This is a genomic window from Sphingomonas sp. FG14 (assembly GCF_057809675.1).
Window position 1 is genome coordinate 1 of sequence record NZ_JBMDKK010000001.1, and the last position, 229,309, is coordinate 229,309.

Annotated in this window: 204 protein-coding genes, 5 tRNA genes, 1 pseudogene, 1 riboswitch and 1 other annotated feature (1 of these 212 cut by a window edge); of the genes and pseudogenes, 88 read left to right on the top strand and 122 right to left on the bottom strand. The window is 63.8% G+C overall.

The features are described from left to right. The 4 genes and pseudogenes from ACODTA_RS00005 to ACODTA_RS00020 all read right to left on the bottom strand — a co-directional run. Positions 1-436 (bottom strand): annotated as a pseudogene (locus ACODTA_RS00005) (transposase); the annotation flags it as partial. Further along, positions 39-155: a sequence feature (AL1L pseudoknot), on the bottom strand. (Overlaps the previous pseudogene by 117 nt.) A 95-nt stretch (positions 437-531) precedes the next feature. Continuing rightward, positions 532-1,068: a hypothetical protein gene (locus ACODTA_RS00010; protein ID WP_489063585.1), complete on the bottom strand. Its 537-nt coding sequence runs from the start codon at positions 1,066-1,068 to the stop codon at positions 532-534. Positions 1,069-1,156: 88 nt separating this feature from the next. Next, positions 1,157-1,417, bottom strand: a complete 261-nt coding sequence (locus ACODTA_RS00015) for a hypothetical protein (protein ID WP_489063587.1) — start codon at positions 1,415-1,417, stop codon at positions 1,157-1,159. Positions 1,418-1,464: 47 nt separating this feature from the next. Further along, the gene (locus ACODTA_RS00020; protein ID WP_489063588.1) at positions 1,465-4,800 is read right to left on the bottom strand and encodes a TM0106 family RecB-like putative nuclease; all 3,336 of its coding nucleotides are present in this window, start codon (positions 4,798-4,800) and stop codon (positions 1,465-1,467) included. A gap of 64 nt (positions 4,801-4,864) precedes the next feature. Between ACODTA_RS00020 and ACODTA_RS00025 the strand changes: the two genes are divergently transcribed. Continuing rightward, positions 4,865-5,857: a helix-turn-helix transcriptional regulator gene (locus ACODTA_RS00025; protein WP_489063590.1), complete on the top strand. Its 993-nt coding sequence runs from the start codon at positions 4,865-4,867 to the stop codon at positions 5,855-5,857. Positions 5,858-5,867: 10 nt separating this feature from the next. Here the strand turns inward: ACODTA_RS00025 and ACODTA_RS00030 are convergent, their stop codons facing one another. Then, positions 5,868-6,350, bottom strand: coding sequence for a hypothetical protein (locus ACODTA_RS00030; RefSeq protein ID WP_489063592.1), 483 nt, complete (start codon positions 6,348-6,350; stop codon positions 5,868-5,870). A 149-nt stretch (positions 6,351-6,499) separates the two neighbouring features. Between ACODTA_RS00030 and ACODTA_RS00035 the strand changes: the two genes are divergently transcribed. Both ACODTA_RS00035 and ACODTA_RS00040 read left to right on the top strand, forming a co-directional pair. Further along, positions 6,500-7,627: a metallophosphoesterase family protein gene (locus ACODTA_RS00035; protein ID WP_489063594.1), complete on the top strand. Its 1,128-nt coding sequence runs from the start codon at positions 6,500-6,502 to the stop codon at positions 7,625-7,627. Beyond that, entirely contained in the window at positions 7,624-10,251 is a 2,628-nt protein-coding gene (locus ACODTA_RS00040) for an AAA family ATPase (RefSeq protein ID WP_489063595.1), read from the top strand. The genes ACODTA_RS00035 and ACODTA_RS00040 overlap by 4 nt, the downstream gene beginning before the upstream one ends. 376 nt (positions 10,252-10,627) lie before the next feature. On the opposite strand, the gene ACODTA_RS00045 is transcribed toward ACODTA_RS00040, so the two are convergent. The 3 genes from ACODTA_RS00045 to moaA form a co-directional block, all read right to left on the bottom strand. Then, positions 10,628-10,702 (bottom strand) — tRNA-Asn (locus ACODTA_RS00045). A 144-nt stretch (positions 10,703-10,846) separates the two neighbouring features. Further along, positions 10,847-11,638 carry an NAD kinase gene (locus ACODTA_RS00050; protein ID WP_489063597.1) on the bottom strand — a complete coding sequence of 264 codons (792 nt, stop codon included), beginning with the start codon at positions 11,636-11,638 and terminating at the stop codon, positions 10,847-10,849. Continuing rightward, positions 11,635-12,648, bottom strand: coding sequence for a GTP 3',8-cyclase MoaA (moaA, locus tag ACODTA_RS00055; RefSeq protein ID WP_489063598.1), 1,014 nt, complete (start codon positions 12,646-12,648; stop codon positions 11,635-11,637). The genes ACODTA_RS00050 and moaA overlap by 4 nt, the downstream gene beginning before the upstream one ends. A gap of 108 nt (positions 12,649-12,756) precedes the next feature. Between moaA and ACODTA_RS00060 the strand changes: the two genes are divergently transcribed. Next, positions 12,757-14,799, top strand: a complete 2,043-nt coding sequence (locus tag ACODTA_RS00060) for a putative bifunctional diguanylate cyclase/phosphodiesterase (protein WP_489063600.1) — start codon at positions 12,757-12,759, stop codon at positions 14,797-14,799. Here ACODTA_RS00060 and ACODTA_RS00065 read toward each other — a convergent pair whose 3' ends face one another. From ACODTA_RS00065 to ACODTA_RS00075, 3 genes are read right to left on the bottom strand one after another with little or no spacing between them, the layout of a single operon-like run. Continuing rightward, on the bottom strand, positions 14,800-15,354 hold the full coding sequence (locus tag ACODTA_RS00065) for a GAF domain-containing protein (RefSeq protein WP_489063601.1): 555 nt from the start codon (positions 15,352-15,354) through the stop codon (positions 14,800-14,802). 60 nt (positions 15,355-15,414) lie between these two features. Next, a complete protein-coding gene (gene mfd / locus ACODTA_RS00070; RefSeq protein WP_489063602.1) occupies positions 15,415-18,888 on the bottom strand; it encodes a transcription-repair coupling factor in 3,474 nt (1,157 codons plus the stop codon). Positions 18,889-18,921: 33 nt separating this feature from the next. Continuing rightward, a complete protein-coding gene (locus ACODTA_RS00075) occupies positions 18,922-19,188 on the bottom strand; it encodes an FAD assembly factor SdhE (protein WP_489063604.1) in 267 nt (88 codons plus the stop codon). 88 nt (positions 19,189-19,276) lie between these two features. Between ACODTA_RS00075 and recG the strand changes: the two genes are divergently transcribed. Continuing rightward, positions 19,277-21,337: an ATP-dependent DNA helicase RecG gene (recG, locus tag ACODTA_RS00080; RefSeq protein ID WP_489063605.1), complete on the top strand. Its 2,061-nt coding sequence runs from the start codon at positions 19,277-19,279 to the stop codon at positions 21,335-21,337. Positions 21,338-21,347: 10 nt separating this feature from the next. On the opposite strand, the gene ACODTA_RS00085 is transcribed toward recG, so the two are convergent. Both ACODTA_RS00085 and tyrS read right to left on the bottom strand, forming a co-directional pair. After that, complete coding sequence (locus tag ACODTA_RS00085; RefSeq protein ID WP_489063607.1) at positions 21,348-21,701, bottom strand: hypothetical protein; 354 nt, start codon at positions 21,699-21,701, stop codon at positions 21,348-21,350. A gap of 101 nt (positions 21,702-21,802) precedes the next feature. After that, complete coding sequence (gene tyrS / locus ACODTA_RS00090) at positions 21,803-23,035, bottom strand: tyrosine--tRNA ligase (protein ID WP_489063609.1); 1,233 nt, start codon at positions 23,033-23,035, stop codon at positions 21,803-21,805. Positions 23,036-23,066: 31 nt separating this feature from the next. Between tyrS and ACODTA_RS00095 the strand changes: the two genes are divergently transcribed. Then, a complete protein-coding gene (locus ACODTA_RS00095; RefSeq protein WP_489063611.1) occupies positions 23,067-23,621 on the top strand; it encodes a DOMON-like domain-containing protein in 555 nt (184 codons plus the stop codon). 3 nt (positions 23,622-23,624) lie between these two features. Beyond that, positions 23,625-24,824, top strand: a complete 1,200-nt coding sequence (locus tag ACODTA_RS00100; RefSeq protein ID WP_489063613.1) for an exo-beta-N-acetylmuramidase NamZ family protein — start codon at positions 23,625-23,627, stop codon at positions 24,822-24,824. A gap of 55 nt (positions 24,825-24,879) precedes the next feature. Here the strand turns inward: ACODTA_RS00100 and ACODTA_RS00105 are convergent, their stop codons facing one another. Further along, the gene (locus ACODTA_RS00105; RefSeq protein ID WP_489063614.1) at positions 24,880-25,212 is read right to left on the bottom strand and encodes a hypothetical protein; all 333 of its coding nucleotides are present in this window, start codon (positions 25,210-25,212) and stop codon (positions 24,880-24,882) included. Positions 25,213-25,328: 116 nt separating this feature from the next. Next, positions 25,329-26,507, bottom strand: a complete 1,179-nt coding sequence (locus tag ACODTA_RS00110) for a vWA domain-containing protein (protein WP_489063616.1) — start codon at positions 26,505-26,507, stop codon at positions 25,329-25,331. Positions 26,508-26,617: 110 nt separating this feature from the next. On the opposite strand from ACODTA_RS00110, the gene ACODTA_RS00115 reads away from it, so the two are divergent. Beyond that, positions 26,618-28,030 carry a methyl-accepting chemotaxis protein gene (locus ACODTA_RS00115; protein WP_489063618.1) on the top strand — a complete coding sequence of 471 codons (1,413 nt, stop codon included), beginning with the start codon at positions 26,618-26,620 and terminating at the stop codon, positions 28,028-28,030. 21 nt (positions 28,031-28,051) lie between these two features. Here the strand turns inward: ACODTA_RS00115 and ACODTA_RS00120 are convergent, their stop codons facing one another. The 6 genes from ACODTA_RS00120 to ACODTA_RS00145 form a co-directional block, all read right to left on the bottom strand. Next, the gene (locus tag ACODTA_RS00120; protein WP_222987792.1) at positions 28,052-28,897 is read right to left on the bottom strand and encodes an AAA family ATPase; all 846 of its coding nucleotides are present in this window, start codon (positions 28,895-28,897) and stop codon (positions 28,052-28,054) included. A gap of 80 nt (positions 28,898-28,977) precedes the next feature. Next, positions 28,978-29,649, bottom strand: coding sequence for a DUF6975 family protein (locus ACODTA_RS00125; protein WP_489063621.1), 672 nt, complete (start codon positions 29,647-29,649; stop codon positions 28,978-28,980). 306 nt (positions 29,650-29,955) lie between these two features. Continuing rightward, a complete protein-coding gene (gene rpoD / locus ACODTA_RS00130) occupies positions 29,956-31,989 on the bottom strand; it encodes an RNA polymerase sigma factor RpoD (protein ID WP_489063622.1) in 2,034 nt (677 codons plus the stop codon). 18 nt (positions 31,990-32,007) lie between these two features. Further along, complete coding sequence (dnaG, locus tag ACODTA_RS00135; protein ID WP_489063624.1) at positions 32,008-33,879, bottom strand: DNA primase; 1,872 nt, start codon at positions 33,877-33,879, stop codon at positions 32,008-32,010. Further along, positions 33,880-34,269 carry an endonuclease domain-containing protein gene (locus tag ACODTA_RS00140; protein WP_489063626.1) on the bottom strand — a complete coding sequence of 130 codons (390 nt, stop codon included), beginning with the start codon at positions 34,267-34,269 and terminating at the stop codon, positions 33,880-33,882. It lies immediately after the preceding gene. A 49-nt stretch (positions 34,270-34,318) separates the two neighbouring features. Further along, on the bottom strand, positions 34,319-34,771 hold the full coding sequence (locus ACODTA_RS00145) for a GatB/YqeY domain-containing protein (protein WP_489063627.1): 453 nt from the start codon (positions 34,769-34,771) through the stop codon (positions 34,319-34,321). Positions 34,772-34,899: 128 nt separating this feature from the next. Here ACODTA_RS00145 and carA point away from each other — a divergent pair, with 128 nt between their 5' ends. The 5 genes from carA (at position 34,900) to ACODTA_RS00170 (ending at position 42,005) form a co-directional block, all read left to right on the top strand. Then, a complete protein-coding gene (carA, locus tag ACODTA_RS00150) occupies positions 34,900-36,063 on the top strand; it encodes a glutamine-hydrolyzing carbamoyl-phosphate synthase small subunit (protein ID WP_489063629.1) in 1,164 nt (387 codons plus the stop codon). Positions 36,064-36,112: 49 nt separating this feature from the next. Beyond that, positions 36,113-39,454: a carbamoyl-phosphate synthase large subunit gene (carB, locus tag ACODTA_RS00155; protein ID WP_489063630.1), complete on the top strand. Its 3,342-nt coding sequence runs from the start codon at positions 36,113-36,115 to the stop codon at positions 39,452-39,454. A gap of 78 nt (positions 39,455-39,532) precedes the next feature. After that, positions 39,533-40,009, top strand: a complete 477-nt coding sequence (gene greA, locus ACODTA_RS00160; RefSeq protein ID WP_489063632.1) for a transcription elongation factor GreA — start codon at positions 39,533-39,535, stop codon at positions 40,007-40,009. Positions 40,010-40,014: 5 nt separating this feature from the next. Next, on the top strand, positions 40,015-40,641 hold the full coding sequence (locus ACODTA_RS00165; RefSeq protein ID WP_489063634.1) for a rhomboid family intramembrane serine protease: 627 nt from the start codon (positions 40,015-40,017) through the stop codon (positions 40,639-40,641). A gap of 98 nt (positions 40,642-40,739) precedes the next feature. Next, positions 40,740-42,005 carry an MFS transporter gene (locus ACODTA_RS00170; RefSeq protein WP_489063636.1) on the top strand — a complete coding sequence of 422 codons (1,266 nt, stop codon included), beginning with the start codon at positions 40,740-40,742 and terminating at the stop codon, positions 42,003-42,005. On the opposite strand, the gene ACODTA_RS00175 is transcribed toward ACODTA_RS00170, so the two are convergent. From ACODTA_RS00175 to ACODTA_RS00195, 5 genes are all read right to left on the bottom strand, one after another. Further along, the gene (locus tag ACODTA_RS00175; RefSeq protein WP_222987802.1) at positions 41,996-42,226 is read right to left on the bottom strand and encodes a DUF4170 domain-containing protein; all 231 of its coding nucleotides are present in this window, start codon (positions 42,224-42,226) and stop codon (positions 41,996-41,998) included. The genes ACODTA_RS00170 and ACODTA_RS00175 overlap by 10 nt on opposite strands. A 211-nt stretch (positions 42,227-42,437) precedes the next feature. Next, positions 42,438-43,007 (bottom strand): hypothetical protein, encoded by a 570-nt coding sequence (locus tag ACODTA_RS00180; RefSeq protein WP_489063637.1) that lies wholly within the window; start codon positions 43,005-43,007, stop codon positions 42,438-42,440. 49 nt (positions 43,008-43,056) lie between these two features. Further along, entirely contained in the window at positions 43,057-43,365 is a 309-nt protein-coding gene (locus ACODTA_RS00185) for a DUF3618 domain-containing protein (RefSeq protein WP_489063638.1), read from the bottom strand. Then, on the bottom strand, positions 43,362-43,787 hold the full coding sequence (locus ACODTA_RS00190) for a phage holin family protein (RefSeq protein ID WP_489063640.1): 426 nt from the start codon (positions 43,785-43,787) through the stop codon (positions 43,362-43,364). The genes ACODTA_RS00185 and ACODTA_RS00190 overlap by 4 nt, the downstream gene beginning before the upstream one ends. Positions 43,788-43,800: 13 nt before the next feature. After that, positions 43,801-44,373 carry a hypothetical protein gene (locus ACODTA_RS00195; protein WP_489063641.1) on the bottom strand — a complete coding sequence of 191 codons (573 nt, stop codon included), beginning with the start codon at positions 44,371-44,373 and terminating at the stop codon, positions 43,801-43,803. A gap of 182 nt (positions 44,374-44,555) precedes the next feature. Here ACODTA_RS00195 and eno point away from each other — a divergent pair, with 182 nt between their 5' ends. The 4 genes from eno (at position 44,556) to ACODTA_RS00215 (ending at position 48,838) form a co-directional block, all read left to right on the top strand. Continuing rightward, positions 44,556-45,827: a phosphopyruvate hydratase gene (eno, locus tag ACODTA_RS00200; protein ID WP_489063643.1), complete on the top strand. Its 1,272-nt coding sequence runs from the start codon at positions 44,556-44,558 to the stop codon at positions 45,825-45,827. A gap of 105 nt (positions 45,828-45,932) precedes the next feature. After that, positions 45,933-46,244 carry an FtsB family cell division protein gene (locus ACODTA_RS00205; protein WP_489063644.1) on the top strand — a complete coding sequence of 104 codons (312 nt, stop codon included), beginning with the start codon at positions 45,933-45,935 and terminating at the stop codon, positions 46,242-46,244. 123 nt (positions 46,245-46,367) lie between these two features. Further along, positions 46,368-47,429 (top strand): pyruvate dehydrogenase (acetyl-transferring) E1 component subunit alpha, encoded by a 1,062-nt coding sequence (pdhA, locus tag ACODTA_RS00210; protein WP_489063645.1) that lies wholly within the window; start codon positions 46,368-46,370, stop codon positions 47,427-47,429. Further along, positions 47,429-48,838, top strand: coding sequence for a pyruvate dehydrogenase complex E1 component subunit beta (locus ACODTA_RS00215; protein WP_489063646.1), 1,410 nt, complete (start codon positions 47,429-47,431; stop codon positions 48,836-48,838). Before pdhA ends, ACODTA_RS00215 begins: the two co-directional genes overlap by 1 nt. Before the next feature lie 93 nt (positions 48,839-48,931). Here the strand turns inward: ACODTA_RS00215 and ACODTA_RS00220 are convergent, their stop codons facing one another. Genes ACODTA_RS00220 through ACODTA_RS00230 form a run of 3 tightly spaced genes read right to left on the bottom strand, consistent with a single transcriptional unit; the run spans position 48,932 to position 51,719 of the window. Further along, on the bottom strand, positions 48,932-49,591 hold the full coding sequence (locus tag ACODTA_RS00220; protein ID WP_489063648.1) for a pilus assembly protein: 660 nt from the start codon (positions 49,589-49,591) through the stop codon (positions 48,932-48,934). Then, the gene (locus ACODTA_RS00225; protein ID WP_489063650.1) at positions 49,588-50,178 is read right to left on the bottom strand and encodes a TadE/TadG family type IV pilus assembly protein; all 591 of its coding nucleotides are present in this window, start codon (positions 50,176-50,178) and stop codon (positions 49,588-49,590) included. The genes ACODTA_RS00220 and ACODTA_RS00225 overlap by 4 nt, the downstream gene beginning before the upstream one ends. Further along, positions 50,175-51,719, bottom strand: coding sequence for a TadE/TadG family type IV pilus assembly protein (locus tag ACODTA_RS00230; RefSeq protein WP_489063651.1), 1,545 nt, complete (start codon positions 51,717-51,719; stop codon positions 50,175-50,177). Before ACODTA_RS00230 ends, ACODTA_RS00225 begins: the two co-directional genes overlap by 4 nt. 102 nt (positions 51,720-51,821) lie before the next feature. Between ACODTA_RS00230 and ACODTA_RS00235 the strand changes: the two genes are divergently transcribed. Then, the gene (locus tag ACODTA_RS00235) at positions 51,822-52,484 is read left to right on the top strand and encodes a squalene/phytoene synthase family protein (RefSeq protein ID WP_489063652.1); all 663 of its coding nucleotides are present in this window, start codon (positions 51,822-51,824) and stop codon (positions 52,482-52,484) included. A gap of 61 nt (positions 52,485-52,545) precedes the next feature. Then, a complete protein-coding gene (locus tag ACODTA_RS00240; RefSeq protein ID WP_489063653.1) occupies positions 52,546-53,019 on the top strand; it encodes an EF-hand domain-containing protein in 474 nt (157 codons plus the stop codon). Here ACODTA_RS00240 and trmFO read toward each other — a convergent pair. Continuing rightward, on the bottom strand, positions 52,961-54,358 hold the full coding sequence (gene trmFO / locus ACODTA_RS00245) for a methylenetetrahydrofolate--tRNA-(uracil(54)-C(5))-methyltransferase (FADH(2)-oxidizing) TrmFO (protein ID WP_489063654.1): 1,398 nt from the start codon (positions 54,356-54,358) through the stop codon (positions 52,961-52,963). The two genes, ACODTA_RS00240 and trmFO, sit on opposite strands and share 59 nt — an antisense overlap. A gap of 47 nt (positions 54,359-54,405) precedes the next feature. Between trmFO and ACODTA_RS00250 the strand changes: the two genes are divergently transcribed. The 7 genes from ACODTA_RS00250 to catB all read left to right on the top strand — a co-directional run bounded on the left by ACODTA_RS00250 (position 54,406) and on the right by catB (position 60,609). Continuing rightward, complete coding sequence (locus ACODTA_RS00250; RefSeq protein WP_489063655.1) at positions 54,406-54,837, top strand: DUF488 domain-containing protein; 432 nt, start codon at positions 54,406-54,408, stop codon at positions 54,835-54,837. An 11-nt stretch (positions 54,838-54,848) separates the two neighbouring features. Continuing rightward, positions 54,849-55,238 (top strand): VOC family protein, encoded by a 390-nt coding sequence (locus ACODTA_RS00255; RefSeq protein WP_489063657.1) that lies wholly within the window; start codon positions 54,849-54,851, stop codon positions 55,236-55,238. A 5-nt stretch (positions 55,239-55,243) separates the two neighbouring features. Further along, a complete protein-coding gene (locus tag ACODTA_RS00260; RefSeq protein ID WP_489063659.1) occupies positions 55,244-55,885 on the top strand; it encodes a lysoplasmalogenase family protein in 642 nt (213 codons plus the stop codon). 156 nt (positions 55,886-56,041) lie between these two features. Continuing rightward, entirely contained in the window at positions 56,042-58,240 is a 2,199-nt protein-coding gene (locus ACODTA_RS00265) for a TonB-dependent hemoglobin/transferrin/lactoferrin family receptor (RefSeq protein WP_489063661.1), read from the top strand. Positions 58,241-58,271: 31 nt separating this feature from the next. Beyond that, the gene (locus ACODTA_RS00270) at positions 58,272-59,249 is read left to right on the top strand and encodes a DUF6607 family protein (protein WP_489063663.1); all 978 of its coding nucleotides are present in this window, start codon (positions 58,272-58,274) and stop codon (positions 59,247-59,249) included. A gap of 98 nt (positions 59,250-59,347) precedes the next feature. Further along, entirely contained in the window at positions 59,348-59,752 is a 405-nt protein-coding gene (locus tag ACODTA_RS00275; protein WP_489063665.1) for a hypothetical protein, read from the top strand. 224 nt (positions 59,753-59,976) lie between these two features. After that, positions 59,977-60,609: a type B chloramphenicol O-acetyltransferase gene (catB, locus tag ACODTA_RS00280; RefSeq protein WP_489063667.1), complete on the top strand. Its 633-nt coding sequence runs from the start codon at positions 59,977-59,979 to the stop codon at positions 60,607-60,609. A 252-nt stretch (positions 60,610-60,861) separates the two neighbouring features. Here catB and ACODTA_RS00285 read toward each other — a convergent pair whose 3' ends face one another. From ACODTA_RS00285 to yaaA, 4 genes are all read right to left on the bottom strand, one after another. Next, a complete protein-coding gene (locus ACODTA_RS00285) occupies positions 60,862-61,725 on the bottom strand; it encodes a cupin-like domain-containing protein (protein WP_489063669.1) in 864 nt (287 codons plus the stop codon). Next, on the bottom strand, positions 61,722-62,876 hold the full coding sequence (locus ACODTA_RS00290) for a GNAT family N-acetyltransferase (RefSeq protein ID WP_489063671.1): 1,155 nt from the start codon (positions 62,874-62,876) through the stop codon (positions 61,722-61,724). The genes ACODTA_RS00285 and ACODTA_RS00290 overlap by 4 nt, the downstream gene beginning before the upstream one ends. A gap of 126 nt (positions 62,877-63,002) precedes the next feature. Then, a complete protein-coding gene (gyrA, locus tag ACODTA_RS00295; protein ID WP_489063672.1) occupies positions 63,003-65,747 on the bottom strand; it encodes a DNA gyrase subunit A in 2,745 nt (914 codons plus the stop codon). Between the two features lie 117 nt (positions 65,748-65,864). Beyond that, positions 65,865-66,620, bottom strand: coding sequence for a peroxide stress protein YaaA (yaaA, locus tag ACODTA_RS00300; protein ID WP_489063674.1), 756 nt, complete (start codon positions 66,618-66,620; stop codon positions 65,865-65,867). A gap of 192 nt (positions 66,621-66,812) precedes the next feature. Between yaaA and ACODTA_RS00305 the strand changes: the two genes are divergently transcribed. Then, positions 66,813-68,054, top strand: a complete 1,242-nt coding sequence (locus ACODTA_RS00305; RefSeq protein ID WP_489063675.1) for a hypothetical protein — start codon at positions 66,813-66,815, stop codon at positions 68,052-68,054. An 89-nt stretch (positions 68,055-68,143) separates the two neighbouring features. Here the strand turns inward: ACODTA_RS00305 and ACODTA_RS00310 are convergent, their stop codons facing one another. Then, positions 68,144-68,629 carry an Lrp/AsnC family transcriptional regulator gene (locus ACODTA_RS00310; protein ID WP_489063676.1) on the bottom strand — a complete coding sequence of 162 codons (486 nt, stop codon included), beginning with the start codon at positions 68,627-68,629 and terminating at the stop codon, positions 68,144-68,146. A gap of 174 nt (positions 68,630-68,803) precedes the next feature. Here ACODTA_RS00310 and ACODTA_RS00315 point away from each other — a divergent pair, with 174 nt between their 5' ends. The 3 genes from ACODTA_RS00315 to ACODTA_RS00325 are packed head-to-tail and all read left to right on the top strand — an operon-like array spanning position 68,804 to position 72,122. Next, positions 68,804-70,468, top strand: a complete 1,665-nt coding sequence (locus ACODTA_RS00315; protein WP_489063678.1) for a sensor histidine kinase — start codon at positions 68,804-68,806, stop codon at positions 70,466-70,468. After that, positions 70,461-71,537, top strand: a complete 1,077-nt coding sequence (locus ACODTA_RS00320) for a polysaccharide deacetylase family protein (protein ID WP_489063679.1) — start codon at positions 70,461-70,463, stop codon at positions 71,535-71,537. The genes ACODTA_RS00315 and ACODTA_RS00320 overlap by 8 nt, the downstream gene beginning before the upstream one ends. 30 nt (positions 71,538-71,567) lie before the next feature. After that, positions 71,568-72,122, top strand: a complete 555-nt coding sequence (locus ACODTA_RS00325) for a pseudouridine synthase (RefSeq protein WP_489063680.1) — start codon at positions 71,568-71,570, stop codon at positions 72,120-72,122. Positions 72,123-72,128: 6 nt separating this feature from the next. On the opposite strand, the gene ACODTA_RS00330 is transcribed toward ACODTA_RS00325, so the two are convergent. Further along, positions 72,129-73,679, bottom strand: coding sequence for an amidase (locus tag ACODTA_RS00330; RefSeq protein WP_489063682.1), 1,551 nt, complete (start codon positions 73,677-73,679; stop codon positions 72,129-72,131). Between the two features lie 64 nt (positions 73,680-73,743). Beyond that, the gene (locus tag ACODTA_RS00335) at positions 73,744-74,325 is read right to left on the bottom strand and encodes an HD domain-containing protein (RefSeq protein WP_489063683.1); all 582 of its coding nucleotides are present in this window, start codon (positions 74,323-74,325) and stop codon (positions 73,744-73,746) included. Between the two features lie 106 nt (positions 74,326-74,431). Between ACODTA_RS00335 and ACODTA_RS00340 the strand changes: the two genes are divergently transcribed. The 4 genes from ACODTA_RS00340 (at position 74,432) to ACODTA_RS00355 (ending at position 80,149) form a co-directional block, all read left to right on the top strand. Continuing rightward, positions 74,432-74,959 carry an RNA polymerase sigma factor gene (locus ACODTA_RS00340; RefSeq protein WP_489063685.1) on the top strand — a complete coding sequence of 176 codons (528 nt, stop codon included), beginning with the start codon at positions 74,432-74,434 and terminating at the stop codon, positions 74,957-74,959. Then, on the top strand, positions 74,952-75,917 hold the full coding sequence (locus ACODTA_RS00345; protein ID WP_489063687.1) for a FecR family protein: 966 nt from the start codon (positions 74,952-74,954) through the stop codon (positions 75,915-75,917). The genes ACODTA_RS00340 and ACODTA_RS00345 overlap by 8 nt, the downstream gene beginning before the upstream one ends. Positions 75,918-76,062: 145 nt before the next feature. Further along, positions 76,063-79,227: a TonB-dependent receptor domain-containing protein gene (locus ACODTA_RS00350; protein ID WP_489063688.1), complete on the top strand. Its 3,165-nt coding sequence runs from the start codon at positions 76,063-76,065 to the stop codon at positions 79,225-79,227. A 70-nt stretch (positions 79,228-79,297) separates the two neighbouring features. Beyond that, positions 79,298-80,149, top strand: a complete 852-nt coding sequence (locus ACODTA_RS00355; protein ID WP_489063689.1) for a glycerophosphodiester phosphodiesterase family protein — start codon at positions 79,298-79,300, stop codon at positions 80,147-80,149. A gap of 77 nt (positions 80,150-80,226) precedes the next feature. Here ACODTA_RS00355 and ACODTA_RS00360 read toward each other — a convergent pair. The 4 genes from ACODTA_RS00360 to ACODTA_RS00375 form a co-directional block, all read right to left on the bottom strand. Next, positions 80,227-80,303, bottom strand: a tRNA-Pro gene (locus ACODTA_RS00360). Between the two features lie 28 nt (positions 80,304-80,331). Further along, a tRNA-Ile gene (locus tag ACODTA_RS00365) sits at positions 80,332-80,406 on the bottom strand. Positions 80,407-80,565: 159 nt separating this feature from the next. Next, positions 80,566-80,802 (bottom strand): hypothetical protein, encoded by a 237-nt coding sequence (locus ACODTA_RS00370; RefSeq protein WP_489063690.1) that lies wholly within the window; start codon positions 80,800-80,802, stop codon positions 80,566-80,568. Between the two features lie 100 nt (positions 80,803-80,902). After that, positions 80,903-82,273 carry a M20/M25/M40 family metallo-hydrolase gene (locus tag ACODTA_RS00375; protein ID WP_489063691.1) on the bottom strand — a complete coding sequence of 457 codons (1,371 nt, stop codon included), beginning with the start codon at positions 82,271-82,273 and terminating at the stop codon, positions 80,903-80,905. 125 nt (positions 82,274-82,398) lie between these two features. Between ACODTA_RS00375 and ettA the strand changes: the two genes are divergently transcribed. Both ettA and ACODTA_RS00385 read left to right on the top strand, forming a co-directional pair. Continuing rightward, positions 82,399-84,078: an energy-dependent translational throttle protein EttA gene (gene ettA, locus ACODTA_RS00380; protein WP_489063693.1), complete on the top strand. Its 1,680-nt coding sequence runs from the start codon at positions 82,399-82,401 to the stop codon at positions 84,076-84,078. Positions 84,079-84,113: 35 nt separating this feature from the next. Further along, positions 84,114-85,388 carry an O-antigen ligase family protein gene (locus tag ACODTA_RS00385; protein WP_489063695.1) on the top strand — a complete coding sequence of 425 codons (1,275 nt, stop codon included), beginning with the start codon at positions 84,114-84,116 and terminating at the stop codon, positions 85,386-85,388. Here the strand turns inward: ACODTA_RS00385 and ACODTA_RS00390 are convergent. From ACODTA_RS00390 to ACODTA_RS00400, 3 genes are read right to left on the bottom strand one after another with little or no spacing between them, the layout of a single operon-like run. Further along, on the bottom strand, positions 85,369-86,538 hold the full coding sequence (locus ACODTA_RS00390) for an ABC transporter permease (RefSeq protein WP_489063696.1): 1,170 nt from the start codon (positions 86,536-86,538) through the stop codon (positions 85,369-85,371). The genes ACODTA_RS00385 and ACODTA_RS00390 overlap by 20 nt on opposite strands. Next, positions 86,535-87,488, bottom strand: coding sequence for an ABC transporter ATP-binding protein (locus tag ACODTA_RS00395; protein WP_489063697.1), 954 nt, complete (start codon positions 87,486-87,488; stop codon positions 86,535-86,537). The genes ACODTA_RS00390 and ACODTA_RS00395 overlap by 4 nt, the downstream gene beginning before the upstream one ends. Next, on the bottom strand, positions 87,485-88,426 hold the full coding sequence (locus tag ACODTA_RS00400; RefSeq protein WP_489063698.1) for an HlyD family secretion protein: 942 nt from the start codon (positions 88,424-88,426) through the stop codon (positions 87,485-87,487). The genes ACODTA_RS00395 and ACODTA_RS00400 overlap by 4 nt, the downstream gene beginning before the upstream one ends. Before the next feature lie 96 nt (positions 88,427-88,522). Between ACODTA_RS00400 and ACODTA_RS00405 the strand changes: the two genes are divergently transcribed. Together ACODTA_RS00405 and ACODTA_RS00410 are read left to right on the top strand one after the other, a co-directional pair. After that, complete coding sequence (locus tag ACODTA_RS00405; protein ID WP_489063700.1) at positions 88,523-89,137, top strand: TetR/AcrR family transcriptional regulator; 615 nt, start codon at positions 88,523-88,525, stop codon at positions 89,135-89,137. 95 nt (positions 89,138-89,232) lie between these two features. After that, positions 89,233-91,050, top strand: a complete 1,818-nt coding sequence (locus ACODTA_RS00410) for a gamma-glutamyltransferase family protein (RefSeq protein ID WP_489063701.1) — start codon at positions 89,233-89,235, stop codon at positions 91,048-91,050. Here ACODTA_RS00410 and ACODTA_RS00415 read toward each other — a convergent pair. Continuing rightward, the gene (locus ACODTA_RS00415; RefSeq protein ID WP_489063703.1) at positions 91,044-92,693 is read right to left on the bottom strand and encodes an ArnT family glycosyltransferase; all 1,650 of its coding nucleotides are present in this window, start codon (positions 92,691-92,693) and stop codon (positions 91,044-91,046) included. The two genes, ACODTA_RS00410 and ACODTA_RS00415, sit on opposite strands and share 7 nt — an antisense overlap. 80 nt (positions 92,694-92,773) lie before the next feature. Here ACODTA_RS00415 and rfbF point away from each other — a divergent pair, with 80 nt between their 5' ends. Together rfbF and rfbG are read left to right on the top strand one after the other, a co-directional pair. Continuing rightward, complete coding sequence (gene rfbF / locus ACODTA_RS00420) at positions 92,774-93,547, top strand: glucose-1-phosphate cytidylyltransferase (RefSeq protein ID WP_489063704.1); 774 nt, start codon at positions 92,774-92,776, stop codon at positions 93,545-93,547. Next, entirely contained in the window at positions 93,532-94,635 is a 1,104-nt protein-coding gene (rfbG, locus tag ACODTA_RS00425) for a CDP-glucose 4,6-dehydratase (protein WP_489063706.1), read from the top strand. The genes rfbF and rfbG overlap by 16 nt, the downstream gene beginning before the upstream one ends. Here the strand turns inward: rfbG and ACODTA_RS00430 are convergent. From ACODTA_RS00430 to ACODTA_RS00475, 10 genes are read right to left on the bottom strand one after another with little or no spacing between them, the layout of a single operon-like run. Next, positions 94,587-95,549 (bottom strand): class I SAM-dependent methyltransferase, encoded by a 963-nt coding sequence (locus tag ACODTA_RS00430; RefSeq protein WP_489063707.1) that lies wholly within the window; start codon positions 95,547-95,549, stop codon positions 94,587-94,589. The two genes, rfbG and ACODTA_RS00430, sit on opposite strands and share 49 nt — an antisense overlap. Next, positions 95,546-95,980, bottom strand: a complete 435-nt coding sequence (locus tag ACODTA_RS00435) for a GtrA family protein (RefSeq protein WP_489063709.1) — start codon at positions 95,978-95,980, stop codon at positions 95,546-95,548. The genes ACODTA_RS00430 and ACODTA_RS00435 overlap by 4 nt, the downstream gene beginning before the upstream one ends. After that, positions 95,977-97,803, bottom strand: a complete 1,827-nt coding sequence (locus tag ACODTA_RS00440; RefSeq protein ID WP_489063710.1) for a thiamine pyrophosphate-binding protein — start codon at positions 97,801-97,803, stop codon at positions 95,977-95,979. Before ACODTA_RS00440 ends, ACODTA_RS00435 begins: the two co-directional genes overlap by 4 nt. After that, positions 97,800-98,822 (bottom strand): NAD-dependent epimerase/dehydratase family protein, encoded by a 1,023-nt coding sequence (locus ACODTA_RS00445; protein ID WP_489063711.1) that lies wholly within the window; start codon positions 98,820-98,822, stop codon positions 97,800-97,802. Before ACODTA_RS00445 ends, ACODTA_RS00440 begins: the two co-directional genes overlap by 4 nt. Further along, complete coding sequence (locus tag ACODTA_RS00450) at positions 98,819-100,129, bottom strand: hypothetical protein (RefSeq protein ID WP_489065372.1); 1,311 nt, start codon at positions 100,127-100,129, stop codon at positions 98,819-98,821. Before ACODTA_RS00450 ends, ACODTA_RS00445 begins: the two co-directional genes overlap by 4 nt. Positions 100,130-100,131: 2 nt before the next feature. After that, positions 100,132-101,142, bottom strand: a complete 1,011-nt coding sequence (locus ACODTA_RS00455) for a glycosyltransferase family 2 protein (protein ID WP_489063713.1) — start codon at positions 101,140-101,142, stop codon at positions 100,132-100,134. Beyond that, on the bottom strand, positions 101,139-102,272 hold the full coding sequence (locus ACODTA_RS00460; protein ID WP_489063714.1) for a capsule biosynthesis protein: 1,134 nt from the start codon (positions 102,270-102,272) through the stop codon (positions 101,139-101,141). The genes ACODTA_RS00455 and ACODTA_RS00460 overlap by 4 nt, the downstream gene beginning before the upstream one ends. Beyond that, positions 102,269-104,188: a polysaccharide biosynthesis/export family protein gene (locus ACODTA_RS00465; protein ID WP_489063715.1), complete on the bottom strand. Its 1,920-nt coding sequence runs from the start codon at positions 104,186-104,188 to the stop codon at positions 102,269-102,271. The genes ACODTA_RS00460 and ACODTA_RS00465 overlap by 4 nt, the downstream gene beginning before the upstream one ends. Beyond that, positions 104,185-105,036, bottom strand: coding sequence for an inositol monophosphatase family protein (locus ACODTA_RS00470; protein WP_489063717.1), 852 nt, complete (start codon positions 105,034-105,036; stop codon positions 104,185-104,187). The genes ACODTA_RS00465 and ACODTA_RS00470 overlap by 4 nt, the downstream gene beginning before the upstream one ends. A 53-nt stretch (positions 105,037-105,089) precedes the next feature. Continuing rightward, complete coding sequence (locus ACODTA_RS00475) at positions 105,090-105,896, bottom strand: aldolase/citrate lyase family protein (protein WP_489063719.1); 807 nt, start codon at positions 105,894-105,896, stop codon at positions 105,090-105,092. A 200-nt stretch (positions 105,897-106,096) separates the two neighbouring features. Between ACODTA_RS00475 and ACODTA_RS00480 the strand changes: the two genes are divergently transcribed. Further along, on the top strand, positions 106,097-106,828 hold the full coding sequence (locus ACODTA_RS00480; RefSeq protein WP_489063721.1) for a M23 family metallopeptidase: 732 nt from the start codon (positions 106,097-106,099) through the stop codon (positions 106,826-106,828). A gap of 139 nt (positions 106,829-106,967) precedes the next feature. Here the strand turns inward: ACODTA_RS00480 and ACODTA_RS00485 are convergent, their stop codons facing one another. Then, complete coding sequence (locus ACODTA_RS00485; protein ID WP_489063723.1) at positions 106,968-107,327, bottom strand: hypothetical protein; 360 nt, start codon at positions 107,325-107,327, stop codon at positions 106,968-106,970. A gap of 228 nt (positions 107,328-107,555) precedes the next feature. Between ACODTA_RS00485 and ACODTA_RS00490 the strand changes: the two genes are divergently transcribed. From ACODTA_RS00490 to ACODTA_RS00520, 7 genes are all read left to right on the top strand, one after another. Next, positions 107,556-108,266 carry an SDR family NAD(P)-dependent oxidoreductase gene (locus ACODTA_RS00490; RefSeq protein ID WP_489063725.1) on the top strand — a complete coding sequence of 237 codons (711 nt, stop codon included), beginning with the start codon at positions 107,556-107,558 and terminating at the stop codon, positions 108,264-108,266. 54 nt (positions 108,267-108,320) lie between these two features. Further along, on the top strand, positions 108,321-109,025 hold the full coding sequence (locus ACODTA_RS00495) for a TonB-dependent receptor (RefSeq protein ID WP_489063727.1): 705 nt from the start codon (positions 108,321-108,323) through the stop codon (positions 109,023-109,025). Positions 109,026-109,044: 19 nt separating this feature from the next. After that, complete coding sequence (locus ACODTA_RS00500) at positions 109,045-109,848, top strand: hypothetical protein (protein ID WP_489063728.1); 804 nt, start codon at positions 109,045-109,047, stop codon at positions 109,846-109,848. 175 nt (positions 109,849-110,023) lie between these two features. After that, the gene (locus ACODTA_RS00505; protein ID WP_489063730.1) at positions 110,024-110,290 is read left to right on the top strand and encodes a hypothetical protein; all 267 of its coding nucleotides are present in this window, start codon (positions 110,024-110,026) and stop codon (positions 110,288-110,290) included. A gap of 119 nt (positions 110,291-110,409) precedes the next feature. Then, entirely contained in the window at positions 110,410-111,075 is a 666-nt protein-coding gene (locus ACODTA_RS00510) for a hypothetical protein (RefSeq protein WP_489063732.1), read from the top strand. Positions 111,076-111,390: 315 nt separating this feature from the next. Next, positions 111,391-112,935: a DUF4139 domain-containing protein gene (locus ACODTA_RS00515; RefSeq protein WP_489063734.1), complete on the top strand. Its 1,545-nt coding sequence runs from the start codon at positions 111,391-111,393 to the stop codon at positions 112,933-112,935. A 4-nt stretch (positions 112,936-112,939) separates the two neighbouring features. After that, complete coding sequence (locus ACODTA_RS00520; protein WP_489063735.1) at positions 112,940-114,550, top strand: DUF4139 domain-containing protein; 1,611 nt, start codon at positions 112,940-112,942, stop codon at positions 114,548-114,550. A 97-nt stretch (positions 114,551-114,647) separates the two neighbouring features. On the opposite strand, the gene ACODTA_RS00525 is transcribed toward ACODTA_RS00520, so the two are convergent. From ACODTA_RS00525 to ACODTA_RS00555, 7 genes are all read right to left on the bottom strand, one after another. Next, on the bottom strand, positions 114,648-114,959 hold the full coding sequence (locus ACODTA_RS00525; RefSeq protein ID WP_489063736.1) for a hypothetical protein: 312 nt from the start codon (positions 114,957-114,959) through the stop codon (positions 114,648-114,650). A gap of 145 nt (positions 114,960-115,104) precedes the next feature. Then, entirely contained in the window at positions 115,105-115,425 is a 321-nt protein-coding gene (locus tag ACODTA_RS00530; RefSeq protein ID WP_489063737.1) for a hypothetical protein, read from the bottom strand. An 84-nt stretch (positions 115,426-115,509) separates the two neighbouring features. Beyond that, on the bottom strand, positions 115,510-115,992 hold the full coding sequence (locus ACODTA_RS00535) for a DUF1097 domain-containing protein (RefSeq protein ID WP_489063738.1): 483 nt from the start codon (positions 115,990-115,992) through the stop codon (positions 115,510-115,512). Positions 115,993-116,071: 79 nt separating this feature from the next. Then, positions 116,072-119,056 carry a TonB-dependent receptor domain-containing protein gene (locus tag ACODTA_RS00540; RefSeq protein ID WP_489063740.1) on the bottom strand — a complete coding sequence of 995 codons (2,985 nt, stop codon included), beginning with the start codon at positions 119,054-119,056 and terminating at the stop codon, positions 116,072-116,074. 226 nt (positions 119,057-119,282) lie between these two features. Continuing rightward, positions 119,283-120,515: a ThuA domain-containing protein gene (locus ACODTA_RS00545; protein ID WP_489063742.1), complete on the bottom strand. Its 1,233-nt coding sequence runs from the start codon at positions 120,513-120,515 to the stop codon at positions 119,283-119,285. Further along, positions 120,515-121,354, bottom strand: a complete 840-nt coding sequence (locus ACODTA_RS00550) for a phosphoenolpyruvate hydrolase family protein (protein WP_489063744.1) — start codon at positions 121,352-121,354, stop codon at positions 120,515-120,517. The genes ACODTA_RS00545 and ACODTA_RS00550 overlap by 1 nt, the downstream gene beginning before the upstream one ends. Positions 121,355-121,386: 32 nt before the next feature. Further along, entirely contained in the window at positions 121,387-122,607 is a 1,221-nt protein-coding gene (locus ACODTA_RS00555; protein ID WP_489063746.1) for a Tm-1-like ATP-binding domain-containing protein, read from the bottom strand. A gap of 206 nt (positions 122,608-122,813) precedes the next feature. Between ACODTA_RS00555 and ACODTA_RS00560 the strand changes: the two genes are divergently transcribed. The 3 genes from ACODTA_RS00560 (at position 122,814) to ACODTA_RS00570 (ending at position 127,532) form a co-directional block, all read left to right on the top strand. Further along, complete coding sequence (locus tag ACODTA_RS00560; RefSeq protein WP_489063748.1) at positions 122,814-124,604, top strand: phosphoenolpyruvate hydrolase family protein; 1,791 nt, start codon at positions 122,814-122,816, stop codon at positions 124,602-124,604. A gap of 179 nt (positions 124,605-124,783) precedes the next feature. After that, positions 124,784-126,610: a hypothetical protein gene (locus ACODTA_RS00565; protein WP_489063750.1), complete on the top strand. Its 1,827-nt coding sequence runs from the start codon at positions 124,784-124,786 to the stop codon at positions 126,608-126,610. A gap of 22 nt (positions 126,611-126,632) precedes the next feature. Further along, positions 126,633-127,532 carry a 3-keto-disaccharide hydrolase gene (locus ACODTA_RS00570; protein ID WP_489063752.1) on the top strand — a complete coding sequence of 300 codons (900 nt, stop codon included), beginning with the start codon at positions 126,633-126,635 and terminating at the stop codon, positions 127,530-127,532. Between the two features lie 180 nt (positions 127,533-127,712). Here ACODTA_RS00570 and ACODTA_RS00575 read toward each other — a convergent pair whose 3' ends face one another. The 4 genes from ACODTA_RS00575 to ACODTA_RS00590 form a co-directional block, all read right to left on the bottom strand. After that, a complete protein-coding gene (locus ACODTA_RS00575) occupies positions 127,713-128,618 on the bottom strand; it encodes a 3-keto-disaccharide hydrolase (protein ID WP_489063754.1) in 906 nt (301 codons plus the stop codon). A 94-nt stretch (positions 128,619-128,712) separates the two neighbouring features. Then, positions 128,713-129,600 (bottom strand): 3-keto-disaccharide hydrolase, encoded by an 888-nt coding sequence (locus tag ACODTA_RS00580; RefSeq protein WP_489063755.1) that lies wholly within the window; start codon positions 129,598-129,600, stop codon positions 128,713-128,715. 37 nt (positions 129,601-129,637) lie between these two features. Next, positions 129,638-130,447: a 3-keto-disaccharide hydrolase gene (locus ACODTA_RS00585; protein ID WP_489063756.1), complete on the bottom strand. Its 810-nt coding sequence runs from the start codon at positions 130,445-130,447 to the stop codon at positions 129,638-129,640. Next, a complete protein-coding gene (locus tag ACODTA_RS00590; RefSeq protein ID WP_489063757.1) occupies positions 130,444-132,246 on the bottom strand; it encodes an FHA domain-containing protein in 1,803 nt (600 codons plus the stop codon). Before ACODTA_RS00590 ends, ACODTA_RS00585 begins: the two co-directional genes overlap by 4 nt. A gap of 472 nt (positions 132,247-132,718) precedes the next feature. On the opposite strand from ACODTA_RS00590, the gene ACODTA_RS00595 reads away from it, so the two are divergent. The 4 genes from ACODTA_RS00595 to tgt all read left to right on the top strand — a co-directional run bounded on the left by ACODTA_RS00595 (position 132,719) and on the right by tgt (position 137,379). Continuing rightward, on the top strand, positions 132,719-133,567 hold the full coding sequence (locus ACODTA_RS00595) for a fumarylacetoacetate hydrolase family protein (RefSeq protein WP_489063758.1): 849 nt from the start codon (positions 132,719-132,721) through the stop codon (positions 133,565-133,567). A gap of 18 nt (positions 133,568-133,585) precedes the next feature. Next, on the top strand, positions 133,586-134,884 hold the full coding sequence (locus ACODTA_RS00600; RefSeq protein ID WP_489063760.1) for an MFS transporter: 1,299 nt from the start codon (positions 133,586-133,588) through the stop codon (positions 134,882-134,884). 33 nt (positions 134,885-134,917) lie between these two features. Further along, positions 134,918-136,042: a cupin domain-containing protein gene (locus ACODTA_RS00605; RefSeq protein WP_489063762.1), complete on the top strand. Its 1,125-nt coding sequence runs from the start codon at positions 134,918-134,920 to the stop codon at positions 136,040-136,042. A gap of 212 nt (positions 136,043-136,254) precedes the next feature. Beyond that, positions 136,255-137,379 carry a tRNA guanosine(34) transglycosylase Tgt gene (tgt, locus tag ACODTA_RS00610; protein WP_489063764.1) on the top strand — a complete coding sequence of 375 codons (1,125 nt, stop codon included), beginning with the start codon at positions 136,255-136,257 and terminating at the stop codon, positions 137,377-137,379. 52 nt (positions 137,380-137,431) lie between these two features. Here tgt and ACODTA_RS00615 read toward each other — a convergent pair whose 3' ends face one another. The 3 genes from ACODTA_RS00615 to ACODTA_RS00625 all read right to left on the bottom strand — a co-directional run bounded on the left by ACODTA_RS00615 (position 137,432) and on the right by ACODTA_RS00625 (position 139,850). Beyond that, positions 137,432-137,971: a GNAT family N-acetyltransferase gene (locus ACODTA_RS00615; RefSeq protein ID WP_489063765.1), complete on the bottom strand. Its 540-nt coding sequence runs from the start codon at positions 137,969-137,971 to the stop codon at positions 137,432-137,434. Positions 137,972-137,975: 4 nt separating this feature from the next. Next, a complete protein-coding gene (locus ACODTA_RS00620) occupies positions 137,976-139,328 on the bottom strand; it encodes a DEAD/DEAH box helicase (RefSeq protein ID WP_489063767.1) in 1,353 nt (450 codons plus the stop codon). A gap of 84 nt (positions 139,329-139,412) precedes the next feature. After that, positions 139,413-139,850 carry a hypothetical protein gene (locus ACODTA_RS00625; RefSeq protein WP_489063768.1) on the bottom strand — a complete coding sequence of 146 codons (438 nt, stop codon included), beginning with the start codon at positions 139,848-139,850 and terminating at the stop codon, positions 139,413-139,415. 85 nt (positions 139,851-139,935) lie between these two features. On the opposite strand from ACODTA_RS00625, the gene ACODTA_RS00630 reads away from it, so the two are divergent. The 3 genes from ACODTA_RS00630 to ACODTA_RS00640 all read left to right on the top strand — a co-directional run bounded on the left by ACODTA_RS00630 (position 139,936) and on the right by ACODTA_RS00640 (position 142,812). Beyond that, positions 139,936-141,396 (top strand): FAD-binding oxidoreductase, encoded by a 1,461-nt coding sequence (locus ACODTA_RS00630; RefSeq protein WP_489063770.1) that lies wholly within the window; start codon positions 139,936-139,938, stop codon positions 141,394-141,396. A 76-nt stretch (positions 141,397-141,472) separates the two neighbouring features. Then, positions 141,473-142,243, top strand: coding sequence for a SapC family protein (locus tag ACODTA_RS00635; protein ID WP_489063771.1), 771 nt, complete (start codon positions 141,473-141,475; stop codon positions 142,241-142,243). Between the two features lie 2 nt (positions 142,244-142,245). Continuing rightward, on the top strand, positions 142,246-142,812 hold the full coding sequence (locus tag ACODTA_RS00640; protein ID WP_489063773.1) for a cytochrome b: 567 nt from the start codon (positions 142,246-142,248) through the stop codon (positions 142,810-142,812). Between the two features lie 178 nt (positions 142,813-142,990). Here ACODTA_RS00640 and ACODTA_RS00645 read toward each other — a convergent pair whose 3' ends face one another. Continuing rightward, positions 142,991-143,851 (bottom strand): N-formylglutamate amidohydrolase, encoded by an 861-nt coding sequence (locus ACODTA_RS00645; protein ID WP_489063774.1) that lies wholly within the window; start codon positions 143,849-143,851, stop codon positions 142,991-142,993. A 134-nt stretch (positions 143,852-143,985) separates the two neighbouring features. Between ACODTA_RS00645 and cpdR the strand changes: the two genes are divergently transcribed. Both cpdR and ACODTA_RS00655 read left to right on the top strand, forming a co-directional pair. Beyond that, a complete protein-coding gene (gene cpdR / locus ACODTA_RS00650) occupies positions 143,986-144,363 on the top strand; it encodes a cell cycle two-component system response regulator CpdR (RefSeq protein ID WP_489063775.1) in 378 nt (125 codons plus the stop codon). 93 nt (positions 144,364-144,456) lie between these two features. Next, positions 144,457-144,531, top strand: a tRNA-Val gene (locus ACODTA_RS00655). A 25-nt stretch (positions 144,532-144,556) separates the two neighbouring features. On the opposite strand, the gene ACODTA_RS00660 is transcribed toward ACODTA_RS00655, so the two are convergent. The 13 genes from ACODTA_RS00660 to ACODTA_RS00720 form a co-directional block, all read right to left on the bottom strand. Continuing rightward, positions 144,557-144,676 carry a DUF2474 domain-containing protein gene (locus ACODTA_RS00660; protein WP_489063776.1) on the bottom strand — a complete coding sequence of 40 codons (120 nt, stop codon included), beginning with the start codon at positions 144,674-144,676 and terminating at the stop codon, positions 144,557-144,559. Next, positions 144,676-145,680, bottom strand: a complete 1,005-nt coding sequence (gene cydB / locus ACODTA_RS00665) for a cytochrome d ubiquinol oxidase subunit II (protein ID WP_489063778.1) — start codon at positions 145,678-145,680, stop codon at positions 144,676-144,678. Before cydB ends, ACODTA_RS00660 begins: the two co-directional genes overlap by 1 nt. Before the next feature lie 160 nt (positions 145,681-145,840). Next, entirely contained in the window at positions 145,841-147,241 is a 1,401-nt protein-coding gene (locus ACODTA_RS00670; protein WP_489063780.1) for a cytochrome ubiquinol oxidase subunit I, read from the bottom strand. Positions 147,242-147,404: 163 nt separating this feature from the next. Beyond that, the gene (locus ACODTA_RS00675) at positions 147,405-148,136 is read right to left on the bottom strand and encodes a 3'(2'),5'-bisphosphate nucleotidase CysQ (protein WP_489063782.1); all 732 of its coding nucleotides are present in this window, start codon (positions 148,134-148,136) and stop codon (positions 147,405-147,407) included. Between the two features lie 9 nt (positions 148,137-148,145). Then, on the bottom strand, positions 148,146-150,068 hold the full coding sequence (cysN, locus tag ACODTA_RS00680) for a sulfate adenylyltransferase subunit CysN (RefSeq protein WP_489063784.1): 1,923 nt from the start codon (positions 150,066-150,068) through the stop codon (positions 148,146-148,148). Next, positions 150,068-150,985, bottom strand: coding sequence for a sulfate adenylyltransferase subunit CysD (gene cysD, locus ACODTA_RS00685; RefSeq protein WP_489063786.1), 918 nt, complete (start codon positions 150,983-150,985; stop codon positions 150,068-150,070). The genes cysN and cysD overlap by 1 nt, the downstream gene beginning before the upstream one ends. A 141-nt stretch (positions 150,986-151,126) precedes the next feature. Next, the gene (gene hmgA, locus ACODTA_RS00690; protein WP_489063787.1) at positions 151,127-152,410 is read right to left on the bottom strand and encodes a homogentisate 1,2-dioxygenase; all 1,284 of its coding nucleotides are present in this window, start codon (positions 152,408-152,410) and stop codon (positions 151,127-151,129) included. A 102-nt stretch (positions 152,411-152,512) separates the two neighbouring features. Then, entirely contained in the window at positions 152,513-153,598 is a 1,086-nt protein-coding gene (gene hppD, locus ACODTA_RS00695; RefSeq protein WP_489063789.1) for a 4-hydroxyphenylpyruvate dioxygenase, read from the bottom strand. Between the two features lie 104 nt (positions 153,599-153,702). After that, complete coding sequence (locus ACODTA_RS00700) at positions 153,703-154,929, bottom strand: NAD(P)/FAD-dependent oxidoreductase (protein ID WP_489063791.1); 1,227 nt, start codon at positions 154,927-154,929, stop codon at positions 153,703-153,705. Between the two features lie 60 nt (positions 154,930-154,989). After that, positions 154,990-155,778, bottom strand: coding sequence for an ABC transporter ATP-binding protein (locus ACODTA_RS00705; protein ID WP_489063793.1), 789 nt, complete (start codon positions 155,776-155,778; stop codon positions 154,990-154,992). Next, the gene (locus ACODTA_RS00710; RefSeq protein WP_489063795.1) at positions 155,769-156,746 is read right to left on the bottom strand and encodes a FecCD family ABC transporter permease; all 978 of its coding nucleotides are present in this window, start codon (positions 156,744-156,746) and stop codon (positions 155,769-155,771) included. The genes ACODTA_RS00705 and ACODTA_RS00710 overlap by 10 nt, the downstream gene beginning before the upstream one ends. Before the next feature lie 166 nt (positions 156,747-156,912). Then, positions 156,913-157,743: an ABC transporter substrate-binding protein gene (locus tag ACODTA_RS00715; RefSeq protein WP_489063797.1), complete on the bottom strand. Its 831-nt coding sequence runs from the start codon at positions 157,741-157,743 to the stop codon at positions 156,913-156,915. 71 nt (positions 157,744-157,814) lie between these two features. Next, positions 157,815-159,716, bottom strand: a complete 1,902-nt coding sequence (locus tag ACODTA_RS00720) for a TonB-dependent receptor plug domain-containing protein (protein ID WP_489063799.1) — start codon at positions 159,714-159,716, stop codon at positions 157,815-157,817. A gap of 81 nt (positions 159,717-159,797) precedes the next feature. After that, a riboswitch (cobalamin riboswitch) is annotated at positions 159,798-159,996 on the bottom strand. Between the two features lie 179 nt (positions 159,997-160,175). Here ACODTA_RS00720 and ACODTA_RS00725 point away from each other — a divergent pair. From ACODTA_RS00725 to ACODTA_RS00745, 5 genes are all read left to right on the top strand, one after another. After that, positions 160,176-162,071, top strand: coding sequence for a polysaccharide biosynthesis protein (locus tag ACODTA_RS00725; protein WP_489063801.1), 1,896 nt, complete (start codon positions 160,176-160,178; stop codon positions 162,069-162,071). Positions 162,072-162,216: 145 nt separating this feature from the next. Further along, complete coding sequence (locus ACODTA_RS00730) at positions 162,217-163,596, top strand: O-antigen ligase family protein (protein WP_489063803.1); 1,380 nt, start codon at positions 162,217-162,219, stop codon at positions 163,594-163,596. A 40-nt stretch (positions 163,597-163,636) separates the two neighbouring features. Further along, positions 163,637-164,353 carry a polysaccharide biosynthesis/export family protein gene (locus tag ACODTA_RS00735; protein ID WP_489063805.1) on the top strand — a complete coding sequence of 239 codons (717 nt, stop codon included), beginning with the start codon at positions 163,637-163,639 and terminating at the stop codon, positions 164,351-164,353. Positions 164,354-164,392: 39 nt separating this feature from the next. After that, positions 164,393-166,615 (top strand): GumC family protein, encoded by a 2,223-nt coding sequence (locus ACODTA_RS00740; RefSeq protein WP_489063807.1) that lies wholly within the window; start codon positions 164,393-164,395, stop codon positions 166,613-166,615. After that, positions 166,612-167,829, top strand: coding sequence for a hypothetical protein (locus tag ACODTA_RS00745; RefSeq protein ID WP_489063809.1), 1,218 nt, complete (start codon positions 166,612-166,614; stop codon positions 167,827-167,829). Before ACODTA_RS00740 ends, ACODTA_RS00745 begins: the two co-directional genes overlap by 4 nt. A 17-nt stretch (positions 167,830-167,846) precedes the next feature. Here the strand turns inward: ACODTA_RS00745 and ACODTA_RS00750 are convergent, their stop codons facing one another. The 7 genes from ACODTA_RS00750 to ACODTA_RS00780 all read right to left on the bottom strand — a co-directional run bounded on the left by ACODTA_RS00750 (position 167,847) and on the right by ACODTA_RS00780 (position 176,043). Then, positions 167,847-168,941, bottom strand: a complete 1,095-nt coding sequence (locus ACODTA_RS00750; RefSeq protein ID WP_489063810.1) for a glycosyltransferase — start codon at positions 168,939-168,941, stop codon at positions 167,847-167,849. Further along, positions 168,938-170,068 (bottom strand): glycosyltransferase family 4 protein, encoded by a 1,131-nt coding sequence (locus tag ACODTA_RS00755; protein ID WP_489063812.1) that lies wholly within the window; start codon positions 170,066-170,068, stop codon positions 168,938-168,940. The genes ACODTA_RS00750 and ACODTA_RS00755 overlap by 4 nt, the downstream gene beginning before the upstream one ends. Further along, entirely contained in the window at positions 170,065-171,225 is a 1,161-nt protein-coding gene (locus ACODTA_RS00760) for a glycosyltransferase (protein WP_489063814.1), read from the bottom strand. The genes ACODTA_RS00755 and ACODTA_RS00760 overlap by 4 nt, the downstream gene beginning before the upstream one ends. Before the next feature lie 32 nt (positions 171,226-171,257). Then, positions 171,258-171,734: an acyltransferase gene (locus ACODTA_RS00765; RefSeq protein WP_489063816.1), complete on the bottom strand. Its 477-nt coding sequence runs from the start codon at positions 171,732-171,734 to the stop codon at positions 171,258-171,260. 16 nt (positions 171,735-171,750) lie between these two features. Next, complete coding sequence (locus tag ACODTA_RS00770) at positions 171,751-173,094, bottom strand: O-antigen polymerase (protein ID WP_489063817.1); 1,344 nt, start codon at positions 173,092-173,094, stop codon at positions 171,751-171,753. Between the two features lie 39 nt (positions 173,095-173,133). Next, positions 173,134-174,441 (bottom strand): flippase, encoded by a 1,308-nt coding sequence (locus tag ACODTA_RS00775; protein ID WP_489063819.1) that lies wholly within the window; start codon positions 174,439-174,441, stop codon positions 173,134-173,136. A gap of 312 nt (positions 174,442-174,753) precedes the next feature. Next, complete coding sequence (locus ACODTA_RS00780; RefSeq protein WP_489063821.1) at positions 174,754-176,043, bottom strand: hypothetical protein; 1,290 nt, start codon at positions 176,041-176,043, stop codon at positions 174,754-174,756. 89 nt (positions 176,044-176,132) lie between these two features. On the opposite strand from ACODTA_RS00780, the gene ACODTA_RS00785 reads away from it, so the two are divergent. Next, positions 176,133-176,879, top strand: coding sequence for a glycosyltransferase family 2 protein (locus ACODTA_RS00785; RefSeq protein ID WP_489063823.1), 747 nt, complete (start codon positions 176,133-176,135; stop codon positions 176,877-176,879). Continuing rightward, positions 176,876-177,814 (top strand): NAD-dependent epimerase/dehydratase family protein, encoded by a 939-nt coding sequence (locus ACODTA_RS00790; protein ID WP_489063824.1) that lies wholly within the window; start codon positions 176,876-176,878, stop codon positions 177,812-177,814. Before ACODTA_RS00785 ends, ACODTA_RS00790 begins: the two co-directional genes overlap by 4 nt. Here the strand turns inward: ACODTA_RS00790 and fcl are convergent. The 18 genes from fcl to ACODTA_RS00880 all read right to left on the bottom strand — a co-directional run bounded on the left by fcl (position 177,811) and on the right by ACODTA_RS00880 (position 194,619). Then, positions 177,811-178,743 carry a GDP-L-fucose synthase gene (gene fcl, locus ACODTA_RS00795; RefSeq protein ID WP_489063826.1) on the bottom strand — a complete coding sequence of 311 codons (933 nt, stop codon included), beginning with the start codon at positions 178,741-178,743 and terminating at the stop codon, positions 177,811-177,813. The genes ACODTA_RS00790 and fcl overlap by 4 nt on opposite strands. Continuing rightward, positions 178,743-179,813: a GDP-mannose 4,6-dehydratase gene (gene gmd / locus ACODTA_RS00800; RefSeq protein ID WP_489063828.1), complete on the bottom strand. Its 1,071-nt coding sequence runs from the start codon at positions 179,811-179,813 to the stop codon at positions 178,743-178,745. Before gmd ends, fcl begins: the two co-directional genes overlap by 1 nt. Positions 179,814-179,877: 64 nt before the next feature. Beyond that, positions 179,878-180,438 (bottom strand): sugar transferase, encoded by a 561-nt coding sequence (locus tag ACODTA_RS00805; protein ID WP_489063830.1) that lies wholly within the window; start codon positions 180,436-180,438, stop codon positions 179,878-179,880. Then, positions 180,435-181,511: a dTDP-glucose 4,6-dehydratase gene (gene rfbB / locus ACODTA_RS00810; RefSeq protein ID WP_489063832.1), complete on the bottom strand. Its 1,077-nt coding sequence runs from the start codon at positions 181,509-181,511 to the stop codon at positions 180,435-180,437. The genes ACODTA_RS00805 and rfbB overlap by 4 nt, the downstream gene beginning before the upstream one ends. After that, positions 181,504-182,370, bottom strand: a complete 867-nt coding sequence (gene rfbD, locus ACODTA_RS00815; RefSeq protein ID WP_489063834.1) for a dTDP-4-dehydrorhamnose reductase — start codon at positions 182,368-182,370, stop codon at positions 181,504-181,506. Before rfbD ends, rfbB begins: the two co-directional genes overlap by 8 nt. Next, the gene (rfbC, locus tag ACODTA_RS00820; protein WP_489063836.1) at positions 182,367-182,915 is read right to left on the bottom strand and encodes a dTDP-4-dehydrorhamnose 3,5-epimerase; all 549 of its coding nucleotides are present in this window, start codon (positions 182,913-182,915) and stop codon (positions 182,367-182,369) included. The genes rfbD and rfbC overlap by 4 nt, the downstream gene beginning before the upstream one ends. Beyond that, a complete protein-coding gene (gene rfbA / locus ACODTA_RS00825) occupies positions 182,912-183,793 on the bottom strand; it encodes a glucose-1-phosphate thymidylyltransferase RfbA (RefSeq protein WP_489063838.1) in 882 nt (293 codons plus the stop codon). The genes rfbC and rfbA overlap by 4 nt, the downstream gene beginning before the upstream one ends. A gap of 132 nt (positions 183,794-183,925) precedes the next feature. Continuing rightward, the gene (locus tag ACODTA_RS00830) at positions 183,926-185,581 is read right to left on the bottom strand and encodes an AMP-binding protein (RefSeq protein ID WP_489063840.1); all 1,656 of its coding nucleotides are present in this window, start codon (positions 185,579-185,581) and stop codon (positions 183,926-183,928) included. Next, a complete protein-coding gene (locus ACODTA_RS00835) occupies positions 185,578-187,173 on the bottom strand; it encodes an AMP-binding protein (RefSeq protein WP_489063842.1) in 1,596 nt (531 codons plus the stop codon). Before ACODTA_RS00835 ends, ACODTA_RS00830 begins: the two co-directional genes overlap by 4 nt. Next, complete coding sequence (locus ACODTA_RS00840; RefSeq protein WP_489063844.1) at positions 187,170-188,573, bottom strand: aldehyde dehydrogenase family protein; 1,404 nt, start codon at positions 188,571-188,573, stop codon at positions 187,170-187,172. The genes ACODTA_RS00835 and ACODTA_RS00840 overlap by 4 nt, the downstream gene beginning before the upstream one ends. A 45-nt stretch (positions 188,574-188,618) precedes the next feature. Then, positions 188,619-188,912, bottom strand: a complete 294-nt coding sequence (locus ACODTA_RS00845; protein WP_489063846.1) for a hypothetical protein — start codon at positions 188,910-188,912, stop codon at positions 188,619-188,621. Further along, a complete protein-coding gene (locus ACODTA_RS00850; protein ID WP_489063848.1) occupies positions 188,912-190,837 on the bottom strand; it encodes a TonB-dependent receptor in 1,926 nt (641 codons plus the stop codon). The genes ACODTA_RS00845 and ACODTA_RS00850 overlap by 1 nt, the downstream gene beginning before the upstream one ends. A gap of 15 nt (positions 190,838-190,852) precedes the next feature. After that, positions 190,853-191,311 (bottom strand): cytochrome C, encoded by a 459-nt coding sequence (locus tag ACODTA_RS00855; RefSeq protein ID WP_489063850.1) that lies wholly within the window; start codon positions 191,309-191,311, stop codon positions 190,853-190,855. Further along, positions 191,308-191,763 (bottom strand): c-type cytochrome, encoded by a 456-nt coding sequence (locus tag ACODTA_RS00860; RefSeq protein WP_489063852.1) that lies wholly within the window; start codon positions 191,761-191,763, stop codon positions 191,308-191,310. Before ACODTA_RS00860 ends, ACODTA_RS00855 begins: the two co-directional genes overlap by 4 nt. Beyond that, positions 191,760-192,314: a methylamine dehydrogenase light chain gene (locus ACODTA_RS00865; protein WP_489063854.1), complete on the bottom strand. Its 555-nt coding sequence runs from the start codon at positions 192,312-192,314 to the stop codon at positions 191,760-191,762. Before ACODTA_RS00865 ends, ACODTA_RS00860 begins: the two co-directional genes overlap by 4 nt. A 21-nt stretch (positions 192,315-192,335) precedes the next feature. Next, complete coding sequence (locus ACODTA_RS00870) at positions 192,336-192,926, bottom strand: redoxin family protein (protein WP_489063856.1); 591 nt, start codon at positions 192,924-192,926, stop codon at positions 192,336-192,338. Next, complete coding sequence (locus ACODTA_RS00875; RefSeq protein ID WP_489063858.1) at positions 192,923-193,444, bottom strand: MauE/DoxX family redox-associated membrane protein; 522 nt, start codon at positions 193,442-193,444, stop codon at positions 192,923-192,925. Before ACODTA_RS00875 ends, ACODTA_RS00870 begins: the two co-directional genes overlap by 4 nt. Beyond that, complete coding sequence (locus tag ACODTA_RS00880; protein ID WP_489063860.1) at positions 193,444-194,619, bottom strand: amine dehydrogenase large subunit; 1,176 nt, start codon at positions 194,617-194,619, stop codon at positions 193,444-193,446. Before ACODTA_RS00880 ends, ACODTA_RS00875 begins: the two co-directional genes overlap by 1 nt. Before the next feature lie 162 nt (positions 194,620-194,781). Between ACODTA_RS00880 and ACODTA_RS00885 the strand changes: the two genes are divergently transcribed. Continuing rightward, a complete protein-coding gene (locus ACODTA_RS00885; protein ID WP_489063862.1) occupies positions 194,782-195,456 on the top strand; it encodes a TetR/AcrR family transcriptional regulator in 675 nt (224 codons plus the stop codon). A gap of 32 nt (positions 195,457-195,488) precedes the next feature. Then, positions 195,489-196,265, top strand: a complete 777-nt coding sequence (locus ACODTA_RS00890; protein WP_489065373.1) for a WecB/TagA/CpsF family glycosyltransferase — start codon at positions 195,489-195,491, stop codon at positions 196,263-196,265. Positions 196,266-196,280: 15 nt separating this feature from the next. Here the strand turns inward: ACODTA_RS00890 and ACODTA_RS00895 are convergent, their stop codons facing one another. Beyond that, positions 196,281-196,496, bottom strand: a complete 216-nt coding sequence (locus ACODTA_RS00895; protein WP_489063863.1) for a DUF6356 family protein — start codon at positions 196,494-196,496, stop codon at positions 196,281-196,283. Positions 196,497-196,603: 107 nt separating this feature from the next. Here ACODTA_RS00895 and ACODTA_RS00900 point away from each other — a divergent pair, with 107 nt between their 5' ends. Next, positions 196,604-197,086, top strand: coding sequence for an Lrp/AsnC family transcriptional regulator (locus ACODTA_RS00900; RefSeq protein WP_489063865.1), 483 nt, complete (start codon positions 196,604-196,606; stop codon positions 197,084-197,086). 47 nt (positions 197,087-197,133) lie between these two features. Here ACODTA_RS00900 and ACODTA_RS00905 read toward each other — a convergent pair whose 3' ends face one another. Then, positions 197,134-199,923, bottom strand: coding sequence for a M16 family metallopeptidase (locus ACODTA_RS00905; protein ID WP_489063866.1), 2,790 nt, complete (start codon positions 199,921-199,923; stop codon positions 197,134-197,136). Positions 199,924-200,032: 109 nt separating this feature from the next. On the opposite strand from ACODTA_RS00905, the gene ACODTA_RS00910 reads away from it, so the two are divergent. Together ACODTA_RS00910 and ACODTA_RS00915 are read left to right on the top strand one after the other, a co-directional pair. Beyond that, positions 200,033-200,818 carry a histidine phosphatase family protein gene (locus ACODTA_RS00910; protein WP_489063868.1) on the top strand — a complete coding sequence of 262 codons (786 nt, stop codon included), beginning with the start codon at positions 200,033-200,035 and terminating at the stop codon, positions 200,816-200,818. 52 nt (positions 200,819-200,870) lie between these two features. After that, the gene (locus ACODTA_RS00915) at positions 200,871-201,515 is read left to right on the top strand and encodes an alanyl-tRNA editing protein (RefSeq protein ID WP_489063870.1); all 645 of its coding nucleotides are present in this window, start codon (positions 200,871-200,873) and stop codon (positions 201,513-201,515) included. A gap of 3 nt (positions 201,516-201,518) precedes the next feature. Here ACODTA_RS00915 and ACODTA_RS00920 read toward each other — a convergent pair whose 3' ends face one another. Beyond that, a complete protein-coding gene (locus ACODTA_RS00920; protein WP_489063871.1) occupies positions 201,519-202,112 on the bottom strand; it encodes a TetR/AcrR family transcriptional regulator in 594 nt (197 codons plus the stop codon). A gap of 2 nt (positions 202,113-202,114) precedes the next feature. Beyond that, positions 202,115-203,257 carry a sterol desaturase family protein gene (locus tag ACODTA_RS00925; RefSeq protein WP_489063872.1) on the bottom strand — a complete coding sequence of 381 codons (1,143 nt, stop codon included), beginning with the start codon at positions 203,255-203,257 and terminating at the stop codon, positions 202,115-202,117. Between the two features lie 130 nt (positions 203,258-203,387). Between ACODTA_RS00925 and ACODTA_RS00930 the strand changes: the two genes are divergently transcribed. From ACODTA_RS00930 to ACODTA_RS00995, 14 genes are all read left to right on the top strand, one after another. Continuing rightward, positions 203,388-206,801, top strand: a complete 3,414-nt coding sequence (locus tag ACODTA_RS00930; protein WP_489063873.1) for a DUF2339 domain-containing protein — start codon at positions 203,388-203,390, stop codon at positions 206,799-206,801. A gap of 53 nt (positions 206,802-206,854) precedes the next feature. Further along, a complete protein-coding gene (locus ACODTA_RS00935; protein WP_489063874.1) occupies positions 206,855-210,250 on the top strand; it encodes an acyl-[ACP]--phospholipid O-acyltransferase in 3,396 nt (1,131 codons plus the stop codon). A 185-nt stretch (positions 210,251-210,435) separates the two neighbouring features. Further along, positions 210,436-210,900 carry a helix-turn-helix domain-containing protein gene (locus tag ACODTA_RS00940; protein WP_489063875.1) on the top strand — a complete coding sequence of 155 codons (465 nt, stop codon included), beginning with the start codon at positions 210,436-210,438 and terminating at the stop codon, positions 210,898-210,900. Between the two features lie 55 nt (positions 210,901-210,955). Further along, complete coding sequence (locus tag ACODTA_RS00945) at positions 210,956-211,309, top strand: hypothetical protein (protein ID WP_489063876.1); 354 nt, start codon at positions 210,956-210,958, stop codon at positions 211,307-211,309. Positions 211,310-211,502: 193 nt separating this feature from the next. Further along, positions 211,503-211,928 carry a hypothetical protein gene (locus ACODTA_RS00950; protein WP_489063877.1) on the top strand — a complete coding sequence of 142 codons (426 nt, stop codon included), beginning with the start codon at positions 211,503-211,505 and terminating at the stop codon, positions 211,926-211,928. After that, a complete protein-coding gene (locus ACODTA_RS00955) occupies positions 211,841-212,317 on the top strand; it encodes a winged helix DNA-binding protein (RefSeq protein WP_489063878.1) in 477 nt (158 codons plus the stop codon). Before ACODTA_RS00950 ends, ACODTA_RS00955 begins: the two co-directional genes overlap by 88 nt. A gap of 28 nt (positions 212,318-212,345) precedes the next feature. Then, the gene (locus ACODTA_RS00960; protein WP_489063879.1) at positions 212,346-212,741 is read left to right on the top strand and encodes a hypothetical protein; all 396 of its coding nucleotides are present in this window, start codon (positions 212,346-212,348) and stop codon (positions 212,739-212,741) included. Positions 212,742-212,873: 132 nt separating this feature from the next. Continuing rightward, positions 212,874-214,016: an aminotransferase class V-fold PLP-dependent enzyme gene (locus tag ACODTA_RS00965; protein ID WP_489063880.1), complete on the top strand. Its 1,143-nt coding sequence runs from the start codon at positions 212,874-212,876 to the stop codon at positions 214,014-214,016. A 353-nt stretch (positions 214,017-214,369) separates the two neighbouring features. Next, positions 214,370-214,582 (top strand): hypothetical protein, encoded by a 213-nt coding sequence (locus tag ACODTA_RS00970; RefSeq protein ID WP_222987940.1) that lies wholly within the window; start codon positions 214,370-214,372, stop codon positions 214,580-214,582. A 110-nt stretch (positions 214,583-214,692) separates the two neighbouring features. Continuing rightward, on the top strand, positions 214,693-215,922 hold the full coding sequence (locus ACODTA_RS00975; protein WP_489063881.1) for a radical SAM protein: 1,230 nt from the start codon (positions 214,693-214,695) through the stop codon (positions 215,920-215,922). Further along, complete coding sequence (locus ACODTA_RS00980; protein ID WP_489063883.1) at positions 215,919-217,112, top strand: aKG-HExxH-type peptide beta-hydroxylase; 1,194 nt, start codon at positions 215,919-215,921, stop codon at positions 217,110-217,112. The genes ACODTA_RS00975 and ACODTA_RS00980 overlap by 4 nt, the downstream gene beginning before the upstream one ends. A 17-nt stretch (positions 217,113-217,129) precedes the next feature. Next, a complete protein-coding gene (locus tag ACODTA_RS00985; protein ID WP_489063884.1) occupies positions 217,130-219,025 on the top strand; it encodes a RiPP maturation radical SAM C-methyltransferase in 1,896 nt (631 codons plus the stop codon). Positions 219,026-219,029: 4 nt separating this feature from the next. Next, positions 219,030-219,989, top strand: coding sequence for an aKG-HExxH-type peptide beta-hydroxylase (locus ACODTA_RS00990; RefSeq protein ID WP_489063886.1), 960 nt, complete (start codon positions 219,030-219,032; stop codon positions 219,987-219,989). Continuing rightward, a complete protein-coding gene (locus ACODTA_RS00995) occupies positions 219,986-220,900 on the top strand; it encodes a 2OG-Fe(II) oxygenase (protein WP_489063888.1) in 915 nt (304 codons plus the stop codon). Before ACODTA_RS00990 ends, ACODTA_RS00995 begins: the two co-directional genes overlap by 4 nt. A gap of 105 nt (positions 220,901-221,005) precedes the next feature. On the opposite strand, the gene ACODTA_RS01000 is transcribed toward ACODTA_RS00995, so the two are convergent. From ACODTA_RS01000 to ACODTA_RS01020, 5 genes are all read right to left on the bottom strand, one after another. Continuing rightward, a tRNA-Lys gene (locus ACODTA_RS01000) sits at positions 221,006-221,081 on the bottom strand. A 24-nt stretch (positions 221,082-221,105) separates the two neighbouring features. Then, positions 221,106-221,594, bottom strand: coding sequence for a 2-amino-4-hydroxy-6-hydroxymethyldihydropteridine diphosphokinase (gene folK, locus ACODTA_RS01005; RefSeq protein ID WP_489063889.1), 489 nt, complete (start codon positions 221,592-221,594; stop codon positions 221,106-221,108). A gap of 29 nt (positions 221,595-221,623) precedes the next feature. After that, the gene (locus ACODTA_RS01010; protein ID WP_489063890.1) at positions 221,624-221,917 is read right to left on the bottom strand and encodes a putative quinol monooxygenase; all 294 of its coding nucleotides are present in this window, start codon (positions 221,915-221,917) and stop codon (positions 221,624-221,626) included. A gap of 12 nt (positions 221,918-221,929) precedes the next feature. Continuing rightward, on the bottom strand, positions 221,930-222,778 hold the full coding sequence (aguB, locus tag ACODTA_RS01015) for an N-carbamoylputrescine amidase (protein WP_489063891.1): 849 nt from the start codon (positions 222,776-222,778) through the stop codon (positions 221,930-221,932). Next, the gene (locus tag ACODTA_RS01020) at positions 222,775-223,755 is read right to left on the bottom strand and encodes an agmatine deiminase family protein (RefSeq protein WP_489063893.1); all 981 of its coding nucleotides are present in this window, start codon (positions 223,753-223,755) and stop codon (positions 222,775-222,777) included. Before ACODTA_RS01020 ends, aguB begins: the two co-directional genes overlap by 4 nt. A gap of 159 nt (positions 223,756-223,914) precedes the next feature. On the opposite strand from ACODTA_RS01020, the gene ACODTA_RS01025 reads away from it, so the two are divergent. Continuing rightward, on the top strand, positions 223,915-225,894 hold the full coding sequence (locus ACODTA_RS01025; RefSeq protein ID WP_489063894.1) for an alpha/beta hydrolase family protein: 1,980 nt from the start codon (positions 223,915-223,917) through the stop codon (positions 225,892-225,894). Positions 225,895-225,957: 63 nt separating this feature from the next. Here the strand turns inward: ACODTA_RS01025 and rpsD are convergent, their stop codons facing one another. Then, positions 225,958-226,572 carry a 30S ribosomal protein S4 gene (gene rpsD, locus ACODTA_RS01030; RefSeq protein WP_489063896.1) on the bottom strand — a complete coding sequence of 205 codons (615 nt, stop codon included), beginning with the start codon at positions 226,570-226,572 and terminating at the stop codon, positions 225,958-225,960. A 280-nt stretch (positions 226,573-226,852) separates the two neighbouring features. Here rpsD and ACODTA_RS01035 point away from each other — a divergent pair, with 280 nt between their 5' ends. Further along, positions 226,853-227,158, top strand: a complete 306-nt coding sequence (locus ACODTA_RS01035) for a chorismate mutase (RefSeq protein WP_489063898.1) — start codon at positions 226,853-226,855, stop codon at positions 227,156-227,158. On the opposite strand, the gene ACODTA_RS01040 is transcribed toward ACODTA_RS01035, so the two are convergent. From ACODTA_RS01040 to glyA, 3 genes are all read right to left on the bottom strand, one after another. Beyond that, positions 227,149-228,219 carry a TrmH family RNA methyltransferase gene (locus ACODTA_RS01040; protein ID WP_489063900.1) on the bottom strand — a complete coding sequence of 357 codons (1,071 nt, stop codon included), beginning with the start codon at positions 228,217-228,219 and terminating at the stop codon, positions 227,149-227,151. The genes ACODTA_RS01035 and ACODTA_RS01040 overlap by 10 nt on opposite strands. A gap of 85 nt (positions 228,220-228,304) precedes the next feature. Further along, positions 228,305-228,766, bottom strand: a complete 462-nt coding sequence (nrdR, locus tag ACODTA_RS01045) for a transcriptional regulator NrdR (protein ID WP_489063901.1) — start codon at positions 228,764-228,766, stop codon at positions 228,305-228,307. A 3-nt stretch (positions 228,767-228,769) separates the two neighbouring features. Then, on the bottom strand, positions 228,770-229,309 hold the end of the coding sequence (glyA, locus tag ACODTA_RS01050; RefSeq protein ID WP_489063902.1) for a serine hydroxymethyltransferase. 774 nt of this gene lie beyond the right edge of the window; the window shows 540 of its 1,314 coding nt (coding positions 775-1,314); its start codon lies off the right edge, out of view; its stop codon occupies positions 228,770-228,772.

Genomic DNA, 229,309 nt, shown 5'->3' on the forward strand with positions numbered 1-229,309 from the left:
GGATCGCGCCGCTGCGCCAGGTGCTCATGGTAGGTGGATGGGGCGATCGGCAGAACCCGGCAGATCGGCTCGACCCCATAGTCACCGCGATGCTCGTCGATAAACGCGATCATCGCTTGAACGGGCGGTCGAGCTCCGCCTGGGCAAAATATGCCGACGCCTTGCGCAGGATCTCGTTGGCCTGACGCAGCTCGCGGTTCTCGCGCTCCAGCGCCTTGAGCCTGTCAGCAACATCGGCGGGCACGCCGGCTCGCTTGCCGCTGTTCACCTCGGCCTTCTTCACCCACTCCAGCAGCGTGTGTCCCGAACAGCCGATCTTCTCGGAAATGGATGTAATCGCCGCCCAGCGGGACGGATGGTCGCCTTCGTGGTCCAGCACCATGCGGACCGCCCGCTCACGAACCTCAGGCGCAAACTTGTTCGTCGTCTTGCTCATCGTAGACCCTCACTCTCAGGAGTTAGGGCCTCCGACAATCCCGGGGCGGTTCAGAACGGGATCGCAAAGAGTGCGCCAGGGCTGAGCCTTTCGTCTCAGCGCTTGATGCGAAGGGTCACTCCTGAGTTCGGACCTGGAGGAAGTCCAAGGGCTGGCTCTACGCCTTGAGTCTGGCGCAGGTCCGCGAGGACGGTCGCGGGATCCACAAGCTGACCGAGCTTGGCTTGCGAGGTTGGCCGGGGGTCAGCAACCGCCTTCGCTCGGTAGACCTCGAGAACCGTGATGCCCTCTTCGAGCGCCCGTCTGCACAGACCCCTGCAGTAGTAACGGTTGAACTCGCCTTCTCCCATCGTCTCATGGGCGTTGTATGGAACCGCGGCAGACGTGTAGCCGCCCTTCGGCTTTCGGCGGTCATAGTGAGACTTCAGGCAACCATCTCGGCGTATCGCCGCTGCAAGACTGTCGTCGCTCCCGCTCGATGCGGCTTCGATAAGCAGTCGCGGCCATGAGTCACAGCCCTGCGGGTTCAGGTAGTTGCTTATGTAGATCGTGCCGTTCGCGATGTCGGACTCGATCTCCAGGCGCATCAAGCGACGCGTCGTGTCGTCCAGATCTTCGTATGCCAGACCCATCCTTCAGTCCCTCTCAGGTTCGAAATTGATCCACCTGATGACAAGCCATCTCGCGCCGAATGTGCCTCGGCACGTAGTATGGTTCGTATCAGGCAGCCAGTCGTTGATTCGTGTTGACCCGACCGACTGTGCTCGTCTCGAAGAATAGAACCTCGTTTTGCGAAAGGCGCAGGAGCTGTCGGGGCTGGACCTCGAAGCGCTCGCCGGCCCGAACCATCCAAAGCTGGCGATCGGCCGGTCGATTGGCCTTCGTAAGAAGCGATGCAGTGTCGATAACCTCGGCGTCGATCGCCAGCAGTTGCCCGTCAACATCGACGATGTGGCGCAGTTCCATATCCCAGTAGGCCATGAGCTTGTCTCCTTCGTCCGATAGAGACCTTTTTGCACGCGTGGGCGTCAGAAGCTGTCACCCCCATGTTCTCGCAACAGACAGAGCGCGTTGACGAGCATCATCTCCGGCACCGTCCTGCACGGCGTCTCCAGTAGAAGCGGGCTCGCGAACACGACAGCTGAGGCCTGAGCGCGGGAGACAGCCACGTTGATGCGGTTGAGCGAAAACAGGAAGGCAATGTCGCGAGGCAGCTCCTCACCGCTCGATGTCGTCATCGACACCAGGCAGATCGGCGCCTCCTGGCCCTGGAAGCGGTCGACCGTCCCCACGCGGATCGAGGCGGGAAGGGCGGCGCGCAGCGCATTCACCTGAGCGTTGTAGGGCGCGACAACGAGGATGTCCGCGTTGCCCACGATCCGCTCGGCACCTTCGCGCGACCGGTACGTCGAGCCGATCACCTTGGCGATCTGTGCCTGAATGGCGTCGACCTCCTCGGGGCTGACCTGCGATCGCCCCAGATGGGAGACTGCTCGCACCCCGGTACCCACCAAGGATGTGCCATCGACCGTCCGTAGATCCTGGTTGCCGGCCGCGTCGTCGGAGTGGAGGCGGTCCTCGTAGACGGCTGCCGAGATGTAGCTGCAGACGGAGGGGTGCATGCGTCGGCTGACCGGCATAAAAATGCCGCGATCGCCCGGAACAACCCGGTGCCCGTCGATCAGATATTCCAGGCACGACTCCCCGCTACGGCCGGGATGTGTGCCCTGCAGCGGCTGCGGGAGCTGCATCGGATCGCCGACCAGCACCAGGTTACGGGCGGCACGGGACATCGACAGGATGTTGGCGAGCGAGACCTGACCGGCCTCATCGACAAACAGGTAGTCGAACGCGGGTGCCTTGTAGCGAGCGAAGTGCCAGGCGGTCGCGCCCATTACGTGCGCACTCGCAACCTCAGGGGCATCGTTGTTGGTGACGAAGACTACCCCGGGATGAGCGTCCTCATCACCATCATCGGCCGCCTTCTGCACCACACGGCACGGAACTCCCTCAGCTGCCGCGCGGCTCGCGATCGCCTCCAGCAGGTTGCCGATCGCCTTGTGGCTGTTCGACGAGACGGCGACGCGCTTGCCCGATCGCACGAGGTCGACGATCGACAGGGCGCTGACATAGGTCTTACCTGTGCCGGGCGGTCCCTGGATCGCAAGCGTCGTCGCGTCCATGGCGGCGATCGCATCGCTTGTCTGAGACGGCAGGTCGCCTCCGGTATCAATGATGCCGTCTGGACGCGGACCGTCCCGGAACGAGGGGGCTTCCCTCGTCAAAAGTTGCTCGACGGCGCGAGCCTGACCCGTGTCACCGATGATCTCCTCGGTCACCGCTGCGACGGCAGCGCGGAGGGCGCCATTCGCGATCGGCTTGGCCGGGATCAGGTCGAGCCGGTCGGGTAGGGGGCCTTTGGCGGTCGAGCGCCGTAGCACCAGGGTGCCGGCCTCTGCGTCAATCTCCCGTAGTTCCACATCCTCCGGCATCGCCGACGGCTTCACGCACGGCTTCTTGCCCGCCCGCAGCTTGGTCTCCTGCGGCGGGAAGCGGTATGTCCGCTCGAAGGACTTGGCCGTCACCTTCACCGGGAGGCCGATGGCCTCCAGACCCTGGATGCACTCCAAGTCATCGACCAGTTCCTCGCTCTCCTGCGCAAGTCGATCGAAGATCGCCCACCACGCGGGCTTATCCTCGCGCTTGTGGAAGAAGTTCAGGTCCAGCAGGAGACCGGCGACCTCGTCGCCCAGCCGTGCGCGGACGGGCGTGAGGCGCTGCCGCAGCGCCTCCACCTCTGCGTCCTCGGCGTCTATGTTCGAGAGCGCACCGGCATCGGGCAGCTCGCCGAGCTGAGGCCACGGCATCCCGGCAGGCCGGACATCGCGCACAAGCCAGTCGCGGAGAAGCTGCGTCGAGATGCAGTCCGTCCGGTTGTAGTCGTGGATCTTGGTGAGAAGCTCGTCGTCACCGCTCTCGCGCCAGTTCTCGTAGAAGACGACGCTTGCGCCAGCGGTCGCCACGTCGGCGTCGCGCTTCTCCATGTAGAAGGCCTCGAGGTCCTTAATTGAATACCCTTTCTCCGACGCGATTAGCGCGCCGGACACGACTTTGAAGAGGTCGATGAAGCGCCGCTCGCGCTGCAGCTGATCCATCGCCGCCTCGCCGACGCGATGCTCGGCGGTAAGGCGGCGGAGCGCAGCGATCTCGTAGTTGGCGTAGTGGTAGATCCGTGCCCTGGGATGGCGGCGCAGATGATCGACGAAGAAATCGAGCAGCTCCGCCACCGCGCGACCTTCAGCCTCGCGGTCGTGCGCCCAGAAGGCGCGGAAGGTCCATTCGCCCGCCTCGCGGAACCAGACGCCATGAAGATACTCAAGGCCGCCCTCGTAATAGGGATCGCCCTCGATGTCGTAGAACAGGTCACCGTCGTCTGGCTCTGGCATGAGGCCGAAGCCCTTGCCCGGCTGGAAGTCGCGGAGTTCGAACCCGGGAGGGCCGCCGGCCCGGCGGGCCATCTGCAACCTGGCCTGCGTCTTCAGCCGCTCCTGCGTCTCGGGCGCGAGCTTCGGAATGTGCACTTCCACCTGCGCGAGTGCGGTCAGCGTCGCAACGCCGGCCGCCTCGATCTTGCCACGCTGGGACTTGCTGATGCCAGCCACCAGCGAGAGGCTGTCGGTCGCCTCCCACTCAGCACGGCAATGATCCTTCCATCGGCACAGGCTGCAACCCGAGACGGGGTCGGACTGGGTCTCCGGTCGCTCGCTCAGGAAGGTCTCGAAGACGGTGCGGGCATGGCGCGCATAGGACGCGACGTCGGCCAGGCGAACGGTGAAGCGGGAGCCATCTCCGAGCTGCAGGTGTGCGGCTTCGGGCCGCGCGCCCTGCACGTCAGCGATGAGGTCCGAGTAGAGCGAGAGCTGCAGGACGTGCTTGGGGTCCGGCTTGCGCTTCAGCTTCGTGTCGACGACCTCATAGGACCAGTCGCCTAGCGAGGAGGGCCGGTCGACACGTTCGAGGAAATCGGAGTATCCGCCCCAAGCCCCGCCGAGCAGGGCACCTTGGAAGATCACGTCCGGCCCCTTGCGCATGGCCTCAACCGTCAGCTCGACGGACCGTTCGAGCGGGATGCCGTCCTTTGGGATCTCGATCACCGAGCGCCCGGACGCGCGAAGCTGATCGAGAAACGCGAGCTCATGCGCGTCGCCCTGGCGCTGGAGCAGGAGCGCCTCGTCGTCGTCAGCAGCCGGCTCGATGTCACCGACCTCCATGAGGCGTAGGTCGAGCGTGGTTGCGTGTCGGCAGCCCTTGAACCGCATAAGGTCCGAGGCCGATAGCCGAAGCTGTCCATCGAGCACACGCATTGGTGATTCCCCTTCGCCCTAACATGTAGCATAAGTGGGTGACAGAATCTGTCGGGGAATTCATATGTCGTTGGCGAAGGCCCAAGAACTGCTGAAACTGGCAATGCTTGCGACAGGCCGGCGCGGGATCACTCTCGATGATATCATAGAAGAGTTCAAATGCTCCGAGCGCACAGCCCAGCGGTGGACGAACGCGCTGCAGGACACATTCAAGCAGACCGAACATTGGATCGGTGACGACCGTCGTGCGCGCTGGCGGATCCACGCACAGCACATAGCTCAACTGATCACACCGACTTCGGACGAGCTCGTAGCGCTAGGAGAGGCGATCTCCCAGCTCGAGCATGCCGGCATGAAGAAGGAGGTCGCACTCGCGCGCGGCCTCGAACGCAAGGTGAAGGCGCTCATTCCGCCTGAAAAGGGAACGCGGCTGGACGTCGATCGCGAAGCCGTCGCCGAGGCCCTGGGCCATGCCGCCCGCCCTGGCCCGCAGCCTGCCGCCGACGAGGAAGTCGTCGAAGCAATCTACGACGCTTTAAAAGGACCGTGCTTGTTGCGCATCCGATACCGGAAGCGCGATGAGGATGCGCCGAGCGAGCGTGTGGTGGCTCCGCATGGGCTGCTGCTAGGCGTCCGCCGATACCTCGTGGCGCGAGACACCGCCAAGGGCCCGAAGGCGAGACTGCAGCACTACCGGGTGGAGGAGATCTACCACGCGGAGATGCTCGACGAGATCTTTGAAATCGATCCCGGCTTCAATCTGAAGCGGCACGCCGAGAAAGGGTTCGCCTCATACGAGAGCGAGAAGGAGCATGGTGAGGTAGTTTGGCGGTTCAGACCGGACGCCGCAGCGCACGCCCGCCGCTACACCTTCCATCCCACCCAGACGACCGAGGAGGCACCCGACGGGTCGCTGATCGTCCGTTTCCACGCGTCCGGACATCTCGAGATGACTTGGCACCTCTACTCTTGGGGTGACGCAGTGGAGGTCGTGTCCCCGGTCGCACTTCGCGACATGGTCCACGACTTCCGCCGGACGTTCCCGGCACTACCCTGATCGAGGGATGCTAGCTGGCCCCGTCCAGGCTGCTGTCACGGTAGTTGAACAGGACATGCGGCTTGGCGGGATCGCCGATCTCGATGCGCCAGCGGCGGAAGCCGGCGAAGGCACTGTAATCAATGCCTCCGGTGAGCGTTCCATCGAGCAAGGCACCCACTTCCATGTGATCTGCGAGCGCGACGATTCCCATCCCGGCAGGGGAGAGGAACAGCGTTCCGAGGTCAGGTGAGCTGTCGAAGCCGTTGAGGGCACTTGCCGGATCGACCACGAAGCGCGGATTGATGACCCTGAGAAACGGACCATGTCCGCCATGGCCATTGATGATCCGGAACGCACGTTCGCCATCGCCAATCGTGAGCGCATTGCGCGGACCGCCACCGCCGATCATCAGCATTGCGGTCTGGTTCGGGGCCTTGGCGGCATGGATCAGCAGCGAGCCGGGCTGCGTGGTTGATGGCGAGGCGTATTCGAGTTCATTGATTTCAATCATCTATTTCCTTTCAGAACAGGCCGGATCGTGGGTGGCTCACCGTGAGCTAACCTAACGATCGCGGCTGGTTACAATTCTACAGGCTTGGAATGACAGAATCTGTCACCCTGGAATAGGATAGTGCAGGGGACCCAATGGGGGAGTGATTCGTGGCGACGATCAAGTTCATCCACACGGCAGATTGGCAGCTCGGCAAGCCGTTCCGGCGCTTCCCGCAGGAGGTTAGTGCGGCACTCGGCGAAGCTAGGCTGGACGTGATCGACCGCCTCGCCGAGGTCGCGGCCACCAATGGAGCCGCGCATGTCGTCGTGGCGGGCGACGTGTTCGACAACGTCGAGCCGGGTGATCGCGTCGTCAGCCAAGCGCTACTGCGCATGCAGCGCGCACCCGTGACCTGGTGGCTCATGCCCGGCAACCACGACCACGCCCGACCCGGCGGGCTGTGGGACCGAATCCGACGGCTCGAACCAACCGGCGTGCGTATCTTGGACACGCCGAATGCCGTCGAGATGGAAGAGGGGGCTTGGCTTCTGCCGGCGCCCCTGGAGCACCGCCGAACAGTTGCGGACCCGACCGCCGCCATGACCGACATGGAGACGCCCCCTGGCGCGCTGCGCATCGGCCTAGCGCACGGGTCGATCACCGAGTTCGGCGCCACCGGCGAGAGCACGAACCTGATTCCACCAGACCGCGCCCGGCTGTCCAACCTCGGCTATCTCGCGCTCGGTGACTGGCACGGTCACATGACGATCGGCGATCGTACTGCCTACAGTGGCACACCTGAGGTGGATCGCTTCGGGCGTGATACGCCGGGCTCATGCATCTGCGTCACGTTGCGTTCCGGCGACGCCCCTCAGATCGAACGTATCCAGACGGGGCGCTACCGGTGGCTGTCGCATCGATGGGACGTGTCGACGATCGAAGACCTAGATCGCGAGATGACGACACTGCGCGATCAGGGACGGCTGTCGGACGTGCTGCTGTCCTTGAAGCTGAGCGGTGTGGCCAGCCTATCCGATCGCGTCGCGATCATGTCGCAGCTCGAGGGGCGGCTCGCGCACGAACTCCGGCACCTCGACCTCGATCTCGATGGGCTCATAGCCAGGCCTACCCCCGAGGATATCGCCGAGATCGACATACAAGGGGCATTGGCGGGCGCGGCCTCGTCGCTTCAGGCTCGGGTCGATGCAGGCGGGGTGGATGTCCAGATCGCCCGCGCGGCGCTTGAGCGTCTCTACGTAGAGGCGATGCGGTTCAACACGGAGGACGCACGATGATCCTCGACTTCCTGGAAGTCTCCAACTTCCGCAAGTTCCGCGACCCGCTCCGGATCGAGGGGTTCACCAGCGGCCTGAACATCGTCGTCGAGCCGAACGAAACCGGCAAGTCGACGCTGCTGGAGGCCCTGCGGGCCGCTCTCTTCGTCCGCCATTCGGCCAACACCGAGCTAGTCCGGTCGTATGTCCCCATCGGCGATAGCGTCGCGCCCCGCGTGTCGGTCGGCTTCACGGCGAAGGGAACGAGCTGGACGCTGGAGAAGCAGTTCGTGCGGTCGCCCTTCGCAAAGCTGAGCGGAGCGGGCAGCCGTCGCGAAAGCGATGCGGCCGAGGAGGCCCTACAAGATCTCCTTGGATTCGAGCGCGGCAACAATCGCGGCAGCGATCCCGAAACGCGCGGCCCCCTTGGCCTTCTCTGGGTCGCGCAGGCCAGTGCACTGGGCGTAGAGAGTCCGAATCGGCTCGTGCGGGACACGGTGCGTGGTGTCCTCGAGGCGGAGGTCGGTGCGGTGACCGGGGGGCGGCGCTTCGACGCGATCCGCGCAAAGGTCGAGGCCGACTACGGCGCGCTGCGCACGTCGACCGGTCGTTCACGCGGCGCCCTGTCCGCCGCCGAGGCGCGGATCGTTGAGACGGCGGAGGCGCGACAGCAGGCAGAGGCTTCCTTCCGGGAGTATGAGCAGGCCCTCACGGACCTTGAAGCGTCGCGGGCTCGACTTCGGATCGTGCAGCGGGACATCGACGATCCGGCACAGGCCGAGCAGCGCCGCGGGCTCGAGGAAGACCTCAGGACCGCAGAGACCGCTGCGCTCCGTGTCACCGCCGCCGAGGCAGAGCACGGGCGCGTCGATGAGATCGCTAAGACCGCAGCGTCCCATATCGCGCAGCTCGACGCCGCTGAGCTCCGTGTCACTGAGGCGAGCGAAACGCTCATGGCTAAGACCAGCGCGAGGGAGACAGCCAAGGCGAAATTCGACGCTGCGGTCGAAGAAGAGAGGGTCCTCCGGACGAAACTCGACGCGACGAGGACCGAGCGTGAGCAGCATGAGAAGGCACTGACCGAGGCGCGGGGCCGTGCCCGCGACTTTGCGGCCGCGTCCAGTGCTCGCCGGGCCATCGACGCGCGCAACGCGCTAGCCAGCCTTGAGGAGCGAGAGCGGACGCTCGTAGGCGAGGCCGAGGATGCCATTGACGCCGGCCGTCTCGACCGGGTCCTTGGACTCGAGCGGGCCGAGATGCAGGCGCGAGCGCGGTTCGAGGCCGGCACGGTGAAGGTGGATTTCGAGCTCGCCGGGGGGGTTTCGCTTCGCATCGATGGTGAGGAGAGCGAGGCAACCAGCTTCGACCTCGTCGGCGTGACGCGTTTCGACATCGGCTCGGCCGGTGGGCTCTTGGTGCGGCCTCCGGAGGGTTCGGGTCGGTCGCTGGAGGCCGACCTTGCGGCAGCGAAGGACGAACTGGCGGCAGCCCTGCGCGAGCTCGGTCTCGCGTCGCATTCGGCTGGCGTCGCGCGAAACGAGCGGGCCGCAGCTGCGAGCCGTGAGTTGCAGGCGCTCCGCCTCCAGATCGCAGCCGCGTGCCCCGGGGATCCGACCATCGGCCTCGTTGCTGGGGCCGAGGCACTCCGCGCATTCGTCGCGCAGTTGGACGAGGACGTCGCCCCAGCGATTGCGCCCGGCGACGACATCGAGGCGCTCGAACGTGCCGTCAACGACGCACGTCTGGCCGAAGCCTCCGCTACCGGTAGCCACGAGGAGAGCCGCGGCGCACTGTCGCGCCTAGAGGCCCATCTTGCGACGGCCAATGCGGAGCTCGCATCCGCGACCCGAGAGATCGAGGGCGCGGGTAGCCAGCTGAATGAGGTCCTCACTCACGGCGATCGCGCCACGCTCGATGCCGCACTGGCCGAAGCTCAGCGCAACCGCGCGGGCAGGGCCGAGGAGCTCGAGAGCGCGAGGGCGAACGCGGGAGCGTTCAACATCGACACCATCCGGCGACGCATCTCCAATATCGATCGCGCTGCTAATCAGGCGGGCACTGAACGCCTGGATCTGACCGGGCGCGTCGCTGTCCTGGAAGCGACCGTTGCGCGCGCCGGTCCGACGGGTCCCGCCGGCAGGCTCAACGAAGCTCGCGAGGACGAGCAGTCGGCGATCGCCGCGTGCGACCGCCTCATGCAAGAAGCCGACACGCTCGCTGCCTTGAGGGCGGCGCTCACCGACGCGGCGAATGTGGCCTCGCGCACCTTCCTCGCCCCAGTCACACGGCGTGCCGCCACCTACATCCAGCAGCTCCTTCCTGGCTCCGAACTTACGTTCAATGACGAGCTTGGCCTCGCGTCGGTTACTCGCGCAGGGGTCGACGAGTCCTGCGGCGACCTCAGCCGCGGGACACAGGAGCAGCTCGCGATCCTCACTAGGTTGGCGTTCGCCGACCTTCTGCTAGAGGACGGCGCGCCGATATCGCTCATCCTCGACGACCCGCTCGTCTACTCCGACGACGTCCGGTTGGAGGTGATGACGAACATGCTGCTGGAAGCCTCGCGGCGAATGCAGGTCATCCTTCTGACCTGCAGGTCTCACGCCTTCCGACACGTCGAGGCAAATCGGATCGCGATCGCATGAGACTCCTCCTTTCGTGATATCGCTCCGGAATTTCGTCCGAGGTGATCGTCAGTGATCCCCCTTAAAAATTGGGATATGTTTCAGGGCTGGCGGCCACATTGGTGGGCAGAAATCAAAATGGCTGACGGTCCGCAGCTAAGATCGGAATAATTGCCATTGAGCGGCTGACATGGGTCGGGAAAGGCGGAAAGCCGCGTCCCCAAAGGCCCATCTGTGCATCGCAAAATTGTTCACATCTCACTCGGTCACGCCAGTTTGGATATGAACAAAAAATAATGCAAATTCAGTGGTTTGCGGGAAGCGGGATTTGGTCTCTTTGGCGCTTTCATACGCTAAAGCGTTGAAATTACGCGCAAAAAACCACTCTTAAAGAGTGTGGCTCCCCGGGCCTGATTCGAACAGGCGGCCGTCCGATTAACAGTCGGATGCTCTACCGCTGAGCTACCGGGGAACACTGATCGGAGGCGGGCCTATAGCAGCGAGATTCGCCGGTTGGCAAGCGCCGGATCGTGATATCTTCAAATAATAGCTAAATAACTGAATTTACTTGAATTTATGTGCAGATTTGTCGGTGGTCACGAATCGTGCCGAATCCTCAGATCGCGAACTGTTCCATCGCGATGCGATCGTCCAGCGCGTGTTCGGGGTCGAACATCAGGCTGAGCGTCGCGGAACGGTCGATCGCGACTTCCACTTTGGCGACGTCGCGAATCTCTCGCTGGTCGGCGACGGCGCTGACCGGGCGCTTGGCTGGGTTGAGGACCGTGAAACCGAAGCGCGACTTTTCCGGCAGGATGGCGCCGCGCCAGCGGCGCGGCCGAAACGGGCTGATCGGGGTGAGCGCGAGCAGTGTCGAACCCAGCGGCAGGATCGGGCCCTGCGCCGAATAATTATAGGCGGTGGAGCCGGCGGGCGTGGCGACGAGCACACCGTCGCACACGAGTTCTGGAATGACCGGCTTGCCGTTCACCGCGACTTCGATCTTTGCGGTCTGGCGGGTTTCGCGCAGCAGCGAGACTTCGTTGATCGCTGGCAGCGAAACGGTTTTCCCGTCGATCGTCGTGGCGTCCATGCGCAGCGGCGTCACGCTGAACATTTTCGTCCGCGCCAGCCGCATCTCCAGATGATCCGGCCGCCACTCGTTCATCAAAAAGCCAACGGTGCCCAGATTCATGCCGAAGACCGGCACGATCCGCCGCCGCTCCAGCATCTGGTGGAGAGTCTGGAGCATGAAGCCGTCGCCGCCCAGCACGACGAGCATGTCGGCGCGTTCCGGTTCCACCCACTGATAGATTTCGCGCAGCTCCTTCGCCGCCTTTTGCGCGGCCTCGGTGGGGGACACGATCAGGCCGCGCGTCTTTTCGGCCCAGGACTCGGGTTGGGTCATCCGCCGGTGACGCTCATATGACGTTCCACCGCGGGCGACTGACCGCGCGTGTCGATCCGGAAATCATGCCGTGCCGGTTTCAGCCGCAGCGCCGTATCGATCGCGGTGTCGAGCGCATCGATTCCGCCCTCGTTCAGTGCCTGCTTCAGATCGACGCGGTCGTCATGGCCCAGGCACATATAGAGCTTGCCGGAGGCTGTCAGGCGGACGCGGTTGCAGCCGTCGCAGAAATTGCGTGTCAGCGGAGAAATCAGCCCCAGGCGGACGCCCAGTTCCTCGACCAGACTATAGCGCGCGGGACCGCCGGTGCTGAAATCGACCGGTTTCAAGGTAAAGCGTTCCGCGAGCCTTGCCCGCACTTCGGTCAGCGGCAGGAAGCGGTCGGTGCGGTCCTCCTCGACCTGGCCCAGCGGCATGGTTTCGATCAGCGTCAGGCCGAATCCCTGATCTCCGCACCAGCGCAGCATCGGTTCAATCTCGTCCTCGTTGAGCCCCTTGAGCGCGACCATGTTGATCTTGATCGCGAGGCCCGCCGCCTTGGCGGCCGCGACGCCGCGAAGGACACGATCTATGTCGCCCCAGCGCGTGATGTGGCGGAAACGGTCGGGGTTCAGGCTGTCGATGCTGACATTGATTCGCCGAACGCCCGCATCGAACAGCGTTTCCGCCATTTCGTCGAGCCGGTTGCCGTTGGTCGTCAGCGTCAACTCGTCGAGCCCGGCGCCGATATGGCCGCCGATATGACGGGCGACGCGATCGAGACCGCGCCGTACCAATGGTTCGCCGCCCGTCAGCCGAATCTTGCGGATGCCCCGTGCAATGAAGCGATCGGCGATCGTCTCCATCTCCTCCAGGCTCAGGATCTTTACGCGCGGCATGAAGGTCATCGCTTCCGACATGCAATAGCGGCAGCGCATGTCGCAGCGATCGGTGACCGAGAGGCGCAAATAGGTGATCCGGCGGCCAAGGCCGTCGGTGAGCGAGTTCGGCGATGAACTGGCCGTCTGCATGTCCCACAACTAGGCGTTGCACCCCGTTCCGGCAAGACAAAGGCGATTGCGCTGGCCATGGGCCTTGCTAGGGTCCGCAACTAATCTTTTTGCGGCGAGGGGGGCCGCGTGACCATAGCCGTATCGGATCTGCCGCAGCCGTCTCAGCCCGCGCCCTTGTTCCTCCTGTCGTTCCGGCATCGCGATGCTCTGGCGACATCGGCGGAAAAGGCGGGGTGGCGGGCGATCGCGGCGCGTCGGCCGGAAGGGGCCGAGCGCCGTTTCATCGCAAGCGGCGCTGTGGTGGCGGTGGTGGACACGCGCGGTTCTCCTGCGGAGGGGCTGGCAGCGACACGCGCGCTTGCCGATCCCGTCGAAGCGAATGCCGGAGCGTTGCTCGTCATTGTCGGGCGCAACGATATCGGCGCGCTGGATGCGCTGTTCGCGGCAGGCGCGACCCATTATCTCGCCAGCCCGTTCGGTGAGGCCGAGTTCGCGCAGGCGCTGCGTTTTGCCGAACGGCACAGCGATCGCCTGTCCGGCGGCTGGCACGCCCGGAATCGGGCACTTGCCGAAGGCGATGGCGGGCTGGGCTGGCGGTATGCGCCAGGCGTTGGCGTAACGCTGGGGGAACCGTTGCGGGCGCGAATTGGTCTCGCGACATCCAGGGCGGACGGGCTCATGTCGCTCTATCATCTGCTCGATATGGAAGGGCGCGCAGCCGCGCGCACGGCGCTTGGCCGGCTAAGGCAGGCTGGAACCCGAACCACGGCGTTCGCGCATCGGCTGCCCTCGGGCGAGCATGTCGCGCATCACCTTCATATCGATCCGGGCGGCGGCGTCATCGGCAGTATCGAGCCGCTTGATGTGGCGGACGAGCCGGAAACACGGGGGCGGCGCGATGCGCTGACCGGGCTCCGCGACGGGATCGCCGCGCGGCGCTGGCTAGAAACGCGGTTGAAGGCAGGAACACCGGTGACGCTGATGCTGCTCTCGGTCAGCCGTTTCGACATGATCAACGCGGCGTTCGGGCGCGAAACCGGCGACGGGCTGATGCGGTCGGCGGCGCGGCAGATAGAGCGCTTCGCGATGGGGGCGGGGGGACGGACGGCGATGGTCGCGCGTGTCGCCGGCGCGGAATTCGCGATCGGTCTGGAGGAGGGGGAGCCGGCCGAGCGCGCGCGATTGCTCGCCGACGAGATCGCCCGCGCACTGACGCGTCCGTTCGTTTCCGGCGAACATATGGTGCCACTCGGATGTCGCATCGGCATGGCAACCTCGCAAGATTCGGGGGACGATGTGACCGGACTGATGCGCCGCGCGAGCGCCGCGCTCGCGGAGGCCAAGACGGGCGAAAGCGGCACGGTGCGCACCATCGGCGGTGCGGAGGCGGTGGCGGTCGCGCTCGGGAGCCGGCTGGAGGTCGATTTGCGGCGCGCACTCGACCAGCGCGAGATCGAGATCATGTTCCAGCCGCAGATTTCGGTCACGACGGGCCGGATCGACGGTGTCGAGGCGCTGGCGCGCTGGCGGCATCCGGAACTGGGCGAGCTCGGGGCGTCGACGCTGTTCGCTGCTGCTGAGCGATCGGACTATCTGCTGCCGCTTTCGGAGCATATCCAGCGCCGTGCCGTCGCGCTCGCCGCGGCTTGGCCCGAACGGCTTTCGACATTGCGCCTTTCAGTCAACGTCACCGCCGCCGACATCGCGGTCGCTGACTTTGCCGAGCGGTTCCTGGCGATGATCGACGAGAGCGGATTCCCGCGCGGGCGCCTGACCGTGGAGATCACCGAAAGCGGGCTGATCGAGGATCTGGGGCAGGCGGCGGCGCTGCTCGCGGCGCTGCGCGCCGGCGGCTGCCGTGTCGCGATCGACGATTTCGGCACCGGCTATTCCAGCCTCGCCTATTTGAAGGCCTTGCCGCTCGATTATCTGAAGATCGACAAGAAGCTTGCGGAAGATATCGAAGGGTCAAGCCGTGATCGCGTGGTGGTGCGTGGCGTGATCGAGATGGCGCGCTCGCTCGGTCTCAGCGTGGTGGCGGAGGGGGTGGAGACTGCCAGCCAGCTCGCGCTGCTCGCGCGTGAGGGCTGCAATTATTATCAGGGTTTCCTGTGTTCCGGCCCTGTCGACAGCGCGCGGCTGGCCGAGCTTGTCGATCAGTTCGGCTGATCAGCCCATGGCTGGCGACGCACCCCATGGCGTGCGCCGTCCTGCGCAGTAATTTGTCGCATGATCGATATTGTCGAGATTGTAGAGCACCGCTCCCATCGATCGTGCGAGCGATTCGAACAGCGCGACCGTCTCGTCGTCGATCCGGCCCGTGCGTTTCCAATAAAGGCCGATCGATGCGATCGGTTCGCCGATCCCAACTGGGAACATCGCCATGCTGCGCACGAAGGTCGGCAGATAGAGATGCTGGGGAACACGCAGATCGAGCGTGATATTGGAGATCAGGATCGTTTCGTGCGTCAGCATCGCCAGACCCGAAACGCATTGCTCGATCGGAAAATCCTGCCCGGTCCAGAGCGGGCTTACCGCATCCTCGGCGATATAATGGACCCGCGCGCCAATGCGGCGGACGATGGTGATGCCGTCGGCGGCCGCGATCGCACGCGCCGAAGCACGCACGAGGTCAACGACCTCCGCGATCGTATCCGCCTTTTTCAGCGCATCGATCGTCGCAAGCAATTTCGTCCAGCGTTCGGCTGAAACCGGTCCGTCCACTCTATTTCGCCCCCGCGAACATGCTGTCGGGAGAAGGTTAAAAAACCGTGCAAGCCCGAGTCAAGCAGCCGCTTTAGCCAAGCCCTTGGAAAGTTGGAGCGCGCCGTGGAGGCGAGCCTTGGGATCGTTCCATGCGCGCGTGATCACCAGCTTGTTGTCCGGCCGCAACTTCGCCGTGCCCTGCAGGCGCTCGACATAGGCGAGCAGGGCGGGGATGTTCGGGAAGCTGTCATTGTGGAAGGTCACGAGCGCGCCGCGCGGCCCGACATCGATCTTGGCGATGCAGGCGCGCTTGGCGTTCAGCTTGATTTCGATCACGCGCAGCAGATTCTCGGTCGCATCGGGCAATTTGCCGAAACGGTCGATCAGTTCGGCCGCGAAGGATTCGACGCCCTGGCTGTCGTCGAGTTCGTTGAGGCGGCGATACAGGCCCATGCGCAGATCGAGATCGGGAACATATTCCTCCGGGATCAGGATCGGCGCGTCGACATTGATCTGCGGCGAGAAGGCCTCGCGCGGCGCTTCCAGCCCGGCGCCGCCGGCCCTCGCCTCCAGGATCGCATCCTCCAGCATCGACTGGTAGAGTTCGAAGCCGACTTCCTTGATATGGCCCGACTGCTCGTCGCCCAGCAGGTTGCCGGCGCCGCGAATGTCGAGATCGTGGCTGGCGAGCTGGAATCCGGCGCCCAGGCTGTCGAGATCGGACAGCACCTTCAGCCGCTTCTCCGCGCTTTCGGTCATCAGCCGCTCGACGGTCGTCGTCATATAGGCATAGGCGCGAATCTTGGATCGGCCGACCCGGCCGCGCAATTGGTAGAGCTGCGCCAGCCCGAACCGGTCGGCCCGGTTGATGATCAGCGTGTTCGCGCTGGGAATGTCCAGCCCGCTTTCGACGATGGTGGTGGAAACGAGCACGTCGTAGCGCCGGTCGTAAAAGGCGGACATGCGCTCCTCGACCATGCCCGGCGCCATCTGGCCGTGCGCGACGATATAGCTGATCTCGGGCACTTCATCGCGCAGGAACGCCTCGATATCGGGCAGGTCTGCGATGCGCGGCGTGACGAAGAAGCTCTGCCCGCCGCGATAACGTTCGCGCAGCAGCGCTTCGCGCAGCACCACCGGGTCCCAGGGCATGACATAGGTGCGCACCGCCAGCCGGTCGACCGGCGGGGTCTGGATCACCGACAGCTCGCGCAGGCCCGACATCGCCATCTGCAAGGTGCGCGGGATCGGCGTCGCGGTCAGCGTCAGCACATGGACGTCGCTCTTGAGCGCTTTCAGCCGCTCCTTGTGCGTCACGCCGAAGCGCTGCTCCTCGTCGACGATCACCAGGCCAAGGCGCTTGAAGTCGATGCCCTTGGCGAGCAACGCATGGGTGCCGACGACGATATCGACGGTTCCGTCGGCCAGCCCCTCCTTGACCGCCTTCGCCTCGGCGGCCGGAACCAGTCGGGATAGCCGGCCCACTTTCAGCGGAAAGCCCTGGAAGCGTTCGGTGAAGTTCATCGCGTGCTGGCGCGCGAGCAACGTGGTGGGGCAGACGACCGCGACCTGCTGCCCCGCCATGGCGGCGACGAACGCGGCGCGCAGCGCGACCTCGGTCTTGCCGAAGCCGACATCGCCCACCACCAGCCGGTCCATCGGCGTGCCGGCGGCGAGATCGCCGAACACATCGCCGATCGCGCGGTCCTGATCGTCGGTCTCCTGATAGGGGAAGCGATCGACAAAGGCGGCGTAGCTGCCGGCATCCGCTTCGAACACGGGCGCGGGGCGCAGCGCGCGCTTGGCCGCGGTCGCCAGCAATTCGCCGGCGATCTCGCGGATGCGTTCCTTCATCCGCGCCTTGCGCCGCTGCCAGGCTTCGCCGCCCAGCCTGTCGAGCGTCGCATTCTCGCTGTCCGCGCCGTAGCGCGACAGCACGTCGATATTCTCGACCGGCACGTAGAGCTTGTCGCCGCCGGCATATTCGAGCGCGACGCAATCATGGGGGCTTTGGCCGACGGGGATCTGCGTCAGGCCCTCATAGCGGCCGATGCCGTGGTCGACATGGACGACAAGGTCGCCGGGGCTGAGCGTCGCCAGCTCATTGAGAAAGGCGTCCGCACTTTTGCGACGCTTCTGCCGGCGGACGAGCCGGTCGCCGAGCATGTCCTGCTCGGTGAGCACTGCGACGTCGGGCGCGGTGAAGCCATGGTCGAGCGGCAGCACGACCAGTGCGACACCCGAGGCGGCGGCGCCCAATGCCTCCTGCCAGTTCGCCGCCGGGATGGCGCCTTTCAGCCCATGATCGCCGAGCAGGCCGCCGAGACGCTCACGGGCGCCTTCCGAATAGCTGGCGAGCACCAGTTTGCGGCCGGCCTTGCGCAGCGTGGCGGCATGGGCCGCGACGGCTTCGTAGACATTGGCGTTCTGCGCGCGCTCGGGCGCGAAATCGCGCGGGCCATCGACGCCGAAGTCGATGACGGTCGCACTTTCGGGTTCGTGGAAAGGCGTGGCCAGGTGGATCGGCGCGCGCGCCAGATGCTCGCTCCATTCCGCCGCATCAAGATACAGCGCGGTCGGAGCGATCGGGCGATAGCTGCCCGGATCGCCCGACTGGGCGCGCTCTCGATTGGCGTGATAGTCTGCGATCGCCTCGAAGCGCTGTTCGGCGGCGGCCACCGTGCCGGCATCGCGGACGACGACGGCATCCTTGCCGATATGGTCGAACAGGCTGGCGAGCTTTTCCTCCAGCAGCGGCAGCCAGTGTTCCATGCCGGCCAGACGCCGCCCCTCCGACACCGCCTGATACAGCGGATCACCCGTCGCGGTGGCGCCGAAGATCTCGCGATAGCGGCTGCGGAAGCGCTTGACACTGTCGGGATCGAGCAGAGCCTCGGAGGCGGGCAGCAGGGTGAAGCCGTCGACGCGGCCGGTGGTGCGCTGGTCCGCGGGATCGAAGCGGCGGACGCTTTCGATCTCGTCACCGAAAAAGTCGAGGCGCAGCGCCTGTTCCTCGCCGGAAGGGAACAGATCGACGAGCCCGCCGCGCACCGCATATTCGCCGGCATCGGCGACGGTATCGGTGCGGACATAGCCATTGGCCTGAAGCAAGGTTGCCAGATCGTCGCGGTCGATGCGCTCGCCCGGCGCCAGCGTAGCGACGAGCTGGCGGATGCGGAACGGTGTCAGCGTGCGCTGGGTGACCGCATTGATGGTGGTGACCAGGATCTGCGGCCGCGTGAGGCCACGCTGGAGCGCGTGAAGCGTCGCCAGCCGTTCGGATGTCGCGCGTAGCGATGGCGAGGCGCGGTCATAGGGCAGGCAATCCCACGCGGGAAATCCGAGCGTCTCGAGTTCGGGTGCGAAATAGTTCGCTGCGTCGACGATCGCGCGCATCGCGACATCGTCGGATGCGACGAACACCAGCCGCCGGCTGCCCTGCGCGAACGCGGCGCGCGCCAGGTCCGCGACCATCCAGGGCAGGAATCCGGCGGGCGCGCCGGCCAGCGTGAGCGGGGAACGCGCCGAAAGGATGGTGTTGAAATCAGCCACGATGCGCGGTGTCCGTCTCCGTCTGCCCTGTCGTCATCGTGCGACCGGGATATAGGTCAGCGTCTGCATCTCCGCCATCATCGGGCCTTGATAGCGTTCCGGAACGGCCAGGGTTCCGATCGCCCAAGCCATGATCTCGACATCCTCTTCCTCGATCAGGATTTCGAACCAGGCGATCTGTTCGTCGCTCCAGCCGGCCGAATAGGTATCGAAAAAGCCGCCGATCAGCAGATCGGCTTCCTTGGTGCCGCGATGCCATGCGCGGAAGGAGAGGCGTTTCAGGCGGGTTTCGCGGTCCATGAGTGTTCCGAACTGGATGGGCAGACAGGAATTGGCCGGCGGGCGACTGGATACGCCTGCCGGCTGAGCTATAAGCGGGTCACTAACGATGCGACCCGATATTCTCAATCCGCTGTTCGCCGAAATCACGGCGCTGAAAGGTGTCGGGCCCCAGCTCGCCCGCCCGCTGGAACGGCTCGGCCTGGCGCGCGCGATCGATGTCGCCTTTCACCTGCCCAGCGGCTGGATCGATCGCCGGCCGATCGAAGCGCTGGAAGAGGGGCTGGAAGGGCAGATCGTCACGATCCTGCTCACTCCCACCGATTACCGCCAGGGCGGGCCGCGCGGGCCGTTTCGGGTGCAGGCGGTGGATCGGCACGGCGATGTGGTGAGCCTGGTCTATTTCGGCGGCAATCCGGGCTGGGCGAAGAAGCTGCTGCCGCTGGGCGAGCCGCGCATCGTGTCCGGCAAGCTTGAAAGCTATGGCCAGCAGCTCCAGATCGTGCATCCCGATCATGTGCTGCCGCCTGAAGAGGCCGGGGCGCTGCCCGAGCGTGAGCCGGTCTATCCGCTCTCCGAGGGCCTGACCGGCAAGCGGCTCGCGCAACTGGCCGAACAGGCGCTGGCGCGTGCGCCCGATCTTCCCGAATGGATCGAGCCCAGCGTGCTCGAAAAACGGGGGTGGCCGGGCTGGCGCGAGGCGCTGGTGCGCCTCCATGCTGATCCGTCGGACGCGATGGCGCGCGAACGTCTGGCCTATGACGAGATCTTCGCCAATCAGCTTGCCCTGATGCTGGTCCGCGCATCGGCGCGCCGGCGCCGGGGCAGGGCCTTGCGGGGTGATGGCCGGCTGCGCGCGATGCTGAATCTGCCTTACGCGCCGACCGGCGCACAGCAGCGGACGGTCGGCGAGATCGAGGGCGATATGGCGCAGGAGCGGCCAATGCTGCGGCTGCTGCAGGGAGATGTCGGTTCGGGCAAGACGCTGGTTGCGCTGATGGCGTTGCTGACGGCGGTCGAGGCAGGTGCCCAGGGCGCGCTGCTGGCGCCCACCGAAATTCTGGCGCGCCAGCATTATGAGACGATTTCGAAGGAATTGTCGGGCCTGCCGGTGACGGTGGCGGTGCTCACCGGCCGCGACAAAGGCCGCGCGCGCGAATCGACGCTGATGGGGTTGGCCGACGGATCGATCGACATATTGATCGGCACCCACGCGATCTTCCAGGATGCGGTGAACTATAAAGCGCTGGGCCTTGCGGTGATCGACGAGCAGCACCGGTTCGGCGTCGCGCAGCGGTTGCTGCTGGCGCAAAAGGCGGAACGGCCACCACATCTGCTCGTTATGACCGCGACGCCGATCCCGCGCACGCTGACGCTGACGCAATATGGCGAGATGGATATCAGCCGGCTTGACGAGATGCCGCCCGGGCGGCAGCCGATCGACACGCGCGTGATGTCAGACCAGCGTCTGCCCGAGATCGTCGACGGGGTGGCGCGGCACCTGTCGGGCGGCGGGCAGGCTTATTGGGTGTGTCCATTGGTCGAAGAAAGCGAGAATAGCGATCTCGCAGCCGCCGAAGCGCGTGCCGAGGCATTGCAGGCCCGGTTCGGTGATCGCGTCGGGCTGGTCCATGGCCGGATGAAGGGACCGGAAAAAGACGCGGTCATGGAGCGGTTCCAGCGCGCGGACGCCCAACTCCTTGTCGCGACCACGGTGATCGAAGTCGGCGTGAACGTGCCCAATGCCACGCTGATGATCGTCGAGGGGGCGGACCGGTTCGGGCTGGCGCAGCTTCACCAGCTTCGCGGCCGGGTGGGGCGGGGCACCGGCCATTCGGTGTGCCTGTTGCTGCGTGGAAACGGGCTCAGCGAGACGGCGCGCGCGCGGCTTGCGCTGATGCGGGAAACCAATGACGGTTTCCGCATTGCCGAAGAGGATCTGCGGCTGCGCGGCGCCGGCGAGATATTGGGGACCCGCCAGTCGGGCGAAGCGCGTTTCCGGCTTGCCACGCCCGAGCACATCCAGTCGCTGCTGCCGATGGCGACCGACGATGCGCGGCTGCTGGTCGATCGCGACGGCGGGCTGGAGGCTTCACGTGGGCAAGCGGCGCGGACGGCACTTTATCTGTTCGATCGCGACGCTGGGGTGGGATTGCTGCGATCTGGCTGATTGCTGAGGCCTAAGCCGCCCCGGCAAGCCGCTGTTCCGCCGCGATCGCTGCGAGCAGGTTGAAATAGACGGTGGGATCGAGCGCTTCCAGGAACTCGGCGCCGATATTCTGCTCCATCGACCAGATCTTGCGGCCGACGAGCTGGCCGAGTTCGGGCAGTTCGATCGAGATCAGGCTGCCGTCGATCAGCGAAAGCTCGGTGCGGGCCATGAAGCCGAAGCGCGAGACGTTGAGCAGATAGGCGGGGGCAGGATCGCCGAAGGGGGGCGAGCAGGGGCGGATTCGGGTTGCGATGAAGATTTCGTCGCGTTGCGCGCGCCGTTGATCAACCTGAAAAACATGCTGGGCCAGATGTGCGGCCACGATTCTGTCTCCCCCCGGATTAGTGCCGGATTGCACCCTCCGAGGCTGAGGACTGGTGTAGCTATCGGGTTAACGCAGCGCTTACCGTGATGGCTTGCAGCTTAAGAAACGCCCGTCAGAACGCCGTGCGCTTTCTTTCCGGCGGAGATCCGCACCGGTGAATCGCCGATCGAAACGATCATCGCTTCGTCGATCACCTTTTCGCCATCGACGCGCGCGCCGCCGCCCTTGATCAGCCGGCGCGCTTCGCCCTTGGAGGCGACCAGACCCAGGCCGACAAGCGCGTCGACGATGGCGATCCCGTCCTCCAGCACCGCGAGCGTCGGCAGGTCGGCCCCGGCTGATCCCTCGACGAAGGTGCGATGCGCGGTTTCCGCCGCCGCTTCCGCCGCCTCGCGGCCATGGAGCAAAGCGGTCGCCTCATCGGCCAGTCGTTTCTTGGCGTCGTTGATCGCGGCGCCTTCCGCCTTTTCGAGCATGGCGATCTCGTCGAGCGGCAGATCGGTGAACAGGCGCAGGAAACGGCCGACATCGCCGTCATGCGTGTTCCGCCAGAACTGCCAGTAATCATAGGGCGTAAGCTGGTCGGCATTGAGCCAGATCGCGCCCGAGACGGTCTTGCCCATCTTGCCGCCATCGGCGGTGGTGATCAGCGGCGTGGTCAGGCCGAACACTTCGACACCGTCCATCCGGCGCGTCAGATCGATGCCGTTGACGATATTGCCCCATTGGTCCGATCCGCCCATCTGCAGGCGGCAGCCCCGCTTCAGCGAGAGTTCGCGGAAATCATAACCCTGCAGGATCATGTAGTTGAATTCGAGGAAGCTCAGCGACTGTTCGCGATCGAGGCGCAGCTTGACGCTGTCGAAGCTGAGCATTCGGTTGACCGAGAAATGCTGGCCCACTTCGCGCAGGAAGGGGATGTACTCCAGCTTGTCCAGCCAATCGGCATTGTCGACCATGATCGCGTCGGTCGGGCCGTCGCCGAAGTGGAGGAAGCGTTCGAAGACGCGCTTGATGCCCGCGATATTGTGCGCGATCGCGTCCTCGCCGAGCAGGCGGCGCGCCTCGTCCTTGAAGCTGGGATCGCCGATCTTGCTGGTGCCGCCGCCCATCAGGACGATCGGCTTGTGCCCAGCCTGCTGAAGCCGGCGGAGCATCATGATCTGCACCAGGCTGCCGACATGGAGCGACGGCGCGGTCGCGTCGAAGCCTATATAGCCGGGCACGACCTCCTTGACGGCAAGCGCATCGAGCGCCGCCGCGTCGGTGATCTGGTGGATATAGCCGCGTTCCTGAAGTAGGCGGAGAAGGTCGGATTTATATTCGGTCATGACGTGGTGCGCCTAGCATGGAGAATCCCGGTTGAGTAGCGTGTTGGCGAAACGGGCTCTGGTCGCCCATCCGGACTTTCCCGAACCTTCCATAGCGATCGGCGCCAAGCTCACATCCGTTGGCATTGGTGTGCTCAAGATCGAATATGCGGTGACTGGAGCCGTTGCCGATATTCGTTTCCCTGCGGTGAGCGCTCCCGAGCGCCAGGACGGGCTCTGGAAAACCACATGCTTCGAGGCATTTGTGGGAATGGCTGACGGTCACTCGTACGTCGAATACAACTTCTCCCCGTCGCGTGGCTGGGCCAGCTACCGGTTCGATGACTATCGAAGCGGCATGGCCGAGGCGATCGACCTGTCTGCGCCGGATATCTACCTCGAGACTGACAATGGGGGCCGTTTCATGCTCACCGCCTGGGTGGATCTGACACCCCTGACCTCCAAAGGCGTCGAATCGCTCGGCATCAGCGCCGTCATCGAGGGGCATGATGGCCGCAAATCCTATTGGGCGCTCGCCCATCCGCCGGGGAAACCCGATTTCCATCATTCCGATTGCTTTGTCCTGAAACTCCCGGCAGCAGTCTGATCCATGAAATTCGGTATCGATCGCCTCCTTTCCGAACCTGAGCTGCGCAAGCCGCTCGAGGGCAAACGCGTCGCCCTGCTGGCTCATCCTGCCTCGGTGACGGCGGATCTCACCCATTCGCTCGACGCGCTTGTCGCCGCCGGGCTCAACGTCACCGCTGCTTTCGGCCCGCAGCACGGGCTGCGCGGCGACAAGCAGGACAATATGATGGAGTCTGCGGACTTCACCGATCCTGTCCATGGCGTGCCGGTGTTCAGTCTGTACGGCGAGGTCCGCCGCCCGACCGGACAGGCGATGGGCACGTTCGACGTGCTGCTGGTCGATCTCCAGGATCTCGGTTGCCGCATCTACACCTTCATCACGACCTTGCTCTACGTGATCGAGGCGTCGGCGGCGCACGGCAAGGAAATCTGGGTGCTCGACCGCCCCAACCCCGCTGGCCGGCCCGTCGAGGGGCTCACCTTGCGTCCGGGCTGGGAAAGCTTCGTGGGCGCTGGCCCGATGCCGATGCGCCACGGGCTGACGCTGGGCGAACTGGGCCTGTGGTTCATCGAGCACTTCAAGCTCGACGTCGATTACCGGGTGATCGAAATGGCGGGCTATGAGCCCGACGCGGCGCCCGGCCATGGCTGGCCGCTGAACGAGCGGATCTGGATCAATCCCAGCCCGAACGCGCCCAATTTGTGGATGGCGCGCGCCTATGCGGGCACCGTGATGCTCGAAGGGACGACGTTGTCGGAAGGGCGCGGCACGACTCGGCCGCTGGAGATCTTCGGCGCACCCGATATCGACGGGCGCGCGGTGATCGCGGAGATGCGGCGGCTGGCGCCCGAATGGCTGGGCGGATGCATCCTGCGCGACTGCACCTTCGAGCCGACCTTCCACAAGCATGTCCATCGCATGTGCAGCGGCGTGCATATCCATGCCGAGGCGCCGGGCTATAATCACCAGGCCTTCCAGCCCTGGCGGTTGCAGGCGCTCGCGTTCAAGGCGATCCGCCGGCTTCATCCCGATTATGATCTGTGGCGCGATTTTCCGTATGAATATGAATTCGGCAAGCTCGCCATCGACGTGATCAATGGTGGCCCGGCGCTGCGCGAATGGGTTGATGATGCCGGGGCGTTGCCCGGCGACCTCGAAGCCTTGACGATTCCCGATGAGCAGGCCTGGATCGAGGAACGGCGCGCTTCCCTGCTTTACTGAAGCGCAACCCCGACGCCCTTGTCAGGACGCCGGGGCCGGGGAGAGACTGGGACGATTAGCGCCGATGCTGGCGATCGTGCTTCTGGATCTTGATCCGGGCGCTCAGCGCGTCGAAGCGGCGATCGAGATCGGCGCGCTCGCGGGCGGTGAAGACGCCACCCGAACGGCGATATTGCTGCTCCAGCCGGTTGAGCGAGCGGAATTCGGTGCGCAGCCGCGTCGCTTCGTTCCGGGTCAACGCACCGCTGCGCACGCCCTGGTCGATGCGCCGGTCGAGCTGCTGCTGGCGCTGGTTGATATTCTGCCACGGCGCCGCGTTGGCGGCCATCGGCGTGGTGAAGGCGATCGCGGCGGCAAGGCTCGCGAGGATGAGGTTCTTACGCTGCATGTTACTGACTCCCGTCCCTTGATTGGAACGAGACCTGTCTAGGATTGGCTTGTCGCGGGACTGTGCCGATCACCGGCTTTTGTGTCGCAATGTGTCGCAGCCGATCGTGGCTCCACTCAGTGCTTGCGTGTCAGTTCCCGCATTGCATCGTCGAGCCCGTCCAGCGTCAGCGGATACATGCGATCGTTCATGAGTTCGCGGATCATCTTCACCGACTGCGAATAGCCCCAATGCGCCTCCGGCACAGGATTGAGCCAGACCGCGGCGGGATAGACATGCGCCATGCGGCTGAGCCACACCGCGCCGGATTCCTCGTTGAAATGCTCGACCGATCCGCCGGGATGGCTGATCTCGTACGGACTCATCGATGCGTCGCCGACAAAGACCAGCTTATAGTCGTGGCCGTATTTATGGAGCACGTCCCAGGTGGGCGTGCGCTCGGTGAAGCGGCGGCGATTGTCCTTCCACACGCCTTCATAGGGACAGTTGTGGAAATAGAAGAATTCAAGATTCTTGAATTCGCTGGTGGCGGCGGAGAAGAGTTCCTCGCACAGCTTGATATGCGGATCCATCGATCCGCCGACATCGAGGAACAGCAGCAGCTTCACGGCATTGTGCCGTTCCGGGCGCATATGGATGTCCAGCCAGCCCTGGCGCGCGGTGCCGTCGATCGTCGCGTCGATATCGAGTTCGTCGGCCGCGCCCTCGCGCGCGAAGCGGCGCAGGCGGCGCAGCGCCACCTTGATGTTGCGGGTGCCCAGTTCCTTGGTCGAATCCAGATTCTTGAATTCGCGCTTGTCCCACACCTTGACCGCCCGGCCATGCTTGCTTTCGCCGCCGATGCGGACGCCCTCGGGATTATAACCCGAATTGCCATAGGGGCTGGTGCCGCCGGTGCCGATCCACTTGTTGCCGCCCTGGTGACGGCCTTGCTGTTCCTCAAGCCGTTTCTTGAGCGTCTCCATGATCTCGTCCCAAGAGCCCAGCGACTTGATCTGCTCCATTTCCTCAGGCGTCAGGAATTTCTCGGCAACCGCCTTCAGCCAATCTTCCGGGATATCGGTGGCACCGGTCTCGAAGCTGCTCTCGATCCCCTTGAAGACTTTGGCGAACACCTGGTCGAACCGGTCGAGCAGTCCTTCGTCCTTTACGAAGGTCGCGCGCGACAGCCAGTAGAATTCCTCCGGGCGCCGCTCGATCACATCGCGCTTCAGCGCTTCGAGCAGTACGAGATGCTCCTTCATCGATGCGGGGATGCCGGCTGCGCGGAGCTCGTCGAGAAAGTTGAAGAACATGGCTTTCCTTACCGCTCCCGTATCGCCTGTCCAAGCGGGAAACACGGGTGGTTAAGGGGGCTTCAACCAATGGCGCCTAGGGTCCGCCATGCAATTCCTGAGAGGGCAGCATGACGGGTAATCTCGCGATCGCGACGGAAGGCGGGGCGGACGGTGGCGCGGTTGAGGCGGTGGCGCGCAATTGCGGCCGGGTGGCCGTGGGATGCAGCGACGCGGCCGGCTATGTCGCGGGGGTTTCCGAACGGATCGCGCGGCAGCTCGAGATGCTCTCGATGCTGGAGGACGTCACCGCCGCGCTGGAGGCCGATCAACGCCGGGTCGCCGACTCGACCGACGAGGCGCGGCTGTTGTCCGAACAGGCGCGTGAGAAGCTGGGCAAGGGCGCCGCGATGATCAGCGGATCGCGCGGCCAGTTCACTGAGCTCACCGATCTCGTCTCTCAACTTGGCGCGCGGATGACGAGCTTCGCCGCGGCGATGGAGCAGGTACGGCGCGTCAGCACGGTGATCGACACGATCGCGCGAAAGACCAACATGCTGGCGCTCAACGCGACGATCGAAGCTGAGCGCGCTGGCGATGCCGGGCGAACCTTCGCGGTGGTCGCGAGCGAGGTGAAAAAGCTGGCGCAGGAAACGCGCGGCGCTACCGAACAGATCTCGCGCACGCTCGCATCGCTCACCAGCGAGGCGGGCACGGTGATCTCCGAGATCAATGACGGCGTGATGAAGAGCGTGATGGCGCAGCACGGCTTCGCGACGATCGACGATACGGTGCGCGACGTCGCCGAGATCGTCGCCCAGGTCGATACCCAGACCGACGGTATCGCGCGATCGACGGGGATGATCCATGACAGCGTCGCGCGCGTGCGCGACGGCTTGTCGTTGTTCGCGGGTGACGCTCGCGCCAATGCGACGGCGCTTGGCGACACCAGCCTCAGGATGGGATCGATCGAACAGCTTTCCAATGCGATGTTCAACGATCTGATCCAGAGCGGTTTCGCGTCGGAGGATCGCCATTTTGTCGATCTCGCCATCACCGAGCGCGACAGGATGGCGGCGATCACGAGATCCGCGATCGAGTCCGGGCGGCTCGATCCAACTGTATTGTTTGATCGGGATTATGCGCCCGTCGCCGGCACTGATCCGCAGCAGTTCACGACCCGGCTCAACGGTTTCGCCGATCTGATCTGGCGGCCCGAACTCGACCGCATCGGCGCACTGGATCCGCGGATCGTCGCCGCCGCATGCACCGATATCAATGGTTATTTGCCGACTCACGCCACTGCGTTCAGCCGTGCGCCGACGGGCGATCCACAGCATGACATGGCCTATTGCCGCAACCGGCTGATCCTGCTCGACGAGATCGATCGCAAGGCCAAGGCTAGCGAGAAGCCGTTCCACATGGCGGTCTATCGGCGTGAAACCGAGGGGCAGGAATTCCACGTCGTCCGCAACGTCTATGTGCCGCTGATCTTCGACGGCCGGCGCTGGGGCGATTTTGAACTCGCCTATATCGTCGATTGAGCCAGCCGATCTTGAACGGCCCTAGCGCTGCTGACGTTTTGCCATGAATGCGAGCCGTTCAAACAACATCACATCCTGTTCGTTCTTGAGCAGCGCGCCGTGGAGTGGCGGGATCGCCTTGGTGGGATCGCGCGACTGAAGGATGTCGAGCGGCATGTCCTCGGCGAGCAGCAGTTTGAGCCAGTCGAGCAGTTCCGAGGTTGATGGCTTCTTCTTGAGGCCCGGTACTTCGCGGACGTCATAGAAGATGTCCATCGCCTTGCTGACCAGCAGCTTCTGAATACCCGGAAAATGGACGTCGACGATCGCCTGCATCGTCTCGCGATCGGGGAATTTGATATAGTGGAAGAAGCAGCGGCGCAGGAAAGCGTCGGGTAGCTCCTTCTCGTTGTTCGAGGTGATGACGACGATCGGGCGCTCGACCGCCTTCACCGTCTCGCGGGTCTCGTAGACATGGAATTCCATGCGATCGAGTTCCTGGAGCAGATCGTTCGGGAACTCGATATCGGCCTTGTCGATCTCGTCGATCAGCAGCACAGGCAGGGTGGGGGAGGTGAAGGCTTCCCACAATTTCCCGCGGCGAATGTAATTGCCGATGTCATGGACGCGCGGATCGCCGAGCTGGCCGTCGCGAAGGCGCGCGACCGCGTCATATTCGTAGAGGCCCTGCTGCGCCTTGGTGGTCGACTTGATGTTCCATTCGATCAGCGGCGCATTGGCGGCCTTGGCGATCTCCTGCGCGAGCACGGTCTTGCCGGTGCCGGGTTCGCCCTTCACCAGCAGCGGCCGGCGCAGCGTCACCGCCGCGTTCACCGCGACTTTCAGATCGTCGGTCGCGACATAATTCTCGGTTCCGCTGAATCGCATGCTAACCCTCGCCACTTCACGTTTACGTCAATGGCGTTAAGGCGCGATTCCCTGCGGCGCAAGGGCTGCGGAGAAGGCGATCAGGCGGAATCGCGGGCGTGCTGTCGCGACTCGAGCACGGTCCACAGGCCGCGATGCTGGGCCAGGATCTGCTGTGCGCCGAAGCCCAGCGCGCGCGCCACGCCGCTATTCGCGGATGCCGTAGCGGCAACCGATCGGGTCAGGCGCTCGTCGGGCAGCCGGGCGGGTTGCGGTTCCACGCCCAGTCGTTGCGCGGCGATATCCAGCACGTGGCGGATCGCTTTCCAGTCCATCACCAGCGCGATCGCCGCGCCCAGCGCGCAGCCGGTGCGTTCGGATTGGGCGAGCGTTTCCAAGGCATGGCGCTGGCCGATCGCCGCGGCCTCGCATTCGGCATGGCCCGGCGTGCTCGGCAGGGGGCCGGCGGCCACGCTGATCCGGGTCAGGAACAGTCGTTCGAGCGTGAATCCTTCGGCTGCTGTCGCCAGCCAGGTCCGTGCGCCGGGATCGGTTTCGCGCATGGCGGCGAAGTCGATCACGCCGGGATGGCGGCCATGAAGCATGCAGAGATAATAGGCCGCATCGGCCAGATTGCGTGTGGCATGGCGGCCGTAAAGCAGTTCGGCGGAGGAGGGGTAGGCGTGGCTGGCAGTTCCGTCGGTCGTCAGAAGCGTATCCAGCGTTTCCGCCATGTCGACGCCACGAAACGTCAGAGCTGCTTGAGTTGCCATGGTTTTTTCCCGCTCTCTCGCCGCCGGTACGCGGCGGGTTTTTCGAACCTGCGATGGTTCTAGGCCGGTCTCGTAAATAGGGAGTTTATCCCTCGTTAGAACTGTGTTCGGATTTCTCGTTTCGATCTCGTCATGATTCTGGTCGCGCCAAAGAAGCCCGCTTGAATCGAAGCCCGAATGATTCGCTTCATCCCTTTGTCGTCGTGTCCTTTTATTTCGGTGCTACCTCGCTTCTCCGCGTGATGCTCAAACGAATCCGCCCCCGAAAACGGGGGCGGAAGCATCGTCGAATTTTCGGTGAAGCGATTATTGATCGAGGAAGCTGCGCATCTTGCGCGAGCGCGACGGGTGCTTGAGCTTGCGCAGAGCCTTCGCCTCGATCTGGCGGATGCGCTCGCGCGTCACGCTGAACTGCTGGCCGACCTCTTCCAGCGTGTGATCGGTGTTCATGCCGATGCCGAAGCGCATGCGCAGCACGCGTTCCTCGCGCGGCGTGAGGCTGGCGAGGACGCGCGTGACGGTTTCCTTGAGGTTCGCCTGGATCGCGGCGTCCACCGGAATGACGGCATTCTTGTCCTCGATGAAATCGCCCAGGTGCGAATCCTCCTCGTCGCCGATCGGCGTTTCGAGGCTGATCGGTTCCTTGGCGATCTTCATCACCTTGCGAACCTTTTCGAGCGGCATCGACAGCCGTTCCGCCATTTCCTCGGGCGTGGGCTCGCGGCCCTGCTCGTGCAGGAACTGGCGGCTGGTCCGCACCAGCTTGTTGATCGTCTCGATCATATGGACCGGGATACGGATCGTGCGCGCCTGATCGGCGATCGACCGCGTGATCGCCTGCCGAATCCACCAGGTGGCGTAGGTCGAGAATTTATAGCCGCGGCGATATTCGAACTTATCCACCGCCTTCATCAGGCCGATATTGCCTTCCTGGATCAGGTCGAGGAACTGCAGGCCGCGATTGGTATATTTCTTGGCGATCGAGATTACGAGGCGGAGATTGGCCTCCACCATTTCCTTCTTCGCGATCCGTGCCTCGCGCTCGCCCTTCTGCACCATGTTGACGATGCGGCGGAATTCGGGAAGCGACATGCCTGTCGCCTGTGCGATCTCCGAAATCTCGGTGCGGATGCGATCGACCGCATTGGCTTCGTTCTCGACGAATGCGGCCCATTTCTTGTCGATCTTCGCGACGCGCTCCAGCAGGCCTTCGTCGAGTTCATGGTCGACATATTCCTCGAGGAACGACTTGCGCGGCACCTTGTGGCGCTCGGCCAGACGCAGCATCTGGCCGCCAAGCGCGGTCAGGCGGCGGTTGTAGCTGTAGAGCTGGTCGACGAGATATTCGATCTTCGCGCCGTGGAACTGCACGCTCTCGACCTCGGCGGTCAGGTCCTCGCGCAGCTTCTGGTACTTTTTTTCCTCGACGACGGGGAAATCGTTGCCGACTGCCAGCGACTCGATACGGGACGCCTGCAGCTTCGAGAATTTCTTGTAGAGCGACGTGATCGTCGCGAACTTTTCGAGCGCGGCGGGCTTCAGCGTCTCTTCCATCTGGGCGAGGCTGAGCGTGTTGTCTTCCTCTTCGTCGTCCGAGGGGCGCTTGGCGCGCCGTTCGGTCATCGAATCCTGATCGTCGTCGCCCGATGTTTCCTCCTCGACCTCTTCCTCCTCCTTGTAGGAGGGGCCGGCGGTCTTCTCGGAAATCTCGCCATCGCCTTCGGCGTCTTCGTCGGTCAGGCTTTCGGGCGCCGGATCCTTGGAGAGCATGGCGTCGAGATCGAGGATCTCGCGAAGCTGCATCGTGCCTTCGTTAAGCGCGTTCGACCAGTCGATGATCGCGTTGAAGGTGATCGGGCTTTCGCAAAGCCCCAGGATCATCGTGTCGCGGCCCGCCTCGATACGCTTCGCGATCGCGATCTCGCCCTCGCGGCTGAGCAGCTCGACCGCGCCCATCTCGCGCAGGTACATACGCACCGGATCGTCGGTGCGGTCGACGGTTTCCTTGCGCTTTTCGGCGACATTGCCCGAGGAGCCGTCCGCCGGATCGGCAGCGTCGTCGCTATCATCCTGATCGGGCTGGTCTTCGGCGTCCTCGCCGGCATCCTCGTTCTCGACGATGTTGACGCCCATCTCATTGAGCGCGGACATCACGTCTTCGAGCTGGTCCGAGGACATCTGGTCCTGTGGCAGCGCTTCGTTAAGCTGATCATAGGTGATGTAGCCGCGCTTCTTGGCGCGCGCGATCAGCTTCTTGAGCGAGGCTTCGTTGAGGTCGATCAGCGGCGCATCGCCGCTTTCCGTCGTCTCTCCCGAATCCGTACCGTTGGTCTTTGCCATGTAACCGCCTAGTCCCGTCTAACTGTCCGCACCATCGTCGCCGCTCGCGAAGCTGGCGATCCGTTCGTCCGCTTCTCGCCGAGCGGCCCGCAAACGCGCCTGTTCCTCAACCAGCGCTCCGTCCCATTCCAATTCGAGCCGCAACGTGACGGCTGCAAGTGCCGCATCGAGCTCTGGAACAGAAGCGAGTGCTTCAATCGCCATAATTATACTGCGGTGTGCTGACTCACGTTCCGCATTGCTGCGCATCGACGAAAAGGCAAGCCTCTTTGTCGAGAGGAGTTGTTTTGACAGCGTGTCGAGCCCAGCATCGGCCAATATGGGGGCCAGACTCGCGGGATCAAGCGCTTGGCGAGAAAAGGCCGCGTCGATCAATGCGGAGCGCAATCGTTCCAGATTCGGATCGGCCAGCGGAATCGCTGAAAGCGAATCGGCGCAATATTCGATCGCCGCGGGGTGGGCGAGCAGTCCGCCGAAGATGGCGCGGGCCAGATGGATGTTGATCCCTTCACCGCTGATCCGCCTGGCCGCGTCGGAAAGCGGGCGGGGCGGGGGCATCCATTTGCCGCCGCCACGGCTACCGCTACGAGGCGATTGCTGCTGGCGGGCGGGCCGGCTCCGTTCGTAGAGTTCGTCGAAGCGCGCCCGGAATTCCTGGCGATATTGCTCGCGGACGTCGCCGTCCTTTATGGTCTGCGCCTGATCGTTGAGCCTTTTTCGGAGACCGGCGCGTGCCTCGGGCGTGTCGAGTGGCAGGGCTGCCAGTTCGTGCGACCAGAGCCGGTCGACCAGCGACTCAGGTTTTTCGAGCAGTGATTCGACGGCGGCGCGCCCGCCCGCACGCACCAGATCGTCGGGATCCTGGCCTTGTGGCAGCGTGATGAAGCGCAAAGTACGGCCAGGTTCGAGATGTGGCAGGGCACGGCCAAGTGCGCGGATAGCGGCCTTCTGGCCGGCGTTGTCTCCATCGAAGCACAGGATCGGCGCATCGCTCATCCGCCAGAGCCGCTCGATCTGGTTCTCGGTCAGCGCGGTCCCCAGCGGCGCGACCGCTTCCTCGATCCCGGCCTGGGCGAGCGCGATCACATCCATATAGCCCTCGACCACGATCACGCGGCCCGATTTGCGGGCCGCGGCGCTTGCGCGGTCGAGATTGTAGAGCGTGCGCCCCTTGTCGAAGAGCGGCGTGTCCGGCGAATTGAGATATTTGGGCTCGCTCGCGCCCAATATGCGGCCGCCGAACGCGATCACGCGTCCACGCTGGTCGCGAATGGGGATCATCAGGCGCCCGCGAAACCGGTCATAGGGTTCCTTGCCGGGTTTCTCGTCGGCGGGTGGTTCGATCAGCAGCCCGGCATCGACCAGCATCGCCCGGTCGATATGCTTCAGTGCCGTTTTCAACTTGGTGCGCGAATCGGGCGCAAAGCCAAATCCAAACGCCTTGCGAGTCGCGTCCGAAATGCCGCGCTTGTGGAGATAGGCGCGCGCTTCCGCGCCATCGATCCCGTCGAGCTGCGCGACGAACCAGTCCTGCGCGGCCTGAGTCACGTCATGCAGGCCGGACGCGCGCTCGGCGCGCTCTTGCGCCTTGGGGTCGGGAGCGGGCACGTCGAGACCCGCCGCCTGCGCCAGTTCCTTCACCGCATCGATAAAGGGCAGGCCGCGCTGATCGGTCATCCAGCGGATCGCGTCGCCATGCGCGCCGCACCCAAAGCAGTGATAGAAGCCTTTTTCGTCGTTGATGGTGAAACTGGGCGTCTTTTCCTGGTGGAAGGGGCAACAGGCTTTCCATTCGCGCCCCGCGCGCTGGATCTTCACGGTCTTGCCGATCAGGCCCGACAGCAGGGTGCGCGCGCGCAACTCGTCGAGGAATTGCGGGGACAGGGTCATTCACTCCCCTCCCGTTTTATGGGAGGGGAAGGGGGTGGGCCTGTCGAGCAAAGCCCGCTCGATCTTCGCAATCACACCCTCGATCCTCTCGATCACGTCATTGTTCCAGAAGCGGATTACGCGATACCCTTGATTTTCGAGGAAACGCGTTTTCCGCTCGTCGGCTTCCGCCCGAACATCATGCTGGCCGCCATCTACTTCAATAATGAGCTTTGCACCCCGCGACACGAAATCGCAGATGAAGGGGCCGATCGGGAATTGGCAATTGAACCGCACGCCATTGACCTGACGCGAGTTCAATCGGTGCCACAAGGCGCGCTCGGCTGGCGTGGCATTGCTGCGAAGTTCGCGGGAGCGGGCGGTCTGACGCGTATAGCCCTTGTCCAACATGCCCTCCCCCGACCCCTCCCGCGCGCGGGAGGGGAGAGATCGACTCGCCTTATGCCAAAGCCGCCTTCACCGCCGCGCTCGCCTTGGTCATGTCGAGCTGACTACCGTGGCGTTCCTTGAGCAGCGCCATCACCTTGCCCATGTCCTTCACCGATGATGCGCCGATTTCCGCCTTGATCGCCTCGATCGCGGCGGCGGTCTGGGCCTGGTCGAGCTGCGTGGGCAGGAAGCGTTCGATCACGACCACTTCGGCGCGTTCGGCATCGGCCAGTTCCTGCCGGCCGCCCTTTTCGTACATCTCGATCGATTCGCGGCGCTGCTTCACCATTTTCTGGAGCACTTCGACCACCAGGGCATCGTCATCCGTCGGCGCCTTGCCAGTGCGTGCCTCGATGTCGCGGTTCTTGATCGCGGCCTGGATCAGGCGGGTGGTGGCGGTGGTTTCCTTGTCGCCCGCTTTCATGGCGGTAATCTGGGCGGCCTTAATGTCGTCGCGAATCATGGGTTTCTCGGCCTGTTTTGGGAAAGCTACCAGCATAGCCAACGCGTCTCGATTTTAATAGATTGACCCCGATGGGCGTGGCTCCTAGTGACCCCGCCGTTTAACCTGTTCCCCGGGAGTAGCTGCACATGGCTGATGCCAAACCGTCCACCGCGCCTGAAGGGGCGACGGGGGTATTGGTGCTGTCCGACGGGTCGGTATTGTGGGGCCGTGGCTTCGGTGCAGAGGGCGCGGCGGTGGGCGAGGTGTGCTTCAACACCGCGATGACCGGATATCAGGAGGTGATGACCGATCCCTCCTATGCCGGCCAGATCGTCGCCTTCACCTTTCCGCATATCGGCAATGTCGGCACCAATCACGACGATATCGAGGCGACCAACCCGCACGCGCTGGGCTGTGTCGTGCGCGAGGACGTCACCGCGCCGAGCAATTTTCGCAGCATCCAGCGATTCGATGAATGGCTGAAGGGCAATGGCCGTATCGGGCTGGCGGGCGTCGATACGCGCGCGTTGACCCGGCGCATCCGGATCGAGGGCGCACCCAATGCGGTGATCGCGCACAATGCGGCGGGTCGGTTCGATATCGATGCGTTGCTGGCGCAGGCGCGGGGCTGGCCCGGGCTGGAGGGCATGGACCTCGCCAAGGACGTGTCAACGCTGCAAAGCTATCAATGGCGCGACGGCCTGTGGTCGCTGGGCAGCGGCTATGCTGTCGATGAAGCGACCGACGATCGCCCGCATGTCGTGGCGATCGATTACGGCCTGAAGCGCAACATCCTTCGAAACTTGGTGGCGGCCGGCGCGCGCGTCACCGTGGTGCCCGCCACCGCGACCACGCTGGAGGTGATGGCGCACCGTCCCGACGGCGTGTTCCTCTCTAACGGCCCCGGCGATCCCGCGGCGACCGGCGGTTACGCGGTACCGGTGATCAGGGATCTGCTCGAACGTGACATGCCGATCTTCGGCATCTGCCTGGGTCATCAGCTGCTCGGCCTCGCGGTGGGCGCCAAGACCAGCAAGATGCATCAGGGTCATCGTGGCGCAAATCATCCGGTCAAGCGCATCGCTGATGGCGCGGTCGAGATCACGAGCATGAATCACGGCTTCGCGGTCGAGGCCAAGACACTGCCGAAAAATGCGAAAGCGACGCATGTCAGCCTGTTCGATGGTTCGAATGCCGGATTCGAACTGACTGACAAGAAAGCATTTTCGGTGCAGTATCACCCGGAAGCGAGCCCGGGTCCCCAGGACAGTCATTATCTGTTCGAAAAGTTCGTCGGAATGATCAAGTGATCGATCCGAACAGCATGATTGCCGATACATTCGAGACGAAGGCCGACTAATGCCCAAACGCACCGACATCTCCTCGATCCTCGTCATTGGCGCCGGCCCCATCGTGATCGGCCAGGCATGCGAGTTCGATTATTCCGGCACCCAGGCGATCAAGGCGCTGAAGGAAGAGGGATACCGGATCGTCCTGGTCAATTCGAACCCAGCGACGATCATGACCGATCCTGAACTGGCCGACGCGACCTATGTCGAGCCGATCACGCCCGAGATCGTCGCGAAGATCATCGAGAAGGAACGGCCCGACGCGGTTCTGCCAACGATGGGCGGCCAGACCGCGCTCAACACCGCGCTGGCGCTGTTCAACGACGGTACGCTGGAGAAATATGGCTGCATCATGATCGGCGCTGACGCGGCGGCGATCGACAAGGCCGAGGATCGGCTGAAGTTCAAGGATGCGATGAGCAAGATCGGGCTCGAATCGGCGCGCTCGGCGATCGCGCATTCGCTCGACGATGCGATGGCGGCGCTGGAGAAGGTGGGCCTGCCCGCGATCATCCGGCCGAGCTTCACACTGGGCGGCACCGGTGGCGGTGTCGCTTATAACAAGGACGAGTTCCGCCGGATCGTGGCGGGTGGACTCGAGGCCAGCCCGACCACCGAAGTGCTGATCGAGGAATCGCTGCTCGGCTGGAAGGAATATGAGATGGAGGTGGTCCGCGACCGCGCGGACAATTGCATCATCATCTGCTCGATCGAGAATGTCGATCCGATGGGCGTCCATACGGGCGATTCCATCACCGTCGCGCCGGCGCTGACGCTGACCGACAAGGAATATCAGATCATGCGCAACGCATCGATCGCCTGCCTCCGGGAAATCGGTGTGGAAACAGGTGGTTCGAACGTGCAGTTCGCGGTCAATCCGAAGGATGGCCGGCTGGTTGTGATCGAGATGAACCCGCGCGTCTCGCGCTCGTCCGCGCTTGCGTCCAAGGCCACCGGCTTCCCGATCGCGAAAGTCGCGGCCAAGCTGGCGGTGGGCTACACGCTCGACGAGATCATGAATGACATCACCGGTGCCACGCCGGCTTCGTTCGAACCGACGATCGATTATGTCGTCACCAAGATTCCGCGCTTCGCCTTCGAGAAGTTCAAGGGATCGGAGCCGTTGCTGTCGACCGCGATGAAGTCGGTGGGCGAGGTCATGGCGATCGGCCGCAACATCCATGAAAGCATCCAGAAGGCGCTTCGCGGCCTCGAAACCGGGTTGTCGGGCTTCAATTTCGTCGACAGCCTGGTCGGCGCGCCCAAGGACGACATCATCGCCGAACTGTCGCGCGCCACGCCTGATCGGCTGCTGGTGGCCGCGCAGGCGCTGCGCGAGGGGCTGAGCGTCGCCGAGGTCCATCAGGTCGCGAAATACGATCCCTGGTTCCTCGAACGGATCGCCGAGATCGTCGCCGCCGAGCGAGAAGTGCTCGACAATGGCCTGCCGCGCGACGCGCAGGCGATGCGCCGCCTGAAGGCAATGGGCTTTTCCGACAAGCGGCTCGCCTATCTGGCGCTGCAATCGGCCAACCTGCGCGGTGGAGCGAGCATGGAGCGCGCGGTCGCGCGCGGTTCGGGCCTGATCCGCGACGCCGTTGTCGCGATGACCGGCGGCGTGACCGAGGAAGAGGTGCGCAGCCTGCGCCACAAGCTCGGCGTGCGGCCCGTGTTCAAGCGGATCGATACCTGCGCCGCCGAGTTCGAGGCGAAAACGCCCTATATGTACTCGACCTATGAGGCGCCGGTCTTCGGCGAACCCGAATGCGAGAGCCAGCCGAGCGATCGTACGAAGGTCGTCATTCTCGGCGGCGGTCCGAACCGGATCGGCCAAGGGATCGAGTTCGACTATTGCTGCTGCCATGCCTGTTTCGCGCTCGAGGATGCCGGGTTCGAGACGATCATGATCAACTGCAATCCGGAAACGGTCTCGACTGACTACGACACGTCCGACCGGCTCTATTTCGAGCCGCTGACCGCCGAGGATGTGCTGGAAATCCTCCATGTCGAGCAATCGAACGGCACGCTAGCCGGCGTGATCGTCCAGTTCGGCGGCCAGACCCCGCTCAAGCTGGCCCAGGCGCTGGAGAAGGCGGGCATTCCGATCCTGGGCACCTCGCCCGACGCGATCGACCTGGCTGAGGATCGCGAACGGTTCGCGGCATTGGTGACCAAGCTGAAACTGCTTCAGCCCGCCAACGGCATCGCGCGCAGCCGGGAAGAGGCGGTCGCGGTGGCGGAACGGATCGGTTATCCGGTGCTGATGCGGCCCAGCTATGTGCTGGGTGGCCGCGCCATGGAGATCGTAGACGGTCTCGCGCAACTCGACGCCTATATCCAGACTGCGGTTCAGGTCTCGGGCGACTCGCCGGTGCTGATCGATCAGTATCTGCGCGACGCCATCGAGGTCGATGTCGACGCGATCTGTGACGGTGACGAGGTCGTCGTCGCCGGCGTGCTCCAGCATATCGAGGAAGCCGGCGTTCATTCGGGCGACAGCGCCTGCACGCTGCCGCCCTACAGCTTGCCCGACGCGATCATTGCGGAGATCGAGCGTCAGGCCGAACTGCTGGCGCATGCGCTGGAGGTCCGCGGCCTGATGAACATCCAGTTCGCGGTGAAGGACGGCAAGGTCTATCTGATCGAGGTCAATCCTCGTGCCAGCCGTACCGTGCCCTTCGTCGCCAAGGCGATCGGACAGCCCATCGCGAAGATCGCGTCGCGCGTGATGGCGGGCGAGAAGCTGGCGGCGCTGCCGCGGATCGACCGTCGCATCGATCATATCGCGGTCAAGGAAGCGGTCTTCCCCTTCGCGCGGTTCCCTGGCGTCGATCCCGTGCTCTCGCCTGAGATGAAGTCTACCGGCGAAGTGATGGGAATAGATAAGGATTTTGCGACGGCTTTCGCCAAGTCGCAATTGGGGGCAGGCGATGAACTGCCGCAATCGGGCACCGTGTTCGTCTCGGTCAAGGACAGCGACAAGCCGGTGATCCTGCCGGCGGTGAAGCTGCTGACCGAACTTGGCTTCAGCATGGTCGCGACGAGCGGAACCGCTGATTTCCTGGAAGCGGAAGGCATTGCCGTTGAACGAGTCAACAAGGTGGCGCAGGGCCGGCCCCATATCGTCGATCGCATCATCGACGGCGGCGTGGCGCTGATCTTCAACACCACCGAAGGTTGGCAGAGCCATAAGGACTCCGCTTCGATCCGTGCTTCTGGGCTTTCGAAGTCGGTTCCGTACTACACCACGGCTTCGGCGAGTGTCGCCGCGGCTGAGGCGATTGCTGCAATGCGCAATCAAAACCTTGAAGTACGGCCGCTCCAGTCATATTATTCGAGTTCGCACGCCTGATCCCGACAATATGACGCGCGACAGGTGGCCTCGTCAGGACGGGGCCGCTTGGGGAAGTTTTGACGAAGGACGAGAGTGATGGCGACGGTCGAGAAAATGCCGATGCTGCAGGAAGGCTTCGACAAGCTGACGGTCGATCTCCGTCGCTTGAAGGCCGAGCGCCCGGAGATCGTTGATGCGATCGAGGAAGCGCGCGCGCATGGCGATCTTTCCGAAAACGCGGAGTATCACGCCGCCAAGGAGCGTCAGGGCCAGATCGAGGCGTCGATCGCCGATATCGAGGACAAGCTCTCGCGCGCGCAGATCATCGATCCCAAGACCTTGTCTGGCGACAAGGTGATCTTCGGCGCGACCGTGACGCTGCTTGACGAGAACGACAAGCCGCTCAAATACCAGATCGTTGGCCAGACCGAGGCGGACGCAAATTCGGGGCGTATCTCCTACAACTCGCCGCTCGGTCGCGCGCTGATCGGGCGCAAGGTGGACGACGAGGTCGAGGTGACGGTGCCCGCTGGCGACCGTTATTACCTGGTCTCGAAGATCGAGTTCATCTGACCGGCATGAACCTGCCGGCGGGTCGCTACACCAATATCCTGGTCATCGTCACGGCAGTCATCTGGCTGGCGCTCAATCTTGCCGGGTGGCTGGGATGGGCGTCGGTCATGGCTGGTTTCATCCCTGCACGCGTGATGGGGCCGGCGCTTGACGGCGCGGTGCCGGTCATCCTGACGCCGCTCAGCGCCGTTTTCGTGCATGCCAATATGGCCCATATCGCCTTCAACATGGTGATGCTGTTCCTGTGCGGGCGTTATACCGAATATGCGCTCGGCTCCGGGGGCTTCGCATCGCTCTACATCATCGGCGCCTATGCTTCGGCTGCCGCCCACTATCTCGTCGATCCTACGTCGATCGTGCCGATGGTGGGCGCCAGCGGGGCGATCTCCGCAGTGGTGGGCGCATATGCGCTATTGTTCGGACAGAAGCGGGCAAGGGCGATCGGACCGGTGCCGGCGGCCGTGGTCAACATCCTTTGGCTTGCCGCTGCATGGATCGGCGTACAATTGCTCATCCAGGTCGCAACGGCGAGTTCCGGAATCTTGGTCGCTGTCGCGGCGCAGGTCGGCGGCTTCTTCGCTGGCATATTGCTGGCGCGGCCTTTGCTCCTGTGGCGGTATCGCAGCGCTTGAGAAACGTGCGTGCGACCAATGCAAGCGCTTTCAAATTTTATACTATGGTGCAATAATCTATTCGGGGTGCGGTACATGCTCCCGGATTGGAGAGGTGCATGGTGGCAGGCGCGCATCCCGGCACGCGTGAGGAATGGCGGGCGGGATGGACCGTGGTGCTTGCTGGCGCCGTCGGCATCGGCGTCACCTCGCTGCACTTCTACTCGCTAGGATTGTTCATCGATCCGCTTGCCAAGGCCTTCGGCTGGAGCCGTGCTTCGATCGCGTCGGGGCCGGCGATCGTCGCGGTCGTCAATCTGTTCATCGCCGCGCGCATCGGGCGTCTGGTCGATCGCGTTGGCGTGCGTCGCGTCGCGCTTCCCGGCTATGCCGCCTATTGCTCTGGCTTGGCGCTGCTGGGTCTGGCTGGGCCGTCGGTGTGGAGCTGGTATGCGCTGTGGGCGCTGCTGGGCGTCGGCTATAGTTTCGCTGGTGCCAGCCTTTGGTCGGTGGCTGTCGCGAGCCGTTTCGATCGCTCACGCGGGCTCGCGCTCGCGGTCGCCCTGTGCGGCACAGGCGTAGCCGGCGCGTCGACGCTTTTCCTCGGTGCGCGGGTGCTGGATCGTTTCGGCTGGCAGGCGACCTATGGCGCATTGGGTGGCACGATCTTCTTGCTCGGCATGCCTGTGCTCCTGGCTTTCCTCCGCAGCGCGCGCGATCTGCATTTGAATGGCGCTTCACCGGAGCAAGTTGCTTTGGCGCCGATGCCACCCGGCATGGATTTTCCCCGCGCGCTACGGCACCCGCACTTCTGGATGCTCTCCGCTTCCGCAATGCTGATCGGCGGCGGTGTCGCGGGGTTGATCGTCCATTTCGTGCCGATGGGAATCAGCCGTGGCATCGCCCCTGTGGATGCTGCGGCGATCGGCGGGCTGATCGGAATGTCGGCGATCGTCGGCCGGCTGATCACCGGATCGCTGATGGATCATTGTCCCGCGCGGCTGGTCGGCGGCTGCGTTTTCCTTTTGCCGGTCGCTGCCTGCATATTGCTCGCGCCGGGCGGCGGTGCTGCGCCGCTGATGATCTCTGCCGCCATTATCATCGGCCTCGCGACCGGGGCCGAGTTCGACGTGCTCGCGATACTCGTCAGCCGCTATCTCGGCATGCGCGCCTATGCCGCGATCTACGGGCAGATCGCGGCATTGTTCGGCATCGGCGTCGGGTTCGGCCCCACGATCGGTGGCGCCCTGTTCGATATGTTCGGAACCTATCAGCCGATGCTCTGGTTCCTGGCGATGCTGTTCGCGATCGCTGCCATCCTGCTATTCCTGCTGGGGCCGGCGCCGGACTGGTCAGATCGCCGGGTCCCGGCGGATCAGCCCTGAGCGGGCTTCAGCATATCGGGTTCGAGCAGGCGGTGGAGATGAACGACAACATAGCGCATCTCCGCGTCGTCGACGGTGCGTTGGGCCGCTGCGCGCCATGCGTCTTCGGCCGATTTGTAATCGGGAAACACGCCAACGATGTCGATCGTTGAAAGATCGGCGAAGTCCAGCGTCTGCGGGTCCTTGACCCGTCCGCCGAACACCAGATGCAATTTGCTCATCGAAAACCCTCTGCTTGAAGCGCGATGCCTGACGGCGAAGGCAAGCCATGCTTTCGCCGATGCCGCGAAACCCATGTTCCGCGCAGCCGATCGGGCTCCTGTCCTAAATCAGTCGCCATGGCGGCCTGGGGAGGCCCTGAGCCGTGCCGACGGAGATACAGGGCTCCCTAATGATTCAGGCCGGCGCGTCAATCGCCGGACGTCGCGTCCGTCAGGCTTTTGCCTTCGGCGCGGCGGGTTTCGCGCCGGCCTTGCTCGCGGCACGGGTGGGCTTCGGCGTCGGCTTGGCGACCGCCTTGGCAGCGGCGTTGCCGGCTTCGTTGGCTGCAGCCGAAACTGACTTGAGCAGGCTTTGCGCCTGCTGCTTGGCGGCTTCCTTGCTGATGCCAAGCGCGTCGAGTTTCTTCTTGCCGGCGGCTTTCGCTGCCTGCGCCGCATTGCCCGCAGCCTTGTTGATCCGCCGTCCGGTGGCGCCCAGCGTCTTGGTTTCCTGCTGGGTGCGCGGCAGCAGCGATCCGATCAGAGCGCCAAGCGCTATGCCGCCAACCAGAAAGGCGATCGGGTTGTCGTCGAGCTGCTGGCCGGCTTTCGCGCCAGCGCGCTTCACACCAGCCTGTGCGTTCGAATAGGCCTTGCCGGCGCGTTCGCGCGACGCCGAATAGGCGGTCTTGGCCTTCGCCTTGCCACTGGCGAGCGCGGTCTCGGCCGCGTCGCGCGCGGCTTCGATCTTTTCGTTCGCGAATTCGCTCGCCTTCTTGGCGCTGTCAGCGATCTTGGTCATGCGTCATCCTCCAAAGGGCGGCCATGCGGCCGATCGTTCAGTTCCGTGCCTACTCCGTGTCGCGGCGCGTCTTCATTCTTTCCACGACATCCCCGATCGCCGACAGGATCGGCGCCCGGAAGACCCATGCCAGCACGGCGACCACGAGAGCGGCCGCAGTGAATGGCCTTTTCTTCACCGTCTCGATCGCATCCGCCGCGATCTCATCGGCCTTTTCGCGCAGGTCCTCCAGTGCCTCCTCGATCAACGCCTTGGGCTTCAGGCGTTTCTGCACCTCGATCAGCGTGCCAGTCAGCCGTGCCCGCGCTTCGGCGGATTCACGGCGTGCCCGCGCCAGACGGATCTCGTCGCGGCTCATGCGTCTTGGTCCTGCTTGTCGCCCAGATCCTTACGGATTCTTGCCGTGACTGATCCGATCAGTAATCCGGCGAGCAGCATCGCCACCAGCGCGACCAGGAACGCTGCCCAGGCCGCGCCGATAAAAGGAGAGAGCGCGAAAACCAGCGCGATCAACATCAGCGTCACTGATCCAAAGGCCAGCAGTCCACCGATCGCGGCGATCACAAGGAGCGAGCGATAGATATTCACCTTGTGGATCGCCTCCACCCGGTAAAGCTTTATCTCCGCGCGAACGAAATCCTCGGCATCATCGACCAGCCGGCTCAGTAACTCGCCGATACTGCCCTCTTCATGCCGTTTCTCGTCGATCTCCGGCACGATGTCGGGATCGGCCGGCAACGGGGGCAGGTGCGGCGTGGTCATATCCGGCGCGTCGTTCACCCCCGTCTGTCCGTCAGGCCTTGCCGTCGCTGTCGGTGCCCGCCTTGATCAGGCGAGTCAGGACGAAACCGACGGCCACTGCCGCGCCGATCGCCACGGCCGGACTCTTCTTGACGAAGTCGGTCGCGTCACGAACCAGTTCGTCCACATCCTTGCCCTTCAGTGTTTCGGCGAAGCCCGAGACCGCGTCGGCGGCCTTGCGGGTATAGTCGCCATATTGCGTGCCGACCTTGTCATCGACGGTGCCAGCGGCATCGCCGATCATGCGGGCGACATTGTCGAGCGCCGATGCGGCGCGTGCCTTGCCCTCCGTCGCGGCGCCACGCGCGCGCGCTGTGGCCTGATCCTTGAGCGCCGCAGCTTCCTTGCGGACCGCCGAGGATGCTTCGTTCGCCGCAGTCTTGAGCTTGCTTTCCACCTTGGGGGCAGTCTTCGGCGCTGCGCGGGTCGCGGCTTTCTTCACGGGTGCCGCCCGTTTTGCGACAGGCTTCGCCACGGCTGGCTTGGCCGCCTTGGGTTTCGCGGCCGCAGGTTTGCGGGTAGCGGGCTTCTTCGGGGCGGAGCCGGTCGTGATCTCGTCAGCCATGGTGCTTTCCTTTCGAAACTCGATTCACAGCTACAACAATCTCGATCCTTCGCAAGTTCCGCAACTGGGGACTTTGCGGATATGAACTTGCTCGCGGTGCGCTTTCCCGTAATTGCGCTTCGGTGGCTTGGCGGATAGAGGCACGCCATCCCATTCCATCCCGCCAGCCGGAGCAGCAGCCCATGACCGCGATCATCGACGTCCACGCGCGCCAAATCATCGACAGCCGGGGCAACCCGACGATCGAGGTCGATGTCTCGCTGGAGGATGGCAGCTTCGGCCGTGCCGCGGTGCCGTCGGGTGCATCGACGGGGGCCCACGAAGCCGTTGAAAAGCGTGATGGCGACAAGACGCGCTGGATGGGCAAGGGCGTGACCGCCGCCGTCGAGGCGGTTAATGGCGAGATTGCCGAAGCCATTCTGGGTCTTGAGGCCGAGGACCAGGGCGAAGTCGACGCCGCCATGATCGATCTGGACGGCACGCCCAACAAGGGCCGCCTGGGCGCCAACGCGATCCTCGGCGTCAGCCTTGCGACTGCCAAGGCTGCGGCGGAATCGCGTGGCCTGCCGCTCTATCGCTATGTCGGCGGCGTTTCCGCCCACCTGCTGCCCGTGCCGATGATGAACATCATCAACGGCGGCGCGCATGCCGACAATCCGATCGATTTCCAGGAATTCATGATCATGCCGGTTGGCGCGGACAGCCTGGCCGAGGCCGTGCGCTGCGGCGCGGAGATCTTTCATACGTTGAAGAAGGGCTTGCACGACAAGGGGCTGGCGACCGCTGTGGGTGACGAGGGCGGTTTCGCGCCCAACCTCGCCAGCGCGCCCGATGCGCTCGATTTCATCATGCAGTCGATCGAAAAGGCTGGTTATACGCCGGGCGACGACGTCGTTCTCGCGCTGGACTGCGCCGCGACCGAGTTCTTCAAGGACGGCGCCTATCATCTGGACGGTGAGGGGCGGGTGCTCTCGCCGCTCGAAATGGCGGATTATCTCGCCGACCTGTGCGCGCGCTATCCGATCAAGTCGATCGAGGATGGCATGGGCGAGGATGATTTCGAGGGCTGGAAGGCGCTCACCGACAAGATCGGCAACAAGGTCCAGCTCGTTGGCGACGACCTGTTCGTGACCAATCCCAAGCGGCTCGCCCAGGGCATCCGCGACGGCCTTGCCAATTCGCTACTGGTGAAGGTCAATCAGATCGGCACGCTCACCGAGACGCTCGAAGCCGTCTCAATGGCGCAGCGTGCCGGCTACACCGCCGTGATGTCGCACCGTTCCGGCGAGACCGAGGATTCGACGATCGCTGATCTCGCGGTCGCCACCAATTGCGGTCAGATCAAGACGGGAAGCCTGGCGCGTTCGGACCGGCTGGCGAAGTACAACCAGCTGATCCGTATCGAGGAGCAGCTTGGCCCGGTCGCGCGCTATGCGGGCCGCATCTTCGGCTGATTCAGCTTTTCGGGTGTTGGGGGTGGCCTGACGTCCACCCCCTTTGAAAATTGTTGCGAGATTGTGCTTGACCCGCAGAATCGCGTGTGATTCAACGATTCTGCGATGTCCAAGGCAATTTCCTTCCTGTCCCTGCTCCGATCGGCGGCGCCGTCCGCGCTGATGTTCCTCGTGATCGCGATGTTCGCGGGATATGCGTTGATGGGATCGAATGGTGTGCTCGCCTGGGGTGACTATAAGCGTCAGCTTCAGGAACGGCGCGTCGTGCTCGCCAAGCTCGAAGCGGAGAAGGCGGTGCTTGCCAATCGCGTCGGCTTGCTGGACCCCCGCCGGGCTAATCCTGACATGGCAGATGAACTCATCCGCCGCGAGCTTGGCCTCGCTCATCCAGACGAGATCATCCTGCCTGTTAAATGATCGGCCAATTAATTTCGTCAAATGATGTTTAAACGCCGATAATCGCGCGCTGGCCGTTGCGGAATCCTCGAACGCGCGCCTATAGACCGGCTCACACCGTTCCTCCTTCCCCAGGGTGATGAGTTGGCAAGAACATCGACAGCGAAATCCGGCAAGGGCGCGACGAGCGCGCCGCCGCCGGCCAATCGGGAGCGTCCCGAAGAACCGGCGCGCTACGAGGCGAGCAAGGACGAATTGCTCGAATTTTATCGTGAGATGTTGTTGATCCGCCGCTTCGAGGAAAAGGCCGGCCAGCTTTACGGCCTTGGCCTCATCGGCGGCTTCTGCCACCTCTATATCGGCCAGGAAGCCGTAGCCGTCGGTCTCCAGTCCGCGCTCGAAGTGGGCAAGGACAGTGTGATCACCGGCTATCGCGATCACGGCCATATGCTCGCCTATGGCATCGATCCGAAGGTGATCATGGCTGAGTTGACGGGCCGCGAGGCCGGGATCAGTCGTGGCAAGGGCGGCTCGATGCACATGTTCTCGGTCGAGCATAAATTCTATGGCGGCCACGGCATCGTCGGCGCGCAGGTGTCGTTGGGCACCGGTCTTGCCTTCAAGCACAAATATGCCGGCGATGGAGGCGTGGCGATGGCCTATTTCGGCGATGGCGCCGCCAATCAGGGCCAGGTGTACGAAAGCTTCAACATGGCCGAACTGTGGAAGCTGCCGATCATCTTCGTGATCGAGAACAACCAGTATGCGATGGGCACCAGCGTCAATCGCTCTTCGGCCGAAGACCAACTCTATCGCCGGGGCGAAAGCTTCCGGATTCCCGGCATCCAGGTTGACGGCATGGATGTGCTCGCGGTGCGTGGCGCCGCTGAAACCGCCGTTAAATGGGTGCGCGAAGGCAAGGGGCCGGTGCTGCTGGAACTGAAGACCTATCGCTATCGCGGCCATTCCATGTCCGATCCCGCCAAATATCGCTCTCGCGAGGAAGTGCAGGCAGTGCGCGACAAGTCCGACCCGATCGAGCACGCCAAGAAGGAACTGGAGGCGCTCGGCGTTTCCGAGGATGCGCTGAAGGATATCGACAAGGAGATCCGCAAGATCGTGGCGGAGGCGGCTGACTTCGCCGAAACCTCGCCCGAGCCGGAAGCGGCGGAACTCTACACGGACGTGCTGGTGGATACTTACTGATGGCGATCGAACTCAAGATGCCCGCGCTTTCCCCGACGATGGAGGAGGGCACGCTTGCCAAATGGCTCGTCAAGGAAGGTGACGCCGTCAAATCGGGCGACATCCTGGCCGAGATCGAAACCGACAAGGCGACGATGGAATTCGAGGCGGTCGACGAAGGCACGATCGCGAAAATCCTGGTGCCCGAGGGCAGCGAGGGCGTGAAGGTCGGCACCGTGATCGCGATGATCGCGGGCGAGGGGGAAGATGCTTCGTCACCGGCCGCCAAGGCTGCGCCCGCCCCGGTCGCGTCGCCTGAACCGGCCGCCGAGGAGCCGGTTGGCAGCGAAGGTGAGGAAAAGCCCAAAAAGGCCGAATCCGGCACATCCAAGCTCGCGGGCGAGGTTCGTGCCAGCGTGTCGGATCCGGACATTCCGGCGGGCACCGAGATGGTCAAGACCACGGTGCGCGAAGCGCTGCGCGACGCGATGGCGGAAGAGATGCGCGCCGACGATCGCATCTTCGTGATGGGTGAGGAAGTCGCCGAATATCAGGGCGCCTACAAGGTCACCCAGGGGCTGCTGGAAGAATTCGGCGCACGGCGCGTCATCGATACGCCGATCACCGAATATGGCTTTGCCGGCGTCGGCACAGGCGCGGCGATGGCCGGCCTCAAGCCGATCGTCGAGTTCATGACCTTCAATTTCGCGATGCAGGCGATCGACCACATCATCAATTCGGCTGCCAAGACCAATTACATGTCGGGCGGGCAGATGCGGTGCCCGATCGTGTTTCGCGGCCCCAATGGCGCGGCTTCGCGCGTCGCCGCGCAGCACAGTCAGAATTATGGCCCCTGGTATGCGGCGATCCCCGGCCTGATCGTGATCGCGCCCTATGACGCGGCAGACGCCAAGGGACTGCTCAAGGCGGCGATCCGCTCGGAAGATCCCGTCGTCTTCCTTGAGAACGAACTGCTCTATGGCCGCAGCTTCGAGGTGCCGAAGCTCGACGATTATGTCCTGCCGATCGGCAAGGCGCGCATCGTGCGTGAGGGCAAGGATGTGACGCTGGTCAGCTATTCGATCGGCGTTGGCGTCGCGCTCGAAGCGGCGGAAACGCTGACGGGCGAGGGGATCGACGCGGAAGTGATCGATCTGCGCACGCTGCGTCCGCTCGACACCGCGACGGTGCTCGCGAGCCTCAAGAAGACCAACCGCATGGTGGTGGTCGAGGAAGGCTGGCCGGTCTGCTCGATCTCCAGCGAGATTATCGCGGTGGCGATGGAGCAGGGCTTCGACGATCTCGATGCGCCGGTGCTGCGCGTCACCAATGAGGACGTGCCGCTGCCTTACGCCGCCAATCTCGAAAAGCTGGCGCTGGTCGATGCAGGGCGCGTGGTGAAGGCAGCAAAGCAGGTCTGCTATCGCTGAGCCCCCGGGGGCTCTTGCTGGTGGCTCAAGAACCGGAATGATGTGATCTCGAGCCGCGTGACGGCTCGAGATCACGCTGTTTCCGGTCCGGCCTTAGGTCGCGCTGTAGGTGCCGCAGGTCGCCTTCTGGCCGCTCGACAGGTTCGATCCATTCTGCATGGATCCTTCGGGGCGGTCGCGTACGATATAGGCGGAGGTGTAGCTGATCGTCTGCACGCCGAAAAAGCCACGTCCGATCAGCGGTTGATAATCATATTGGATTTCCACGAAGACGACCGGCTCGCCGGGCTTCGCCTGGATGCGGCGGCCGTCCGAACCAATGGCCTGGGACAGGACCTGGCCTTCGGTTCCATAACTCGAGGTGACCTGTTTCAGCCCCTTGCAGCGCTGCCACATGATCACCTGATCCTGCGTATTGGTGGTCGTGGCGTCATTATCCTCAACCGAGGACAGGATCACGCGCCCGTTTTGCATCAGGTTGATCGACCCGCCCGCAAGGCGTGTGCCGGTGAAGATCTCGTTGACGTCGACTTCGTCCATCCGATTGCGGACGCGTGCGGCATTGTCGGCCGTCATATGCGCCAATTGGCTCAGCCGCGAATGGGTGATCGCCAGATTGGCCAGTTCGCCCCCGCCAAGGAACAGAAGCAGGACCGGCGGCATCGTATAGGCGAATTCCATATAGGCGACCGCCTTGCGATCGCCGAGCAGGCGCTTGAGGAATGTGGTGGCCGATCTGACAGGAACTCTCATGGTTTGCAGACCTTCGGCGGATCGATCACGCCCGCATATGGCTCGTTCTGCAGCGACGTCGCGCGTGTAATCGTTACGAGATTGCCCCATCCGAGCCAGTTCGAGATCGGGGTGAGCCGGTTGTATTTCATCGTGACGGTGTAGCTGACCACATCCTCGGCTCCACCGAGGCCGGTGCCGCCCTGCTGGGAGTCGTAAAGGCCATTGCTGTTGGCATCGATCCAGCAATCACCCGAATTGATCGTCCCGATCGGCGCCGTGTCGGTGACGATCTTCTCGGGATTGCCGACGCCGGAAAACTCGCGATAGCTGACGGCGCTGATGCTGATGTTGCTTGCGGTCGCGATCGAACTGAGGCTGCTGCGAACGAACGCATCGATCGCGGTCTGGTTCGCGCCTTCGAGCGAAGCGCGGCGTGATGCCTTGTGAATCGTGCCTTGCAGCATGGCGGTCGCGTAAAGCTGATAGGCGATATCGAGCGCGCCCATGACCAGGACGAGCATCGGTGCGAGCAGGATCGCGAACTCGACGACGGTCGCTCCCTTCCGGTCACGCCGCAGCCTGGCAAGGCGCAACTTTCGTATCATTGGCCCAGCCTGAGATTGCCGACCTTGTCCGAGATCCGCTTGAAGGCGGCGGTGAGATCGGTCGAATTGCCGACGGTGATCGCCTGGCTGGTGGTGGTCGCGCAATTCTGCATCGCGGTCGAAATGGTCGAACCGCTTGGCAGGATCGCGACGACCCATATATCGATGCCGAGTTCCTTCGCGCGACTGCACATCAAGGTGAACCGGCGCTCGTGGATCGCTTCGAGTTGCGCCTCGGTCGCGGTCTTCGCAGCCGTGCGCCCGGCAGTGTCGGGCACGCTATAGTTGGTGTAATAATCGGGAGCGATGTCGATATAGCCATCGGTCATGAAGACGATCGTCTTCGCGACCTTGACGTTGTTGTACATCGTCGGATTGTCCGCGCCGAATATCCCGACTGACGAGATCATGCGTGTTCCCCAGATGATGCCCGCATCATGATGGGTTCGGCCGACGCCGTTGGTGATCGTGTTGACATGAGTGTCGAACGCAGTTTGCGTCGACCATTCCTGAAGCGCCTTGGCCGGCTTCGGGCAGGCGTTGGCGGTCGATGACGAGCCCTCGGACTGTTCCTGGTCGGGGTCGGCCGGCCCCCAACGCGTCGCGTCGTTGGTGGGCATGGTTTCCATGTCGAGATCATAGGCAGCCGCGGGAATCGTCGTGCTCGTCGCCGTCAGCGCCGTCGTCGTGGAGCGTTCCTCGATACAGCCTTCCCAAGTGGACGTGAACCAGCTTGCGCTATGGTTATAGGCAGTCTTCAGGGTTCCCGAACTATTATAGTAGGGATAGGGGTTCCTGATATACGTTGAGTCCTTGGCGTAGAGAAGTTTGCCGACATTCACGTTCTGCGAATATTGAACAAATCCGATCCTGAGGCGAAGATTCTTCGCCGTCAGAGCGTCACGCGCCGGTATGAGGTCGGTATAGAGCTTCTTGATCGCCGTCCTCATGTTCGACATCTTGGAATTGCTTGCCTCACTGGTCGCGGCGCATGTCAGTGCAGCACCTATGGCGCAATTCATCGATCCGGTCGTGTCGAGAACGAACATAACGTCCGTATTGACGTAATATTCCTCAGCTTCGCAGGTGACGTTGATCCTGATGTCATTGACGCCAACGATCCTTAACAGGGTTGTCGGCACGCTGGTGGTCGCGTCTATCTGGAGCTGATTGTCGGTGGTCTTCGTCGCTATGACGCGATTGGTCGCGGTGCCGCTGTCCTGCGTGATCTGGCCGGAACCCATGGTTCCATTGGGGAAATTGTAGAAGAAGAAGCGATATGCCTCGTCCTTGTCGTCGGTCGCCAGAACATTGCCGGCCATGGATTTACGGCCGGCCAGCGCGCCTGCATCGCACGCCTGCTGCATGCGGCTTTGGACCAGATAGGCGCGGCTCAAGTCGACGGCACCGCCGATCATGCCGGCGATGGGGACAAGCGCACCAGCCATGATCAACATGGTGTTGCCGGCCTTGTCACGCGCCAAGCGTGTCAGGAATCCGCGCGCTGAGCGCACCGTCATCTTCTCACGAACCTTCGACATTTCCGCCCCACCCCATCAATCAACACCTCGCCGCTACCCACTGGCGTGATCGAATCGGAGCAGATTTAGGTCCAAAAGATTAAACAAGCCCTTATAGGGCCGATGATGATCGAGCATGGAGCAGCCGTGGAACTGGACCTGGCGTTGCAATACGCCCCTATATCCGCACGTCGTGATCTTTCGCTTCTCTTCGAACTCGACAGGCGATTGGCGGATATTCTGCGGACCACGCGCGAACCCCTGATTGGTGAGATGCGCTTGATCTGGTGGCGGGACGCGCTGGGAGCGCTGCGTGACGCTGATGCTCCCGCCGAACCATTGTTGCAGGATTTGGCGGCAAGCGGACTGTCGGGTCATAATATTGCCGCCATGGCCGAAGGTTGGGCCGAGTTGCTTGAACCCTTTCCGATCGAGGAGGCGGCGCTTCTGGCGTTCGCGACGGGGCGTGGAGGGGGGCTGTTTCGTACGGGTGGCACTTGTCTCGGTGCGGGTGAGTTCGCGGGTCTGGAGCTTGCCGGACAAGGCTGGGCGCTGGCCGATCTGGCTTTTCATTGCTCCGATGCTGAAACGAGCCGGCGGGCATTGGCGCTGGCATCCCCCTTGCTGGAGAATTCGTTCGCGAAACCATGGCCAAAAGCGATACGGTCGCTTGGAATGATCGCGACGCTGGCCTTGCGCGACGTAAGGGCCGGCGGGCCTCCAGTCCGGCCAGGCTCGCCAGGCCGGCAGATCGCGATGCTTCGGCATCGGCTGACCGGCCGCTGAGGCTTGCACGACAATTGCTGCGGGTTAGCATGCTCATCTTGGAAAAACGGGGGAGAGCGGGATGGGACGGTTCCTGGCGGGGGTGGCTGCGGCGGTGCTGCTGATGGGGGCCGGATTCCTGCTATGGCGGGGATGGCCGCAGGATGATCTGCCGCAACCGCCCAAGCTCGCGGCGCGCGGGCTCGATCTCCCAATTCTGGGTGACGCGATGGCGCAGCCGCCGGCCGCAAGCGAAAAGACCCGCGAGGAGAAGCGCTTCAACCGTTACGACAAGGACAAGAACGAGGAGATCGTGGCCGAGGAATATTTCGCGAGCCGGCGCAAGGCATTCGCGAAGCTCGACGTCGATCGCGACGGACGACTGTCCTTCGACGAATGGTCGATCAAGACGCGCGAGAAATTCGCCAAGGCCGATGCCGATCGATCGGGTGAGCTGAACCGAACGGAGTTCGCGACGACTGCGGTCGTGCGAAAGGTCAAGCCGAAGCCGGATTGTCCGCCAGCTCGACCCGCCTCGGAAGAAGAGGAGAGCTGACGAGCGCCGTATCGATCCATTCGGCCAGCGCGGCGCGCGCACGATTCGTGTAGAGCAGCTTGCGATCCGCTTTCTTCGTCTTTCGTTCCAGCTCCAGCGGCGGAAAAAGTCCGAAATTGACGTTCATCGGCTGATAGTCGTCGATTGCCGCACCACCAGTGATGTGACCGAGCAGGGCGCCGAGCGCCGTGGTCGGCGGAGGCGGGGCGAGCGTGCCGCCCAATATCTCCGCGGACGCGAACCGGCCGGCCAGCAGGCCAACCGCCGAGGATTCGACATAACCTTCGCAGCCGGTGATCTGTCCGGCGAAGCGGATATGCGGCGCGCTCTTCAGTCGTAATTCGCCGTCCAGCAGCCTGGGCGACTGGATGAAGGTATTGCGGTGAAGTCCGCCGAGCCGTGCGAACTCCGCTTTCTCCAGGCCGGGAATGGTGCGGAACAACCGCACCTGTTCGGCATGTTTCAGCTTGGTCTGAAAACCGACCATATTCCACAATGTGCCCAGCGCATTGTCCTGGCGAAGCTGGACCACCGCCCAGGGCCAGCGGCCAGTGCGTGGATTGTCGAGTCCGACGGGTTTCATCGGGCCGAAACGCAACGTGTCGAGTCCGCGCTCCGCCATCACCTCGATCGGCATGCAGCCCTCGAAATAGGGGGTGTCCTTTTCCCATTCCTTGAATTCGGTTTTTTCGCCGCCGAGCAGACCCTGGTGGAAGGCGAGGTACTGTTCCTTGGTCATCGGGCAGTTGATATAATCCTTGCCGTCGCCGTCGGGGCCGACCTTGTCCCAGCGGCTTGCCATCCAGCAGATGTCCATGTCGATGCTGTCTCGATGGACGATGGGCGCGATCGCATCGAAAAAGGCGAGCGCATCCGCGCCGGTCTCTACGCCGATGCTCTCGGCCAGGCGCGCGGCGGTGAGCGGACCGGTGGCGACGATCGTGGTGCCGGCCATCGGCAGCGCATCGATCCGTTCGCGTACGATCTCGATATTCGGATGCGCCTCCAGCGCGGCGGTGACGCCCGCGGAGAAACCGTCGCGATCGACCGCGAGCGCGGATCCGGCGGGCACCTTGTGGATATCGGCCTGCGCCATGATCAGCGATCCGAGCACCCGCATCTCGGCATGGAGCAGCCCGACCGCGTTGCTCGACGCATCATCGGAGCGGAAGCTGTTCGAACAGACGAGTTCGGCGAGCCCGCCGGTCTGGTGCGCCGGCGTCATCTCGCCGCCACCGCGCATCTCGGAAAGCCGGACTTTCACGCCGGCATTGGCGAGCTGCCATGCAGCCTCGGAACCGGCTAGGCCGCCGCCTATGATGTGGATCTGGTAAGTCATCGACTGGCCTCTAGGGCAGGGCATGCGTCTTTGCTATGCTCGCGACCATGAAGCTGTTCACAATCGGCTATGAAGGCGCCACCCAGGATCAGTTCATCGCTGCGCTCAAGGGGGCGGGCGTCGAACGCGTCATCGACGTGCGCGCGGTGCCGCTGTCGCGCAAGCCGGGCTTTTCGAAGAATGTGCTCGCCGCCGGATTGAAGGATGCCGGCATCGAGTATGTCCACCTGAAGGCATTGGGCACGCCGCCCGAGGGGCGCGACGCGGCGCGCAAGGGCAATCGCGCCGGGCTGGAACGCGTCTATGCCGGCCAGCTCGAACTGCCCGAAGCAATGGTTCAGGCGGAACAGATGCTCGAACTGGCGCGCGATAAGTCCAGCGCGTTGCTGTGTTTCGAACGTGATCCGGGCATGTGCCATCGTACATTGCTTCATCAGGCGATCGCCGCTGATGCCGAGATCGTCGATCTTTACGTTTGAGGAGGAGCGCAATGCTCGATCATATCGGTGTCGCGGTGTCGGATTTGACGCGGGCGCGGCTCTTCTATTCCAGGGCGCTGGCGCCGCTTGGCATCGCCGAACTGATGGAGGTCGGCCCTGAACTGACCGAGTCCAGCGGAACCGCTGTCGGTTACGGCGCGGACGGCAAGCCTTTTTTCTGGATCGGTGACAATGAAGCCGTGGGGCAGGGGACGCACATAGCCTTTGCCGTCGATGATCGCGCGATGGTCGATGCATTTCATGCGGCGGCGCTCGCGGCCGGTGGCACCGATCATGGCGCGCCCGGGCTCAGGCCGCATTATCATCCCGATTATTATGCCGCGTTCGTGCTCGATCCCGACGGGATCAATGTGGAGGCGGTGTGCCACAAGCCGGGCTGAGCGGCATGGCGCGCCTTCTGGTCGCGCTCAGCATCGCTTTCGGCCTCAGCTATATTCCGGTGTTGGGCCTTTCATGGTCGTCCGATATCGGTACGGCCTGGAAGGGGGCGGGCGTCGCGCTGCTCGCAGTCGCGGCAGTGGTCGAGGCCCGCGGGCGGGACGGCTGGCTGCTCGCGCTGATGCTGGCCATGGGGGCGCTTGGCGACATTCTGCTTGAGATCGCCGGGCTTACGGTAGGAGCGATCGCGTTCATGGCCGCGCATATCGTGGCGATCACGCTCTATCTCCTCGATCGCCGGCCTGCCCTGGCGGCCAGCCAGCGCCTGCTGGCGTTGGCCGTGGTTCCGCTGGGGGCGTTCATCGCCTGGTGCTTGCCGGCTGATCGGACAGAGGCGGGCGGTATCGCGCTTTACGCGCTGTTCGTCTCCGCGATGGCGGGCGCTGCCTGGGCGAGCCGTTTTCCCCGGTTGCGCACCGGCATCGGTGCGATGATGTTCCTGATCTCCGACCTGCTGATCTTCGCGCGCATGGGGCCGCTGGAGGGCGCGGTCTGGATCGGTGCCGCGATCTGGCTGCTCTATTATCTGGGCCAACTCTTCATATTCCTCGGCGTGGCCCGATCGCCGAAGGCATCCGTCGCCGACTGAGCCGCGGGTTTCCCGGTTTCCAGCAATTTTCGTCCCGGTCGCGCAGGCCGGGATGCTTCCTTGTGGCCTGTTCGCGGAGGTCGCTTGACGCGCGGCTCATTACACTCCTACAGCGCTATCGAGAATCACTATCAATATCAATTCAGGGGTTGATCGATGCGCCATTACTCCTTGTCCGCCGTGATCGCGTGCGCACTTGCCGCACCCGCCTGGGCGCAGGCGCCCGGTGATGACGACGCGGCGCGCGCACCGGCGATCACCGTGATCGCCACACGCGCACCCGAAAAGGTGGAGGATGTGCCCGCCACGGTGACCGTGAAGACCGACGAGCAGATCGCAGACGAGATGGCGTCGGATATCAAGGACCTGGTCCGCTTCGAACCCGGCGTCAGCGTTCGCCAGTCGCCCAGCCGGTTCGGCGCGGCGCTCGGCGTTACCGGGCGCGATGGCGCATCGAGCTTCAATATCCGCGGTCTCGACGGCAACCGCGTACTGATCCAGGTCGATGGCGTGCGCGTGCCCGACGGATTCGAGTTCGGCGCGCAGGCCGCCGGGCGCGGCGGCTATGTGGATCTGGGGCTCGTCAAGTCGGTCGAGATACTGCGCGGTCCCGCTTCGGCACTCTACGGCAGTGACGGCCTGGCGGGCGCGATCAGCTTCACCACCAGCGATCCCGCCGATCTGATCGGGGAAGGGCGGAGTTTCGGTGGCCGGGTGCGCGCATCCTATGACAGTGCCGACGAGGAGTTCAGCGAGACCGCGATCCTCGCCGGACGCAGCGGTCGCTGGTCGGCCATGCTCGCCTATACGCGCCGCGACGGCCATGAGCTCGACAATATGGGGATCAACCGGTCGCCCGATTCACGGCGGACCGCGCCCAATCCACAGGATACGACATCGGACGCGCTGCTGGGCAAGATCGTTTACGAAACCGGCCCGAACAGCCGCATCCGCCTGACCGGCGAATATCAGAAATCGGCGGTCGACACGAATGTGCTGAGTGGCGTCGCACCACCGCCGACGCCGCCCGCGACGCTCGCGGCCACGGCGGTGATCGATCTGCAGGCGCACGATACCGTTTCACGCAATCGCGCTGCGATTGACTGGCGCTACGATGGCGAGGGCACGATCGATTTCGCGCAGGTCACCGCTTATTGGCAGGATGGCGAGAACCGGCAGTTCATCGCCGAGGATCGCAATACCGCGGCGGATCGCACCCGGCTCAACATCTTCGAGAACCGCGTTATCGGCGCGGCGGCCGATTTCCGCAGCGGCTTCGATACCGGTACGATCTCGCACGAACTGGCATGGGGCGCTGACGCTTCGGTCACGCGACAGAAGGGGTTGCGGAGCGGTACGGTGCCGACCGCGCCCGAAACCTTCCCGACCCGCGCATTCCCGGTCACCGATTTCACGCTGGCGGGCGCTTATCTGTCAGATCGGGTCGAGATCGCGGACGGCCGATTCACTCTCTATCCGGCGATCCGCTTCGACTATTATGATCTGAGCCCCAAGGACGATGCGCTGCTACCGACGTTCGCGGCGGCCAAGCAGAACGGATCGCGGCTGTCGCCCAAGATCGGTGCGGTCGCGAAATTTGGGGGCGGAGCCAGTCTGTTCGCCAACTATGCCCATGGTTTCAAGGCGCCGGCGCCAAGCCAGGTCAACCAGTTCTTCGAAAACCTGACCTCGCCCTTCGGTGCCTATCGCACCATCCCCAATCCGGACCTCAAGCCTGAGACGAGCAAGTCGATCGAGGGCGGCGTGCGTTTCGCCAGCGATCATGTGCTGGCGGGGATCACCGGCTTCAGCGGCCGTTTCCGCAATTTCATCAGCCAGGAAACGGTGAGCCCGGTCGGCGCCAATCCGACCATCTATCAATATGTCAATCTGGCGCGCGTGAAGATCGAGGGGATCGAAGGCAAGCTGGAAGTGCATGGTGACAGCGGCCTGTTCGGCCAGCTCGCCGTTTCCTACGCCAAGGGTGACAGTTTCCGCGGCACTGTGCGTGCCCCGCTCCAGAGCATTGATCCGCTCAAGCTGGTTGCGGGCATCGGCTGGCGTGACCCCGCCAACCGTTTCGGAGGCCAGCTCATCATGACGCATTCGGCGCGCAAGGAGGAAAGCCGAGCGGCGGCTGGCAATTACCGCCCCGGGGACTTCACCATCCTGGACGCCACCGCCTTTGTTCGCGTGGCCGAAGCGTTCACGCTGCGCGCGGGCATCTTCAACATCCTGAACGAAAAATATGCGTGGTGGAGCGACGTGCGCGGGCTGGCGGCGAGCAGCACGGTGACTGACGCCTACACCCAGCCGGGCCGCAATATCAGCGTCTCGCTGACCGCGCGCTTCTGATCGAGCTTCGACCGAAACGAGAGGGACAATCATGAAACATTCGATCGTACGCCTCGCGCTTGCGGGCATGGCGGCGCTTCAAGTCATCAGTTTTGCACCGACCGCACAGGCGCAGCGCGCGGCGCAGGCTGCAGTGCAGAGCGATTTCGAGGCGGACCGCAATGCCATTCTCGGCATGGCCGGCACCTTCCACGTCAATTTCGATTTCCGCGAGACCGTGCCATGGAGCGCCGATTACAGGCCGATCGATCCGAAGACATCCGGCGGGTTCGAAGTTGTCCGTGTCGTCGAGGACACCGGCCGGGTGATCCGCCTTCAGCACATCCTGGTGGTGAGCCATGAGGGCGAGGTCTTCCTCGTCAAGCATTGGCGGCAGGACTGGACCTATGAGCCGGCGACCCTGCTCGAATATGAGGGCGCCGGTCATTGGAAGCTGAAGCCGGTACCGGAAGCGCAACGCAAGGGCGCATGGTCGCAGACCGTTTGGCAGACCGACGATTCCCCGCGTTATGGCGGAGTGGGGCGCTGGCGGCACGATCTGGGCGCGCCCCGCTGGACCAGCGCGGAGACCTGGCGGCCGCTCGCGCGCCGCGATGCCGTGCGCAAGCCGGTCTATGATCGCTATCTCGGCGTCAATCGCCATGCGCTGACGCCCGACGGCTGGGTGCATACCCAGGATAACATGAAGCTGGCGTCGCGCGGAGGATCGCTGTCGGCCGTGGTGCAGGAGACCGTGATCAACAGCTACGACAAAGACACTGGTTTTCAGATCGCCAAGGCTGACGACTATTGGGCGAAGACCAAGACTTATTGGGCGGCGGTGCGTGCCGCCTGGGATGCGGCGATCACGGCGCATGACGGCGTTACCGTGCAGGAGGAGCCGGAGAACGGATCGGTCACCGGTCCGAAGCTGATGAAGCTGGCCGACGAGATCGCCAAGGGCGAGAAGAGTGTCGCAGCGGCCGTCACCGAGGCGCGTGCCGCTATCATCGCCGCGACGGCGGGCTGATCGGCAAGGCTTCGCCTTATCGATTTGGAACATATTGAGAACAGGTGTGTGGGTGATTATGCTCGGCTTCCGCCCGATTCGGGAAAGCCGGAGCCAGAATGTCGATCCAGATCCATCGCGAGCGGGAGTTGCTCCACGTGTCCGGGAGCATCGAGACTATTCTGACGATACCGCATTCTGCGATGTCGGGCGCGGAAACGCGCTTCACGCTCGCGCTGTCGGACGGCACGCTTGTCGAGGGTGTGCTGGATGGTGAGGATTGTCGCTTCGAGGTGTCGGTGGCAGGTGCTGGGCTCACGCATATCGGGGGATCGAGAGGGCCTGCGCTGCGGCATGACTGGGCGATCGAATGGATCACGATCAGCGCCGCGCATCAGATCGGCATGGCCGAGAAACCGGCCGACGAATTGCCGCTGTTTCCCGATCTCGCGCCGGCCGAACCCGCGATGCCTGCGAGCGGCCGGCTGCGGAGCGTGATGGAAAGGCTGATATCCCACCAGTGAGCGATGGGAATCCTTGGCATTCCCAGCAGGGCTTGCCAGCCTTGTCTGGCTGGGGATATCGACGGCGGCATGAAAAGCGCTCCGTGTATCATCTGCATGGCGTTCCCACGCGACTGACGTGAGGAACATCGGGCTGAACGGCTTTCGTCGTCGTTCGGCTGCGATCCCTTTTTATCTCGGCGGCCTCGGCGAACTGGTGCGAAGCCGCCATGCAGAGAGCTTTCATGACCAATTATTTCGAAAGCCCGTTCAAGGGCATCCCGCTTTGCCGGCAAGTGACGCATCCCAATGTCATTGTCGGCCGCTACAGCTATTATTCGGGCTATTATCACGGGCACGGTTTCGACGACTGCGCCCGCTACCTGCTGCCCGATGCGAATGCGGACAAGCTGATCATCGGCAACTTCTGCTCGATCGGTTCGGGCGCGGCTTTCATCATGGCGGGCAATCAGGGGCATCGGCACGACTGGATCAGCACCTTTCCGTTCCACTTCTACCCCGATGCACCCGAGTTCGCGGGCGCGGAGAATGGTTATCTGCCTGCGGGCGATACGGTGATCGGACATGATGTCTGGATCGGATCGGAAGCGGTGATCCTGCCCGGCATCCATATCGGAGACGGCGCGGTTATCGGGACACGGGCGCTGGTGACGCGCGACGTTGAACCCTATGTGATTGTCGGCGGCAATCCGGCCAGGCCGATCCGCAAACGCTTCGACGATGCCCGCATCGCGATGTTGCTGGAGATGGAGTGGTGGCACTGGTCCGAAGCGGCGCTCAGCACGGCGATGTCGTTGCTGACAAGCGACGATATCGTGGCTCTGCACAGCCATTGGCGTCGATCGATCCGCCGCTGACTTCGGTCAATCGGGAGAGCGGATTCGTCCGCTCTCCATCCTGCGTTCTCGTTTCGCACGATCGCCGATAAAGCCGGTTTATGATCGGGCGATGTGTTTACGGATATTCTATCGTTATTTGGCGGGGAAGATCTGGTGCCCTCACGCAAGCGGCGAAATCCGCCTCCGTCCGCCGAACCGCCCTGCAAGACCGGGCGAGAAGCGCGCCGAGCCAGGCGTCAGGCAAAGGAAAATCGCAATCGATAAAGCGGCTCAGGCGCCTTTGATCGTCCGCACCGCCTTGGCATAGGCGCGGTGTGCGATCGCCTTTGTGCGGTTGCGCTGAGGGAAGCGGCCGGGCGCGCTGGGATCGAGGCCCAGCTTGCGCAGATAATGATTGGCGAGGCGCGCGTCCGCCTCTTCCAGGCTCCAGTCCGATCGCCAGGTGACCGACAGGGATATCGACACGTCCGGTCCGTTCTGCACCCAATGCGGGGCCTTTACAGGCACATGGATCGCATCGCCTGGCGCCAGCGTGAAGGCCTTGCCCTTGGCCGCGAACGCCTCTTGCCAGGGCAGGTTGCGATGATGCTCGCCGCGATGAAAGGCCTCATGGGCATAGTGGCTGGCGAGTTCGGCGTCATCGGCGGGAAAGACCGTCATCGTCTTGCTGCCACGGATCTGCAGCAGGATGTTGTGTTCGGGATCGAAATGGAAGGGTGTGACCGCATTGGGTGACGAGACGAAGATGAAGGCTTCAAGCTTGTCCATCGGCCCGGTGACAGGATCGATCACGGGCACGATCTCCGCCAGCGCGCCGTTCAGCAGCGCGGCATAGCCTGGATCCTGCTCGACATTCTTGAGCACCATCCACGATCCGTTTTGCTCGATCGAACGGATCGTCTCCTCGATGCCCAGGCCGTTGCCTGGCGTGGCTGCGGGATCGACGCCGATCGGCAGCGTGCCGCTGTTATATTCGACGCTTTTAGCGGGCAGGCGCGCACCGAGTTCGGCCAGCGATTCCAGCGTCAGCAGCGGATGGGCGAGCAACCGGTGGGGCACGATCGCGGGCGTTTCGGGATAGGCGGCGGCAAGCGCGTCGCGCGATGCGTCGTCGAAAGCGAGGATATCGGTCATGTCGCGCCTTTCCGGTCGGCAAGCAGGGTACGAAGCGTCGACGACGCGTTTTCGGCGACGCGGCAGAGTTTGAATTCAACGCGGCGGGCCATGCCCGACAGTGGCAGGGTGATACGGACGATCGATCGCCGTTCGGTCCAGAGCCGGTCGATCATCGGATGGCCTTCGGCGGCGCAACTGTCCATCCAGCCGATCGTGTCGGAGCCCAGCACGCGCGCGATATTGTCGAGCTCGATCAGCACGCCGGGGGAGAAGCGCGAAAACTCCTCGTCATAGGCGATCTTGTAGGAGAAGCTGCCTGGCTGGGCCTGGAAATTGACGAGCATGGCGATCGCGCGCCCGTCCAAGTCCAGCCGCAGCATGTCGAGCGCGCGCGCATCGGCGGCGCCCCGGATCACCTCCTCGAAAAAGCCGCGCGTGGCATCGGCATTGGCCAGCGCCTCGCCGTCGCTGCCTTTCCAGCCCGCGCTTTCCAGTCGGAGGAAATCGGCGGCCCAGGCGGCGGGATCGTCGGACTGACCACATATGCGCGTCTCGACCTTGCCAAGCTCGCCCAGGCGGTTCGCGAGGCGGCGGAATTCCTTGCGTTTCTTGCCGCGGATCGCGCGCTCGATATAAGCATCGGCGTCGAGATCGCTTTCGAGCAGCGCGCGTGCGCGATAGTGGACGGTATCGCAGGGGCGCCCGCGCGCCTGCGCGGCGGCGACGAAACCACGGTGCACGGGGCCGTGCTCGGCGATATGGGTGATATGGACGAAGCCACGCGCCCAGTCATGGCCGTCGAATAGGCCGATCAGCGCCGCCGCAGCCTCGGTCTCGTGCCCGGCGCGCAGCAATGGCGTCCCCAGGAAGCTCTGGCCATGGACCCAGTTTTCGACATGGGGCGCGGGCATCCGGCCATAGCGCGGCGCGATCACGACGGGCATCAGCGCAGTCATCATCCGGCCCGTGGTGACGACGGCGATGCGGATGTCCGCGCCATCGGAAAGATGCGTCAGGCTTGGCAGCAGGAACCAGGGTTCCAGGAAGCTGTTGGGTTCGGCTGCATGGCGCACCAGATCGCGCCAACTCGTCACCAGCGCAGGATCGAGCGCGTCGGGCGTGAGCAACATCGCCGCCGGCGCCGGGCCGGCGGGCGCTCCCCGTGTCATGGCGGGGATTCCGGGCTCTACGCCCATGCGGATTGCCGGCAGCGCACCATGCGCCGGCCTTAGCCGGTGACGCTTAATTTTCCGGAAAGACGATGGGTTAACGCGGCCTGGGTGGCGGCCTGCCGGTTATTCGCCGGCAGGCACTTCGGGGGTGCCGCTCTCGACTTCGCCGGTTGCGTCGGTCGCCTCTGCGTCGGCTTCGGCCTCGTCGTCGCTTTCCTCGATCTTCGCGGCGCTCACGACATGCTCATTGTCGGAAACGTTGAACAGGCGGACGCCCGCGCTGCCACGGCCGATCACGCGCAGCGTGTCCAGCCCCATGCGGATCAGCTTGGCCTGGTCGGTGACGAGCATGAGCTGTTCGTGCGCATGCGCGGGGAAGCTGGCGACGACGGGGCCGTTGCGGCGGATATTGTCGATATTGGTGATGCCCTGGCCACCGCGATTGGTGCGGCGATATTCATAGGCGGAACTGCGCTTGCCATAACCGTTGGCGCAGACGGTCAGGATGAACTCCTCCGCGTCCTCAAGCTGTTTCATGCGCTCGGGCGCCAGCGTCGGTTCGTTCTCGTTATCCTTCCACGGCGCCGCGCGCAGATAGGCCTCGCGCTCCTCGGTGGTGGCGTCGGATCCACGCAGGATCGACAGCGAGATCACCTCGTCATCGTCCTTCAGCGTGATGCCGCGCACGCCGGTCGAAGTGCGGCTCTGGAATTCGCGCACCGCGGTCGCCTCGAACCGGATCGCCTTGCCCTGGCGGGTGGCGAGCAGGACGTCATCCTCCTCGGTCAGCAGCGCGACGCCGATCAGCCGGTCGGTCGCGTCTTCGTCGAAGCGCATCGCGAACTTGCCGTTGGTCGGCACGTTGGAGAAGGAATCCATGCTGTTGCGGCGCACGCCGCCATGCGCGGTCGCGAAGATGACGTGGAGCTTGCTCCACTCCTTTTCGTCCTCGGGCAACGCCAGCACGGTCGAGATCGTCTCGCCTTCGGCTAGTGGCAGCAAATTGTTCATCGATCGGCCGCGCGTGGCGGGGGCGCCTTCGGGCAGACGCCACACCTTCATGCGATAGACCTTGCCGTGCGTCGAGAAGAACAGCACCGGTGTGTGGGTGGAGGTCACGAACAGCTCGGTGATCGCATCCTCGTCCTTGGTCGCCATGCCCGCGCGGCCCTTGCCGCCACGCTTCTGCGCACGGAAGGTGTCGAGGCTGGTGCGCTTGATATAGCCACCCATGGTGACGGTGACGACCATCTCTTCACGTTCGATCAGGTCTTCGTCGTCGATGCCGTCGGCGGCGGGGGCGATCTGCGTCCGGCGCGGCGTCGCGAATTCGTCGCGGACCGCCTGGATCTCGTCGCGCATCACGCCGTACAGCTTGATGCGATCCGCCAGGATCGCGAGCAGTTCGGCGATGCTGTCGGCGAGGATCTTCAGTTCGTTGCCGATTTCATCGCGGCCAAGCGCCGTCAGCCGGTGTAGGCGCAGATCGAGGATCGCGCGGACCTGGAGCTCGGACAGCTTGTACGTATCACCCTCGACTTCATGTTCGACGGCTTCGACCAGTCGGATATAGCCGGCGATCTCCGCCACCGGCCATTCGCGCGCAAGCAATGCCGCGCGCGCCTCGGCGGGGCTCGACGAACCCCGGATGATGCGGACGACCTCGTCCAGATTGCTGACCGCGATGACCAGGCCGAGCAACAGGTGCGCGCGTTCGCGCGCTTTCATCAGCTCGAACTTCGAGCGTCGGGTGATGACTTCTTCACGGAAGGTGACGAAGGCTTCGATGATGTCGCGCAGGTTCAGCAATTCGGGGCGGCCGCCCCGAATGGCGAGCATATTGGCCGGGAAGCTGGTCTGCGCCGGGGTGTGGCGCCAAAGCTGATTGAGCACGACATCGGGCGTCGCATCGCGCTTCAGATCGATGACGATGCGGACGCCCAGACGGTTGGATTCGTCGCGAATGTCCGAAATGCCCTCGATCCGCTTGTCCTTGGCGGCCTCGGCGATCTTCTCGACCAGATTGTTCTTGCCGGTCTGATAGGGGATTTCGGTGAGCACGATCGACCGGCGGTCGCCGCGGCCTTCCTCGACGACGTGCCTGGAGCGCATGATGATCGAGCCACGCCCGGTATGATAGGCGGAGCGGGCGCCGTGCTGGCCCAGGATCAATGCGCCGGTCGGGAAATCGGGGCCGGGCACGATCTGGATCAGATCGTCGACGGTGACTTCTTCACCGCCGAGCACGCCGCGATCGATATAGGCGAGGCAGGCATCGATGACTTCGCCCAGATTGTGCGGCGGGATGTTGGTCGCCATGCCGACGGCGATGCCGCCGGCGCCGTTGACCAGCAGATTGGGGAAACGCGCGGGCAGCACCTGCGGCTCGGTTTCCGACGCGTCATAGTTCGGCGTGAAATCGACCGTGTCCTTGTCGAGATCCTCGAGCAGGTAATTGGTGACCTTGGCCAGGCGCGCCTCGGTGTACCGCATCGCCGCCGGCTCGTCGGGATCCATCGATCCGAAATTGCCCTGGCCGTCGATCAGCATCACGCGCATCGACCAGTCCTGCGCCAGGCGCGCGAGCGCCATGTAGATCGCGCTGTCGCCGTGCGGGTGATATTTACCCATGACGTCACCGACGATGCGGCTGCACTTGCGATAGGGGCGGCCGGCGACATAGCCCGCTTCCTGGCAGGCATAGAGGATACGGCGGTGCACGGGCTTCAGGCCGTCGCGCACGTCGGGCAGCGCGCGGCTGACGATCACCGACATCGCATAGTCGAGATAGCTCGACTTCATCTCATCGACGATGTTGATCGGGGTAATGTCCGAAGGGTCGGCGAGGACGGTCTCGTCGGTGCTCAATTTGGTGCTTTCAGATTTGTTTCGTGTCGATGACACGTCCTAGCCCATGGGCAAGGGCAGCGCCACCCCTCGCGCGCGTGCGCACGTACGCGCGCGCATGAAAGTTTCGATGCGATCTCAGCGGCGGATGAAGCGCCAGAGCGTCTCGTCGCTGCCCTCGGGCTCGTACCGATAGCCGTCGGTGTCGAACGTCTTGAGCGCTTCGACGTCGCGGTGATGATGTTCGCAGATGAAGCGGGCCATCATGCCGCGCGCGCGCTTGGCCGCGAAACTGTTGAAACGCAGCCCGGCCGGGCCTTCCTCGCGGAAATCGATGGTGATGACGCGGATTGCGGGATCCAGCCGCCCTTCCACCGCGCCCCAATATTCGCGGCTGGCGAGATTGACGATCGTGTCCGATCCTTCCGCATTCAGGTCGGCCGCCGCGAGATCGGCGATCCGCTGCCCCCAGAAGCCGTAAAGGTCGCCGCTGGCCGGCGCCCAGCGCGTACCCATCTCGAGCCGATAGGGACGGATTGCGTCGAGGGGGCGCAGCAGGCCGTAGAGGCCGGAAAGGATACGGACATGATCCTGGGCGAAACGGATCGCGCCCTCGTCCAACGTTCGCGCTTCGAATCCAACATAGACGTCCCCGGCGAAGGCATAGATGGCCGGCCGCGTCGGCAGGTTGGCGAAGTTCGCATAGCGCTCAGCGTTGAGCACCGCGAGATTCTCGGAAATATCCATGATCGCCATCAGGCGCTGCGCCGAAAGCGTGGCGGCAGCGTCGGCGAGAATCGCCGATTCCGATTCGAAGCGCGGGCTCGTCGCGGCAAAGGCCGGGATTTCAGAGCCATAGTCGAGCGATTTCGCGGGGGAGAGGAAGGCCAACATTGCGCGCCGCGTAGACCATCGGCGTCCGCCACGTCAAAGTGATAGCGCGCAACCGCGTTCAACCGCGATTAAGCGCCGGAACCGCAAGAGGAATGAGCAGTTGCAAGGCTTGTGCCGCAAGGCCGGCGGGATTAGGCAGCGTGGCGAACGCGCGGTGACGGCGCGGCCATGATCTAGATGGAGAAACGATCAATGAAACTGGTAACGAAGACGGCGCTGGGAGTTGTGTTCGCGCTGGGCTCCGTGTCGATGGCGGCGGTTCCCGCGCAGGCGCAGAAGAAGCCCAAGGAAGAGAAGCCCGCGCCGCTGAAGCTCAGCAAGGAATTCCGCGAGGCTGCAGGCCCTATCGACAAGGTCTACAAGGCGCAGGATTGGGCTGGCACCATGGCCGCCATCGACGCGGCCGAGCCCGCCGCGAAGACGCCCGAGGAAGTCTACACGCTTAACCAGTATCGACTGGATGTCGGCACCAAGACGCAGAACACCGCCGCCCAGGAGAAGGCGATCATCGCCATGCTCGGCACTGGCCTGCTTCCAGCCGCCGACGTCGGCAAATATCACTTCTTCGCCGGCAAATTCGCGTCGGATCGCAAGGATTACGCAAAGGCAGAGGCCGAATATGCGGCTGCCGCCGCCGCCAATTATGCGACCACCGACCTCTATTTGAGCCAGGCCAAGATCTACGCGGATACCGGCAAGTACCAGCAGGTTCTGGCCACGCTTGAAAAGGCGATCCAGGCTGAGGAAGCCACGGGCAAGAAGGCGCCTGAGGACTGGTACAAGTTCGGTTTCGGTCAGGCGTTCAAGGGCAAGCTGAACAATGAGGTCACCCGCTGGACGGTGATGCATGTGAAGGCCTATCCGTCGCCCGAGAACTGGCGCACCGCCCTGATCGTGTTCCGCGACAGCCAGAACCCGACGGACAAGCCGCTGATCGATCTTTATCGCCTGATGCTCGCGTCCGATTCGCTCGCCGGCGAGAAGGACCACTATGAATATGCCTATCTGGCGAGCCGCGCGGGCCTGCCGGGCGAGGCGAAGCTGGTGCTCGACCACCTGAAGGCGAGCAAGTCGCCGGGCAACAGCCCCGATGTCAACGAGCTTCACAAGGAAGTAACCGCCAAGGTCGCGGGCGACCGGACTTCGCTCGCCGCCGAAGAGAAGAGCGCGGCCAGCGCCGCCAATGGCGTCAGTGCGGCGGGCGTTGCCAATGCCTATCTCGGCTATGGCGACTATGCGAAGGCGGTGACTTTGTACGAGCTGGCTTTGCAGAAGGGCGGTGTCGACGCCGACGAGGTCAACACCCGCCTCGGCATCGCGCTGGCGCGCCAGGGTCAGAAGGATGCCGCCAAGGCCGCCTTCGCCAAGGTGCAGGGCTCGCCGCGTGCCGGTATCGCGCAATATTGGTCGGCCTGGATCGACAAGGCCGCCTGAGTCGTCCTCACATGAAAAGGGGGCGGTGCTTCATGCACCGCCCCCTTTTTCGTGCCTGTCGTTCAAGCGGACAATGCGCGCATCCGCCCTCAGGGCAGGTCGACATCGTCGAAGGGAACACCGGGCTCGTATTTGGAGCGGCGGATGGTCAGCGAGGTCTTCACGCTGATCACGTTGGGCGCCGGGGTGAGCTTGGAGGTCAGGAAATTCTGGAAGCTCTGGAGGTCGCGCGCGACAATCTTGAGCAGGAAATCGATCTCGCCGTTGAGCATATAGCATTCGCGCACCTCGGGCAGGTCCGCGACATGATTCTCGAACGCCTGCAGATCGGCCTCCGCCTGGCTGCGCAAGCTCACCATCGCGAAGATGGTGATGCCATAGCCCAGCGCCGCCTGATCGAGCCGGGCATTATAGCCCTGGATCACCCCGGCATCTTCCAGGCTGCGGACACGCCGCAGGCAGGGCGGGGCGGTGAGCCCGATGCGCGATGCGAGTTCGACATTCGTCATGCGTCCGTCGCCCTGAAGCAGGGCGAGAATCTGACGATCGAGATCGTCGATGGATAATTGCGCCATCAGAAGAACTTCCATTCCGGTATAGGCGCCAGTGTATAATTTAATTACGGACCATTGCAATTGTCCCACATTGCAACGGCAGCTTTTTCCTAGCTTCCCCTGAACCCTCCCCTTGGCTATCCACCTTGGCAGCGGGCCGCGAAATGGGGCCCGGCAATGCGAGGAGCGAGCGCTTTGCGGTTCGACGACATGGCGGCAACGGTGATTGCGCGATCGGGCGCGACGCCGGAGGCACGCCGCGTCGCCTGGCGCCAGCTTGTCGATCTGGTCGCTCAGTCCCGCACCGATCATGATCAGGTTGATACCGTGTATGGTACGCTGCGTGCCTGGCGCGGCGGGGTTCCGGCCTCCGACCGAGCGCAGACCGCGCGTGCGCTCGCCGGTCGCAGGATCCCGCCCGCGCTGTTCGCCTTTTTCGCGGAGGATGGTGCCGGCATCGCGGCGCCGCTTGCGCGCGCCGTGCGATTCGATGTCGATCAATGGACCGCGCTATTGCCTGGACTGCCGCCGCCCGTGCGTGCGCTGCTGCGGCATCGCACCGATCTGGCCCCCGCGGTGGAGCATGCGCTGGCCAGCTTCGGCGCCGCCGACATGGTCATCGCCGGCCCGTCGGCCGAAGCTGTTGTTGAAGCCGAGGCCCATGCGGATCCTGTCGCCGCGCCGGATGGTCCCCCCGAACCGGATCCGTTGACCGGGGGGGTACAGATCCGCGAACTGGTCGATCGTATCGCTGCTTATCGCCGCGAACGTCCGCTTCCGGCGGCGGAGGCCGGACCAAGCGTTGATGTGGCGCAGGCGGAGGCCTTCCGGTTCGAAACCGGATCGGATGGCATCGTCACCTGGATCGAAGGCGCACCGCGTGAGCCGCTGATCGGCATTTCGATCGCGGCCGTGGCCGATGCGCATGATCATGGCGTCGATGGCCATGTCGCGGGCGCCTATCGTCGGCGCGCACCGTTTCGCGATGCGCGGTTGTCAGTCGCGGGCGGTGGAGCATCCTCCGGCGAATGGCGAATTTCCGCTGTCCCCTTCTTCAATCATAAGGACGGTCGCTTCACCGGCTATCGCGGCACCGCCCGTCGCCCACGCATCGACGAGGTCGCGCGCGTGCCCGGCGGCACTGGCCTTTATGGATCGGCGCTGCCGCCTGAGTCGCTGCGCCAGCTTGTCCATGAACTGCGTACGCCGCTCAATGCGATCCTCGGTTTCGCCGAGATGATCGATCGGCAGATGCTCGGTCCCGCCGCACAGGATTATCGGTCGAAGGCGATCGAGATATTGGGAGAAGCGCGGCGCCTGCTTGGTGCCGTGGACGATCTCGACACCGCCGCGCGGGTCGATAGCAACGCGCTGCGGCTGGAGCGCGCGCGGGTCGATGGTGCGGCTTTGCTTCAGCGCGTCTGTGGGGAGCTCGCTCCGCTCACCGATGATCGCGGCGTTCACCTGCGCGTGAGCGTTGCGCGCGGCCTGCCGGCCTTGTCGGTGGACCCGTCGGCGCTCGAGCGCATGTTCTCGCGCCTGCTGGCGGCGGTGATCGCGGTCACCGCATCGGGGGAGGCGCTCAGCGTGAAGCTGGAGCCCGAAACTTCTCAGGTCGCGCTCAGGATCGGGCGCCCGCGCGCATTGGGTGAACAGGACGAACGCGCGCTGCTCGATCCGGGCTACAGTCCGGACGGCGACTGGCCGGAAGCGCCGCTGCTCGGCCTCGGCTTCGCGCTGCGTCTGGTGCGCAACCTGGCGCTTGCCGCAGGCGGGCAATTCGTGATCGGAGCGGACAGCTTTGCGCTTGTCCTGCCCGGTGCGATCGGTACGCCGGCAAAGGGGGAAAATAGTGGCTGACGCGATCGCCGAGCCGCAGCTTGCCGGGAATGTCGAAAGCAATGTCGCGGATCGGGGTGTGCGGATCGACGTGCCGCCGCCCGCTTCGGCGCATGCACCGCTCGCCGCCGATTTCGGCCGGCGCTTCTTCGTCGTGTGCGACACCGAGGAGGAGTTCGACTGGACCAAGCCGCTGGCGCGCGAGAACGTCGCGACCGAGACGGTGCGTGCGCTCCCCGAAGGCCAGGCGATGTTCGAGGCGAACGGTGTCGCGCCTTGTTATGTTGTCGATCATCCCATCGCCGACAGTGACGAGGCTGTTGCCATCATGGGGCCATGGCTCGAAAGCGGCGCCTGCTCGATCGGCACGCAGCTTCACACCTGGGTCAATCCGCCGTTCGAGGAGGAATTGACGCCGCGCAACAGCTTTTGCGGCAATCTTCCGCCCGCGCTCGAACGCGCGAAGATCGTGGCGCTGACCGAGCGCATCGCCGAGCGTTTCGGCAAGCGGCCGGACATCTATCGTGCCGGCCGCTACGGCATCGGCCCCAACAGCGCCGCGATCCTGGAGTCACTCGGTTATCGGCTCGACGTTTCGGTGCGCAGCCTGTTCCGCTATCATGGTGAGGGCGGGCCGGATTTCATTGGCTTCGGGCTGGAGCCTTTCTGGGCAGGGCCCAAGGGGACGTTGCTCGAAGTGCCGCTGACCGCCGCCTTCATAGGCCATCTGCGCGTCTTCGGGCGTTCATTGCACCGGCTCAGCCAGATCCTGCCGCACGGCGAGGGCATATTGTCGCGCACCGGTATGTTCACGCGCGTGCCCCTGACGCCCGAAGGCTATGGCAAGCGTGAGGCGTGCGAGGCGATCCGCGTGCTGGCGGGGGAGGGGCTCGATATCTTCAGCCTGTCCTTTCATTCGCCGTCCCTGGAGGCCGGTTATACTCCCTATGTCCGCGATGCCGCCGACCTCAGGGAGTTTTACGCCTGGTGGGATGCGGTGTTCGCCGAGTTCACGAAGCTGGGCATCCGGCCGACCGGGCTGGACGAGATCGTCGCGGCCGCCTGGCGGAAGCGTGCGGGCGCGCGCTGAACCGATCTTCATGATTCCCGAAAGCGCGCGATGGCGCGGCTGATCCTGTTCAACAAACCCTATGGTGTGCTCTCGCAATTCACCGATCGCGGAACCGAGGGTGCGCGAGCAACCTTGTCCGATTTCGTGGACGTGCCGGGCGTTTATCCGGCCGGACGGCTCGACCGTGACAGCGAGGGGCTGCTGCTCCTCACCGATGACGGCAGGCTTCAGGCCCGCATCGCTGATCCACGGTTCAAACTGCCCAAGACCTATCTCGTCCAGGTGGAGGGCGATCCGGACGACGCTGCTCTCGAACCGCTAAGGCGTGGCGTGACGCTCAATGACGGCCCGGCCCGACCTGCGGAGGCCGAATGCATCGACGATCCGGCGCTCTGGCCGCGCGATCCTCCGGTGCGCTTCCGCAAGAGCGTGCCGGATCGCTGGATCAGCCTGACGATCCGTGAAGGCCGCAACCGTCAGGTACGCCGCATGACCGCCGCTATCGGTTATCCCACGCTCCGACTTGTGCGCTGGCGCATCGGCGACTGGACGCTGGATGGCGTGGCGCCCGGCGAGTGGCAAAACGCCGTTGCGAAGGGCTGATACGGCTCAGGCCAGTTGCGGGGGAAGCCGCTTCGCCGTCCAGTCGTTCGCCTGCATATAGGCATGGCCAAGCTGAAGGCAGGCAAGCTCATGCGTCACCGGCGCCACGATCTGGATGCCGACGGGCAGCCCGTTGATGGTGAATCCTGCCGGCACGGCCAACGAAGGGCATCCCGACATGGTGATCAGGAAATTGCCCTTCTGCCATTCGTGATAGCTGCGCATCGTTTGCCCGTTGATCTCGTGGGGCCAGTCGAGCTTCGCATCGAACGGCACAACCTGTGTCGCCGGCGCGATCAAATAGTCATATCGGGCGAACAGTTTGCGCACCGCGTTATACCATTGGCTGCGAACCACCGATGCTGCGCGAAGATCGAAGGCAGACAGTTTCAGCCCGTTTTCGACCTCGTAGATCGCTTCCGGTTTCATCTGCCTGCGCGTTTCAGGCACCGCATACAGATCGGCGATGCCGCCGCCGGCCAGCCAGGCTCGCAATTTCAGTTGCGCTTGCCAGACCGGTTCGATCGACATGTCCGGTACGGCATCCTCGATCGTGCAGCCCATCGCCGCCAACGCCTTCAGCGCTTCGCCGCATTGCGCCAGTACTGCCGGTTCGGTGGGAACCGCGCCACCGAAATCGCCGAGCCAGCCGACCCGCTTGCCTTTGGGATCAGCGGCGAGCCCACCGGTCAAATCCAGGCTGTCTCCTTCCATCGAAAGTGGCGCACGATCCTCGTGTCCGCTCTGGACTTTCAGCAGCAGTGCAAGGTCGGGAATCGTACGCGCCATTGGGCCGAGCACGCTCATTCCCGGGAACCAGACATCGTCGCCCGAGGTCGCGACGCGGCCGAACCCGGTGCGAAAGCCGATCACATTGTTCCAGGCCGCCGGATTGCGCAGGCTGCCGCCGAAATCACTGCCGTCCGCGACGGGCAGCATGCGCATCGCCAGCGCCGCGCCCGCGCCACCGCTGCTGCCGCCGGCGGACCGCGTCGTGTCGTACGGATTGCGGGTGGTGCCGTAGACGGCGTTGTAGCTATGCGATCCCAGGCCGAATTCGGGCACGTTGGTCTTGCCGATGAAGATCGCGCCCGCACGGCGGAGCCGCTCCACCATCAGTCCGTCGGCGGCGGGCACATGATCACGGAAGATCTGCGAACCACGCGTCGACACGATGCCCTTGACCGGCTGGAGATCCTTCACTGCGTGCGGAAAGCCGTGAAGCGCGCCCAGCCATTCGCCGCGCCTTGCCAGATCGTCCTGCCTGCCGGCCTCCGCCATCAGCATCGCCCGATCCTGTCGCGCGACGATCGCATTCACCATAGGGTTGTGCCGATCGATATGATCGAGAAACGCGGTCATCACCTCGGTACAGGATGTCCGCCGTGCCCGGATCGTCGCCGCGAGCGTGGTCGCGTCCATCATGACGAGTTCGCTCGTCGCGGTCTTCGTCGCGGTCGCCGGCGCGGCATAACCCATTGCGGCGATCGAGCCGCCCGCCAGCCCGCAAAAGGCGCGCCTGCTCAGTGCAGCATTCGAATCGTCCAAATCCGCCATCGCGATTCCCCCAATCTCAGCGGAGGAATTGATGCCATTCGATGTGCGGCGCGGCAAACCCCATTCAGCGCGCGGATACGTTACGCAACATCGCGATCTCCCATCGCAGATTGGCGTGCGCATCGGCCTCGCGCTCGGTGAAGCCGGGGGTGCGGAAGATCCGCATCGCATCGAACCGTTCCAACACGAGCGCACGGTTGGGGCGGTAGATATCGTCGGGTACGAAGCCATATTCGTGCCGAATCTGATCGGAATAGCGCGCATAGTCGCCCCGTGATGCACCAAAGATGCCGAGATCGAGATCGTTGAGCAGATTCTGCGCGTCCGACCCCGGCTCATGCCGCTTCGTGCCCATGATCAGCGTGGCCACCAGCGGTGCCTCGATATCGGTCGCTGACAGGTCCCTCAGCGCCTGTTCGGCCGATGCTTCCTCATTGTTCGCGGCGTGTGGATCATAGACGATGTCGTGCAACCAGATTGCCGCGATCATCTCATGGCTCGCTTCGGCATCCGGCAGGTGCGCCAGCATGTACATGACATGGGCGAGCGTGTGATAATGGCGATGAGGCTCGGAAAGCTGCGCGATCCAGGCGGAAGTGACGGGGTGGGGAAGGTGCAGCCTGTCCAGGGATTCGTCGAGTTGCATGCGTCCCCCTTGTTCTGCCGGACCAAAATCCGAACCGGCATTTCATACATCGCTTCACGCGCGCGTCACATTCGCTGGCTAGCGGGCGTCCTACAGGCGCGAATCCATGACCGGTTCTCTTTCCCCTCAACCGTTTCAGCAGGCCGCCCGCGATGTCGACTGGTCGCGGGTTCGCGGTGCCATACGGAATTATGTGCTCGGTCGAACCGGCCGGCATGACCTGGCGGACGATATCGCACAGGAAACGGTGGCGAGCCTGATCGAATATGGCCGGACCAATCAGATCGCGACGATCTATGGGCTGGGCTTCCGGATCGCCGGCAAGCTCCTGCTGAAGCATCATCGGGCGGCGGCGCGCATGAGTGAGGATGAAATCGCGGAAAGCCATGCCAGCGACGATCCCTTGCCCGACCATATGGTCGCGGTGCGGCAGGATGTGGCGCTGGTGTCGCGGATCCTGCGCCGCATGCCCAGGCTGCGGCGCGAAGTGCTTGTGCGCAGGCGCATAAGGGGAGAATCCTGCGCGACGATCGCGCAGGCGCTGAACATGAGCACGAAAGCGGTGGAAAAACATATCACGAGGGGATTGCGGGACCTGAACGACGCCCTCGATCGGCGCGACCTGCATGAGTGACGAAGAGCGCATCGCGAAGGATGCCGCTTACTGGATCGAGCAGATCAATCGGCCTGCCGTCGATACCGCGCAGAGCACCCGGTTCGATGCCTGGATCGGTGCGGATCCGCGCCATGGCGACGCGTTCGCGCGCCTTCAGGCGCTGTGGGATTCGTCGGTGCTGGAAGCGGCGCTGAACGATCCCGAATTGATGGTGGATGATGCGTCGGTGGAAGTGCAGGTGGCGGAAGCATCGCCGCTCGCGCCGCGCGGCCGCGTTTGGCTGCTGGGTGGTGGCATCGGCCTCGCGGCCGCGATCGCCGCCGCTGTTCCGCTCTGGCTGACGACGGGCGCTCCTCAACGCCTGTCGACGGCCAAGGGAGCAGGGGCAAGCTTCACGCTCGCGGACGGCAGCCGCGTCGATCTTGGCCCCGATGCCGAGATCGCGGCGGAATATGGTGCCCTGTCGCGAACGGTGACGCTGGTGCGTGGCGAGGCCTATTTCGACGTCCGGCATGAACGCTGGCGCCCGTTCCGGGTGGCAAGCGGTGCCAATGAGGTGAAGGTGCTCGGCACCGCCTTCAATGTTGATCGCCAGAGCGATGTCAGCACCGTCGTCGAGGTGTTTCGCGGCCGGGTCGGCCTTGGCCCGCGCAACGGCAGGCTGGTGCCGATCGACAAGGGCAAGGCAGGGCATATGGACGGCACCCGCCTGACGATGTCGCGGATCGATCCCGGTCAGCAGGGGCCGGAATGGAAGACAGGTTGGTTCGAGGCGTCGGACGTTCCGCTCGCCACACTGATCGACAAGCTGAACCGTTACTCCGCCAAGCCCATCCTGATCCGCCGTCCTGATCTGGCGCGGCGCGGCATCACCGGGCGTTTCCGGGTTCAGGCGGTGCAGGATACGCTGCGCGCGATTGAGGTGGCATATGGCGTGCATCTGCGCGAGACGGCGGTGAGTATCACTCTCGAATGAAATAATATCGTCACAAATATGGAGAGTATCTGAAACTAAAAAAATTTGTCGGGTTATTGTCTTCGAAAGGAACTTAGCCCCCGAAAGCTATCCTGAACGGGGGGGTGTCGTGACGATTTCAAGAAACGGATTTTCGACAATTTTGATGGCGACGTCCGCCATGGTACTGGCACAGCCGGCCGTGGCGCAAGGAAATGCCAATTCGGTATATTCATTTTCGATTCCTGCCCAGGATCTCGCCAGGGCGCTGTCATCCTATTCGCGTGTGACCGGTCTCCAGATCATCGCCGATACCTCCACGCTTTCCCAGCAGCGCAGCGGCGCGGTCAATGGCCGCTTCACCGCCGAAACCGCGCTGCGGCAGCTTACCGGAGGCAAGGTCTCGGCGACGATCGTGGGCGCCACCGTCGTGGTGAAGCCGGCGCGTATCGCGCGGGCGACCGCTCGGCCGGAACCTGCGTCGGTCCCGATGGCCGCAATCACAGCCGTCGATGTCGCCGACACCGCACCGGACGCGGACACATCGGCCGAGGGAGCGGATCTGATCGTCACCGGATCGCGCATCGCGCGGCCGGAACTGGAATCGGCGATGCCGATCGGCGTCATCAACATGGAAACCGCGATGCGGGCGGGCAATACCTCCGCCTACGAAACCATCCTGCGCGATATCGCGGTGGGGCCAGGCAACGGCCCTTACAATAGCGCGCCCGAAGGCCAGTATGACGGCGGCATGGCCACGATCGAGCTGCGCAATATGGGCGTCAGCCGATCGCTGACGCTGGTCGATGGCCGTCGTCGCGTGTCGGGCGCGGCGTCCTCCTCAGCCGTCGATATCAACATGATCCCGTCAGGCATGATCGAACGGATCGAGATCGTCACCGGCGGCGCCGCCGCGGTCTATGGCGCGGATGCCGTCACGGGCGCCGCCAACATCATCACGCGCAAGAACATCCAGGGTTTCGAACTGTCCGCGACGACGGGCACCACCCAGCATGGCGGCGGCAGCAAGTCGCAGGTCTCGCTCGTCGCCGGCACCAGGTTCGCGGACAATCGCGGATCCATCGTCATCGGCGGCACCTGGATGAAGAACGACCCGATCTATTTCCACCAGCGCTATTCGAAGGACACCAACCTCAGCTACCAGACCAATCCGGCCAATACCGGGCCCGCGGACGGCATTCCGGACCGGATCGTTCGCTACAACATGACCAACATGTATCTGCAGCCGGTCGCGAACATCTTTGTCGGCGGCAAGACCTATCTGCTGCAGCCCGACGGCTCGGCATTGCTCGGCAGTTATGCCAATGGCTGTATCTCGGGCTGCGGCACGTCGCGCGACGGCGGTGACGGCGGATTTCCGCAGAGCCAATATTGGAGCGACTTCCTGATCGCGCCGATCGAAAACGCTTCGTTCATCGGGCGCTTCGACTACGAGTTGGCTGATTGGGTCAGCTATAACTTCCGCTTCGATTACGGGCGCTCGCGCTACGATGCCTATCGCCGCCCTTATCGCGACGACGATCGTCTGACCTGGCTCAACGGCGCGGGTGGGGCGACCGCCTATCTCGACAATCCCTATTTGCCGGCGTCGTTTCGGCAACTCATGGTCGCCAACAAACTCACATCGACCGCTGTGCGGCGCAGCTATGAGAATTTCGGGCAGATGACGGACTACAGCGATCGTCAGACGCTGACCGTCGGCAACAGCTTTTCGGGCAAACTGCCAGGCGGCTTCGAATGGGAGGCCTTCTGGCAATATGGCAAGAGCAGCAACGACATCCATGCGGACAATGTCCCCATGGCGTCGCGCTTCATCGCCGCGCGTGACGTCATAGCCGATCCCGTCACGGGCGCGCCGGTATGCCGCAGCGCCGCCGCCCGCGCGATCGGCTGCGTGCCGTTCAATATCTTCAGCACAGATCCGCTCACCCCGGAACAACGCAACTGGATGATGGCGACGCGCCGCAAGCATCGCGAGCAGAAGCAGACCATCTATGGCGCCAACATCGCGGGCAGCCCCTTCGCGCTGCCCGCCGGGCCGGTGCAGGCCGTGCTCGGCGTCGAGCGTCGCAAGGAAAGCATCCACAATGTCGACGACAATGGTGCGCGTCCGCCGGCCAACGAACTGTCGCACCTTGGCGCATGGGCGCCTTACGAACCCGAATTGCGGGCGTCGAACAGCGTGTCCGAAGTCTATGGCGAACTGGTCGTCCCGGTGCTGAAGGATCTGCCCTTCGTCCACCGGCTGACGGTGGAGGGGGCCTATCGCTATTCGGACTACAGCGATTTCGATTCCACGAATACGTGGAAGGTCGGCGGCACCTGGATGCCGCGGCGCGAACTGACGCTGCGCGCGGTGCGGTCGCACAGCGTCCGGGTGCCGAATTTTGGAGAACGCTATTCCTCGCGCGCGGTGCAGCAGATCGGCGTGCGTGACGCCTGCATGCAGCCAACGTACAATGCGAATCCGACGCGGCAGAAGAATTGCGCCGAACTGCTGGGTAAGCTCGGCGTCGGTTCGCCGTTGCCGAGCGAGATCGGCACCGGCTTCGTCGTCACCGGCGGCAGCGCGGATGTGACGCCCGAAACATCGGACAGCCTCACCTTCGGTCTGGTCTGGCAACCCCGCTTCCTGCCTGGGTTCGACCTCACCGTCGACTACTGGAACATCAAGCTCCGCAACATGATCGCGGCGATCGCGCAGCAGGACATATTGAACCTGTGCGTCGATCTTCCCTCGATCGACAATCAATTTTGCGACCGTATCGAACGTGACTCGCGCGGCTATGCCGAGGGTGTCGACACCAGCTACATGAATGTCTCGGAATCGGAGGCCAAGGGCATCGACATCGGCGCCAATTATCGGCGCAATCTGGGGGCAGGCCGTCTCAATCTGGCGCTTCGTGCCAGCTATCTCCTGAAATTCGAGACCACGACGTTGCCCGGCGTCGCTTCCAGCGTGATCGTCTATGACGGCGGCTATCAGAACCCCCGTATCCGCGCCAATCTGTTCGCGCGCTATGACATCGGCGATTGGGATATCGGTTTCAACACGCGCTACTGGGGCAAGGCGCTCAACTACACCAACGTGTCCGATGAAGCCTATGAGGGTAACCGGCTGCCGGGCCGGATCTACAATGATCTCAATGTCGGCTGGCAGATGACCGACAACGTCGCTTTGCGCGTCGGGGTGAACAACCTCTTTGACGTAAAACCGCCTTACGCGCCGCGCACCTATTATCAGGGCGGTGGCGGCGTCTACGACGTTTATGGCCGTTACGTCTTCGCCAACGTCAACTTCAAGTTCTGAGGGGGCGGCGATGATGAAGGCCGCTCGGCTATCCGGTTCGTCCTCCCGGCTTCTGGCCGGGGGGATCGCGATGACAATGATGCTGTTCGCATCCCCGGCGGGGCAGGCGGAAAGTCGCCCGGCATCGATCGCAGTGATCGCGCACCGAGGGGGAGCGCTGCTGCGGCCGGAAAATACCGTACCTGCGCTGCGCCATGCGGTCGAACTCGGCGCAGAGGTGCTGGAATTCGACATGATGATGACCGCCGATGACAAGATCGTGGTTCATCATGACGCGGACATCAATCAGGACGTCTGCAAGCCCGACCCCGGCGCCAAGGTGATGCCTGGGCCGATACGTGGCCTCAGTTTCGCGCAGATAAGGCGGTTCGATTGCGGATCGGGCGTGCGGCCCTCCTATGCCGGCAAGAGCTTTGTCGCCGTGCCGGGTGCGCGCATTCCGTCGCTGGACGAGGTGCTGAGGGGGGGCAGCGACAGCGAAGCGCGCTTCTTCGCCGAAACCAAGATTCCCAAGGGTGCGGATGTCGATCCGGTCAAGTTCGCCATGCTGCTCGACGCGGCGGTGCGCGAACATGGCCTGGAAGACAGGCTGATCCTGCAATCATTCGATTTTCGCACAATCGATGCCTTGCACGTGATCAATCCGCGCATCCGCACCTGTCTGCTGGGCGTGCCGAAGCTGACACGCGAATATCTGACGATGCTGCGGCAGCATCATGCGACCTGTATCGTGCTTGGCCACGCCGATATCGATAAGGAAGGCATAAGCGCGTTGCGGCAGAACGGGATAACCGTCTTTTCCAACGTGGCCGATACTGCGGAGGACTGGCGGAAATATGTCGATCTGGGCGTTGATGCCCTCTTCACCAACGATCCGGCGAGGCTGATCGATTTCCTCCGGAAATCAGGGCTGCGACGGTAACGACGAAGAGCCCTGTTCGGTGCGCGGGGGCATGCAGGCCATGCCTGCATGCGTGATCTCAATATTTCCGAAGAACTTGGTCGGGGAGACAGGATTCGAACCTGCGACCCCCTGGTCCCAAACCAGGTGCGCTACCAGCCTGCGCCACTCCCCGACCGACCCCGTTTCCGTGGCCTACACGCTGGTGGGCCCGGAGGGATTCGAACCCCCAACCTAGCCGTTATGAGCGGCCAGCTCTACCATTGAGCTACAGGCCCTCCGCGTGCGGCGCCCGCGATAGCGGAGCATTGCAGGCGCTGGCAAGGGGGGCTGTGCTTTGATTCTCTGATCAATTGGTAGACAATAAAAAACGGACGACCCGATAACGGATCGCCCGTTCTTTTCGTATCTGCCCGCCGGAGCGGGCAGGCACTGAATTATGAACCGCTGGAAACGTTCGCGGCCGCGTTGTCGAGCGCGTTGGCGGCGCCCTCAGCAACGTTCGCGGCGCCGTTGGCGGCGTCGAGCGTGGTGTTGCCGGCAGCGTCTTCAAGGTTGGCGGCGGCGTCTTCGACGTTCTCGACGGCGTTCTCGACAGCGTTCTCAGCAGGCTTGTCGCAGGCGGCCAGGGTCATCAGGCCGGCGGCAGCGAGAACGAAAGACATCTTCTTCATTCGGTTTGCTCCCATAGCATTTTTCGCGGCCGGCCCGAACGCCGTCGCGAGACCGATCCAAATAACGATGAATCCTGCACGGTCAACGACAAATTGAGGATTAACGGTTAACGGGTGCCAGTTCCTCGGGTGCATTGGCCGTAATTGCCAGCATCGCGGTCCATGCTGCGACATTTTGCCGGAGCTGTTCAGGGTCCACCTTGTCGAGCGTGTCGTCAGGCGTGTGATGCACGTCGAAATAGCGGGTTCCGTCCTGTTCCAGGTCGATCACGGGCACCCCCGCGCGCACCAGGGGGGCGATATCCGCGCCGCCCCCGGCCGGCTCCAGGCTGCGTCCGATGCCCAAAGGAGCGAGCGCGATCGCCAATCGATCGGCGACAGGCTTCGCCGCGTCGGGCAGCTTCACCGCGAATCGCCAGATGCGGTCCGCGCCGAAGTCCGATTCGGCGGTCAGCGCATGATGTTCGTCCTTGCGACGCGCGAAATAATCGGGGCCACCGCAGCCGCCCACTTCCTCGGCGCCGAACCAGACGACGCGGATCGTGCGGCGTGGCTGGCCCGCGTCCATGATCCGCTTCGCCGCCGCCGTGGTAATGCCAAGGCCCGATGCGTCGTCGATCGCGCCCGTGGCGAGATCCCAGCTGTCGAGATGGCCGCCGATCGTGATGATGCCGGCGCCGGGATCGCTGCCCGGCACTTCGGCGACCACATTGCCCGACTGGCCTTTTTCGACGCGCATTGGGGTCAGCAGCAACTTCATCCGCACAGGCTTGCCGCGCTTGAAGATGCGTTCGAGATTTTCCGCGTCGGGAATCGAGAGCGCCGCCGCCGGAATCGGCTTCGTGCCCGCCGGGAAGACGGTTCCGCCCGTATGCGGATTGCGGTGATAGTCGGTGCCGATCGACCGGATGACGATGCCGATGGCGCCCTTGCCGGCGGCAACGGCGGGGCCGTTGCGGCGCAGGCGACCGAAATAGCCATAGCTCGACCCGTCCTGCGTGCGCTTCATCGCATGGCTGACAAAGGCGATCTTGCCCGTGAGGCTGCCCACGGGCGCGGCCTCCAGGTCGGCGAGTGTCGGGAAATAGGTGACTTCGGCTTCGATGCCCTTGGGTGGCGTTGCGCCGCTGTTGCCAAGCGCGGTGAGCGCCAATTTGGCGGGGAAGGGCGCGACGATCGAGCCGCTTTCCTCGCCGCGCGTCCAGACCGGCATATCGCATGTCTCGATGCGGACGTTGCGGAAACCCAATGCTTCCAACTTTGCCTTGCCCCAGTCGCGTGCACGGGCCTCCGCCGCGGTGCCGGCCTGGCGCGGGCCGATTTCCGTTGTGAGCCCTTCGGTGATGTCCCAGGCGATATCGTCCTTCAGCGCGTCGTCGCGCAGCACGGCGGCGTCGTGCTGCGACAGGGCTGGCGTGGCAATGGCGGTGGCGAGAAGCGCTGTGAGCGCGCGTGCGATCGATTTTGTCATGGGCTTGTTTCGTAAACCGGGCGTTCCGATATGCAAGCCGCGCGGGGGCGTTTGCCAAGCCTTTTAGCGTCCGCTAGGGCGTGCCGCGAAATCCAGACAAACCCAACCCACGGAGTTCCGCGCCGATGGCCGCACAATATGCTTATGTCATGAAGGGGATGACCAAGAGCTTCCCCGGGGCGCAGAAGCCCGTGCTCAGCAACATCAACCTTCAGTTCTACCAGGGCGCGAAGATCGGTATCGTCGGTCCCAACGGCGCCGGCAAGTCGACGCTGATGAAGATCATGGCGGGCATCGACACCGATTTCACGGGCGAAGCCTGGCCGGGCGAGAACATCACGGTCGGCTATCTGCCGCAGGAGCCGCAGCTCGATCCCAGCAAGACCGTGCTTGAGAACGTCAAGGATGGCGCGCGCGAGACCGCCGACCTTGTCGATCGTTTCAACGAGATCTCCAACCTGATGGCGGATCCGCCGGAAGACGCGGATTTCGACGCGCTGATGACCGAGATGGGCGAACTCCAGGAAAAGATCGACGCGGTCGACGGCTGGACGCTCGACAATCAGCTCGAGATCGCGATGGAAGCGCTGCGCTGCCCGCCCAGCGACTGGTCGGTGGACAAGCTGTCCGGCGGTGAGAAGCGCCGCATCGCGCTCACCCGCCTGCTGATCCAGAAGCCGGACATCCTGCTGCTCGACGAACCGACCAACCACCTCGACGCCGAGAGCGTCGACTGGCTGGAAAACCACCTCAAGGAATATGCGGGCGCGGTGCTGATGATCACCCACGATCGCTATTTCCTCGACAATGTCGTCGGCTGGATCCTCGAACTCGATCGCGGGAAATATTTTCCCTACGAGGGCAATTACTCCACCTATCTCGACAAGAAGGCCAAGCGCCTCGAGCAGGAGGATCGCGAGGACGCCGGCCGGCAGAAGGCGATCAAGGAAGAGCTGGAGTGGATCCGGCAGGGGCCGAAGGGTCGCCAGACCAAGTCCAAGGCGCGTATCGCCAAGTTCGACCAGCTCGTCGCGGCGCAGGAGAACCGCACGCCCGGCAAGGCGCAGATCGTCATCCAGGTGCCCGAGCGGCTGGGCGGCAAGGTGATCGAGGTCAACGGCATCTCCAAGGCGTTCGGCGACAAGCTGCTGTTCGAGGATCTGTCCTTCACGCTGCCGGCGGGCGGCATCGTCGGTGTGATCGGCCCCAACGGCGCCGGCAAGTCGACCTTGTTCAAGCTGATCACCGGTCAGGAAACGCCCGACACCGGCTCGATCGCGATCGGCGACACCGTGCGCCTGGGCTATGTCGACCAGAGCCGCGACCATCTGGAAGGTTCGAAGAACGTCTGGGAAGAGATTTCGGACGGTCTCGATTACATGAAGGTCAACGGCCACGACATGTCCACGCGCGCCTATGTCGGCGCGTTCAACTTCAAGGGGCAGGACCAGCAGAAGAATGTCGGCAAGCTCTCGGGCGGTGAGCGCAATCGCGTCCACATGGCCAAGATGCTCAAGCGCGGCGGCAACGTCCTGCTGCTCGACGAACCGACCAACGACCTCGACGTCGAGACGTTGCGCGCACTGGAGGATGCGATCGAGAATTTCGCGGGCTGCGCCGTGGTGATCAGCCACGATCGCTTCTTCCTCGATCGCCTTGCCACGCACATCCTGGCCTTTGAAGGCAACAGCCATGTCGAATGGTTCGAAGGCAATTTCGAAGCCTATGAGGAAGACAAGCGCCGCCGCCTGGGCGACGCCGCCGATCGTCCGACCGCGCTGGCGTACAAGAAGCTGACCCGCTAAACGCTGGAACCGGGCGGACCGGGGGGCGAACGAAGATGGGGCATGTGGACGGGAAGGCGGGGCTTCGGCCGGCCTGGATCGCCTGTCTGCTCGTCGCGCTCGCCCCCGCCGTGATGGCGGTGACGACCTGGACGCCTGGCGGTTATTTTTCCGTTCCGCTTTATTTCTGGCGTTTCCTCGCCCCGCCGGTGATCGCGATCGAGCTGGTGGTGATCGCGATCGCCTGGGCCTCTGGATATCGTCCGCTTGCGACGATCCTGGCGTTGCCCGGCTGGATTGCCGGGATGATCGGCCTGCTCGTAGCGATCGATATTGGCGACGCGCTGTTCGTCGCGCCCGATCGCGCGGTGGCGATGATGCGCAGTGCGATGACGCTCGTCCATGTGCTGTTCGGCTTCGCGGTCGTCGATATGCTGCGCGTGCGCGGGTTCCAGGATTACCGCGCGCTGTGGTGGGCGTTGCTTGGCGGCGCGGTGCTCTATGTCGCCATCATGATCGCGTTCGTGATGGCGATCGCGCAGCCGCTGCGCTTCGACTGGATGCATTTCGGCCTGGGGGTGGTCAATATCCGCCATGCCGGTTTCTATGTTGTGGTGGGCGCGGCGATGGCGTTCGGCCTTGCCGCGACCGAAACGATACCCCGACGTTACTGGTTGGCCGTCGCCGGTGCGACCTTGTGCTGTGCTGAGCTTTTCTGGTCTGGATCGCGCGCGCCTTTGCTGGCGCTGCTTGTTTCCAGCCTGGTTGGGGTGGTGCTTGTTCCCGCTTTGCGGACGCTGCGGCTGCCGCTGGCGTTGATCGTCGCTTACGCCGGGGGCGCGGCGTTGTCGCTGCTTCACTCGCCCCCCCTGGGCATCTACGGTCTGCTGCGTATGCTGCATTCGGGGGGGGACGCGACCGCGAACGCTGTCACGAGCGGGCGTGTCGACCTGTGGGGCGGCAGTTTCCGCGCGCTGCTGGCCCGGCCGCTGTTTGGTTATGGCGAGGCGCAGTTCATCACCGTCGTGCCGGAATCGCAGAAGATCTTCTACCATCCCCATAATGCGCTGCTGCAATCGCTTGTCCAATGGGGCGGGGTAGGGACCGTGGTGTTCGTCTTGCTCGGCGCGATGCTCTGGTGGCGGCTGATGATCGGCACGCGCCGCGCCGGCGCGCGTGCGGCGCCCGCATTCGTCGCGGTCAACGTGTTTGTCGTCTACGCGATGTTCGATGGCGTGCTGTTCTTCGTCTATCCGATGATGATCGTCGCATTCCTGTTCGCTGCCGGATTGGCGGCGTCGGAGCGGAAGCCTAATCCAGCGTCTGCCTGAACCGCGCGAGCGCGATCGTCGCCGCCACCAGCACGAATGCCAGGATTCCGGCGATATCCACCCACATATCGGCGGCGCCATTGCCCTTGAGCATGATGCCGCGCACGATGCGCAGGAAATGGGTGAGGGGCAGCACTTCGCCGATCCATTGCGCCCAGTCCGGCATGCCGCGGAACGGAAACATGAAGCCCGAAAGCAGGATGTTCGGCAGGAAGAACAGGAAGGTCATCTGCACCGCCTGCAACTGGTTCTGCGCGACGGTGGAGAAGGTGTAGCCGACCGCGAGATTGGCGAGCACGAACAGGGTGGTAAGGCCGGCAAGCAACACCATGCTGCCCTCGATCGGCACGCCGAACAGGAAGCGCGCGGCGGTCACGATCAATACAGCCTGGAAGAAGCCGACGGCGACAAAAGGCAGGATCTTGCCCAGCATGATCTCCGCCGGCCGGATCGGCATCGACAACAGGCTTTCCATCGTGCCGCGCTCGATCTCGCGCGTCACCGCGAGTGCGGTGAACATCATCATCGTCATCGTCAGCACGATGCCGAGCAGGCCGGGCACGATGTTGAGCTGGGTGCGTCCGGTGGGATTGTAGCGACGATGAATCACCAGTTCGAATGGATCGGGCGTGGCGCGGATCGCCCTGTCGGGGCCGCGCAGTTCACGGCGCAATGCGGTCTTCGCGATACCCTGGAGCGCCGCCACGGCATTGCCGGAAGCCGAGGGATCCGTCGCGTCGGCCGTCACCAGCAATTGCGGCGTATCTCCGCGGCGCAGGTCTCGCTCGAAATTGGCGGGTATCTCGACGGCGAATTGCACGCGACCGGAGGCGAGCAGGGCATCGAGCTCAGCTTGCGTCCGCGCCACGCGTCCGATGTCGAAATAACCGCTGTTGGAAAGGCTGGCGATGACCGCGCGGCTCAACGGTCCGCTGTCGCGGGCATAGACGGCGGTCGGCAGGTGCTTGGGATCGGTGTTGATCGCATAGCCGAACAGCAGCAACTGCATGATCGGCACCGCGATCATCATGCCAAAGGTCAGCCGGTCGCGACGCATCTGCGCGACCTCCTTGACCGTCATCGCCCAGACGCGCCGCCAGAAGCCATGAGAGGAAAGGATCCGGGACAGGGCCGCGAGGCGGACGGTCACTGGAAATTGTCCTGTGCTTCACCCATCAGATGGATGAACACGTCCTCCAGCGTCGGTTCGCCGCGCCGCGCGGTGATGCCGGGCTCTTTCGCGATCGCCTGGACAGCGGCATCGAGCTTTTTCCGATCGACGCCGGAGACGTGGAGCGCGGTGCCGAACGGCGCCACCATCTCGACGCCGTCCGTTTCGCGCAGCCGTTTCGCAATTATGTCCAGCCCGGTGCCGCTGACCGTCCAGGTCGACAGGCCGACCTGCGCGATCACGTCGTCGGTGGTGCCCGTCGCCAGCAGGTCGCCATAAGCGAGATAGGCGATGCGGTGGCAGCGCTCGGCCTCGTCCATGTAATGGGTGGAGACGAGCACGGTGATGCCCTCTGCGGAGAGCGCGTAGATCTCGTCCCAGAATTCGCGGCGCGCGCGCGGATCGACGCCGGCGGTGGGTTCGTCGAGCAACAGCAGCTTCGGATCGGGCAGGATGCAGGCGCCCAGCGCCAGCCTTTGTTTCCAGCCGCCTGAAAGTTCGCCGGCAAGCTGGTCCGCTCGCCCTTCCAGCCCCAGTCGCTCGATTGCCTTGCGCGCGGCGCCGCGGGGATCGGCGATGCCGTGGACGCGGGCGACGAACTCCAGGTTTTCGCGGATCGACAGGTCCGTATAGAGGCTGAAACGCTGCGTCATGTAGCCAATCGAGCGCTTGATCGCCTCGCGTTCGGTGAAGATGTCGTGGCCCAGGCAGGTGCCGCGTCCGCTATCGGGCGTCAGCAGGCCGCAGATCATGCGGATGGTGGTGGTCTTGCCCGATCCATTGGGGCCGAGGAAGCCGTAAATCGTGCCTGTCGGCACCTGCATCGAGAGGTCCTTGACCACGGTGCGCCCGCCGAACGACTTGGTCAGGTGCGCGACATCGATAGCGAGATCTGGCGATGGGGGGGAGGAGGTGGCCGCATCGGTCATTGGAAGCGGACGTCGATCGGCTGTCCGGCGACGAGACGGCCCGTGTTTCCCACCGGTACCGCTTCGATCAGATAGACCAGCCGTTCGCGGTCGCCGCGAGAAAGGATGACTGGCGGCGTGAATTCCGCATCGCGCGAGACGAATGCGATCCGTGCCGTCAGTCCTTGCGGGCAGGAATCGCAGGAAACCGAAACCACGCGTCCCAGCTTTGCGTCCGCCAGCCGGGGCTCCGGCACGAAGAAGCGCACCCGCAATCTTTCGGGCGGGAGCAGCGCAACCACCGGCTGGCCGGCGCTCACCACTTCGCCGCCACGGAAATAGACCTGCTGAATGCTGCCGGCGGCCGGCGCCGATACCTTGAAACGGCTGAGTCCGACGTCGGCGCCGCGTTGCGCGGCGCGCGCCTGCGCCAGACCCGCTTCGGCAGCCTGGATCTGGCCGGCGCGGGCGGCCTGTTCTCCCTGGGTGATCCGTCCGCGCGCTTCGGCTAGCGCCGCGATATCGCGATCGCGCGTCGCTCGAGCAGCATCGAGCCGCGCCTTCGACACGAATCCGCGCCCGGCCAGCGCGCTGGTACGCTCGAAATCGCGCTTTGACAGCGTAACGGCGGTTTCGGCCTGGCGAACGGCTTGCCGCAGCACAGCGAGATCGGCGGGCCGCTGGATCGGCGCCAGGGTATCGGCAAGTTGCGCATCCGCCTGCGCCACCTGTGCACCCGCCTGATCGGCCTGCGCACGAGATTCGCCGTCGTCGATTTCGAACAATGGCTGGCCGGCCTTGACCGTAGCACCTTCCTCCACCGCCAGCCGGCTGATCCGTCCCGCGCGTTCGGCGCCCACCAGCAACAATTGCGCTTCCATATAGCCGGTGAAGGCCTTTTGCTCGCGCTGTCCGCATCCAGTCAGCGCAAGCGCGATCGTCGCCGGGATCATAGCCATTTTCAGGGGTGTCGCGCGCAAGGTCATATCGGACTCGCTATTGACTGACTAGATAGTCAATAGCATGATGCGCGCCATGATCAAGCATGGCGCGAAATGACCGAGGGCATACGCAGGCGGCGCAAGGAGGCGCGTCCCGGCGAGATCGTCGACGCGGCGCGCGACGAGTTTGTCGCCAGGGGATTCAGCGAGGCGCGGATCGACGATATCGCAGCGCGCGCGGGCGTGTCTAAAGGGCTGGTCTATGTCTATTTTCCGTCGAAGGAGGCACTGTTCGAAGCGGTAATCCGATCGACGGTGTTGCCGATCGTCGATCAGGCGGCCGCACTGATCGCGGCTGACACGCAGACTCCGGCGCCAGACCAACTCCGCATGGCGATCGGCACCTTCTATCGTGAACTGGTCGGCACCGATCGCCGCCGGCTGATCCACATGATCATCGCCGAAGGGCCACGTTTCCCGGAAATGGCGCGCTTCTATCACGCCGAGGTGCTCAGCAAGGGTAAGGCGGCCTTGCGTGTGCTGATCGAACGCGGCATCGCACGCGGTGAGTTCAGGGCAGGGGCACTTGCCGGCTATCCGGAAATCCTGATTGGCCCGGCATTGATCGCTGCGGTGTGGAAGATGTTGTTCGAGCCTTATGAGCCGATTGATCTCGACGCCTACATGGATGCGCATATCGATACGATGCTGAGGGCTCTGGCGGCCTGAGCCAGCTTTCGGGATGAGTCCGGCGTTGAATGGATCTCCGGCGTTCCTGTTTCCCGCCGGGCGCTTTAGGCTGCCCGGCAAATGGGGAGATTCGCATGAAACGTCGTACGTTTATCGCCGGAATGCCGGCCTCCGCGGTCGCGCTGTCGTTGGACGGTAGCGCTGTTGCGCAGCCGGCCGCCATCGCCGCTCAGCCTGGATTCCAGCCGCGGGGTGCCGAAGACTATGCGCGACCCGACGTTCATGCCGGCGACCGGCCGGTCGGCGCCAGTTTCGCGTCGCGATCGACGGTCTATGGCCGCTCAGGCGCGGCGGGCTCCTCCCATCCGCTCGCCACGCTTGCGGCGATCGAGATATTGAAGAAGGGCGGTTCGGCGGTCGACGCGGCGATCGCGATGAATGCGTGTCTCGGTTTCCTCGAGCCCACGGCCTGCGGGATCGGTGGCGACGTCTTTGCGATGCTTTGGGATCCCGCGCAGAAGAAGGTCGTCGGCATCGCCGGATCGGGCCGGTCGCCGCAGTCGCTCAGCCTGGAAACCGCACGCTCGCGCGCCAGGGATGGCGCCTTGCCGGCCTATGGCGCGGTGACGGTATCGGTGCCCGGCGCGGTCGATGGCTGGTGGACGCTGCACCAGCGCTATGGGAAGCTCAAATGGGCCGAATTGTTCGAGCCGGCGATCGCGTATGCCAGCGAGGGCGTGCCCGTGCCCGAGGTCGTCAGTCATTATATGCGGCGCGGCATGGCCAATTTCGTCAAGCCGGGGCGCGGTATCGAGGAAGTCGAGAATGCGAAGAAGACCTTCGGCACAGGGCCTGGGGTGGGGGAGATATTCCGCAATCCCGATCTCGCGCGCACCTATCGCCTGATCGCTCAGGGCGGCCGCGACGAATTCTACCAGGGGGCGATCGCCGGCACGATCGACGCCTATTTCAAGCGGATCGGCGGCTGGCTGTCCAAGGCCGATCTTGCTGCGCACAAGGCTGAATGGTCCGATCCCTATGCGACCGATTATCGTGGCGTCACCGTCCATGCGCTAGGCGCCAACACCCAGGGCATCGCCACCTTGCAGATGCTCAACATGATCGAGCATTTCGACATGCGTGGCGCCGGCTTCCAGTCCGCGCGCTCGATCCATATCCAGGCGGAGGCCAAGCGTTTGGCCTATGAGGACCGTGCCCGTTATTATGCCGACCCGAATTTCTCCAAGGTGCCGGGCGAATGGCTGGTGTCGAAGGACTATGCCGCCGAGCGCGTGAAGCTGATCGACCCTGGCCGGATCAATTCCAAGGTCGATCCCGGCACTGCGCCGAGCCGTGGCGACACCACGTATTTCACCGTGGCGGATGCGTCGGGCATGATGGTGTCGATGATCCAATCCAATTTCCGGGGCATGGGATCGGGGCTCGTCGCCGATGGGCTGGGCTTCATGTTCCAGGATCGCGGGCAGCTTTTCTCATTGCAGCCGGGGCATCCCAACATCTACGCGCCGGGCAAGCGGCCGTTCCAGACGATCATTCCCGGCTTCGTGACCAAGGGGGATGCGCCTTGGCTGTCCTTCGGTGTGATGGGTGGCGACATGCAGCCCCAGGGCCAGACCCAGATCATCGTCAATCGCGTCGATTATGGGCTGGACGCGCAGGCGGCGGGGGACTCGCCCCGCTGGCATCATGAGGGGTCGTCGCAGAGCATGGGCGAGGATTTGCCGGGGCTTGGCCCAAAAGGAATCCTGCGCCTCGAAAGCGGCGTGCCGGATGCCACGCGCAAGGCGCTGGTCGCCATGGGCTGGGTGATGGCCGAGTCCGATGGCGGCTTCGGCCGTTATCAATGTGTCGAGCATCGCATGAGCGGCAACGAGCGCGTCTATGCTGCCGCCAGCGAGATGCGGGCCGACGGCCTGGCGCTCGCCTATTGAGGCTGGCCTGTTCCGGCCAGGCGGACGACATGCACGACTGGCCCGCTGCTCGATCCTGAAACGGGCTCAAACTCCGCGACGATATCGCCATCGCGGATCAGCCGCTTATATTGTTCGAATTCGGGCCTGAAATGCGGATCTGCGCGATAGCGGTCGTAATGGCTGAGTATCGCATAGTCGGCCCGGCAGGTGGGCAGCAGCGCGGGATCGACATGGCCGAGATCGACCAGCGGCTTGCTGGCACGCAACCCCTCGACCTTCGAATAGCGGATGCGACCGCCAAGCGCGGCGCGCACGTCCACGCAGCCCGCGCTGCCGAGGGGAAACAGGAAGCGCCAGGGACCATTGGTCAGGTCGAAGGCGGCGTCCTCGATCAATATGCTGCTGCCGGCCGGCACATGGTCGCGCACCCAGGCCGATGCCATCTGCCGCGTGTCGTGGGTGCGTTCGCGCGTCTCGATCAGCGCGGTGTGGGTCATCGGTATCGCCAGCAGCAGCACCGCCGCGGCTTCGATCCAGGGTATCGGCCGCGCCATGCGCCGGCGCAGCCAGTCGGCCAGCCCGCATAGCGCGAACGCGGCGAGCAGCGTCAGGAAGGGCAGCAGCGGAACCAGCCAGCGTTCCCATCGCAGCGCCTGCATGCAGATGATCGCGAGGAACAGCAGGAATCCGGGCGCGACGGCGAAGGCGATCAGGCGGTTCCGCCAAGCCGCGAAGACCGCCCCGGCCGCTACCAGCGCCAGCCCGACCGGTCCCATCGAGGTCAGCAGCGGATGCATGACATACCAGGCGAGGTTGGCGAAGAACCCGCCGCCAGTGGCGCCGGGATGTTCCGGCCGTGCTTCGCCGGCGAGGTTGCGTAGCACCGTCGGATAATCGAACAGCAGATAGGGGGAGGCGATCACCAGTGCCGCAGCCGCCGTCAGGCCGAACAGGGCCAGAAATCCCGCCTGCCTGGCCGCATCGCTGCGGTCTTGCGCCATGCGCCACAGCCCGGCGCAGGCCGGCGAGAGTGCGATCACCGCGCCGGGCCATTTGGTCGCGGTGGCGAGGCCCACGCAAATCCCGGCGAGCAGATAGGCGCGCCGTCTGCCAGTCTTTGCGATATCGATCGCGCAGAGCGCGCAGAGCAGCATGAACAGGCTCGCCTGCATGTCGGTGCGGATGATCTGCGAATATTCGATATGGACGGCGTTGACCGCGAGCAGCGCCGCTGCAGACAGCCCCAGCCGCTCGCCGCCCAGCTTCCGGCCGATGCGATAGGTCAGATAGACACAACCAATCGCGCAGGCGGCGATGAAGAGCCTGCCGGGCAGGAAGGCGATGCCCGGATCGACATAGAGCGCGGCGGCGACGGCGTCGGCATCGGCGAAGCGCCCGGTGGCGAGCCCGATCCCGCCGACACCCAGGCAGATCAGCGCCAGGCAATAGAGCGTCGTCGTGCCCGGATGGCCGAACCAGCCCGGATTGAAGCTCTGGTTCCTGAGCATCTCGAACGCCGTCATCATGAACAGGGGCTCGTCCGGGTCATTGAGCGCGGGCAGGCCGAAACCGATGCCGTGCAGCCGCAAGGCCGTCGCGACGCTCAGGATCATCAGCAACAGCAGGGGCGCGGTGGCGATGCGGAGACCGGCGATCTTCATGCTTGCGCTCCGTTGCGGGCCGGGCGTGCCGACTCCGTCATGGTCGATGTGGCCCGTTGGTCCCTGATGCAGGAGTTGCAATGCGTACCGTGATATTGGCCGGCGGCCTGGGAAGCCGGCTGGGTGAAGAAACAGCCGTCCGGCCGAAGCCGATGGTCGAGGTCGGGGGAATGCCGATCCTGTGGCATATCATGAAGATCTATTCGGCCGCCGGATTCAACGATTTCGTGATCTGCCTTGGCTACAAGGGATATCTGATCAAGGAATATTTCGCGAACTACTTCCTGCACACCGCCGACGTCACCATCGACCTGCGCGGCGGTAACGGCATGGAAATCCATCATACCCGCAGTGAACCCTGGCGCATCACCCTGGTCGAAACGGGGCCGTCGACGATGACGGGAGGCCGGCTGGCCGCGATCCGCCCGTATCTGGAGCCGGGTGAGCCCTTCTGCTTCACCTATGGGGATGGCGTTGCTGATATCGATATCGCCGATCTGGTTAAATTTCATAAATCGCATGGGCTCCGCGCCACGATCACCTCGGTTTCGCCGCCCGGACGCTTCGGTGCGCTCGAGTTCGACGCGGGACGTGTCGTCGATTTCCGCGAAAAGCCGGCCGGTGACGGCGGCCAGATCAATGGCGGCTTCTTCGTCGCCGACCCATCGGTGCTCGATCTTGTCGACGGGCCGCAGACGGTGTGGGAGGCCGAACCGCTCGAACGGCTTGCACGCGGCGGAGAATTGATGGGGTATCGTCATGACGGCTTCTGGCAGCCGATGGATACGCTGCGCGACAAGCTGTATCTCGACGATCTCTGGAACAGCGGGAACGCGCCGTGGAAGCGCTGGTGAGCGGCATGGGCGATTGGCAAGGCCGCCGCGTATTGGTGACAGGAGATACCGGGTTCAAGGGGAGCTGGCTCAGCCTGTGGCTGCACGCGCTGGGCGCGAAGGTGACGGGTTTCGCGCTTCCGCCGCCGACGCGCCCCAGCCTGTTCGAAGCCGCGAGAATCCGGGAACTGGTCGACCACGTCGAAGGTGACGTCCGCGACGCGGCTGCCGTTCGCAAAGTGGTGGAGGACGCGCGACCGGAAGTGATCTTCCACCTCGCCGCGCAGCCGTTGGTGCGGCTGTCCTATGAGGAACCGGTCGAGACCTATGCCACCAACGTCATGGGAACGGTGCATCTTCTGGAAGCCGCGCGAATGGTGCCAGGCGTCGCGGCGGTGGTCTGCGTGACCAGCGACAAATGCTATGAGAACCGCGAATGGATCTGGCCCTATCGCGAGAATGATCCGATGGGCGGGCACGATCCGTACAGCAGTTCCAAGGGCTGCGCGGAACTCGTCGTTGCCGCGTACCGTAACTCCTTCTTCAAGGGTTCTGGTCCGGGAGTGGCGTCGGTGCGTGCCGGCAATGTCATCGGCGGCGGCGACTGGGCGGCCGATCGTCTGTTGCCCGATCTGGTTCGCGCCTTCGAAGCAGGTGTACCCCCGTTGATCCGCTCGCCCGACGCTGTCAGGCCCTGGCAGCATGTGCTGGAGGCGCTGGGCGGCTATCTGCTGATCGCCGACCGACTGATGGGCGGTGAGGCGCAATTCGGCGATGCCTGGAATTTCGGGCCTGCCGACGATGATGCGCGGCCTGTATCCTGGATCGTCGAGCGGATGCGTGCCGCCTGGGGCGATGGCGCGGGCGATCCTCTCGCCGATATCGGTCCGCGTCCGCACGAGGCGGGGCTGTTGCGTCTCGACTGTTCGAAAGCGCGCGCGGCGCTGGGCTGGCGCCCCGCGCTGACGCTCGAACGCGCGCTCGACTGGATCGTGACGTGGCACAAGGCGACGGGTGCGGGCGAGGATGCCCGTGCGATCACACTCTCTCAGATCGCGGATTATGCCGCAGTCTCCAGGCTTTTCGAGGTTCGTGCGGCCGCCGCCTGACCGGGGGCGGTCGCCACGGTGATGATGTTGCCGAGCCTCAGGCCGATGGCCCGGCTCGGCAGCGGCACGCGATCGAGTTTCAGCCCAACCGTCCAGGCCGCCTGACGCGCGAGGAAGTCGATCGGGAAATGGTTGACGCTGCGCTCGACCGCGATGTCGGCATAGCCGGCCCGCGTCAGCAGATTTGCCATGACATCCGGATTGTAGAGTTCGGGATGTTGCAGGCAAAAAGGCGGCCAGCGCACGCCCATCACCGTCCTGAGCAGTGATTTCTCGTTGTGCGTCACGATCATCAGCGTGCCGCCGGGGCGCAGTTTCGCGCGGAGCTGCTCCAGCATGGCCAGCGGATCGAGAAGATGGTCGAGCACATGGACCATCACTGCCAGTCCGATCGATCCGTCGGGCACCGCCGACAGATCGTCCATGTCGGTGAGGAGTGTCGTCGGCTGCCCTGCCGTCGCTGCGCGCAGCGTGTCGTGGATCGCGCGATTGGGTTCGAACAGCCAGAAATGGCCGAAATCGCCATGCTGCGCGGCTTCGGCGACGATATGGCCGATATCGGGGCCGATCTCCAGATAGCCGCCGCGCGACGATCCCTGGCGCGCGGCGCGTTCGAAATAGCCGCGCTGCGTGGCGGCGACTGCATCGCTCGACACCGCGTCCATGTTGGGCGCCATCTGCGCATAGAGATCGGCGAGTTGCGGCCCGTCGAAGAAGACCGGGGCATAAAGCAGCCCGCAATCGGCACAGCGATGATAGGAGAAGAAGAGTTTCTTCTTGAACAGGCCCGACCAGAAGGGGCGGAGCGTGTCCAGCGTCATCGTCTCGGCGCGTTCCTCGCTGCGCACTTCCTCGTGCGCGGTGGTCGCGCCGCAGATCGGGCAGGGGCGCCGCATGAAATCGGTTCGGGTCATGTATGGTCGCCTGTCGGTCTGGTCGTTGGCCGGAACGTGACGCGGCTGTGCCAGAAATAGCTGCCGACGATCAGGATGAGGGTGAAGCCGAGTTGTGCGACAATGGGCGGCAGGCCTCCGGCCTCGACCAGCAGCGGCAGTGCGAGCCAGTTCGCGGCATAGTTGATCAGGTAGAAACCGGAGAATGTGCCGAACTCACGTGCGACATTGCCGCGCGTTCGAAACACGCCCAGCTTGTAGGTGGCGAAGGCGAAGCAAAGGCTGACCGCCTGAGCGATGCCCAGCGCGATCATGTAGTGCGTGTGCAGCGTCGGCACGCTCCACAGCAGCAGCGGATAGATCGCCAGGCCGAAGGCGGTGTTCGCCGCCCCCGCGATCACGAAGCGCAGCGGGCGCTGACCGCCTCGGGTGAGGGTGTCGCGCAGGGTCATGCGTCGTCCAGGAGATCGATCGCCATATTCTCGCGCAACACCTCGCGCGGCAGGAAGGGCGAGAGGTCTTCGAGCGCAGGGGAGGTGATGCGTCCGTCGGGATGTTGCTTGGCGCCAAGCTTGGGCGCGAAGGCGATATGTTCGTCGACGACGATTTCGCACACAGCCGGGCCGTCCTCGGCGAGCGTCGCGGCGATGGCGGCGGTCAGTTCATCCTGCGTTTCGGCGCGGTGATAGGCGAAGCCGAAGGCGTGGGCGACCTTGCCGAAATCGGGGAAGGTCACGTTGCTCTTAGGACCGCCGCCCACTTCGACGCCGTTGAAGAAGTTGCGGTGCGTCTGGAAGATCGAGACATAGCCGTTGTTGTTGATGAGGAACACCTTCACCGGCAGACCGTAACCCGCGATCGTCTGCATCTCCTGCAGGTTCATCATGATGCTGCCGTCGCCCGCGATGCAGATGACGCGTTGGCGATTGCCTGTCGCCGCGCAGACGCCGATCGCGGCGGGCAGGTCGTAGCCCATCGTCGCGCAGCCGGAATTGGTCCAAAGCCGCTGCCCGCGCTTGATCTCCGCGACCTGGAAGCTGACGACGCAGGCGCTGCCATTGCCGGTGACGATGATGTCGTCCTCGTCCAGTGCACCGAACAGCGCATCCATCGCGGCATAGGGATGAAGGGCAGGGCCGTGGTTGCGATATTCGGGAAGAACGGTCGGAAAGCGCCGCACGCGTTCGCGCGCCCAGCCTAGCCACTCGGTTTGCGCCGAAGTCGGACCGTCATGCCTGGCGGCCAGCAGAGCGGGGATCAGGTGCGCGAGATCGGCGACCACCGGCATGTCCGGGGAGACATTGGGTTTTTGCAGTTCGAGCGGATCGATATCGACCCAGATCTTGTAAGCCTCGCGCGCGAAGCTTGACCAGTTGTAGCTTACCTGGCGGATGTTGAGGCGGCTCCCGAGGATCAGCAGCAGATCTGCGCTTTGCGTCACCATATTGCCGCCGCGATCACCGACCGTGCCGGGGCGGCCGGTATAGAGCGGGTGATCGTTCCACAGCGTGTCGTGCGCGTTCCAGCCGGTGACGACAGGCACGCCCAATTTCTCGATCAGGCGCAGGAAATCGGCATGGGCGCCGCTTAGCCGGACGCCCGCGCCCGCGAACACCACCGGGCGTTCCGCTCGCCGCAGCTTTTCCAGGATCGCCTCTGCCGTCGCGGAAAGGTCGGTCTGCTTCCAGGGCTCGTCCAGTTCGGCGGGATCGAAGCCGGGCAACAGGTCGTCGGGATCGATCTTCGCGGCCTGCACGTCGAGCGGGATGTCCAGCCAGCAGGGGCCGGGGCGGCCGCTCGTTGCCAGATATAGCGCCTTTTCAAGATGATAGCGGATCGATCGCGGATCGGTGACCATCACCGCATATTTGGTGATCGGGCGCACCAGTTCCTCGATATCGAGTTCCTGGTCGCCATATTGGCGCAACGGCAGGCCCGTCGATCGCACCGTCGTCTCGATCTTCACCTGGCCCGAAATCACGAGCATGCCGATTGAATCGACATAGGCGCCATAAACGCCGGTGATCGCGTTGGTGCCGCCAGGGCCCGAGGTGACGTTGACCACGGGCAGGCGGTTGGTCAGCCGGTAATAGGCCTCCGCCGCCATCGCCAATGCCTGTTCGTGATGGGTGAAGACCGTTTCCAGCCCCTCGTGCGTGCCGAGCGAATGATTGAGGTGCATCGCGCCGCCGCCCGTGAGCATGAAGACATGGCGCACGCCATGCTCCGCCAGCCGGTCCGCCACCCAGGCGGAAAGCTTCATTGTCTTGGTCATGATTTCCATCCATTCCAGATCGCCGTGCGGCGGATCGCTTCATCGAGGTCGACCGTCGGCGCGACGCCGAGCTCGCGGCGGATCAGCGCGGTCGAGGGCACATAGCGGCCGGCATTCCAGCCCGGATCGGGCTTGCCGAGGATTTCGACGCCGCCGCCGCCGAGCAGCGCGTCGATGCGGTGCGCAAGGTCGGCGATCGAGATCGCGTCTTCTGATCCCATATTATAGGCGGCGCCCGGCTGGCCCGCGATCAGCAGCGTCCAGAGCCAGGCGGTCAGGTCGGCGGCGTAAAGATAGGACCGCACCGCCCGCCCGTCGCCCTCGATCACCAGCTTGCGGCCGGCGAGTGCGTCGCGGACGAAGTTGCCGGCAGCGAAATGGATGTCGAGCGACAGCAGCGGTCCAAGCAACGCGAAGATGCGGGCGTTGACCACATCCAGGCCGAACTGCTTGCCGTAGATGGCACAACGCATCTCCGCGGCGCGCTTGCCCTCGCCATAGGCGGAGCGCGGGTCGCGGGGGTCGGGGCCGCCCATCCAGTCCTCGCCGACATGGGTGAGATCCCAAGGCTGGACGCCATAGACCGCGCCGGAGCTCAGGAAGAGCAGCCGGGCATTGTTTTCAACCGCCAGGTCGAGTGCGGAACGCGTGCCCGAAACGATGGTGTCGAACATGCGGCGCGGATCGTCTCGATTGAGCGCGGCGCTGGCGTCGGTCGCTGCGTGGATGACGTGGGTGAAGGGCCCCTTTGCCGACCGATGATCGAGCACGTCGCCGGCGAGCATTCTGAAGTGGTTAGCAAGGTGTGGGGCCTTGGTGGCGAAGGCGGCGGGGTCGCGGCTGAGGATGACGAGATCGATGCCGAGGCCCAGGCGTTGATCGGCATCGCGTAGCGCCTCGAGCATCCAGCGGCCGATGAAACCGGTTCCGCCGGTCATGAAGATGCGCGCGCCCGCCAGGCGCGGCCAGAGTGGAGCCAATGTGGCATAGATGGCGTCTAGATCGCGTTCGATAATCATGCGGTCACCGGTGCGAGGCCGAGCGAGGGGCGTTCCGAGCGATGCGCGCGGATCACACGGGCGAGACTGTCGAGCGCGAGCGCCCAGAGCAGAAGCACGATCAGGCCGGGGCGGACGAAATGGCCGATCGCCAGGCCGAAGCTGGCTGTGACCGGCCGTTCGCCCAGCCAAGAGTTCGCGGACACGTCGAGGATCGTCGACAAAGGCCAGTCCGCGGCGATGCACAGCAGATAGGCGCAGACGATCGCGATGATGGGGCCGGGGCCGCGCCAGCGCTCCATGAACACCAGGAACAGCAGGAAGGTCTGGGTGTAGCCGCCGGGCGACTGGGTGACGAGATAGGCGGCGAGCATCAGGATGGAGATCCGGTGAAGCGGTAGCGCGCGCGGCTGGAGCCAGGCGCCGGCCAGGCAGAGCAGGGTGAGTGCCTGGCTGGCGCGGATGATGATCGGCACGATCGTCTCGATCGCCTCCACCGTGCGCGACGGCACGAAGCTGAGGATCGGGATCTGCGACATGCGAACCTGCAGCAGCGGTGCATAGCTGGTTGAATAGTGGACTTCGTTCCACACCTGCCCGCCCTGGAAGATCACCCAGTTCGCGGTGTTCGATGCGAGTTCCATTGGCGAGCCGGCGCCGACGATCGCCAGCGTGACCAGATACAGCGCGATGGTGACGATGCCTGCGACCTCGAGCAGGCGCCATTGCCGCTTCACCGCCAGCGCGAGCACGGGCAGCAGCAGATAGGGCTTGAAGTTGATCGTCATCGCCATCGAGACGGCGCGCCAGCGGCGGGACCGGGTGATGCGGCCGTGTGCGATCACGAAGAAGGCGAAGGCGACGAGGATCAGATTGCCGCGCTCCAGCGTGAAGAGCAGCGGCAGGCCCAGAGCGAAAGCAACGGTACGAAGCGGGGCGGTGCGGGGATCGGTGCGGCGCAGGCTGATCCAGACCAGGACGATGTCGATCAGATAGAAGGCGATGATGGCGCCGCGCGCGAACCAGTCGCAATCGCGTGCATAGAAGGGCGACTGGAGATAGCATCCGGGCATGCTGAACATGTCGAGAAAGACGAAGGAGAGCGGCGGATAGATGGTCCGCCACACGCCATAGGCGCCCGGATGGTTCGCCCAATAGGCGGTGTTGAACCAGTCCATGAAGGTGTCGTTGGTATCGAAGACGAAGGGTTGCGGCAGGAAACCGCGATCGAGGAAGAGCGATGCGGTCCAGCAGACACTTGCCACCACCGCGATCGCCAGCGCGACCTCCGGCAGCAATGCGATCAGTCTTGCCGGATGGCGACGCATGGTCACGGTCGCGCCGCCGCGACCGGCTGGACGATGGTGCGCGTGGCGGGGCGCCCGCGCCCCTTCGGGAAGTTCAGCCGTTCCTCTTCGATCACCAGCGGCACGTTGCGCGTCCGTTCGGCCAGCATGCGAACCTGTTCGCCGATCAGGCCGAGGAAGAGCAGCAGTACCGCGAACATGCCGAAGGCGGTGGCGAAGCCGAGCAGTGGCCAGGCTGGACCACCGAATATCGCTGCGCCGATTGTGCCGGCGAGCAACAGCAGCGCGGCCGCGCCCGCGTAGAGCGACAGCAGGATCGGCATGCGCAGCAGCGACTTGGCGGAACCCGCCAGGCCGGACAGCGCGAAGGAGGCGAGCGTGGCGAGATTGTTCTTGGTCTCGCCCGCCGCGCGCGGTGGCCGGTCGAACGGCACCACGGCGAGACGGAAGCCGCTTTCGATCACCATGCCGCGGAAAAAGGGCTCGGGCTCGTTCCAGGCGGCGAGCGTGTCGACGACGGCTCGATCGAACAGTCCGAAGCCGGTCGCGCCGGGCACGATCGGATAATCGGCAAAGCGCCGCAACAGGCTGTAACCCCAGCGACGCGCAGTGGTCAGCAGGACGGATGCCGGTTCCGATCGGCGCTGTCCCAGCACCACCTGCGCGCCAGCGCGCCATTGGCGGACCATGTCGCCGATCAGCGCGGGCGGATCCTGGAAATCGGCGCACATGCCGATCACCGCCGCCCCCTCCGCCTGATAGATGGCATAGGTGGGCGACCGCATCTGGCCGTAATTGCGGTTATTGAAGATCGCGCGGATGCGCGGATCCGCTGCGCATAGCGCGCGCATCAGGTCGCGCGTGCGATCGGTCGACCCATTGTCGATCAGGATGATCTCGTGCGAGCGCGCATGGATATCGGCTTCCGCCGTGACGGCGGCGCAGATCGCGCGGACATTCTCCTCCTCATTATAGCAGGGAATGACGATGGAGAGTTCAGGCGTGTCCGCCGCCGGGGGGGCGGCTCCGGTCATTGTCCCGCATCCGCCTGCGTTCGCCGACGAAACAGCGCGATGCCGGTCGACGGCGCATAGACCTCGGTGAAGAAGGCGCCGACCAGTAGGAGCAACAACAGCGCCACGGCGGGCACGTTGTAATGGCGGCCGGCATCGAGATGCGGCGCTTCGACCACTTGCACGTCCGATGCGGTTTCCGCTGCGAGCGTCTCGACCGCGACTTCCTCCGACGAGCGCGCATAAACTTCGTAGAGCGCCTGGGCGAAACGATAGTCGCGATAGCGATCGAGATATTCGCCCGAAATCTCCGACAATCCAGCGACGTTGGGGCCGGCGGCGCCTGGGCCGGGCTGTACGGTACGCGAAATCTGCGCGCGCAGCGAGGCGACTTCGGACTGGACCGCCTGAAGCTGCGGATTCTCTGCACCCTGGAAGCGCTGGAGCGTCTGGAGCTCGACGAGCTTGGCCTGGAGCCGTGCCTCAAGTCCGGTGCGCAGCGCCAGCGCGGACCCGAGCTGCGCTTCGGGTTCGGCCAGATTGTTGCGCCGGCGGAAGGCGTTGAGTGCCGCCTCTGCCTTCACCACGCGGTCTCCGGCTTCCTCGAACCGTTCGAGCACGATCTGGCGCTTGCGCGCGATCCGGTCGCGGCCCAGCGCGATGATCCGGTCGCTGATCGCGCCGACATAGGCCTTGGTCAGCGCCTGCGAGCGTTCGGCATCATGTGTGCGCGTCTCGATCTCGATCATTCCGCCGGTCAGCGAATGGATATCGACCTTACGCGCCAGGGCGATGCGCGCATCGGTTGCGGTCGCATAATCGGCGGATGGCCCCACCAGCTTGAGCCGACGGATGACGTCGTCGGTCACTTCGGCGCTGCGGCCGACCGCCAGATAGAAATCGATAGGCTGTTTCGCGCCGCCGAACAGCGAGGCGAAGCTCTGCAACTGCCCGCCGACCGCATTGAGCATCGATCCCAGCCCGACGCTGTTATTGTCCTGCGGCGTCACCTTGGCGCGCGAGACATAGGGCTGCGGGAACACGCACAGCAAAGCGAGCAGCAGCGCGAGCGCACCATAGCCGATGCGGCGGCGGCGATCGTCGGCGACCAGATCAGCCGCCGAGCGCCAGAGCTGAAGGGGGCGGCTCATTCCGCGAGCGTCTTGATGGTGGCGGCGCCGGCGAGCCCGCCGAACAGGCTGCCGGTGATATCGCGCACGCGCGCCCAGAATTCACCGCGATCGGCGTCGATCGGTACGAAGACGAGATCGCCGGGCAGCGCGCGCTCACTCATCGCGCGGCGGCCATGCGGCGCGAGCACGGTGCCATTGGCGCGCACGATGAAGATCTCGCTCTTGTCGCCCAGTTTCTGCACGCCGCCCGCCGCGCGCACGAAGTCGCCGATGGTCGCGCCCTGGCGATAGGCGAAGGAGGCCGGGCTTGGCACCGCGCCGAACACGCCCACCGTCACCGGCCGCGCCGGCACATAGATGGAATCGTTGTTCTCCAGCACGAGATCCTCGGGCAGGGTGGCGGCGGTCACCGGCAGGTCGAAGACCAGCCGTCCATCGGGTTCGCGTTCGCGGAGCTGATCGACGACCGATCGGACGAGCGCCAGATTGGCGGGATTGCTGAGCTGAGCACGGTTGACCGAAGTGACGGGCTGCGCGGTCAGCAGCAGTTCGAGATCGCGGATCGCGCGATCGAAGCTGACGCGCTGCTGCTGCTTCACGCTCTCGCGCGTGATGACGCTGGCGTAGGGGTAGGCATCCCGCGTGAGGCCACCGGCCTGACCGACGACATCCGCCAGTTTCGTGCCAGGGGTGAAATAATAGCGGCCGGGCTTGGCGACTTCGCCGCTGATGGTGACGAGCACCGATTGCTGCTGGAGCGGGCGGGCGATGCCGACATTGGAGAGCACGCGGACGATGTCGCCGCGGCTGGCGTGGCGTTTGCCCGCTTCTTCGGCAGAGAGTTGTTGCCAGCCAGCGTCACGCTGGCCGAGCGAATCCAGCACCATCAGGCGGCTGCTGTCGGCGACGGTGTTGATGCCGCCGGCATAGAGCACGGCATCGTTCAGCGTCTCGCCGGCGCCGACCTCGAAGATCGCCTCGCGATTGACGCTGCCGATCACCGCGATCTGCGCGCCGGCGGGCGCCACATAGATGACGTCGCCGTTCTGGAGCGCGGCGTCTCCGCTCTTGTCGCCCTTCAGCAGCAGATCGTAGAGATCGAAGTCCGAGACGAGCTTGCCGTTCCGGCGCAACTGGATCGAGCGGAAGCTGCCGCCCGCCGACGGGCCGCCTGCCGCGAGCACCGCGTTGACCAGGGTGGAGAGGCTGCTGACCGTATAGGAGCCGGGGGTGGCGGCGAAGCCAGTGACATAGACGGTGATGCCGCGCAGCCGCCCGACCGTGACCTCCAGATCGAAACCGCGATATTGGCGTGAGACCTGGCGCGCGATGACACCCTGCACATCGCCATAGCGCACGCCGCCGACGGTGATAGCGCCGACGCGGGGCACGAAGATACGGCCCTCGCTGTCGATGATCAGGCGCAGATTCGAGGCCTGCACCGATCCGGTGAGCCCGAGCACCAGTTCGTCGCCGGGATTGAGACGGTAATCGGCGGGCAGGCTGGTCGTCGGCGGCGCGGTGAAATCGCGCGCATCGGGCACGAGCAATTCGGCGCCGAAACGGCGCAGAGGCTTGCCGACGATATCGGAAACGAAAACCTCGTACTCGCTCGGCGGCGCGGGCGGGCGGGGCGGCTTCTGTTTTGCATCGGCCGGGCCGGCGACCGGCGGATCGGCGGCGTCGCGCGACGGCGGAGACGCCTGGCCGTCGATGATCGCAGGCTGAAAGCTCGGGCTTTGATCGACCGGGGGCAAGGCCACCTGGCCGGCCGCCGCGCTGCGTCCGCTGGATGCAGCGCCGCCGCCCGCCTGTTGCGCGCCGCTTGCGACGGGGGAGGCGAATTGCGCGGTGGTGCCGGCCGGCAGCAGCAGCGCCGCGCAGGCGCCGCCGATCAGCAGGCGATGCCGGATAGAGGTTGTGATCGGGATCATGCCGCGCGCTGTTCCAGTTGATTGAGACCGAGTTCTGCGCCCAGCAGCACATCGGCCGCGCGCGCCCACAGGCTTGGATTGGAGGCCGCGAGCAGCCCCGCCTTGCCGTCGCCGACGCGGTAGGTGCTGCCGTCCCAGCGGGTGGCATGGCCGCCCGCTTCGGTGAGGAAGAGCACGCCCGCCGCATGATCCCAGGGCAGGGTACGCTGGAAGAGTGCGACGTCATTCTGACCGAGGCAGAGCCTGGGATAATGTTCGGCAGCACAGCGCGGGATCGGCACCAGATCGAGCCGGCGTGCAGCACGGGCGTGGATATGCGCGCGCAGATCCGGGCTCATGAACTGGGTCGCCAGCGCCGCGATCGGCCGGTTGCGTCCGGTCGGACGTGCACGGACAAGCACGTCGTTGCAGCGGGCGCCGGCGCCGCGTTGCGCGACGCACATCCTGCCGTTCACCGGATCATAGAGCCAGCCGGCGACGGGCACTCCATCCTCGATCAGGGCGACCATCAAGCCGAAGGGGTCGCGCCCCGCCGCGAAATTGGCGGTGCCGTCCAGCGGATCGATCAGCCAGACCCGGCCTTCGCCGACGCCGCGCAGCAGACCGGGATTTTCCGCCACGGCCTCCTCACCCACGATCCGCGCGTCGAGCCCGAGCGCGTCGAGCCCGTCATAGAGGCGCAATTCGGCCTCCCGATCGGCGCGGGTCACGATCTCGCCGGGCGATTTTTCGACGATGTCTTCGGAGGCGAGCATGCGGAAACGCGGCATGATCACGGTTGCGGCGACGTCGCGCAGCAGCGCCGGCACGCGATCGTGCAGGATGGAGAAGGGCAAGGGCGGGCTCACGGCAGGATTTCGAAAGGCTGGCCGGAGGCGGCATGCCCCCGGCCATGGTTCGGTCAGGCCGCGACGCTGGAGAGCGTCGCGCGGGTGGCCGAACGCTCGCGCATCATGCGGATGCGTGCGCCGTCTTCCTCGGCGATCTCGCGATAATAGTCGCGCTTGTTCTCCAGCCAATCGAGTTCGAAGGCGATTGCGGTGGCGACGGCGGCGTCATAGCCGCTCGTCTCGACGACGGCGCCGTCGAAGACGATCTTGCGCGTTTCGAAGCGATCGAGACGGACGTGCCGGATCTCGCGGAGCGCCGACAGCGCTTCGGGCGCGACCGAGCCGCCGACGACCAACTCCAGATCGGCATCGGCGCAGGCGCGCGCGACCTTCAGCACGGCATCGGTGATCTCGCGCTCGTTGATCGACTTGCGCGGCAATCCGCGCGACAGCGTGAAATCGACGCGGCCGAAGACGATGCCGTCGACGCCGGCGCGGGCGACGGGCAAGATCTCCTCCAGATTGCGCAGCGTCGCCTCGGTTTCCAGGTTGAACAGGAACTGGGTGGCATGGCCGGTGTCGCCATGCGTCTTCGTCTTCGCCTCGATGAATTTGGTGAGCGCATAGGCGGTCTCGACCATCGGCGCGATGATGTAATCGACGCCGTAGAGCTTCGACGCCTGAAGATCGGAAATCGCCTCGCAACCGCCGATCTTGAGCGCCACCTTCAGATCGGCGCGGTGCGCCAGTTCGAGCAGTCGCAGGAATTCGTCGGGGCGGGTGCCCTCCGCTTCGAACTCGGCCTTGACCGCGACGATGCCATGGCGGTCGCGGCCTTTCTTGAGCATGTCGAGCATGCGGCGTTCGGTGGGTGTCAAGGCGGTCTCCCTTGCGATACTCGGTTACTGATCGACACTAAGACGGCGCGCCGACAATGATCCCGCAATCGGCCGTTCATTTTTCGTTGATATGTTCGCGGGATGCCGGTTTTCCCAGGCGGCGGCTTTCAGGATCGCTGCGGAAGCGCTAAAGACCTGCCCCCATGCTGAAGCGTAGAGCCCCCATGCATGTGTTCCGCGTGCCCATCACGATCGCGATAAGCCTGAGCATCGCGACGCTTGCCCTTGCCGCCGAGCCACCGAAATCCGCCGATTTCACGCGCACCGGACCGCCGCCCGGGGGGCTCCCATCGGGGGACAGTCAGGCCTTTCGCCAGCGCATGATGGATTGGTCCGCCGCGCCCGCGACGGAGCCCGTACTGGCGCCGGTGATCGCGCCGAAGGCAGAGGCCCCGCGATGGCGCTCGTCCTATTTGCCGCGCCTTTCGTCGCGCTTCGGCTTCCGCAACGATCCGTTGCGCGGCGGGTATGCACGGCATGCGGGCGTGGATATTCCCGCACCGCTGGGGACGCCCGTGCTCGCCTCGGCCGATGGCGAGGTGCGCTATGCCGGTGGCGCTGGCGGTTATGGCAACATGATCGAGATCGAGCATTTTGGGGGCATCCGCACGCGTTACGCGCATCTTTCCCGAATATTGGTGGGCGAACGCGCGATGGTGCGGCAGGGGCAGGTGATCGCGCTGATGGGATCGACCGGGCGATCGACCGGCAGCCATCTGCATTTCGAGATGCGCGCAAATGGCACGGCGATCGATCCGTTGCCGCATCTGGGGGACGAGCCTGTGGGGGACCATGCGCCGCAACACCTGACGCCGCGGATCGCGCCGGTGGAGCCTTTCGTATCGGCATTCGCGCGTGCGCGGGAGGCCAATGAACGGCTGGATGTGGCCGATCAGGGCGCTCGTCCGTAACGGCAGAGTTGAGTTAGGTGGGGTAGGTCACCCATCCACCCACGCGCGGCTGAGGTGCTCCAAGCGCTGGCGCTTGTAATTTGTCGGCCGAATGTCCGCAAATGGGGCGCAAGCCGCGATTAGCTCCGTCCTGCGGCGCTTACTGATAGCGCAGCGTCTTCTCGAACCCCTCGTTTGCCTTCGTCATCTTTGCCAGCGTTCGGAGTTGGCCGCGAACATGCCGCTCGAACCGCGCATCATCGTGGATGCCGGTCACCCGATAGTCGTCCTGAGCGATCAATTCCTTGAGGCGCGCGGCGAAGGCGGCTTGCTCATTCGTGCAATCCGCGCCCTTCAGCGCGCGGCAGACCCATTCCTCCGCGGCTGCCTTGTCATAGTCGTCCCGCGCCTCATAGCCGCGCCTGTCCGCCGCCGCTTGATCCAGTCTTGATGCCTCGAACCGGCGCTCCAGCCATGTCCGGACCCGCTCCCCATCCCAAGTCTTTGACGGATTGCTCATCACACTCTCCCAAATCCGGTCCGCCATTGCCCCAATGGAAGGGTGGAGGAAAGCCGAGTCCGCTGGAGAGGGCAGGCGCCGGGCAAGCGCTACGCGGATCCTGGTCGGCCATGGTTGTTCCCGATCGCAGTGGTTCATAGTATCGCGCCGCTTGCTGCGTGCCACGGGTACGGAGCGCAACCGGCAAGCGGAGAAGAAGATGTCTGCCAATGATGTCGAGAGCCATATATGAGCAGGGAGGCCGGTACCTCCGCGGTCGTTATCGGCGCTTCCGGCGGGATCGGCGGGGCGCTTGAAGCGGCGCTGATCGAAGAAGGCACGTTCGAGGCGGTTCACGGTTTCGCCCGCTCGCGAAGCGGAGCGCAGCATCTCGATCTGCTCGACGAGACCAGCATTGCCGCCGCGGCCGCGCATGTCGGCGCCGGTCCGGAACCCCGGCTGGTGATTGTCGCGACCGGCCTGCTGCATTCGGAAGGTCACGGTCCGGAAAAGGCGCTGGGCGATCTTGATCCGAGCTGGCTTGCTCAGGTCTACGCCGTCAACGCGATCGGCCCCGCGCTTGTGGCGAAACACTTCCTGCCGATCATGCCCAGGGCCGGGCGGACGGTGTTCGCGGCACTGTCGGCCCGCGTCGGATCGATCGGCGACAATCGGCTGGGCGGGTGGCATGGCTATCGTGCCTCCAAGGTGGCGCTCAACATGCTGGTGCGCAACCTTGCGATCGAGGAGCGCCGCCGCAACGATCGCGCGATAGTCGTCGCGCTGCATCCGGGAACGGTCGATACGGCACTGTCCCGCCCGTTTCAGGGCAATGTGCAGGCCGGCCGGCTATTCACCCCGGAGCGCGCCGCGCTGCAACTGCTGGACGTGATCGAGGAATTGAAGGTGCCTGACAGCGGCAAGCTGTTCGATTTCGAAGGCAAGGAGGTTCCGTTCTAGCCGCGTTGCCATTCCCGCCGAAATGATCGACACTTCCGATGCGGAGGGAAGATGATGAAACCAGCGATTTTTCTGGCGTTGGCTCTGTTCGGCGGCGCCGCCATTCCGGCGTCCGCGCAGGATGCGCCCGGGCTTGGCGAAGTCGTTGTTACCTCTAACCGACTCAATGCGCGCTATGCCCAGCAGGACCGTCCGGTGGTGGGACTGCGCAGGCAGGCCGATTCCGTGGTGGTGCAGGTGGCGTTCTCGTCGGACTCGCGCGATGCCGAGACCCGCAAGCGCGAAATCCACGCGATGCTGATGGCCGCGCTCGGCCGCGCGGGCACCGCCGGGGTGGAACTGGTGACGGGCAATTTCGAGCTGATTCCGGTCACCAAGGACAATTATCAGGATCTGCCGCTGATCTCCGCGGGCCGCGTCGATACCAGCCAGGCGAATGTGATGGTGAAAGTGAAGCTCGCCGGATCGACCGCAGTGGCGGGGGAGAAACTGGACGCCTTCATCAAGGGCATTCCGCGCACCGGGCGCGGCGCGATCGACAAGGCCGGCGCGTTGACGCTGACCATCCGCAATCCCGATCAGTATCGCGACGCCATCGTGAAGCTGGTGGCGGACGACGCCCGGCACAATGCCGCGATCTTCGGCCCCGATTATGCCGTTCAGGTGGGCGGCATCGACGGGCAGATTTCCTGGTCGCAGGTGAGCGGCACCGACGTGTTCCTGTACCTGCCCTATCGCTACACCATCCTTCCCAAATGACCCTGCCCGGAGAGACGGCATGAAAGCGATCCCGTTCGCCGCCATTCGCGGCCTGGCCCTGTTCGCGACGCTTCCCTTCGCGACCGCCCTGTCCGCCCAGGACGGCGGCGGCGCCAGCGAAATCGTCGTGACGGCGTCAAGGCTCAGCAACAGCATGTCGCCCATTCAGCTTGCGAGCCCCAAGCCCCCCGTCATCGGCCTCAGGCGGATGGCGGACTCGGCGGTGCGCACGATCGAGATCGTCTCGGACTCGCGTGAGGCCGGGATGCGGAAGCGCGAGGTGCAGGCGATGCTGCTCGACGCGATCGATCGCGCGAAACGCGACGGCTTCAACCTCGTCACCGGCCAGTTCGAGCTGGTGGAGGTGACGCGCGCCAATTGGCAGGATCAGTTTCCGGGGCTGGCGGGCAAGGCGAACGCCACCGAGGATGACGAAGACGAGGATGACGAGGACGATGCCGCCGAGGCGGCGTTCGAGGATGACGGCAGCACCGCCACCGTGCGGCTGAAGGTGAAGACGAAACTGGACGGATCGATCGGCAACGCCCAGCAGAAGATCGGCGCGTTCGTCAAATCGGTTCCCGCCAATGGCCGCGCGCAGATCCAGCAAAAGGGCGGCCTGGCGCTGACGATCATCAATCCCGAACAATATCGCGACGAAATCTATCGCCGCATCGCGGCGGGGGCCAAGCATGCCATCAGCTTCTACGGCCCCGAATATGGCCTGGACGTCACCGGGCTGGATCAGGGCATCGCCTGGAAACAGGTCAGCAATACCGAAGTGTTCCTCTACATATCCTACGGATTTTCCATCAGAAAATAGATGGAGATGCGCGCCCGGCGGCGAACCGGGTGGCCAGCCTCGCCTGGGCGAAGGGATGGGCGATGGAGGCGGGGAGCATGCTGCTTTCCGGTGTCAGGGGCAAAGATCCCCGGAGGCTCGATTTGCCAGGATCTTCGCCGTCGGCGGAATTGGGGGATCTTGCACTCGGGCGTAATTGGAAGTGGTCGTTGCATTGAGAGCCCGGCTGCGGCAGCGCGGTTCCATGAACAAATATCAATGCTGGTTTTGCGGCGATGATATCGATCGAACCGATTGTGGGGCGGTGATGATTATGGTCGAGAATCTATGGAACTGGGATGCAGGCGTGCAGGCCGAGGATCGTCCGTTCCAGAGTGTCTATGCTCATTCAGGCTGTGCGACGGGCAAGATGAAGGGCGCTACGATGGACCTGGAGCCGGAGGTGTTCGACCGACGCAATTGAAATTCGGCCATCGGCTGCCTTGCTGGCGATCGATCTCAATTTCGTTGTGAAGCTGCCATATGGCTATGCCCATGTGCCTGTCCGTTGCGGGGCAGCCGGCCCGCGATTATCGTTCCTCCATGAACGATCCGCTCCAGTGCCTTTGGCGCCCCGCTTTGATCCTCTCCGCGGCAGCGATGCTGGTCGCGGCGCCGGCGGATGCCCAGACTGTATATGTGCCTGCCCCGACAAAGCCATTGCCCCGCCCGGCATGGAATTGCCGCGCGCAGCAATCTGTCGGCATGACGAAAATCCGTGCCTCGCGACAGCTCGACGCCGCCGGCGCCAGCCTGACTGACAGTGCGGCCTGGACCGATGTCTATACCGCCGACCAGAAAGCGCCGCTGACGGTATCGGTGAACTGGCACCCGCATCCAAAGCCGATGGATTTCGCTGATGGCATGGCGACTTTCTACTTCCGGACCGCGGAGCCGATGACCGGTCCGATCCGGTTGCAACTGGGCGACCGGCGCACGATCGAAGTTCCCGCCGGTCAATCCTACAACAACCCACATCACTTCAGCGCCTATGAGCGGATCGGCAAGGTGCTTGATTTGCCCGGTGATGATGGCGCGCTCAGGTGGACTCTGCGTGGGACGGCATCGGGGAAGCGCGGCACGCCTGTCATCCATGAGTGCGCCTACCCAGCTGGCGAGTTGAGTGCGCTCAAATCCGGTTTCGTCGAGGTTCTGGCCAAGCTGGATGCAATGCAGGCCGATTTCGTGAGCCGTTGTCAGCGGCAATAAACTATCGAACCTACACACGACGGACCGGAAAAGTGGCCGGGCGGCGGCGCGCTCCAATGGCGGCCATTCAGGCGATCGGGGAGCGCACCCAGGGTTCTGTCGGCAGTGCACTTGATGCCGCTGAAGGGGGCATCATGCGTGAACGATTTGGTGGGTGGTCACCGAAATCCCCATAATTCCGGCATCAGCGCTCGCCGCAAGCGACGTGGCACCCGACAGCCCGAAAAACTTTTGCAATCGCTCCCAAGGATATCCGGAGTCGGCGCGTCCCAGTGACATGCGGATCATGACGCCGCTGTCACCAGGGAGAATCCTATGCCCCGTTTTCGCCATCGGTATCTTATCGGATTGACCGGCTTCGCACTGCTTTGCCCAACTCTGCTGCTGGCGCAGGGCAAGACTCCATCGGCGGCCGAGGCCGAGGACGCCAGCGCGCAAGGCGACGTCGCAGTCACCATTTACAATAACGACCTCGCCCTGATTCAGGATGTGCGCACCCTGAACATAGCGGTGGGCCGGAACCGGATCGAATTTCCGGACGTGTCCAGCCGCATCCGCCCTGAAACGCTGAGCTTCGCCGCTGCTGGCGCCGCGATCAGCGAGCAGAATTTCGACTTCGACCTGCTTAGTCCCGGAAGCCTGATGCAAAAGGCCATCGGCCAGACGATCACCCTCGTCCGCACCAATCCTTCCAACGGCGTGGAAACCCGCGAACGGGCGACCGTGCTTTCGACAGCCGGCGGGGTCGTCGTCCGGATCGGCGATCATATAGAGGTGCTGCGCGACGACGGATTGCCGGTCCGTGCCATCTTCGATCGCGTGCCCCCAAATCTGCGCGCGCGGCCGACCCTGTCGGTAACGGTGCAGAGCGAGCGGGCCGGCCCGCGGCCAGCCTCCATCCGCTATCTTACCCCGGGGCTGGGATGGGCCTCTGATTATGTCGCGCTTTATGACGAGGCCAAGGGCGTGATCGACATGCAGGGCTGGGTCACGCTCACCAACCAGACCGGCACCAGTTTCGCGAATGCCCGCACCGTGCTGGTGGCGGGCAGCCCCATGGTCACCGGCAATGCCATCCATGGCAATTCCTACAATCAGTATAACCGCCAGCCCAGACAATCCGGGATGGTGAAGGCCGGAACGGAAAAGACCAATCGCGATCAATTGGGGGATTATTATCTCTATCCGATCGCCGGGCGCACCACGATCGCCAATGCCCAGACCAAGCAGGTGGGTTTCCTCGATGTCGCGGGCGTGTCGGCGCGCAAGGTGTATGGTCGCACGATCGACTGGTTGCAGAACGACAACGCGCCGGTCAATATATCGAGTCAGATCGCCTTTTCGACGTCGCGCGCGGGTGGGCTGGGCGATGCGCTTCCCGCCGGCACCGTCCGTTTCTATCAGCGCGATAGCAAGGGCACGCCGCAATTCATCGGCGAGAGCCCGATCCGGCATACCCCAACCGGAAGCGACATGCTGCTGACGACCGGCGCCGCCTTCGATGTTTTTGCCCAGGCCAATGTTGTGAAGCGCGAGACGATCACCGGCGCAGAATGGGAGACCACGGCACGCTACCGCGTGCTTCGCGACGGCGTGATGGTCACCCAGGTCGATGTGGATCGGCCCAAGAGCTACTACCGCACGACGCTGCGTTACAAATTGACCAACGCCAAATCGCGGCCGGTGACGGTCAACCTCGTCCAGGGGGGACTGGACCGGGGCTGGTGGAGCCTCGACTATCGTGTCGTCAGCGAAACGGTAACTGGCGAACAGGTTGATTCCGACAGGCGCAAATGGGAGGTCCCGGTGCCGGCCAATGGCGCCACCGAACTGACCGTCGTCCTCGAGAGCCGGTACTGATCCGATGGCCCGATTGATCCTGCTCGTCCTGTTGCTGTTGCCGGCACCCGTGCTCGCGCGCGAAACCGTCTCGGCATCGTCGCCCCAAGACCTGTCGGTCACCGTCTATCGCGATCCTGATCGCGCGGAGAAACCCCTGCCGACCGTACACTCGTCCGCTTCGCTGAACGGGTTCGCCATGATCAGCGAGACCCGCACCGTCGTTCTGCCCGCCGGATCATCGACGATCCGCTTTGAGGGCGTGGCGGAAGGCATGATCGCGGTCACCGCGATCGTCACCGGGTTGCCTGGCGGCGTGATCGAGAAGAACCGCAACGGCGATCTGCTCTCCCCGGCCGCGTTGATCGACGGCAGTTTGGGCAATCGGGTCGCGATCAGTCGTACCAATCCCGCGACTGGTCTGGCGACAACCGAGAACGCCATCGTCCGCACCCGCGCCGATGGCGGGCTTGTCCTTCAGACCAGCGAAGGTTTTGAAGCCGTGCGCTGCGCCGGCCTGCCGGAAAAACTGCTGTTCGGCCACGTGCCCGCCGGGCTTTCCGCCAAGCCGGTCTTCTCGATCGATACCAACAGTCCAAAGGGCGGCAGCTATCGCATCACCCTGACCTATCTGGCGACGGGATTCGATTGGCAGGCCAATTATCTGGCGACGTTGGAGAAGGATACCGGTTCCACCAGGCAGAAGCTCCGCCTGATCGCGTGGCTCACAATCGCCAATGACAATGGCCAGAGTTTTCCCGGCGCCACGGTGTTGGCTGTCGCCGGAACGATCAATGTCGAACGCGATTTTCGCTCCCTGTCCGATCCGCTCGAGGCAAGGCCGCTTCGGCTGACCTGTTATCCGCTGGGAAGCACGGCGCGCGCGACAATGGCGGAGCCGGTGCAACATCTTGCTCCACGCGCGCAAGCGGATGAGGTTGGAGAAATTATCGTCACAGCCAGCCGGGTGTCCGGCGTAGCGGCGCTCGCTTCCGCTGCGATCGCCATGAAGGCCCGCGAAGAGGCGCTGGGTGATGTGAAGCTCTACCGCGTCCCCGAACCCGTCACGGTCGCGGCGCAATCGCTGAAGCAGGTGGCGTTCCTCGATCGACCCAGGGTCGACGGGACACTCTTTCACCGTGGTGCATGCAGGCCGGAAAGCAGCGAAGGGAATGAAGGGAGCGATGGCCAATTCTCCCCAGTCTCCCTGTGGCTGCGTGCGCGCAACGACGCGGCGCATGGGCTGGGCCTGGCATTGCCGTCCGGAAAAGTGGCGGTTTTCGAACCGACTTCGGCTGGCGAGATGGTGCTGGGCGAGCAGTCGATCCGGGATTATGCCTCTGGCCAGATCGTGGAACTTGCGCTGGCGAACTCCCGCACCGTCTATCTGGCCTGCGGACTCAAAGCCAAGGATCGGGGCATTGCGGATGGTCAATGGCATACACGCCATGCGCTGGCGACCAATGCAAATAATCGTGCAATCACGCTCGAGATCAGCCTTGCCGATAGTTCCGCGTGGGTGGTGCGCAAGCTGTCGGGCCGGCATATGATCTCGGACGGTCGGCATATCATGACCATCACTGTGCCGGCGAACAGCAGCCGCCCCCTTTATTGGGATATCCGCAATACCGAATAGCGAAAAGAGGCCGGATATGGCTGATACGCAGTGATATCACCATCATCACTGTCCTCGCCGCCCTGAAAATCAGGGCGCGGCGGGCCGATCCCGATGATTACAGATCCGCGCTTATCCGCCGCACCAGCCGTTCGGCCACCGATTTGCGGATGGGCATGCCTTTGCGCATCTTCAGCCAGGTGTTCACGCTGATGCCGAAGGTGGCCATCACGCATTCGGCGGTCTGGGCGCGCAGGCGGGCGTTCATCTTTTCGATGAAGCTCGGGTTGACGTAGCTGAGCCGTGGATTGTCGGTGTGGATCACGTTGCCGCTGCCGGCATGCGGAGCGGGCTGAGCGCCAGCGGGCTTGGTGAAAAGCGGCGGGCGAGGGCGATCCTCGGGGGCGGGTGTTCGAACTGCCAGGGTCATTGACTTAACTCCTCAACTCGCGTTCTGTTCACTGGCCGTTACGCACGCGACATCGCTGTCGACGAAGCACGGGCCTCGTTCGGGCGGGGCGGTCCGTGGCGGCCGCCGGGCATATCGAGTCCGGTCTTTCCCGACCGGCTTTCTTCTAGTGGGCAGACGCCGAAGACGGCGCGGGTTCCGGCCCGTACATCTTGCTCAGATAGGCGATGATCTGTTCGCTTTCCGGCTCGGTGAGCTGGGCGCCGTTCTGGATCATCCGTTCGACGATCACCCGCCAGTCATTGCCCGACAGGCGCTGGACCGTCACCGTGTTGAGTTCGTGACAGGTGTGGCAGCGCTGGACGAACAGCTCCTTGCCAGGGCCTTCCCTGGGATCCTGCGCCTTCAATCCGGTCGTAACCGTGGCGGTTGCGATACCGGCGATCAGGACGCCGGCCACAATGCCCTTACGCTTCACCGTCGACATCACTCACTCCTGAACGCTTATTGGTCTAAACGCTTTTTCCGGTCCGATCATGGCTTATCCGAGTTTAAGCGGACTTGAACGGAATCATGCGGTCTCGGCCGCCGGGCCGCGCGTGATCACACCCGAGACGATGACCGCGAGCAAACCGGACACCACGCCGGCGAGCAGCCCCGATCCCAGCACCAGCGCCGTCGACGCCACCGGGGGAAGGCCTGAGGCGAAAAATGTTGTCATTCCGATGAAATAGCAGACGACAAGGCTGGCGAAGGGAATGAACTGCGCGAGCAGCGCCGCGAAGACGATGACGAAGACCCCCAGCAACAGGGCGATATCGGCGCCGAGCGCGGCGGCCCCGCCGCCGATGATCGATGCGCCGATAAAGCCGAGCGCGAGGCCCAGCAGCGCGCAGACATAAGTGGGGGCGGCGGTCTTTGCGCTCATCCCCCCCGCGACGAAGGCGATCCAGCCGATGAACATCGACCAGACCGGAATTCCCAGGCGAGCGCAGATCACGCTCGATATGGCGGCGACGAGTGCGGTGACGGCAAGTGCAAGCACGTTCTTCATGATCGCTGATCCCTGATCGATGATCCCGAAAACCGGGCCGCGGCGGGGGGAAAGGAAACCGCCGCGGCCCCTGTACGGCTCAGAACTTCATGCGGAGGCCGACATTGACGGTGCGGCCAAGCACGAAGCCGACGAAATTGTCGAAACCCTGAGCCGTATTCTCGAATGGCGGGTAGGTATCGAACAGGTTCGAGACCTGGACATAGACGCTCGGTTCACCCGGCAGGCTGTCGCCGAACTTGTAGGTGAGGTTGAGATCGACGGTGGTATAGGACCCGACCTTGTCGCCGCCGCCGTTCGGGATGCCGCCCGTGGACGTCACAGGATTAAGCGCGGTGCTGCCCCAGAAGGTGAAGCCGCCGGTATAATTGGCGAAGACCGATGCGGAGACCGGGCCGACATCGACGTTGAGGTCTGCGCGCAGATCGGTGCGGATCGACGGGAATGTGCCGTTGAAGCGGTTGCGATTGAGCACGCTGAACACCGGCTCGCCGGCCGCCGCCGTCTGGTCGAACTTGGTCTTGTAGGTTCCGGCGATGCCGCCGCGGATCGAGCCCCAGTCGAAGCTGTGGCGATAATGGACGTCGAAATCGATGCCCTCGACGAAGACGGTGTAGACATTGAAGTTACGGAAATCGAGGCCGAAATAGATCGGGCCGGAACTGAGCGGCGAGCGCTGGCGGCGGCCGCCGCGATAGGCTTCGATCTCGGCCGGGGTTGCCCCGTTCGGATAGATTTTCAGCAGATCGTGGAAGGCATCCGAGTTGATCACGATCGACAGCGGCGGCGATCCGCTCGTACCCTTCAACGTGGTGTGCCAATAGGTCAGGTTGGCGGTGAGGCCGGGCAGGAAGCGCGGTGCGAAATCCGCGCCGATCGCCCAGGTCTTGCCGTCCGCCGGCTTCACGTCCGGATTGGCGCCGTCGAGCCGCATGCCTGCGATCGACGCGGTGCCGAGGATGCAGGTGGTCTGGCCGGGCGTGTTGCAGCCCGGGATCGCCCGCGCCTCCGGATATTTGTCGAGCGGCACGTTGAGCGTGCCGTTCTGGGGCCCGAAGAAGGTGTCGACGCTGCGGCCGTCGATGCCGCTCAGCACGTCGGGACCATAGGTCGAGAATTGCGGCGCCACGAACGAGGTTGCGTAGTTGGCACGGATCTTCAGGCCTTCCACCACTTCCCAGGTGGCGGCGAATTTCGGATTCTTGATGCTGCCGAAATCGCTGTAATGATCATAGCGGCCGGACACGTTAACATCGAGGCGCCGGGCGAAGGGCACTTCCATCTCGGGCGAGACGATCGGGATCAGCACTTCGGCATAGGCCGACTTGACGGTGCGCAGATAGCGGAAGGCGTTGAAGCTCGATCCGGTGCTGGAGGGGCCGGTATTGTTGGGTTCCACCACCTCGGTGTCGATCTTGTACTTCACCATGTCGCCGCCGAGCGCGACCTTCACCTCGCCCGCCGGCAGTTCGAACAGCGAACCATCGAGCTTGACGTTGTATTGCTGGATCACCTGGCGCGCGGCCTGGTAATTGCGGCTGTCGAGCAGGCGCTTCAGCACTTCGGGCGAGGTACGATTGGTCGCGCGCGGGTTCCAGACATCAACCGCATTGGCCGTCGTGAGCGGTACGTTGCTGACGAGCACATTGGTGTTGGGGATCGACGGCTGGGTGAGGTTGCCATTCGCGTTGGTCGTGCCGTTGAGCGCGAGCAGCAGGCAGCTCTGGCAGAGCGAACCGGTGATCGTGGTCTTGGCGGTGTTGACGCCAGCCATGACGAAGCCGCCAAGCCGCCACTTGTCGCTGAGCTTATACTCCGCGTTGAAATAACCGTAAAAGGTCTCGCTGACGCCCTTGGCGCGCGCGCCCTCCGGGAAAAGTTCGTTGGCGTCGAAACGGATCGTACCGCTCGTCGCGTTGGTGCCATCGGGCGCGACGAAGAACGGGTTGATCTGGCCGCCGCGACCGCTGCCCGGACCGAAGACCTGAGCGGTGATGAGCTGGGCGGCCGGGGTGGCGCCGGTGCTCGACGCGATCGTCACCGAGTTGCGCTGGATGTTCGAGCGGCTCGAGAAGACGAAGTCGGCGTTGAGTGACAGGCGATCGCCGACCTGCTGATCGAGCTTCACCATCACCGAGTGCCGGCGTTCTTGCGGGATCAGATCGGTGTAGCTCGCCTGTTCGCACGGCGCATTGGCCTGGGCATTGGAAATGCCGGTCTTGTAGGGCGCGAGATAGATGAGCGAGCTGCCGGTCGGCTGGAAGCTGGCGGGTGAGCAGTTGAAATTGGCGAAGTTGGCGCCGCCGCGCGCGCGCTGGTCGGGCAGGGTGAGCGGGCGATCGGCGCCAAGCAGATTGCCGCGATCGGTATAGCTGTAGAAGATCGCGCCGCCGCCGCTGTCCCAGCGATGGCCGAGCGCGATGTTGGCGCTCCAGTTCTTGTAATCGTCACCAAAGCCATATTGGGCGTTGGCCTCCACACCCTCGAAGCGGCGGCGGGTGATGAAGTTGAGCACGCCGGCGACGGCGTCCGAACCGTAGATCGACGATGCGCCCTCCGCCAGCACCTCGACGCGTTCGATCGCGTTGGTCGGGATGAAGTTGGGATCGGGCAGGTTGCGGATGATGCCGGTGAGCGGGAAGCGGTGGCCGTCGATCACGACCAGCGTACTGGAGCTGTTGGAGCCGCCCAGGCCGTGGATCTGCGGTACCGAGGCGCCGGCGGAGTCATTGGCGGCGAAACCGCCCTGGCCGGCCGCGTTGCCGCCCCAGATCGCGGGTACGGTCTTGAGCAGTTGCTGGACGGTCTGGACCGCATTGTCCTCGATCGCGTCGCGACCGACGCTGATCAGGTTGGATCCGACCGCGGGAGCGCCGCGAATGCTGGATCCGGTGACGATGATATCGGGTGCGCTGGCGCCGGTATCCGCCTCTTCCGCGGCGTCTTGAGCGTCCGCCGCGGGGGCCGGAGCCTGCTGCGCGAGCGCGGGATAAGCCCAGCCCAGGGTGAGCGCGAGCAATCCGACGGATTTCAGATAATGTTTGCGATGAATCTTGTAGGTCATGTCATCCCCTCCATCTCGCTTTTTCTGTTTTCGCCGGAGCCGCCTCTCGATTTTTCTAGGCAAAGCTCCGCCCTCCGGCGGAATAACGCCTCCGCCGGCAACGTTTTTTGATTGGCTACTTCAACTCAAACCCGGTGGTTCGACGGGCAGGATCAGGGCACGCCCTGACACGGTCTTCGTCGAGCCGTATCTGTTGTCTGCGTCGAATGATGGCGCGAGAGCATCCTCATTCTCCTATCGCTACGCGGTCGGCCGAATTGAACGAGACGGCGAGCACGGCGTCCTCGGTGCCGATATTGCGGGCGTTGTGCAGCACGCCTTCCGGGATCACGACGGTGTCGCCGGCCTTCATCTCATATTCCTTGTCGCCCACGCGGTGCATGATGTGGCCGCGCAGCACGTGCAGGACCTCGTCGCAATTGGGGTGCCAATGGACCGGGTTCTGCTTGCCAGGCGAGATCGTCGCCTGTCCGACGGTAAGCTTGCTCGAATTGCCGAGCGGGCGCGAGGCGAACCATTCCAGCTTGCCCCAGGGCTGCGCCTCCGGCTTCACGTCCGAATAGGGCAGGATGAGGATCTGCGGGGCGGGCGGCGGGGCCGCGCCCATGCGCGGTGCGGTCGGGATCGTCGAGGTGGCGCCGGCCTGGGGCACGTCCAGCTTTGCGGCCCAGAGGATCGCGTTCAGCAGCACGGTGCGGACCTGCGGATGATCGAGCGACGCCAGATAATGGCCGCCGGCGAAGCTGAAGGTGCGGCCGCCGCCCGGGCGCTCGACCGTCCAGGCGATGGTGCGGTTCTTCGCGGGTTCCTCATAGACGGCGCCCGCCTGGCGGAACTGCACATGCGCGCGGCCGCTGAGCACCGGCGTCACCTTGCCGAAGTCGATCGCCGAATAATATTCGTCGAGATAATCGAAATTGCCGACGCCGCTGGTGACGGGATGCCCTTTGGCGACGACGCTGACGGGCGCCGCTTCCATCGCATAATCGCTCCCCGAGGCGCGGATGCCGCCCAGCAGATCGGCCAGCGGGGCGGCGTTCGCCTTGTCGGGCACGGTAAAGGCCTGGTGCATCGCGACGAAGCCGACGCCGCGCGCGGCGAGCTTGGCCAGTTGCGCCTGGACGGCGGGATCCTGCGCCGGATTGACGCTCTTGCCGTCCGCACCGGCGACCGGGCCGAAATAGAGCAGCACGACGCTGGCATCATCGATTTCCGCCAGATTCTTTGGGAAGCCGACCGGGTAGGTCTTCACCACCGGTTTGAGTTTCGCGAAATCGGGTGAGGACTTGATCAGCCGTTCCAGCTTCAGCACGCCATCCGGAAAGTCATGTTCCCCCGTCGCCATCCCCTGCTTCTTGCCCCCGATCAGCACGATCGTCGGCTGCGCCGCCAGCGGCGCCGCGATCAGGGCAAGGCCGGTCGCGATCGACCAGCGGACGAAGCGGGAACGCGCCTTCATCATGATTTCCTTTGCAGCGGCAGGCTGGCGAACTTGCGGACCTGTTCGGTGATGGCGATCTCGGCGGGCAGGCGCTCCATTGAGGTCGCGCCGTAGAAGCCGTCGACATTGGGACAGCGGCCAAGCACGACCTCCACATCCTCCGGCGAGGAGATGGGCCCGCCATGGCAGAGCACGATCACGTCCGGCCGCTCGCTGCGAGACGCGTCGATGATCTCGTTGACGAGCTTGGCTGCGGCGTCGAGGCTCATCGACGTTTTCGCGCCGATCTGTCCGCCGGTGGTGAGCCCCATATGCGCAACGATGATGTCGGCTCCGGCGCGGGTCATCTGCTTCGCCTGTTCGGTGTCGAACACATAGGGCGTGGTCAGCAGGTCGGCGGCGTTGGCCGCGGCGATCAGGTCGATCTCCTTGCTGTAGCTCATGCCCGTTTCCTCCAGACTCAGCCGGAAGGAGCCGTCGATCAGGCCGACGGTCGGGAAATTTTGCACCCCGGCGAAGCCCATTTCGGTGATTTCGCGCAGGAAGCGGTCGGTCAGCAGGAAGGGATCGGTGCCGTTGACGCCGGCGAGCACGGGCGTGTTCTCGACGATCGAGAGTACTTCCTTGCCCATGTCGAGCACGATCTCGTTGGCGTTGCCATAGGCAAGCAGGCCGCTCAGCGATCCGCGCCCGGCCATGCGGAAGCGGCCGGAATTATAGATGATCAGCAGATCCGCGCCGCCCTGTTCCGCGCATTTGGCGGAAATGCCGGTTCCGGCACCGCTTCCGACGATCGGCATTCCCGCCGCGATCTTCTCACGAAACCGACCCAGAATTTCCTGACGTTTCCAACGCATAGAGCCTCCAACCAAAATGGGGTGGGCGATGATCAGTGCATCACCTTGCGATATTCATCGACGATCGCCTGCGCGAATTCGGGATCGTTGATATGATGGGGATAGCGGACGATCCGGCGCGTTGGCCCCTGGATCACCGCGCTTTCGAGTTCGGCGAACAGCGCGGCATCCGCTTCCGGATCGTGGAAGGGGCCACCGGGCTTGTCGATGGCAGACACGCCGCCTTCCGGGATCAGCAATGTGAAGCCGGCATCGGGATGGGCGTTGAGCTTGCGCGCGATCCAGCGGGCACAGGCGATATTCTCCTCCACGGTCGTCCGCATCAGCGTGACGCTGCTGTTGTGGACATAGAGGTTGCGATCACGGAATTGCTGCGGGACGCTGTCGAGCGGACCGAAATTGACCATGTCGAGCGCGCCGACCGAGAGGACATAGGGCATGCGCCGTTCCAGCATCACGTCGAAGCGGGCGGGGCCGCAGGCGAAGACGCCGCCGACCACTTCGTCGGCCACTTCGGTCGTGGTGATGTCGAGCACGCCGTCGAGCATGTCGCTGCCCGCCAGTTCCTCCATCGCACGGCCGCCGACGCCGGTCGCGTGGAAGACGAGCGTGTCGTAACCCATCGGTTCCAGGATCTCGCGGACGCTGGTGACGCAGGGCGTGGTGACGCCGAACATCGTCATGCCCAGCGCACGCTGGCCTTGATCGGATGCGGGAGCGAGGCGGGCCATGCCGGCGATCGCGGCGGCCGCGTTGCGATAGATCTGACGGGACACGCGGTTGAGGCCCGCGACATCGACCACCGAGAACATCATCGTGATGTCGCTGGTGCCGATATAGCTGCTGGTGTCGCCACTCGCGACCGTCGAGACCATCAGCTTGGGAAAGCCGATCGGCAGACCGCGCATCGCGGTGGCGATCATCGAGGTGCCGCCGGTGCCGCCCAGGCCGATGGCGCCGGAGCAGCGGCCGGAGCGATAGGCGTCGATCATGAAACTGCGCAGCGCCCGGCTCATCGCGGTGACCGCGGTGCCGCGATCGGTGTGGCCGAGCACCGCGCCGGCGCCCTCGGGATGGAAGGCGGCGACGGTCGCGCGGTCGATGCCGGGCTGGGCGGTGGGCGGATTGAGCGTGCCGACGTCGATCAGCACGGCCTGCACGCCTTCAGCGCGCAAGGCATCTGCCAGGAAGTTCGCTTCGTCGAACTTGGTGTCCAGTGTTGCGAACACATAGACCGGCGCCAGATTGCTCATCGCGTTTGTCCCCTCCACCCATCTTTGCGGGTTCGATCGCCTCTTTATGGGCTCGATCAATGCAATGCACGGACCGTGCCAAATGTCATGGCGAACGCAGAGAGCCGCGTCAGCCCGATTTTTCGCATCATCTGGTTGTCACTTTTGTTACCCTGTGACAACATGGTCGCCATAGGTAACAAAAATCGGGGAGGAAAAGGCTGGCGATGCACAGTCTCGTGCGCGATCTCGCGCGGACCGCCAAGCAGAGCGGGTCACCGGTGCTGGCCGTGTCGGCGGGCTCCGGGCAGATCGCCGAATATGTGGTCGAGGCCGGAGCCGACCTGCTTTTCGCTCTGAATGCCGGACTGTATCGCAGCCTGGGCCATGGTTCGCTGGCCTCACTGCTCGCCTATGGCAACGCCAATGAACAGACCGAGGAATTGTTGAGGCGCCATATCCTGCCCAATGCCGGCGGGCTGCCGGTGGTGGCGGGAGTCATGGCGAGCGATCCGACGATCGATGTCGATGCGCGGCTCGCGCATTTGCGCCGCATGGGTGTGCATGGGGTCACCAACTGGCCGACTGTGGGTTTTATCGACGGCAAGATCCGCGAGGCGTTCGAAGAGGAAGGCTATGGCCTGTCCAACGAGGTCGAATTGCTCGCCGCCGCGCGCAAACAGGGCATGGCGACCTTCGCCTTCGTGCTCAACGTCGAGGATATCCGCCGCTTCGCGGCGGTGGGCGTCGATGCCTTCATCATCAATGCGGGGCTGACCCCGCTCCAGTTCGCGATCGGCGACCGGCGTGACCGGCTGCAGGATTCGCTCATCCATATCAATCGCATGATCGCCGCGCTCGACGGCGCGGCCTCGCGGCCACTCTGCCTCGTCTATGGCGGTCCATTCACCGATGTCGAGGATTTCGCGACCTTGTTCCGTCAGGTGAAGGTGGACGGTATCGCCGGCGGATCGGTGTTCGAGCGTTTGCCGGTGCAGGCGATCACGTCGAATTTCGTGCGCCGCTGCAAGACCTTGCGGCTGGTCGATCCCGATGTCGAGGAGCCGGGGCGGCGCGAGATGCTCGGGCGTTCGCCCGCTTTCCATGATCTGGTGCGCACGATCGAGCGCGTCGCGCGCTTCGACGCCAATGTCGTGATCGAGGGTGAAACCGGGGTGGGCAAGGAACTGGCCGCCAGCCTGATCCACGAATTGAGCCCGCGTTCGAAGCAGCCCTTCATCACGCTCAACTGCGGCGCCATTCCCTCCGGTCTGCTCGAAAGCGAATTGTTCGGCCATGAGCGCGGCGCCTTCACCGGCGCGGACCGGCGCAGGATCGGCAAGTTCGAGCTCGCCAATCGCGGCACCTTGCTGCTCGACGAGATCGCCGACCTCAGCCCGGCGGCGCAGGTTGCGCTGTTGCGCGTGCTGCAGCAGCGTGAAGTGGTGCGCGTGGGCGCCGACAATCCCATACCCTTGAATGTGCGTGTCATCGCCGCGACCAATCGTTCGCTCGCCGAACTGGTGGAGGAGGGGAAATTCCGATCCGACCTTTATTATCGGTTGAGCACGGTGACGCTCAATATTCCGCCGCTGCGCGAACGGCTGGACGACCTCTCGGTGCTGGCGAGCGATTTCCTGCAAAAGACGGCGGCGGAGCTGGGCATGTCCGGTCTCGCCATCGACGAGCGCTTCGAAGAGGACATGGCGCGCCATAGCTGGCCGGGCAATATCCGCGAACTGCGCCAGGTGATTTCGCGCGCGGCGATCCTGGAGGACGGACCGGTGTTGCGCGGTGCCTATTTCCAGCCAGATGGCGGTCGCCGCTCTCCGGTCTCGTCCGGCCATGTTTCGGACAATGCGCTGTCGCGGCGCGTGACGATCGAGGACATCCATCGTGCGATCGCGCTGGCGGGCGGAAACAAGAGCGTCGCGGCCGCGTCCCTCAAGATCAGTCGCAAGACGCTTTATGCGAAGCTGGATGCGGCGCGGCAGGGCGTGAGCGAACCGATCGGCTGAACTGTCACCCGGACTGTTCCCGGTGTTACACGGTGACAGGGGTGACGCGTGGATTTCCCAACGAAGCGCGGCTTCCTCCCGATCCCGAAACTGGCACAGTCCGTGCATTGAAACAGGCATTGACGTGAATCCGCTCCGCGCAGACGGGCGACGCGCCATGCCGCAGGGGAGAATGCCGGATGAAGCTGAAGACCGCGCTGATGTTTGTCGTCATGTCGGCGGTTGCGACCGCGGGATCGGCGCAGGTCACGCGAACCTCGCCGTTCGACAAGCTGACCAATCATAACGACCGGGCGCGCAGCGGCTGGAATCCCAATGAGAAGAAGCTGACGCCCAGGGCGGTGGCGGGCGGCAGCTTCGGCGCGCTCTGGTCGTCACCACAGCTCGACGGTTTCAACGGCACGCCGCCACGCCTGTTCGCGGCGCCCCTTTATATGAATGCGGTCCGCATGACGGGCGGCGACCATGCCGGCAAGACGTTCCAGACCGTGTTCGCGGTCACCACCACCGGCTATGCCTATGCGATCAGCGCGGCGGCGGCTGGCGGCGTTCCGGCGGGCACGATCCTGTGGCGCAAGCGCCTGACCGAAACGCCGTGCGGCAAGGGTACGCTCGCCAATCTCGCGACACCGGTGATCGATCCGAAGACCAACCGGCTCTACGTGACGAGCTGTAGCGATCCGCAATGGCAGGTCCATGCGCTCGACATCCGCAGCGGCGAGGAAATGTCGGGCTGGCCCGTCGATTTCGATGCGGCGACGATGAACCGGCCAGGGCTCAACCGCAACGGCAGCACGAAATGGGTGGCCGAGACCGACGACAAGAAAAGCTTCTCGTCCGACGGCAAGCGCGCCGTCTGCCGCACGCCCTGCTACACGCAGCGCGGTGGCCTCAATCTCAGCGCCGACGGCGATCGGCTCTACCTGACGTTCGGCCCCGATGGCGTAGGCTGGCTGGTCGTCGTCGATACCGCTGCCGCCAAGGTCGCGACCGCCTTCACCTCGATCCAGACCAACCAGCAGGAGCAGGGCGGCATGTGGGCGTCGGGCGGCCCGGCGATCGATCGCCAGGGCCGCATCCATGTCTCGACCGGCGCCAACCTCATTCCCGGCCGGCTCTATGGGCTTTCGGGCGTCTGCCCCGAATGCGACAATGCCTGGGGCCAGACGATCATGCAGTTCGTCGATGATCGCTCGAAGGGGCTGACGCTTACCGGAACCTATACCCCCTATAATTACTGCCAGGCATCGAAGACCGACATCGATATCGGCAGCAGCGGCGTCATCGCGTTCGATCTGCCCAAGGGCAGTTCGAGCACGACCAACCTGCTGTCGCTGGGCGGCGGCAAGCAGGGCAATATCTATTTGCTCGATCGCGATCACATGCCCGGCGGGCTCGTCAAGCGCCAGCCCTGCACCGACGATCCGTCGCAGGACAAATCGCTGCTCGCGCCCGAGCCGCAGCCCGAATTCGGCAAACCCGGCCCGATCAACCTGTTCAAGCCCTTTTCGGACGACCTCGGCGCGTTCGACCAGGCCAAGAGCCGCAGCACCGCCGCCTATTTCCGCGATGCGCGCGGCAGCAGCTACGTCTTCGTCAGCGGCAGCAAGAAGATCGGCGAGAATCTGACGACCGATGCGCCGCCGGGGCTGGCGCGCGTGAAGGTGATCACCAGCCCGGGCAAGCCGGCCTTCCTGCGCGTCGATGGCATGGAGGAAAGCCAGACCTTCAAGAATCCCGGAAACCCCGTCGTCAGCAGCAATGGCGGCCGCGACGCGGTCGTCTGGGTGCTCGACAACAATGCGCCGCGTACCGCCAATCTCTATGGCGCCGGCGCACCCAAGCCCGTGCTCTACGCTTTCGACGCGCTGAGCTTCAAACTGCTGTGGAAGACCGGCGCCGGAGAGCTCTTCACATCGGGCAAGTACAACGAACCGACGATCGTCAACGGCATGGCGCTGGTCGGTACCGATCGGATCCAGGCGTTCGGCCTGCGTACCAAGTGATCAATCAGCAAGGGAGGATGGAATGAGCGGACCGCATCGCAGACTGATCCTGAAATCCACGGCGCTTGCCGTGCTCGCGATCGCGGCGGCCGCGCCGCTGGGGGCCCAATCGGGTGGCAGGCAGACCGGCGGTGGACATGCGCCGGTACCGGCGGGTTTCACCTCGTTGTTCGACGGCAAGACGCTGAAGGGCTGGCGCGGCGATCCGACTTACTGGTCGGTGCGCGACGGCGCGATCACCGGTGCGTCGGACCAGCCGATCCCGTACAACACCTATCTGATCCTCGACAAACCCTATGCCAATTTCGAGATCCGCTTCAAATATCGCTTCATGACCGAAGCGGGCAATTCCGGCCTCCAGTTCCGCAGCGCGCAGCTCGACGGCAACCACATCATGGTCGGCATGCAGGCCAACGTCACGCCGATCACCAAGTCGCCCGAACGCTTCGCCATGCTTTACGAGGAACTGGGCGAGCGCCAGGAAATGGTGCTGTTGGGGCAAAAGGCTGAGGTCACGCGCGTTCAGGCGGCGGGCGGCGGCCAGGGCAGGATCGTCCGTACCGTCACCGGCATGGTCAATTCGCGCGACGAGATATTGAAGGCCGTCAAACCGGCGGGCCAGTGGAACGAGGATGTGCTGATCGTCCATGGCAATCGCATGGTCCATGCGGTGAACGGCTATCTCGCCTTCGACGCGCTCGACAAGGATCCGATGGGCGCCAGGGACGGCTTGCTCGGCTGGCAGCTCCACAAGGGGCCGGCGAGCACCGTCCAGTTCAAGGACATCGTGATCCGGCCGCTGACCAGCTTCCCGAACATAAGCGGCCGTTTCATCACGAAACCCAGCGCCGCGCCGGTGCCTGCGCGAACCTACAAGGATTCGACCAAGGTCAATCTGCCCGACACGCCGATGAGCGATTGAGGATATCCTGGGCCCCCTGCGCGTCGATGGGCGCGCGGGGCTTGAGGGGCGCGCTGTCACCCAAATCCGTTCGGGCTGAGCCTGTCGAAGCCCTTGTCCTTCTTCAACCTCGAAGAAACAGGACAGGGCTTCGACAGGCTCAGCCCGAACGGATTTGCATGGGGCTGGGCAATCAAATGCTCAGTGTGCGGCCACCTTTTCCAGCTTGATATTGAGCTGCGTCCGCGCCGGTGCGGGCGCCGGGTCGGGCCTTGTCACGAACCGCCGACCGATATCGGGAAAGCTGGTCAGCGGACGGATCACGATATCCTTGAACTGCGCGGTGCTCGGCGGGCCGGCATGGGCCTGGATTCCGATCAGCCCGTCCTTGGCGCCCAGTGGATCGTTGTCGGTCGCGTCGAAGGCGACCAGTCCGTTGATGACATGGACGATGCGGTTGCCATGGACGATCAGCACGTCCTCGTTCCATTGGGGATAGGGTTTGATCGAAGCGATCACTGCCTCGCGCGGGTTGGTGGTACCCAGCACGGTGCGGACGATCGCGCCTTGGCCGCCGCTCGTCGCCTGGCGCCGCGTGATCACGGCGCGTTCGCCGAGCAGCACCATCTCGAGCCGGTTGAGTTCTTCATAGAGCATGCCGAATCGTTCCTCTCCGCAGGAAGGGAGGCCGCAGGCGGTGAAGTTCGCCGGCGTGATGTTCGATTGCATGCCGGCGAGCACATGATTGCCCTCCACCTGGCCGCTGCGGAACTGGAGGCCAGAATTGCCGACGCGCGTGACGAAGCGGTACTTCAGCCGGATCTCGAAATTGGCATATGCTTTGTTCAGGATCAGGAAGGTGTTGTTCGACAACCCCTTGTCCGAACTCGACGTGATCGCGCCGTCGCGCACCGACCAGACAGACGGATCTCCGCGCCAGCCGTTGAGCGTTCGGCCGTCGAACAGCGAGACGAACCCCTTGGGGATCGGGGCTTGGCGAGCGTCAGGCGGGGAACGCTGCGCATGGATCTGCGATGAGGAGACCAGCGCGAGTGCCCCCAGCGCTGCTCCCTTGAGGCCCGCCTTGCCGATATCGATCCTGCTCATCTGTCTCTCCCGTCATGCATGCGGCCGGCGACCCTGGTGGTTGCCGAGGGGTGGCCGCCGCAGCCACAAGGGCGGCGGCGACCGGGGGCGGCTCCTATTCGGGCAGGGCGACGTCGGGCAGCGCCGCGCGCGTGGAATCCTTGTATGTCTTGAGCGGCGCCGGGGCTGCTGACGGGGTGGATCTGAAGCGCCCTTCGACGTCAGGCATGGCGGTGAGCGGCCTGATCACGATGTCCTTGTACTGGATCCACATCGACGGCCCCTTGTGGAGCTGGATGCCGAACAATCCGTCGCGTTTGCCCACCGGATCATTGTCGAGCGCGTCATAGGCAAGCAGCCCGTTGATCGCGGAGAGCATGCGGTTGTCATAGGCGATCAGCACCACTTCGTTCCATTCGGGATTGGGGCGGATCGAACCGATTATGGCGGCGCGATCGTTGACCATGCCCGTCACCGTCCGCACGACGCGCCCGGTGCCGGCGCCATTGGCGCTACGCCGCGTGATCACCGCCTTCTGGCCGAGCAGCGCCATTTCCTGCCGGTCGCCGGTCTCGTTGTAGAGCATGCCGAAGCGTTCGGGCGGCACGTTGGTCGGCGTGACATTGGTCTGCAAGCCGGTCAGGACATGGTTGCCCTCCATCTGGCCGCTGCGGAACTGGAGCCCCGAATTGCCCTCCGACGAAAGCCAGCGGTATTTGAAGCGGATCTCGAAATTGGCATAGGGCTTGTCGAAGATCAGGAAGGTGTTGGCGGCGATCGGCTGATCCGATCCGCCGGTGATCGCGCCGTCGCGCACCGACCAGAGCGCGGGATCGCCGCGCCAGCCCTTCAGCGTCTTGCCGTCGAATAATGGGGTGAAGCCGGCGGGTATCGCGGCGGATTTGGTGGCCGGCGCTTTCTGCGCCTGGAGCGGCGCGAGCATGGTCAGTGCGAGCGCCGTTAGCCCGGCAAGTTTCAGATATCCGTGCCTTGTGCCGGTCATGTCTCTCTCCATTGTCAATATCCTGTCGGGCATCGCTTCATTGCGGCGGCTTGGGCGGTCTTCTGGGAATTTCGGACGTCGTTTCGGGCGCGCCGGGCATTGAGGCGAAGCGGCCCTCGATCCGGGGCGGCGCTTTCAGCCGCTTCACCGCGATATCCTTGAACTGCACCCACATCGGCTTGCCGAAATCGATCTGCAGCGCGAACAGACCGTGAGTGGCGCGCGCCGGATCAGTGTCGACCGCATCCAGCACGAGCTGGCCATTGATCGCGTGGATGATGCGGTTGCCATGGGCGATGACGACATAGTCGTTCCAGGCGGGATAGGGACGATAGGCGGCGAGCAAGGTCTTCACCGGATTGACCGACGCCGCGATGGTGCGCGTCACCTTGCCTCCGGCGCTGCCGATCTCGACCTTTTCGCTGAGCAGCGCGATCTCGTTGCGGCCGAGATTGTCGTAGAGCATGCCGTAGCGGACGAACTGATCGGGCGGCACGACATTGGCCTGGTAACCCGCGACCATATAGGGGCCCTGGTCGCTCGCGGCGCTGCGGAACTGAAAGCCCGAATTGCCATCCCTGGGGAAGCGATAGCGGAAATGCAGCTCGAAATCCGCATAGTCACCGTCATGGATCAGGAACGACATCTTGCTGATCGTCTGGCCCGATCCGCCGGTGATCGCGCCATCGCGCACCGACCAGAGCGCCAGATCGCCGCGCCAGCCCTTCAGCGTTTTCCCGTCGAACAGCGGCGTGAAGCCGGTGGGCGCCTTGGCATGAAGTGGCATGGCGATGACAGCGGCCAGCAGGCTCGCGGCGATCGGCCATGGCGTGCGGCGGCGCCTCATTTCGCTTTCAGGCCATAGGCCTGGAGCCGGTCGGTTCCCACCAGCACCAGTCCGTTCACGACCGTCGGTTCGCCGTAATTGCCGGTGGGGAACAGTTCGCCCTCCGCGCTTTTCCAGATCGGCTTCAGGCTGGCCGCGTCGAAGGCGTAGAGGATCGGCCTGGGCGGCTTGGTCGCATAGAGGCTGACGGTGCGCGCGGCATTCTGGTCGACCATCCAGATGATGGCGTCGCGGCCACCATTGCTGCTGATCACCGGCGATCCCGGATTGTGGAAGGTCAGCGTCATTTCAAGCGTGTCGACCTTCAGATAGGCCGGCGCATCGGGGGTCGCGACCACCTTCACTTTGGCGAGGCCGGGGGGCGTGCTGGTGTTGAAGAATTCGCCCTTCTTGCTGGCGCCGGACACGTAGATCCACGTTGCGCCCGCATCGTCGCGATACCAGGACGCCGATGTGCGGCTCTTGGCCTGGTCGTAAGCGCCATATTCGTCGGAAAATGGCTTGAAGAGATTGATCGGGCCGCGCCGTTTCCATTCGGGCTGGATGTCGGGCGAGAGCAACGACAGGTCGGTCGCCGGATCGAGCGAGCAGGGCTGGCGCTTGGTGAGGCCGCCGGGCATGTGGTCGCGATCGAGCAAGTAGATATTGCCTTGCTTGCCGCCGCCCAGCGTAAGCAGCCGGGGCGTGGCGGACGTGCCGGCCGGCAGGTCGAGCACGATAACCGGACTGCTGCCGATATCGATATCGGCCTTGCCCGCCTGGCAGTAATTATAGGGGGTATAGGTGCCGGTCAGTTTCAGCCCGGCGGCGCGGTCGTCCTCGAACTGGAGGATCGAATGCGACCAGCTATTCTCCTTGTCGGCATGCATGCTTTCGAAGCCGAGCTTGATGCCGTCGTACAGATTCGATCCGGTGGTGACGTAGAGCCGCCCCTGATCGTCAAGCGCAGGGCCGCCCTGCGCCCACATGCCGCCGCCATCCTGCACATCGTCGGGCGTCGCCGAAAAGGCGGAGGCGACCTTGCGGGCGTTGGTGTCGAGAACCAGCATCCAGCCGACCGCATCGGCGCCGAAGGCGAGATAGAGGCGCGATCCGTCGGCGCTGAGATTGAGCGCGCCGCGCTGCACATAGCGATAGGGCTGACCCATCTTCCAGGTGCGGTTGCCGTTGCGGTTGAGCGAGGGCTGATCAATCAGCGCCTGGCTGAGCGCCACCGGCCAGCCCGCGAGTTGCTGTCCCGTGCGGATGTCGAGCGCATGCGCGCTCCACATATTCTTGCCCTGCTCGCCGCTCGGATTGCTGCAACTCGTCACGTACAGGCGATTCGTCTTGGGATCGATGATGCCGGTGCCGTAATTGCCCATCGCGCCCTTGTTGCAGGGGGTCTCGGTCAGCCGGGCCTTCCACAGGATCGTGCCTGGCTGGATCGCGCCCGAGGCGGCGGTGCTGATCGCATAGGCATAACCCGTCGTGGTGCTCACGATCGCTGCCGGAACGGTCTTGCCGCGATACTGGCCGCCGGTGAGGCGCAGCGCGTGGATATACAGCGGGGCCGAGAACATGCGCGGCGGCAGGCCGTTGAAACTGTCGAGCTGCGGAGACGACCAGAGCGCAGCGAAATTGCCGCCCGCGACATTGGTGGGCGTCAGCACGCGTTCCTGCGCATTCCAGCCCGATCGTGCGCGATCATTGTGCGCCATCACCTTATCGACGGCGGGCGTCTTGCCGGATTGAGCTAGGGCCGATTGTGCCGGAAGCGCCGCCAGCGCGATGAAGAATCCTGCCGTTCGCAACCTCATCCCTCTCCCCTCCATGGCATCGGCCGAGCGAGCGGCCTGATGGCGCGGCGGAGGAGGGCGTTACGTCGTGACATGCCGGTCGCGTCTCCTCTCCCCCGATGGCCCCGGTCTTGCGGGTACCGGTCGTTGCGATGCACGGACCGTGCCAAGACCCGGCGGCACGGAGAGGCGAAAGAAGTGCGCCGTTTCTGGGGCGGAAGAAGGATGTCACCTGTGACAAGGGCATTGTCACCTGGATCATAAAGGTGACAGCCGCGCCGCGCGGAAAAGACGGCCGATGCGCGCTCCCCATCGCACCCCGGGCTTGGCACGCTCCATGCTTGATCAAAACCGGCCCGCTTAGACGGGTGGGGAGGATGGATGATGGCAGCGCGGTGCAGCCCCTGCAGCTTCGTCATGCCGATGCGGTCGCGCACGGCAGTCTCCTCGCCATGCGCCGGTCGCGGGCGTCCATTCGGATCGGGAGAATGAATTGAAGCTGGCAACGATCAGGCGGGGCGGCAGTGCGGTCGCCGCAGTCGTCGACGAACAGGCGGGGCGGGTCTTCCCCCTGGAGAGCGACATGATCTCGCTGATCCGTTCGGGCGAACGGCCGGCGCTTGCGGGCGAGGGGATCGCGCTGTCCTCGGTCGAGCTGCTCGCGCCCATTCCGCGCCCGCCGCGCAACATCTTCTGCGTGGGCAAGAATTATCATGCCCATGCGCAGGAATTCACGAGAAGCGGCTTCGACAGTTCGGCCAAGGATGCGAGCGAAGCGATCCCGACCGCGCCGATCGTCTTTTCCAAGGTGCCCGAATGCGTGATCGCGAGCGGCGAACCGATCCGCTACCCCACCGGCGTCAGCGACAAGCTGGATTACGAAGCCGAACTGGCGGTGGTGATCGGCAAGGGCGGGCGCGGCATCGATCGCGCCGACGCCTATGACCATGTCTTCGGCTATATGATCGTCAACGACGTGACGGCGCGTGATCTGCAAGCGCATCACAAGCAATGGCTAATCGGCAAGTCGCTCGACACATTCTGCCCGATGGGCCCGTGGCTGGTGACGGCGGACGACGTGTCGCCCGAAACATTGGGCGTGCGCTGCTGGGTGAACGGCGAATTGCGTCAGGACGCCAACACGGCGGACCTGATCTTCGACATCCCGACGCTGATCGAGGCGATCTCCGCCGGGATCACGCTCCAGCCAGGCGATGTGATCGCGACGGGCACGCCCGCCGGCGTCGGCATCGGCTTCGATCCGCCGCGCTATCTTGCGCGCGGGGACCAGGTGACGATCGAGATCGACGGGCTGGGAAGGCTCAGCAACGCGATTCAATAAGGACAGGGGGGCAGGAAGATGCGGAATCAACTGGCACCGTCCGCGCCGGAGCAGCGCCGCGTCCTGCTGGCCAGCCTGGTCGGCACAGCCGTCGAATTCTATGATTTCTTCATCTATGCGGTGGCGGCCAGCCTGTTCTTCGGCCCGCTGTTCTTCCCGTCCTCATCGCCGTCCGCACAGTTGCTCGCGGCCTATGCCAGCTTCGGCCTGGCCTTTGTCGCGCGGCCGGTGGGGGCGATCCTGTTCGGCCATTTCGGCGACCGGATCGGCCGCAAGTCGACATTGGTCGCTTCGCTGCTGCTGATGGGCGGATCGACCGTCCTGATTGCCTTCCTGCCCACGCACGACGATATCGGCTGGGTCGCCGCGCTGCTGTTGTGTCTGTTGCGCATGGGGCAGGGACTTGGTCTGGGCGGCGAATGGGGCGGGGCGGCGCTTCTGGCGGTCGAGAATGCGCCGCCGGGCTGGCGCGGCCGGTTCGGCATGGTGCCGCAGCTTGGCGCGCCGATCGGCTTTATCGCCGCCAACGGCATGTTCCTGCTGCTGGGTCTTGGCCTGAGCAGCGAGCAGATGCACGACTGGGGCTGGCGCATCCCGTTCCTGGGCAGCGCACTGCTTGTCGCGATCGGTCTGTGGGTGCGGCTGAGACTGACCGAGACACCGGCCTTCGCCGCTGCGCTCAAGGAAGCACCGCCCGAAGCGGTGCCGATCGCGACGGTGATCCGCCATCACCTGTTCCCCACCCTGTGCGGGACGCTGGGCGGCATCGCCTGTTTCGCGATCTTCTACATGGCGACCGCTTTCCTGCTCGGATATGGCACCACCGCGCTCGATTACGGCCGCAACGAATTCCTGTTCGCGCAAATCGGCGCCACGCTGTTCCTGGCGGTCGGCATCGTGCTGTCGGGCATGCTCTCCGATCGTTTCTCGCCGCGCACCGTGCTCATCACCGGCTGCATCGGCACGCTGGCCTTGGCCGGGCCGCTGATGGCGCCGCTGATCGAAAGCGGATCGATCGGACTGACCTTCCTGCATCTTTCGATCGCCTTGCTTTGCATGGGGCTCGCTTATGGCCCGCTCGGCGCGTGGCTGCCCGGCCTGTTTCCGGCGCGGGTGCGCTATACCGGCGCGTCGATGGCGTTCAACCTGGGTGCGATCCTGGGCGGCGCGCTGGCGCCCTATGCCGCGCAGAGCATGGCGGAGAGCGGCGGGCTGATGCCCGTCGGCCTCTATCTTTCGGCCTGTGGCGCGCTCAGCCTGATCGGGCTGCTGATCGCACCCAGGCGCACCACCGATCCGGCACCGACCGCCGGCTGAACCATTCGCACATCGAACGCACAGGAGACCGACATGTCGACCAATCCCATCAGCGAGGTCACCGACCGCGAAACATTGAGCGACGCGCTCGGGCGGCAGGACATTGTCGGCTTCTGGAAGCTCAAGCACGAGTATGAATCGTTCGAACCCGAAAATCCCGAACGGCCGGGCATCTGGCGCTATGCCGATTTCTCGCCGTTGGGCTTCGCCGCGACCGAGGTGATCCCGATCGAGGAGGCCGATCGCCGCAACCTGATGTTCTCCAATCCCGGCCTGCCGGGCAGCGGCACCATTACCCGGCGGCTGTTCGGGGGCGTGCAGGTGATCCCGGCAGGCGAGCTTTCGCCGGTGCACCGCCATGTCGGCGCGGCGACGCGGGTGATGCTGGAAGGGGATGGCGCCTACACGACGGTGGAGGGCGACAAGAGCCGGCTGGAGCGCGGCGACGTCGTCACCAATCCCAGTGGCGCCTGGCACGAAACCGGCAATGAAGGCACCGGCCCGGTCATGTGGTTCGACACGCTCGACCTGCCCTTCACGCGGGCGATGGGCACCAATTTCTTCTTCAACGACTATGCCGAGATCGTGAACGGAGAACGCGTCGCGAAGAAATATCAGACGGTGAAGCCGCGCGTCGACTGGTCGGCCAATGCCTATGGCGTCGGCGGCGTCCGGCCCGACTGGGTTTCCCATCGCGTCGCGCGCGGTAGCGGATCGCCGCAATTCCTCTACAAATACGAACCGACCCGCGCCTTGCTCGATCGGCTGCGCGATGACGAAGGATCGCCGCATGACGGTATCATCGTCGAATATTACAGTCCCGAAACCGGTGGCAGCGTTCTGAAAACGCTGGGTGTCCATATGCAGATGCTGCGGGCGAACGAGAGCACGCTGGAACAGCGCAGCACCGCCGCGCGGATCTTCGTCTGCCTGGAGGGCAGCGGTACGACCATCGCCGATGGTGTCGAGCTCAACTGGCAGCGGAACGATGTGATCGTCGTGCCCGGCTGGGCGTGGTCTAGCCATCGCAACGGCAGCGCGGATTCGGTACTCTATTCGGTCAGCGACGCGCCCGCGCTGAGGGCGCTGGGGCATCTGGTCGAGGATCGCCGGACGCGCGATGGAGAGATAGCGCGGAGTTTCGGAGAGCCGCGCTAGGGTCAGTCGACATTCAGCCTATACCGGCCTGCAAATGGCTGTTTCCCGGGCTTCCGGTACTCACATACTTTAAGTACGCTGCGCTCCGGGTCGCGAAAAACCACCATCCTCGGCTCGATCTGATCTGAATGTCGATCGGCCCTGGATAGCTTATCGGCGACGCGAAAACCGGTTCCCACTTTTCCGCGCGATGCTTTAAGGACGCGCGGATCATGACAGACCGTTTCTCCTTCACCATCGCCGCCACCGACGGCAAGGCGCGCACCGGCGCGATCCGCATGCGGCGTGGCGAGATCCGCACGCCTGCCTTCATGCCCGTGGGCACCGCCGCCACCGTGAAGGCGGTGAAGCCAGCCGACGTCCGCGCCGCGGGCGCCGACATCATCCTGGGCAATACCTATCACCTGATGCTGCGGCCCGGCGCGGAGCGGGTGGCGCGGCTCGGCGGGCTCCACGCTTTCATGGGCTGGGACCGGCCGATCCTGACCGACAGCGGTGGCTATCAGGTGATGAGCCTGTCGGACCTCACCAAGGTCACCGAGGAAGGGGTGAGCTTCAAGAGCCACCTCGATGGTTCGCGGCACATGCTGAGCCCCGAGCGGTCGATGGAGATTCAGCGGCTGCTGGGATCTGACATCGTCATGGCGTTCGACCAGCTCGTGCCCACCACCTCGACCCCGGAACAGCAATTGGCCGCGATGGAACGGTCGATGCGCTGGGCGGCGCGGTCGCGTGCCGGCTTCGATGCGGGCGGCGAGCATGCGGAGGGGGCGGCGCTGTTCGGCATCCAGCAGGGTGCGCTCGACGAACGGTTGCGCAAGGCATCGGCGGATGCGCTGATCGATATCGGCTTCGACGGCTATGCCGTCGGCGGCCTCGCGGTGGGCGAGGGGCAGGCGGCAATGTTCGGTTGCCTCGATTTCGCACCGGGACAATTGCCCGTCGACAAGCCGCGCTATCTGATGGGCGTCGGCAAGCCCGACGATATCGTCGGCGCGGTCGAGCGCGGGATCGACATGTTCGACTGCGTGCTGCCGACACGCAGCGGCCGGACGGGGCAGGCGTTCACCTGGGATGGGCCGGTCAACATCCGCAACGCGAAGTTCGCGGAGGATCCGGCGCCGCTCGATCCGGAGTCGCCGACAGCCGGCTGGTCCAGGGCCTATCTTCACCATCTCGTCCGCTCGGGCGAGATATTGGGCGCGATGCTGATGACCGAGCATAACCTGTGGTTCTATCAGCGGCTGATGGCGGAACTGCGCGCCGCGATCGCGGAAGGCCGGCTGACTGCGTTCGCCGATGGTTTCCGGGCGCGTTATGGGGCGCGTGGAGGATAAGTGGAACGCCCATCGTCATTCCGTCGAATGCCGGGATGACGGCTATATTTGTTCAACCCCGAGCCAGCGATTTTCCCATGCGGATCAGCGGTACGCGCACGCCGTCGATCGGCGGGCTCTGGACATGTTCGATCGGCACATAGCCGCAGGCGCTGTACAGGCGCTCGCCGGCAAGTGTCGCCATCAGTTCGACGCGGGCGAAGCCATGGTCCGCGGCAGCGCCCTCGCACAGGTCGAGCACGCGCCGGCCGACGCCCCGGCGGACAAAGTCGGGATGGGTGTACATGGCGCGAATCCGCGCGGCATCGGTGGCCGGGCTTAGCAGCGCGGCGTCGCGGCCCGGCGAATGGTCTCCGCCGTACAGCGTCGTGCGTCGGCTCCAGCCACCGCATCCGGCGATCCGGCCGTCAGCCTCGACGATCACATAGCTGCCATCCTCGATAAGCTGGGTATCGAGCCCCATCACCGCATGGCTGGCGCGCACCTGGTTGGAATCGAGCACGTCGGATTGAAGCTGTTCGATCGCCGCGAACATCAGTGCGCGCAGGGCCGGCACATCGTCGAGGCACGCCCAGCGATGCGTGAGCGTCACCGGGTCAGTCGCAGAGCTTGACGTTCAGGAAGTTGGGAACCGGGCCGTTCCAGCCGTCATCCGGCCCGTCGTCACGAACCGGCGCGCGCGCGGGGCGGTGCGGCTTGCTCTCGGCGCGCGGCCTTTCGCGATCCTCGCGGCGAGGACGCTCCGACCTGGCCTCCGCCTTTTCGCGGCGCGGCTTTTCGGGTTTCTCCGCTTTCCTGTCGTCGCGCTTCGGTTCTTTCCGGGGCTCCGCCTTGGCCGGCTTGCCGATCCGGTCGATCTTCAGGCCCGTCAGCTTCTCGATATTCTCGATCGCTTCCGCGTCGGCGGAGGTCACCAGCGTGAAGGCGGTGCCGGTCGCGCCCGCGCGGCCGGTACGGCCGATACGGTGGACATAATCGTCGGGATGCCAAGGCGCGTCATAATTGAAGACGTGGCTGACGCCCTTGATGTCGATGCCGCGCGCGGCGACGTCGGATGCGACCAGGATGTTGATCGTGCCCGCCTTGAACCGATCGAGTTCGGCGATGCGATCGCGCTGTTCCATGTCGCCATGGATCTCGCCAGCCGCGAAGCCGTCGCGCTTCAGCGTCTGCGCCAGTTCGCGCACCGTCGTCTTGCGGTTGCAGAAGATGATCGCGGTGTTGATCTCTTCGCTCTCGAGCAGGCCGCGCAGCGTTTCCTTCTTCTTGCGCGAATCCGTTTCGACCAGCACCTGCTTGATCGAGGTGTTGGCGGTCGCTGGGCGGGCGACCTCGATCGACTTGGGGCTGTTCAGGAACTTGTCCGCCAGCTTCTTGATCGGCGGTGGCATCGTCGCGGAGAACAGCAGCGTTTGCCGGCTCTTGGGCAGCTTGGTGCAGATTTCCTCGATATCGGGGATGAAGCCCATGTCGAGCATCCGGTCCGCCTCGTCGATCACGAGCAGGTCGCAGCCGGTGAGCAGGATCTTGCCGCGCTGGAACAGGTCCATCAGTCGGCCCGGCGTCGCGATCAGTACATCGACGCCTTTTTCCAGCGCCTTCACCTGATCGCCCATCTGCACGCCGCCGATGAGCAGCGCCATCGAGAGCTTGTGATATTTGCCGTATTTGTCGAAATTCTCGGCGACCTGGGCGGCCAGTTCGCGCGTCGGCTCCAGGATCAGCGAGCGCGGCATGCGCGCGCGGCTGCGGCCTTCGCCAAGGATGTCGATCATCGGCAGCACGAAGGCGGCGGTCTTGCCCGTCCCCGTCTGGGCGATGCCGATCAGGTCCTTGCCCATCAGGACGGACGGGATCGCCTGTTTCTGGATCGGCGTCGGCTGGTCATAGCCGGCCTCGTTCACAGCACGGAGAAGTTCGTCGGACAGGCCGAGATCGGCAAAGCTCATTTTCGTTCCGGAAGGTTCGGGGCAGCCGAAAAGCGCCGCCCAAGCGCGGTGCGCGTGACGGAAACGCAGGTGATTGTCAAGTTTTCAGCGGTCGGGAACCAGCGTCTTGAAGCTGTTTATCTCGCATTGGCCGCCCGAACGCGCATGGATCGTGTCGCGATCGGCGCAGATCCGGCCGTCGCGAGTCGGCTTGAGATAGAAGCCGGAATAGAAATCGAGTGCGGGGCAGTCGCGATCAAGCCGCGCCCTGAGCCGCGTGCCGCCGCGCAGGATCAGGTCGACGCTATCCTCTCCCGTGATCGCGGCGCCCGCCAGCGCGTTGAGCGCGATGCAGCGCGGCGCCTTCTTCTCCTTCCATTTGAGCGGTTTCGCGGGTGCGGATTGGCGTGTCGGCACGCGGATGATCACGCGCTCGCGGATGGTGACCTGCGCATAACGTTCGGGCGCGGCAACGGAAGCGTCGGAGGACGCAAAAGCGCCGCTTCCCGCGAACAGCATTGCCGCGAGCGACAAGATGGTCATGCAATCGCACTCATTTTCGCCGATGCCCTTGCACCATTCAGGTTGAACGCGCCATGAATTCCCGCACATCAGCTAAGGCCGAACCATGACAAATCCGATTCCCGCCATCTCGGGAAGCGCTCTCGCCGCATTGCGCGATCTGCTGGGGCCGAAGGGCTTCACCGACGATCCCGATCTGCTTGCGCCATGGCTGACCGACTGGCGCGGTCGTTTCCATGGCCAGGCACGGGCATTGCTCAGTCCTGCCGATACCACTCAGGTTGCGGCAGTCCTGCGTATCGCCGGCGAGTATCGTGTTCCGCTGGTGCCCCAGGGAGGGAACACCAGCATGGTGGGCGGGGCGACTCCGCCTGAAGACGGGTCGGCACTGATCCTGTCGCTGCGCCGCATGAACCGGATTCGCAGCCTTTCATCGGAAGATGGTGTGGCCGTGGCGGAAGCGGGGGTAATCCTCGCCAATCTGCACGAAGCCGCGAACGCCATCGGCATGCGCTTTCCGCTGACCCTGGGCGGAAAGGGGTCGGCGACGGTGGGGGGGCTCGTCTCCACCAATGCCGGCGGTACCCAGGTGCTGCGTTTCGGTACGATGCGCGCGCTGACCCTTGGGATAGAGGCGGTGCTGCCTGACGGCACGATCTTCGCGGGGCTCGATCCGCTCAAGAAGGACAATCGCGGCTATGACATCCGTCATTTGCTGATCGGTGCCGAAGGGACGCTGGGCATCGTGACGGCGGCGAGCCTCCGGCTCGTGCCCGCGATCGTCGATCGCGCAGTCGGCTGGATCGGCGTCGAAAGCCCTCATCAGGCACTGGCGCTGCTCCGCCGGTTGGAAGCCCGCGCCGCCGATGCGCTGGAGGGGTTCGAGATCGTCCGCGCCGATTCGCTGGCGCTGGTTCTGAAACATGTGCCGGGCGCGCGTGCGCCGTTGGCAGGCGATCATCCCTGGCATGTGCTGGTCGAGATCGATCGATCCGATTCGCAGGCGGAGTCGCCGGCTACCCTGCTCGAAAACCTGCTGGCCGATGCCTTGGAGGCCAGCCTCTTCCGCGATGCGACGATCGCGGCGAGCGAGGCGCAGGCGGAGGCGTTCTGGATGCTGCGCGATTCGCTGTCTGCGGCGGAGCGGGCGCACGGCCCGGCGGTGCAGCACGATATCTCCGTGCCGGTCGCGGGCATGCCCGATTTCATGATCGACGCGGCGGCGGCGGCGGAAGCCCGCTTTCCCGGGGTCAGCGCCACCGCTTTCGGCCATCTTGGCGACGGCAATGTCCATTTTCACGTTCGCGCGCCGGCCGGATCACCGCCCGATTGGGCGATGGGGGCGGGCAAGGCGATCAGCGCCTATGTTCATGATCTGGTGGTCGCGGCTGGTGGCTCGATTTCGGCGGAGCACGGCATCGGCCAGATGAAACGCGACGAGAATGCACGGCTGGCCGATCCCGCGCGGCTGACCGCGCTGCGCGCGATCAAGGCCGCGCTCGATCCCGGCAATCTGATGAACCCCGGAAAGCTCGTGCCGCTTGCAACAGGCGCGGCGGCACCATAAACGGCGCGACACGGTTTTTTTCGTCCGTCGGGCGCGGTCAACCATCCATATCAAGACGTTTTCAGGAGAATATCGAATGGCCAGCGTGCCGACTGCCAATGCGCTTCCGGTTCTGTACCAGGATCTCGTTCCGCTCTCGTCCAACGAACACAAGGATTGGAAGGCGCGTCAGGTCGATACGGCGCCCTGGCTGAGCGGCCAGCATGCCTTTCCGGTGACCGTCGACGAATTCCCGATGGTGCAGCGCTTCTTCCCGATCGTCTTCACCGCGGGCGAGAACCCGGTGCCGCTGGCGCTGATGGGCCTCAACGAAGGCGTCAACATGTATGTCGATGCCGAGGGCAAGCTGGTCAACCGGGTCTATGTGCCCGCCTATATCCGCCGCTATCCCTTCCTGCTGGCGCGGCTTCGCCCCGAAAGCGACGAGCTTTCGCTGTGCTTCGATCCGTCGGCCGGCATCATCGGTGATTTCGAGGAAGGGCAGGCGCTGTTCGAGGACGGACAGCCGACCGAAGTGGTCAAGAACATCCTCGGCTTCACCGAGCAGTGGGAGCAGAGCTGGCAGAAGACGGGTGCCTTCGTGAAGGAGCTGGAGGCCAACAAGCTGCTGATCGACGGCGAGGTCGCTATCCAGCCGCAGGGCGCCGAGCAGCCCTATATCTATCGCGGTTTCCAGATGGTCGACGAGAACAAGCTGCGCGAGCTGCGCGGCGACGTGCTGCGCAAGATGAACGCCAGCGGCCTGCTGCCGCTGATCTATGCGCATCTCTACTCGCTGGGCCTGATGAGCGACCTGTTCCAGCAGCAGATGGAGGCGGACAAGGTTCCGCCCCAGGTCGCGGCCTGACCATGCACGGGCAGGCCGAAAGCCCGGCGGCGCGATCGACCTATTCGCGCGTCGCCATCTGGCTCCACTGGAGCATCGGCCTGCTCGTCATCCTGAACATTGCGATCGTGCTGGTGCGCGAGAATTTCGAAGCCCTCTCGCGCACCATGATGGGCTGGCACAAGGCGATCGGGATTCTCGTCCTGGCGCTCAGCCTTGTCCGCATCGTCTGGCGGCTGACGCACCGTCCGCCGCCGCTGCCGCCGATGGCGGCGTGGGAGAAGGGCCTGACCCATCTCGTCCACTTCCTCTTCTATCTGTTCATCATCGCTATTCCGCTGAGCGGCTGGCTGTGGATGTCGGCGGCGGAAACGCATCGCCCGATCTCTTTCTTCGGCCTGTTCATCGTGCCGATGCTGCCGGTGGAGCAGGGCAAGGCGCTCGCCGAGTCGTTCGGTGAAGCCCATGAAATCATGGGTTTGGCGACGATCGGACTGATCATCCTGCACGTCGCGGGGGCGCTGAAGCATCATTTCGTAGGCGGAACGAACCTGCTGGAACGTATGATTCCCGGGCTTCGCCACCGCTGAGCGACGATTTAGAGCATTTCGTCGATATCAATCACTTGAAAGCAAATCACGGGCAGCCTATCTTGCTGTTGGTGAGGCGCCGTGTCCCCCCTTTCGCGGCGCAACACTCGCACACCTTCGGGTGTGCTCCTCCCTGAACCTTGGCCACCTCGTGCCTACCATAGCACGAGGTGGTTTTTTATTCGGCGGCGATGGCGGCGGCGGAACCGGTTGCTTCGTCAGCGAGCGCACGCACGGTTTCGCGCACCAGTATGCGGCAGGCGGCCAGACCGCCCCCTGGGCCGTCGAGCGCGGCGTCGAGATAAAGGCCTCTATCGATCTCCATCTGGATCGCATGCACGCCACGCATCGGCGCTCCATGGACGGCCAGGATGTGGCCGCCGGCATAGGGGCTGTTCTGCGAGCAGACATGGCCTGCATCACGCGCGACATCCTGGATCGTCGCGGAAAAGCGCGCCGCCGCGCTGCGACCAAACAGATCGCCCACCACGATTCGGGCTTGATCGCCCGTATCGGGCAGGGGCGGCATCGAATGGACGTCGAGCAGCACCGCCACGCCGAATCGTTTCCGCGTGGCGGCGATCAGCGCCGCCAGCCGCGCATGATAGGGCACGTGATCCTGGGCGATGCGTCGATCCAGTTCACCTCGCGTCAGGCGGTGGCGCAGGATCTCGCCATGGCCGCGCAAGCGGCGCGGGATCAGGCCGAGCCCGCCGCTGACCTTGGCCGATCGGACGACGGCATGGCGCGCCAGCGGGGGATCGATCATGTCGGGATCGATCTCGCGCACGTCGCGGTTAAGGTCGATCCAGGCGCGAGCGCGGGTGGCGACCAGCGCGGTATGGCCCGCGTCCACGGCATCCTCGATCAATAGATCGGCATGGCGGTCTTCCAGGGGGCGCAATGCCGCAAGGGGCAGTCGGCTCATCGCCAGCAAAGTGTCGGGATAGTCGCGCCCTGCATGGGGGACGGAGAGGATGACGGGCGATTCCGGCACCTCGGGACCATGCAGCAGAAATGGGGCGCAGGGCTGCGTCATCGCATCGAACGCTAACCGCCGATTCGACGACTCGCAATGCGACCTCAAGCAAAAGCTGGAAAATCTTAAGGGGTAAGCGCATAAGCTGGGTCCGCGGGGACGGCGATGGGCGCCGTGGGGCCGTGGGGAATATGATGATCCGGATCTTGCTGGCCGAGGACGACGACGTGATGCGTCAGTATTTGACGCGCGCGCTGGAGAAGTCCGGCTATGCGGTGACTTCGGTCGATCGTGGGACGGCGGCGGTGCCGTTGCTCGAATCGGAAAGCTTCGAATTGCTGCTGACCGATATCGTCATGCCCGAGATGGACGGTATCGAGCTGGCGCAACGCGCCAGCGTGCTGGCACCGGAAATGCGAGTGATGTTCATCACCGGATTCGCCGCCGTCACGCTGAAGGCGGGCAAGACGGTGCCGCAGGCCAAGGTGCTTTCAAAGCCGTTCCACCTGCGCGATCTGGTCCTTGAAATCGACCGGATGTTCGAGGTTGGCAGCGCTGCCGGGCTCACTTGAAACGTCTTTGAAGATTTTGTGTTTCGCGGGCTTGCGCAGGGGGCGATGGCTCGCTAGAGACGCGCCTCCGAACACCTAACGGTGCCGGTGTGTGGGCGTGTAGCTCAGTGGTAGAGCACTGTGTTGACATCGCAGGGGTCGCAAGTTCAATCCTTGCCACGCCCACCATTTTCCTTACTTTACCCCGACAATGTCACGGCCTGAGCCACCAGCGCAGGCCGTAAGCGACGGCGCCCAGCGCCGCGACGCTTGCCGCCCAGATCAGCGCCATCCAGCCGAGCCGCCGCCACAAAGGCGTAGAGGGCTCACCCATCAATGATAGCCCTCATGGCCGACCTTGCCGCGGAAGACCCAATAGGAGAAACCGGTATAGGCCAAGATGATCGGCACCATGATGCCGGCGCCGACCAGCATGAACGCCTGGCTCTTTTCCGGCGCGGCCGCATCCCAGATCGTGACGGCGCCGGGCACGACATAGGGGAACATGCTGATGCCGAGCCCCGCGAAGCACAGCAGGAAGATGAACAGCGTGAGCAGGAAGGGCGCGGTTTCATGGCGCAGCTTGAGCGCGCGAAAGAACAGGATGGACGCGATTGCGACCAGGAGCGGCACCTGAGCACTGAACAGGACATTGGGCATCTCGAACCAGCGCTGCCAATAGCTGCTCTCCAGGAAGGGCGTGGCAAGGCTGACCGTGACGATCGCCGCGAGCGTCGCGGGGCCGAGGCGCCAGGCGAGGCGCCATGCGTGCTCCTGCAAGCTCCCTTCTGTCCGCCAGATCAGCCAGGTGGCGCCAAGCAATGCATAGGCAATGACGGTGCCCGCACCGGTCAGCAGCGTGAAAGGGGTCAGCCAGTCGAGCCAGCCGCCTGCATAGTGGCGATCGGCGACCGCGATTCCCTGCAGGAGGGCGCCGAGCGTGATGCCCTGGGCGAACGCCGCCATCAGCGATCCGCCGGTAAAGGCGAAATCCCAGACGGCGCGATGCCCGGGATCGCGCCAGCGAAACTCGAACGCGACGCCGCGAAAGACCAGTGCCAGCAACATCGCGACGATCGGCGGATAAAGCGCCGGCAATATGATGGCATAGGCGAGGGGGAAGGCGGCCATCAGCCCGCCGCCGCCCAGAACCAGCCAGGTCTCGTTGCCGTCCCAGACCGGCGCGATCGAGTTCATCGCAGTGTCGCGTTCCTGCCCAACGCCGAAGACCGGGAACAGGATGCCGATGCCGAGATCGAACCCGTCCATCACGACATAGGCGAACACCGCGAAGGCGATGATGAAGGCCCAGATGACGGTGAGATCGGGATTTATCATGATTGACCTCCCGTCGGTCGGAGCCTTGCACCAATCCCATTCTTCCCCGTCATTCCAGCGAAAGCTGGAATCCATACCGTGCCTGGAGCCCCGGTGAAGCTGGGAAGATCGTATGGATTCCAGCTTTCGCTGGAATGACGGGGGTGGGGAGCATGGTGCCTCATTGTCCGCCCTCCGTCGCCGGCCCCGGCGTTATTCCGGCGGTGCGGATGGGCGCGCGGTCGGGTTCGCTTTCGCCGCTGTGCGGCGGCTTGTGCATCAGCTTCAATATATACCAGGTGCCGAAGCCGAAGACCGCGAAATAGACGATGACGAAGGCGAGCAGCGATGTGCCGACGGCGGGGGCCGCGAGCGGGCTCACGGAATCGGCGGTGCGGAGCAAGCCGTAGACGGTGAAGGGTTGGCGTCCCACTTCGGTGGTGACCCAGCCCGCAATCACCGCGACGAAGCCCGATGGCCCCATCAGCAGCGCGAAACGGTGTAACAGTCGCCAGTCATAGAGTTTGCGGGCCGCGCGCGCGGTGAGGCTCAGCAGGCCGAGGCCGAGCATCAGGAAACCGATCCCGACCATGATACGGAAGGACCAGAAAACGATCGCCACCGGCGGCTCATCGGCATCGGGGATCGTATCGAGTCCGGCGAGCGGCGCATCCAGATCATGCTTGAGGATCAGCGAGGAGAGTTTGGGAATCTCCACGGCATAATCGACGCGGCGGGCGTCCTGGTCGGGCAGGCCGAACAGGATCAGCGGTGCGCCGTCGGGGTGGCTGTCGAAATGTCCCTCCATCGCCATGACCTTGGCGGGCTGATGCTCCAGCGTGTTGAGCCCGTGCATGTCACCAGCGAAGATCTGTACTGGTGCCACGAGCGCGGCCATCCACATCGCCATCGAGAACATCTTGCGGGCGTGGGCATTGTCGCGGTCGCGGAGCAGATGCCATGCGCCGACTGCGCCGACGACCAGCGCGGTGGTGAGATAGGCGGCGATGACGGTGTGAACCAACCGATAGGGGAAGCTGGGGTTGAAGATGATCGTCCACCAGCTTTCGCCCGGCAGGAACTGGCCATTGGCGCCGACGACATGGCCGGTGGGCGTCTGCATCCATGAATTGGCGGACAGGATCCAGAATGCCGAGATGAAGGTGCCGATCGCCACCAGCAGGGTCGCGGTGAAATGCAGTTTCCGGCCGACCTTTTTCATGCCGAACAGCATCACGCCCAGGAAGCCGGCCTCCAGGAAGAAGGCGGTGAGCACTTCATAGGCCATCAACGGGCCGATGACGGGGCCGGCCTTGTCCGAAAAGACCGACCAGTTGGTGCCGAACTGATACGACATGACGATACCGGAGACGACGCCCATCGCGAAGGCGATCGCGAAGATCTTCAGCCAGTATCGAAAGAGATCGAGGTACAGCGGCTTGCCCGTTTTCAGCCACAGCCCTTCCAGCACCGCCAGATAGCTCGCCAGACCGATCGAAAAGGCCGGGAAGATGAAATGGAAGCTGACGGTGAAAGCGAACTGGATCCGCGCGAGGAGCAGCGCGTCGGCATTGTCGAACATCGGACCTGCCCCCGGAAAGAGGAGACGGCCCCTGATCGCAGGTCAGGGATCGGAAGAGCCTTGCCTCTTCACCCGAAGGACATGCGCTCTCGGCCGGGGAAACTCAAGCACGGCCAATGGGGGTGGGACACTATGTCCCTGGCTGGCCCGGTCGAGCCGGGCTTCAGGCGTTCATGTCCGCCACGAACGCCAGGATCTCGGCGGCGCGATGGCGATGGCAGATCAGCAGATCCGGCAGCCAGGGATCGGCGCAATTATAGACGAGTTCGCTGCCGTCGACGCGCGAGACGTGCAGGCCGGCGGCCATGGCGACTGCCGCGGGTGCGCAATTGTCCCATTCATATTGGCCGCCGGTGTGGAGGTAGATGTCCGCCTCTCCGCGCAGGACCGCCATCGCCTTGGCGCCCGCCGACCCCATGGGGACGAGCGTCGCGCCCAGCCGTTCGGCGACGGCCAATGCCTCGGGGGCGGGGCGGGTGCGGCTGACCAGCATCCGCAGTGGCGCCGCTTCGGCGACCAGGGCCGGCGGGCGATCGGAGGCGAGTGTTAGACCCAGGCCGGGCAAGGCGACTGCGCCGGCGACCGGACGGCCGTCGACCGCGAGGGCGACATGCACCGCCCAGTCGTTGCGGCCTTCGGAATATTCGCGCGTGCCGTCGAGCGGATCGATTACCCAGGCGCGCGAAAAGCCGCAGCGCGCCGGATTGTCCTTTTCCTCCTCGGACAGGATCGCATCGTCGGGCCGCTCGATGCGGAGCCGATCCAGGATCAGGCGATTGGCAGCGCGATCTCCTTCGTCGCCGAGCGCCTTACCACCGTCATGACCTTCGCGAAGGCGTAGAAGCAGCTTGCCGGCTTCTTCCGCCAGACCATGGGCGAGTTCCGCGTCAGTCACGAGCTGGAATCACAGTTCCGGGCTCCAGACGCCGACGATCTGTTCGACGATGCGTTCGGCCGCCTGTTCGGGCGTGATGCGGGTCGTGTCGATATGGACCTCGGGATTTTCGGGCGCCTCATAGGGGCTGTCGATCCCCGTGAAGTTCTTGAGTTCGCCGGCCCGCGCCTTTTTGTAAAGGCCCTTCACATCGCGCGCCTCCGCCTCCGCCAGCGGCGTGTCGATATGCACCTCGACGAACTCGCCGGCCGGCAGCATCGACCGCACCAGTTCGCGTTCGGCGCGGAACGGGCTGATGAAGGCGGTGAGCACGATCAGGCCCGCATCGGTCATCAGCTTCGCGACCTCGCCGACGCGGCGGATATTCTCGACCCGATCAGCATCGGTGAAGCCAAGATCCTTGTTCAGCCCATGGCGAACATTGTCGCCGTCGAGAAGGAAGCTGTGCTTGCCCAGCGCGTGCAGCTTCTTCTCGACGAGATTGGCGATGGTCGACTTGCCCGAACCCGAAAGTCCGGTGAACCAGAGCAGGCGCGGTTGCTGGCCCTTCTGGCTGGCATGCGCTTCCCGCGTGATATCGACGGCCTGCCAATGGACGTTTTCGGCGCGCCTGAGAGCGAAGTGGATCATGCCGGCGGCGACGGTGGCATTGGTCATCTTGTCGATGAGGATGAACCCGCCAAGGTCGCGGCTGTCGGCATAGGGCTCGAACACGATCGGCTTGTCGGTCGAGAGGTTGGCGACGCCGATCGCGTTGAGCTCGAGCGTCCTGGCGGCGAGCTGCTCGAGCGTGTTGACGTTGACCTGGTATTTGGGCGCCTGCACGCTGGCCGACACGGTCTGCGTGCCGGCCTTCAGCCAATAGGAGCGGCCCGGCAGCATCGCCTCGTCCGCCATCCACACGATCGTCGCCTCGAACTGGTCCGCCGCCTGGGGTGGCGCCTCGGCGATGGCGATCACGTCGCCGCGCGAGCAGTCGACCTCGTCGGTCAAGGTCAGCGTCACCGACTGGCCGGCAACCGCCTGATCGAGATCGCCGTCAAGCGTGACGATCCGCGCGATGCGCGAGGTCTTGCCCGAGGGGATGATCCGCACCGCGTCGCCCGGACGGACGGTGCCCGCCGCGATCAGCCCGGAAAAACCCCGGAAATCGAGATTGGGGCGGTTGACCCATTGCACCGGCATCCGGAAGGGCCGCGCCTGATCGGCGGTGGCGTCGACTTCCACCGTCTCCAGATGCCCCATCAAAGTCGGCCCCTTGTACCAGGGGGTGTTCTGCGACAGCGCGGTGATGTTGTCGCCCTTGAAGCCCGAGATCGGCATGGCGACGAAGCTCTCGATGCCGATGCTCTTGGCGAAGCAGCGATAATCCTCGACGATCGCGTCGAAGCGCAGCCGGTCATAACCGACCAGATCCATCTTGTTCACCGCCAGCACGATATGGCGGATGCCGATCAGGTGCGCGAGATAGGAGTGGCGCCGGGTCTGGGTGAGGACACCCTTGCGCGCGTCGATCAGGATCACCGCAAGATCGGCGGTCGACGCGCCCGTCACCATGTTGCGGGTGTATTGTTCATGCCCCGGCGTGTCGGCGACGATGAACTTGCGCTTCTCGGTCGAGAAGAAGCGATAGGCGACATCGATGGTGATGCCCTGTTCGCGCTCGGCGGCAAGCCCGTCGACGAGCAGCGCGAAATCGATCTCTTGCCCCTGGGTGCCGACGCGCTTGCTGTCCGCCTCCAGTGCCGCCAGCTGATCCTCGAAGATCATCTTGCTGTCGTAGAGCAGCCGTCCGATCAGCGTCGACTTGCCGTCGTCGACCGAGCCGCAGGTGATGAAGCGCAACAGGCTCTTGTGCTGGTGCGCCTCCAGATAAGCATCGATATCCTCGGCGATCAGCGCCTCGGCCTGGTAGGAGGAGGGATTGGTCATCAGAAGTAACCCTCCTGCTTCTTCTTCTCCATGCTCGCCGACTGGTCATGATCGATCGCGCGACCCTGGCGCTCCGATGTCGTCGTCAGCAGCATCTCCTGGATGACCTGCGGCAAGGTCGCCGCCTCGCTCTCGACCGCACCCGTCAGCGGATAGCAACCCAATGTCCGGAAGCGGATCGAGCGTTCCACCGGCACCTCGCCCTCGCGCAGCGGGAAACGATCGTCGTCGACCATCAGCAGCAGGCCGTCGCGCTCCACCGTCGGGCGCTTCGCCGAGAAATAGAGCGGCACGATCGGGATATTCTCCAGATGGATGTACTGCCAGATATCGAGCTCGGTCCAGTTCGAGATCGGGAACACCCGGATGCTCTCGCCCTTCGCCTTCTTCGCATTGTACAGCCGCCACAGCTCCGGCCGCTGGTTCTTGGGATCCCAGCGGTGATTGGCCGAGCGGAAGCTGAACACCCGCTCCTTGGCGCGGCTCTTCTCCTCGTCGCGCCGGGCCCCACCGAACGCCGCGTCGAAGCCGTGCAGGTCCAGCGCCTGCTTCAGCCCTTCCGTCTTCCACATGTCGGTGTGCAGCGAGCCATGGTCGAACGGATTGATCCCCCGCTCCAGCGCCTCCGGATTGCGATAGACCAGCAGCTCCATGCCGCTCTCCACCGCCATCCGGTCGCGCAGCTTGTACATCTCCTGGAACTTCCACGTCGTATCGACATGCAGCAGCGGAAACGGCGGCGGGCTCGGATAAAACGCCTTGCGCGCCAGGTGCAGCATCACCGCGCTGTCCTTGCCCACCGAGTACAGCATCACAGGCCTCTCGACCTCCGATACCACCTCTCGCATGATCTGAATGCTCTCGGCCTCTAGCCGCTCTATATGGGTCAGCGAAGTCACGCGAAAAAAACCTGTCATGTCACGCATTAATGCTGCCCGGTTAGGAGCGTGACGGCGGAAGCAAAAGACAGGATTAGTTGGCGGCGCGAAAGGGAGGGTTGCGCGCTACTGCCGGGATGGGTTCAAGGGCGCCCGTCCAGGGGACGGACGCCCGTTGCGTCAGGGCAGCTTCGCCTTGGGAAAACCGCCCCAGACCGTATCGTAATCGACCTGCAGCTCGGCGCGCTCCATCGCGTGGCGCGTGGGGCGATAGGGCCAGCAGCTTTCGACCATGAACGCCATCGTGCCGTCGATCTTGTGAGGTTTCAGTTCGGCGTGGCTCGCGGCTTCCCACGACGCGACGTCGGGGCCATGCCCGGCCATCAGATTGTGCAGGCTGATCGCGCCCGGCGCGAAGCCGTCGGCCTTCGCGTCATAGGCTCCATGGATCAGCCCCATGCATTCGCTCATCACGTTGCGGTGGAACCAGGGTGGGCGGAAGGTGTCTTCTCCCACCATCCAGCGCGGCGGGAAGATCACGAAATCGGCATTGGCGCGGCCCGGCACGTTGCTGGGCGAGGTGAGCACGGTGAAGATCGAGGGGTCGGGATGATCGTAGCTGACCGTGCCGATCGTGTTGAACTTCGCCAGATCGTAGCGGCACGGCGCGAGATTGCCGTGCCAGGCGACGACGTCGAGCGGCGAATGGTCTAGCGTCGTCGTCCAGAGCGATCCCAGATATTTCTGAACCAGCTCGAAGGGCTCGTCGCGATCCTCGAACCAGGCGACCGGCGTTTCGAAATCGCGCGGATTGGCGAGGCCGTTTGCGCCGATCGGGCCGAGATCGGGCAGGCGGAAAAGACCGCCGTGATTTTCCGCGACATAGCCGCGCGCTTCGCCATCGGGCAGCAGCGCGCGGAACCGCACGCCGCGCGGGACGAGCGCGATCTGGCCCGGCGCGATATTGATCTGGCCGAGCTCGGTAAGCAAGGTCAACCGGCCGCGTTCGGGGATGAACAGCAGTTCGCCATCGGCATCGACGAATGCGCGCGCCACCATGTCGGCATTGGCGCGATAGACATGCACGGCCACGCCCTCCAGCGAGGCTGCGTCCTGATTGACCATCATCGTCGCCATGCCGTCGATCAGGTCGGTCGGCGTATCGGGCATCGCCAGCGGGTTCCAGCGCAGGCGATTGGGGGAAAGGGGGCCGTCCGCGATGTCGGGCGAGAAATGCACGGCGCCTTCATAGGGACGATAGGGGGCATGTTCGGCTGACGGGCGTAGCCGGTAGAGCCAGCTCCGCCGGTTTTCATGGCGCGGCGCGGTGAAGGCGGTCCCCGAAAGCTGCTCGGCATAGAGTCCGAAGGCCGGGCGCTGCGGCGAATTGCGGCCTTCAGGCAGCGCGCCGGACACCGCTTCGGTCGAGACGTGATTGCCGAAACCCGGGATATAACTGGTCATTGCGATCCCCTTGCCGCTTTCGGAAAAAATGATGGGCATGTTCGGGTGGGGCGGGTTGTTCAGGCCCACCCCCGACCCCTCCTGTAAACGGGAGGGGAGATCTTATGCGTCTACCTTGCTCGCGACGGCGCCGCGCTTCACCTGATCGGCCTCGATCGACTTGAACAGGGCGGTGAAATTGCCTTCGCCGAAACCTTCGTCCTTCTTGCGCTGGATGAATTCGAAGAAGACGGGGCCGATGCGCGGCTGCGCGAAAATCTGGAGCAGCAGACGCGGATCGTCGTTCTCGGTCGATCCGTCGAGCAGGATGCCGCGCTTCTGCAGTTCCTCGGTCGGCTCGCCATGGCCGGGCAGGCGATCTTCCAGCATCTCGTAATAAGTGGCGGGCGGCGCATCCATCAGCGGCACGCCGCCGGCCTTCAGCTTGTCGATGCAGGTGATGAGATCGTCGCAAATCAGCGCGATATGCTGGATGCCCTCACCATTATATTCGCGCAGATATTCTTCGATCTGGCCACCGCCGGCCTTGCCTTCCTCATTCAATGGAATGCGGATCTTGCCGTCGGGCGCGGTCATCGCGCGGCTGGTGAGGCCGGTATATTCGCCCTTGATGTCGAAATAGCGGATTTCGCGGAAATTGAAGACGCGCTCGTAGAACGCCGCCCAATGCGCCATGCGGCCGCCATAGACATTGTGGGTCAGGTGATCGATCAGCTTGAAGCCTGCGCCCACTGGATGGCGATCGACGCCGGGCAGATAGACGAAGTCGATGTCGTAGATCGACAGATTGTCGCCATAGCGATCCACCAGATAGATGAAGGCGCCGCCGATGCCGCGGATCGCGGGGATGCGCAGTTCCATCACGCCGGTCTTGCTCTCGACGGGCTCGGCGCCGCGCGCGATCGCCTCGTCATAAGCCTTGGCCGCGTCCTTGACGCGGAACGCCATGCCGCAGGCCGACGGGCCATGCTCGGCGGCAAAATAGGCGGCGGGGCTGCGCGGCTCGTAATTGGCGATCAGGTTGATCTCGCCCTGGCGCCACAGATGAACGTCCTTCGAGCGGTGCTGCGCGATCCGCTCGAAGCCCATCGCCTCGAACGCCGGCTCCAGCACGCCCTTTTCCGGGGCGCAGAACTCGATGAATTCGAATCCGTCCAGGCCCAGCGGATTTTCGAACAGGTCGGTCATGATGCGCTCCAATGTAGTTTCATTTGATACTACATCTTCAGGGCGCACGAGTCAACGTGCTCCGGATCGCGGAGCGACGGGATATTTGAGAATAGAGTGGATGCTTAAGCCAGCAATTCCTTGAGCGGCGTGCCTGCATCGGCAAGCTGTTCGCGCGTCGGCGACAGCCCTTCGAGCACGAACTTGCGGCCCTGGACATAGTCCTTGGTGGCGTTGACGCAATCGAGCGCGATCACCTTGCCGCCCTTCAGATAGACGATCGAGAAGGAGCGGGCGGCGGGATCGCCGCGCACCACGATATCGTCATGATCGGTCGAAAGCCCGACGGTCTGCAGGCGCAGGTCGTACTGGTTGGACCAGAACCACGGCAGCGCATGATAGGGCTGGGCATCGCCCATGATCGCCTTGGCGACGGTCGCGGCCTGGTCATTGGCGTTCTGCACCGATTCGAGCCGGATGCGCTGGCCGCCGCAAAAGCCGTTTTCGTGGGCGGCGCAGTCGCCGATCGCATAGATATCGGGCAGCGAGGTGCGGCAGATATGATCCACATCGACGCCGTTGCCGCCATTGGCCCCAGCTGCGATCAACGGGCCCACGGCCGGGATGATGCCGATGCCGACGATCACCATCTGCGCCGGAATCACTTCGCCGTCTGCCATGCGGACGCCGGTCACCTTGCCATTCTCGCCGACAAAGCCGTCGAGCCGGGCCTCAAGCCGCACATCGACGCCATGTGCGCGGTGCTCCGCCTCGTAGAAGCGCGACAGCGGTTCGCCGGCGACGCGCGCGAGCACGCGCGGCAGCGCCTCGAGCACGGTAACGGTCTTGCCGAACTTGCTGAGCACCGCCGCGGCCTCGAGCCCGATATAGCCGCCGCCGACCACGACGACGTCGGTGATCGAATCGAGCGCGGCCATCATCGCATCGGCATCGGCGCGGGTGCGAACGACATGGACGCCCGCCAGATCCGATCCCTCGCAGGGCAGCATGCGGGGCGTTCCGCCGGTCGCCCAGATCAGGGTGCCGTATCCGATCGTGTCACCGCCCGCGATCGTGACGGCCTTGCCCGCCGGATCGACCTCGGTCACGCGCTTGCCCGTCAGCATCTCAACATTGCGGTCGGCCCAGAAGCTTGCCGGGCGGATCAGGATGCGTTCGAACGTCTTCTCGCCCGAGAAATATTCCTTGGAGAGCGGCGGGCGCTCATAGGGGATTTCGGGCTCGTCGCCGACGACCGCGATGCTGCCTTCGAAACCCTGTTGACGAAGCACCACCGCTGCTTGCGCGCCGCCATGGCCGGCTCCGACAATCAGGACATCATAAGACGACATGGGCACCCCCGCTTGAAAGATCGTGAGCCTCTAACGCTCCGTAACGTAAATTTCGAGCACCTATTCCGCCGAGTTGCGTCTGCCGCAAGTGACGATCTGCATCGGATGGCCCCTGGCTGCCGGCAATATCTCGACAGAGAGGTCGAATATCTCGCCGATGGCGGCGGGGGTGAGCGTATCGGCGACCGGGCCATGCGCGGTCAGCCGGCCGGCGCTGAGCAGTGCGACATCGTCGGCGATCCGCGCGGCGTGATTGAGATCGTGCAGCACGATCACCACACCGCAGCCGCGATCAGCGGCTGCGCGGAAACGATCCAATATGTCGATCTGATGTGCGGGATCGAGGCTGGCGAGCGGTTCGTCGGCCAGCAGCCATTCCGGCGTGCCAGCCAGTACGCGCGCCAGCAGCACGCGGGCGCGCTCGCCGCCGGACAATTCGTTCGCCGGCCGATCTGCGAAGCGTTCGGTGTCGGTTGCCGCCATGGCGTCGGCGATTGCGGAGCGATCGGTTTCTGACGGCGCGGCGAAGGGAGAACGCCACGGATGACGGCCGAGCGCGATCACGTCGCGCGCAAGCAGACTCCAGACCAGTTCGGCGGATTGCGGCAGATAGCCGATGCGGCGTGCGCGTTCGCGTGGAGCAAGCGCCGCGATCGGCGTGCCATTAAGCGCGGTTGTGCCGTGATCGGGGCGCAGCAGGCCGGCAAGACAACGCAGCAGGCTGGTCTTGCCGGCGCCATTCGGGCCGAGCAGCACGGTGATGCGGCCGGGACGCAGAGACAGCGAGATCTTGTCGAGTACAAGTCGGCGGCCGAGGTTGAGCGAGAGCGATTCAGCGGTCAGAGCCATGACGACCGCCGCCGCATGTTCATGAGCAAGACGAAGAAGAAAGGCGTGCCGATCAGCGCCATCGCGATGCCGAGCCTGATCTCACCGGCGCCGGGCGACAGCCGGACGAGGCTGTCGGCGGCGAGGAGGAGCATTGCGCCACCGAATGCGGAAGGGAGCAGCAACGCCGAGGGTTTCTGCCCGACCAGCGGACGAAGAAGGTGCGGGACGATCAGTCCGACAAAGCCGACCACGCCGGAAACCGCGACGCAGGCGCCGACTGCAAGGCCCAGCCCCAGGACGATGATCGTCTGCAACCGACCGGTTGAAAGGCCGAGCGAGCGCGCGGCGTCCTCGCCCAGGCTCAGCAGGTCGAGCGCGGGCGCGGAGAAAGCAAGCAGCGCCATGCCGGCGAAGATGAAGGGCAGGGCGAGGGCGACATCATCGAAGCTGCGATCGGTGAGCGCACCCATCAGCCATGAGATGATCTCAGACGTGGCGAAAGGATTGGGCGCGATCGAGATGAGGAAGGCGGTGAGCGAGCCCGACAGGCTGGAGAGCACCATGCCCGCCAGGATGAAGGCGATCGCGCTGCCGTACCGGCCGACAAGCATGGCGAGCAGCAGCACGGCGGAGGCCGCGCCTGCCATCGCGCTGCCGAAGATGACGAAGGGTGAGAGCGCGAAACCCAGGAAGATCGCGCCGACCGCGCCGAGCGCGGCGGTGGAGGCGACGCCGACCAGCGTGGGATCGGCGAGCGGATTGCGCAGATACCCCTGGAGCACCGCGCCAGACAGGCCAAGCGCCGCACCGATCGCGGTGGCGAGGATCGCGCGCGGCAGGCGCAGTTCCAGGATGATCCACCAGCCGGTATCGTGGCTGAACCAGGCGGAGAAGGGCACCCAGACCTTGCCGGCCATCAGCGACAGGCCGAACATGACGATGCATGTGAAGGCAAGGGTGAGCGTGATGCTGAGAGTACGGCTCACCGAACTTCTCCCATCAAGGAGGAGGTAGGGGGGCGATTTATTCTGTTCTTGTTCGTCACCCCAGCGAAAGCTGGGGCCCATGCCATGCCTGTTTCCCGGCACTCGGAATCGTATGGATTCCAGCTTTCGCTGGAATGACGTGATGGGCGTATCGTCGAAACGCTCTTCATCCGATCCCCCGGCGGATCTCGGTGAGCCGCTTCAATGCGGGGATGACGACCGGGCCGGCGCACCAGGACAGATGCTCCGGAAAATCGGCCTGTACAGTCGTACCAGCCCGATCCAGCGCGCGCTCGCGCATCGTGCGCATGCGATTTTCGTCGCCGGTGCCGCGCGCCGTGGGCGGCGCCAGCATCACGCGGGGCGGGGCGGCGACCACCTGGTCGAGCGGCAGATAGCCGGTGAAGGCGAGCCCGTAATCGGCGGCGGCGTTGCGGAAGCCGGCATGGCGCATCAGCGAATCGTCGAGCGTACCGGCACCAGAGACGAGCCCGCCCGCGTGCCAAAGCAGCGCGGGGACGGGGGCGGTGCCGGGTGGCGGGGCGGCCGCCGTTGCGGCGGCGTCGATCCGCGCGACGAGCGCGCGGCCGCGTGCGGGTTCCCCGATCGCATCTGCGATCGTCATCACCTGCGCGCGCGCTTCGGCGATCGTTGAGGGCGTGTCTATCGCCAAAGTCCGGATCCCTGCGCGGGCATAGGCGTTGCGCGACGCTGCCGGCTCGAAGCGTCCGAAAATGACGAGTTCGGGGTGAAGCGCGACCACCTCTTCGGCAGTGCCGGCGGTTGCGCGAAATCGGCGGGCCAGTGCGGGATCGATCGAACTCGATCCCGGCTCGCGCGAATAATGGCTGATCGCCGCGATCCGCTCATGCGGCGCGATCTCCATCAGGATCGCATCGGCGCACGGATTGGTGGAAACAATCGTCGAATGGCGCGCTTCAGGCACGCCGGCAGCCGAACATCCCGCGAGCGGCAGGATCATCGGCCACCAGCGCATGAGTTTTAATGTTTGGAGCGCTTCCTGGCCGAAAAACCGGTTCCCACTTTTTCGGGAAGCGCTCCGGAACATCAGAATCCCGCCCGCACGCCGATATAGGCGGCGCGGCCGAAGGTGCCGTAGCCCGAGACGGTCTGATAGTTCACGTCGAACAGGTTATCGACGCGGCCGTAGAGAGTGAAGCGTCCGTCGATCGCGTAAGCGGCACGGATGCCGGTCAGCAAATAGGAATCGAGCCGCACGCTGTTCGCCGCATTGTCGAAGCTGTCGCCGACATGCAGCACGTCCGCGCCCAGGCTCAGCCCGTCCATCGGCGTGTAATCGATCGCGGCGCTGACGGTGTGGCGCGGGCGGCGGGCGAGTTCCTTGCCGAAATTGGCGCCCGGCGTGCGGTTTTCCGCATCGGTGAAGCTGTAGGAAGCCGTGAAGTCGAGCGCCTCGACCGGCTTCATCTCCAGCAGGAATTCCAGTCCCTTCGCACGCGCCCTGGCGATATTGTCATAGGTGCCATAGGGGCGGTTCGCGCAGATGCCCGTGAACGGAGCCGAACAGGAGATGAAGTCGATCTGGTTGCGCGTGCGGCGCTGGAACAGCGTCACGCCGGCGACGAGCGCGCCGTCGAGCAAGGTCTGCTGGATGCCGACATCATAGCTTTTCGCCTGTTCGGGCTTGAGTAGCGGATTGCCGTAACCGGTCAGGCTGGCGTCGAGCTGGAACAGCGTGGGCGCCTTGAAGCCCTCGCCGTAATTGGCGCGCAGCAAAGTGCCGGTACCCAGCTTCAGCGCTGCATTGGCGCCGATCGTGGTGTGGCCGCCGAACTGTTCATGGTCATCATGGCGTACGCCGCCGGTCAGGGTCAGCACGGCGATCGGCTTGACGATGATCTGGCCATGGAAGCTGTCGATGCCGGTCTTTGCGGCGGTGCGGGAAAAGCCGTCGTCGGTCAGCAGCTTCGACGTCTCGGTCTCCGCACCAAACACGGCGCGGAACATGTCGGAGAACGTCAGATCGCCCTGATATTCGAAACGCTCGGTGCGGCCGCGTGCGAGGAACGTGGGCACGGGGCCGAAAGCGGGATTGAAATTGTCGCGGTCGATATCGGCGATGACGAACGCGAGGCGGTTCTTCAGCTTGCCGTCGAAGAGCCGGGCATTGAGCCCGGCATAGCCGTAGATCTCCCGCGCGGTCGAATATTCGTCGGTATCGCCGAACGCGTAGGTCGGCGGCGCGAACCCGTCGAGATCGGTGCGGCTGTCGGCGAAGTTGCCGCGCAGGTCGATATCGAAATCCTCGCCCAGCGCGATGCCCAGCCGGGCATTAGCGCCATATTGGCGGAAGCCGTCGCGTTCCGTGCCGCCGGCATATTGCGAGACGCCATCGGTGCGATACCAGTTGCCGCCGATCGACCCCGAAAAAGCGCCACTGCTGCCCGAAAGCTGCGCGGTGGCGTTGACGCTGTCATAGGAGCCGTATTCGGCGCGTGCGCGAGCCTGCAGCCCCTCGGCTGGCCGCGCCGTCATGATGTTGACGACGCCGCCCAGTGCCTGGCTGCCCCAGGGCACCGAATTGGGGCCGCGCACCACTTCGATCCGATCGAAATTGCCGATCATCAGATGCCCGAAATCGAACGCGCCGGAGGGCGCGGAAGGATCGCCCGCGCGGACGCCGTCGATCAGCACCAGCGTCTGCCCGTCCTCGGCACCGCGGATGCGCAGCGCGGTCACGGCGCCGGGGCCGCCGGTGCGCGTCACCGACACGCCGGGGGTGTGCATCAGCAGATCGGTCGCGACCACCGCCTGGCTGCGTTCGATCGCTGCGCGATCGATGATGGTGACGGCCTGGCCGGTCTCGTCGGCATTCTGTGACGCGCCGATCGCGGTGATGATGATGTCTTCCGGCGCGTCGTCGGCAAGCGCTGGCGTGGCGGTGCCGGCAAATGCGGCGGCAAATGCGATGGTCGAAATGGTCTTCACGGCAATGTCCCTTCGTTCAACGACGTCACGATGTCGCCAAACGAGGAGGACCTCGCCCGCCCGGTGCACCCCGCCCGCGTGGAAGAACGACGATGACGGGCAGGTCTCCTGGCTCCCGGGTCAATGCCTGGTTCGCGCCGCCTTCCCGGGAAGAACCCCAGTGGCATATGGCGCGATGGCTCGCCGGTTACAGTAGCGGGGGCTGCCGGGGCTTCAGCCAAAGGCCGCACCCCGTTCCCTTTTCATCCCGTCGCCGGGAACCCGTCATGGGCGGGCGCATAGCGATGGACGGCATGAAAGCCAAGGGGAGCGACAAGTGCCGAATATGGTCGTGTATTGACAACGGTGGTGTAAATTCAGGGCGGCGGACCGTTTGCGATGCGGGCGGCTTCGGCGTAAAGGGCGCTCGGGAAGCGGATTAATGACATCTTGAAAACCAGTGACTTCGTAAATTCTGTCTTGGCTCTGCCTCGTGCGGCCAAGCGGTTGATCGTGCTTTCGGTCGATGCAGCGATCTGCGTGGTCAGCGTTCTGCTGGCCTTCTATCTCAGGATCGGCGAATGGGTGGAGATCGAAGGTCCGCCGGTATTGCCCATCCTGGCGTCGATCGCACTTGCCTTGCCGATTTTCGTCAGCTTCGGTCTCTACCGGACGATCTTCCGATATTCCGGCGGAGCCGCCCTGCTGACCATCGGCAAGGCGGTTACCGTCTATGCCATCCCGTTCGCCTTGCTGTTCACGCTTGGCGCCATTCCCGGCGTGCCCCGAACGATCGGCCTGATCCAGCCGATCCTGCTGTTCCTTTTCGTTGCGGGCTCGCGCACCCTGGCGAGCGCCTTTCTGGGGGAGACATATCAGGCGTTGTGGCGGCGAGGGCAGGTGCCGCGCGTTCTGATCTATGGCGCCGGGTCGGCCGGCCGTCAGCTTGCATCCGCGATGCGGTCGAGCAGCGAGATGCAGCTGGTCGGGTTCGTCGACGACGATCCGGCGCTTGCCAACTCGACGATGAATGGCGTGACCATCTATGGACCTCATGCCTTGCGCGATCTCGTCGTTCGGGCCGAGGTGACCGAGATATTGCTCGCCATCCCGTCCGCCAATCGTGCGCGGCGGACGGAAATCGTGCGCGATCTCAAGGAATATGGGCTGCACGTTCGCACCTTGCCCGGGCTCATGGACATCGCGCGCGGCAAGATCTCCATCGCCGATCTGAAGGAGCTGGATATCGAGGATCTGCTGGGGCGCGCATCGGTGCCGCCGGATCCCGCGCTGCTGGCGCGGGATATCGCCGGAAAGACGGTGCTCGTCACCGGGGCGGGCGGGTCGATCGGCAGTGAACTGTGCCGCCAGATCGCGGCGATCGGACCGAGGACGCTGCTGCTGGTCGATAACAGCGAGTTCATGCTCTATACGCTGCATCAGGAACTGGCAGGAGCGCCGCAGCTCGATTTCCCGCTGGTTCCTCTGCTCGCATCGGTTTGCGACGCTGCGCGGATGGAAGAGATCGTATCGGTGTGGCGGCCGGAGAGCATCTTCCACGCGGCCGCTTACAAGCATGTTCCACTGGTTGAGCACAATCCGGTAGAGGGCGTCCGCAACAATGTGATCGGTACGCTCACCATGGCGCAATTGGCGCGGCAATATGGCGTGGCGAGTTTCGTCCTGATCAGCACGGACAAGGCGGTCAGGCCGACGAACGTCATGGGAACCAGCAAGCGGCTGGCGGAACTGATCCTGCAGGCACTTCATGCCGAAGGCGGCGAGACCCGCTTTTCAATGGTGCGATTCGGGAATGTGCTGGGTTCCAACGGTTCGGTCGTGCCGTTGTTTCGCGGGCAGATCGCGGCCGGTGGACCGATTACGATCACGCATCCCGATATCATCCGCTATTTCATGACGATTCCGGAAGCCGCGCAACTGGTTCTCCAGGCAGGTGCGATGGCGCAGGGTGGCGAGGTGTTCGTGCTCGACATGGGAGAGCCGGTCCGCATCATCGACATGGCGCGCAACATGATCGAGCTCTCGGGCCTCACGGTGCGGGATGGAGATAATCCGGATGGCGATATCGAAATCGAGGTGGTCGGCCTTCGGCCGGGCGAAAAGCTCTACGAAGAACTGCTGATCGGAGCGGATTCGCGCGAAACGGGGCATCCGCGCATCCAGATGGCCAATGAACGTTTTGTGGCGTGGCTGGAACTGGACAGGATGCTGCAAGCACTTATGACGGCCCTTCGCAATGGTGATCCGTTGTCGACCTGCGCGATCTTGAGGGAGGTTGTTCCAGAGTTTGAGTCGACCGATGAGATGTTCGATTTCGTGGCGCTGGAACGTCTGCGGCACGAGAAGCGGGTTTGACGACACGGGTTGATTGCAGGGTGAATTTCCGAGCGGTGCTTTCCAGCGTACATATTGAAAGCTGGGCTTGTTTTTGCCATTCCGTGCTGCCATCAGGAACTGCCTGTGCACGTCCGTGGGGGCGCTCCTGCGATAACGGTTTCATGTGACCGAAAGATTCTCTCAAAAACTGCGCACTGATTGGGTTTTCTGGATGTTGGTGGCCTTTGTGGTGCTGGCATTCCTGACAGGTGGCAGCGCACGCGCCGACGTTCAGTCGCTCGTGATACTGCGCCCGGTGGCGGCGTTGACACTCGGCTTTGGCATCTGGGGACTTGAGCACGCTCAAATCCGCGAGTTTCGCGTATTGCTCTATTTCGCGCTGGCCTGTCTGGCTCTCCTTGTCCTGCATCTCATTCCACTGCCGCCGCTTCTTTGGACGGCGCTGCCAGGGCATGAGCTTGCCGCTCAAGCGGATGCACTGGCGGGTATCTCCCACCCATGGCGTCCTCTCAGCTTGATACCTGTCCGGACGATCAATGCCTTGTGCTCATTGGTCGTCCCCGGTGCAGCGCTGATACTCGCGATCCGCTGCACCAAGGAGCAGAGGTATCGCCTGTTGGGGCTGATGATCCTGCTCGGATTGGCGAGCGGCCTGCTGGGGATTCTGCAGGCGGTGGGGCCTGCCAGCGGGCCGCTCTATTTGTACAAGATTACGAATGAGGGCAGCGCTGTCGGGTTCTTCGCCAATCGGAATCATCAGGCTGCATTGCTCGCCAGCATATTCCCGATGCTTGCGATCTACACCTCGACTGGAATTCGTTCGGTCGAACAGGCTCGCATTCGCGCATGGCTGGCCTTGGGTGGAGGGAGCGTCCTCATCCCGCTTTTGCTTGTCACTGGATCGCGCGCTGGCCTGATCCTAGGCGCCTTGGGTATAGGGGGCGCAGCGTTGCTGTATCGACGGCCATTGGTCACCAAACCGGCAAAGCGCAAGGTTCGCAAGATCGATCCCCAGTTTGTTTTCATAGGCCTGGCTGCGACCGTCTTGGCTGTCCTGACCGCGTTGCTTTCGCGCGCGAGCGCGCTGCAGCGCCTCCTGGCTCCCGATGAGGTTGATGGCATGCGATCCGCAATCTTTCGGCCGATCTGGAATTTGTTGATAACCTATTTTCCTTTCGGGTCCGGGCTGGGCACCTTCATGGAGGTGTATAAGGTGTCGGAGGCTGACGGTTCGCTTTCTCCTTCATATGTCAATCATGCTCACAATGACTGGCTCGAGCTGGTCATGACAGGCGGCGCTCCCGCACTGGCGCTGTTGCTTGTTGCGTTTGGGCTTTGGCTTGTTTCGAGTTGGCGGGCGTTCGGTTCCTGGGGCGAACGGGGGCGTGAAATCCTGTTCGCCAGATTGGGATCGATCATCGTGCTGATGCTGGGCTTGGCGAGTTTCGTGGACTATCCGTTGCGTGTTCCGTCGATAGCGGTGGTATTCACGATTTCCGCCGTTTGGATGGCTTCATTATTCCATGGCAGCGAAGCGCGATAGTCTGATGATGCCAGCTTTGAAGGGGCTAAGAGGAAATTTGATGATCAGACGTCTTACTCTGGCTATTCTGTCATTGTCGCTTGTCTCATGCGCGCATTCAACGGCGCTGGGCGGTGGACAGGATATTCAGGTGGTCCCCGGTAGCGAGTTGCCAGCACCTCAGCGTGCCGACCTGTTTTCACAGGACAGGCCTTATCTGGTTGGCCCTTTCGACAAGCTTATCATCGATGTCTTTGGAATCGAGGAACTGAGCGAGCGAGAAGTTCAAACCGATGCAAGCGGCAGAATCTCGTTCCCACTCGCAGGGGTGATCGAGGCGGCCGGCAAGACACCCGGAGAGGTCGCCGGTGAAATTGAATCGCGGTTGCGCGGACGTTTCATCAAGGACCCGCAAGTCACGGTAAATCTCAAGGACACGGTCAGCCAGGTCATCACCGTGGACGGACAGGTGCGCGAGCCAGGTCTCTATCCCGTGGTGGGACGGATGACGCTGATGCGTGCGGTCGCCACCGCAAAAGGAGCTGGCGAATTCGCGCGCCTCGATGACGTTGTCGTCTTTCGCTCGGTTAATGGCCAGCAGATGGCCGCTCTCTATAATTTGAAAGCGATCAGACGGGGCGCATATCCGGATCCGGAGGTATATGCGAACGATGTCGTTGTGGTAGGCGACTCGCAGGCCCGGCGGATCTTCAAGGATATTCTGCAGGCTTCTCCGCTGATCACCACGCCGATTATCGCTTTGATCCAACGGCGCTAGCCGCGTATTGGCGGCAACGATTTCAATCGGGAAGCACGAATGCAAATAGCCAAGCCGGAGCCCGGCGACTCTCCTCGGTCTTTTGCCGTTACCGCGATGGAGCCGGAAAACGGTGCGCAAACGAGCGCGCCGTTACTGCTTCACTATTGGCATATCGTCCTTCGCTGGAAGTGGGTGATCGTTGGAATTGTCGCGGCCTGCGTCGCTGCTGGCTTGGTTGTCACCTTGTTGATGACGCCAAAGTATACGGCGACATCCCGTATCGAGATCAGCAGAGAGCAAAAGAAGGTTACGAACGTGCAGGGCCTCGAGTCGGACGAGGCTGGGCAGGATCTGGAGTTCTATCAAACTCAGTATTCGCTGCTCGAGGCACGGTCCTTGGCAGAGCGTGTTGTTCGTGAACTGAAATTGGCCTCCAGCGAGGAGTTTTTTGCGGCACACGGGCAGGTGCCTGCGGACGACAGCGGCGGCCTGTTTGCTACACGGAAGAACAGGATGCTTACGCCGGCGGAGCGCACGGCGAGAGAGCATGAAGCCACCAAGCTGTTGATCGAGCATATCGCCATCTCGCCGATCCGCGGATCGAGGCTTGTCGATATCAGCTATACCAGTTCGTCACCGGCACTGTCCGCGAAGATCGCGAACAGCTGGACGACCCAATTCATGCAGGCCAGCATGGATCGCCGGTTCATGTCGACCGCGGATGCCCGCGCTTTCCTGGAAGGGCGCTTGGCGGAATTACGTGGGCGCCTGGAGCAATCCGAGCGTGATCTGGTCGGCTATGCAGCTCAGAAGGGCATTGTATCGCTAAGCAAAAGCGAAGGAGCAGACGGTAAAACCCGCACGGAACGCACTCTGGTTTCTGAGGATCTGGAAGCGCTTAATATGGCCCTTGCACGCGCGACCGCGGAGCGGGTTGCTGCTGAAAGCAAGTCCGGAGCTGGCGCGGGACGTGGTGCAAGCCCGGAGGCTCTTTCCAATCAGGCAATAGGTTCCCTACGGCAAAAACGGGCCGAAGCCGCCGCCGAATACGCGAAGATGCTTGTGCAGTTCGAGCCGGGCTATCCGGCTGCTCGGGCTCTCGATGAGCAAGTCAGGACTCTCGACGCGGCGATCGCAAGAGAAGAGACACGTGTGCAGGGCAGCATCTCGGCCGAATATAGAGAGGCAATTCAGCGGGAAGCCGCGCTGAAGGAAAAAGTGGAGAATTTGAAAGGACGCCTCGGCCTTCAGCAAAGAGACAGTATCCAGTATAATATCTATCAGCGCGAGGCGGATACTAATCGTGAGCTTTATGATGGACTTCTGCAACGCTACAAGGAGATCGGCGTCGCCGGAGTCGGTGCGAACAACATCGCAATCGTAGATGTTGCAAAGGTACCCGAACGCCCCTCAGCACCCAGCTTGCCGATCAATCTGGCGCTCGCTCTGCTGGCGGGCGTGGTACTCGCGGCGGGAACGACCTTTGCCCTCGAGCAGATCGATGAAGGGTTGCGTGAGCCGGGTCAGGTCAATCGCCAGTTGAAACTTCCGCTGCTGGGTAGCGTGCCCGATATCGAGCATGAAGATACGCTGGAACAGCTGAACGATGCGAAATCGGTCGTTTCGGAGGCTTATCTCAGCATCAGATCGAACCTTGCCTTCTCGACCGACCATGGTGTCCCACGGTCGTTCATGATCACGAGCACTCGCCAGGCGGAAGGCAAGAGCACTACGAGTATGGCCTTGGCGACCGTTCTCGGCCGCACTGGCAAGAATGTCCTGATTATCGATGCGGATATGCGTTCCCCTTCGATCCACAAGTTCCTTGGCGCGTCGAACAAGGCGGGTCTGAGTAATTTTCTGGCTGGCGAGAACGACTGGCGACAGTTGGTGATCGAGACATCTGCAAAGGGGCTCAGCCTGATGCCCGCGGGACCGACTCCTCCGAGTGCCGCGGAGCTGCTCAGCAGTGATCGGCTGTCACAGTTGATCGGCCACTTGCTGAAGGAATTCGATCATGTTGTGATCGATTCTCCGCCAATATTGGGTCTTGCCGATGCACCGCTCATTTCACGAGCGGTCGAAGGAAGTGTTTTTGTTGTTGAAGCGGAGGGCGTCGCGGTTCGAGGCGTTAAAATGGCGCTTGATCGGCTTGGTTCCGTCCACGCCCATATCTACGGCGCTGTCCTGACCAAGTTGAAGCGCCGCCAGGCGAGCTATGGCTATGGCTATGGCTATGGTTATGGCTATGGTGACAACGAGGAGGAGCGCGGCGCATGACGGCTGCTCCTTCGATCAGGAAAAGGAGCAGATGGGTATCGGCCGCGATCGTGGTCGCAGTCATGGCATTGGCGATCTTCACCTTCGTCAGCGCCGTAGGAAATTTATCGACCGGACGAGCGCCCTGGTTTGTGAGTGCGCTGGGAGTAGCGGATCCGATCGGCCCGGTGAGGTTTGTTGACGACGTGCTCGTTGAGTCGCCGACGCGATTGCGTGCGCTTGAATTGCAGCGAGACGCACTTGCTTCGATTCGATCGCAGGCCATCAATCCGGAAGCCTTTCGGACACTCGCGTTCAGCAAGGATGTTCTGGGGGATCCCGCTGGCGCCGCACGCTTGATGACGTTTTCGCATCAGCTTTCTCGACGCGATCTGCTCACTCAGATTTGGCTTATCGAGCAAAAGGTCAGGTCAGGCGATCTTCCGGGCGCACTGCATCATTACGACGTCGCGCTCAGCGTATCGACCGACAGCGCGGAGCTGCTATTCCCGATCTTGGCTGAAGCCCTGACAGACGATCGGATTCGTCGCGCATTTGTATCGAAGTTCAAGGAAGATCCGGATTGGCTGGCGCCTTTCGTCGGTTTTTTTCTTGAAAAGCGATCCGATCCACAGACGCTCTTCAATATGGTGGCTCGTGCGGGGGGAATGCCCCGCCAGAAGGCCTTTGCGCCTTTTGAGAGCTGGCTTTTGTCCAGGCTGGCGAACGAAGGATGGCCGGATGCGGCGCGAATCTATTATCGTTCCCTGGCGGGCGCGCGTCTGGATATCGTCAATCGGGCTTCCTTTGATGCCGACGATGTTTCGCCCAGATTTGCACCCTTGACCTGGGATCTCGCCGAATCTGCCGATTACGGCGCATCGATAGAGCAGCAGGAGCATGCCAATGTCATGCGCCTTGCCGCGCAGCCAGGTGAGCGTGCCATAGTTGCGAGGAAGCTGTTTTTTCTGCCCTCTGGAACGCGATCGTTGAAAATCGTCTATCGGGGCGATTCCGGTGGAGGCGCGGCAATGGTCTCGATGATGTGTTTGAAGCGCAACGGAGCGACCGAGTTCATGCGTCAATCTCTGAACGTTTCCCAAGGACGCCACGTGCTCGAGACTGCGTTGCCTGTGCCAGTGGGCTGCTTGGCGCAGCGTCTGCAAATGGAGATTGCCGGCGATGCCGTAGGGCGAGCGTCAGACATGGTCGTCGAGAAGATCGATCTGGTCTGATTCGGGCGTGCCGGCGGTCACTTCGGAAAAAGATCGAGCATCGCTTTCGCCACATGATCCCAATCTCGCGGGATCCCGCTGAGCGCGGCTTGCCAATCCGGTGCCCAGCCAGCGGCAAGGCGTTGGCGGAGATCGGCAACCGCGTCGGCAAGTGAGCCAGGGGATAGTGGGTCGAAGTAGATCGCGGAATCTCCGCAGAGCGTATGCGCATAGGGGCGATCGGCGCATAGTATCGGCAGGCCAAGGTACATCGCTTCGACCAACGGAAAGCCATAGCTTTCCTCCAGCGAAGGAAAAACCAGCGCATCGGCTTTCGTATAGTGGACACGCATTTCAGTCGGATCGAGTTGCCCCAGCCAATGGATGCGTTGAGCAAGCATTTGACCTGCGGGCCGGTCGCAAGTCAGTGTGATGGTTTCCAAATCGCGCTCCGCAGCCTCGTGCGAGGCATAGTCGACAAGCATGCCATGATTCTTATGGGGATAGGGGGCTGCCGGGAAGAAGAGACGAAGTTTGCCCGTGCTCTTTCCACTGGCACGAGAAGCATCGCCCTGATCCAGCAGCCAGGCGGGCGGCGGCTGCGGAATGACCGCGACCTTTCCATTTAGCTGTGGATAGGTCTCGACAATACGCTTTCGCATCAACTCGGTTTGCACGATGACGCAGTCCAGCCATTTGAGGTTTGCCCGGAATATGGCTCGACTGATCGTCGCCTTGATCGTGTTCAGCGTTGAAGTTCGGTCGCTTTCGCCGGTGAGGAAAGAAGAGTGAGCCAGCACCACTTGGAAGCCTTGATGGCGGACCGGCAGATCGCCCAGTACCAGAATGGGGCCCGTACGCCCGAAGCGAGCGCTGAGTAGGGTGCATTCCAGAAGTCGTGATATCGCATTGGGCAGCCGTCTTCGATATATCGCATAGCGAATATCGTTTTGGATCGGACGGTAGTGGCTTATCGGCCCTCGATCGGGCAGCCAGAACTGGCCTATCAGCCCCCCCCCATTTCTCTCGAGCGCGGGGAGAAGCGATTCCGCGAGCCGGACGGCGCCCATTCCTTGCAGGTTTGTTGCGAGGATATCGATCGATTGATCCGGGGCTGGGTTTCGGACGGTCATGCATAGTACCAAGGGTTGGCTGGAGCAGGCATATTGTCTATCATCGCGCTGCGGATGCAGTCGGCCATATAAGATGCTGCCCGCTCGGGTGTGAGTTGCGCTGCGAGCATTCCGCTGGCCGTGCGGGCATTGGTGACCATATTCCTATTTTCTGCATATTTGCGCAGAAGGTTGGCAAGTGTCGCGGAATCTCGGGCCGGAAATGTTGAGCCGCAATGCCAGCGATCGATCATCGCGGATGCTCCGGTCTCATGTGTCGCGATGACCGCGCATCCGGCCATGACGGCTTCGTTGACAACGACAGCCCATCCGTCGTGAAGGCTGGGAACCACGAGCAAGTCGTAGTCCATCAGAGTGATCTGTGTTTTCCCGAACGGGATCGGGCCGCGAAATCTGCTATTGTCGGGTAGGGGAGGGAATGCTCCTATTTCCCCAGGGCCGAAAATATCGAAGGTGATCCGCAGATCACCAACTTCCCTTATCGCATCCAGGGCAGTCAAAAGGCCTTTTCGTTCGATCAAAGCACCTACGAACGCGACCTTGAGGTGGTCCGGATCGATCGCAATGCGGCCTCCGTTCGACGGAATAAAATAACCGAACGGGAATATTTTTGAATCCGGTATTCCAATTTTTTTGAATTGATCGAATGCAAGGGGCGATATCGAGAAAATGCCCTTTATATAATTTTTTATAATATACCCGTATATTGCGTATATTTTTGGGCGAGCCCATTTTTTAATTTTGCCTAATCGTCCGGTGTCATTGAAATATCCAGCAGCGATAGGGGAATAAGGTTCGGAAACCAGAAAAACATATTTTCGATTAATGAGTGCTAAGATAAGTGCTATCGACAATTTTCCGAGTTCAAATGGACTGCCGAAAATATGAATGGTTCCCGGATCTTCATTGAGAATATCCGATATCCTGCGGTACCAATTTTTTGCGGGAAGTTTGATGGTCGTGATTTCTGTTGCGACGGGCTTCCAGCCTTGCTCCTTGCGGTCGCTATTCTCAGTCTTTGTGACTACGGCCGTGGCCCTGGCCCCGAGTGTTTTTGCCAATGCAAGGTATGTGTGGCTGACATGGTTTGTCAGCACTGGCTGCCAGAAGACAATCCGCTTGTTCATTTTTCGCCGTTTCTGAATGCAAAGGCGGCGAGTTCGGCTCCCGCAGGATGCAGGGCGAAGCGATTCTTTACGATACGCTGGGCATCGAGCGCCCTTTGTCTCAGCTTTTCTCGATGTTCGATCAGTTGCCGAATGGCATCAATGAGTTCTTCGGGGTCATTCTGAACGATATAGCAGGCGCTGTTGCCGAATATGGCGCGTACATCGCTGATGTCTGTCGCGATGAGCGCAAGTCCGTACTCCGCATATTCGATCGTCTTCGATGGAAAGGTGGAGTCGGCATAGGCGCCGCCCACGGGTTTCAACGACAACCCAATATGCGCTGTTTGCAGCAAGGCGCGATAATCTGGCGTTGATAACCTGCCGTGGATACGGATTTCCGGATGGGATGGGCAAACCGCCTCTTGCGAGAGGCTATCCATTCCTGCTCCGAAGCCGACCACGTCGATCGTTACCTGTGCGTAATCGGCGTTGCCGCTTCCTCTCATGCGGCGAATGACTTCGAGCAAAAGCCCTGCGCCCGTTTCCTGGGTCAATGTACCGCTGAACAGAATATGGAGAGGTCCGTTCCAGTTCCGGTCGTCGGTACCCTCTGTCTCGTCGGTTCTTTCGATTGCTCCGTAATAGGGCATTGTCGGCCTGATTCGTGTTCCCTCCGCCAGGGCGGAGCAGGCGAGCAAAGCTCCATCGGAAATGAGTCGTTCGAAAAAGCTTGTGGGGGCATTTCCCCTTGATTCCGTCCGGGTCCGGTCAGATGTGACGGGGCCGTCCTCGATGTCGAGAAGAGTGGGTTGATTGCGCGCGCTGAGCCAGGTGAGCGCAGGTAAATATGCGATAAGCTGATTGTAGAAGAGGTGGGTGCCCGATGTCCGTCGCCGCGAAAGCCGGATGGCCATGGCCAGCATCCAGAACATGCTGATGGCCTCGGAGAGGATACGGCGATGGTTCATTGGGCCGTAGACAATCGGAACGCCTTGGATCCGGCCGACCATCGCGGGGTGATGCTCGCCTCTGCGCGCGGCGCGGCCGCGACCCATGCTGACGATGACGGCCCTGACACCGTTGGCCCTTAGTGCACGACAGAGCATGACGATCTTGCGCGTCGCGGCAGGGCTGTCGCCGGAAATGCCGCGCGACAGGCGGATGTCATCGTCCACAGCATTGGAATAAAAATATAATCTACGGGGCACTAGGGTAGTATCCGCTTTTCAATCGCAGGAATGCCGGCTGAGAGCGTATCCGGCGCAATGTCATTGACGACCACGGCTCCGGCCGCGACAATGCTTCCGGGGCCGATCGTGACTCCTCCGAGGATCATGGCGCCTGCTCCGATCCAGCATCCGTCCCCGATCGAGATTGGCAGCGCGAGGCCTCTGCCCGCTCTGCGATCGTGATTGCCGATGTCATGGCTTCCTGTGATCAGTCGTACATCCGGGCCAATGTCGCAGTTGGATCCGATCGAAATCGGCGCATCGAGATGAGTATAGATTCTGCTGCCGGGGCTCAGCCAAGTCCGATCACCGACACTCAGATCGCCACGGCCATAGATCCAGCCGCCACCGCTGACGCAGGTGTCCTGTCCCAGGCGAATTCCGCAAAAGCGGAGTATCCAGCGCCTTAGCGCGAAGAACCGCGTCGGCGGCAAGGGAAACAGCAGCAGGTTCATCAGGTGTCGAAGCATGTCATCCTGCCATTCTATTCACCGGCATTCCGAAGCTTCCGGAGCGACTGTCAAGGTACCATTTCATCACCACCGTAAAGATGATGAACATCAATATATTGGTATCGGATGCCGCGAAGCCGATCGGAAGATACGCGATGTTCAAGCCAAATATGGCAGCCAGAGCGGCGACGTTCAAATCGCCCTTCCGCATCATCTTTCGCCAGAATCCGGTAGAAAAATACCCCAGGAAGAACATGATGGCGAGTGTTCCGGCATAACCGAAGTCAAGGTAAAGATTGGAATACGCCGTGGACCATCCCACACCCGTAAATCCCTGGGATTCGAGGAGTTGAACTTTGTATCTGTAGGCTTGCTCGACGGATATTCCTGTCAGGCCTTCAATCTGCCGTAGTATAAATGGAAAGCTCAGCGCGCCATAGAATTTAAACTGCGTGGATGTGTCCCAGAATCTATCCAAAAGGGCGGCCGAGTGTGTGAAATATACGGTCGCTTCGATGGTTGCAGATCGTATCGATGAGCCAAGGAAATTGAGCATGGCGGAGAATGTGTCATTCAATCGGTATTTGAAAAATGCTTCGAGGATGACCTCTTTGCTGATGGATATCCTGTCATCGCCTCTCGCGATGGCGATATATCCCATGTATAGAGACATAATGGCGAAAATGAGAATTCCGAATAACTTTCCAGAAACCCTGTGATCTTCCGGGGATCGCAGTCTGTGAATCATCTGGGCGAGTATGGTAAGGATTATGATCTGCAGGGCGGCTTGGCGGCCGGCGCTCAACAGGGCGGGCATCAGGAAGCAGATGCCTGCGCTGCCAAGCCATAAAAACTGTGAGCGGCTGAGGAATTTTCGGTGGACGATGGCAAAGAAGTAGCAATACAGGCTTGCCCATGTCATGAGCACGCTGACCTTGCCGAAAATCGTCGCGGATTGTTTGAAAACCACGGCTTCGCGCAATTCTCCCAGGCTGCTGACGCTCAGGCCGCCACTTAGCGCAAAGTCTGCGAATTGCGCGATCGCGCCGGCCGTGCCGACAAACCAGAGCGTCTTGACGATAGGTAGGAAGCGGTGAAAGTCGCTTGTCAGTTCCTGTGGGGACATCGGCTGGGCAGGGCCGGTCGAATGCGTGGCCAACGTCGCCAGGAAGGCGCCTGCCATGAACGCGGCTCCGGTTGAGGTCAGCAGGATCGTCAGGCGGTACTGGTCGTCGTGCAGGTAAGGATAGTCGATCAGGCCAAACGTTATAGGGCCGACGCAAATCAGCCAGGCAATGCAAAAGAGCCACACAGGGCCACGCAGTCGCGCGCTCCCGATCATACAGATGATGATGAAGGCCATGTAAAACGCTAGCATATCCAATAATCCTGCTTCATGCCATCATTTGAAAATGATCATCGGATCAAGTTTTTTAAAAAATAGAATGTTCATTTGAAAAATGAACATCGGCCTCGTCGATTTAAAGAAGTAATTTAGCAAAAAATTCATTGTCATTTGGGCAAATACAAATGCAAATGCGGCGCCGATCAAAGAGAAGTTTGATATTAGGATGGGGTACAGGCATATTGCTATCGATGTGCTTATTGCTGTTTGTGCAAGGGCAATTTTGGTGTTTCCGAAGTTTATAATCCAGCTATTTGTTATTTGTCCTATCGTTCCGAATATGATCGACCATACGATCACTGAGAGAACAGGAGCGGCATCTGCATATGCGTGTCCGAAGATCGTTGTTATTATGAAATTCGATAATATTGTTGCAATGGCGCAGCCGGATAGCGCCGTCAGTGTCAAGATTCTCATGATGTTTCCGAATAATCGGTAATATGCTTGGCGATCGTCGAGCCAGTATCTGGCGAGCGTCGGGGCGAATGCGGTCATGATGGCGGTTGGCACGAAGAACCAGATCTCGATGAGCCGGACGGCGGATGCGTATATGCCGAGGGGCTCCGGGCCCAGCATCCACTTGATCAGGATCTGGTCGCCGCGGAGGTAGAGGCTGATCACCGCTACGCGCACGAACAGGGGGCTTGCCTGGCGCATCAGGGATAGTGCGACGTAGCGCAGGAAGCGCAAATGCTTCGAATGCAGTTCGGGGCCATTGGCTGCGACGAGGGATGCGCCTGCGATGACCGCCTCAAGGGTGGTCAATATAGCCATTGTCGCCAGCGATCCGTTCATCGCCAGGGCGGTGATCTTGAGTGCCGCGGCAATCGCGAACGCGCTTAGCCGGATCAGCACAATGGTCGGAACGCGATGATGGGCCTGCAGCCTGTATTCGAATACGTCGAGCGACTGGAATATCAAGCTGGCGGAAAGAATGGCTGTCAGCAAGAGGCTCTGACTCTGTGGACCATCGGCAAGCAGGGCGAGTGTGCCGGCAACGATGGCTGCCGCGCTTCCGCCCAGAAAGCGCAGGATCAGCGATGCGCGGACGATTTCCGTCTCGAGCGATGGGTGGCGGACGAGCTCTCGCAGCACGATTTCCGGAAGGCCAAGCGTCGCCAGTGCAGTGGCCATGACCACCAGGGATTGAGCGTAGCTGAACAGGCCGAACTCGCCTGGCCCGAAATGGCGGGCCATCCAGATCACGACCGTCGCGTTTCCGATCAATCGGATTATGCGATCGGCGATCAGGATGCCGCTGTTCAGCAGCAGTGTGCGGCCTTTGTGTGGGAGGGAGGATGTCATGCTGTCATGTGTGGGGCGGCAGGGGCATTGCCATCAATGCCTACCTTGCGCGTCGGATATGTGCGGCCGCGTGAAACGGTTGGGGGAAGGTGTCCTTAGTGATGGGCGTTGCCAAATAATGTCCGTAGGCTGAGAGGGGCTTGAGAGATGCGCGCGCGCCGCAGGGGAGTTGCTGCCATATCGAGCCCATCGCGAGGCGTTTGTCGTCATATTGCGCATGGACGCCTCGCGATTGCCGATCCTTGTTCTGGCGGATAGCGCCAAAACAGGACCGGTGAAAGCCTCGCGCGCGCTTGCGGTGTTCGTGCCGGTTCAACGGTGTGGCGCGCGCTCGGAGGCGATGATCTGCGCGATGTGTGCATTGGCAGCCTGGTATCTTGAATTCTTCATAAAACCGGAAACGTCCAGCGTGCCGACGTTTTCGCCCATCTTGAAATCTATGCTTGAGTCGCTCATCGCAAAAACGCGAAAGGTCAAATCTTCCAGCCCTTGCGGTACGATGGGCACTGTCCAGGTGGATGTTTGCAATACCGGTTGCGATTGAGGTTTGTTTTCCGGGAAATGGAGGAACGCCGTTCTGCTTCCAACGACGCAATTTCCACTGTAGCTGTTGATTCCTCGGAAATAGCATACGCCGGGTACCGCATCCAGGAAATGAATGCAGTTATCATTGCCGATAACTTCAAAATGAGGATTTATCCATGTCACAGGACCTGTGAATATGTCTCCGGATGGGCGGTATGTAACCAATTTTGTTCTTGATGAGTCGCCGCATATTATGGTGCATAGATGCAAGCCAAAGGCGGCTGATCCAGAAAATATCAAAGGTGTGGCATTGTCAAATGGTACGTAGAATTCACAATCCACCATGGAATTATCCGTGTTTGGACCAGATATTTTTTTGTGCGGTAAATTATATGACAGTTCAATTGAATCGCAATCATGTGACGTGAAGAAGCAAATGTGCTTGTTGATTTTATTGCTGTTCTCGAACCTGCATCTTGACCAGCTTGTGCTTTCTGCTCCAATGGATATTATAGAAGATTTTGAATAGTTTCCGCTTATTGATAAATTTTCAAATTTATTGTTATTGCAATTCGGGCTTTTTTCGCTCCTGCATAGATATATCGCGGCCTGGCTTTGAAATCTCAAGGACAGGAATTGCATATCTTCCACATGCATGTTGTTTCTGCCTATTGCATTGAGCAATATTCTGTTTGATGTTGCCGATCTGATCTTGGTTGCAAAGGGGCCAGACCCTTTCAACTTCAGTATCTTGTAGAATTGGGTGGGGTCGTCATTGGTGGCATCTATCTCTGAAACGTCGTAGGCCCCTTGAGGGAAAAGCAGGCTTCCGCCGCCGGGCAGCGAAAGCACGTAGCGAATGGCCTGATTGATAAAGGGCGCGAGATCCGTTTCGCAGGTCTCGCTGCGTATCCCGGCATGTAATTCTGAAGGAATGAACCGCAGGATGGAGACGTCGGTGGAGCAGGATGATTCCGTCGAATGAGAGGCACTGGAGGACGCCGCGCTTCGGCTGGATATGGCGAGCGCGGGGAGGGCCGTCAGCACTTCTCGTCGTTTGAGAGATGGTGGCTTCATATCTGACTCTTGCTCGTGCTGGGGCCATGGTGCAAGCGCGATCGCGCGAGCTTGGTCGAGGGCTCAAATGCGTAGCCGGAGCAGGTGGAATGAAGATCAGTGTCGTGACGGTCAGCTACCATGCTGCGGAAACGATCGAAGACACGATGCGGTCGGTTGCGGAGCAAACGCATCCTGACGTCGAGCACATCGTCGTTGATGGGGGATCGAACGACGGTACGATGGCGATTGTAAAGCAGCGGCTGCGAGCGGGCGGCAAGGCTATTTCCGAACCGGACGACGGGCTATACGACGCAATGAACAAGGGAATTTCGCTGGCGACTGGCGATGTGGTTGGTTTACTGAATTCCGATGACTTTTATGCGTCGCCGACGGTTCTGGCACACGTCGCAGGCGCCTTTGAATCCTCGAATGTCGATGCGGTCCTGGGCGACGTCGCATATTTTCGCGGCTCGGACCCGTCGAGGACGATCAGGCGGTACGACAGCGGTCTTTTTTCTCCCAGGCGGATCGGCTGGGGGTGGATGCCCGCGCATCCGGCGATGTTCCTTACGCGGGAGGCTTATGAGCGCGTTGGTCCATATCGAACGGACTATCGGATCGCCGCCGATTTCGAGTTCGTCGCCCGGGCATTCGGAAAACAGGGCTTGAGCTACGTTCATCTGCCGGAGATTATCGTCAAGATGCGGGCTGGCGGCATCAGCACGGCGGGAGGCGGCGCCAAGCTCACCATCAATCGCGAGGTGCTGCGCGCTTGTCGTGAAAATGGGATCAGATCGAACGCTCTGATGATCGCATCCAAATATCCTGCAAAGTTACTTGGCTACCTGAAATGAAAGTCGCGGTGACGGGTGCGACGGGTTTTATCGGCCGTGAGCTTCTCACGCGACTCGTTGCGGCCGGGCATGTGGCTATCCCCTTGGTTCGTCGTGAGGCCGGACTGCCGAACGAACGCGTCGTTGGAGACCTGGCCGCAGGTGACGAAGTCAGAATGGATCTGCGCGGCGTGGACGCCGTTGTGCACCTGGCTGGTAGAGCGCATGTGTTGCGTGAGACCGCTGGCGATCCCTTGGCCGAATATCGCCGCATCAATGTCGGAGCTACCGAACGCATAGCACATGCATCGGCTGCGGCCGGAGTCCGGCGTGTGGTGATGGTCAGCTCGATCAAGGTGAATGGTGAACGCACCTTGCCTGGCACGCCCTTCCGCTTCGACGACACACCGCAGCCCGAGGATATGTATGGTCGCAGCAAATTCGAAGCCGAGATTGCCGGGCGGGAGATATGCGGGAGCGTGGTCGGTTATACGGTCATACGCCCTTCCATGGTCTATGGTTTTGGAGCGAGAGGCAATTTCGAACGTCTTGTGAAGCTCGTAAGAAGCGGCGCGCCCCTACCGTTCGGCGGACTCACCAATCGTCGGAGTATGATCCATGTCGGCAATCTGGCCGATCTGCTCGTCTGTGTGCTCGAAAGCGAGGCGGCGGACAATGAGATATTTCTTGCCAGTGATGGCGTCGACGTTTCGACAACCGAATTGATCCGGCGATTGGCGAATGCTCTATCCGTTCCCGTACACCTCTTTCAGGTTCCTTCCTCAGTCCTCCGACTGATCGGGCGGGCGCCGGGAGCCGGGGCCTATGTGGAACGTCTTTTCGGCAACTTGCAGGTCGATGCGGGGCATACGTTCCGGCAGCTTGGCTGGACGCCCCCTTATACATTGGACGAAGCACTCGCGCGCTCCGTGAACTGTGAACTGGATTGCGCTTAGTTCCGGTTGGTCAAGAACCATTGATAGGTTGAAGCAATGCCCTCGTGCAGATCGACGCTGGATGACCAGCCCAGCGCGCGCAACTTGTCAGCGCTCATCAGCTTCCTCGGTGTGCCGTCCGGCTTCGACGTGTCGGTCGCGATCTCGCCCGAAAATCCAACGGCATCGCAGACCATCCGCGTCAGTTCGAGAATCGTGACATCGCTACCCGAGCCGACATTGACGTGTTCCGCATCGGAATAGTCCTTGAGCAGGAATACGCACGCGTCGGCGCAATCGTCGACGTGCAGGAACTCCCGTCGTGGCGTGCCGGTGCCCCAGATCGTGATGCTTTCGGCATCCGCCAGCTTCGCCTCATGCGCCTTGCGGATGAGCGCGGGCAGCACATGGCTCGATTGCAGATCGAAATTATCGCCGGGACCGTAGAGATTGGTCGGCATCGCCGAAATATAGTCGCGGCCATATTGGCGCCGATAGGCTTGAGCCAGCTTGATCCCCGCAATCTTCGCGATCGCATACCATTCGTTGGTCGGCTCCAGCGGGCCGGTCAGCAGTGCGTCCTCGGTGATCGGCTGTGGCGCGAACTTGGGGTAGATGCAGCTCGATCCCAGGAAGAGCAGTCGGTTCACGTCGGCGCGGTGCGCGGCCTCGATGATATTTGCCTCGATCATCAGGTTTTCGTACAGGAAATCGACGGGATAGCTGTCGTTGGCCAGGATACCGCCCACCTTGGCGGCGGCGAGCACGATCGCGTCGGGGCGCTCGCTCGCGATCCAGGCGCGAACCGCGGATTGATCGGTCAGGTCGACGATATCGCGGCCGGCGGTCAGGATCTCACAGGATTCGCTTTGAAGGCGGCGCACAACCGCGCTTCCCACCATCCCACGATGACCCGCGACCCAGATGCGTTTGCCGGCAAGGTTGAACATCAGGCGTCCTTCGCGATCGGTGCATCCTGCATGATCTTCAGGTCTTCACGCACCATCTCGCGCGCCAGATCGCGTACCGGCGTCTCGTGGCGCCAGCCCAGTTTCGCATGCGCCTTGGCGGGATTACCGATCAGCAGATCGACTTCGGTCGGACGGAAATAACGCGGATCGACCTCGATCAGGCAGCGGCCAGTCTTGGTGCAATAGCCTTTCTCGTCGACGCCTTCTCCGTGCCATTCGAGTATGATGCCGACATCCTCGAATGCCCATTCGACGAACGTGCGCACCGGCGTTGTCTCACCCGTCGCGAGGACATAGTCGTCGGCTTCGTCCTGCTGGAGCATCAGCCACATGCCGCGCACATATTCGCGCGCATGTCCCCAGTCGCGCTTGGCGTCGAGATTACCGAGATACAGGCGATCCTGTCTGTCCAGGCTGATCGCGGCGGCGGCGCGGGTGATCTTGCGGGTGACGAAGGTTTCGCCGCGCAGCGGGCTTTCATGATTGAACAGGATGCCGTTGGAGGCATGGATGCCATAGGCTTCGCGGTAATTGACGACGATCCAGTAAGCGTAGAGCTTGGCCGCCGCATAGGGCGAGCGCGGATAGAAGGGCGTGGTCTCGCTCTGGGGAACTTCCTGCACCAGGCCGTAAAGCTCCGAAGTCGACGCCTGGTAGAAGCGGCAGCTTCTCTCCATGCCCAGGATGCGCATCGCTTCCAGCAGGCGCAGCGTGCCGATCGCGTCGGCATTGGCGGTATATTCCGGCGTCTCGAAGCTCACCTGGACATGGCTCTGCGCCGCCAGATTGTAGATTTCGGTCGGTCTGGTCTGCTGCACCAGCCGGATCAGGTTGGTGCTGTCGGTCATGTCGCCGTAATGGAGATGGAAGCGTGCCCCCTCGACATGCGGATCCTGATAGATGTCTTCGATCCGGCCGGTGTTGAATGACGAACTGCGCCGCTTCACGCCATGGACTTCGTAGCCCTGCTCAAGCAGAAGCCGGGCCAGATATGCGCCGTCCTGCCCTGTGACGCCGGTGATCAGGGCGATTTTTTCTCCGGACGGCATGCGATGATCTTCCTGCGATGACTGAACTGCACGTCCCTATGGAGAGACAGCCGGCCAAGTCAATTCACGCCCGGTCGGCAGCGTCGCCACGGCCGCCGCCAAAGGCGGTGCGCAGCATCAGATGGAGGTCGCGGGTCAAAGACCAGGGGCCGAGATAGGCTGCATCGGCGACCGCCAATCGTGCCGGCGTCGACATATCGAGGCCGGCGACCTGCGCCGGGCCGGTGATGCCCGGCCGCAGCGCGTGGACGCCCAGGCGTTCGCGTTCGTCGATCAGTTCCTGCTGGGAAGGCAGGCAGGGGCGGGGGCCGACAAAGCTCATCTCGCCGACCAGCACGTTCCAGATCTGCGGCAGTTCGTCGAGCTTGGTCTTGCGGAGCAGGCGGCCCGTGCCCGTGATCTGGCTGGCGCCGACCTCGTGCGAGGCGCGATGCTGGGTATCTGGGCGCATCGTGCGCAGCTTGATCAGCCGGAAGGGGCTGCGGTGACGCCCGACCCGGGTTTGCACGAACAGCGGATTCGCGCGGGTCTCGATCCAGATGGGGATCGCCAGCACCATGCTGATCAATGCGGCCGGCAGCAGCGCGATCAGCGCGAGCGCCAGATCGAACGCGCGTTTGCTCACGCGGCCGTCCGGTAACTGCCGTCAAGCACCGCGCGCCACCAGGCTTCGTTGTCGAGATACCAGGCCAGCGTTCCGGCGAATCCCGAGGTGAAATCGCGCGTGGGAGCATAGCCGAGTTCAGTGCGGGCCTTGTGCTCGTCGATCGCGTAGCGCCGGTCATGGCCCAACCGATCGGTGACATAGGTCTTGAGCGACGCGCTCGGTTCGCCACGCGCGGCAGGGGCCTGCGGGAAGCGTTGGGCAAGCGTGGGATCGGCGGCGAAGGCGTGATCGACGGTGGTGCAGATCGCATCGATCACGGCCATATTGGGCAATTCCTGCCCCCCACCAATATTGTAGGTTTCGCCGGGTCGGCCATGTTCAAGCACCAGTTCGATGCCAAGACAATGATCCTCGACATGCAGCCAGTCGCGCACATTCATGCCGTCGCCATAAATGGGCAGCGATTTGCCGGTCAGGCAATTGATGAGGAACAGCGGGATCAGCTTTTCGGGGAATTGATATGGGCCGTAGTTGTTCGAGCAGTTGCTCGTCGTCGTGCGCAGGCCGAATGTGTGGTGATAGGCGCGCACAAGATGGTCGCTCGCCGCTTTGGATGCCGAATAGGGCGAATTGGGAGCGTAGGGCGTCGTTTCGCTGAAAGCGGGATCGTCGGCGGCGAGGCTGCCATAGACCTCGTCGGTGGAGACGTGATGGAAACGACGGTCACGCCCGCCGGCAATGCCGCTATCGAGCCATTCGGCCTTGGCGGCCTTGAGCAGGCTGTGCGTGCCGACGACATTGGTTTCGATAAAGGCGTCCGGCCCGTCGATCGAGCGGTCGACATGGCTTTCGGCGGCGAAGTGCACGATCGTGTCGATATCGTGGTCGCGCAGGATCTCGCGAACACAGTCGGTGTCGCAGATCGACGCTTGGATCAGCGGCACGTCGACGCCCGCCAGATTGGCGCGATTGCCGGCATAGGTGAGCGCATCGAGCACGATGACGGTATCGGCCGGGTGCTTGGCCGTCCAATGGCGGACGAAATTGGCGCCGATGAAACCGGCGCCGCCGGTGACGAGAAGATCAGACACGCTCGGTTACTTCCTTCAGCATGTTACGCAACGATAAACGCCAATGCGGGGTGGGACCACCCAACAGTGCCCAGGCCGAGCTCTTGTCGAGCACGCTATAGGCCGGGCGGCGGGCGGGGGTCGGATACTCCGCGGTGGCGATGGGGATGATGGCGGGAATGCGCGCCAGCAGGCCGAGCGCGACCGCTTCTTCGGCGGCCGCCATCGCCAGATCGTACCAGCTCGCGACGCCCGCATCGGTCAGATGATGCGTGCCGGATGCATTGTCTGCGATCAGGCGCCACAAGCCATTGGCGAGCGTCGTCGCCCAAGTGGGGGTGCCGATCTGATCGGCGACGACGCGGATCTCGTCGCGTTCGCGCATCAGCCGCAACATCGTCAGCGGGAAATTGCTTCCTTGCGCGGCATGGACCCATGACGTGCGCACGATCAGCGCATCGGCATCGGCGGCGCGCAACGCGATCTCTCCGGCCAGCTTGGAGCGGCCATAGACGCCAAGCGGGTTAGTCGGACTGTCAGGCCGATAGGGCGTGCCGGCGGCGCCGTCGAAGACGAAGTCGGTCGAGATATGCGCGACGCGAATGCCCGTCGCGCGCGCGGCCGATCCGATCCAGCCGGGCGCCTCGCCGTTTACGGCATGGGCCAGCGCTTCGTCGCTTTCGGCACGATCGACGGCGGTATAGGCGGCGGCATTGACCAGCCAGTCGCATTCGGTGCTTGCGATCGCGGCGCGGACCGACGCTTCATCGGACAGGTCGCAGGCATCGCGGCCCAGCGCGATCAGCGATGCATCGGCGGGGCAGGCGGCGCGTATGGCGCGACCGACCTGTCCATCGGCGCCGAGCAGCAGCAATCTCATGCGAAGACGTCCGCCGCGTCCAGCCTGGGCGCTGCCGCATCCTTGCCTGAAAGCTGCGGCGCGCCGATCCCGGCCAGCGGCCAGTCGATCGCGAGTGCCGGATCCGACCAGAGCAGCGAATGCTCATCGTCGGGAGCATAGAAGTCGGTGCATTTATATAGGAATTCGGTGCCGTCTTCGAGGCTGAGGAAGCCATGCGCGAAACCCGGCGGCACCCACAGCATACGTTTATTGGCTTCCGAGAGCGTCACGCCCGCCCATTTGCCGAAATTGGGAGAGGATCGACGGATGTCGACCGCAACATCGAATACCGCGCCGCGCACAACGCGGACCAGCTTGCCCTGGGGCTGGCGGCGCTGATAATGCAGCCCGCGCAGCACACCCCTTGCCGAGCGGCTGTGATTGTCCTGAACGAAGCTCAGATCGAGCCCTGCCCCGGAAAAAGTGGCGGCGTTCCAGCTCTCCATGAAGAAGCCGCGATCGTCGCCGAACACGGTCGGTTCGACGATCTTGACCTCCGGCAGGTCGGTATCGACCAGTTTCACGCGCGCGCCTTTTGTTCGAGCAGCTTGAGCAGATAATGACCATATCCGCTCTTGCTCAAGGGTTCGGCAAGGCGAAGCAGCTGCGCGTCGTCGATCATGCCCTGGTTCCAGGCGATCTCCTCCGGGCAGCAGATCTTGAGCCCCTGGCGCTCCTCGATCACCTGCGTGAAATGCGCGGCCTCGAGCAGCGAGGCATGGGTGCCGGTATCGAGCCAGGCATAGCCTCGGCCCATCAATTCGACGTTGAGCGCGCCTTCCTCCAGATAGAGGCGGTTGACGTCGGTGATCTCGAGTTCGCCGCGCGCTGATGGTGCGATCCGGTGCGAATAATCGACAACGCGGTGGTCGTAGAAATACAGGCCGGTGATTGCATAGTTGGAGCGTGGCTTGGCCGGCTTTTCCTCGACCGAGACGGCGCGGAAATCCTTGTCGAACTCGACGACGCCGTACCGTTCGGGATCGGCGACGTGATAGCCGAACACCGTGGCGCCGGTTTCCCGCGCATCGGCATTCGTCAGCAATTCGGGAAGGCCGTGACCATAGAAGATATTGTCCCCAAGGATCAGCGCGCTCGGCCCGCCGTCGACGAAGTCGCCGCCGATATGGAAGGCCTGGGCGAGGCCGCCGGGTTCGGGCTGGACGGCATAGGTAAGGGTGATGCCCCAGTCGCTGCCATCACCCAGCAGATTCTGGAACGCCGCCTGTTCATGCGGCGTGGTGATGATCAGGATCTCGCGGATTCCCGCCATCATCAGCACTGATAGCGGATAATAGATCATCGGCTTGTCGTAGATCGGCATGAGCTGTTTGCTCAGCGCCCGCGTTGCTGGATAGAGGCGTGTGCCTGTTCCCCCAGCCAGCACAATTCCCTTGCGCAAGAACCGCCTCCCGATGCTGCGATGCAATGTCGGCCGTCTTCATACCCAAATGACGGACGAAGCAAAGCGGCTTCGGCGCTAGCGGCGACGAATGGTGGCTAACGCCAGGTTAGGAAACATATCGTCCCGCTTTCAGCGCGTTTCACCGGCGAAAATCGCGATCATCTCCTCGCGCATCGCGAACTTCTGGACCTTGCCCGTCACCGTCATCGGGAAGGTTTCAACGAAGCGGATGTGGCGGGGGATCTTGAAATGGGCGATCCGGCCCCGACAATGGGCGCGTATGCCCTCGTCATCGAGCGCGGCGCCGGGGCGCAGCACGATCCAGGCGCATAATTCTTCGCCATAGCGATCGTCGGGCACGCCGATCACCTGCGCATCGGCGATACCGTCATGGGTGAGCAGATATTCCTCGATCTCTCGCGGATAGATATTCTCGCCGCCACGGATCACCATGTCCTTGATCCGCCCGACGATCCGGCAATATCCGTCCTCGTCGATTGTGGCGAGGTCACCGGTGTGCATCCAGCCCTCGGCATCGATCGCCTCCGCCGTCCGTACAGGATCGTCCCAATAGCCGATCATCACCGAATAGCCGCGCGTGCAGAGCTCGCCGGTCTCGCCGCGTGCGACGGTCTCGCCATCGGCATCGACCAGCTTGATCTCCAGATGCGGCTGGATGCGACCGACGGTGGAGACGCGCAGGTCGAGCGGATCGTCGGTCTCGCTCTGGAAGCTGACCGGGCTGGTTTCGGTCATGCCATAGGCGATTGTAACCTCGCGCATGTGCATGCGCGCGATCACTTCCTCCATCACCGCGATCGGACAGGGCGATCCCGCCATGATGCCGGTGCGCAGCGAGCGCAGGTCGAACCGGTTGAATTCGGGGTGATTGAGCGCGGCGATGAACATCGTCGGCACGCCGTAGAGCGCGGCGCAGCCCTCGGCCTCCACCGCCTCGAGCACCACGAGCGGATCGAACGCCTCGGCCGGATAGACCATGGTCGCGCCATGGACGATGCAGGCGAGATTGCCCATCACCATGCCGAAGCAGTGATAGAGCGGCACCGGAATGCAGACACGCTCGCCCGGCTGCAATTTGATGCCGCGCCCCACGAACTGGCCGTTGTTGAGGATATTGCGGTGCGACAGTGTCGCGCCCTTGGGAAAACCCGTCGTGCCGCTGGTGAACTGGATATTGACCGCGTCGTCGGGCGTCAGCGTATCAGGAAGCGCCGCGTCGCCGCCGGCGGCCAGTGCCGCGAAGGGCAGGCAGCCTGCATGCGAAGCGTCGCCGAGCGTCGCGACGAGGCGCAGCGCGGGCAGGCGCGTGGCTTCAAGAGCGCCCGGTGTTGCACCGGCCAGTTCGGGCGCGAGTTCGCGCAGCATCGCAACATAGTCACTGGTCTTGTGCGAAGGCGCGAGGACGAGCGCGGTGCAGCTCAGCTTGTTCAATGCATATTCGAGTTCGGCGGTGCGATAGGCGGGGTTGATGTTGACCAGGATCAGTCCCGCCTTGGCGGTCGCGAACTGCATCAGCGTCCATTCGGAACAATTGGGTGCCCAGATGCCGACCCGGTCGCCGGGGGAGAGGCCGGTCGCGAGCAGGCCGCGCGCCAGGGCATCGACGCGTTCGGCCAGCTCGGCATAGGTCCAGCGCACGCCCTGGTGGCGGACGATGAGCGCGAGGCGGTCGGGAAAACGCTCGACCGTCTCGTCGAATTGCGCGCCAATGGTCTTCTCGATCAGCGGCGGCGTATCCGCGCCTTTGACATAGCTTTGCGTCATGCGTCCGCCTTGGCCCATTCCTGTTCGCGCAACTCCTTGCGCCTTATCTTGCCGCTGACGGTTTTCGGCAAGCTTGCCACGAACTCGATCTTGCGCGGATATTTATAGGGCGCGGTCGTCGTCTTCACATGATTTTGCAGCTCGGCGGCGAGCGCCTCCGATCCCGAATGGCCCGTGGCGAGCACGACGAACGCCTTCACGACTTCGCCGCGCGTCGGATCGGGGCTGGCGACCACCGCGCTCTCGGCGACGGCGGCATGTTCGAACAGCGCGCTTTCAACCTCGAACGGGCCGATGCGGTAGCCGGCCGAGAGGATGACGTCGTCGGCGCGGCCGACGAACCAGAAGAAGCCGTCCTCATCAACGATCGCGCGATCGCCGGTCAGATACCAGCCGTCGCGAAAGACGCTGGCGGTGCGTTCGGGCTCGCCGCGATAGCCGGTAAACAGGCCGGGCGGGCGGGTGTCGCCGGCGCGCAGCGCGACATCGCCTTCCGCGCCCGGCGGCGCGGCGATGCCGGCCTCGTCGATCACCGCCAAGTCGATGCCGGGGGCGGGGCGGCCCATCGCGCCGATCCGCGAGGCGCCCGGGCGGTTGCAGCACAACAGCACGGTCTCGGTCTGGCCATAGCCGTCATGGATATCGAGCCCGGTCGCCGCCTTCCACAGATCGATCACTTCGGGATTGAGCGGCTCGCCCGCGCTGACGCAGTGGCGCAGCGTGGGAAAGGCGCGGCCGACAAGATCGGCGCGCACGAACATGCGATAGGCGGTCGGCGGCGCGCAGAGCGTCGTGATCGGGAAACGGGCCAGCAGGTCGAGCGTGGCCGCAGGATCGAAGCCGGGCGCGTGATTAACGAATATCGCGGCGCCCATCAGCCAGGGCGCGAACAAGCTGCTCCACGCCGCCTTGGCCCAGCCGGTGTCCGAGAGGTTCCAGTGCAGGTCGCCGGGCTTCAGGTCGAGCCAGTAGCGGCCGGTGATCCGGTGGGCGAGCGCATAGCCATGGCCGTGGATCGTCATCTTGGGCTGGCCGGTCGTGCCGCTGGTGAAATAGCACAGCGCATCCTCGTCGAACGCGGTGTCCGCGATTTCGGTCAGCGGCGTTGCTGCTGCCTTCTCCGCGCTGTAATCGCGCCAGCCGTCACGCGGGCCGCCGATATGGATTAGCGCGACGTCCTGGTCGGCAAGCGCGCCATCCACGCGATCCGCGATATCCCCGCCCGCGATCACGCATGTCGCTTGCGCCGCATCGCGGCGATAGGCGATATCCTTCGCGCTGAGCTGGATCGTGCCGGGTGACGCGATCGCGCCCAATGCCAAGCAACCCAGCATCAATTCCCACCATTCGATTTCGCGGGAAAGCAGGATCAGCACGGTATCGCCGCGTTTCACGCCCGCACCGGCGAGCACGGCCGCCGCGCGCGCGGCATGGCCGGCCAGTTCGGCGAAGCTGCGATCGATCACGGTGCCGGCGGCGTCAGTCCACAGCAAGGCGCGATCGCCCGGCCGTTCGGTGGCGAGGCGGCCGATCCCGTCCCGCGCGAAATTATATCGCGCGGGCGGATTCCACTCGAAAATATCCTGGGTCATTTGGCCTCGTTGATCACCCGGATCTGCGTGAATTCGGCCAGGCCCTCCTCGGCGAATTCGACGCCGATGCCCGATTGCTTGGCGCCGCCGAACGGGATGTTCGGGCCGAAATCGAGATGCTTGTTGATCCAGACCGTGCCGGCTTCCATCCGCTCGGCCAGATCATAGGCGGTGTCGCGGTCGCCCGACCACACCGAACCGCCAAGACCCCAGGGTGAGGCATTGGCACGGGCCAGCGCATCCTCGGCGTCGGAAAAGCGGATGACGGGCAGGATCGGGCCGAACTGTTCCTCGTCGACCAGTTTCGTGCCGTCGGAAATGTCGCGCACGATGGTTGGACGCACGAAATAGCCGGGCCGATCGTCCACCGTGCCGCCGGCGATGATGGTGCCGTTGGCGCGGGCATCCTCGATGAAGCCCTTGACCTTCTCGTACTGCGCCTTGTTCTGGAGCGGACCGATCTGCGCGCCCTGGAGCAGGCCGTCATCGACCACCGCTTCCTCGGCGAGCCGGGCCAGCGCCGTGCACATCTCGTCATAGATGTCGTCATGAACATAGACGCGCTTGATCGCGAGGCAGACCTGACCGGCGTTCATGAAGGCGCCGCCGAAGATGCCGGGGGCGGCCTTGGCCGGATCGGCATCGGGCAGTACGATCGCGGCATCGTTGCCGCCCAGCTCCAGGGTGATGCGCTTGATCGAGGCGGCGGCGCTCGCCATCACCTTCTTGCCGGTCTCGGTCGATCCGGTGAACGAGACCTTGGCGACATCGGGATGGCTGGTCAGCCGCGCGCCCAGATCGTTCTGATCGGTGACGATGTTGACCACGCCGGCGGGGAAGATCTCCGCGCAGAGCTCGCCCAGCAGCAAGGTGGTGAGTGGCGTCGTCGGCGCCGGTTTCACCACGATTGTGTTGCCGGCCAGCAGCGCCATCGGCAGCTTGAACGCGACGATCAGCACCGGGAAGTTCCACGGGATGATCGCGCCAACCACGCCCAGCGGCTTGCGCTTCATCTCGACGCGGCGGCTGTCGCCATCCTCGATCAGCTTTGCTTCGAGTTCGAGCGAGGAGAGATAGCGGATGAACGCCTCGGTATAGGCGATCTCGGCCGTCGCCTCGGTCAGGGGCTTGCCCTGTTCCTGCGTCAGCAGCCGCGCGAATTCGGGCGCGCGCGCCTGCAATGCGTCGGCAAGCTTGAGCAGCAATGCACGCCGGTCGCCGATCGACGTTTTAGCCCAGGCGGGGAAGGCGGCCTTGGCCGCCGCCACGGCGGCGTCGAGCTGCGCTTCCGATGCGCGTGGGCAGGTGGCGAGCACGGCCTCGGTCGCGGGGTTGAGCACGTCCATGGTCATGTCGCCATCGACGAGCGCACCGTCGATCAGCAGCTTGTATCCGGTCATCTCACTCTCCTTGCAGGCGGCGGGTCGCCTCGTTCTTCTTCATTGTCAGAATCGCGTGCCGACGGTGATGCCATAGGTTCTCGGCGCTCCGACATGGTTATAGTCGAAACCGAAGCCGGCGAGCAGATCGACGCGCGAGGTGAAGTAGAATTTGTTCGCCAGATTCTTGCCCCAGATCGACGCGTTCCAGCGGCCGTCCGCCGATTCCCAGTCGATATGGCCGGAGAGCAGCGCATAGGCGCGCTGCCTGAGCCGGGGGACGTTGAGCACTTCGAAATATTGGCTGGTGGCGTAGCTCAGATCACCGTGCAGGCTGAACTTGCCGCCGGGGCCATCCATCACCGTGGCGTCGAACCCGCCAGCGAAGGTGAAGGAGGGGCGTTGGACAATTTGTTGCCCGCCACATCCACGCCGCTGACGATGCCGCGCTTGATCTTGGTATCGAGGATACCGATGCCCGCGCGCAGCGTCAGCATGTCGCTCGCACGTGCCGTCAGTTCGGCCTCGCCGCCCATGATCCGCGATCGCGGGATGTTGAGCAGGGTCTGCGCGGCGGTCGCCGGGTCGACGTTGATGAATTGCTGGTTGCTGTAGCTGTAATGGAAAACCGCCCCGTTCAATGTGATGCGGCGATCGGCGAACTGGGTCTTCGCGCCCAGTTCGAACGCGTCGATCTTCTCCGCCTTGGCGATCGACAGTTCGGACGGGTCGAAGAAGGCCTGGGCGTTGAAGCTCGGCGCGCGATAGCCCCGGCTGTAATTGGCGTAGAGCAAGGCGTCGCGGTCGATCTTGTAATCGAGCCCGATCTTTCCGGAGAGATTGTTGGTGCTGTAGCGCAGCGACGATGGCGGGATCAGGTTCATCACCAGCACGCCGTTCGGCCCCAGCGCATTGGACTCAAAATTGGTCTGCGATCCCTTGTCCCTGGTATAGCGCAGGCCGCCGCGCAGCTTCAGCGCATCGGTGATCTCGAAGCTCATGTCCGAATACAGAGCATAGCTTTTCTTCAACTGGTCGAAGCTGTTGCGGAACAAGCAACTGAGCGGGAATCCGATGGCGCAATCCAGGTCGGTGACGCCCGGCAGTCCGTCGGAGTCGATGTCCTTGCCGATCTCGAAGGTGGTTTCGTTATACACCTTCTCACGGTTGAAATAGGCGCCGAGGATGAAGTTGAACGGCCCGTCGAAATCGCTGGTCAGGCGCAGATCCTGCGCGAACTGGGTGGCCCGGTCGGTATAGGGGATTTCGAGCAGCTCGGTCGCGGTGCCGTCGGTATCCTCGTAGAAACGAAGGCTGCCCTTGTCCCACGACGTCACGCTGGTGATCGCGAGCGCGTCGCCGATATCGAAGGTGCTGGTGAGCGCCACCGAATAGGTGCGGGCATGGCGCCGGTCGGTGACATTGGCTTCGATCTGCCGGCGGCCGAGGCCGGGGCGGTTGACCGCTTCGGGCTGGGCATAAATGCCGTAATTGCGCGGATTCTGATAGCTGGTCGATGCGCGCAGGACGAAGCGTACGCCGTCCGACGGTTCGAGCAGCAAGGATCCGCGCACGCCATATTCGCGCACGCCCGCCAGATCGGGCTGGCCGGGCAACTGGTTCTTGAACCAGCCGTCTGCGCGCGCGACGGTGACCGCGACGCGCGCGGCCGCGATGTCGCCCAGCGGCACATTGACCGCGCCGTTCAACTCCATGCGGTTGTAGTTGCCGTAGCCGATGCCGAGATAACCCTCGGTCTCGCCTAGCCGCGGCGCACGGCTGATCAGGTTGACCGCACCGCCCGTGGTGTTTTTGCCGTAAAGCGTGCCCTGCGGTCCGCGCAGCACCTCGACGCGTTCGAGATCGTACATCGCGACGCCGAGGAACGCGAAATTGCCCTTATAGACTTCATCATAATAGGTCGCGACCGGGCTCGCCTGATTGAGGCTGTAGTCGGACATGGAGACGCCGCGCAGCGCGAAGATCGGCGTATTGTCTCCGACGGTGGAGGTGAGCTGGAGATTGGGAATCTTGCTGACGAGTTCGTCGGCCTGGGTGACGCGCTGTTTCTGGAGTGCGTCGCCGCCGATCGCAGAAACCGAGATCGGCACTTCCTGAAGCCGTTCGGAGCGTTTCTGGGCGGTGACGACGATGTCGGCGCCCATTTCCTCCGGGGCCGGTTGCGCCTGGGCGGGTGCTGCATCCTGGGCGATCGCCGCGCCGGAACTGCCGGCAAGCAGCAGGGTTGCAATGCGCATCGCGGCGCGCGGGCTGGAAACGGTCATTCTCTTCTCCCCTGTTTATTCAGTTCCCCCACCGCCCTCGATCTCGGCCAGGATGCGCGCACGCGTCTGTGCGGCCTCGGTCCGGAGCGGCCTGCTGCGTAATTGCCCCACCTCGTTCGGCGTGTAGGGCTTGAAATCCTTGGGGACGTGCGCGGGATCGAAGCGCAGCAGCGTCCAGTTCAGAAGTTCGGCGAGCTCGGCGTCGGGCAGCGCCGCGCTCGCCACGCCGGGCACGCGCGCGAGGTAGTCGCGGCCCTCGGGCGTTTTCAGGAAGGTGCCGATGATGCCTGCCATCGCCGGCGTCGTCTGCGGCGTTCCGCTGGCGTCGGCGCGATGGCAGCCCTGGCATTTCAGGATCCAGTTGCTGTGCGCGCGCGCCGGCTTTTCGACGCCGGGCATGGCGATGCCCGCTGCCACGCCGGCTGTTGCCACCACCCCGGCGGCCAGAAGCGCGAGGGTGGCGGCTAATTTCATTTCGCGGTCAACGCCGCGTTGAGCTTGCCGATCGCGGCTGGCGTCATCCCGGCCGCGCCCGCCTTCACCTGGGCGACCTCGGCGGCGGTGAAGGGCTTGGCGGTTCCGCCCTTGGCCGATGTGGCGAGCACATGGTTGAGCACGGCGGCGATCTGCGCGTCGTTCAGGCCCGCCTGGGCCGGCATCACGCCGCGATAGGGCTTGCCTTCCACGGTGATCGGGCCGGAAACGCCCTTGGTCACGACCAGCACCAGATAGCGCCGGCCATCGGGCTTTGACGCGAGCGCGGTGATGTCGCTGCGCAGCGGCGGAAAGGCGCCCGGCACGCCGGCGCCGGTCGCGAGATGGCAGGCGGCGCAGCGCTTGTAGATCGCGGCGCCGTCCGCCGTCTGCGCGGCCGCCGGAGCAGCGAGCAGCGCGACCGCCAGAAGAGGGGCGAGCCGGCGGATCATTTCTCGTCCACCGCCACGCCCAGGATAACCGCGGTCGAGCAGTTGTAGATCGCGCTTTCGGTGCCCAGGCACCAGTTGATGTCGTTGTTCGCCTGCGGTCGCACCATCGGCCGGTCGCCGTCATTGCGGTTGCACAGGCAGTTCCCGCATGAGGATTTGCCGCAGCAATCATTGTAGCTGATGATATAGGCGCGGTTGTCGGCCGGGTTGCGGCAGGTGCCGATCCAGGTGATCGGCGACATCTCGGTGCCCGGCGGGCAGGTGCTCGCGGATCCGCCGCAGCAACTGCACAGGAAGCCGTCGATCGCGCAATAGCGCCAGTAATCGCACTGGGTCTGGTCGCCCGGATCCTGCGGATTGCCCGTGGTCTGTGGCGCCATGCCGCTGGGGCCGCCGCCATGGCTCTGCGCCTGCGCGCGAGAGACGGGGAGGACGGGGATCACCGCCGCGCCGGTGATGGCACCGCCGATCAGGGTGAGCAGGCTGCGGCGCGACGACGACTGCGCGACCTTGCGCGTCATCCGTTCGGCGAAACTGTCGAGGTGCGACATGATGGTCCCCCTATCCGGTGTTCAGCGTTGCGCGAGATATTGCTGGATGGAGGCGACGCCGCGCTCCTTGGCCTCGAACAGGCTTTCCAGATGTTCGCGATTGTTGACGAGGCCGAGCGAGGCGATGCGGCCGGTCTCGTCGATCAGCACCGCGTAGGGCAGCTTGGAGACGCCCAGTTGCCGGCCGAGCGTTTCGGAAAGCACATAGGGGAAGCCCGCGAGATTCTCGGCCATCACCAGCCGGCGATGCGCGGCTGCCTCACCATCGCTGGCCAGCACGATATCGAGCCAGTCATTCTCCGCGCCGTTCGCCGAACGAATGATCGGCAGCAGCGTCTTGCAGACCGGGCAATCGGGCGAGAGGAAGAACAGCAACTGGCTGCGGCCAGGGCGGGCACCGCCGATCGCCACCTTCGCGCCGTCGAGCGCGGTCAGCGTCATGCTGGGGCCGGCATCGCCGACATTGACCTTTTGATGCAGGGTCAGCGCGCCGGCGGGGGCGATGCGTTCGTGGAGCACGCCGACCTGGCGGGCGAGCGCCGCGACGAGCACGCCGAGCACGCCGACGGTGATCCAGAGGAAGATCTGCGAAGCGAGAAACAGGCTGCTCATCGGGCAAGGCTCCGTTTGGAAGGCTGGGCGGGCAAGGCGGCGATCTCGCCGGCGGCGAGGAACAGGGCATAGAGCGCGAGCGCGGCGAAGATCGGCTCGGCAAACGGTACGGGCGTGGTGGGAAGCACCGCGACAAGGGCCGCGAGCAGCGCCAGGCCGAAGGGACGGGCGATGGTGAAGCCGTCAACGGGCTTGCGCTGGACGGCGAAGCCGCATCCGCAATCGAATGCGCTTTCGCCGCGCCTGCGCGCCGCGAGCAGCGCCCCGCCATAGGCAAGCCAGAGCGCGGCGGCGAGCAATGCGCCGATTGGGCGCACCGGCGTCAGCACCAATGCGATCGCGGCAGCGGCCTCGATCGCGGCGGCGGTGAGCGTCACGACGCCGGCGAGCGGTGCTGCAAGCCCCGTCAACCGCCCGGTCGCCATGGCCAGCCGGTCGCGCGCCACGAGTTTGTGGACGGCGGCGGCGGCCAGGACCAGCGCCAGGAAGAGGGCTGCGGCCTGGGCGATCCCGGTCATTAGCGCGCCGCCGTCATCGTCATCGGGTCATGGACCACGCCGACGATCGTTCGTTGGAAAGCGCCGGTCGCCGCGTCATAGACGTCGAGTGAGCCGTCGGGCTTCGACGCGACGAGCAAGGGACTTGCCTGCTGCGTCGCCTCGATCGAGACGCTGTGATTCTTGAGCGCGATGCGGCGGACAAGCGCCTTCTTCACCGGATCGATCACCCAGGCTTCGGTGCCGCCATCCTTGTGGCTACCCTCCTTGCCGTGCGGGTTCATTAGCACATAAAGCAGTCCGGCCTTGTCGGCGGTGATCACCTGCCAGCCGCCGGGCCGCCATTCGGGGTCACCACCGGCAGGCTTCGCGATCTTGAACATGCCCAGGTCGCGCGCAGCGGCGCCGGAAAAATCGATGCCACGGATATTGCCGGTGAAGCTGGCGAACCAGGCGGTGCGCCCGACCATCGCCGGGCTCATGAACAGCGCGTCCTTGTCGATATCGTTGAAGACCTTGCTGGTGACAGTGGGGCCAGCGCGGCCCGCCGCATCGAGCGCGATGCTGGTCATCGTGCCGTCGGCGCACAAGGAGGTGAAACCGCGCGGCCCGGTGGGATAGACGAGCGAGCAGCCGGGCAGGTCGATGTCCGACAGGACCTTGCGTGCGTCCAGATCGACCACGGTCACCGAGGATCCGGGCGTGAAGTTGAAGACCAGCGCCCATTTCTCGTCATTGGTGAATTGCAGGCTGTTCTTGAGCGTGACGAACAGGCCGCGCTTGCCGCCAGGCAGGACGATCTCGCCCTTGGGCGACAATGTCTTCGCGTCCCAGATCGTGATCACGTCGGTGCGTTCGCCGCGCGTGAGCCGCGAGAAGAAGGTTTCGCCGACCAGGATCTCCGGCCGCGTCGTCGCGGGCAGGACGTTGCCGAACTGCGCGGCGGGGATCTGGCCCTTCACGTTGCGGTTTTCGGCCGCGACATCGACCACGGCGACGCGCCCGTCGGGCAGGCTGTTGAAATGCAGGTCGTGCACGAAGACCCAGCTTTCGGGATATTTCTCCGGCAGGACCGCGACGGCGGGCACCGGTTCCTCGGGCAGGGGCTGCGGATAATCGGCGGCGATCGCGGGCGCCGCGACATGCAGGGCGGCAGTGGTCATGGCGATGGCGATGCGGCTGGCGGCGCGGCGCATGCGAACTCCCCTCATTGTCTTGTCCGGGTTTCCCTCCCGGTTCCGGCCTGTCCGACCGAGTCGCTAAAATCTGTACGAACGTCCAAAATTAGTCAATTGCCAAAATTTGATCGCTTGTCCTAATATGCGGACGCGGGTAGCAGGACGTCAGGATTGCTGATTTTGACCGATTTTATTGTTCCCGACCTGAAGATCGCACCGCGCGACGGCGGCTATGCCCGTGGCCAGGATGGCTTCGAGCAGATCCTGCGTGCCGCGCTCACGCTGCTTGTCGAACATGGTTCGGGTGCGCTGACGCTGCGTCGAATCGCCACCGAGAGCGGGATGAATGTCGGCAACCTCAACTATTATTTCCGTTCGAAGGACGAACTGATTCGCGAACTGCTGAACGCGGTGATCAGCAGCTATGAGGATTCGTTCGACGCGATCATGCACGAGCCTGGCGCCACCGCCGCAGAGCGGCTGGAAAAGCTGGTGACGCTGATCCTGGAGGATATCACGACGAAGAAGACGACGCGCTTCTTCCCTGAACTCTGGGTGCTCTCCAACCACGATCCATTCTTTCAGGATCGCATGGAGGAATTGTACGATCGCGCGCGCGTTTCGCTCAACGAACTGATCGCCGAGATCAATCCGGCGCTGCCCGCCGACGAGCGCGAGACTCTGGCGCTGTTCATCTCCGCATCGATGGAGGGGCTGACTGTCTTCGCGGGCTATGAAAAGCCCTGGCGTTCGCGGATGCCCTGGTTCGAACAGATTGCCAAGCGTTCGTTCGTCACGCTGGCGCGTGAACTCAAACCCGGAGAGATCAAGGGGTTATCTTCGGACACTGCCTGATCATGGCAAGGGAAGGGCGCTGATGCGTCTATCTGCTCGGCACGCCGATCGACCTGCTGTCCTGCGACGAAAGTGTCGCCCGCGCCGTCGCGGCGATGACCGGGCGTGCACCGATGGTGCATGTCGCGCTCAATGTCGCGAAATTCGTTCAGATGCGGCGGAACGCGGAACTGCGGCGTGATGTGGAGGCGGCCGACATGGTCGGGGCCGACGGCATGGGGATCGTGCTGGCGCTGCGCCTGTTCGGGGCGCGCCATGTCGAACGCGTCACCGGCATCGATCTGATGGAGACGCTGTTCGACGAATGCGCGCGGCGCGGGCTGAAGCCTTATGTGCTAGGCGCGCGGGCCGACATGCTGGAGCGCGCGGGCGCGGCGGCCAGGGAGCGCTGGCCTGGCTTGGTCTTCGCCGGCATGCGTGACGGCTATTTCGCCGCCGCTGAGGAGGAGGATATCGTCGCCGCGATCCGCGCGAGCGGCGCGGACTGCCTTTTCGTCGCGATGCCAACGCCGAAGAAGGAGCGGTTCCTGGCTCGTCATGGCGCGGTGCTGGACGTGCCCTTCGTCATGGGCGTGGGCGGTGCGATCGATATATTGGCCGGATCGGTGCGCCGCGCGCCGCGCTGGATGCAGGGGATCGGCCTGGAATGGCTGTATCGGCTGCTTCAGGAGCCGCGCCGGATGCTCTGGCGCTATGTCTCCACCAACCTATATTTTGCCGGATTGATGCTCGGCGCGCTGTTGATGCGCCTTGTCGGCCGGCAAGTGTTGCGGGTGGAGCCGGGCGGGCTGAGTCCACGAAGTATGTGACAGAAAAAGAAGTGCTTACTGCACTTCCTTGCGTCGACGATTGATCACCATCCGATCGTGCAGACGGCTGATGGTCTTGCTGCCGGTCGAGACGAACCATGCGGGGATCAGGCCGTGGATCAGGCAGGCGATGCCTGCCAGGATCATCGTCGTGCCGAAGCTCGTCGCTTGGCCCATATGCTCCAGATAGGTCTCGCCGACCGAGGCGGGATGATCGGTGAGCAGGCGCATGATTTCCTCCAGAACTTGATCTCGGAAGGAATTTATCGTCATCTATGGCGGAAATGATTCCTGATTTTGAGTGAAATTACGGTTTTGTAGGGAAATATATCTTGATCATGACTCGTTCTGAAAATCTTTCTCTCGATCGTCACGACCGCCGCATCCTGCGCGAGCTTCAGCGCGATGCGACTCTCTCCAATGCCGAGCTGGCTTCGCGCGTCGGTCTGTCAGCGACGCCGTGCTGGAACCGGGTGAAGCGGCTTCAGGCTGCCGGAATCATCACTGGCACCGTCGCGCTGGTGAACCGCGAGGCGATCGGGTTGGGGGTCACGATCTTTGTCGCGGTTCGCACCAACCGTCATGATCGCGACTGGCTGACCATGTTCGCCGAACATGTCCGAAATATCCCGGAAGTCACTGAGTTTTATCGGATGAGTGGCGAGGTCGACTATATGCTCAAGGTGGTGGCGGCGGACATCGCAGACTATGACCGCATCTACAAAAAGCTCATCGCCAACATCGTCATCCACGATGTCAGTTCGTCCTTCGCGATGGAGCAGATCAAATACACCACCGAAGTGCCTGTGCCGGGGGTGTGACGTCTCTCCTTCTGTCATTCCCACGTGTGAAATATAACGAAGATTTATCAGTTTGTTATTGGTGTAACCGTACTCACCAATTCAACGTTGGGAAACCGCGCTCTCAGCGTATCGATCCATTGCTTCGCATCGCCCACCACAACGATATTGGCATTGCCCGGCGCGAGCAGCGTGGTGGCACGGGCCAGTTGCATCGGGCCGGAGAGTTCCTTGACCGCCTCCGTCAGCGGCGCGCCGGTGATCACCAGCGACGCCAGATAATCGGCGAGCCCGGCCGTGCGCTCGGACAGGGTGGCGCGCATATTGGCAAGGAAGCGGGCTCGTTCGTCGCGCTGGGTTGCTGAAGGCATTTCGCTGGCTAGCCGGCCGAACTGCGCCAGCATCAGATCGACGACTTCGGGAGCGGATTCGTTCTTAGTCTGTGACGCTGCGAGCAATTGTCCGCCGCCCGCACGCATCGTGATCTCGCTGCCTGCGCCATAGCTGAGCCCGCGCTTCTGCCGGATCTCCTGCGAGAGCCAGGACTGCGATCCGCCGCCGACGATCACGCTCGCCAGTTCCACGCCGCGAAAACCGGCATCACCGCGCGGCGGCAGGCGATAGCCGGCAAGCACCGCGCTTTGCCCGGCGCCGGGCAGGTCGACCGCGACGATGCGTGGGCCGGCGGCGGCAGGGATCGGCGCGCGGGGCGCAGGAGCCTTGTCGCCGCGCCAGCCGCCGAACAGCCGGCCGGCCAATGCTTCGGCCTCGGTGCCGGAAAGCGATCCGGTGACGATCAATGTCGCGCCATCGGGGCGCCAGGTACCGTGTGACGCCTTGACGTCATTCATCGAAATACTGCCCAGGGACTGGGGCATCGGCAGCGATGCATAGGGCGTTCCCGCGAACACCGCCTGTTGCAACGCGCGCAGCCCCATTTGCATCGGATGCTTCTGCGCCAATCGCAGCGCGGCAAGTTGTTTCTTGCGCTCGTTATCCAGTTCGGCGGGGGCGAGCCTGGGGCGCAGCACGGCGTCTGCGAGCAATGCGCCCGCCGCCGCGATATTGGCGGTGGGTGTGGTCAGCCGCAATGTCGTCGCATCGGGCTGCGCGGTGGCGACCAGGCTGGCACCGAGCGCATCGAGCGCGGATGTGAAGCCCGTGGCGTCGCGCCCGCCCGCACCTCGCATGACGAGCGCGGCGGTGACATCGGCCAGCCCCGCGCGCCCGGCCGGATCGGCCGCGTCACCGCCGGGAACGATCAGTTCGAGTGTCGCCAGCGGCAGATCGGTCGATCGCGCTGTCACGAGCCTCAGCCCGTTGGGCAGGCGCCGATCGACGATTGCCGGAACCGACCGCGCGACGGCGGTGCCCGCCGATGGCGGCGCTTCGCGCTCGCCCTCCGCCGCGATCGCGGCGGGCGGGCGCATCGCGGGGGGCACGACGGTGCCCATGGCGTCAACCGTGGCGGCATTGGCCGGGCGATCGCCGACATAGCCCGCTGGCCGGGCTTTTTCGTCCTGATAGCGGATGGTGACGCGGCGTTCGGCGGGGAACAGCCGTGCGGCCGCCTGCTGGACATCGGCGGGCGTCATCGCGCGGATCGAGGAGAGGACGGCGTCGTCGGATGCCGCGCTGCCGGTGAGGATCGCGGCTTCGCCCAGTGCATAGGCGCGTCCATCGACGGTTTCGCGCCCGGCGAGCGCGCTTCCCAATATCGCATTGCGCACGCGATCGAGCTCGGCCTGATCGAGCGGCGCATTGCGCAGCCGGTCGAGCTCGGCATCGAGCGCCGCCTGCGCATCGGCCAGTTTTGCGCCGTCCGCCAGCGTGACGAACAGCGCATAGGCATAGCCGTCGCGCGCGGGCAGATTGTAGCTGATGACGCTCGACGCCAGCTTCTTCTCGTTCGCGAGCACGCGGCTGAGCCGCGCCGCTGGACCTCCAGTGAGCAACGCGTCGATCAGCAGTAGCGCCGCCCGATCGGGATCGCGTGCGGCGGGCGCGCGCCAGGCGGCAATCAGCGCGGGCAACGGCACATTGGGCGCATAGGCGTCGACGGTGGTGGGCGCGGTGCGCGGCGCCTCGTCGCGCGTGTCTCGCGGGATCGCGGCGGTGGGGCGGGGGATGCCGCCCAGATGGCGATCGGCCCAGCGATCGAGCGTCGCGGGATCGAAATTTCCGACGACTACGACGATCGCATTATCGGGCCGGTAATAGGCTTCATGGAAAGCGCGGACTTCGGCTAGGCCAGCCCGTTCGAGATCGGCTGCGGTGCCGCCGATCGGGCGGGCATAGGGATGCGTTGAAAAGGCGAAGCCGGGAATCAGCGTGTAGAGGATGCGGCCATAGGGCTGGGTGAAGATGCGCTGGCGCAATTCCTCCTTCACGACATTGCGTTCGGAGATGTAAGCGGGTTCGTCGATCACCAGATTGCGCATCCGCTCCCCTTCGATCCACAGCATCCGTTCGAGCTGATCGGCGGGGCCGCTCATATTGTAGATCGTGAAATCCCACAGGGTGGAGGCATTGGCGCGCAGTCCCAGCGTCGTCATATAGGTCTGCGCACCCTGGGGCAGGTTGCGCGTCGTCTTGAACATCAGATGCTCGAACAGATGGGCGAAGCCGCCACGCCGGACGGGATCGTCGCGCTGGCCGACATCGTAGAAGACATAGACCGCCGCGGACGCCGCCTTCGGATCGCGCGAGGCGATCAGGCGCAGGCCGTTGGGAAGCGTGCGTTGGGTGAAACTGATCGGCGGCACGGCGATCGTCGGGGCGGGAGCGGGCGGGCCATCGGCCAGCGCCGGAACCGATACCATCAACAACGCAACCGACGCGATACGCAGACGCTTCATCACACCATACCTCCCCATGGAAGCTAGGAGGGCCGGCCCGGCATTCTCCGCCATTGATCGACGGATACCGCATGGTCGGGCCGCGTTATTGTCCGTGATGATCAACGGAATGACAGACGTGAACCGATCGGAAGCCGAACGTTGGCCCGCGGCGCTATGGATTGTCCGGCACGGACAGAGCGCCGGCAATGTCGCGCGCGATGCCGCCGATGCCGCCGGGGATCTCCGGATCGCCATCGAGGGGCGGGACGTTGATGTGCCGCTTTCCCCGTTGGGGCGCGAGCAGGCCGAGGCGCTCGGCCGCTGGTTCGAACGCGGCGACGCGCATGGGCGGCCGGAGGTGATGCTGTCTTCCCCCTATCGGCGCGCGATCGAGACGGCGCAGGCGTTCCGCGCGGCGGGCGGCTGCGACGCCGATGAGGCGATCTGCCTGGACGAGCGACTGCGCGAAAAGGAATTCGGGATACTGGACGGACTGACCCATGCTGGCATCGCCGCGCAATTCCCCGATCAATCCCATTTCAGGGGCGTGCTGGGCAAATTCTACCACCGGCCGCCGGGTGGCGAGAGCTGGGCGGATGTGATTCTGCGCCTGCGTTCGCTGATGGATACCGTCTCGCTGCATTATGCGGGCATGCGTGTGATGATTGTCGCGCATCAGGTGGTGGTGCTGTGCCTGCGCTACATCATCGAGACGCTGGACGAGGCGCGAATCCTGGAGATCGACCGTGCCGGCGACGTCGCCAATTGCGGCGTCACCGAATATCGCTTCGATCGCGCGCATGGCCGGCATGGCGGGCTGGCGCTCGTCCGCTACAACGAGACCGCGCCGGTGGAGCAAGGCGCGGCGCCTGTGACGAGCGCACCCGATCCGATCGTCGCCACGCGCGGCTGATCATCGTGCTTGGCGGCTTCACCGCCGCGGCCGTGCGCGATATCATGGCGCCATGACTCTGAAGGCCTACCTCGCATCCGACGCCCTGACCGGCACGGCCACCATCACCGCCATCGACACGGAGCCCGCACCGCATATCCGTATCGACACCACCTTGTTTCATCCCCAGGGCGGCGGCCAGCGCGGAGACAGGGGACGGATCGGCCCGGCACAGGTGATCGATACCCGCCACGCGGCGGAGGGAGAGGTCGACCATTTCGTCGAGAGCGTCGACGGGGTTGCGGTCGGCGACGTGATCGAGATCGCGGTCGATGCGGAGTATCGTCGCGAAGGCGCGCGGTTGCACAGTGCCGGCCATCTGCTCGCCGATGCCGTCCAGGCGATCCGGCCGGGTCTGCATGCGGTGGCGGGCCACCACTGGAAGGGGGAGGCGCGCGTCGAGTTCGAAGGCGCCGTGGAGGTGGATGAGGCGCTGGAAGCCGATCTGGCCGCCAAGATCGTGGAACTGGTGGCGGCGGCGCTGCCCGTCCGCGTGGTTGGCGATCCCCATGCTTCACGCGCCTTGGCGATCGGCGATTTCACGCCGGTCGGCTGTGGCGGGCTGCATGTGTCTAGCACGGCGGAGCTGGACGGGCTCGCCGTGACGGCGATCCGCAGCAAGAAAGGGCGGCTGCGGGTCAGTTATGAGGTTGCTTGAGGATCAGTTCGAACACGCAGCGATGGCGTCGGTCACCCGGGCATAGGCGGCTTCCAGCGGGTCGGTTTCGCCGAGCAGGCGGAAGGTGCCGTTGAGCGTGAAGAAGCAATGGCCGTGGACGCAGGCGAGCAGCGAGCGGGCGAGGGGCACGGCGCGGTCCGCATGGGCCGGCGGCAGCACCGCCGCGATCTCCGCGATCACGATCTGCGTGATGTCCCGCACCTTCTGCTGGTAATAATCCGGCATCTCCTCGCCTTCGGGCAGGCGGAAATCGTAAAGCGCGGTCCACAGATTGCGGTTGAGGATCGCGAACTCGAAATAGGCCTGGATCGCGCGGTGCAACCGGTCCTTGGTTTCCACCGCAAGCCGGGCTTCCAGGTGGCTTTGCCAGCGGTCGAGCGTCAGTCCGTTGATCGCGAGCATCAACTGATCGTGCGAGCCGAGCACATTATAGACCGTGCCGATCGAATAGCCGATGCGCTTGGCCACCTCGCGCGCGGAAAAGCGCGCATAGCCGGTCTCGGCGAGCTGGCGATGCCCCTCCGAGATGATCATCTCCCGCAATTCTTCGCGGCTATGGTCGGAACGCCGGCCCATGGTCAGCCGCCCTTGCGCACGAATGGATATTTGAACTGGGCGAGATAGCCCTTGGGCACCGCTTCAGGCACGCCATAGCCGGTCGGCCATTTGCTGTCGGGGAAATAATAGGTGCCGAAGATCCGGTCGAGCAGCGGGAAGTGGATCGCGAAATTCTTGTCGACGCCCTCCGCCTCGATCGCATGGTGCCAGTGATGATAGCGTGGCGTGACCAGCCAGCGACCGAGCCCGTTGAAGTCGCCGCGTAGATTGGCGTGGACGAGCGACGCATAGATATAGACCATGGCGATATAGGCCTGAAGCACCGACGGCAGGAAGCCGAGCGTGAGCAGGGGCAGGGAGGTGACGCCGCGCAACAGGATGATCTCGACGAAATGCATGCGCGCCCCGGCCAGCCAGTCCATCGACTTGGCCGAATGATGGACTGCGTGGAAGCCCCACAGGAACGGCACGCGATGGAACAGCCGGTGGAACCAATATTGCGCCAGATCGGTCAGGATCATCGCGAGCGCGAACTGGACCAGCCAGGGCAGGCCGCTCACCCAGGCGCGCATCTCCGCCAGGTTGCCCGTCTTCGCCATGACGAAGGTGGAGGGGGCAAGCGCGAGGAAGGTGATAAGCTGCACCAGCATCGAGCTGAGCAGATAATAGAACAAATCCTCCCGCCATTCGATGCGGAACAGCCGCTGCTTCGCGTTATGCGGGAAGATCCGCTCGATCGGCGCGAACATAAGGCCGGTGGCGATCATGTTGATCGCGAAGAAATCGACGCCGAAGAAGATTCCCCAGGTGCGCGTCTCCTCAGGCTGGACGCTTGCACCGCCAAGGATAGTGGCGCCCAGCGCGATGACGAGCGCGGTCATGCCGATCGCCTTGCGCGGGCGCAGCAACAGGCTGAGCAGCGCCAGGGCATAGGCGGTGAGCAGGGTGACATGGATCAGCGTGCGGAATCCAGCCCAGTTCCGCACCGTTTCCAGCTCGGGCATCGCGAAGAATTCGGGCCAGCGCAGCGCGGCGACGAAGCTGAGGCCGGCGATCGCCAGCACGATGCCGAAAAAACCGGAGAACCATCCGGTGCCGAAGCCGCGCGCTTCGATCGGCGCCTCCAGGTCGCGTGCCAGATTGTCCAGGAAAGATCGCGCCATCGTCCAGTGCTCCCCGACGGATATGTCCGTCGGAAGAGGCATAAAAGGTGAATTGAACGTTGTCTAATATTTTAATTGAACATTGATAAATTAACGACTATCACGACCGTCCGCATCGGGGAGAATTGCCGTGTTCGTCGCCATCGTGCTGATCGTGTGTTTCGCGCTGATCCTGAACACACGCAGCAGATTGTCCCGCATGGAGCAACGCATCCGTATCCTGGAGGATGCGCGGCGCGAGGCCCATCCGGAGAGTGTGACGGATGCGGGGACGCGGCCGGGCGCAGTGACGGAAATGGCTGTCGTGCAGGCGACCGCGCCACCGCCGGAGATCGCCGAACCGCTTCCCGAGTCGATGGCCCCGGTCGAGGCGGAAATGTCCGCTAAGCGCAGGCCCGCGCGCATCGTCCATCGCCGTGCCGTGCTGGACGTGCCCGTGGTCGAGGCAATCGGGAGCGATGTTCCCCTCGAGCCGAAGGCGTCCGAAACCGCGGAGCCTGCGGCCGAAACCACTGCCTCCGAAGCGCCGGCCGAGGCGGTTGCAGCCACCGCGCGCGCCGAGGTGGCGGACGCGCCCGCGCAACCGCGCGGCCTATCGATCAATTTCGAGGATCTGTTCGGTCGCCGCCTGCCGATCTGGGCGGGCGGGATCACGCTCGCCATCGCCGGCGTCTTCATCGTTAAGCTGGCGATCGATGCGGGCTTTTTCGCACCCTGGGTCCGGGTGGTCTGCGGGCTGTTGTTCGGTACCGCGCTGATCGGCGGCGCTGAAGCTGCACTTCGCGCCGAGGCTAAAGTGCGCGACGATCGCGTGCGGCAGGCCTTGTCGGGTGCGGGCCTGGCGACGCTTTATGCGAGCGTCCTGATGGCGAGCAATGGCTATGGCCTGATCGGGCCGGTGGCGGCCTTTGCCGGCATGGCGCTCATCACCGCCGGCGCGCTGGCGCTGTCGATCCGTTTCGGCGCGCCCAGCGCCTTGCTTGGCCTTGCCGGCGGCCTCGCCACGCCCGCGCTGGTGGGCAGCGCGCAGCCCGACATCCCCTTGCTCTCCAGCTATCTCGCGCTCACCATCGGCGGCCTGACTGCCGTATCGCGGATGAAGCGTTGGGCATGGCTGGGTGTCAGCGCGCTGCTGGGCGGCGCGGGCTGGAGCTTGTTGCTGATCCTGAACGGCGCGCTCGATCTGGCGTCTTCGCTCTCGGTGGGTGTGCTGGTGATGCTGCTCGCGCTCGGCCTGCCGCTGCTGGCCTTTGCCGGGCCGCGCGCGACCACCTTGCGCAGCCTGACCGCGCTCGTGGGCGCGGGCCAGCTTGCGCTGCTGGTCGCGGTTGGCGGCTTCACGCCGCTCAATTGGGGATTGTTCGCGCTGATCGCGATCGCCGGCCAATGGCTGAGCTGGCGCGAGGGCGGCTTCGAGATCGTGCCGAGCATCGGCCTGGGTCTTTCCGCGTTGCTGCTCGCTGTCTGGCTCGATCCCGATGCGGGTTGGTTCGCAGCGATCGGTGGCGCGATGGCGCTGATCCATGGCGCGCCGCTGCTGTTGAAATTGTGGCGCGATCCGCCGCGTTTCCAGCGCGCGCTCGAACTCTCGGCGTTGTCGCTTGCAATCCCGGCACTGACGGCGCTCCATTTCTATCGCCATGACGGCAGCATCGATAACCTGCTCGCTCTGCTGGCGACGCTGGGGGCGGCGGTCTCCGCGCTTGGCGCCGGGTTGGGCTGGAAAAAGCCCGAGCGGCTGACGGATGCGCGGTTCGCGCTGCTGGCGACGAGCACGGGTTTCCTGCTTGCCTGCGCATTGGCCCTGATCCTGCCCTATTGGGCGCTTCCCTTCGGCGTCGCCGCGATTGCCGCCGCGATGCTGTTGATGGGCGAGCGTGCCCGCGATGCCCGGCTGGAACCGGTCGCTGCCGCCTTTGCAGCGGCGGCGCTGCCGATCCTGTTCGCCAGTGATCCCGGCGCGATCGGGGAGGTGGTGCGGCTGGCCGGCGTCGATGCGCGCGGCGCCGACATTCAGGGCCTTGCCCGCTGGTTGGGCGTGGGCGCGGTGTTCGCGCTGTTCGCCGCGCGTGCGGCGGCGAGGCCGATCCGGCTGGGTGGCTATCTGGTCGCGGCGCTGCTCGGCTATGGCGCGCTTGCGCAGGTCGCGCCGGGCTGGGCGATGCCGCTGGCGCTGGGTGTCTCCGTGCTTGGCCTGTTCCTGGCCGGCATGCGCAAGGCCGATCTGCGGATCGAGGCGATCGCGGGCGTGATAGCGCTCGGCGCACCGGCCCTGCTCTCGATCACCGGCGATCATCCTTATGACGAGTGGCTCAGGCTGGGCGGGGCCGGCGATCCGGCGATCGATCCGCTCGCGCTGTTGCGTTGGGTGGCGGTCGCGGCACTTGGCTTGCTCTTCGCGGTCCGTGCCAGGACGCCCGCCATCCGGATGATCGGGCAGGGGCTTGCCGCGCTGTTCGTCTATGGTGCGCTGGCGCAATTGATGCCGGCGGCGGCATTGCCGGCGACCGCGGCGGCTGGGCTGATCGGACTGTCCGTGCTGGCGCGACGGTCGGATTGGATATCGTTTGCACCCTCCACAGGCATGCTCGCGTCGATCGTGGCGCTCTGGGCGGCGGAGCCGGCGGCGACCTGGTTGGGCGCGGCATTGCTTTCGCTCGGCGGCCTGCCGATGACGATCGACGCGGCGCTGCTTTCGGTCTCGTCGGTGCTTGAGCGATTATTGGCGCCCGCCGTGCTTGCCGGTGTCGCGCTTTGGCACGGCCGTGCCTTGCTGTCGCGGCGTACGGCGGTCGTCGTAGCTTCGACGATCGCGGTGCCGGCGCTGATGGCCATGCACAGCCTGTATCGCATTGGTTTCGCCGCAGTCGCGGGCGACGATTTCGTCGCCACCGGCCTTGCCGAGCGTTGCATCTGGGCTGGCCTGCTGCTTGTCGGCGGCTGGGCGCTGTCGCGCCGTGCTGAAGCGCGTCCGATCGCGATCGGCGTGATCGCGGCGGGCACGCTCCATGCGCTCGCCTATACGCTGCTGTTGCACAATCCGCTTTGGTATGATCAGGCGGTGGGGGCGATCCCGATCATCAACTGGCTGATCCCCGCATTCGCGCTGGTGCCCGCCGGCCTTTGGCTGCTCGCCGGGCTGGCGCCCGCGACGATGCCGCGCTTCGAGCCGGCGCGCCGGGTACTGCACATGATCCTGATTGTCCTGTTCGCCTATGCCACGCTGCGTCAGGTCTTTGTCGGCAGCGTGCTGACGGTGCCGGGCCTGACCGGCTTCGAGGACATCATGCGATCGATCGTCGCGATCGCGCTGGCCATCGGCTTCCTGCTCTGGGGCATCCGCAGCAATGGGCGCGACTGGCGGATCGCATCGCTGGTGCTGATGCTGGCGGCGGTGCTGAAGGTGTTCCTGCGCGATGCATCGGGCCTGGAAGGGTTGCTGCGCATCGGATCGTTCGTGGCGCTCGGCTTCAGCCTGATCGGCATCGGCTGGCTCTATAGCCGCCAGCTTTCGGGCGGTGCGAACCAAGCTACGGAATCCTAACCAAAAACTCATGATCGCCCACTAACCGACCTGTTCGGGGGAGTTTATCAATCATGTCCGCACCAGACCTGTCCTTGCTTGCCAAGCGCCGTTTCGGCCCGATCTTCGCGGTCCAGTTCCTGGGCGCGTTCAACGACAATCTGCTGAAGTTCGCGCTGCTGTTCATGGCCAATTTCGGGATCCATGCGGCGGCGCCCGAACAGGCGGAGATGCTCGCGACCATCGCGACGGGCGTGTTCATCCTGCCCTATTTCCTGTTCTCCTCGCTTGCGGGCCAGGTTGCCGATGCCTGGGACAAGGCCCGGCTCGTCCGGCTGGTGAAGGCCGCCGAAGTCGGCATCATGGGGCTGGCGCTGATCGGTTTCTGGCTTTCGTCTGTGCCGCTGCTGATCGGATGCCTGTTCCTGATGGGCATGCATTCGACGATCTTCGGACCCGTCAAATACGCCATCCTGCCGCAGCATCTGCGTGGGGGCGAGGTGATGGGGGGCACCGGCCTTGTGGAGGCGGGCACTTTCATCGCGATCCTGGGCGGGCAATTGCTGGCGGGCATGGTGCCGCCCTGGGAAGCGGGGTTGATCGCCGTCGGCCTGGCGGTTCTCGGTCTCGCGGCGAGCCTTGCGGTTCCTGCGGCTCCTCCGGCGGGCGCCACTCACCCCATAGACTTCAACCTGTTCAGGGGCACTGCCGCGATCCTGCGCGCATCCTATTCGCATCGCGGCGTCTGGCTGGCGATCCTGGGGATTAGCTGGTTCTTCGCGGTGGGCGCGGTGATCATGTCCGAATTCGCGCCGCTCGTCAGCGGCGTGCTGGCGGCGAAGCAGGAAGTGGCGACATTGTTCCTGCTCGTCTTCTCGATCGCGATCGCGATCGGCTCGCTGACCGTGAATCGCATGCTCAAGGGTGAGGTTTCGGCGCGTTACGTGCCGGTCTCCGCGCTCGCCATGGCCGGTTTCCTGATCTGGCTCTGGCTGGCGACGCGCGGCTACGACGTCGAGCGCCAGGGCGCCGATGTCGCGACGTTCCTCGCCAGCGACGGCGCGTGGAGCATCATGATCGCGCTGGCAGGCATCGCCTTTTCCGGCGGCATGTTCATCGTGCCGCTCTACGCGATCCTGCAGACGCGCAGCGCGCCCGAGGATCGCAGCCAGGTGATTGCCGCCAATAATGTGATCAATGCCGGGCTGACCGTAGCGATGGTGCTGGCGACCGCCGGCTTGCTGGGCATGGGCGTCGATGTGCCCGGCATCATCGGCCTGCTCGGCTTCTCGACGCTGGCGGTCGCGTTTGTCGCCTGCTGGCTGCTCCCCGAAACCGTGATCAAGGCGCTGGTGCGCAGCCTGCTGGTGCTGCTCTACGGCGTGAAGGTGACGGGCGCGCAGAATATGCCGAAGCCTGGCGAGCCCGCCGTGGTGGTGGTCAACCACGTCTCGTTCCTCGACGGATTGCTGCTTGCCGCCTTCCTGCCGGGTAAGCCGACCTTCGCGGTCAACACGCATATCGCCAAAAGCTGGTGGATCCAGCCGATGCTCAAGCTGTTCGATGCCTTTCCCGTCGATCCGACCAATCCGATGTCGGCGAAGCGCATGGTGAAGGCGGTGCGCGAGGGGCGGACGCTGGTGATCTTTCCCGAAGGGCGGATCACCGTGACCGGCGCCTTGATGAAGGTGTTCGACGGCCCCGGCATGGTCGCCGACAAGGCCGACGCGCCGATCATTCCCGTCCGCATCGACGGCGCGCAATTCTCGCTCTTCTCGCGGCTGCGTGGCAAGGTGCGGCTGCGGCTGTTCCCGAAGATCAAGCTGACCATCCTGCCGCCGCGCCGCCTGCATGTCGAAGGCGAGATGTCAGCGCGCGCGCGGCGCGCGATCGCCGGGCGGATGCTCTACGACGAGATGAGCCGGATGATCTTCGCCACATCGAACATCGATCGTACCCTGTTCGAGGCGCTGCTTGATGCCCGCCGTATCCATGGCGGCAAGGCGATGGTCGTGGAGGACGTGAAGCGCGAGCCGCTGAGCTATGACCGGCTGATCACCGGTGCCTGCGCGCTGGCGCGGCCATTGCGCACGCGGACGGCGGCCGGAGAGGTGGTCGGCCTGCTGCTGCCCAATGTCAACGGCATGGTTGCGGCGTTCTTCGCGCTGCAACTGGCGGGGCGCGTGCCCGGCATGCTCAACTTCACGGCCGGACTGTCCAACATGCGCGCTGCCTGCATCGCGGCGAACATCCGCACCATCGTCACCGCGCGCGCCTTTGTCGACCAGGCGAAGCTTGGCGACGTCATCGCGGGGCTGGAAGCGGACGGCATCGCGATCCTTTATCTGGAAGATGTCGCCGCCGGAATCGGTGCGGGCGCAAAGCTGCGTGCATTGGTGCAAAGCCGTTATGCGCGTCGTATTCACGGGCGCGAGGCGGTGTCATCCGATGCGCCGGCGGTGGTGCTGTTCACCAGCGGATCCGAAGGACTGCCCAAGGGCGTCGCGCTGTCGCACCGCAACCTGCTGGCCAATTGCCACCAGCTTGCTTCGAGGATCGATTTCAACGGCAGCGACGTGGTGCTCAATGCCTTGCCCATCTTCCATAGCTTCGGCTTGACCGGGGGGACGCTGCTGCCGATCCTCAACGGTATCCGGACGGTGCTCTATCCCAGCCCGCTCCACTACCGGATCGTGCCGGCATTGGCCTATGACGCCAATGCGACGATCATGTTCGGCACCGATACCTTCCTGTCGGGCTATGCGCGCATGGCGCACGATTATGATTTCTACAGCCTGCGTTATGTTTTCGCGGGCGCCGAGCGCGTGCGCGACGAAACGCGCAAGGCCTGGTCCGAGAGGTTCGGGCTGCGCATCCTGGAAGGCTATGGCGCGACCGAGGCGGCGCCCGTCATCGCGGTCAACACGCCGATGCATTTCCGCGCGGGCACCGTCGGCCGGCTGCTGCCGGGCATCGAAGCCAGGCTGGATCCGGTGCCGGGGATCGAGGAGGGCGGGCGCCTGGCGATCCGCGGGCCCAATGTGATGCGCGGCTATTTCAAGGCTGAGGCGCCGGGCGTGCTCCAGCCGCCCGAGGATGGCTGGCACGATAGCGGCGATATCGTCACGATCGATGCGGAGGGATTCGTCACCATTCGCGGCCGCGCCAAGCGCTTCGCCAAGATCGGCGGCGAGATGGTCTCGCTGCCCGCCGTCGAGGGCTACGCGGCGGCGCTGTGGCCCGAATCGGACCATGCGGTGGTGACGCGGCCTGATTCCCGAAAAGGTGAGCAACTCGTAATGTTCACAACGCGGCCCGACGCCCGCTTCGCTACGCTATCGGCGTGGGGCAAGGCCAATGGCGTGGCCGAACTGATGATTCCGCGCGACATTCGCGTCCTTGATGCCCTACCTGTCTTGGGGACCGGCAAGCTCGACTATGTGACGATGGGCCGGATGGCGGCCGGCTGAGTCGCGAACGGATCTTGATCGGCGGAATTTTCAGATCAGGATGAACGCGAAGGTCCGAGCGTAGCGATATTGAATTGTCGAAAGAACTTGCGTGGTGCCTGATATGAGTAACACTGTATGAGACTGACGAACGAATCGATTGCGTAACGAGGCGATGATCAGGTGATGCACCGGACATCCAGGCGATGAATGAAGGCGGATCGGAACCGATCGGCAGCCTGACCGAGCGGCAGAAGGAGATTCTGCGCCTGGTGGGGGAAGGCTATACCTCCAAGGAGATCGCGCGCCATCTTGGCCTGTCGTTCCGGACCGTCGACACCCATATCCTGCGCATGGCGAAGCTGCTCAACGCGCCCAGCCGGGCCGAAGCGGCGCGCATGCTGACCGATCATGAGAGTAAGCAGAAAATACGTACGTATCCGGCACGGCTTCCCAACGCCGAAAAATCCGGTTTGTCTGAACCCGTCACGTCACAGGGATGGCGGGGGGCCCTTCACCGGCTCTTTGCTCTCCCGCCATTGGGGGGGCGTCCGAATGACCTCAGTTGGGATCAGAAATCGATCCATATATTGCGGGTTGCGACGATGTCGCTTGCCGCTGTGGCCGGCCTGGCGCTGGGCATAGCGGGCGTGATGAGAGTGTTTAGCTAACTCAATTCCCCACAAACGGAACCATTGGCGCCCGCGCGGCGCAGAAGGGAAAACTATGCTCACGATCCAGCCGGGCGCCGCAGGCGCCGTTGCAGCCGACACCAAGCGCGCCGTGACCGCGATCGACGCGGCACTGCTGTGCGATACCCAGTTGATGGTGACGATCATCGAAGCGTTGCAGGAATCCGATCTGCCGATCAAGCGCAGCCAGGATCTGCTGCAATCGATGACGACGGGCATCAATCATGTGATGGCGGGCCGCGCCGCGATGGTCGGCACGATCGCCAAGCTGACCGCGATCAAGGGCCAGTCCAATATCGCGCCGGTCAGCTATGGATGTCCGGCCGGCCTGGGATTCATGGAATCGCAGACCACGGAGATCGCAAGCGTCGAAGCCGTTCCCGCCTGAACGTTTCGCCTTCGATATATTCCGTATCCGATCAATCTGGTGTTGACCGTTCAATGAGCAGTCCTAGAGCCTTTCCCATCAGGACGATATCGTCCTGTCGGACAAGAAGGGCTTCAGGCCTGATATCTGGAGCGTTTCCCTGCCGAAAAACCGGTTCCCGCTTTTTCGGGAAGCGTTCTGGGCGGTCAACATCATGATGATCATTCTACTCTTTTGGTTCCTCATGCTGCTCTGCTGCTTCTACGCGGCGGTGGCTGGGGGCAGGGACGGTAAATGGGCTACCGCGATCATCATTCTCGCCTCGATACTGACGGTGCCGGCTACGTTTCTGGCGCAATGGGGCCAAACCCAGTTGCCGGTCATGCTGGTGGACGTGAGCGTCCTTACCGCGATGTATATATTGACGCTCAAGAGCCGGGCATATTGGCCGATCTGGATGACCGCGTTCCAACTTGTCTCCGTGGCGACGCACTTCGCGACGCTCGTATCGCCTTCCTTCACCCCCCTCATATATCAGGGGATGGAGAGCATGTGGGCGATCCCGGGGCTGTTGAGCATGGTGATCGGCATATCGCTGGATCGGGGGAGGCTGGAACACAGGCGGAGGATGCCGGGCTAGGCGCGCTCGTCGCGCAACTTCAGAGCGTTTCCGCCAAACTCGCGCAATTCACCGAGGCGCCCCGCAGCGAAGCGATCGTGCGCGCCCGGGCGCATCTCGACGCGCGCCGTGCTCGTGCCCGTTTCCTTCCGATCGACCTGTTCGGCGAACCGGCCTGGGACCTGTTGCTGGACCTCTTCATCGCGGGCGAGGAGGGCAAGGGCGTCAGCATCACCTCCGCATGCATCGCGTCCGGCGTGCCGTCGACCACCGCGCTGCGCTGGATCGGCGTGCTGGAGGAGCGTGGGCTGATCGCGCGCGTCCCGGATCCGGAGGACGGCAGGCGCATCTATGTGTCCCTGACCGAGTTGTCGCGCAACGCGATGCTGCGCTGGCTGGGGGCGCACTGACCTTGGCCCAGCAGCGATCCGAACCGATATGACGGTGCGAGCGATCCCACCGAAGGATGACGCAAGCCATCCAAACAGCGCGGATCGGCCGGCGATACGCGACGATCTGTTGCGACGCCTGGCTTATGTCCTGCTCGATCAATATGGTGACGACGTCTCCGAACATGTCGAGGCGCGCAGGCGGGCATGCGCGCTCAGAGGGGATCGCGCCGGCGTGACTGAGTGGCGGGATGTCGGAAGGATCGTCGCCGAACTCATCGAAGTACGCATGGGCCCAGGGAGTTGTGCGAACGCGCGAAAAGCTGGCGATTATCCCCTGTGCGTGGACATGCCGTCCGTGCGACGCGAATGGGCCTTCTGGGTTGTGCTTTCGGTGCTGGCCGTTGCGGTCCTGATGTTTGCGTGGATCATCCGCCACATTTAAGCCCCGTGTTCCGCGCGGCATTTTCATGCTTGCGCATGGTGCGGTCGGTCGCGAGAAGACCCCTTCGTCATGGATTGGCCTGTGGCGTCGCCCTGCTGGCGCGCAAGGGTCTGACAAGGAGTGGCACGGTCGATGGAGACGCTTGGCGATCAACGGCAGCTTTTCGATATCCCGCGCGAGATCACCTATTTCAACTGCGCCTATATGTCGCCGCTGCTCAACACCGTGGTCGCGGCGGGGGTGGCCGGGCTGAGCGCCAAGGCGCGGCCATGGGAGATCGTGCCGGCCGATTTCTTCGGCGATTCCGAAACCGCGCGCGGATTGTTCGCGACGATGATCGGGGCGGCGGCGGACGATGTTGCGCTGGTACCGGCCGCTAGCTACGGCCTTGCCGTCGCCGCCGCCAATCTACCGGTGGCGACGGGGCAGACGATCGTCATGCAGGCCGAGGAGTTCCCGGCCAGCGTGCTGACCTGGCGCAATGTCGCGCGCCGTACGGGAGCGACGATCGTGACGGTCGACCGGCCCGATGATGCTGACTGGACGGCTGCGATCGTCGCGGCGATCGACGATCAAACCGCTGTGGTCTGCATCAGCCAGACGCATTGGGTGTGTGGCGGATTGACCGATCTGGCGGCTGTCTCCGCACGCTGCAAACAGGTGGGGGCCGCTCTCGTCATCGACGGCACGCAATCCTGCGGCGCTCATCGTTTCGACGTGACGGAGATTGACCCCGATTATCTGGTCGCGGCCGGCTATAAATGGCTGCTTTGCCCCTATTCGACGGGTTTCCTTTATGTGGCGCCCCGTCATCAGGGCGGCGTGCCGCTGGAGCAGGGCTGGGTGGTGCGTCAGCGTGCTGAGGATTTCCGCAATCTGATCGATTACAGCGAGACCTTTCAGGACGGCGCGCGGCGCTTCGACGTGGGCGAGCGCTCCAACATGGCGTTGATGCCGGCGGTGGTCGCTGCGTTGCGGCAGCTTCTCGACTGGCGGATCGACCGGATCCAGGCGACGCTGGGCGCCAGGACCGCCGAGATCGCCGAGGCGATGGCCGGGCTGGGCGCGATCGTCGTGCCCGACGCGCATCGCGCGCCGCATTATCTGTCGCTGCGCTTCCGCCAGGGTCTGCCCGACGATCTGATCGCCAGGCTCGCGGTCGAAGGCGTGCATGCCAGCATGCGCGGGGATCGCCTGCGCGTTACGCCGCATCTCTATAATGACGACGCTGACGTCGAGCGACTTGTCGCCATCGTGCGTCAGGCGGTGGCTTAGCGCTACGCCGCTGGCGCCGGAGGGCGCCTGAACCACGCCTTTTCGAATCGGCGATGCGCGAACGGCAGTTCGCGCATCTTACTGTCGCTTGGGCTGGGATATCGTGGCTGAAAAGGACGATTGACAATTGACATTACTGTCAATCGTAAATGGATAATTAATTACATATCCAAAATATATCCTTTATGCCGTGATACTTAACTGGTTAATTCGTGAATAGTACTTCTCGAATTTATAGTTAATACTAGCAAACTTCGGAAATTGCTCGATTTTATTGTTTAGCTGCATCAAGATGTTCATGGAGGTCGAGTCGATTTTATCGTTTGTTTAACGATTGATCACGGAGACATGCCATGCCAGATAAAGTAAATATTGCAGTCAAGAACTTCGGACTCAGCTCGGATGCGCGCCTGCGCGTCGAGAAAGCGCTTCACACCGCGCTGCAAAAAGAACTGAAAGAAGCCGGCATCGATGCCGCGTCGGGCATTTTCGGCGACGGATCGGTCAAAGGCGGGATCGCCAAGGCAAAAGATATTGCAGCGGGTCGCATCCGCGGCGGCGGCTAACCTCACGCACCACGACGCCGATCTCCATAGTAGCAACTGACCAACCATCGCTGGCTTTTCGCGCGTATCTGCGAACGCCGGCGATGCGCGGTCCCGATGTGGTGAAACCGATGTCCAGACCGATTTCGAGAACCGATATCCGGCCGGCCGCCATCCATCCGTTCATCATCAAGACGGCCGCCCGCTGCAATCTCAATTGCAGCTATTGCTATGTCTACAACCAGGCGGACACGGCCTGGCGCTCACGGCCGGCGCTGATGTCGGATCAGATTTTTAGCGCCACGGTCGATCGCATCTCCCGGCATGTCGTGCAGAGCGGCCAGGCGGAAGCGCTCATTCTTTTTCACGGCGGCGAACCGATGCTGGTGGGCAAGCGGCGCTTCGACGAGATGTGCCACATATTACATCGCAGGCTTGGCGATCTCGTCGACGTCCAGCTCGCCATCCAGACCAATGGCGTGCTCATCGACGAGGACTGGATCGCGCTGTTCCGTGCGCATGACGTCCAACTCGGCATCAGCCTGGATGGGATGGCGGCGGCGAACGACCGTCACCGTGTCGATCACAAGGGGCATGGCACCCATTCGGCGGTTGTCCGCGCGATGGATAGGTTGGCGACAGCGGATTATCGTTTCGGCCTGCTGTGCGTCATTCCCCTGGGCGAGGATCCGGTCGCGACGCATCGCCATTTCCTGGAGCTTGGCTGCTCGTCGCTGTCCTATCTGCTGCCCACGCACGATCGTGCCGGGATCGCACGGCTGCGCCAGCTCCATGGGCCCACGCCATGCGCCGATTTCCTGATCCCGGTCTTCGACGACTGGTTCTTCAATGGAAGCATCACATTCGAGGTCCGCGAATTCTGGAGCATCGGCCGGTTGCTGATGGGCGGCACCAGCCTTGTCGATAGTCTTGGCAATCTGCCGCTGCAATTCGTCGCGATCGAAACCGATGGCGAGATGGAGGGGCTCGACAAGCTGAAGGCTTGCGGAGACCGCGTCACCCATGTCGGTCGGAACGTGTTGACCGATGATTTCCGCGCCGTCGCTGACGGCAATCCCTTCATCGCGGCGGCAATGCACGGGCTGCCGTTGCCGCGTGACTGCACCGGCTGCGTAGAGGCGCAGACCTGCGCGGGCGGCTATCTGCCGCACCGGTTCGACGCGGATGGCGGTTTCGATCACCCCAGCGTCTGGTGCGCCGATCTCATCAAGCTGTTCGCGCACATCCGCGGGCGCATGGATATCAGCCCCGAGGAGACGATTTCACGCCGCGCGGCATTGCGAGGGCTGCCGGGCAAGGCCGGCCCGTCAGCGGCTGTCCCCATGCCGGTGATGGCATGACCGCGATGCTGGCCGAGACCCGGCAACACCGTCAAGGCGATGCGTATCTGCCGGACATGACCGGTTTCGCGAGCGCGACCGAGGATCTGCCCCGACCGTTGTTCGATCTGCTCGTCGTCGAAGGCGCGCGCGCCAATTGCGCGGCCTTCCTCGAACGTTTCGGCGGTGAACTGGCGGCCCGGTCGTGCGGGCTGGGCCGGATCATCGCGTCATGGTGCGAGGCGGGAGGAACATCAACTGACGCCTGGTCCTATGGCGCGGGGCGATTGCGCGCGGCATTGCGCACCGGCAATGGTGGCGATCCGGTAATGGCGGCCGCCCAATTCGCTGCGCAGATCCTGGCCGGCGGCATTCCCGGTCGCTTCGAAGCGACGACCGCCCAGCCCTGGCAGCTCTGGTTCGATGGGTTGCGCTTCGATTGCGGCACGCGCGTGTCGATCGAAAGCGATGGCCAGCGAGCGGTGCTCGAAACCGATCGCAATGCGGCGCCTTTGCATTTCGAGATGCAAGACGGACAATGGCGGGCCGACGGGCAGGCGCCGCTCGGCTGTATCCCGATCGCTGGCGGTGCGATCCGGCTGCTGCCGTCATGGAGCATCGACTGCGCCAGCTTCGCGGACGTGCATCCGCGTCTCGCCAGCGACCGGCGTTATCAAAGCGGCGTCGGCGAACTTCGCTCCGCCGTCGATTATCTGGAGCGTCATGTGCCCGATCATGCGCGCTGGGCGGCGCGCGTCATCACCGGCGTGATCCCGCTCAAGCGCCCGCCCAACCGGCAATATCTGAGCGGCAGCTATATCGACCGGCCGGGGATCATGACCTGTTCCTTCCCCGGGTCGCCGGCGATGATCGGCGAATTGCTTGTCCACGAAGCCGCGCATTTCCATCTCTATGTGGCGAGCCGGCTCGGCGCGCTCCACGATGAGACCGACGACCGGCCCTATTATTCGCCGGCGCGCCAGATGGATCGGCCGCTTTTCTATATCCTGCTCGCCTTCCACGCGAGCGCGAACATGCTGCTCTATCACCGCCATGCGCTGGCCGCCGGGGCCGGGGAAGGCGATGTCCATCGCGCCCGCGCGGCGGTGCTGGAGGACTGGACCGGGCAACTCGGCCGACCGCTGCGGCGGATCGGCGCGCTGACCGCATTGGGCCAGGATCTTTATCGGCCGCTGGCGGCCTTGCCGTAACGGGGGGAGAGACGATGATGAAGCCATTGGCAGACCCGGCCGCCGAAACACTGTTTGCCCTGCGTGAGCGTGCGGCGCGGGTCATGCTGGTCTGCATGCCCTTCGCATCGGCGACCATTCCGTCGATCCAGGTCGGCCTGCTCGCGGCGGTCGCGCGGCAGGCGGGGCATTTCGCCGATACGCTCCATCTGAACCTGGATCTGTCCGCGACGCTCGGCGCGGAGATCTATGAAGCGCTGTGCGGCCATCGCGGGCGGATGACGGGAGAGTGGCTGATGGCGCCCGCCGCGTTCGGTGCGGATGCGCCGTATGACGAGGCCGCCTTTCTCGATGCCTTTCCCGACGAGGCTCAATGGCTGTTCGACGCGACGGGGCTGGACGAAGCGGGGCTCAGGAGATTGCGGCGCGAGATCCTGCCCGATTTCGTCGAGCGCTGCGCGCGGGCGACCGACTGGACACGCTATGATGTGGTCGGCTTCACCTCCACCTTCCAGCAGAATGTCGCCAGCCTGGCGCTGGCTCGACAGATCAAGCAGCTCAGCCCCGAGACGCGCACTTTGTTCGGCGGCGCCAATATGGAAGCCGAGATGGGGCTCGAGCAGATGCGCCATTTCGACTGGGTCGACATGATCGTGGTGGGAGAGGCGGATATCGCCTTTCCCCGATTGCTCGACGCCGTGGCTGACGATGCGGATCCCGATTTCCCCGGTATCGCCTATCGCCGCGACGGTGCGCTCGTCTTCGCGCGCCAGGCTGATCCCGTCACCGATCTCGATCGCTTGCCGACGCCGCTTTATGCCGAATATTTCGAACGGGCGACCGATCTGCGCATCGCGTCGCTCGATCGGCTGCCCTTCGAAACCTCGCGTGGTTGCTGGTGGGGCGCCAAGCATCATTGCACATTTTGCGGGCTCAACGGCATCGGCATGGGATACCGGCGGAAAAACGCCGATCGCGTCCATGCCGAACTCGCCGAACTGAGCGGCCGGCATCTGCTGCACCGCTTCGATGCGACCGATAATATCCTGGCGATCCAGCATATCGAGGATGTGCTGAAGCCCATCGCCGAAACCCATATCGATTACGAGTTCTTCTACGAAGTGAAGGCCAATCTGAAGCGCGAACAATTGCGCGCGTTGCGTGCCGGTGGCGTGCGGCGTGTCCAGCCGGGCATCGAATCGCTGAGCACGCATATTCTGGCGCTGATGAACAAGGGCGCGACGATGCTGCAGAATGTGCGCTTCATGAAATGGGCGCGCTATTATGATATCCGCGTCAACTGGAACCTGCTTTCCGGCTTTCCCGGCGAGACCGTCGATGACTATGTCCGTCAGCTCGCGGTGCTGAAGGCGATACCGCATCTCGAGCCGCCCAGTGGCCTGTCGCGGATCTGGCTCGAACGTTTCTCGCCCTATTTCACGCGGCAGGACCAATATCCGATCGAGGATATCCGGCCCGAGCACAGCTATGCGTTCGTCTATCCCGAACCCGTCGATCTTCGGAAGGTCGCCTATTTCTTCGATTATCGCATGGACGATGTCGCCGCCCCGGAGAGCCTGTTCGAAACCGAGGACGTGATCGTCGCATGGCGCGCGCGCTGGGCGGATTCGGATGCGCGGCCGGCGCTCACTTATCGCAAGCTGCCGGGCGGCCTGCTTGTCGAGGATTGCCGGGGCGCGGACGAGATGGTCCGGTACGAGCTGGATGGGTTGCTCGGCCAGGTGTACGAACTGTGCTGCGACACCGCGCGCTCGCTCGATCAGCTTGCCGGCGATGTCGAGCGCCTGACCGGAGATCGGCCCGATCCGGACGATCTGCGCGGCGCGCTCGCAACCTTTGTCGAGATCGGGCTGATGGTGGGCGAGGAGGGGCTTTATCTGAGCCTGGCGCTGCCCAATAACCGGAACTGGTAGCGCGATGTTGCCACAGATCGTCCAGGCGCTGCGCTGGACCGGTCCAGGCATCCCGCTGATCGACGAATTGCGCGCACAGTTCGAACTGCGCTTGGTCGCGGCCGGGGTCGCGCGGATCGGGGTTGCCGGCCGGCATGAACCCGCGCGGGTGGAGGCGTTGCATCGGCGGATGACGAGGCGCGGCCCGACGCGCATGGCGGAGGCGATGACCGCACCCGGCACGTTCCGCTTCCTAGCGCCCGACGGCGATGCCTTCGCATTGCTCGATCATCTCGATCATATCGCCGACTTGCCGGCGCCAACCGACACACATGCGCCCTATGTCGATTTTTCGGCAGGATCCGGGTCGAGTTTCGACATTCCGCTGATCACGCCTGTCGGGATGAGCGAAGGCGCGCGCCGGCTGGCGGAGCGGCGCATCCGTGCGGCGCTCGATCGTCTTGCAGAACGGCCGGCGGCCGCGCAGTGCGTCCATGTCCACAGCCGCGAGATCGCGGTCAGGCGGGATCTGGGGCGCGACGGGTTCCTGTCGACCAGTTCGCCGCGCTGCCCCGGGCGCAGCGTGCTGATCAACATCGAGGCGGCGTCGATCGAGATGATCGCCGACGCGCTGCTGCATGAGGCGATCCATTCGCTGCTCAACGCCGTCCAGCTTATCCAGCCCTTTATTCTCGATCATGCCCGGCTCAAGTCCGTCGAAGTCTGTTCGCCGTGGAGCGATCAGATCATCCCGCTCGATGCGTTGCTGGAGGCCTGTTTCGTCTGGTTCGCGCTCTGGTCGTTCTGGCGCGGCATGGCAGGTGAAGCGGACAGGCTGCTTCACGATCGCGCCGCCCATGGTTTCATCGCGCCAGCGCTGCGCGACATCTTCGCCGATGCCGAGGGCGCGATCACGCCGTCCGCGCTCGACGCGATCGATCTGATGCAGGCGCGTGTGCGATCCGGGCTTCGGGCCGTGTCATGATCCATGACGTATCCCTGGCCCTGAGCGGGCCGCTGGCCATTCTCGCGGATGACGGTCAGCTTGGCGTCTGGGTGCGACAGGGACATGAGCAGCCCCAGTTCGTCGAGCTGCAGCCCAGCCAGCTCGCCCTGCTGCTTCAGTTCTGCGAGGGGCCGTCATGGCCGGAGGCGGCGGCGGGCAGGGCGGGCGTGGCCTATGACGCCAATGCGCGGTCGCTGGTCGAGGCGTTCGTCACGTTCGGTCTGTTGTCGGACATTGCACCGCCCCATGAGGACAAGGTCCGGCTGGCCGCCTCGCACGGTCAGGCGATTGACGGAGCCTTCGAACTGATTCCGCGACCGCTTCCACCCGTGATTGTGGCGGAGATGCTGGCGGCTGCGGAGGCATGCGAATTGGCTGGAGACAATCCGCTCGCCGCCGCATTCGGCGGCAGCCGGGGATTCGGCATAAGCTGGCGCGCGGAAGCGAAGCCGGCCCTGCTGCGACTGCTGCCTTGGGCGGAGCCTTTCGTGGAGCGCATCATGGCGGATCCTTGGCAGCCGGACGGCGGGCTCAAGGGAGCGGCGAACGCCTATTATCTCAATCTGCTCGTGCTGCCGCCGGGCGTGGGAAGCGGCCTGCATGTCGACCGCACGCTCGATGGCGAAACCAGCCCGGAGGTGGTGAGCATCCTGTATTTGCGCGTACCGGAATCGCGCGGGGGCCGGCTGGTGCTGCGTGAGAATGGCCACCCGATCGCTCTGATCCGCCCGGAAACCGGCAATGCCGTCCATTTTCGCGGAAATCTGACCCATGGCGTGACGCCTGTCACCGAGGGAGCGGAGGCGCGCATCAGCCTGGTCTGTGAGCAATATCGGTTGGAGGATACCAGATTGGCGGGCATGCCATATCTTGAAATCCATTGCCGGTGACGGCGGGCATGTATGCGTGGTTATCGCTGCGCTCCGCCAGGCTGTCGATTATGGCAGGCGGAACGACAAAGGGCCTCGCATCGCTGCGAGGCCCCACGGAAACGATGGTGAGCCGTGCTGGATTCGAACCAGCGACCTACTGATTAAAAGTCAGTTGCTCTACCGACTGAGCTAACGGCCCGGCACGATCGTTACGCGCCTCCCCCTAGGGGCGCGTCGCGGGACGGTCAACCGGCCTTCTGCGGCGCAGGCGAGCGGCAAGATGGCGAATCGAGCGATTTGTGATGGGATCGATCCAGTCCGGCGCGATACGTTCGAGCGGAAAAAGCACGAAATCGCGGGTGCGGAACGCGCGATGGGGAATCGCGAGAGAGGGGGAGGTCCAGAGCCCGCCGGACCACAGGATGATATCGAGATCGATCACGCGCGCGCCCCAGCGCTGGCCACGGCGGCGGCCGAAGTCGCGCTCGATCGTCTTGAGCCGTGTGAGCAGCGCGGCAGGGGGCAAGGCGGTTTCGATCAGCGCCGCCGTATTGGCGAACCGGCGGATCGATGGCCCGATGGGGGCCGTCGCCAGGGTTGGAGAGACTGCAAGGATGTTCAGCCCCATATCGGCCATCGCCGCGACCGCGGCGGCGACGACGCGTTCGGGCGCTCCTTGGCGGCCATGGCGCCGGTTCGATCCCAGCGCCACGGCATAAAGATTGTGTTCGTCGGTCAGCGTCAGACGGTTTTCAGATAATCGAAATAGGCGCCGTCGGGTGGGCCGTCGAGCACGGCGCCGACGGGATCGAAAGCGCCCTTCGGCAGATGATTGCGCGCATCCTTGTGCGCTTCCACCGATTCCCATTTTTCGATGAAGATGAAGCGGCGTTCGTTGCCGAGATCGCGCAGCAACTCCACGCCTTCGCTGCCGGGCACCGCACGGACCGCGTCGGCAAGCGCCACGAGCGCGGTTTCCAGCGTCGCGTCATGCCCTTCGGCGGCGTGCATGATATAATGCCTGGCGATCGTCATCTGCGTTTCTCCTCAAATGTCCTCGACGAGCCGTCCGTACAGGTCCGGACGGCGGTCGCGGAAGAAACCGAAACCTGCACGATGCGTGCGCACCTTGTCGAGATCGATCGTGGCGACCAGCGCAGCGCTTTCGCCAGAACCGAGATCGGCGAGGAAATCGCCGCGTTCGTCGGCGATGAAGCTGTGGCCGTAGAAATCCATCTCGCCCTCGGTGCCGATGCGATTGGCGGCGATTACCGGCACGACGTTGGACACGGCATGGCCCTGCATCGCGCGCCGCCACATCCGGCTGGTGTCGAGATCGTCGTCATAGGGTTCGGTGCCGATCGCGGTGGGATAGAACAGCAGTTCCGCCCCCATCAGCATCATCGCGCGCGCGGTCTCGGGATACCATTGATCCCAGCAGACGCCGACGCCAATCGTGCCGTAGCGCGTCTTCCAAACCTTGAAGCCGGTATTGCCCGGGCGGAAATAATATTTCTCCTCGTAACCCGGCCCGTCGGGGATATGGCTCTTGCGATAGATGCCCATGATCTCGCCGGCATCGTCGATCATCGCCAGGCTGTTATAATGATGCGGCCCGTCCGCTTCGAAGAAGCTGGTGGGGATATAGACCTTCAGCTCCGCCGCCAGCTCGCGCATCGCGAGTACCGCGGGATGTTCGGCGGTCGGCCGGGCGCGGGCGAACAGTGCCTCGTCCTCGACCTGGCAGAAATAATGGCCCTCGAACAATTCGGGCGGCAGGATGATCTTCGCGCCGCGCGCGGCGGCGTCGCGCACAAGCGCCGAAACCGCGGCGATGTTCGTTTCGATATCGTCGCTCAGTGCGAGTTGGAGCGCGGCGACCGTGACCTCGTTCATTCTGGCACCTGCTGGCTGATGCAGTGGAAACTGCCCCCACCCACCAAGATATGATCGGCGCGCAATCCGACAACCCGGCGACCTGGAAACAATGACTGGATCGCAGCGATCGCCTTGTCGTCATTGGGCGCGCCATAGATGGGCACCACCACTGCGGCATTGCCGATATAGAAGTTCATATAGCTCGCGGGCACGATCTCGCCGTCGCGGCGAACGAGGCCGGGCGAGGGCAGGGCGACGGTCTCGATCCCCATCGCCGCCGCGCGGGCGCGGACATCGGCATAGATGGCGGCGTTGGGATCGTCGTCGCCCGCCGGCTCGGGCACCGCCAGGCGATTGGGGCTGACGAAACGCGCCAGATTATCGACATGGCCATCAGTATGATCGTTGAGCAGTCCGTCGCCCAGCCACAGCATGCGATCGAGCCCCAGATCCATCGCAAGCCGCGTCTCGATCGTCGCGCGGTCCATTTCAGGATTACGGTTGCGGTTGAGCAGGCATTGCTCGGTAGTGACGGCCAGGCCGGTGCCGTCCACGTCGATCGCGCCGCCCTCGAAAACCCAGTGGCAGCGGGTGGCGGCCATGCCGATCGTCGCGGCCAGCCGCTCGCCGATATCCTCGTCGCCCGGCATCTCATATTTGCCGCCCCAGCCGTTGAAACCGAAATCGCGCGCCTGACGAGCGGCGCCGGTGCCGACGATGATCGGGCCGGTGTCGCGCAGCCAGATATCGCCGAAGCGATGTTCCTCCACGATCACACCGGGCACGACCAGCGCACGCGCCGCCTCGGCGGACGCGGCGTCGGCGGCAACCAGGTGCACGGCTTCACCCTTGCCGTCGGCGTGGACGGCGTTGGCGAAGGCCGCAACTTCGGCGCGCGCGGCGTCCAGCACGCCAGGCCATTCGACCTCATGGCTGGGAAATCCGATCCAGACGCGCGTGTGCGGCGCCCATTCGGGAAGCATGCGAAGAGTCACTGACGATATCCTTGGGCTGGCAGGCGCTGTTGCCTAGCGAAGCACGGGCAGGGCGTAAAGCACGGGCATTGGTCCGTTATGGTGCTTTTGCGAGTTGAATTCAGGCGGCTGTTGCGGGCAGTTTGCGAACAAAGCGTATGCGAACAAGGGGGTAAGAGTATGCGTAGGAGATATCTGGCCATTCTGGTCGCCGGGGTCATGCCCGCGTCGATCGCGTGGGCGCAAACGGACAATGCCGCGTTGTTCGGCGTGCGCGAGAGCATCGAGGATATTGCGCTCTCACCGAATGGAGACAGGCTCGCGATCATTCAGCCGGCACCGGCAGGGCAGGGGGCGTCGGTTTATGTCGTCGATATCGCGAGCGGCAAACCGGTTCGTGTGACCGGGATCGACGGTGATCCCGAGCGCCTGAGCTGGTGCCGCTGGGTATCGAACGATCGGCTGGTCTGTTCGATCTTCGCCATGTCCGAGATCGAAGGCGTATTGGCCCCGGTCGCGAGGCTGGTCGCGTTCAACGCCGATGGCAGTGGCGCCAAGATCGTGAGCACGCGCGGAAGTGACCGCGCACTCGGTTTTGACCAGTTCGGTGGTTCGGTGCTGGATTGGCTGCCGGAGGAGAGCGGCGCGGTCCTCAAGACCCGGCAGTTCATCCCGGAAAGCGATACCGGAACGCATGTCGCGAACAAGCTTGACGGATTGGGCGTCGAACGGATCGATACGCTGACCCTGAAAACACGTGTCGTCGAAAATCCGAAGCGCGACGCGATCGAGTATATCTCCGATGGGCATGGCCGGGTCCGCATCATGGGCCTGCAGCCGGTGCAGGGGGCGGTCGGTTATGCTGGCCGGTCGATCCTCTATCGCTATCGCACCAAGGACGACAATGACTGGAAGCCGCTTTCCAAGGTGAACGTGACCAGCGGCGGTGCATTCAACCCTCATGCCGTCGATCGCGATCTCGATGTTGCCTATGGGTTTGCCGACAAGGACGGCCGCCAAGCGCTGTTCAGCGTGTCGCTCGACGGGGCGATGACCGAGAAGCTCGTGTTCGGCCATCCCAATGTGGATGTCGATGGCCTGGTCCAGATCGGCCGGCGCAATCGTGTCGTTGGTGTGTCCTATGCTACGGAGAAGCGGCAGGTCGAATTCTTCGACCCCGAACTCAAACGGTTGCAGGCTTCGCTGTCCAAGGCGATCCCGGGGCTTCCGCTGATCAATTTCAAGGATTCCAGCCTAGACGAAGGCAAGTTGCTCCTCTGGGCGGGCAGCGATGTCGATCCCGGTCGCTATTTCCTGTTCGACAAGAAGACGCGGCAGTTGGCGGAGACGCTGCTGGTGCGTCCGCAACTCGAAAAGGTCACGCTCTCGCCGGTGAAACCGGTCAGCTACAAGACCAAGGATGGCGCGGTCGTGCCCGGTTATCTGACCGTGCCCGCCGGCAGCACGGGCAAGCACCTGCCGACCATCGTGATGCCGCATGGCGGGCCCGGCGCGCGCGACGAATGGGGTTTCGACTGGCTGGCCCAATATTTCGCGGCGCAGGGATTCGCGGTTCTGCAACCCAATTTCCGCGGATCGGCCGGCTATGGCGACGCCTGGTATCAGAAAAATGGCTTCCAATCGTGGCGAACGGCGATCGGCGACGTCAATGAGGGCGCGCGCTGGCTGATATCGGAGGGCATCGCCGATCCCGCCAAGCTCGCGATCTTCGGCTGGTCCTATGGCGGCTACGCGGCGCTTCAGGCGGCGGCGATCGAGCCTGATCTCTACAAGGCCTCCGTCGCGGTCGCGCCCGTCACCGATCTCGAAGCGCTGAGAAGCGACGCGCGCAACTATACCAATTTTCTCGCGGTGTCCGATTTCATCGGCACCGGGCCTCATATCCGCGAAGGGTCACCCGCGCAGAATGCGGCTGCCATCAAGGTGCCCGTGCTGCTCTTCCACGGGGACAAGGACATCAATGTCTCGGTTCGCCAGTCTCGGCTGATGGCGGATCGTTTGCGCGATGCCGGCAAGAAGCATGAACTCGTGGTCTATCCCAAGCTGGACCATTATCTTCAGGATTCGGCCGCGCGCACCGACATGCTGCGGAAGAGCGACGTTTTTCTGCGCACCGCGCTGGGGCTCTCTCCCAAATAGGCGCCATAAATGAAAAGGGCGGCCCCACGGGGCCGCCCTCTCAATGTTCGCGGAAGCGATCGATCAGCGCGAGTAGAACTCGACGACCAGATTCGGTTCCATCTTCACCGGATAGGGCACTTCGTCGAGCGCGGGAACGCGCGTGAAGGTGACCTTGGCGGCGCCGTCGGGCGCGACATAGTCGGGAATGTCACGCTCGGACAGGCTCTGCGCTTCGAGCACCAGCGCCATTTCCTGCGCCTTCTTGCCCAGCGTGATCTCGTCGCCCGGACGGATCAGGCGCGACGCGATGTTGCAGCGGACGCCGTTCACGAAGATGTGGCCGTGGCTGACGAGCTGACGGGCCGAGAAGATCGTCGGCGCGAACTTGGCGCGATAGACAACCGCGTCCAGGCGGCGCTCGAGCAGGCCGATCAGGTTCTGGCCGGTGTCGCCCTTCATGCGCGACGCCTCGAAATAGGCCTTCTTGAACTGCTTCTCGGTGACTTCGCCGTAATAGCCCTTCAGCTTCTGCTTGGCGCGGAGCTGGATGCCGAAGTCCGACATCTTGCCCTTGCGGCGCTGGCCGTGCTGGCCGGGGCCGTATTCGCGGCGGTTGACCGGGCTCTTCGGGCGACCCCAGATGTTCTCGCCCATCCGGCGGTCGAGCTTGTACTTGGCGCTGTTGCGCTTCGACATGATATGGTCCTTCAATTGCTACAACGTGGTCCGCCGAGGCGGATTTTTTCCGGTATGTCGCTCTGCTTGGGATTCGGAAGAAATCCGGCAGGGCCACCGCTTCACCGGAATGCGGGGCCAATTGCGAAGGCGCGGCCTATGGCGGAACTGTTCCTTCGCGTCAAGGCGGCGTGTGCTGTGCTGCACGATATTCGCGGCATTGGCGATTTCCTTGATGTTCGATGCCTTGATCGAACCGCAAAGGCTTCCACCACAAACCATCAGCCTCTAGGGGAGCGTCATGACCGAGACACGCATTCCCGCCGAAGAAACCACCACCATGGCAGAAGTGCGCGCGGGCGTGGATTCGATCGATCGCGCGCTCTCGATGCTGATCGGCGAACGCTTCCGTTTCATGGACGCCGCCGCGCGGATCAAGCCCGATCGGGAACTGGTGCGTGACGAGGCGCGCAAGGCGCAGGTGATCGAGAATGCACGCGCCAATGCGGCCGCCAACGGCTTTTCGCCCGATGCCGCCGCAGCGCTCTGGGAGTTGCTCGTCGAAACCTCGATCGCCTATGAACTGGTGAAGTTCGATCAGCGCTGACGCGGATTGGCGAGGCTCGACAGGATTCCCCGCAGCGTCCGCACTTCCTGACTGTTCCAGCCCGGCTTGGTGAGCAACGTGCGCAAGGTGCGCTTCGTCGCCGGCACGCGATCCGGCGGAAAGAAATAGCCGGCGGAATCGAGCATGGTTTCGAGCTGACCGATCATGCCGTCCAATTCGAACTGCGGCGCGGGCGGATCGAGTTCGACCATGGTGGGAGAGGCGAGCGCTTCGCCCTTCGACCATTCATAGGCGACTAGGATCACCGCCTGGGCCAGGTTGAGCGATCCGAATTCGGGATTGATCGGCACGGTCAGGATCGCGCGCGCGATCGCGACATCATCGGTCTCCAGCCCCGAGCGCTCCGGGCCGAACAGGATGGCGGAGCGGCCCTGGGCCTGCCGCATCTCGCCAGCAGCGGCTTCGGGCGTGACCACCGGCTTGGTGACGCCGCGCTTGCGCACCGTCGTCGCATAGACATGTGGGCAATCGGCGACGGCTTGGGCGACACTATCGAACACCTGTGCGCGTTCGAGCACGATATCGGCGCCTGATGCCGCCGGGCCGGCCGACGGATTGGGCCAGCCATCACGGGGGGCGACCAGACGCATCTCGGTCAGCCCGAAATTGAGCATGGCGCGTGCGGCCTTGCCGATATTCTCGCCGAGCTGTGGACGGACGAGGACGATGGCGGGGGGAGAAAAAGCTGCATTTTCGAGGTATTGGGGCTCTACGGATCGCTCATCCTGAGGAGAGGCTGAGCTTGGCGAAGCCTCGTCTCGAAGGACCGGCCGCGACAGTTGGCGCAAACTATCCCAATCGCCGCGAACCAAAGCTTCTTTTTTAGCCCGCGACCAGCCCTTGATCTGTCGTTCGACGGCGAACGCCTGGTCGCGATCCGGGAAGCTTTCAGACCAAAGCAATCGGACGGGGCGCCGATTGTGAGTGTAGCCAGGAAGCTCGCCGCTTTGGTGCTGACTGACTCGCGTCTCGAGGTTGTCAGTATGGCCGATATAATAGCTGCCGTCGGCGCATTGCAGCAAATAGGTGTAGAAGCTCACCGGGCGGTCCTTCGATACGGGCCTTCGCCAAGCTCAGTCCCTACTCAGGATGAGCGGATTCCAGTTTGTTCGGGAAGGGAAGGCATCAATCCCCCCCCATATCCTTCACATTCCCCGCGAAATCCTCGAAATCCTTGGCTTCCGCGAAATCCTTGTAGACGCTCGCGAAGCGGATATAGGCCACGCTGTCGAGCGCCTTCAGCCCATCCATCACCATCTCGCCGACGCGCTTCGCCGCGATCTCGCTTTCACCGCTTGTTTCGATCTGGCGCTGGATGGCCGAGACCAGCCGCTCGACGCGGACCTGCTCGATCGGGCGCTTGCGGCAGGCGATGGCGACCGAACGCTCCAGTTTTTCACGCGCGAACGGTTCGCGGCGACCATCTCCCTTGACGATGGTCAGTTCGCGAAGCTGGATCCGCTCGAACGTGGTGAAGCGCGCGCCGCAGCCCTCGCACTGACGCCGCCGCCGGATCGCTGCCCCATCTTCCGTGGGGCGGCTGTCCTTCACCTGGCTGTCGTCATGGCTGCAGAACGGGCACTTCAAGGATCACGCCTCCGGATAGATCGGGAAGCGTTCGCAAAGCGCACGCACGCGCTCACGCACATTGGCCTCGATCTGGCCGTCGCCGGCTTCACCATTCTTGGCCAGTCCGTCGAGCACGTCGGCAACCATGTTGCCGATCTCGCGGAACTCGGCGGGGCCGAAGCCGCGCGTCGTGCCGGCCGGGCTGCCGACGCGGATGCCGCTGGTCTTGACGGGGGGCAGGGGATCGTTGGGGATGCCGTTCTTGTTGCAGGTGATCGCCGAACGCTCCAGCGCCTCGTCGGCGTCGCGGCCGGTCACGCCCAGTGGGGTGAGGTCGACCAGCGCCAGATGCGTGTCGGTACCGCCCGAAACCAGGTTCGCGCCGCGCTCCTTGAGCGTGGCGGCCAGCACCTTGGCATTCTCGACGACGGCTGCGGCATAGCTCTTGAACTCGGGCTGCAGCGCTTCGCCGAAAGCGACCGCCTTGGCGGCGATGACGTGCATCAGCGGGCCGCCCTGGAGGCCGGGGAAGACCGCGGAGTTGATCTTCTTCGCGATCGC

What these genes read in the sequence shown, in the direction of transcription:
- ACODTA_RS00010 (WP_489063585.1), bottom strand. Translation starts at nt 1,068, where the DNA reads ATGGGTCTGGCATACGAAGATCTGGACGACACGACGCGTCGCTTGATG.
- ACODTA_RS00015 (WP_489063587.1), bottom strand. Translation starts at nt 1,417, where the DNA reads ATGGCCTACTGGGATATGGAACTGCGCCACATCGTCGATGTTGACGGG.
- ACODTA_RS00020 (WP_489063588.1), bottom strand. Translation starts at nt 4,800, where the DNA reads ATGCGTGTGCTCGATGGACAGCTTCGGCTATCGGCCTCGGACCTTATG.
- ACODTA_RS00025 (WP_489063590.1), top strand. Translation starts at nt 4,865, where the DNA reads ATGTCGTTGGCGAAGGCCCAAGAACTGCTGAAACTGGCAATGCTTGCG.
- ACODTA_RS00030 (WP_489063592.1), bottom strand. Translation starts at nt 6,350, where the DNA reads ATGATTGAAATCAATGAACTCGAATACGCCTCGCCATCAACCACGCAG.
- ACODTA_RS00040 (WP_489063595.1), top strand. Translation starts at nt 7,624, where the DNA reads ATGATCCTCGACTTCCTGGAAGTCTCCAACTTCCGCAAGTTCCGCGAC.
- ACODTA_RS00050 (WP_489063597.1), bottom strand. Translation starts at nt 11,638, where the DNA reads ATGACCCAACCCGAGTCCTGGGCCGAAAAGACGCGCGGCCTGATCGTG.
- moaA (WP_489063598.1), bottom strand. Translation starts at nt 12,648, where the DNA reads ATGCAGACGGCCAGTTCATCGCCGAACTCGCTCACCGACGGCCTTGGC.
- ACODTA_RS00075 (WP_489063604.1), bottom strand. Translation starts at nt 19,188, where the DNA reads ATGGACCGCGAAACCCGCCTGAAACGCCTCTCCTTCCGCGCATGGCAT.
- recG (WP_489063605.1), top strand. Translation starts at nt 19,277, where the DNA reads ATGCGACCCGATATTCTCAATCCGCTGTTCGCCGAAATCACGGCGCTG.
- tyrS (WP_489063609.1), bottom strand. Translation starts at nt 23,035, where the DNA reads ATGACCGAATATAAATCCGACCTTCTCCGCCTACTTCAGGAACGCGGC.
- ACODTA_RS00100 (WP_489063613.1), top strand. Translation starts at nt 23,625, where the DNA reads ATGAAATTCGGTATCGATCGCCTCCTTTCCGAACCTGAGCTGCGCAAG.
- ACODTA_RS00105 (WP_489063614.1), bottom strand. Translation starts at nt 25,212, where the DNA reads ATGCAGCGTAAGAACCTCATCCTCGCGAGCCTTGCCGCCGCGATCGCC.
- ACODTA_RS00110 (WP_489063616.1), bottom strand. Translation starts at nt 26,507, where the DNA reads ATGTTCTTCAACTTTCTCGACGAGCTCCGCGCAGCCGGCATCCCCGCA.
- ACODTA_RS00115 (WP_489063618.1), top strand. Translation starts at nt 26,618, where the DNA reads ATGACGGGTAATCTCGCGATCGCGACGGAAGGCGGGGCGGACGGTGGC.
- ACODTA_RS00120 (WP_222987792.1), bottom strand. Translation starts at nt 28,897, where the DNA reads ATGCGATTCAGCGGAACCGAGAATTATGTCGCGACCGACGATCTGAAA.
- ACODTA_RS00125 (WP_489063621.1), bottom strand. Translation starts at nt 29,649, where the DNA reads ATGGCAACTCAAGCAGCTCTGACGTTTCGTGGCGTCGACATGGCGGAA.
- rpoD (WP_489063622.1), bottom strand. Translation starts at nt 31,989, where the DNA reads ATGGCAAAGACCAACGGTACGGATTCGGGAGAGACGACGGAAAGCGGC.
- dnaG (WP_489063624.1), bottom strand. Translation starts at nt 33,879, where the DNA reads ATGACCCTGTCCCCGCAATTCCTCGACGAGTTGCGCGCGCGCACCCTG.
- ACODTA_RS00140 (WP_489063626.1), bottom strand. Translation starts at nt 34,269, where the DNA reads ATGTTGGACAAGGGCTATACGCGTCAGACCGCCCGCTCCCGCGAACTT.
- ACODTA_RS00145 (WP_489063627.1), bottom strand. Translation starts at nt 34,771, where the DNA reads ATGATTCGCGACGACATTAAGGCCGCCCAGATTACCGCCATGAAAGCG.
- carA (WP_489063629.1), top strand. Translation starts at nt 34,900, where the DNA reads ATGGCTGATGCCAAACCGTCCACCGCGCCTGAAGGGGCGACGGGGGTA.
- carB (WP_489063630.1), top strand. Translation starts at nt 36,113, where the DNA reads ATGCCCAAACGCACCGACATCTCCTCGATCCTCGTCATTGGCGCCGGC.
- greA (WP_489063632.1), top strand. Translation starts at nt 39,533, where the DNA reads ATGGCGACGGTCGAGAAAATGCCGATGCTGCAGGAAGGCTTCGACAAG.
- ACODTA_RS00165 (WP_489063634.1), top strand. Translation starts at nt 40,015, where the DNA reads ATGAACCTGCCGGCGGGTCGCTACACCAATATCCTGGTCATCGTCACG.
- ACODTA_RS00170 (WP_489063636.1), top strand. Translation starts at nt 40,740, where the DNA reads ATGGTGGCAGGCGCGCATCCCGGCACGCGTGAGGAATGGCGGGCGGGA.
- ACODTA_RS00175 (WP_222987802.1), bottom strand. Translation starts at nt 42,226, where the DNA reads ATGAGCAAATTGCATCTGGTGTTCGGCGGACGGGTCAAGGACCCGCAG.
- ACODTA_RS00180 (WP_489063637.1), bottom strand. Translation starts at nt 43,007, where the DNA reads ATGACCAAGATCGCTGACAGCGCCAAGAAGGCGAGCGAATTCGCGAAC.
- ACODTA_RS00185 (WP_489063638.1), bottom strand. Translation starts at nt 43,365, where the DNA reads ATGAGCCGCGACGAGATCCGTCTGGCGCGGGCACGCCGTGAATCCGCC.
- ACODTA_RS00195 (WP_489063641.1), bottom strand. Translation starts at nt 44,373, where the DNA reads ATGGCTGACGAGATCACGACCGGCTCCGCCCCGAAGAAGCCCGCTACC.
- eno (WP_489063643.1), top strand. Translation starts at nt 44,556, where the DNA reads ATGACCGCGATCATCGACGTCCACGCGCGCCAAATCATCGACAGCCGG.
- ACODTA_RS00205 (WP_489063644.1), top strand. Translation starts at nt 45,933, where the DNA reads ATGTCCAAGGCAATTTCCTTCCTGTCCCTGCTCCGATCGGCGGCGCCG.
- ACODTA_RS00215 (WP_489063646.1), top strand. Translation starts at nt 47,429, where the DNA reads ATGGCGATCGAACTCAAGATGCCCGCGCTTTCCCCGACGATGGAGGAG.
- ACODTA_RS00220 (WP_489063648.1), bottom strand. Translation starts at nt 49,591, where the DNA reads ATGAGAGTTCCTGTCAGATCGGCCACCACATTCCTCAAGCGCCTGCTC.
- ACODTA_RS00225 (WP_489063650.1), bottom strand. Translation starts at nt 50,178, where the DNA reads ATGATACGAAAGTTGCGCCTTGCCAGGCTGCGGCGTGACCGGAAGGGA.
- ACODTA_RS00230 (WP_489063651.1), bottom strand. Translation starts at nt 51,719, where the DNA reads ATGTCGAAGGTTCGTGAGAAGATGACGGTGCGCTCAGCGCGCGGATTC.
- ACODTA_RS00235 (WP_489063652.1), top strand. Translation starts at nt 51,822, where the DNA reads ATGATGATCGAGCATGGAGCAGCCGTGGAACTGGACCTGGCGTTGCAA.
- ACODTA_RS00240 (WP_489063653.1), top strand. Translation starts at nt 52,546, where the DNA reads ATGGGACGGTTCCTGGCGGGGGTGGCTGCGGCGGTGCTGCTGATGGGG.
- trmFO (WP_489063654.1), bottom strand. Translation starts at nt 54,358, where the DNA reads ATGACTTACCAGATCCACATCATAGGCGGCGGCCTAGCCGGTTCCGAG.
- ACODTA_RS00250 (WP_489063655.1), top strand. Translation starts at nt 54,406, where the DNA reads ATGAAGCTGTTCACAATCGGCTATGAAGGCGCCACCCAGGATCAGTTC.
- ACODTA_RS00255 (WP_489063657.1), top strand. Translation starts at nt 54,849, where the DNA reads ATGCTCGATCATATCGGTGTCGCGGTGTCGGATTTGACGCGGGCGCGG.
- ACODTA_RS00260 (WP_489063659.1), top strand. Translation starts at nt 55,244, where the DNA reads ATGGCGCGCCTTCTGGTCGCGCTCAGCATCGCTTTCGGCCTCAGCTAT.
- ACODTA_RS00265 (WP_489063661.1), top strand. Translation starts at nt 56,042, where the DNA reads ATGCGCCATTACTCCTTGTCCGCCGTGATCGCGTGCGCACTTGCCGCA.
- ACODTA_RS00270 (WP_489063663.1), top strand. Translation starts at nt 58,272, where the DNA reads ATGAAACATTCGATCGTACGCCTCGCGCTTGCGGGCATGGCGGCGCTT.
- ACODTA_RS00275 (WP_489063665.1), top strand. Translation starts at nt 59,348, where the DNA reads ATGTCGATCCAGATCCATCGCGAGCGGGAGTTGCTCCACGTGTCCGGG.
- catB (WP_489063667.1), top strand. Translation starts at nt 59,977, where the DNA reads ATGACCAATTATTTCGAAAGCCCGTTCAAGGGCATCCCGCTTTGCCGG.
- ACODTA_RS00285 (WP_489063669.1), bottom strand. Translation starts at nt 61,725, where the DNA reads ATGACCGATATCCTCGCTTTCGACGACGCATCGCGCGACGCGCTTGCC.
- ACODTA_RS00290 (WP_489063671.1), bottom strand. Translation starts at nt 62,876, where the DNA reads ATGACACGGGGAGCGCCCGCCGGCCCGGCGCCGGCGGCGATGTTGCTC.
- yaaA (WP_489063674.1), bottom strand. Translation starts at nt 66,620, where the DNA reads ATGTTGGCCTTCCTCTCCCCCGCGAAATCGCTCGACTATGGCTCTGAA.
- ACODTA_RS00305 (WP_489063675.1), top strand. Translation starts at nt 66,813, where the DNA reads ATGAAACTGGTAACGAAGACGGCGCTGGGAGTTGTGTTCGCGCTGGGC.
- ACODTA_RS00310 (WP_489063676.1), bottom strand. Translation starts at nt 68,629, where the DNA reads ATGGCGCAATTATCCATCGACGATCTCGATCGTCAGATTCTCGCCCTG.
- ACODTA_RS00325 (WP_489063680.1), top strand. Translation starts at nt 71,568, where the DNA reads ATGGCGCGGCTGATCCTGTTCAACAAACCCTATGGTGTGCTCTCGCAA.
- ACODTA_RS00330 (WP_489063682.1), bottom strand. Translation starts at nt 73,679, where the DNA reads ATGGCGGATTTGGACGATTCGAATGCTGCACTGAGCAGGCGCGCCTTT.
- ACODTA_RS00335 (WP_489063683.1), bottom strand. Translation starts at nt 74,325, where the DNA reads ATGCAACTCGACGAATCCCTGGACAGGCTGCACCTTCCCCACCCCGTC.
- ACODTA_RS00340 (WP_489063685.1), top strand. Translation starts at nt 74,432, where the DNA reads ATGACCGGTTCTCTTTCCCCTCAACCGTTTCAGCAGGCCGCCCGCGAT.
- ACODTA_RS00345 (WP_489063687.1), top strand. Translation starts at nt 74,952, where the DNA reads ATGAGTGACGAAGAGCGCATCGCGAAGGATGCCGCTTACTGGATCGAG.
- ACODTA_RS00350 (WP_489063688.1), top strand. Translation starts at nt 76,063, where the DNA reads ATGGCGACGTCCGCCATGGTACTGGCACAGCCGGCCGTGGCGCAAGGA.
- ACODTA_RS00355 (WP_489063689.1), top strand. Translation starts at nt 79,298, where the DNA reads ATGACAATGATGCTGTTCGCATCCCCGGCGGGGCAGGCGGAAAGTCGC.
- ACODTA_RS00370 (WP_489063690.1), bottom strand. Translation starts at nt 80,802, where the DNA reads ATGAAGAAGATGTCTTTCGTTCTCGCTGCCGCCGGCCTGATGACCCTG.
- ACODTA_RS00375 (WP_489063691.1), bottom strand. Translation starts at nt 82,273, where the DNA reads ATGACAAAATCGATCGCACGCGCGCTCACAGCGCTTCTCGCCACCGCC.
- ettA (WP_489063693.1), top strand. Translation starts at nt 82,399, where the DNA reads ATGGCCGCACAATATGCTTATGTCATGAAGGGGATGACCAAGAGCTTC.
- ACODTA_RS00385 (WP_489063695.1), top strand. Translation starts at nt 84,114, where the DNA reads ATGGGGCATGTGGACGGGAAGGCGGGGCTTCGGCCGGCCTGGATCGCC.
- ACODTA_RS00395 (WP_489063697.1), bottom strand. Translation starts at nt 87,488, where the DNA reads ATGACCGATGCGGCCACCTCCTCCCCCCCATCGCCAGATCTCGCTATC.
- ACODTA_RS00400 (WP_489063698.1), bottom strand. Translation starts at nt 88,426, where the DNA reads ATGGCTATGATCCCGGCGACGATCGCGCTTGCGCTGACTGGATGCGGA.
- ACODTA_RS00405 (WP_489063700.1), top strand. Translation starts at nt 88,523, where the DNA reads ATGACCGAGGGCATACGCAGGCGGCGCAAGGAGGCGCGTCCCGGCGAG.
- ACODTA_RS00410 (WP_489063701.1), top strand. Translation starts at nt 89,233, where the DNA reads ATGAAACGTCGTACGTTTATCGCCGGAATGCCGGCCTCCGCGGTCGCG.
- ACODTA_RS00415 (WP_489063703.1), bottom strand. Translation starts at nt 92,693, where the DNA reads ATGAAGATCGCCGGTCTCCGCATCGCCACCGCGCCCCTGCTGTTGCTG.
- rfbF (WP_489063704.1), top strand. Translation starts at nt 92,774, where the DNA reads ATGCGTACCGTGATATTGGCCGGCGGCCTGGGAAGCCGGCTGGGTGAA.
- ACODTA_RS00430 (WP_489063707.1), bottom strand. Translation starts at nt 95,549, where the DNA reads ATGACCCGAACCGATTTCATGCGGCGCCCCTGCCCGATCTGCGGCGCG.
- ACODTA_RS00435 (WP_489063709.1), bottom strand. Translation starts at nt 95,980, where the DNA reads ATGACCCTGCGCGACACCCTCACCCGAGGCGGTCAGCGCCCGCTGCGC.
- ACODTA_RS00440 (WP_489063710.1), bottom strand. Translation starts at nt 97,803, where the DNA reads ATGACCAAGACAATGAAGCTTTCCGCCTGGGTGGCGGACCGGCTGGCG.
- ACODTA_RS00445 (WP_489063711.1), bottom strand. Translation starts at nt 98,822, where the DNA reads ATGATTATCGAACGCGATCTAGACGCCATCTATGCCACATTGGCTCCA.
- ACODTA_RS00450 (WP_489065372.1), bottom strand. Translation starts at nt 100,129, where the DNA reads ATGCGTCGCCATCCGGCAAGACTGATCGCATTGCTGCCGGAGGTCGCG.
- ACODTA_RS00455 (WP_489063713.1), bottom strand. Translation starts at nt 101,142, where the DNA reads ATGACCGGAGCCGCCCCCCCGGCGGCGGACACGCCTGAACTCTCCATC.
- ACODTA_RS00460 (WP_489063714.1), bottom strand. Translation starts at nt 102,272, where the DNA reads ATGAGCCGCCCCCTTCAGCTCTGGCGCTCGGCGGCTGATCTGGTCGCC.
- ACODTA_RS00465 (WP_489063715.1), bottom strand. Translation starts at nt 104,188, where the DNA reads ATGATCCCGATCACAACCTCTATCCGGCATCGCCTGCTGATCGGCGGC.
- ACODTA_RS00485 (WP_489063723.1), bottom strand. Translation starts at nt 107,327, where the DNA reads ATGAGCAATCCGTCAAAGACTTGGGATGGGGAGCGGGTCCGGACATGG.
- ACODTA_RS00490 (WP_489063725.1), top strand. Translation starts at nt 107,556, where the DNA reads ATGAGCAGGGAGGCCGGTACCTCCGCGGTCGTTATCGGCGCTTCCGGC.
- ACODTA_RS00495 (WP_489063727.1), top strand. Translation starts at nt 108,321, where the DNA reads ATGAAACCAGCGATTTTTCTGGCGTTGGCTCTGTTCGGCGGCGCCGCC.
- ACODTA_RS00500 (WP_489063728.1), top strand. Translation starts at nt 109,045, where the DNA reads ATGAAAGCGATCCCGTTCGCCGCCATTCGCGGCCTGGCCCTGTTCGCG.
- ACODTA_RS00510 (WP_489063732.1), top strand. Translation starts at nt 110,410, where the DNA reads ATGAACGATCCGCTCCAGTGCCTTTGGCGCCCCGCTTTGATCCTCTCC.
- ACODTA_RS00515 (WP_489063734.1), top strand. Translation starts at nt 111,391, where the DNA reads ATGCCCCGTTTTCGCCATCGGTATCTTATCGGATTGACCGGCTTCGCA.
- ACODTA_RS00520 (WP_489063735.1), top strand. Translation starts at nt 112,940, where the DNA reads ATGGCCCGATTGATCCTGCTCGTCCTGTTGCTGTTGCCGGCACCCGTG.
- ACODTA_RS00525 (WP_489063736.1), bottom strand. Translation starts at nt 114,959, where the DNA reads ATGACCCTGGCAGTTCGAACACCCGCCCCCGAGGATCGCCCTCGCCCG.
- ACODTA_RS00530 (WP_489063737.1), bottom strand. Translation starts at nt 115,425, where the DNA reads ATGTCGACGGTGAAGCGTAAGGGCATTGTGGCCGGCGTCCTGATCGCC.
- ACODTA_RS00535 (WP_489063738.1), bottom strand. Translation starts at nt 115,992, where the DNA reads ATGAAGAACGTGCTTGCACTTGCCGTCACCGCACTCGTCGCCGCCATA.
- ACODTA_RS00540 (WP_489063740.1), bottom strand. Translation starts at nt 119,056, where the DNA reads ATGACCTACAAGATTCATCGCAAACATTATCTGAAATCCGTCGGATTG.
- ACODTA_RS00545 (WP_489063742.1), bottom strand. Translation starts at nt 120,515, where the DNA reads ATGAAGGCGCGTTCCCGCTTCGTCCGCTGGTCGATCGCGACCGGCCTT.
- ACODTA_RS00550 (WP_489063744.1), bottom strand. Translation starts at nt 121,354, where the DNA reads ATGCGTTGGAAACGTCAGGAAATTCTGGGTCGGTTTCGTGAGAAGATC.
- ACODTA_RS00555 (WP_489063746.1), bottom strand. Translation starts at nt 122,607, where the DNA reads ATGAGCAATCTGGCGCCGGTCTATGTGTTCGCAACACTGGACACCAAG.
- ACODTA_RS00560 (WP_489063748.1), top strand. Translation starts at nt 122,814, where the DNA reads ATGCACAGTCTCGTGCGCGATCTCGCGCGGACCGCCAAGCAGAGCGGG.
- ACODTA_RS00565 (WP_489063750.1), top strand. Translation starts at nt 124,784, where the DNA reads ATGAAGCTGAAGACCGCGCTGATGTTTGTCGTCATGTCGGCGGTTGCG.
- ACODTA_RS00570 (WP_489063752.1), top strand. Translation starts at nt 126,633, where the DNA reads ATGAGCGGACCGCATCGCAGACTGATCCTGAAATCCACGGCGCTTGCC.
- ACODTA_RS00575 (WP_489063754.1), bottom strand. Translation starts at nt 128,618, where the DNA reads ATGAGCAGGATCGATATCGGCAAGGCGGGCCTCAAGGGAGCAGCGCTG.
- ACODTA_RS00580 (WP_489063755.1), bottom strand. Translation starts at nt 129,600, where the DNA reads ATGACCGGCACAAGGCACGGATATCTGAAACTTGCCGGGCTAACGGCG.
- ACODTA_RS00585 (WP_489063756.1), bottom strand. Translation starts at nt 130,447, where the DNA reads ATGAGGCGCCGCCGCACGCCATGGCCGATCGCCGCGAGCCTGCTGGCC.
- ACODTA_RS00590 (WP_489063757.1), bottom strand. Translation starts at nt 132,246, where the DNA reads ATGAGGTTGCGAACGGCAGGATTCTTCATCGCGCTGGCGGCGCTTCCG.
- ACODTA_RS00600 (WP_489063760.1), top strand. Translation starts at nt 133,586, where the DNA reads ATGCGGAATCAACTGGCACCGTCCGCGCCGGAGCAGCGCCGCGTCCTG.
- ACODTA_RS00605 (WP_489063762.1), top strand. Translation starts at nt 134,918, where the DNA reads ATGTCGACCAATCCCATCAGCGAGGTCACCGACCGCGAAACATTGAGC.
- tgt (WP_489063764.1), top strand. Translation starts at nt 136,255, where the DNA reads ATGACAGACCGTTTCTCCTTCACCATCGCCGCCACCGACGGCAAGGCG.
- ACODTA_RS00620 (WP_489063767.1), bottom strand. Translation starts at nt 139,328, where the DNA reads ATGAGCTTTGCCGATCTCGGCCTGTCCGACGAACTTCTCCGTGCTGTG.
- ACODTA_RS00625 (WP_489063768.1), bottom strand. Translation starts at nt 139,850, where the DNA reads ATGACCATCTTGTCGCTCGCGGCAATGCTGTTCGCGGGAAGCGGCGCT.
- ACODTA_RS00630 (WP_489063770.1), top strand. Translation starts at nt 139,936, where the DNA reads ATGACAAATCCGATTCCCGCCATCTCGGGAAGCGCTCTCGCCGCATTG.
- ACODTA_RS00635 (WP_489063771.1), top strand. Translation starts at nt 141,473, where the DNA reads ATGGCCAGCGTGCCGACTGCCAATGCGCTTCCGGTTCTGTACCAGGAT.
- ACODTA_RS00640 (WP_489063773.1), top strand. Translation starts at nt 142,246, where the DNA reads ATGCACGGGCAGGCCGAAAGCCCGGCGGCGCGATCGACCTATTCGCGC.
- ACODTA_RS00645 (WP_489063774.1), bottom strand. Translation starts at nt 143,851, where the DNA reads ATGACGCAGCCCTGCGCCCCATTTCTGCTGCATGGTCCCGAGGTGCCG.
- cpdR (WP_489063775.1), top strand. Translation starts at nt 143,986, where the DNA reads ATGATCCGGATCTTGCTGGCCGAGGACGACGACGTGATGCGTCAGTAT.
- ACODTA_RS00660 (WP_489063776.1), bottom strand. Translation starts at nt 144,676, where the DNA reads ATGGGTGAGCCCTCTACGCCTTTGTGGCGGCGGCTCGGCTGGATGGCG.
- cydB (WP_489063778.1), bottom strand. Translation starts at nt 145,680, where the DNA reads ATGATAAATCCCGATCTCACCGTCATCTGGGCCTTCATCATCGCCTTC.
- ACODTA_RS00670 (WP_489063780.1), bottom strand. Translation starts at nt 147,241, where the DNA reads ATGTTCGACAATGCCGACGCGCTGCTCCTCGCGCGGATCCAGTTCGCT.
- cysN (WP_489063784.1), bottom strand. Translation starts at nt 150,068, where the DNA reads ATGACCAATCCCTCCTCCTACCAGGCCGAGGCGCTGATCGCCGAGGAT.
- cysD (WP_489063786.1), bottom strand. Translation starts at nt 150,985, where the DNA reads ATGACAGGTTTTTTTCGCGTGACTTCGCTGACCCATATAGAGCGGCTA.
- hmgA (WP_489063787.1), bottom strand. Translation starts at nt 152,410, where the DNA reads ATGACCAGTTATATCCCGGGTTTCGGCAATCACGTCTCGACCGAAGCG.
- hppD (WP_489063789.1), bottom strand. Translation starts at nt 153,598, where the DNA reads ATGACCGACCTGTTCGAAAATCCGCTGGGCCTGGACGGATTCGAATTC.
- ACODTA_RS00700 (WP_489063791.1), bottom strand. Translation starts at nt 154,929, where the DNA reads ATGTCGTCTTATGATGTCCTGATTGTCGGAGCCGGCCATGGCGGCGCG.
- ACODTA_RS00705 (WP_489063793.1), bottom strand. Translation starts at nt 155,778, where the DNA reads ATGGCTCTGACCGCTGAATCGCTCTCGCTCAACCTCGGCCGCCGACTT.
- ACODTA_RS00715 (WP_489063797.1), bottom strand. Translation starts at nt 157,743, where the DNA reads ATGCGCTGGTGGCCGATGATCCTGCCGCTCGCGGGATGTTCGGCTGCC.
- ACODTA_RS00735 (WP_489063805.1), top strand. Translation starts at nt 163,637, where the DNA reads ATGATCAGACGTCTTACTCTGGCTATTCTGTCATTGTCGCTTGTCTCA.
- ACODTA_RS00740 (WP_489063807.1), top strand. Translation starts at nt 164,393, where the DNA reads ATGCAAATAGCCAAGCCGGAGCCCGGCGACTCTCCTCGGTCTTTTGCC.
- ACODTA_RS00745 (WP_489063809.1), top strand. Translation starts at nt 166,612, where the DNA reads ATGACGGCTGCTCCTTCGATCAGGAAAAGGAGCAGATGGGTATCGGCC.
- ACODTA_RS00750 (WP_489063810.1), bottom strand. Translation starts at nt 168,941, where the DNA reads ATGACCGTCCGAAACCCAGCCCCGGATCAATCGATCGATATCCTCGCA.
- ACODTA_RS00755 (WP_489063812.1), bottom strand. Translation starts at nt 170,068, where the DNA reads ATGAACAAGCGGATTGTCTTCTGGCAGCCAGTGCTGACAAACCATGTC.
- ACODTA_RS00765 (WP_489063816.1), bottom strand. Translation starts at nt 171,734, where the DNA reads ATGAACCTGCTGCTGTTTCCCTTGCCGCCGACGCGGTTCTTCGCGCTA.
- ACODTA_RS00770 (WP_489063817.1), bottom strand. Translation starts at nt 173,094, where the DNA reads ATGGCCTTCATCATCATCTGTATGATCGGGAGCGCGCGACTGCGTGGC.
- ACODTA_RS00775 (WP_489063819.1), bottom strand. Translation starts at nt 174,441, where the DNA reads ATGACATCCTCCCTCCCACACAAAGGCCGCACACTGCTGCTGAACAGC.
- ACODTA_RS00780 (WP_489063821.1), bottom strand. Translation starts at nt 176,043, where the DNA reads ATGAAGCCACCATCTCTCAAACGACGAGAAGTGCTGACGGCCCTCCCC.
- ACODTA_RS00785 (WP_489063823.1), top strand. Translation starts at nt 176,133, where the DNA reads ATGAAGATCAGTGTCGTGACGGTCAGCTACCATGCTGCGGAAACGATC.
- ACODTA_RS00790 (WP_489063824.1), top strand. Translation starts at nt 176,876, where the DNA reads ATGAAAGTCGCGGTGACGGGTGCGACGGGTTTTATCGGCCGTGAGCTT.
- fcl (WP_489063826.1), bottom strand. Translation starts at nt 178,743, where the DNA reads ATGTTCAACCTTGCCGGCAAACGCATCTGGGTCGCGGGTCATCGTGGG.
- gmd (WP_489063828.1), bottom strand. Translation starts at nt 179,813, where the DNA reads ATGCCGTCCGGAGAAAAAATCGCCCTGATCACCGGCGTCACAGGGCAG.
- rfbD (WP_489063834.1), bottom strand. Translation starts at nt 182,370, where the DNA reads ATGAGATTGCTGCTGCTCGGCGCCGATGGACAGGTCGGTCGCGCCATA.
- ACODTA_RS00830 (WP_489063840.1), bottom strand. Translation starts at nt 185,581, where the DNA reads ATGACGCAAAGCTATGTCAAAGGCGCGGATACGCCGCCGCTGATCGAG.
- ACODTA_RS00835 (WP_489063842.1), bottom strand. Translation starts at nt 187,173, where the DNA reads ATGACCCAGGATATTTTCGAGTGGAATCCGCCCGCGCGATATAATTTC.
- ACODTA_RS00840 (WP_489063844.1), bottom strand. Translation starts at nt 188,573, where the DNA reads ATGACCGGATACAAGCTGCTGATCGACGGTGCGCTCGTCGATGGCGAC.
- ACODTA_RS00845 (WP_489063846.1), bottom strand. Translation starts at nt 188,912, where the DNA reads ATGGATGGCCCCGGCGGCAAGTTCAGCCTGCACGGTGATCTGAGCTAC.
- ACODTA_RS00850 (WP_489063848.1), bottom strand. Translation starts at nt 190,837, where the DNA reads ATGACCGTTTCCAGCCCGCGCGCCGCGATGCGCATTGCAACCCTGCTG.
- ACODTA_RS00855 (WP_489063850.1), bottom strand. Translation starts at nt 191,311, where the DNA reads ATGAAATTAGCCGCCACCCTCGCGCTTCTGGCCGCCGGGGTGGTGGCA.
- ACODTA_RS00860 (WP_489063852.1), bottom strand. Translation starts at nt 191,763, where the DNA reads ATGATCCGCCGGCTCGCCCCTCTTCTGGCGGTCGCGCTGCTCGCTGCT.
- ACODTA_RS00865 (WP_489063854.1), bottom strand. Translation starts at nt 192,314, where the DNA reads ATGTCGCACCTCGACAGTTTCGCCGAACGGATGACGCGCAAGGTCGCG.
- ACODTA_RS00870 (WP_489063856.1), bottom strand. Translation starts at nt 192,926, where the DNA reads ATGAGCAGCCTGTTTCTCGCTTCGCAGATCTTCCTCTGGATCACCGTC.
- ACODTA_RS00875 (WP_489063858.1), bottom strand. Translation starts at nt 193,444, where the DNA reads ATGACCGGGATCGCCCAGGCCGCAGCCCTCTTCCTGGCGCTGGTCCTG.
- ACODTA_RS00880 (WP_489063860.1), bottom strand. Translation starts at nt 194,619, where the DNA reads ATGCGCCGCGCCGCCAGCCGCATCGCCATCGCCATGACCACTGCCGCC.
- ACODTA_RS00895 (WP_489063863.1), bottom strand. Translation starts at nt 196,496, where the DNA reads ATGCGCCTGCTCACCGATCATCCCGCCTCGGTCGGCGAGACCTATCTG.
- ACODTA_RS00900 (WP_489063865.1), top strand. Translation starts at nt 196,604, where the DNA reads ATGACTCGTTCTGAAAATCTTTCTCTCGATCGTCACGACCGCCGCATC.
- ACODTA_RS00905 (WP_489063866.1), bottom strand. Translation starts at nt 199,923, where the DNA reads ATGAAGCGTCTGCGTATCGCGTCGGTTGCGTTGTTGATGGTATCGGTT.
- ACODTA_RS00910 (WP_489063868.1), top strand. Translation starts at nt 200,033, where the DNA reads ATGACAGACGTGAACCGATCGGAAGCCGAACGTTGGCCCGCGGCGCTA.
- ACODTA_RS00915 (WP_489063870.1), top strand. Translation starts at nt 200,871, where the DNA reads ATGACTCTGAAGGCCTACCTCGCATCCGACGCCCTGACCGGCACGGCC.
- ACODTA_RS00920 (WP_489063871.1), bottom strand. Translation starts at nt 202,112, where the DNA reads ATGGGCCGGCGTTCCGACCATAGCCGCGAAGAATTGCGGGAGATGATC.
- ACODTA_RS00925 (WP_489063872.1), bottom strand. Translation starts at nt 203,257, where the DNA reads ATGGCGCGATCTTTCCTGGACAATCTGGCACGCGACCTGGAGGCGCCG.
- ACODTA_RS00935 (WP_489063874.1), top strand. Translation starts at nt 206,855, where the DNA reads ATGTCCGCACCAGACCTGTCCTTGCTTGCCAAGCGCCGTTTCGGCCCG.
- ACODTA_RS00940 (WP_489063875.1), top strand. Translation starts at nt 210,436, where the DNA reads ATGAATGAAGGCGGATCGGAACCGATCGGCAGCCTGACCGAGCGGCAG.
- ACODTA_RS00945 (WP_489063876.1), top strand. Translation starts at nt 210,956, where the DNA reads ATGCTCACGATCCAGCCGGGCGCCGCAGGCGCCGTTGCAGCCGACACC.
- ACODTA_RS00950 (WP_489063877.1), top strand. Translation starts at nt 211,503, where the DNA reads ATGATGATCATTCTACTCTTTTGGTTCCTCATGCTGCTCTGCTGCTTC.
- ACODTA_RS00960 (WP_489063879.1), top strand. Translation starts at nt 212,346, where the DNA reads ATGACGGTGCGAGCGATCCCACCGAAGGATGACGCAAGCCATCCAAAC.
- ACODTA_RS00965 (WP_489063880.1), top strand. Translation starts at nt 212,874, where the DNA reads ATGGAGACGCTTGGCGATCAACGGCAGCTTTTCGATATCCCGCGCGAG.
- ACODTA_RS00970 (WP_222987940.1), top strand. Translation starts at nt 214,370, where the DNA reads ATGCCAGATAAAGTAAATATTGCAGTCAAGAACTTCGGACTCAGCTCG.
- ACODTA_RS00975 (WP_489063881.1), top strand. Translation starts at nt 214,693, where the DNA reads ATGTCCAGACCGATTTCGAGAACCGATATCCGGCCGGCCGCCATCCAT.
- ACODTA_RS00980 (WP_489063883.1), top strand. Translation starts at nt 215,919, where the DNA reads ATGACCGCGATGCTGGCCGAGACCCGGCAACACCGTCAAGGCGATGCG.
- ACODTA_RS00985 (WP_489063884.1), top strand. Translation starts at nt 217,130, where the DNA reads ATGAAGCCATTGGCAGACCCGGCCGCCGAAACACTGTTTGCCCTGCGT.
- ACODTA_RS00990 (WP_489063886.1), top strand. Translation starts at nt 219,030, where the DNA reads ATGTTGCCACAGATCGTCCAGGCGCTGCGCTGGACCGGTCCAGGCATC.
- ACODTA_RS00995 (WP_489063888.1), top strand. Translation starts at nt 219,986, where the DNA reads ATGATCCATGACGTATCCCTGGCCCTGAGCGGGCCGCTGGCCATTCTC.
- ACODTA_RS01010 (WP_489063890.1), bottom strand. Translation starts at nt 221,917, where the DNA reads ATGACGATCGCCAGGCATTATATCATGCACGCCGCCGAAGGGCATGAC.
- aguB (WP_489063891.1), bottom strand. Translation starts at nt 222,778, where the DNA reads ATGAACGAGGTCACGGTCGCCGCGCTCCAACTCGCACTGAGCGACGAT.
- ACODTA_RS01025 (WP_489063894.1), top strand. Translation starts at nt 223,915, where the DNA reads ATGCGTAGGAGATATCTGGCCATTCTGGTCGCCGGGGTCATGCCCGCG.
- rpsD (WP_489063896.1), bottom strand. Translation starts at nt 226,572, where the DNA reads ATGTCGAAGCGCAACAGCGCCAAGTACAAGCTCGACCGCCGGATGGGC.
- ACODTA_RS01035 (WP_489063898.1), top strand. Translation starts at nt 226,853, where the DNA reads ATGACCGAGACACGCATTCCCGCCGAAGAAACCACCACCATGGCAGAA.